The sequence below is a fragment of the Rhodanobacter sp. UC4451_H18 genome, from assembly GCF_052978225.1.
In genome coordinates this window covers 2,380,992-2,606,913 of record NZ_CM129663.1, presented here as the reverse complement: position 1 = coordinate 2,606,913, position 225,922 = coordinate 2,380,992, and the positions used below count along the sequence as shown (strand labels likewise).

Here is a 225,922-nt window from a genome sequence, read left to right as displayed (position 1 = left end):
GATGCGCAGCGCGGTGGGCAGCTTCGTCGAGAAGACCCTGAGCGGTTCGGTCTCGCCGTTCGTGGCGTGGATGTCCGAGCGCGCCGAAGTGAGCGACGACGAGCTGGCGGAGCTGGAGGCGCTGGTGGCGCAGTTGCAGAGCCGGCGGCGGGAGTCCTGACATGTCCATCCACCACGTCGTCATCTCGCTGCTGGCCCGGCTGGGCTGGACTTCGCTGCAGGCGGTGATTCTGATCGGCCTGCTCGCCCTGCTGGTGCGCCTGCTGCCGCGGCTGTCGGCGGCGATGCGTTGCACCTTGTGGTGGCTGGTCGGCGCACAGTTGCTGGCCGGCATGGTCTGGCATGCGCCGCTGCAGCTGCGGCTGCTGTCGCCGCCGGCGGTCGAACGCACGCTCGACGCGGCGGTGGTGTCGACGCCTGCGCCGGCCAACCTGCTGGTCAATGCCACGGCGAGCGTCGCGGCGGCACCGCACGAGAACCGCGCGCCGACACCGGCGTCGCCCGCCGCTCCCCGCTGGTTGGCGCACGCGCCGCTGGCGCTGGCCCTGCTGTGGCTGGCGGGCTTGCTGGCGCAACTGCCGGCCATCGTCCGTCAGGGTTGGCAGGCGCGCCGGCTGCTGCGCGAATCCACGCCGGTGGCCAATGCGTCGCTGCAAGCACAATGCGCGACGCAGGCACACGCCCTGGGCCTGCGCCGCGCGCCGGCCTTGCGCGCCTCCGCCGCGATCGCTTCGCCGCAGGTACTCGGCTGGCGTCGCCCCACCATCCTGCTGCCGACCGGACACGCGTTGAGCGAAGGCGATGCATCGCTGGCGCTGATCCACGAGCTGGCCCACGTGCGGCGCGGCGACCTGTGGCTGGGCTGGATTCCGGCCATGGCGCAGCGGTTGTTCTTCTTCCACCCGCTGGTGGCGTGGGCGATGCGCGAGTACGCACTGGCGCGCGAGGCGGCGTGCGACGCGCAGGTGCTGGCGCAGCCGGACATCGAACCGCAGCGTTATGGCCGGTTGCTGCTGCAGCTGGGCGTGGCGCATCCCCTGCGTGCCGGCCTGGCCGGCGCGTCCCCTTCGTTCGGCAACCTCAAGAGGCGACTGACCATGTTGCAACACACCCCGATGCTTCCCCGCCAGCGCGTGCAGGGCTGGCTGCTGGTTGCCGTGATCGCGATCGCCGGCGTGCTGCCGTATCGCGTCACCGCCGCGGCGTCCGATCAACCGGCGCCGCCCGCGCGCAGTGCTTCCACCGCATGGATGGCGCCGCCACCGCCCGCGCCGCCCGCACCGCCGCCGGCCACCGCGCCCGCGTTGCCCGCCATGGTCGCGCCGGCCGCTCCACCGGCACCGCCGGCACCGCCAGCACCGCCGGCTCCTCCCGCACCGCCCGCACCGATCACCGGCATGGGCAGCCACATGATGATCAGCACCCACGACGACACCGGCTACGCCTTCGCCCTGCTGGACGGCAACTCGACCACCGTCAACGGCACCGACGCCGATCTCGCCGCCGTGCGCCGGCTGCATCAGCGCGGCGAGCCCCTGCTGTGGTTCCGCCGCGGCGACACGTCCTGGACGATCCGCGACCGCGCCACCCTCGAACGGGCCAAGGCGATCTACGCACCGCTTTCCGCCCTGGCCGAACAGCAGGGCAAGCTGGGCGAGCAGCAAGGCGCGCTGGGCGAGAAACAGGGCCGACTGGGCGAACAGCAGGGCCGTATCGCCGCCGATCAGGGGCAATTCGCCGCGCGCCAGGCCGAACTGGCCGGCAGGGCCGCCGAACTGGCCGCCCGCCGCGCCGCCCTCGTCGGCCGCAGCGATTCCGCCGCATCCTCCGCCGCGCTGGACGCCCGGGAGCGCGAACTCGACGCCGCCCGCGCGCAGCTCGACAAGCAGCAACCCGACGTCGCCGATCGACAGGCGGCCCTGGCCGCCCGACAGGCCGAGCTTGGCCGGCAACAAGAGGTCCTCGGCAAGCAACAGGCCATCCTCGGCGAACGCCAGCAAGCCGCCTCCGCCAAGGCGGAGCAGCAGATGGCACAACTGCTGGACGAGGCGGTGGCGAAGGGCCTGGCGCAGAAGACCGCGCGGGATTGAGCGCGCCGCATCCGGCAAAGCCTCTCGCATCGACGCCTGAGAGCTCCCGTAACAGCAAAGGCCGGGTTTGCACCCGGCCTTTGCGTTGCCCTCGATCAAACGGTCGCGCTCACTTCCACGGCCACGCCTTCAGCTCGTACTCCTTCGGCGGCGTGTCGCCGGCGAGGTAGTGCACGAAGTAGTCCCAGCGGCGGCGGGTGACGTAGGGGGTGGCGTCGCCGTAGGCGTGGTGGGCGTTGGGGATCATCAGCAGGTCGAAGTCCTTGTTCGCCTTGATCAGCGCGTCGACCATCAGCAGGGTGTTGCCGGGCGGCACGTTGTCGTCCATCGTGCCGTGCACCAGCATCAGCCGGCCCTTGAGTCGCGCCGCCTGGTTGGGGTTGGCCTGGTCGTCGTAGTTGCTCTTGCCATCCTTGTTCTTGACCAGCTCGCCCTGGTACTTCTCGGCCCAGTCGTCCTCGTAGTGGCGATTGTCATGGTTGCCGCTTTCGGACCACGCGACCTTGAAGAAATCCGGGTAGCGCAGCATCGCGCCGGTGGAGGCGTTGCCGCCGCCGGAGTGGCCCCAGATGCCGACGCGGTCGAGGTCGATCCACGGGTAGCGCTTGCCCAGTTCCTTCAGGCCGGCGACCTGGTCGGGCAGCGTGTTGTCGCCCATGTCGCCATACCAGGTGTCGTGGAACGACTTGGAGCGCCACGGCGTGCCCATGCCGTCGATCGCCACCACGATGAAGCCCAGCTCGGCCATCGCCTGGTGGTCGGCACGCGCGGAAGAGAAGCTGCGCCCACGCACCGAGCCGGTCTGCGGGCCCGGGTAGATGTAGTCGATGATCGGGTACTTCTTCGAGGCATCGAAGTGCGACGGCTTGAACATCATGCCGTACAACTCGGTCTTGCCGTCCCGCGCCTTGACCGTGATCGGCACCGGCGGCACCCAGCCGGCCGCCTTCAATCGGGTGATGTCGGCGCGGGCCACGGTAGCAAGCGTACGGCCGTCGTCGGCAGCCCGCAGCACGGTGACCGGCGGCGCGGTCGGCGTCGAATAGACGTCCACGAAGGTCTTGCCATCGGGCGACAGGGTGATCTCGTGGTTGGCCGCTTCCGGCGTCAGCAGCACCGGCTTGCCGCCATCCAGGCCGACCTTGAAGAACTGCTGGTAGTAGGGGTTCACACCCGGCGTGCGGCCCACGCCGCGAAACCACACGGTGCGCGACTTCGCATCGACCTTGAGCACCTCGGTGACGTTGCCCGTGCCGGTGGTGATCGCGTGCTTGAGCTTGCCGGTGTCGAGGTCGTAGAGGTACAGGTTGCCCCAGTCGTTGCGCTCGCTGAACCAGATCGCCTCATGCGTGGCCGGCAGGTAGCGCCAGTTGACCGCACCGTTGCCGCTTTCGTAATACGTCGGCGAGGTTTCCTCGAACACCGTGCGCACCTTGCCGGTGGTCGCATCGGCGATGCGGAACCAGGCGTGCTTGTGGTAACGCGAGGTGGAGACGAAGGCCAGGGTCTTGCCGTCGGGCGCCCACTTCACGTCGTCCCAGCCGCCGTCCGGACCGCAGCTGACGTCGTCGCACAGGGTGGAACGGTGCTGGTCCGGCGGCATCTGCAGGCGCGTGACCTTCTTCGTCGCCACGTCGATGATGACGCGCTCGATCATCGTCACGTCCTTGTCGCCCACCAGCGGGTACTTCCATTTCTTCAACTTCGGATGGCCGACCGTGGTGCTGATCAGGTACATCTCGCCGGTCTTGCGCTGGTCCTGCTGGAAGGTGGCGATCTGCTTCGAGTCGGGCGACCACTCCACGATCGCCTTGTCCGTGTGTTTCCAGCCGGCGTTGTCGGTGGCGTAGCCGAAGTTCTCGACGCCGTCGGTGGTGAGCCGGGTTTCCTTGCCGGTCGCGACGTCGCGCAGCCACAGGTTCCAGTCGCGGATGAAGGCCTCGCTCTTGCCGTCCGGCGACAGCGCGCCGGGTTCCTTGCCGGTCTTCACCAGCGTTGCGCGATCGACGCAGCTGGCCTCGGCGGCGACGAGGTCGCACACGTAGTGCTTGCTGCGCACGGTGACGTCGATGCGGCCGTCGGGCTTCGCCTCGTAAGCGGTCACCGGCAGCTTCATCGCGTCGACCGGCTTGCCGCCGGCCTTGCCCAGCGCCGCGGCCAGCTTCGCCTGGTCGAACAACGCCATGGCCTTGCCGCTGGCCGCATCCATGCGGATGAAGTGATCGCCGCGCTGGTCATGGTCGACGTACCAGAAATGGCCATCGTCCAGCCAATGCACGGCCGTCACCGCGTGGTCGACCAGCGGCGTGGTGTTGTAGCTCATGAAACGCTCGGCCTGCGCGTAGTCATTCGCGTCGAGCACCCGCCCATGCGCGGCGGCGACGCCGGACAACAGCCCCAGAAACACCGCGCCACAAAGGCGCAACTTGCCGAACCTTGAATACATCTGTTGATCTCCCCAAACCCGGATGCGCAACCGCCGGTGGCTGCGTCGACACACGTCCTGCCGATGCTAGCGCGATATCGCCTTGCCCACTCTGTGCCAAAGGTCCACGTCACCCGCCACCCGCCCCTTCGGCACGATGCGCCGCCGCAGGGTTTCGCCTACCGCGGAACTGGCCGGTGGACGACACGGAATGGCGAACACGCTTGTTGCGGATCGCCATGATGCAAAGACCCACCTGTTCGACATGCGAACAACCCACTCCGACTCTGGACTGGACCGGTATCAGGAAGGCAAGATTGCCCGGCCGGCACGCCCTGCAAGCTCGACTTGGCGCGCGGTTGTTGCCTGTGAAACAACCCGCGTGAGGCGTTTCATCCGCCTCGAGTGCCGTGCATTCACCTACGTTGGAATGACATCAAAATAGGGACTATTGATGAAAACACGCAATGCATTGACCGCCAGCTGTCTGTTCGCCCTGGCGCTGTCCGGTTGCGCCACCATGTCGACGACCGATGCGATGGTGCCCTTGCAAACCGAAACCGCACACATGCTCGGCCTGGCCTCTTCAGAGGAGCTGACGATCACTGACGTCAACGCCGGAAAGCCGGACGCACTGGGCGGTCAGGATTACACCTATACGGCAGCGACGAAATCGGGACGGACGTTCGACTGTTCGGCACGCATGACGCCGGGCATCATGGGCGCCGCGCCGACCATCTCGGCCCCCACCTGCAAGGCGATCAAAAGCCATTCCTGATCGTCCCGCATCCGGTCGTTGACCAGCCAGCAGCCCCGAGCCCCAGGCGAGGGGCTGTTGTTTTTCCAGGGTTGGCCGGATCGCGCCATTTGTCGGCAACGAGGAGCCTGTCCGCCGCAGCATCAACGCAGCGCCGCCGTCAGCTCCACCAGCCAGTCGACGAACACACGCAGACGCGCCGGCATCTGGCGTTGTGGCGGATAGAGCACGGTCATCGGCAGCGAGGGTGGCGGGAACGCCGGCAGCAGCTCGCGCAGCTGGCCGCGCTTGAGTTCGGCGGCGACGCGGTAGCGCGGGATCTGCGCGATGCCCAGGCCGGCCTCGCAACAGCGGTAATAGGCTTCGGCGCTGCTGACGCTGACGCAGCCGGGCAGCGCGACCTCGCGGCGCTTGCGCCCGACCATGAACTCCAGCGGCTCGACGCGGCGGGTGGTGGGCGAGATCCAGTTCACCGCCACATGGCCGTCCTGCAACGCGGCGAGCGAGTCGGGCGCGCGATGCCGGCGCAGGTAGGCGCTGCTGACCACGGTGGCCAGCTCGAAACGGCCGACGCGGCGGCCGACCATGTCCGAATCGGCCAGTTCGCCGATGCGCAGCACGCAGTCCACGCCTTCGCGCACCAGGTCGACGAAGCGGTCGCCGGTGCCGATGTCCAGGTGGATCTGCGGATAGCGGGCAAAGAAATCGCGCAACGCGGGAATCACCAGCAGGCTCGCCAGCGAGGCGGGCAGGTCCACGCGCAGGCGTCCCTTCGGCTGCACCCGCGCCTCGCGGAAATCAGACTCCACCTCGTCGACGTCGGCAAGCAACCGCACGCAATGGCGGTAGTAGGTTTCGCCGTCGCGGGTCGCCTGCACGCGGCGGGTAGTCCGCAGCAGCAGCTGCGCACCCAGCCGCGCCTCCAGGCGCTTGATCGCGTGGGTGACGGTGGCGCGCGGCAGGTCCAGGTCCCCCGCCGCCGCGGTAAAGCTGCCCAGTTCGACGATCCGCGTGTACAGCCGCATGGCCTGCAGCCGGTCCATCGCCATTGTTGTTACTCGTGGAATGATGATGGCCATTATTGAGTATTTATCGAATCCCCGTCACGGCGCACCATGCGTCCACCCTCACCCACCGGAGCCATCCGCATGCAGACCCGCACCCTCGGCAACCGTTCCGCTGCCCCCCGCGTCTCCGCCCTCGGCCTCGGCTGCATGGGCATGAGCGCGTTCTACGGCGCACACGACGACGCCGAATCGATCGCGACCATCCACCACGCACTGGAGCGCGGCCTCAACCTGCTCGACACCGCCGACATGTACGGTCCGCACACCAACGAGCTGCTGGTCGGCAAGGCCCTCAAGGGGCGCCGCGAGCAGGCCTTCGTGGCGACCAAGTTCGGCATCATGCTGGACCCGAACGACGCGCAGGCACGGGGCGTCAACGGTCGCCCGGAATACGTGCACGCCGCCTGCGACGCGAGCCTGAAGCGGCTCGGCATCGACACCATCGACCTGTACTACCAGCACCGCGTCGACCCGCAGGTGCCGATCGAGGAAACCGTCGGCGCGATGGCCGAGCTGGTGGCCGCCGGCAAGGTGCGCTACCTGGGACTGAGCGAAGCCTCCGGCGCCACGCTGGAGCGCGCCTGCAAGGTGCATCCGATCGCCGCGCTGCAGAGTGAGTTCTCGCTGTGGACGCGCGACCCGCAGACCAACGGCATGCTCGCCGCGTGCCGCAAGCTCGGCGTGAGCCTGGTCGCCTACTCGCCGCTGGGGCGCGGCTTTCTCACCGGCGCGATCCGTTCGCCGGACGATTTCGAGGCCGACGATTACCGGCGCCACAGCCCGCGTTTCGTTGGCGACAACTTTGCGCGCAACCTGCAGTTGGTCGAGCAGGTGAAAGCCATCGCCGCCGACAAGGGCTGCTCGCCTGCGCAGCTGGCGCTGGCCTGGGTGCTGGCGCAGGGCGAGGACGTGCTGGCCATCCCCGGCACGCGCAAGCGCAGCCGGCTGGATGAGAACCTCGGCGCGCTCGACGTGCAGCTCGGCGCCGCGGAGCTGAAGGCGATCGACGCCGTGTTTCCGCCCGACGCGGTCAGCGGCACGCGCTACGTCGAGGAAGGCATGCGCATGGTCAACGCGTAGCCTCGCAAGACCCCGTAGGAGCCCGCTCGCGGGCGATGCTCTTGAAGCCGGGATCGCAAAAGCAAAAGCATCGCCCGCGAGCGGGCTCCTACGAGAGGTGGCGGGGTAAACTCGGCGCATGAGCACCCCCGAACATTCCCCGCTGGGCAAGGACACCGTCTATGCCGACCGCTACGACCCCAGCCTGCTGTTTCCGATCCCGCGCGCCGACAAGCGCGCGGAGATCGGCGTGGCGGAAGCGCTGCCGTTCCACGGCGTGGACATCTGGAACGCCTACGAATTGTCGTGGCTGGACCCGCGCGGCAAGCCGCAGGTGGCGCTGGCCGAGTTCCGCGTGCCGGCGGCGTCGCCGTACATCATCGAATCGAAATCGTTCAAGTTGTACTTGAACGGCTTCGCGCAGGAATCCATCGCCGACATCGACGCGCTCGCCGAAACGCTGCGCCATGACCTGTCCGCCGCGGCCGGTGCCGTGGTCGGCGTGGAGCTGTCGCCGCTGCGCGCCGCGGCCTTGCCGGTGGTGGAGCTGGATGGCGAGCTGCTCGACGAGCAGGACATCGCCGTCGACAGCTACGGACCGCCGGACGCGGACTTCCTGCAGGCCGACACCACGGCGACCGCGGTGGAGGAAACGCTGGTCTCGCACCTGCTGCGCTCGAACTGCCCGGTGACCGGCCAGCCCGACTGGGGCAGCGTGCAGATCGCCTACCGCGGCGCGCCGATCGATCACGCCGGCCTGCTGCGCTATCTGGTCTCGTTCCGCACCCACAACGAATTCCACGAGCAATGCGTGGAGCGCATCTTCGTCGACCTCACCCGCCGCTGCGCGCCGCTGCAGCTGCGCGTGCATGCGCGCTACACGCGCCGCGGCGGGCTCGACATCAATCCGTTCCGCAGCAGCACGCCGGCCACGCCGGGCAACCCGCGCACGGTACGCCAGTAGTCGCGCCGGCAACCGTCACCGTCGCGTGAAAAGTTCGGGCAGGCGCGCGCGGCCGCTAATCGGCGCTTCATTTGCGCGGCGCTAGCCTCGGCAAGGTGAGTCATGCCGACCATCCACCCGTGGAGTTCCGATGAAACGACCAACCGTCACGACGGCCCTGTGGCAAGCGGCTGCCCTGGCCAGCCTGCTGCTGCTCGCCGCTTGCGGCAAGCACGATGAATCCGCCCCGGCCCCGCCGCCCGCCGGCAGCGTCGCACCCGCGGCCTCGGTGATGCCGACGCCCGCCCCGGCGCACACGGCCGCCGCCGCGCCGGCCGGCAGCAGCGCCATTGCCCCCGCCGCCACGGTAGCCACCGCCACCGCCATCGCACCGGCCCCGCTGGCTTTCTCCAAACTGACCGTGGGCGATGCGATCGACAAGAGTCACCAGGTCACCCATGCCGCCGATCACTTCGACGCCGACGCCCACACGCTCTACGCCAGCGTGGCCACCGTAGGCAGCAGCACCGACGCCACCATCGACGCCACCTGGCGCTACCTCGAAGGCCGCGGCCAACTGGTCAGCAAGATCAGCCAGTCGATCGCCACCGATGGCCCGGCGATCACCACCTTCCAGGTGCACAACCCGGATCTGTGGCCGGAAGGCAAGTACACGGTGGACATCACCGTCGACGGCAAGCCCGCCGCCAGCCAGGATTTCCGCATCGGCAAGAGCTGATCGGAAAGGACTCCCCAGGTCAGGTTCGCCCCATGACCAATGGTGCAGGCGCGGCCCGATGGCCGCGTCTACACTGGGCGCCGGCCTTTCGCCCGGGGAATCCACATGCGCCTGCGCTACCTGTTGTGGCTGCTTTGCTGCCTGCTGCTGGCACCGTTGTCCACGCTGGCCGCCGGGGCGGTGGCCTTGTCGCAACCCTCGGTCTCGCCGGACGGCAGCCAGATCGCCTTCGTCGCCAACGGCGGCATCTGGAGCGTGTCCAGCCAGGGCGGCACCGCGCACCTGCTGGTGGCCGATGACGGCGGCAACGATTCGCGCCCCCTGTATTCGCCGGACGGCCGGCAACTGGCATTCCAGTCCGACGGCAGCGGCGAAGCCAACGGCATCTATCTGCTCGATCTGACCAGCGGCGTGGTGCGCCGGCTGACCTGGGCCGACGGCGGCAACCAGCTCGATGCGTGGTCACGCGACGGCCAGTGGATCTATTTCAGTTCCGCGCGCGACAACGTCGGCGGCATGGCCGGCGTCTACCGCGTGCACGCCAGCGGCGGCACGCCGATGCCGGTGTCGCTGGAACGCTATCGCAACGAGTCGATGGCCGCGCCCTCGCCCGACGGCGCCTCGCTGGCCGTGGTCGGCGGCGGCATGGGCGACTGGCAATGGTGGCGCCACGGCCGCAGCCACATCGACGAAGGCGCGGTATGGCTGCTGCGCGACGACGGCGGCCACCAGTATCGCCGACTGACCGCGGACGACGCGCGCGCGCAATGGCCGATGTGGGCGCCGGACGGCGCCACGCTCTATTACATGAGCGACCGCAGCGGCGCGGAGAACATCTGGCGGGTGCCGCTGGCCGGCGGCAGCGAATCGGCGCTGACCGGCTTCACCGACGGCCGCGTGCTGTGGCCGAGCCTCGCGGCGAACGGCAAGCTGCTGGCGTTCGAGCGCGACTTCGGCATCTGGACGCTGGACCCGGCCAGCGGCCACGCCGTACCGCTGACGATCACCCTGACCGGCGCGATCCGCGGCCCGCAACCGGAACACGAGAACCTCGGCCACGGCTACAGCCAGATCGCGCTGTCGCCGGACGGCAAGAAGCTGGCCTTGATCGCGCACGGCGAGGTGTTCGCCACCGACGCCGCCAAGGGCGGCCACGCGCGCCGCCTTACCCGCACCGCGGCCGAGGAATACGACCTGACCTGGGCGCCGGACAGCCGCCGGCTGGTCTACGGCTCCAGCCGCGACGGCCACGGCCAGCTCTACCTGTACGACTTCGCCAGCGGCAAGGAAACCGCGCTCACCTCCACCGCCGGCAGCGACACTGCCCCGCGCTTCTCGCCCGACGGCAAGCAGTTGGCGTTCCTGCGCAACGACCGCGAGCTGTGCGTGCTGGACATCGCCAGCGGCAAGCTGCGCAGCGTGGTGAAGGCGCGCATCGACCTGCCGCGCCCGCTCGACTCCGCCGCGCCGTTCGCGTGGTCGCCGGACGGGCGCTGGCTCGCCTACCTCGACTTCGGTCCGCGCATGTTCCGCAACGTGCACGCGGTGGCGCTGGCCGACGGCAAGCAGGTGATGCTGAGCTCGCTGGCCAACACCGACGCGGACAACGTGTCGTGGAGCGCCGACGGGCGCAGCGTGCTGTTCACCACCGGCCAGCGCACCGAGGAGGGCCAGGTCGCGCAGATCGACCTGCTGCCGCGCACGCCGGTGTTCCGCGAGGACCGTTTCCAGGATCTGTTCAAGGCCAAGTCCGGTGACGACAAGCCCAAGGGCCAGGACAGCGACCACGCCGACGACAAGCCGCCGGTGAAGCCCGTGCGCATCGACGCCGACGGCATCCGCGAGCGGCTGAGCCTGCTGCCGGTGGGCCTGGACGTCGGCGCCGTGCAGATCAGCCCGGACGGCAAATCCCTGCTGCTCACCGCCGAAGTCGCCGGCACCACGAACCTCTACAGCTGGTCGCTCGACCCGCTGGCGAAGGAGCCGCCGGTGGCGCGCCAGCTCACGCATACGCCGGGCGACAAGCAGGACGCGCAGTTCAGCGCGGACGGCAAGCAGGTGTTCTACCTCGACGCCGGCAAGATCCAGTCGCTCAAGCTGGACGACAAGAGAGACGCCAAGCCCGAGGCGCTGGCCGTCGACGCCGCGATGGAGGTGGATTTCGACAGCGAGAAGCGGGTGGTGTTCGAGCAGGCCTGGCGCTGGCTGCGCGACGCCTTCCATGACCCGGCCATGCATGGCGTGGACTGGAACGCGGTACACACCACCTATGCGCCGCTGGTCGCCAACGCGGCCACGCCCGCCGCGCTGTATCGGCTGCTGAACCTGATGGTGGGCGAACTCGATGCCTCCCATTCCGGCGCGCGCGCGCCGCAGAAGCGCGAGTCGATCACCGGCCGGCTCGGCCTGATGTTCGACCGCGCCGAATACGAACAGCACGGCCGCCTGCGCGTCGCCAGCGTGCTGCCGCTGTCGCCCGCCGCCGTCGCCGGCGGCATCGAAACCGGCGACTACCTGCTGGCGATCGACGGCGAGCCGCTGGACGCGCACAGCAACCTGGCCCGGCGCCTCGCCCACCGCATCGGCGACAAGGTCGAGCTGCGCATCGCCGCCAACGCCGCCGGCAAGGGCGCCCGCGACGTCGCGGTGAAGCCGATCGATTCGAAGGATCTTTCCGAACTGGTCTACCGCGCCTGGACGGCGGACAACCGCGCCTACGTGGCCAAGGCCAGCGGCGGGCGCCTGGGCTACGTGCACCTGCGCGACATGTCGTATGCCTCGCTGCAGGATTTCTACAAGGACCTGGACGCGCAGAACGCCACCGGCGACGGCGTGGTGATCGACATCCGCAACAACTTCGGCGGCTTCGTCAACGCCTACGCGCTGGACGTGCTCGCGCGCCGCCCCTACCTCAACATGACCTTCCGCGGCTTCGACCAGGCCGAGCCCGCGCGCAGCATCCTCGGCCAGCGCGCACTGGAACGCCCCACCGTGCTGATCACCAACCGCGTCACCCTCTCCGACGGTGAAGACTTCTCCGAAGGCTACCGCGCGCTCGGCCTGGGCAAGATCGTCGGCGAACCCACCGCCGGCTGGATCATCTACACCTCCGCCGGCAAGCTGATCGACGGCGGCACCGTGCGATTGCCCTTCATCACCATCACCGACAGCCACGGCCAACCCATGGAAGGCCACCCCCGCCCGGTCGACATCCCGGTCAGCCGACCGCTGGGCGAGTCGTTCCAGGGCAAGGACAGCGAGCTGGATGCGGCGGTGCGCAGTTTGCTGGGGACGGTGGGTGGCGCGGGCAAAAGTTGAGGCGACCCGCCGAACGCGGCAGGCAGGCTGTGCTTTGCGCATGACAAGCCATGTCGGGCCGAGCTGCAATGAACCGCAGACCTCAGATGTTGCTGCGAGGACGGCGCATTATCCGGCCGTCCATCGCCGTCAGACATCTCGGCGCCCTCCCCCAACAAGCAGACGGCTGCCAACGAAACTGGGGCCCTATCTCGTCGGCGCAGGGGCCCCTGCTGCGAGCGCCAGACCCACGACCTCGTCGGCACCACCCCAGCCCTGGACAACGCGTGCACCAAACCGATACAGACCACACCTGCCGGGCGAACCTCCGTCGCACAGCCAGACACTCCGGCCTTTGGCGAACACGTGTTGGACCAGTTCGGCCACGGTAGCCACGGAGATGGCATCGGCGATGTGGTTGGAGCCGTCGGAAACCCAAAAACTGCTGTAGCCGTGGTGCTTCGAAAACCGTATCCACGGATAGAAACGGCTGCCGTCAGCGTGGTGAAACCACAGAGAATCGTCGATCAACTCGCGCTTCATTGGCATCTCCTTCAACAACAGGCATCCCTGACGACTACCCCAATCGCCACTGGTCAGCCACTCTTTTCACTCCCGCACAAACGCGATGGATCACGCCAATTGCGCGGATCCACACGCCAACTATTGAATCCAGCATGCGACGCGCAGCCGGGCCCGGTCGCGGGCTGGTCCAATCAGTACGGAAATTGTTCGTTGCCGATGGAGCAGCAGAAAAAGCGCTGCGCAAGAAAAAAAATGGTGCGCCCGGCGGGATTCGAACCCACGACCACCGCCTTCGGAGGGCGGTACTCTATCCAGCTGAGCTACAGGCGCATTGTGTGGCCGCGCGCGGGTGGCCGGTGGCCGGACCGCGGGGAGCGGCAGTATAGCCGAGTTGGTTGCGGGTCGGCATCCGGGCCGGCAGGCACTGTAGGAGCGCGCTTGCGCGCGATGCCTTCCGTCACGTGGCGAGAGCGGGAGTCCGGGGCGAGCACCGCCCCCTCACCTCAATCCTCTCCCCGGAGGGGAGAGGAGGCGAAGGCAAGAAGCGCGCTGCCTGATTAAAGCGGTTTCAGCAGTTCGGCCAGGGTGTCGGGTTTGCTGGTGTCGCGGACCAGGTGCGGGTATTTCAGGCCGTCGTGGTAGGCGATGCGCACGGTCTGGTACTCGTCGAAGTTCTTCACCAGCAGTTCGATGGTGGCGTTCTTGTCGGTGGCCGCGGCGGTGATGGCGTCCTTGAGATCGTCAGCGTCGTAGTCGTGGCCGTTGACGGCGATCACGCTCATGCCGGGGGCGACGCCGGCCTTGAACGCGGGGCCGTCCCACAGCACGTCGGCGATGCTGCCGTCGTTGCCGATCGACAGGCCCAGCGAGTAGGTGAAGTCGGCCTGGTGGCGACGCTTCTCCGCGGCCTTGACCGCGTCGGAGGGCTGGTCGGTGTAGACCAGTTTCCAGCCGTGCGATTCGATGCCGCCGGTCAGCGGGCCGTGGCCGTCCAGGCGCGTGCGCAGGTAGCCGGCCCAGTCGAACGGCGCCACGCCATTCAAGGTCCTGACCACGTCATCGAAGGTGTAGGTGTTGACGTTCCACTGGCCGTTGTCCATGCCGAAGAAGGCGCGGGCGAAGTCGTCGATGGAACGCTTGCCGTGGCTGAGTTCGCGCAGCTTGCCGTCGACGTCGAGCCAGATCATCTCGCCGGCGGAGTAGTAATCCTCGCTGGACTGGTAGTTGCGGTACGGCAGCGGTGCGCGCTTGGCGATCACCGGATCGTTGGTGGTGTCCTGCACGTTGCGCCAGCTGGCCAGGCCGGGACGGCCGCGGTCGTAGGTGGCGGCGACGTAGGCCAGCGTGTCGCGGGTGTGCTCCGCGTTCCACAGGCCCGAACGCGCGGCCATCACCTGGCCCCAGAACTGGGTCTGGCCTTCGTACACCCACAGCAGGCTGTCGCCCATCGGCACGTTGAAGGTCGGCGTGTAGAGGTCCGCGCCGCGGCGGTATTTGCCGTTCCACGAGTGGTTGAACTCGTGCGAGAACAGGTCGCGCGCGGCGACGTTCTTCTTCCACTCGGTGAAGAAATCGGCCGAGGTGCCGTCCTCGCTGGAGCGGTGGTGCTCCAGCCCGATGCCGCTCATCTTGTCGCTCAGCGAGACCAGGAAATCGTAGTGGTCGTAGTGGTGCGCGCCGTACAGCTTGTACATCTGCTGCACCAGGTTGCGGAACGCCTTGAGCTGGTCGGGCGTCACTTCCAGGTACTTCGCCGCGTCGGCGACCAGGTCCAGGTGCACCGGTGCCTTGGCGCCCGGGTCGAGGTCCAGCCGCTTGAAGTGCTTGCCGGCGAAGATCGGCGAGTCGACCAGGTTCTCGTAGTCGATCGGCTTGAAGTGGATGGTGTCGCCCTCGCGCGAGGCGACCTCCAGCGCGGTGCCGGCTTGCCAGCCGGCAGGCAGTTTCACGCTGGCCTGGGCGGGGATCTGGCGCGTGTAGTAGCCGGCCGGGTAGAGCGACACCGCGTTCCACTGCAGGTTGAGCATCTCCGGCGTCATCACCACGCGGCCCTGGCGACGATCCTGCGGCGACAGGAACTGGAACTGCGCCTCCACCTGGGTCGCCCCTTCCGGCACCACCACGTGGAACGCGAAGACGTCGAGCGAATCGCGTGTCCACGGCAGGGTCTTGCCGTTGGCGGTGACCACCAGCCCGGCCAGCTTGTCGATCGGGCCGGTGGGCGAGTGGTTGCCGGGCAGCCACTGCGGATAAAGCAGGGTCAGCGGGCCGGGCTGCGCCGGGATCACCTCGTGCACGCGGAAGATGCGACGGGCGACGTCGCTGGCGTCCACGCTGATCTTCAGGCTGCCCTGATAGGGCACATTCTGCGCGGCCGGGACATCGGCAATGGCGCTGAAACTGGCCAGCGCCAGGGCACTGGCGGCGACGGCGGCGGCGAGGCGGGTGAACTTCAAGGGCGGCTCCCGGATGATGGAATGAGGTGGCGCCGGCCACGCCGGCCGCGCGGGAAGGCGGCCGGCATGAGCTGGCGACAGGGGCGAACGCGGGCTTTCGATGCTAGTGCGCGCCGCCGGCGCCCACCCCTGCCGAAGGTCACGATCGCCGCGCCCGCATGGCCGCGAGGCGCGTCCTGGCGTTGGCATTCATCGTGCTTTGCTCCACCGCAAACCACTCCGGATATTCCGACCGTCGCCATGCCCGCCCCTGCCCTCCAGCCACAACCCAGCGAAGACGCCGCGTTCCGCCGCGACTACGCCGGCTATCTGGCGCAGCGCATGGGGCCGATGATCCACGCGCTGATGGCGGTGGCGCTGTGCGCCTACCTGCTGGCGGTGGTGGTGCGCGGCCTGCTCGGCGCCAGTCCGAACGAGTTGCTGTGGCAGCTGATCCCGGCCCCGCCGATGCTGCTGGTGGTCATCGCCGCGCGGCAGTGCCGCGAGCCGCTGACCCTGCGCATGCTCGCCCTGCTGTGCGTGGTGCTGCTGCAGATCGGCATCAACCTCGCAGGGTTCTGCGGCACGGCCGGCGCGCGCCAGCCGCTGCCGGGCCTGCTGCTGCCAGTGGCCTCGTCGGTGATCTGGTTCGGCCGCTGGGATTTCCTGATCGCGATGGCGCTGTGCGCGCTGGGACCGCTGCCGATGCTGCTGCACCTGGGCGACGGCGAGCGCACCTTGCAGTACTCGGTCTACATGGCCATCTCGGTGTCGCTGGCGACGGTGCTGCGCGCGTTCATGGCGCGCACCCTGCTCGAACAGTTCAAGCTGGAGCGCTTGCTGCGCGAACGCGCCGAGACCGACGGCCTCACCGGCGTGCTGCTGCGCAACCGCTTCCTCGACCTGGGCCGCATCGCGCTGCACGAAACGCAGCAACAGCGCCAGCCCATGGCGATGCTGTTTCTGGATGCCGACCACTTCAAGCGGATCAATGACGAATACGGCCATGCCGCCGGCGACGCCGCGCTGGTGGCGCTGGCCGCGCGCTTGCGCACGCAGGCCCGCAGCAACGACCTGATCGGCCGCATCGGCGGCGAGGAATTCGCCGTGCTGCTCCCCGGGGTGAACCTGGAGCAGGCGCTGCTGCGCGCCGAGCAACTGCGCCTGGCGGTGGCCGCCAGCCATCACCCGGGCGGACACCTGAGCGCCAGCATCGGCGTGGCGGTATGCACGCCCGGCTGCTGCGACAGCGTCGAGAGCCTGCTGGCCCGCGCCGACCTGGCGATGCGCCAGGCCAAGCGCGAAGGCCGCGACCGGGTGGTCACGGCCCTCGCCAGCGCCTGAGCGGGATCAGGGCTCGCCGGTGGCGAGCTTGCTGTGGCGCATGCCGTAGAAGAAGTAGATCGCCAGGCCGATCGCCATCCAGATCACGAAGCGCCACATGGTGACGATGTCCAGCCCGCCGATCATGTGGAACTGGCCGTCGGTGACCCACGGCCAGCCGATGATCAGGAACAGCGAGAACACGATGCCCAGCGGCGCCAGCAGCCACAACGCCGGCGTGCGGAAGCGCCGCTCCAGCTCCGGCTGGCGGATGCGCAGGATCAGCACCGAGGCGCAGATCACGATGAACGCGGACAAGGTGCCGATGTTCACCAGTTCGGCCAGCTCGCGGATCGGCAGCAGGCCCGCCGCCAGCGCGGTGAACACGCCGAGCGCGATGGTCGGGCGGTGCGGCGTGCCGTACTTCGGGTGCGACTTGGCGAACCACGCCGGCAGCAGGCCGTCGCGCGCCAGCGCGAACCAGATGCGCGCCGCGCCCAGCATGAAGGCGAACACCACACTGGCGATGCCGCACACCGCGGCGACGTTGATGATGCCGCTGACCCAGTGCAGGTCGCGCGCGGCGAACACCGCGCTGACCGGCGCCGAGCTGGCCAGGATCATCTCCGAGCACTGCCCGGCGACCTCGGACGGATCCACGCAGCCGTTGTACGGCACCATGCCGGTGAGCACCAGCGAGATGGCCAGGTACATCGCCATCGCCACGCCCAGCGAGGCGATCACCGCCAGCGGCAGGTCACGTTGCGGGTTCTTCGACTCCTCCGCCGCGGTGGTCAGCGTGTCGTAGCCGAATACCGCGAAGAACACGATGCTGGCCGCCGCCAGCATGCCGCTCACGCCGTAGCGCGTGCCGCCGGTGGCCGCCGCGTCGTGCACCAGCGGCGGGACGAACGGGGTCCAGTTGGCCGTGTTCACGTAGAACGCTCCCACCACCACCACCACGATCACGCCGAGCACCTTGAGCGCCACCACCACCGTATTGAAGCGCGCGCCGACCTCGGTGCGTGCCACCTGCAGCGCGGCCACCCCCAGCGCCACCAGCATCGCGATCAGGTTGATGCCGCGCCCGCTGTCCGGATGCGCCGGGTCGTAGGCCGCCTGCAGGAACACCGGCAGGTGCAGGTCGGTGATCTGGGCGATCAGCGATTGCAGGTAGTTCGACGTACCCGCCGCGACCACGCCCACGATCAGCGCGTACTCCACCAGCAGGTCCCAGCCGATGATCCATGCGGGCAATTCGCCCAGCACCGCATAGCCGTAGGTGTAGGCGCTGCCGGTGACCGGGATCATGCCGGCGAACTCGGCGTAGGACAGCGCCGCGCAGGCGCTGCCGATGCCGGCCACCAGGAAGCTCAGGATGATCGCCGGGCCGGCGTTCAACGCCGCCTCGTTCGGCGCCAGCACGAACACGCCCACGCCCACGATCGCGCCCACCCCGATCGCGGTGAGCTGCCACACGCCCATGGTGCGGCGGAAATCCCGGCTGGCACCTGCCTCGGCCTGCAGTTGCGCGACCGACTTGCTGCGTATCAGTTTGCTGAAGAAACCCATAGGGTGCTCCCCTTGAAATCAGCGCACAGCATAACAAGTCGCGGGGGTCGGGCCAGGCGTGGCCCGGCGGTGTGGCGTTTGGACGTCCAAATGGGTGCCGCACGTCCACACACCCTCTCTGCAAGGGTGCATCCGGTGCACGATGCGTTTGGCCGGGATTCGGGATTCGAAAAGACATCGGCTCTCCCGAAACCGTTCGGGCTGAGCGTAGCGCCGCAGGCGCGAAGTCGAAGCCCCGCGCCAGCTCTGCCTTTCGAGTCCCTCGCTCCTCAGAACTGCAGCCATCCATGGCTGCTCCCCGCGTGCGCCGCTGCGCGGCTGCGCTCAGGGTGAACGGTGGAAGGAAGGCTTCGACGCGTGGGCGGGCGGTGCCGCCTACGGGTTGGGGGCGGCGTGCAGGGATTCGGGTGGGCGCAGGCCGGCCAGCCAGGGCAGCGCGACGGCGCTGGCGCCGAACAGCACGACGATCGCCGCGGCAACGCGTTCGTCGAGCGGGTCGACGCCGAACCAGCGGCCGAGCAGCAGCGGCACCACCGCGGTCAGCACGGTGCGCAGGCCCTCCAGCCAGAACGCGCGGCGACGGCCTTCCATCAGTGCGCCGATCACGCACAGGCTGGCCACCATGTACAGCGCATAGCCGAACAAGGTGGCGAAGTCCGCATGCGCGGTGAGCCCCAGGAAATGCGTGGCCATGCCCAGCAGCAGGGCAAACTGCAGCAGGCAGTACGCGGCCATCGCCGGCGCCATCGGCGGGTCGTAGACGGCGCGGTGGATGTCGTACGCGGGCTTGGGGAAGCGCGCGGCCACGTCGGCGGGACGCCAGCCGGGCCGGCGGAACCACACCTGCAGCTTGTCGCGCCAGTGCCGCGCATGCCACGCATCGACCGCCGCCGCCCAATACACCTCGGCGTTCGCCCACAGCGGGTTCCAGCTGCGCAGCGGCGCGCGGGTGCCGTAGACCGGCTTGTCGGCGTCGTCCTCCTCGACGAAGGTGCCGAACAGGCGATCCCACACGATCAGGATGCCGCCGTAGTTGTGGTCGAGGTAGCGATCGTTGGTGGCGTGGTGCGCACGATGGTTGGATGGCGAGCAGAACACGCGGTCGAACCAGCCCAGCTTGCCGACCTGCTCGGTGTGCACCCAGAACTGGTACAGCAGATCGATCAGCGCCACCGCCACGAACACTTCCAGCGGATAGCCGAGCAGCGCCATCGGCAGGTAGAAGATCCAGCCGAGCAGGCCGCCGGTACTGGTCTGGCGCAGCGCGGTGGAGAGGTTGTACTGCTCGCTCTGGTGGTGCACCACGTGCGCCGCCCACAGGATGTTCACCTCGTGCCCCATCCGGTGCAGCCAGTAATAGAGCAGGTCGTACAGCAGCAGCGCGCTGATCCACACCCACAGGCTGTGCGCCGGCAGCGTGAACAGCGCCAGGTGCTCGACGCACCACGCATAGATGCCCAGCGTGAGCAGCTTGGTGAACACCCCGGCGATCTGCGACATCACGCCCAGGCCGATGCTGTTGACGGTGTCGTTGCCGCGATAGACGCGCTGGCCGCGCACGCGCGCGACGATGAACTCCAGCGCGATCAGCGCGAAGAAGAACGGCGTCGCCCAGGTGATGATGAGCTCGGAGGTATTCATGCCGTCGATGCCTGCGTCACGCCCGCCATGCCATCGTCCCGCGCCACCGAGCGGGCGATGAACCACACCGCCGCGTAGTAGCTGCCGAGCACCCACACCGCGGCCAGCGGCAGCGCGCCGTGGAAGCGGTCCCAGGCCAGCAGGCTGTCCCCGAGCATGAACAGCGCTCCGCCGATCGCCGCACGCCGCGCCGACCGCGCCAGCACGTCGCCGGCGTGCACCCAGGCGCGCGCCAGTGCCTGCGCCGCCATCGCCGCCAGCACCAGCGCATAGACCACCACCGCGCCGCGCAGCGCCGGCGGTATGGACGGCCAAAGCCACGCCAGGTTCAGCGCCGCCAGCAGCAGGCAGCCGAACCAGGCCAGCGGGCGCGTGCCCAGGCGGCTGTCGCCGAGAAAGCCGCTGATGAAGTGGAGATGGCCGATGAGAAAGGCCACCAGGCCGGCCACGAACAGATCCGCCGGCCACATCAGCAACACGTCGCCGAGCAGCGAACAGATCAACCCGACCACGATCCGGCGCCGATAGCGCGACGTGATCGGCGGCCACGCCAGCGCCGCGACGATCACCAGCACGGTGGCCAGCGGCTTGGCTATCCAGTGCAGCCATTGCCACGCGTCGGCGCCTTCGCCGAACGCGCCGCCGAGCATGGCGGCGAGCGCAGCGCACGCCACCATCGGCGCGAGGGCGCGGCGAAACGCGGGAGACGTGCTGGCGACAGTGGACATGGGCGACGGGCGTCGTGGCGACGACGCGATCATAGCGAGCTTTCGCCCTGCGCGGCCCGCACGAGCGCGTCGACCGCCTGCCGCCCGCTGGCCGGATCGTCGGTGAAGAACGCATCGATGCCGGCGTCGAGGTAGGCGCCGATCTGCGCGACCAGCCCGGCGCGGTGGCGCGCGTGCGGATCGTCGCCGCGGCGGAACACCGGGGCGAGGAAGGTGTTCTCCGGGCGGAACGTCCACGGATGCACTTCCAGCCCGACCGCGTGCGCGTCATGCACCAGGCGCGTCGGCGGATCGAGGCGGCCATCGGCGTTCCACGGGATGACCGCGCGCAGCTCCGGGCCGATCGCATCGGCGTAACCGGCGACCTCGCGCAAGCCTTCCGCGGTCATCATCCGCGCGTAGTCCAGCGTGCCGCCGGCGGCCACCACGTCGTACGGCTGCGCCGGCGGCACGTCGAGCAGTTGCAGCAAGCGGACGTTCGGGTGCGCGGTGCCGAGCCGTTCGCGCAGGTAGCGCAGGTTGCCGATCTCGAAGGACTGGATCTCCACCGTCGCCGTGCGCGTGTGCGCATGCCCGGCGAGCGTGGCCAGCAGCAGGTCTTCCAGCGGCAGGCCGAGCGCGCGGAAATGGGTGCCGTGCTTGATCTCCGGCACGATGCCGACGAGTCGTCCGCAGGCGGCGGATTCGGCGGCGGCAAGCTCGATCACTTCCTCCAGCGTGGCGATCGGCAACTGGCCGTCGCGCACGGTGCCGCGCAACTGCGGCAGGCGTTCGCGCGCGCGCAGCGTCTTCAGCTCGGCCAGGGTGAAGTCCTCGGTGAACCAGCCCGTCACCGCCACGCCGTCGATGTGCCGGGTCGCGCGGCGCGCGGCGAACTCGCGCCGCGCGCCCACGTCGGTGGTGCCGCCGATCTCGTTCTCGTGGCGCACCACCAGCACGCCGTCGCGGCTCATCACCAGATCCGGCTCGATGAAATCCGCGCCATCGGCGATCGCGCGCGCGTACGACGCCAGGGTGTGCTCGGGCTGCCATGCCGGCGCACCGCGATGGCCGATCACGCCGACGCGTGCGGCCAGCGGTTTTTCGCGAGGCGTGGAGACCATCGGCACGGCGCACTCCGCAACGGATCGGGAGGCCAGCATAGCCGCGCGTGGCGGAAACCTCAGTCCGGCCGATACATCTGCTTGTACACGCGGCTCACCTGCTGCTGCAGGTCGCCCGACTGCCGCGCCTCGTCGAAGGCGTCGTTGATCTGCCGCTCGCTCTGGTGCAGCGTGCGCAGGAACAGGCGCTCCTCCGGCGACAGCCCCAGCGCGTCCATCTGCCGCTCCAGCGCAGCGGCGGCGCACACGGCGGCGGCGCTCGGCGGGGGCGTAACGGCATCGGGAAGGCGGCGAGTCATGTCCATGGCGAAGCAAGACGCTTGCCAGCACGCCGCCGATCGCGCCAATGCAGGCCTGGCGCGTGGCGCGGGCGCCCGGCCGGCCCGTGCAACTGCCCCCACGCGACAACCGCGAACCCTCGCCTGCCGCCCACGGTCATCACGAAGCTGAACGCGGTCGCTCACTCGTACACGTGCAGCCGGTCGAACACCCACGCGTAATAGGACGGCAGCAGCCCCGGCACGGTGCAGTCGTCGTAGCGGCCATCGCAACGATCGCGCAGGCGGCTGGAGGCGGCGAAGTACGCATCCTGCGGCAAGCCCGCCGCCTGCAGCACCATGCCGGGCAGGAACGCGATGTCGAGCATTGGATACCGCGGCAGCGCCGGCCCGGCGAAATTGCTCTTGACCATGTAGTAGGTGAGGTAGTCGCGATACGGCTGCAGCGCCGGCGGCAGGCTGCGCGGCAGGTCGCGGATCATGCCGCCGAAGGACGGCTGGTGGTCGCCGAAGTGCATCAGCACGGTCGGCTGCGGGCGGTCGAGGAAGTCGTGCTCCAGCGCGCGCATGGCCAGGTCCGAGTCGTGCAGCCGCGCCAGGTAGGTGTCGAAGTTGAGCGCCACCGCCGGCTTCAGCCCCGGCAGCAGGTTGCGGAACGCCGGCGGCAGCGACGACATCGGGTCCTCGTCGTGCGGGCCGTGCTGGTTCAGGGTGAGGATCATGATGAACACCGGTTGCCCCGGCCGCTTCACCTTGTCGTAGATGCGCTTGGCCGCGGCGAACATCTGCCGGTCGCTCTCCTCCCACTCGACCAGGCCCAGCTCGTTGACGTCGTACAGGTGATCGAAGCCGTAGTCGCGATACGCGTTGCGGCCGTTGATGAAACTGCCGACGGTGGGATAGATCGCGATGGTGCGGTAGCCCAGGCGGCGCAGCAGTTGCGGCAGCGAATCGCGCACGTGCGGCGCCAGCACGTAGGGCGCGTACATGCCGCCGGGGCCGAAGATGTCCTGCGGCATGCCGGTCAGGCTGGCGAACTCGCTGACCCAGGTGCCGCCGCCGAACGTATGCGTGCGCAGCACGCCGCTGCCGCGGGTGCGCGCATCGGTCTTGAACATCGCCGCGCGGCAGGCCGGCACGCTGCAGTCGGTGAAGTTGGCCGGGTCGAACGTGCTCTCCTCCAGCACCTGCACGATGTCCGGGTACGGCGGCGGGCGATTGGACGGCAGCCCCTGCGCGGCCGCACCCCACACGCGCTCCGCCTCGCCGTCGCCGCTCATCGGCGGCAACCGCACCGCCGCGTCGCGGAAGCTGACGAAGAAGTTGGTCAGGTGCGCGTCGTCGGAGAGCTTCTCCCAGGTGTTGCGCGCGTGCACCCCGGCAAACGGACCGCCCGGCCACATGCACCACCACCACGCCGACGCGCCCAGCAGCAGCCCCGCGCCGCGCAACAGCCACGCCGGCCGCGCGCGCCAGGTGGCGAACACGCGCCAGTCCCAGCGCCAGGTGAGGTAGAGCAGCGGCGGCAACAGCACCAGCAGGCCGATGCCGAGCAGGTACAGGTGCGGATAGTGGCGCAAGGTGTCGAGCAGGCTGCTGCGCACGTAGTAGACGAAGTCCGCCGGCATCAGCTGCTCGTCGAGGTAGCGCAGCTTCATCACCGCGATGAACTTCAGCGCGACGAACAAGCTGCCGGCGAGCAGCAGCGCGCTGGCGAAGCGCGCCAGCACGGCCATCAGCACCACGGCGCTGCACAGCATCAGCGAGGTGACAAACACGCGTTGCAGCGGCAGCGGCTCGCGCCAGGCCGTGCATGCCACGCACAGCACGAACAGCAGCACGGCCCCCGCACACACCGCCGGGCCGCGGACGCGGCGCCATGGAATCGAACGCATGAGCTGAGCCATCCCCCTGCAGGACCGAGCCTGCAACCGCATCTTACGACCTCGTCGGGCACCGCGGCAGCCGTCCGATCTGCTAGCTTTGGCCGTCCCCTCAGCGGCTGTTCCCGGAACCTTCATGTCCGTCCGATCCACCCCGTTCGCCCTCCCCCTGCTGGCGCTGGCCGCACTGGCGCTGGCCGGCTGCTCCGCGCTGCCGTGGCGCTCCGGCCGCGTGCCCGACGGCGCCCGCGCGCAGGTGGCGATCCTGGAAACCACCGACATCCACGCCACCGTGCTCAGCTACGACTACTACCGGCTGAAGGACGATCCCACGGTCGGCTTCGAGCGCACCGCCACGCTGATCCGGCGTGCGCGCGCCGAGTACCCCAACCATTTCCTGTTCGATTCGGGCGACACCATCCAGGGCAGCGTGCTGGCCGACTACCAGGCGCTGGTCAAGCCGGTGGCCTGCGACCAGGAACTGGCGGTGTACCGCGCGATGGACGCGGTCGGCTACGACGGCGGCACGCCCGGCAACCACGAGTTCAACTACGGGCTGGGCTTCCTGTCCCAGGTCACCGGGACGCCGATGAACGTCGACGGCAGCCGCAGCACGCATTGCGCCGGGCCGCATTTCCCGCTGGTGCTGGCCAACGTCTACAGCGCACGCGACGGCGCGCCGATCTTCAAGCCGTGGACGATCGTGCAGAAGACCATCGACGCCTACACGCCCGACGGCAGCCACATCAGGGTGCCGCTGAAGGTCGGCATCATCGGCTTCACCCCGCCGCCGATCATGCAGTGGGACCAGCACCACCTGGCCGGCAAGGTCACCGTCGCCGGCGTGGTCGAGGCCGCGCGCAAATACCTGCCCGAACTGCAGGCGCAACATCCCGACCTGGTCGTGGCGTTGCTGCACGGCGGCCTGGACACCCACCCCTACACCAGCGACATGGAGAACGCCGGCTGGTACCTGGCCGGCGTGCCCGGCATCGACGTGCTGCTGCTCGGCCACTCGCACACCGAATTCCCCGGCCCGCGCTACGCCGGCATGAAGGACGTCGACGCCCGCCGCGGTTTCGTGCGCAACGTGCCGGCGGTGATGGGCGGCTTCTTCGGCAAGGACCTGGGCCTGGTCGCGCTGGTGCTCAACCGCCAGGACGGCCGCTGGGTGGTCGACCGGGACAACAGCCACAGCGAGGTGCGGCCGATCTGCAAGGACAAGCACGACTGCGTGCCGGCGGACCCCGCGATCGCGCCACTGGTGGCGGGCGTGCAGCAGGCCGCGGTCGCCTACGTCAACACGCCGATCGGCACGAGCGCGCTGCGCATGAGCAGCTACTTCGCCGACGAGGGCAACATGACCGCGCTGGTGCCGGTCAATGCTGCGCAGATCGACTACGTGCGCCGCGAACTGCCGCTCACCCATCCCGAGCTGGCCGAGGTGCCGGTGCTCGGGGCCGCCGCCGCGTTCCGCACCGGCTTCGGCGGCCCGGCCGACTACACCGACGTGGCCGCCGGCCCGCTGACCCTGCGCAGCGCCGCCGACCTGTACTTCTATCCCAACACGCTGGCCGCGGTGAAGATCGACGGCGCCGGCCTCAAGGCCTGGCTGGAGCAATCCGCGCGGCGCTTCAACCGCATCGACCCGGAGCAGACCGGCGAGCAGGCGCTGATCAACAGCCGCTACACCGGCTACAACTTCGACCAGATCCAGGGCGGCATCCACTACGTGATCGACGTGTCCAGGCCGGCCGGCGAGCGCATCACCACGCTCACCTTCCAGGGCAAGCCGGTCGCGCCGACGCAACCGTTCGTCGTGGTCACCAACAACTACCGCGCCAGCGGCGGCGGCCACTTCCCCGGCCTCGACGGCAGCAACATCGTGCTGGCCGCGCCCGACGGCACGCGCGAGATCCTGGCCCACTGGATCGAGCGCAAGCAGCACCTCGACGCGGCCGACCTCGAAGCCACCTCGTGGCAGTTCGCCCCGCTGAAGACGCGCGGCCCGGTGGTGTTCACCGGCGCGGCGAACAAGCTCGATGTGGCGAAAGCGGCAGGGCTGCACAACATCCGCCAGCTCAAGGACAACGGCGACGGCACGGCGGTGTACGCGGTCGACCTGTCACACTGAAAGCGGCCAGGCCCGTTGCCGCGCCGCAACGGGCTTGCGCGCGGCGCAGCGCTGTTCCAATGTGCGCGGATGATCGATCGCCCTTTCCCGCCCGCGTGCGCAAGTTCCTGCTGAATCACCGCAAGCTCCTCGGCCTCGCCCTGCTGCTGATGCTGGCGCAGGCGGCCTGCGCGCAGCCGCCCACGGTGCAGTTGCAGGAACTGACCTGGACCGAGTTGCGCGCGCGCATCGAGACCGGCAGCACCACCGTCATCATCCCGATCGGCGGTACCGAGCAGAGCGGGCCGTATATCGCGCTGGGCAAGCACAACGCGCGCGCCGCGGCGCTGGCCGAGCGGATCGCGCGCGCGCTGGGCAACGCGCTGGTGGCGCCGGTGGTCGCCTACGTGCCCGAGGGCAACATCGCGCCGCCGAGCGGGCACATGCGTTTTCCCGGCACCATCACGGTGCCCGATGCCGCGTTCGAGCAGATGCTGGCGTCGGCGGCCGAAAGCCTGGCGGCGCACGGCTTTCGCCACGTCGTGCTGCTCGGCGACCACGGCGGCTACCAGCGCGACCTGCGCCGCGTGGTGGACCGGCTCAACAAGCACTGGGCCGGTTCGCCCAAGCACGCGTTCGCGCCGCCGGAATACTACGCCGCCAGCTCCCCCGGGTACGCCGCGCTGCTGCGCCGGCGCGGTTACCGCGACGACGAGATCGGCACCCACGCGGCGCTCGCCGACACCTCGCTTCAGCTGGCAGTCGCACCGTCGATGGTGCGCGCCGATACACTGCGCCACGCGAACGCGCCGGGCGCGGCCGACGGCGTCTACGGCGGCGATCCGCGTCGCGCCACCGCCGCGCTGGGCCAGCTCGGCGTGGACCTGATCGTGGCGCAGACGGTCGAGGCGATCCGCAAGGACGTCGCCGGACACTGACCTGCCCGAACCCCCCAACCGACATTCGTGGACCGGACATGCTGCCGAGGACCTTCACCATCAACGCGCACACCTCTCACCCGCACCGCCGCCGCGCCGGCTTCGCCCTGCTCGCCTGGCTCGCCAGCGGCGCGGCGTTCGCCGGCGGCGTGCAGACCGTCGCCGGCATGCCGCCGGTGACCAACCCGGCCAACCTCTATGGCGATGCCGGCGTCAACATGCTCAGCCCCGCGGTGGCCGGCGCGCTGGCGCGCATCTACGTGCCCAACCTGCGCTCGGACAGCGTCAGCGTGATCGACCCGGTGACGTTCAAGGTGGTCGACACCTTCAAGGTGGGCCGCAGCCCGCAGCACGTGGTGCCGGCCTACGACCTGCGCACGCTGTGGGTCACCAACAACGCCGAGGACCGCCCCGACGGCAGCCTCACCCCGATCGACCCGACCACCGGCAAGCCCGGCCAGGCGGTGGCGGTCGACGACCCGTACAACATGTACTTCAGCCCGGACGGCAAGCACGCCATCGTGGTTGCCGAGGAAGACGCCCGGCTCGATTTCCGCGACCCGCACACCATGGCGCTGCAGTTCCGCCTGCCGGTGCCCGGCTGCAAGGGCATCAACCACGCCGACTTTTCCATCGACGGGCGCTACGCGATCTTCACCTGCGAGTTCGGCGGCAAGCTGGCCAAGATCGACATGGCCGCGCACAAGGTGCTCGGCTACCTGCCGCTGAAACACCGCGGCATGCCGCAGGACATCCGCGTCTCGCCCGACGGCAAGGTGTTCTACGTCGCCGACATGATGGCCGACGGCGTCTACCTGATCGACGGCGACAGCTTCACCAAGATCGGCTTCATCGCCACCGGCATCGGCACCCACGGCCTCTACCCCAGCCGCGACGGCACGCGCCTGTACGTGGCCAACCGCGGCACGCACAAGATCCACGGCCCGCGCAAGGGCAAGGGCAGCGTCTCGGTGATCGACTTCGCCACCCGCCAGGTCGTCGCCACCTGGCCGATCCCCCACGGCGGCAGCCCCGACATGGGCAACGTCAGCGCCGACGGCCGCATGCTGTGGCTCTCCGGCCGCTTCGACGACGTCGTCTACGCCATCGACACCACCACCGGCAAGGTGCGCAAGATCAAGGTCGGCATGGAACCACATGGCCTCACCGTGTGGCCGCAGCCGGGGCGGTATTCGTTGGGGCATACGGGGATCATGCGGTAGGGTGGCCTAGTCCGTCGTGCCAGCGAGCGCTGGAATCCAGTGTCTTCAAACAGATGCCGAGGCACTGGGTCGGGGCAGTTCATCCCGTCCTCCTCGTTACCCCTTTGTTGGCAGCTGAAGCCAGCGCGTGCGCGCCGCGAAAGACGGAAACAAAGTGGACGAGAGAACCCTTGCACGGAACGACCGCGCAGCCGCCCTAACCCTCGAAGGCGCATCACCACACCGAGGGAGATGGCCGCAAATAGCCGCGCCCGGGCAAACTGGCGGGAACGCTCAGCATTGCCGACAATGTCTAAAGAGATGAGACGGGGAAGCGGTATGAACCATGATGAGCCAAACAATCGCAGCCCGAAGAAGGATCGACGCTGGAACCAGCTCTACTGGGCTCACATCGTGGTCTTTTGCGGATTTACTGCCCTGATTGCGGTGGAGGTTCTTATGTTCTCTCCGTCGTTTCCTCGAAAGGTTGTCGCCATTCAGTCCGTGGTTGCAGCCCCCTTACCCGCCTCCAACGCCAAAGGGCCCCAGGTGCAAGGAGCGTCGCTCAGAGTTCCGGGAAGCAAGATCATCACCCCTATGCAAAACCCGCCAGCTTCAGCGACACCCCAGGAACCTGATCATTGGAGCAGCGGAGATGTGGTTTCTGCCATGAGCAACTTCTACACAACGATCATCGCCATCCTCGTTGCGCTCATCGGCATCATGGGCGTGCTCGCAGGCTTCACACTGCGTGCTCTATCGCGCGCTTCGGCCGAAGAGACCGCTCACGAGCAAGCAAACGTCGCTATGAACCACTACATTTCCTCCCGGAAATTCGCTCGGGAAGTGGGCATCGCGGTTGAGGAAGCCGGGATCACAGCCCCTATGGAAAAACTTGAGCAGGAAGTGGACAACATACGTCGTCTCCTAGCGAAGCGTCTGGACATGGGCGGTGTGGTTGATGGTTTGATGGGGGGTGAAGATGTTGACGGTCACGTCCAGCCGCAAGCACCAGGCCCGGAGACAGTCTGATGGCCGTGATCAGGAAAAAGACGCCGCGCTCCCAAGACGCGACTGCTAATCCCACGGAGACGCTTGAAAAGCTCCGGAAGCGTCTGCGTGAGGCAGGACTACTGACCATCCCACTCAATGTCTTTGCTGTCGCCGAGTTTCTTGGTGTTGAGGTCGTGGAAGAAGCCATGGATGACGACCTCTCCGGCTACCTGGAAATGCACGGCGGGCACTGGGTCGCGGGGGTGAACGCTTATCACCACCCCAACAGAAAGCGTTTCACCATCGCCCACGAGATCGCACATCTTCTATTACACTCGTCTCAAAAGACCTGCTTCCAAGATCAGATTTTCGCCCGACGGGAAGCTGATCGAAGCCAAACGGAGGGAGCTTCCATGGAACGAGAAGCGGATGCTTTTGCGGCAGCATTACTCATGCCTGCCAATGACGTTCGCCAAGCCATCGACGCCGGCATGACCTCTCTTTCGGAGCTGGCAGAGAAATTTAGGGTTTCTGCACTCGCCATGAAATTCCGGGTTAAGAACCTTGGGTATAGGGTTAACTCATGACATACATGCCCATCGTTCGCACTCGGGCTGCGGAACTCAAGGGATTTCGTGAACTTTCAGGTGAAGTCCATCGTTCAATCTTTCCTTTGATCGAACTCACCAGGTCTCGCCGTTCGAGCAAAAATCCGGGCGGCGATATACAGAGAAGCGTTGACGCAATCACGGAAATCTTTGCCAACCGACCCTTTGTCGTTGACCTCACTTCGTTGGTCAGCCAGCAAAATAGTGAGTTCAATCAACTTCTCGATGACACAGGTGCATTTCAGAACTGGACGAATTTTGCGAAAGACCGCCTTCCTCCCACGTGTGTCCCCATTGCTCACCTGACTGATCCTTTTGAAGAAGCCGATTTTATTGCCCAAGTCGAGCGACTTCTTGAGCGGTTCACACGAGTTGCTGTCCGCGTCCCCACTTCATACACAGAGCTTACCGGAATCATCAGCGCGCTCGAAGCAGCGCTAGGCTCTCTTCAAAGAGTCGTGCTTATCCTCGATGCAGGTTATGTAACGGCCAAATCTTTCTCGGGGGCTTATGGCCGCCTATCCGAAATGCTGGCCGAATTGGTCGGAAAGAGCCCGAACTGGCTCTCAGTGGCGTCCAGCTCTTTCCCCAGCAGCGTTACCAGTGTCGGAGGAGGTGATGACGAAGGAGAGCTAGAGCTCCATGAGGTGACGCTCGGCAACGCACTGCTGCGAATCCGTTCCGACCTCCGCTACAGTGACTACGCGGCAATCTATCCCATGGACTTTTCTGGCACCGTGGCGAACTGGGTACCCCGCGTAGACGTAATGTTGGATGAGAAGTTCTACTATTACCGTTACCGGCGCACGGCTGGTGGCTATCCTCTCGCTGCTGCTGAGGCCAGGAGAGACTCTCGCTGGGTGTCATTGGATTGCTGGGCGCAAGACAACATCAATGCAGCAGCGGCAGGCAGTCCTAACGGGATGAGTCCATCGTTCTGGATTGCCAACCGGGTGAATTTTCATATTTCCCGGCAGGTCAGTCGCCTGACCCGATAACATCATCACCCAAGGTCAGCACACGAACGTCATCTAGCGTCACGGTGCGACCAAGCTCCCGGAGGAATGTGGAGTACCTGGGAAGCAACCGCTCATAAACAGTCCTCAGTGCCCGCTCACTGAGCACTGTTGCTGGGATGTTTTGCTCAGCGGTGGTCGTCATGGCAGACAGCGTACCTGCAGCGGACAGCCCAAATTCACTGAGTAAGCTGCGCAACTCAGATGTCCTCAACCAAGCCGCTGCCGAGGCTTTCGGCAGAAGGCTCTTGACATACGGCTGCCGAACTCGCTTCAGTTGGCTATCAACGGTCCAAATACCAATCGACCGTGGCAGTCGCTCTCTCAATGACGGAAGCCATACAGGCGCCGTCATCACCGAGAAATCCAGAAACATTTTAGTATAGCCCGCGACCTGATCGGGAAGCTTGTCGAGGTTGTCGCGCTCGCCTTTGATCTCAAAGCTGCTCAACCGCGAGGGTGACGAGATCACGAGGTCAGCTCGATATCGACCATCACCAAACCTCAGCTCCAAACCGATGACCTCGTCCTGCCCTAAGGTTGGAAGGAGAGTGGAGATGGCCACAATTTTCAGGTCATCTGCGTATGTCATTGGAGCGTGCCTTGCTCAGATGGCTTGCCAGTCTATGAGCCGCTTCGGGTTTTCCGAAGGCCGTTTGCTTTGAGCCACGCCGATCGTGTCCCATTCCGTGGTGCAGCTTCAGGCCTGGCAGCCGGACCAGATTTGGAGTTGCACGGATCAGTTTGCCACGGCAGGAAGTTCGGCGGTGGGTGGAAAACCGGGACGGAGGAAGTTAAATCGAGAAGGTAGCGCCTGCGCGCTGCTCCCGCTTTGCTTTGGCTCTTCCGAAAAGTGCGGGCCACGATGGCCCGCTGCTCTACCCGGGGCCCCTGTGCGGCGGTGAGTCGGGGACGACAGGCCGCGTAGCGGGCATCGGCATGGATGCCCGAGTTGAGGCAACGCAGGGAGCGGTCGCCCGATGTGCTGTCGAAAAGCCCGGCCCCGGCTCACGGACTTGCCGCCCATGGATGGGCGGCAAGCGCCAAGCGGGGTGGCCTTTCTCTTTGGTTACTTTCTCTTTGAGCACGCAAAGAGAAAGTGACTCGGTCGCCGAAGGCGATCGACCGCTCTCGCCTTTGAACGCCCTGGATCGAAGGAAACACGCGGGCACAAGCGTTGCTCGTGAGGATTCGATGGGCACGAGTGAGGCGCGGGGAAAGCCGGCGGGCAGTGCCCGCCCTACGTCCACGGCCTTCCGAATCATGCGCCGAGCTTCGGCGCGACCTGCACATTCAAGGCAACAGCACGAACACCGTCACGATCAGCAACAACGCCAGCGGATACAAACTGGAACGGTCGAACAGCCGCGCGGCCGCGCGGCCATCGCGGGTCACCGCCAGCCGCACCGCCGGCACCACCAGCAGCACCACACCAGCCAGCAACACGGCGAGCTGGAACGACCAGCCCAGCATCAGCGGCGAGAGCCGCGCCAGCAGCAGGCTGCCGGCCACAGTGAGGGCGAGCAGCCCGAGCACCAGCCAGCCGGCGACGCGCAGGCCGAACACCAGCGGGATGGTGCGCGCGCCGATGGCGCGATCCTCCTCGATGTCGTTCCAGTCGGCGGGGATGTTCTGCCCGCCCACTTCCCACAGCATCAGCCAGCCCAGCATCAGCGCCAGTCCCGCCAGCGAGGGCGACGGCACTACCGCGAACACGGCGGCGACGGGGCCGGCGGATTTCACCAGGCCGCTGACCAAGGTGCGCCACCAGGTGACCTTGAGCAGTTTCACGTAGGCCAGTTCCAGCAGCGCCGCGGCGATGAGGATGGCGAGGATCCACGGGTTGAGCAGCCAGATGCCGAGCACGGCCAGCGCGAACCACAGGCCGAACCAGGCCAGCGCGCCTTTCATGCTGATCAGGTTCTGTGCCAGCGGGTAGCGCATCGTGGAGGCCTCCACCGCGTAGCCGGGGGTGAGCCCGCGCGCCACCTTCTGGCGGTCGTCGCGGACGCCGGCCAGGTCGTTCAGCGCGTAGATCGCGGTGTAGCCGGCCAGTGCGGTGCCCAGGCAGAGCGCCAGCACCGGCCAGGCGGGGAAATGGCCGAGCCACAGCAGGGCGACGAAGCCGGGCATGGCGATGTCGAGCACGCCATGCAGCGAGCGCGAGAGGGCGAGGAAGCGGCGCATGTGTTCAACCCCGCTTCGTGAAGCTGGCCATGTAGTTGATGTCCTCGCGCCCCGGCGCCACGCGGAAGCTGCGCTTGAGCGGGTGGTACATGAGGCTCGCCACGGCGTTGAACTGCAGCCCCGCTGCGCTTGCCCACGCGCGCATCTCGGTCGGGCGGATCAGCTTGCGGTAGCTGTGCGTGCCGCGCGGCAGCAGGCCGAGGATGTACTCGCCGGCCACGATGGCGAAGGCGAAGGCCTTGAAGTTGCGGTTGATGGTGGAGAAGAACGCCACGCCGCCGGGCTTGAGCAATCGTGCGCAGGCGGCAATCACGCGCGCCGGCTCGGGCACGTGTTCGAGCATCTCCATGCAGGTCACCGCGTCGAACGTGCCGGCTTCCTCGCGCGCCAGTGTTTCCACGTCGATCTCGCGGTAGTCGATGGCCAGTGCGCCGCGCGCGGCATGCTGGCGCGCGACCTTGAGCGACAGCGTGGACAGGTCGATGCCGGTGACCCGCGCGCCGTGCTTCGCCAGCGCCTCGGCGAGGATGCCGCCGCCGCAGCCCACGTCCACGACGCGCGGCGCGGTGCCGGTCAGCCGATCGGTGATGAAGCGCAGGCGCAGGCCGTTGATGGCGTGCAACTGGCCCATCTTGCCGTGCGGGTCCCACCACAGTTGGGCGATGCGGTCGAAGTGGGCGATCTCCGCGGCGTCAACATTCGGCGAGTCGGTCATGGGCGGGTGCGATCCAGGATTGCAGGGTGGCGATGGCGGCGTCGAGTTCGCCGCGGCGGATGTCGTTGACGAACACGCCGGCACCGACGGCGATCGGCAGTGGCACGCGCTGGGCGCCGTTGCGGTGCTCGACGCGATCGAGCAGCGATTGCCACATCAGCGCGCCGTCGAGCAGTTCCAGCGGCGGCGCGAGGCCGAGCCGGCCGACCAGGGCGAGGATGCGCGCGGCGGCGGCATCGGCGAGCAGGCCGCGATGGTGGGCGATGGCGACGGAGACCAAGATGTCCAGCAGCACCGCCTCGCCGTGCAGCAGGCGATCCTCGTGGCGCGTTTCCAGGCCGTAGCTGAAGCTGTGGCCGAAGTCGACCACGCGTGCCAGCTCGTCCTCGAACAGGTTGGGCGCCAACTCCTGCAGCATGTCGTCGATGGCGCGGTCGAGGATGGCGCCGCCGTGCTCGCCCTGGAACGCGCCGGCCACGCTGGCGGCGCCGTGGCGTTCCAGTTGCGCGAACAGCGCCGCATCCTTGATCACGGCGAGCTTGATGATCTCGCACACGCCGTTGTGCAGGTGGCGGCGCGGCAGCGTGCGCAGCAAGCTGCGATCCAGCAGCACGCGGCGCGGCGGCTCGAAGCTGCCGAGGCGGTTCTTGCGGCCGTTGAAGTTGATCCCGGTCTTGATCCCCACCGCCGCATCCACGTAGCCCATCAAGGTGGTGGGCACCTTGATGTGCGGCACGCCGCGGCGATAGCTGGAGGCCACGAAGCCGACCACGTCGGTGAGCACGCCGCCGCCGATGGCCAGGATCGGCTCGTCGCGGCGGTGGATGGGGAACTCGTCCAGCGCGCGCAGCAGGTGCTGCCACGCCTCCATCGTCTTGCCGCCCTCGCCGCCGGGCAGCGCGACGATGCGCGCGGTCACGCCGTGCTGCGCAAAGTAGGCGGCGAGGCGCACGCCGTGGTGACGCAGCACCACCTCGTCCACCACCACGAACCGGCGGCCGCCGGCGCGGCGGCCGTCGGCCAGCAAGGCGTCGCAGGCCGGGTCGAACACGTCCGCGACGTTGCACAGCTCGTACTCGACGCGGCGCGTCTCGCTGACCCGCCAACGCGCGACCGCCGCGTTCACGCGACCTCCCGCCACGCCGCGCGCCGCGCCAGCACCTCGCGCGCCACCGCCTGCGCGGCGGCCAGGTCGTGGTGGCGCCAGTGGCCGCATTGCTCGATGCGCGCGTAGGGCACGGCGGTGGCGCCGAGCACGCCGTAGAGCACGGTTTCCAGGGTCCGCTCGATCACCTCGCGGCGACCCTCGTTCAACAGCGTGAGGTAGAAACCGGTCCGGCAGCCCATCACGCCCACGCCGATGAAGTGCCCCGGCAGCAGGCGGCCGAAACCCTCCAGCAGGAAGTGCTCCAGCGAATGCGCCTCGACCGTGCTCAGGCAGGCGTCGGCATTGGGCAGGCGCCAGCGCAGGTCGATGGTGCAGACCACGTCGCCGCCCGCCCCCGCGTGCACGCCGCGCAACTTCACGCTGGGTGCCTTCAACCGGCGGTGGTCCAGCTCGCCGACGGTGTCGGCGGCCCAGCCCCAGGCGTCGAGGTCGATCCGCATCGATCAGCCCTGCGCGATGGCGGCGAGGTGGCGATGGCTGGCCTGCAACGCCTCCTGCCACGCATCCACGTGGTGATAAAGCTCCACCGAACCGTAGCCATGGAAGCCGTGCGCGTTCAGCGCGGCGAAGCTGGCCGCCAGATCCAGCGTGCCCTCGCCGGGGATCTCGTGGAAATGCACGACGCCGGTGCGCGTGTTGGCGACCATGGCGTCCACCAGCGCGGGGCCGCGCGCGCCGCGCAACCAGGCGAGGATCGGGTGGGCGCGCTCCAGCGCGTCGAAGCTGATGCCGGGCACCGAGATCAGGTAGGTGAAGATCTCGTCGTCCAGCGGCGAGGTGCCGGCGTGCAGGCTGCCGTAATCCACCCAGCGTGCCGCTCGCGCGAGACCGGCACGCGCCAGCAGGGCATCGATGCGCCGCTGCCGCGCGGCATCCGGCGCGCGATCGGCGAAGTACAGCGGGTGACTGCCATCCAGCAAGAGGTAGTCGGCACCGTCGGGGAAATACACCAGCGTGCTGGCGTGGTCGAGGTTGACGGCGAGCGCGTCGCTGTCTTCCGCGATCTTCAGGTTCCAGCCCGCGCGCGCATCGGAGATGTGCAGGTAACGCGCCTGCGGCGCGGCCTGCGCCAGCGCGGCGAGGTAGTCCGGCTCGGAGCAGTAGGCATGGCAGAGGTCGATGTGCAGCGCGAAGCGCGGCGAACCGACCGCGGCGATCAGCGCCTGGCCCTGCGCCAGCGTCTCGATCGCCATGCCGGGCTCGGGTTCGATCAGCAGGGTGATGTCCTCGTCGTCGCGGATCTCGCCCAGACACTCGCGGATGGACTCGGCCAGCACGTCGAGCGGGTCCACCTGCGGCTGGCGCACATGCTCTTCGCGCACGAAGCCGCTGCCGCAGGTGACCAGGTTCGTGCCCAGCTGTCGCGCCACGCGAATGCCGCGCTTGACCAGGTCGATGCGCCGCTTGCGCCCGGCCGTGTCCAGCGACATCAGCGAAGGCTCGTGCGGCCGCGAGGGCGTGAAGAAGTGCGAAGCGGTGGCCACGCAGGCCGGCGCGATGCCGGCGCGCGCCAGTCGATGCTTCACTGCACCGAGATCGTCATCTCCGAGGTCGAACGGATTGAAGTGGTCGCGATGAAAGGCGATCTCCATCCCCGCATAGCCCGCGCGCGCCACCGCGTCGATGGCATCGAGGAAGGGCAAACGGGTGAGTCCGAAGCTGCTGTACGCGAGATCGATCATGCGCCGTGCCGGAGCGTGAGCCCGGTGTGGACAAAGTGGCGCAAGCGTGTCGGCGCGGTGGCCGGGTCGCCTTGATTCAGGTCAACGAAAGCGGCAACGGGAAGCGGGCGCGACAAAACGCGTCGATGCCGGCGACCGCCATCGTGCGCCGCGTTCGCCGGCTTTGTCCTTCACCACCACCCTCGGCCGTGGCGCGAGGCGGCCTCGCGATCCGCCGCGGATCGCGCTGGACCGATACCGGGCGGCTCATCGGATGAACCGCACCGAGCCCACGCAGACGCTCACGACCTGCATCGCCGGCACCGGCTGCAACGGGACGAGCGTGATGCTCACCCTTCCTCCCGCCTCCAGTTTGCCCCCGGTCGCGACGATGAACGTGCCGGGGTTGTCCGGCGGAAACAAGCTGAAGCTTCCGAGGTAGCCGGCCTTGCCATCGCGGGCGTGGAAACGCACCACGAAGGAAATCGGTATCCGCTGCGGATTGACCACCCCGGCGACCACCACCCGGACGAACGCCTGCTCCGACGCGGCGACGGAAGCGGCCTCGACAGGCTGTTCCAGCGTCGGCGCCGCCAGGCTCAACCGGTGCCCGGAGCCCGCGCAACTGGCATGCTCGTGGCCACCGGCGGCCACGCCGGCGCAGGCGGCATGCAGGCACAGTGTCACCAGCAGCAGTTGCATGCGCTGCCGTATCCGATGGCCGGTGCGCCCGGGGAAGCTCATCCGTCGCTGGCCCTCACGTGTACCGGCGCGATGAGGAAACCGACGTTCTTCAGCATCAGCGGCATCGCCGGTTGCCGGAACTTGCCCTCGGCCGGCACGGCCACGATCTGCACCGCCAGCGGCTGGTCGGTTCGCACCACGCCGTTCCGGTGCAGCCGCTTCAGCGTCTGCGTCACATCGATGATGAAGTCGGTCTTGTGATGATGCGACGTGTGATCACCGGAATCGTCGGACGTGGCCTGCGTCCCGAAAAAAGCGTAGCTGCCGGCGTAGTGGATGTCGCTGGTCGGTGTCTGCGCATTGGCATCCGGCAGGTTGATGAACACGCGCACGAAGAAGTCGTTGGCTTGCGGCTGCTGCGCGTAGTCCACGTTCAAGAACACGCGTTCCCGGCGCGCGTCGGACTCCAGCAGTGCCGCAAGGTCCGCGGTCGTCAGGCGGGCCTGCCGTGACACCGGGCGGTCCAGGCGAAGCGTTACGTTTGCGGCGATCGGCACGCGTCGCCTGATGTCGAATCGCACCGGCGCACCCTTGCGGATGCGCGCCTCGATCAGCTTGGCCTGCTGCGCGCTCAGCCTGAGCATGTCCAGCGGCGTGGCAAAGTCCCCGACCCTGCTGCTTTCGTAGCGGTAGCTGAGCAGCGGCAGCAGCGGCGTGACACCCGCGCTGATGCTGACGGGGTTTCCGTTGCCATCGACGAAATGATTCCACGTGGTGTTGATCCAGGTCGGATCGCTCGGGTTGTCGTTGTGCAGTTCGATGTTCCACTTGGCCCAGCAGTAATCGACCATGCAGTGATGCGCCCAGAAAATCGGGTCCTGCGGCGAGCCACCCGTACCCATGTCCATGCCGATGATGACGTGTGCCGTGTTGTGCGGCGTGCCTTCGAGCTGCGAGCTGAAGGTGATGAAGTTCGCATCCGAGAGAATGGTGGTCATGGTCGGATCGTTGAACGCGGCATTCGACCCGACGGTGGTGTTGCTGCGCGGATGGTCGAGGGCGCTGCCGGCGGCCGTGAACGCCGGATGCATCGCGGGGTACCGGTTCCAGTTCCAGTAGGGCAGGCCGAAGCTCTTCTCCCCGGTCAGTTGCTGGCAGATGCGTTCGAAATACAGCAGATAGGCGCGATGCCAGGAGAAGAAATGCACGGTGCCGTGCTGGCACAGGTTGAAGCCGCCGCTGACCGTTCCGTGCAGGGCGGCCTGCGCATTCCAGCTGCACGGGTCGGAATCCGGCAGCGCACGCATCTTGATGACGGCCTCCCGATAGACGTCCAGCGCGTGCTGGACTTCCGGCGAGCCGGTGCGCAGGTAACGGCGCACCGGCCGGTTCTGGATGTCCTTGATGAGTTGCTCGCAGCCGCCGAACATCGCCGAGGTGACCAGGCCCAGGCTCACGAGGCCCAGGCCCTTCACGAACACGCGCCGATTCATGTCGCTTGGTTGATCCAGGTAGTTCATCCCGGTGCCCTCCCAGCTCGTTGGATAAATGCCCTCGAAAGGCGCACGTTGCAGAGACGACGATGTACCCATCAGCGCAGCCAGAACCACAGGCCGCTGGCGATGGCCACGGCAGCGGCAATGGCAAGCACCCCGACGGTGAAGTTGAGCGTCGAGCTCACGTTGCAGCCGGGCGTTCCCTTTGCCGCATCCCCGCGTTCCGATGTGCTCATGTCCGTCGACCCCGCTCAGAAGTACACACAATGCTTGCTCCACCTCACCAGCGCGATTTGCACGTTGGTGAGCACCGGGTTGGCGACCGGCGTCACCGGGTTCATCAGGTTGGCCGTGTCGCTGTCGTGCGGCAGCCAGCAGGCGTGACCCATCTCGTGGGCAGCCACGAACGCCTGGTCGGTCGGCTTGGCCTCGATGACCACGTAATTGTGAGTCGAGGCGAAGCTGCAGCCGTTGGTTCCGCTCGGGGTGACGTCCCGCACGATGAACACGATGATCTCCGCGCCCAGTCCGATCAGCCTGCGGAAGCTGTCCTTCGGCTTGCAGGTGGCGGAGGCGAACTCGAAATACGAGCCACCGACCCACCAGTCGCTGAAAAAGCCGCCGCCGTCGCAGCCAACCACCAACCCGTCGTCGGGAGCCGCGACGTCGGTGTGGCAGATGCCGGTGAAGATCATCCGGATGTTGCACAGACGATCGTAGAGATCGATGGCGGCGTCGACCTGGCGCTGGATATCGGCGTCGGTGACGATGGGGCGGCCATTCACCGACGGCACCACCACGCCGAAGTACATCTTCTTGCGCAGGCGGATGCCCAGCAGCGAGCCGACGAAGTCGAACAAGCCGACCAAGCGCCAGATCACTTCGGTCACCCAGTTGATGATGGTGCGCAGAATGCCGCCGAGGATCGGGATGCTGAGAACCATCTCGACGAGGAAGCCGATCGCGTCGAGCACGACGTTGACCATCTCGCACACCACGCGCGTAACCCACTTGCCGACGGTGACGACCACGAAGGTGACGACCTTCACCAGTACCCAGGTCATCCAGCACAGCCACTTGTTGCAGCACAGGCACCACCAGTTGCAGTCCTGCTCCTCGCAGACTTTCTGCAACTGGTTCACCCAGGTCTCGATGGGTTTCTCGACCTGTTCCTCGACCCAGTCCTGGACTTCCTTGCATACCCGCCCCATGGTCACGACTCCGTTGGCAAGGGAAACCGCACCGCGCGACGCGGCCGTCGCGCCAGGCAGCGATCCAGGCGACGCAGCAGCAGGGACAGACGCAAGCGGTTGCCGACAATGCCGGCCAGCTTGCCGAGAACGGCCGCCGCCACCAGTACGCCGATGCCCCGCAGCAGCGCCCCCGCGCTCACGCCCAAGCCGCCGGCAATCCACCACGCCAGCTGCACCACGAAACAGCCCGACACTGCCAACGCCGCAACCGCGCATCCGCACGCCCGGTGCAGGCGGTTCACGCGCGTCTGCAGAGCCGCCGTGGCGCTGCGGAACATCGGTGGGGAAAGGATGATGCGGGTGGCAGGCGAGATCGCGAATGGCAGCCACAACGTGTGGCGCAGCTGCGCCAGCGACGAGCGCGAGTCGATGCACCAGGAGTTCGGGCGAGCAGGTGCGGTCGGCCCCGTGCGTGCCAGCCGTCCCTCGGCGCGGGGCGGGGCAGTTGGCCTGGCCCTACGCTGCCACCACGCGACGGGCTCGGTTCGCGGCACCGGTTGTTGCGCCGTCTCGCGTTCCCTGTTCGCAGCGTTCCTCTCGCGCACGTGCTGCCCCTCCCGCCCGCGATGCCGGTTGCCGGCACCGCCCTGTTCGGCGTGAGCAAGTCACGTGCCATCCCGGCGGGCACGCCGCAGCCCGCCCTGTATCGGCTTCCACGCGCGTCCCCGCCTTGACGAATGGGGCAGCGCCGACCCGCTTTCACTCCTCTGGCGGGTCATGCGCTACCCGGCGCCCGGCTCAATCCACCGGCGTATGCCGCGAGCGGCTCACCTCGACGGGCGCCACCGCGCTGGCCTTGTTCGACCACGACTGGCGGACGTAGCTGACCACGGCGGCCACGTCCTCGTCGCTCAGTTGCTGCGCGAACGGCGGCATCGAGTACGGCCGCGGATTGGCCGCGGTGGCCGGCGCGAAGCCACCCAGCAGCACGCTGCGGATCGCATTGATGCTGGTCGGTCCGGTGACCGAGGTGTTGCCGTCCAGCGGCGGATAGATGCCGGCCACGCCCTGGCCGTTGTCACCGTGGCAATCGGCGCAGTGCTTCGCATAGAGCTTGCCGCCCTGCTCGTGGCTGGCCGCCTGGGGGAACGCGACCGGTGCGGCCGGCGCGCGCGGCGGCAACGCTTGCAGGTAGGTCGCCACCGCCTGCAGGTCGGCGTTGGTCATGTGCTGGGTGCTCAGCCGCACCACGTCGGCCATCGGTCCGAATGCGCTGCCTTTGGACGACTGGCCGGTCTTCAGCAGGTCGATGACGTCCTGCGCGCTCCAGCCTTCCAGGCCGCCGCCGCTGCGCGTGCTGAGATCGGGCGCATACCAGTCCAGCTGCGGGATCTGCCCGCCGGTGAGGTGCTGGTTCTGCTCGATGCCGCCGAGCGAATCGCGCGGCGCGTGGCATTCGTTGCAATGGCCCAGCCCCTGCACCAGGTAGGCGCCGCGATTCCACTGCGGCGACTGCGCGGGATCGGGTTGGTACACGCCGGGCTTGAAGTACAGCGCGCGCCACGCCACCAGGCTGCTGCGCACGTTGTAGGGAAACTCCAGGCCGGTCGGCTGCGCCGGCTGGTTCACCGGCGGCAGCGATTTCAGGTAGGCGAAGATCGACAGCGCATCGTCGCGCGTGACCCTGGTGAACGAGGTGTAGGAGAACACCGGGTACAGCAGCTGGCCGTGGCGGCCCTTGCCCAGGTGCAGCGCGGCCCAGAAATCGTCGAAGCTCCACTGGCCGATGCCGGTGTCCGCGTCCGGCGTGATGTTCGGCGCCGGCACGTCGCCGAACGGCGTGGCCAGCGAGCGGCCGCCCGCATACGGCTGGCCGCCGCGCGCGGTGTGGCAGGCGGCGCAGTCGCCGACGGTGGCCAGGTACTTGCCGCGCTCGATCCGCGCCGGATCGACCAGCGCGGCCGCATCGGCCTCGCGCTGGACCGGCGTGGACAGTGCGCGCTGGTCGCGCGCGAGATACCACCACGCTGCCGCGCCGATCAGCAGCAGGACCACCAGCAAGCCGACGCCGCGTCGCAACCACTTCATGGATTCACCTCGCTGTGGCCCATCACGCACCAGCCCGGCAGCGGCGTCGTCTGCGCCGCGGCGGGCTGCGGGTGCATGTCCGCCGCCGGCGCGTGGCTGGCCAGCCACGCGGACACCGCGGCGATATCCGACTCGCGCATGCGGTTGGCCACCACGCCCATGCAATACGGCCCTTCCGCCGCGCGGGTATGCGTGCGCCACGACACCAGCTGGTTGCTGATGTAGCCGGAGGACAGACCGACCAGGCCCGGCATCATCGGCTCGAAGCCGGTGAGCTTGTCGCCGTGGCAGCTTACGCACGAAGGCACGGCGCGGGCGGGATCGCCGTGCAGCACCACCTGTTCGCCGCGGCGCAGGACCTCGGTCGACACGGCGGGCTGCGGCCAGCGGTGGTACGGCAGATCCTGCGCGGCGAAGTATTCCGCGATCTGGCGCAGGTAGGGCTGGCTCAGCTGGCGCACCACGTATTCCATCGGCGCATGCCGGCGCTGGCCGGACTGGAAGTACTCCAGTTGCTGCAGCAGGTAACCCGCCGGCTTGCCGGCCAGGCGCGGCGCCAGCACGCCATCGGGCGAACCCTCGCCGCGCGCGCCGTGGCAACTGGTGCACGCGGCCACGCGCTGTTCCAGGGTGTCGGGAGCGGCTGCGGCCAGCGCGGCCGCGGCACTGCAAAACGCAAGCAGCGCGACCGCCGCGCGAAGCGACGAGCGTCGGTAAGGGGGACGGATCATCCGCCCATGGTAATCCCGGGCGCCGTTTCGCCGGGGACTCGCGACATCCTGCCGCACTGCCACCCGACCCCCGAAGCCGCTGCCGGGCGGGCGAAAAGTTGCAAATGAATCTGTTGACCGCAGCGCAACATTGCCCGTATGGTCGATGCATGTCGCCGATTTCAGCCCCCGCCCGCCTGTTTGCCGCCCCGGTTCGCACCGGCGGCGCGACGGTGCGCGCGGGCGCCATCGCCACGACTACCCGCACGATTACCACCGGTACTACGAGTCCCGGGCGGAGCGTCGTGCGCAGCTGAAGTTTCCACGCAACGGCCCGCCCTCGACGAGGCGGGCCGGCTGATACCGACACGCCAGCGAGCACGGGCCTCCACCGGAGAGGCCACCGTGATCACCTGTGCACCCGAGCAAGCCAAGCATGTTCCGCTGCCGCCGCTGTCCCCGCATGCCACCGGCAGCACGCGGCTGCGCACGCTGGCGGTGGGCGTGATTGGCCCCGGCCGCGTCGGCAGCGCCCTGCTCGCCCAGCTGCGTGCGGCGCAGCCGCGGCTGGCGCGCACGCTCGGCCTGGACCTCAGGCTTTGCGGGGTGGTCGCCCGCAAGCGCATGTGGCTGGATTGCGACGATGCCGAACTCAACGACCGCCACGGCGGCGCGCAGACCTGGCGCCCGAATGATCTGGACGCGTTCGCCGCGCACGTGCGCGGCACCGATGGCCGCCATGCGCTGCTGATCGACTGCAGCGCCAGCGACGAAGTGGCCTCGCACTATCCGCAGTGGCTGGCCGCGGGCATCCACGTGGTGACGCCGAACAAGCTCGCCGGCAGCGGCCCGCTGCCGCGCTGGCAGGCGATCCACACCGCCTGCGCCGGCGGCGCGCGCTTTCGCTGCGAGGCCACCGTCTGCGCCGGCCTGCCGGTGGTGCAGACCCTGCGCGACCTGCTCGACACCGGCGACGAACTGCTCGCGGTGGAAGGCATGTTCTCCGGCACGCTGGCCTGGCTGTGCAACCGCCACGACGGCCGGCAACCATTCTCCGCACTGGTGCGCGAGGCGCATGCGCTGGGCTATACCGAACCCGATCCGCGCGACGATCTTTCCGGCCTGGACGTGGCGCGCAAGCTGGTGATCCTGGCGCGCGAGGCTGGCTGGCCGCTGTCGCTGGAAGACGTCGACCTGGAAAGCCTGGTGCCGGCATCGCTCGCCGCACTGGACCGCGAGGAGTTCTTCGCGCGGCTGGGCGAGCTCGATGCGCCGATGGCCGCCGCGCTGGCCCGCTCGCGCGAGGCTGGCGGCGTGCTGCGCCATGTTGCCCACCTCGACCGCCATGGCCACGCCAGCGTGCGACTGCAGGTGCTGCCGGCCAGCCACGCGTTCGCGCACACGCGGCTGACCGACAACGTGGTGCAGTTCAGCACGCGCCGCTACTGCGATAATCCGCTGCTGGTGCAGGGTCCGGGCGCCGGGCCGGAGGTCACCGCGGCCGGCGTGTTCGCCGACCTGCTGCGCATCGCCGAATCGCTGGCGGTGCATGCATGAACACGCCGCTACAGGAACCGCTCATGGCTGCACACGCACGACCGCCGCACCTCGCCCACGCCTTCGCCCCGGCCAGCGTCGGCAACGTCGGCGTCGGCTTCGACCTGCTCGGCCACAGCGTGGCCGGCGCCGGCGACCGCGCCGAGGTGCGCCGCATCGAGGAACCGGTGGTGCGCATCGCCGCCATCCGCGGCTGCGTGGAAGGCCTGCCGCTCGACCCGCGGCACAACACGGCCGGCACCGCGCTGCTGTCGCTGCATCGCGCACTGAAGCTGCCGTTCGGTTTCGAGCTGGTGCTGCACAAGGGCATTGCGCTGGGCTCGGGCATGGGCGGTTCGGCGGCCTCGTGCGTGGCCGCACTGGTCGCCGCCAACGCCTTGCTGGAACAGCCGCTGTCGCGCGAGGCGCTGTACCCGTTCGCACTCGACGGCGAAGCGGTGGCCAGCGGCAGCCGCCACGGCGACAACCTCGGCTCGATGCTGCTCGGCGGCCTGGTCCTGGCCACCCACGAGCGCTTGGTGCGCATCGCCGTGCCGGCGGCATGGCACTGTGCGCTGGTGCATCCGCACGTGGTGCTGGAGACGCGCCGCGCGCGCGCCGCGCTGGCCGGCCACTACGAGCTGGGCGAGTTCGTGGCGCAGAGTTCGAACCTCGCCCTGGTGCTGACCGGCTGCCAACGCGGCGACGCGACGCTGGTGCGCGAAGGCCTGAAAGACGTGCTGGTGGAACCGCGCCGCGCCCCGCTGATACCGCACTTCGCGCAGGTGAAGCAGGCCGCGCTCGACCACCACGCCCTCGGCGCCAGCATCTCCGGCGCCGGCCCCAGCGTGTTCGGCTGGTACGACAACCGCGCCGATGCCGAGGCGGCCAGCGTGGCGATGCAGGCCGCCTTCGCCGACGCCGGGCTGGACAGCGATGCGTGGGTGTCGCCGATCGAGGGGCCGGCCGCCACGTTGATCGATTCTCTCGAAGAGACCCTGCCATGACCCGGCGCCCCACTTGCAGGAGCCCGCTCGCGGACGATGCTCCGACGGATCCCGAATCCCGGCTTCAAGAGCATCGCCCGCAAGCGGGCTCCTGCGCGAGCACACGCGGAGCGGCGCCGGCCGTACCGATCGGCGAGGCGATCGCCGCCGGCCTCGCCCCCGACGGTGGCCTGTACGTGCCCGAACAGCTGCCGCGGCTCGATCCCGCCGCCTTCGATCCGCACGGCACGCTGGCCGACACCGCCACCACCTTGCTGGAGCCGTTCTTCGCCGGCGACGCGCTGGCCGACGCACTACCCGCGATCTGCGCCGAAGCCTTCACCTTCGACGCACCACTTCGTCCGCTGCCCGCCCATCCGCACACGCTGATGCTGGAGCTGTTCCACGGCCCCACTTCGGCGTTCAAGGATTTCGGCGCGCGCTTCCTCGCCGCCTGCCTGCGCCGGCTACCGCGGGCCGATGCGCGACCGCTGACGATCCTCGTCGCCACCTCCGGCGACACCGGCGCCGCGGTAGCCGCGGCGTTCCACCGCCAGCCGAACGTCCGCGTGGTGATCCTCTACCCCGACGGCCGGGTTTCGCCGCGCCAGGCGCACCAGCTCGGCTGCTTCGGCGACAACGTGACCGCGCTGCGCGTGGCCGGCCGCTTCGACGATTGCCAGCGCATGGTCAAGGCCGCACTCAACGACGCGGCACTGCAGGCCGACGTACCACTGTCCTCCGCCAACAGCATCAGCCTCGGCCGCCTGCTGCCACAGATGAGCTACTACGCCCACGCCGCGCTGCGCTGGTGGCGCGAACACCGCACGCCGCTCAACTTCATCGTCCCCACCGGCAATCTCGGCAACGCCATGGCCTGCCTGTGGGCGCGCGAAATGGGCCTGCCGATCGGCGAAGTGCGCCTGGCCTGCAACGCCAACGCCACCCTGCCCGACTACTTCGCCGGCGCCGACTATCGACCGCGCGAAGCCGTCGCCACCCTCGCCAACGCGATGGACGTCGGCGCGCCCAGCAACTTCGAACGCCTGCGCTGGACCTTCCCCGACGAAACGGAACTCCGCCGTCTGCTGCAAGCCCGCAGCGTCGACGACGCCACCATTGGACACACCATCGCCACGCACGCGCGCGACCAAGGCGAGGTGTTCTGCCCGCACACCGCCACGGCGATGCACGAACTGGATCGGCTGCGCGAGGCAGGCGATACGTCCACGTGGGCCATCGTCGCCACCGCGCATCCGGCCAAGTTCGAGGGCGTGGTGGAGCCGCTGATTGGGGCGCCAGTGGCGGTACCACCGCCTCTTGCCGCGTTATTGGAACGTCCCTCCAGCGCCAACCCCATCACCGCCGACGACAACGCACTCAGTACGCGACTGCGCCAAGACGGGAAACATTCCGATTGACCCATCTCGATCGTCCGTGTTGTGCTTCCAAAACGGGATTGAACCGACGCCCGACGACCCCCTGGATCGGCAGCAATCGGTCGTGCCGCGAGTTGGAATGCACATGGAGTAGCGCATGAGTCTGAAGGAAATACTGTTGGCCTCCCGAGAAGCGGGAGACTACACGCCAGCCTGGGAGCAATTGGTCAATACCAAGGTGTTCGTATCCGTTATCACCAACGACTCGGGGTCAACGACAAGCGATTTTCGATTCGAGATCGCGAAATCCGAACAAGACGGGAACCCCTACGTCGTGGTGTCCGACAACCTCGACGACTTGACCCGATGTGGCCGCACTACCGCCATACGCGAGAACGCATACAAGCTCATGAAAATGATGCACCCGGGGCTCGGCATGATCGTGGCGCTTGCCGGAGGAGAGCATTTCTACATCCCTCCCGGCCTGATCGACTGGATTCGCAAGAGCGCGCAAGTAGTGGCCGATTCAAGCGGAGGCTAGCATTCAGCTGAGCCTGACGTAAAGAATATGGTCATCTCGGCCTGACAGCAAGCGCACCATGCTGCGTGGTGCCTTGGGTCGCGCGAAATGAATGTCGAGGGCGCGCCTCTTCGGGCGAGTCCGAGGGCAGGAGGCGTTTGTACCGATGCATGTGCAAGGAGAACCTATGGGTGTACACGACTGGGTCACGTTCAAACAAGGCCGCGCGAGATTCGCGGGCGGCATACGCGGTTGGGACGAGGTTGGTCACGAAACGTTTGCCGTCGAGCTGGGTGACCGGGTGCTCTACGGGGAGATCAAGACATCCTTCCTGCCGGACGGCAACAACTTCAACATCGAGATCGTCTCTTTTGGCTACTTCTCCCAGGGAGACGTAGCCATGCCCAGGCCCGGACGTACCTCCACCAGGCTTTCTCCCGACGATATGGTGTTGGCCAGGTCACTGATTTCCGAACTTGTCAGCCACGTCAGCCAGGAAGACGACTCGGTGGAAAAGCCATTCGTCATGTCGTCCGACAGTGAGTCAAGGTTCGCCGGGAATGTGCACTTTGCAGATCACTGGGTGCTTGAAGCGAGCGATCGCGATGATAGGGCCACACCGTGACGTCCTTCGCGAATGACATCCAACGCCTCCGCAGTGCGTCCTCTTTGGCCGATATCCAGAAGATCGTTCGCGGTTACTCCGCCGAGGCGCCGGCCGGAAGCCAAGGAGGCATCCTGTACAGCGGGCGAGTCGGCGAAGTGAGGGCGGAAATCATCGCGCTGGAAATTGCGGATATCACGGGGCAACCGATCATCAACAGAACGCCTCGCGCCGTATTCCTTTCGACCGCGGAACGAGACATCAAGTCGGCGGCGACCCGGATCTATCGCGAACAAGGCCTGTCGCGAACCGCGGCAATGGATTTGGCGACGAGCTTTCTTTACGGACAGAACAATGCCCCGATTCACGGCCCAACTTCGCTGGACGGATGTCTTTGGGGCGAGACTTCAAGGGAATTCGCCGGGTCACTGCGGGGCGATATCTCGCTGATTGCATCGCAGGCGGAGTTCGGGCGCGTCTTCGCCGCTGCAGAAACTCCTGCCGCTCTCGAAAACGGGAACATCATGTCCATTGGGGGGCACTCCACCGACGCGCTGCGCAAACTTGCCCGCCATGGCGAGGCCAGTGAAATTCTTGCCTATACCCAGAGCAGGTTCATAAAAGCTGCGGCAAACGGCATTTTTGTTTCGCCGCAGAACGCGGGCCCAGAGTTATCGAAAATCGTTATCTCCAAGGAGGTCGCAGCGTCACTTGGCCTCGATACCAAAGCATTTTTCTTCACAGCGGATCTCGAAGCGGCGGGCTTGAGACGGATATCGTTGACATCGACTGCACCTCCAAAGGTGCTCGGCACGCCCCCCATGCAATCGACTAGTTTGCCGGCGACGCGAGCCGCAAGCGTGATAGACGTCGAAGCTGGCCAGTACCTGCGCATGGCTGCGACCAAGAGCCTGAGTGCCGGCGCCTTGGCCTTCTTTGCCTATGACGCTTACACCACCGCCAAGCAATACCAGACGCTAAGCGCACAGAGCAACCCGTTCGGAGCAGATGCATTGCTTCGCCGCTATGAAGGGCGCACGGCGGGTGGCCTGATCGGAGGCATCGCAGCGGGTGCCGCCTATGGATTTGTGGCGGGCGCGGAAACTGGCCCCGGCGCGCTCGTCACTGGCATGGTCGGCAGCGTGGCGGGGGCATTTGAAGGCGACCGGCTTGCCGTGACGATCACCGAGCACAAGGTCAATCATCAGACCGGCGCCGACGGCGTCACCTACATGTACGAAGGCGGTGTCTGGAAGCACACGCACTATCAGCTCGATCCCGATGGCTCCGCGGTGCCGAACCCTTACGGCGCCCCATCGATGCAGGCGGCGGTGACGACGGCACCGGCCGAGCAGGTGGCGCAACTGGACTACCAGCGCATGACCGCGATCACCTCGCTGGCGCTGGCCAATCCGGCCACGCAGGACACGCGGCTGATCGAGCTGGATGGCATCCGCTGGCACGCCACGCGCACCGGTTGGGCGCAGACGGTGGAACTCCCCGGCCTGCCCAACAACAGCTTCGGCATTCCTGCTTTCACGACGGTGGACCGGCCTGCCGATGCGCAGACCGCCAAGGCGCTGGACCAGCTCGCCGCCAACCGGGAATTCAACAACACGCACTACGCCGAGGCCGTGGCCAACGCCTACGTGATGGATTACTACGGCAAGGGCTGGAGCGAGACCGGTCCTCTGCCCGAGGTTGTTACCCAGGCTCTCGGGCTGGCCAGCGAGAAGCACATCACCGACCCGCAGACCGGGCACGCCTGGAACGCCGACGGCCACGGGCATTTCAGCAGGGAGGAAACGCGGCTGATCGGCAGGGTGGTGATCCACGAGTCGCACGGAGCGAGCGGCGAAGAGCTGTCGCGACTCAGCCAGCTGCAACAGTCGGCCGTTCGCGCGAATGCGGACTACGGCAGACAGTTGATCGCGCAGAAGTACGAAGAGTGGCGGGCGACGCAGGTGCATGCGCCGATCGAGCGCGGCGCCATCGGACCCGATCATCATCCAGCTCCGCCCGAATCCGTGCCAACGTCTCCCGACCTGACATCCGCATCCACACGCACGGCGCCGCCGATCACGCCGGCAAGTTCCGATCGCGCCATGTTCGATGCGCTGGTCGCGGCCGCGCGCACGATGGACATCGACGCCATGCGTTCGATCGGCCAGCAATACCTGCAGTCGGAACAAGGGCAGGCGTGGCTGGCGGCGGGGCAACAACTCAACCAGCAACTTGCGCAACAGGCGGAACGGGAGGCGCAGGTGCGGCAAACGGTGGCGATGCAACGATGAGGATGGAACCCATGAGCCAAGACATCGACAAGTCGAACCATGCGCAGACGGAGGACCTGCGCGCGCTGGCGCTGCAACTGGCGGCATTCACCGGCGTGCTGGAGCAGCGCGGCGAGCAGGTCGTGCAGGAGACTCACGACGCCGTGCAACGCCTCGATCGCGCTGCCCACGGCCTGGCCGGCACTTCCGAACGGCTGGCCGCCAGCGCCATCGACCACATCCGGCAAGCCGCGGCCAGCGCGGTGGCTGGCGGATTGCACCAGCCACTGGAGGGAGCCCGATACACCATGCAGGACGGCACCCAGCAACTCCAGCGTGCCCTCCACGAGCTGGAAGAGCGCACTTGCCGCCTCGGCAAGGCGTTGTCAGCGCATGCGTGGAAGACCTTCGTAGCCAGCGCCGTGGCTTCGCTGGCGGTGATCGGCGTGGCGGTCTGCGTCGGCGTGCGGGCGCATCGGGAAAGCGTGCGCGCCGAATGGATCGGCCAGATCAACACCGCCATCGCCAACGGCAAGCTGGCGCGTTGCGCCGACGGCGGATTGTGCGCGCGCGCGGGCAACAAGTGGATGCGTCTGGACCCCTAGGCGCAGCGCGACATCGTGCTGTCGGTAGCCGATCCCGGCGAGAGCCAATGGTTTCATCTGAATCTATTTGGAAGCCTAGCCGTCCAAATTGCGCTGCGGCGGCTTGGAAGATTTCGTCATGAAGATTTTTGTTGACAGGCTCGCCGGCATCGCTTACGGTCGGCTTCATGTCGCAACGCAGCAGCCACTGCCGCACCGCCGAAATGAACCGTCTCGCGACGGTTGACGGCCTGCTGCAGGCTCGCGGCACGCTCATTATTACCCTCGTACTCGTACTCCTTATTACCAACGGAGGTGCGGGCTGAGGGCATGTGTCCAGGTAGCTAGAAAAACCTGAAAACACCCAAAGAACCCCGCACCCGGTAACGGATGCGGGGTTTTTTTGTGCCTTCGGCGACGCCCACACAGCGGAGCCATGATGAAAAACCCCGACCAGCACAACGCCCCCGCCAGCGACGACGACGTAGCCGCCGACCGCGTGCGCATCTTCGACACCACCTTGCGCGACGGCGAGCAGACGCCCGGTTTCTCGATGGACCGGCGCGCCAAGCTGCGCATGGCGCAGATGCTCGAATCGCTCGGCGTGGACGTGCTCGAGGCGGGTTTTCCGCAGGCCTCGCCGGATGATTTCGCCGCGGTGGCGCAGATCGCCGAGTCGCTGAAATCCACCACCGTGTGCGCGCTGGCGCGCTGCCAGTCCGGCGACATCGACAGCGCCGCCCGCGCGCTGGAGCGGGCACAGCGTTCGCGCATCCACGTTTTCATCTCCACCAGCGCGCTGCATCGCGAGCACAAGCTGGGCATGAGCAAGGCGCAGGTGCTGGATGCCGCGGTGGCCGCGGTGGAACAGGCGCGCGAACGCTGCCACGAAGTGGAGTTCTCCGCCGAGGACGCGATGCGCACCGAGCCGGAGTTCCTCGCCGAGATATTCGCCGCCGCCGTTGCAGCCGGCGCCAGCACGCTCAATGCACCGGACACGGTCGGCTACATGACGCCGGCCGAGATCGCCGAACGTTTCGCCTGGCTGCGTGCCCACGTCGCCGGCGCCGAACGCGTGGTGTTCTCCAGCCATTGCCACAACGACCTCGGCATGGCGGTGGCCAACAGCCTGGCCGCGGTGGAGGCCGGCGCGCGCCAGGTGGAATGCACCGTCAACGGTATCGGCGAGCGCGCCGGCAACGCCGCGCTGGAGGAGATCGTGATGGCGTTGAAGGTGCGCGGCGCGTACTTCGGCGCGGATACCCGCATCGATACGCGCAAGCTGCATCCCGCCTCGCGCCTGCTGTCGCAACTCACCGGCCAGCAGGTGCAGCGCAACAAGGCAATCGTCGGCGCGAACGCCTTCGCGCACGAGTCGGGCATCCACCAGCACGGCATGCTCAAGCATCGCGGCACCTACGAAATCATGCGCCCGCAGGACGTGGGCCTGGCCGAGACCAAGCTGGTGCTGGGCAAGCACTCCGGTCGCGCCGCGCTGCGCCAGCGGTTGCAGGCGCTGGGCCACGCGCCGGGAGAAGCAGCTTTGGACGCGATCTTCGCGCGCTTCAAGACGCTGGCCGACAAGAAGCGCGAGGTGCACGACGAGGATCTGGAAGCGCTGGCGCTGGGCCAGGACCCCGACGCGCTGGGTCCGTGGCGACTGCTGCGTCTGGACACCAGCACGCACCTGGGTGCCGGCGCCTCGGCGGCGGTGAAACTGCGCCACGACGATGGCCGTGAAGCCGCCGAAGCGGCGATCGGCGACGGCCCGGTCGACGCGGTGCTGCGCGCCATCGAACGCGCCACCGACAGCGACCTGCGGCTGACGGATTTCCAGGTGCGCGCGGTCAGCGAGGGCGGCGATGCCCAGGGCCAGGCTCGGCTGGTCGCCCGCCATGCCGGCCGCGACTGGAACGGCGACGGCGTCAGCACCGACATCGTCGAAGCCACCGCGCAGGCCGCGCTGGCCATCGTCAATCGCATCGAACGACACGCGCCGGTCACGCCAGCGACCGCATCCCCAACCCCACGCAACACCAAAGCCCTGGGAGCCACCGCATGAGTACGCCCTTCGTCTGGCACAACGGCCGGATCAAGCCGTGGGCCGATGCCAACGTCCACGTCAGCACGCACGCACTGCACTACGGCTCGTCGGTGTTCGAGGGCGAGCGCGTCTATGCCACACCGAACGGGCCAGCCTATTTTCGCCTGGCCGAACACACCCGCCGGCTGTTCGAGTCGGCGCGCGTCTACGAGATCGAGGTGGGCTACAGCGAAGACGAGATCAACGCCGCGTGCCTGGAACTGATCCGCGCCAACGCGATGCCGTCGGCCTACGTGCGGCCGATCGTGTTCCGCGGCGCCGGCGGGTTGGGCGTGCTGGCAAGGGATGGCGCGCCGGTGGAGGTGGCGATCATCGCGCTGAACTGGGGCGCGTACCTGGGCGAGGCGGCCGAGCGCGGTGCCGACGTGTGCGTGTCGTCGTGGAACCGTCCCGCGCCGAACACCATCCCCAGCTGGGCCAAGGCCGGCGGCAACTACCTGTCCAGCCAGCTGATCGGACTGGAGGCACGCCGCAACGGCTACGACGAGGGCATCGCGCTGGGCCACAACGGCCTGCTCAGCGAAGGTGCCGGCGAGAATCTGTTCCTGGTGAAGCGCGGCAAGCTGCTCACCCCGCCGTCCAGCGCCGGCATCCTGGCCGGCATCACGCGCGACGCGGTACTCACCCTGGCCGCGGACCTCGGCATCGCGGTGGAGGAGCGCGAGCTGCCGCGCGAGGCGTTGTATTCCGCCGACGAAGTGTTCATGACCGGTACCGCCGCCGAAATCACCCCGGTGCGTTCGGTCGACCGCAAGGCGATCGGCAAGGGCGCACCGGGGCCGATCACGAAGGCTTTGCAGCAGGCGTTCTTCGGCCTGTTCGACGGCCGCACCGAGGATCGCTACGGCTGGTTGAGTGTGGTCAATGCAGTCGTCCCTGATTGTGGCTCAGCACCAGCTGGTGATCGCGCTCAGGGACGAGCGCACGAAGTGACGGAGGTCGCGGCATGACCTCACGGACCCTCTTCGAGAAAGTCTGGGACGCCCACGTCGTCGTCGCCGAAACCGCCGACACGCCGGCGGTGATCTACGTCGACCTGCACCTGGTGCACGAGGTCACCTCGCCGCAGGCGTTCAGCGAACTGCGCGAGCGTGGGCTGAAACTGCGCCGGCCCGACCGCATGCTGGCCACGCTGGATCATTCCACGCCGACCCTGCCGACGAATGCCGACGGCAGCCGCCCGTATGCGAACGCCGAGGCGCAGGCGCAGGTCGCGCAGCTGGAAGCGAACTGCCGCGAGTTCGGCGTCGAACTGCACGGCTGGGACAGCGCCGACCGCGGCATCGTGCACGTGATCGGCCCCGAGCTGGGCGCGACCCAGCCGGGCATGACCATTGTCTGCGGCGACAGCCACACCTCCACCCACGGCGCGTTCGGCGCGCTGGCGTTCGGCATCGGCACCACCGAGGTCGGCCACGTGATGGCCACGCAGTGCCTGCTGCAGCGCAGGCCGAAGACCATGGCGATCCACGTGGACGGCCAATTGCCGCCGGGCGTGGGCGCGAAGGATCTGATCCTGCACATCATCGGCACGATCGGCGTCGATGGCGGCACCGGCCACGTGCTGGAGTACCGCGGTGCGGCGATCGAGGCGCTGTCGATGGACCAGCGCATGACCGTCTGCAACATGTCGATCGAGGCCGGCGCGCGCGCCGGGCTGATCGCGCCGGACGAGACCACGTTCGCCTGGCTGAAGGGTCGCCCGCGCGTGCCGCAGGGCGCCGCGTGGGACGCGGCGGTGGCGAGGTGGCGCGCATTGCGCAGCGACGACGGCGCGCGCTACGACCGCGAGGTGCGCATCGACGCCGGCGCGGTGAGACCCACCGTCACCTACGGCACCCATCCGGGCATGGCGATCGCGATGGACGCGCCGGTACCGGCGGCGACCAATGCGCAGGAACGCCGCGCGCTCGACTACATGCAGAGCACGCCCGGCCAGCCGATGCAGGGCACGCCGGTCGACGTCGTGTTCGTCGGCAGCTGCACCAACTCGCGCCTGTCCGACCTGCGCGAAGCGGCGCGCGTGCTGCATGGCCGACGCATCGCGCAAGGTGTACGCATGCTGGTGGTGCCCGGTTCCGAGGCGGTGCGCCGCGACGCCGAGCGCGAAGGCCTGCACCACGTGTTCACCGCCGCCGGCGCCGAGTGGCGCGTGCCCGGCTGCTCGATGTGCATCGCGATGAACGGCGACCTGGCGCAGCCGGGCCAGCTGGTGGTGAGCACCTCCAACCGCAACTTCGAAGGCCGCCAGGGCAAGGGCGCACGCACCGTGCTGGCCAGCCCGGCCACCGCCGCCGCATCGGCGATCGCCGGGCGCATCGCCGATCCGCGCGAGTACACGACGCAGGAGCAAGCCGCATGAAACCGATCACCCGCCTCCACTCCCGCACCGCCGTGCTGGCCGACGAGAACATCGACACCGACCGCATCATCCCGGCGCGCTTCCTCACCACCACCACGCGCGAGGGGCTGGGCCAGCTGTGCTTTCACGACTGGCGCTACCAGGCCGACGGCAGCGACAACCCGGCGTTCCCGCTGAACCGGCCGGAAGCGCGCGGCTGCTCGATCCTCGTCGCCGGGCGCAACTTCGGCTGCGGCTCCTCACGCGAGCACGCGCCGTGGGCGCTGCTGGATTACGGCATCCAGGCGGTGCTGTGCAGCGAGATCGCGGACATCTTCCGCGGCAACGCGCTGAAGAACGGCTTGCTGGCGATCCAGCTCGCGGCGCGGGAACACCACTGGCTGCTCAAGCACCCCGGCATCGAGCTGGCGATCGACGTGCGCGGCCAGTTCATCGAACTGCCCGACGGCGGCCACATCCCGTTCGCGCTGGAGCCGTTCGCGCGGCACTGCCTGCTCAACGGCGTCGACCAGCTCGGCTACCTGCTGCAGCAGGGTGAGGCCATCCATCGGTACGAACAACAGGAGCAAGCGGCATGAAGGCACGCATCGTCACCCTGCCCGGCGATGGCGTCGGCCCCGAGGTCACCGCCGCCGCGGTGGCCGTATTGAAGACCGTGGCCGCGCGCCATGAGCACGTGTTCGCGTTCGAGGAACAGCTGATCGGCGGCATCGCGATCGACGCCACCGGCGAACCGCTGCCGGCCGCTTCGCTGGCCGCGTGCCGGTCCGCCGATGCGGTGCTGCTGGGCGCCGTTGGCGGCCCGAAGTGGTCCGATCCGAACGCATCCGTGCGCCCCGAACAGGGCCTGCTGGCGCTGCGCGCTGCGCTCGGCGTGTACGCGAACCTGCGCCCGCTGCAGGTGCATCCGGCGCTGGCCAACCTGTCGCCGCTGAAGAACGACAAGCTGGAAAACGTCGACGTGCTGTTCGTGCGCGAGCTCACCGGCGGCGCCTATTTCGGCGCGAAGACGCGCAGCGCCGACGCCGCCACCGACGAGTGCAGGTACACCGTGGCCGAGATCGAGCGCGTGGTGCGCCGTGCGTTCGATCTGGCGCGCGACCGCCGCCGCCATGTCACCTCGGTCGACAAGGCGAACGTGCTGGAAACCTCGCGGCTGTGGCGCAGCACGGTGCAGCGCATCGCCGCCGACTACCCCGACGTCAAGCTCGAGCACCAGCTGGTCGACTCGATGGCGATGCTGCTGCTGACCCAGCCGAACCGCTACGACGTGGTGGTCACCGAGAACCTGTTCGGCGACATCCTCACCGACGAGGCCGCCGCGCTGGCCGGCTCGCTCGGCCTGCTGCCGTCGGCGTCGCTGGGCGACGGTCGCCGTGGACTGTACGAACCGATCCACGGCTCGGCGCCGGACATCGCCGGCCAGGGCGTGGCCAACCCGGTCGGCGCCATCCTTTCCGCCGCGCTGCTGCTGCGCCATTCGCTGGGCCTGGAAGCCGAAGCGGCGGCGATCGAATCGGCGGTCGAGCAGGTGCTGCGCCACGGCCCGCACAGTCGCGACATCGGCGGCAGCGCCGGCACCGACGAGGTGCGCGATGCAGTGATCGCCGCGATCGACGAGCACGCCGGCAGCGCCGCCGTGTTCTTTGCCGGAGCACGCGCATGCGGCTGATCCGGCCAGCTTTCCCCGGCGGGCACACGGACGTGCCCGCATTTTCTGCCGCCCCCTGCGCGCATGCGACATGGATGGCTCCTGCACGCCGCGATGGCGCCGACTCCCTCGCCATTCCGTCGACCTCCCTCGCGCGCAGGGGGCGCTTTTCCATTCGCTGCCAATCGACTTCATGGCGAGCACCCACCCCTCATCCGCCCCTTCGAGGCCCCTTCATTCGGGCCATCCCTGGCCCTCACCCTGCGGGGGGCTGGCGCCGTGCAAATCGGCCTTCCTGCCGATTTGTCTCCCCGTCAAGGGAGTTAGTCCTTCGGAGCTTTCTTCATGCGCAGTGACCTGATCAAGAGCGGCCCCGACCGCGCGCCCGCCCGTGCCATGTTGCGCGCCACCGGCCTGGACGACGCCGCGCTGAAGAAGCCGCTGGTGGCGGTGGTGCACACCTGGTCGGACGTCTCGCCATGCAACCTCAACCTGCGCGATCTCGCGCAGGCAGCGATGGAAGGCGTGCGCGCTGCCGGCGGCACGCCGGTGGAGTTCAACACCATCGCGGTCACCGACGGCATCGCCATGGGCACGCCGGGCATGCGCTATTCGCTGGTCAGCCGCGAGGTCATCACCGACTCGATCGAGGCGGCGGTGGAAGGCCACCTGTGCGACGCCATGGTGGTGCTGTGCGGCTGCGACAAGACCATCCCCGCTGCCGCGATGGCAATGGCGCGGCTGGACATCCCGGCCGTCGCGCTCTATGGCGGCACCATCGCGCATGGCCTGCACAAGAACCGGCCGATCACCATCCAGCAGGTGTTCGAGGCGGTGGGCGCGCACGGCGCAGGCAAGATCGACGACGCGGAACTGCACGCGGTGGAATGCGACGCCTGCGGCGGCGCCGGCGCCTGCGGCGGCCAGTTCACCGCCAACACCATGGCGATGGTGCTGACCACGCTGGGGCTGTCGCCGATGGGACTGAACGACATTCCTGCCACCCATCCGGACAAGCTCGCCGCCGCGCGCCGCTGCGGCGAGCTGGTGATGGACTGCCTGCGCGAGGGCCGCACGCCGCGTGCCCTGATCAGCCGCACCGCGATGCACAACGCCGCGCGCATGGTCGCGGCCACCGCCGGCTCCACCAACGCGGTGCTGCACCTGCTCGCGATCGCCCGCGAGGCCGGCGTGGACTGGTCGCTGGAGGATTTCCAGCCGGCCACCGAGGCCACTCCGGTGATCGCCGACCTGCTGCCCTCCGGCCGCTACACCGCGGTGGAGATGTTCGACGCCGGCGGCGCCGCGCGCGTGGCGCAGGAGCTGATCGAAGCCGGCATGCTGATCGACGCGCCCACCGTCACCGGCCGCAGCCTGTTCGCGGAGGCCGCCGCCGCGCCACGCTTCGCCGACCAACCGGTGATCGCGCCCGTGAGTGCGCCGCTGAAACCGCACGGCGGCTATTCCATTCTCTACGGCAATCTCGCGCCGGATGGCTGCATCCTGAAGATCCCCGGCAAGCACGGCCCCGGCCACGGCGGCACCCGCTTCGAGGGCAGCGCACGCGTGTTCGAGAGCGAGGAGGCTGCCTTCGCCGCCGTGCAGGAAGGCCGCATCGCGAAGGGCGACGTGGTGGTGATCCGCAACGAAGGCCCGGCCGGCGGCCCCGGCATGCGCGAGATGCTCGGCGTCACCGCCGCGCTGATCGGCCGCGGTCTCGGCGACGACGTGGCGCTGATCACCGACGGCCGCTTCTCCGGCGCCACCCACGGCTTCATGGTCGGCCACATGGCGCCGGAAGCCGCCCGCGGCGGGCCGATCGCGCTGCTGGCCGACGGCGACTGCATCCGCATCGACGCGCTCGCCCGCGAAATTTCCACCGACGCCGACCTCGCCGCGCGCCGCGCGCGGTGGCAGCCACCGGCACCGAAAGTCAGCCGCGGCGTGCTCGCCAAGTTCGCCCTGCTGGTGGGCTCTGCCTCCGATGGCGCCACCACGCAACCCGCCTCACCCGCACCGCACACCACCATCGCATCCAACCAGGGAGTCACCGCATGAGCAGCAACAACACCCTCGCCAAATCCCGCATCGCCGTGCTCGGCTACGGCAGCCAGGGCCGCGCGCACGCGCTGAACCTGCGCGACTCCGGCCTCGACGTGGTGGTCGGCCTGCGCCCGAACGGGCCGACCTGGCACAAGGCGAAAGCCGACGGCTTCAAGGTCGCCGAGCCGGCCGAGGCGGTGAAAGGCGCCGACCTGGTCGCCGTGCTCACGCCCGACATGGTGCAGCCCGCGCTGTACAAGGAAGCGATCGAGCCGAACCTCAAGCCCGGCGCCGCGCTCTTGTTCGCGCACGGTTTCAACGTGCATTTCGGGCAGATCGTGCCGCGCGCCGACGTCGACGTGATCCTGGTCGCACCCAAGGGCCCCGGCGCGCTGGTGCGCAGCGAGTACGAGCGCGGCCGCGGCGTGCCGTGCATCTGGGCGGTGCACCAGGACGTCAGCGGCCAGGCCGAGGCGAAGACGAAAGGCTACGCCGACGGCATCGGCGGCGGCCGCGCGATGCTCATCAAGACCGACTTCAAGGAAGAGACCGAGACCGACCTGTTCGGCGAGCAGGCGGTGCTCTGCGGCGGCGCCAGCGAGCTGGTGACCAAGGGTTTCGAGACCCTGGTGGAAGCCGGCTACCAGCCGGAGATCGCCTATTACGAGGTGATGCACGAGCTGAAGCTGATCGTGGACCTGTTCTACGAGGGCGGCCTGGCCAAGATGCTGCAGTTCGTCTCCGAGACGGCGCAGTACGGCGACTACGTCAGTGGCCCGCGGGTGGTCGACGCCGGCGTGAAGGCGCGCATGAAGGAAGTGCTCACCGACATCCAGGACGGCACCTTCGCGCGCAACTGGACGGCCGAATACAAGGCCGGCCTGCCGAACTACAACCGGCTCAAGCAGGCCGACCTCGCGCATCCGATCGAGCAGGTCGGCGCGAAGCTGCGGGCACAGATGCCGTGGCTGCAGCCAAGCGCACCGAAGACCGTCGTCGAGCCGCTGAAGAAAGCCGGTTGAATCCCCGCGGGTCGGCCGGTACTTCGCCGGCGACCCGAATGACTTGTCCCGACATCACGAGGTTTGCCATGAAACGCTTCCACATCGCCCTGGCCGTTGCCGACCTGGACGCCTCCGTCGCCGATTACAGCGCCCGCCTGGGCCAGCCGCCGCACGCGCTGGTGCCCGGCAGCTACGCCCTGTGGCGTACCGACCAGCTCAACTTCTCGATCAGCCGCGAACCCGCGCACGCCGGACAGTTGCGCCACGTGGGTTTCGAGGACGACGACGCGCGCGGCTTCACCTGCGAGGCCGACGTCAACGGCATCGCGTGGGAGAACTTCTCCGCCGTGGCGCAGGAGCTGCGGATCATCTCGACCTACGGCGTGCCCGTGCACCAGGGCGCCGCGGAAGAACTGATCCGCAACTGAGCCGCACCTCTTCGACCCGCCGGCCCGACCGGCACCGCCAGGAGTCATCGTGACCACCTCTTCCCCACCCGCCAGCGCGGCCGTCGCCGTCGCCCATCCCTCACCCGTCGCGGTGCCGGCCAGCGGCGCCGAGGCGATCGTGCAGGTGCTCGCCGACGAGGGCGTGGAGGTGATCTTCGGCTACTCCGGCGGCGCGATCCTGCCGGTGTACGACGCGGTGTTCCGCCACAACGCCTTGCACCCCCGCGAAGACGGCGGCGAGTCGATGCCGCTGGTGGTGCCGGCCAACGAGCAGGGCGCCGGGTTCATGGCGGCCGGCTACGCGCGCGCCTCGGGCAAGGTCGGCGTGGCCATCGTCACCTCCGGCCCGGGTGCGACCAACATGGTCACGCCGGTGCGCGACTCGATGGCCGACTCGATTCCGCTGGTGATGATCTGCGGCCAGGTCGGCACCGCCTCGATCGGCAGCGACGCGTTCCAGGAGGCGCCGGTCAGCAACATCATGGGCGCCTGCGCCAAGCACGTGTTCCTGGTCACCGATGCGGCGCAGCTGGAGGCGACCGTGCGCACCGCGTTCACCCTGGCGCGCAGCGGCCGCCCCGGCCCGGTGGTGGTGGACGTGCCCAAGGACGTGCAGAACGCCGCGATCGACTGGCACGGCAGCGGCGAACTGCTGCTCGGCGGCTATCGCTCGCGGCTGCGCACGGTGGAGCAGGCCAGCCTCTCCGACACGGACTGCGCGGCGTTCTTTGCCGCGCTGGCGCAGGCGCGGCGACCGCTGATCTACGCCGGCGGCGGCGTGATCGCGGCAGACGCCAGCACGGCGCTGCGCGACTTCGTCGACGCCTTCGGGCTGCCGGTCACCACCACCTTGATGGGCCTGGGCGCGTTCGACACCGCCGACCCGCGCGCGCTGCACATGCTCGGCATGCACGGCACCGCCTATGCGAACTACGCGGTGGAAGACTGCGATTTCGTGCTGGCATTGGGCGCGCGCTTCGACGATCGCGTGGCCGGCGTGCCGGACAGGTTCGCGCCGGGCGCGAAGTTCATCGCGCAGATCGACATCGACCCGGCCGAGATCGGCAAGGTCAAGCGCGTGGACTGGCACCACGTCGGCCCGCTCACGCGCGCGCTGGAACGGCTCACCGCGTACGGCCGCGCGCACGCCATCGCGCCGCAGCTCGCCGCGTGGCATGCGCACGTGGCCGGGCTCAAGCGCACGCACGCCATGGACTACGACCGCGCCAGCGCGCTGATCCAGCCATACGCGGTGATCGAGGCGCTCAACCGCCACACGCAGGGCCGCGCGATCATCAGCACCGGCGTCGGCCAGCACCAGATGTGGGCGGCGCAGTACTTCGATTTCCGCGCGCCACGGCATTGGCTCACCTCCGGCTCGATGGGCACGATGGGCTTCGGCCTGCCCGCGGCGATCGGCGCGCAGTTCGCGCACCCGGGCAAGCTCGTGATCGACATCGACGGCGACGCCAGCATCCGCATGAACATCGGCGAGCTGGAAACCGTCACCACCTACGGCCTGCCGCTGAAGGTCGTGGTGCTCAACAACAGCGGCGACGGCATGGTGCGGCAGTGGCAGCGGCTGTATTTCAAGGGTCGCTTTGCCGGCTCCGACAAGAGCCTGCACAAGAAGGATTTCGTGCTCGCCGCGCAGGCCGACGGATTCGCCTGGGCGCGACGACTCGACCAGCCGGCCGCGCTGGAGGCGACCGTCGCCGATTTCCTCGCCTTCGCCGGCCCGGCCTTCCTCGAAGTGGTGATCGACCCGGACGCCGGCGTGTACCCGATGGTCGGCCCTGGCGCCAGCTACGCGCAGATGATCACCGGCGATTTCATCGCCTCGCGCAAGGCGGCAGCCGTGGACGAAGGCGCGACGTCGCACATGTTCTGAGCTTTCGATTTTCCCTTCTCCCTCCGGTGACCGCAGGGAAAGGACCACCCACGGAGCATCGCCATGAACCACACCCTGTCCATCCTGCTGCAGAACGAAGCCGGCGCGCTGGTGCGCGTGGCCGGGCTGTTTGCCGCGCGCGGCTACAACATCGACACGCTGACCGTCGGCCCCACGCACGACCCGTCGGTGTCGCGGCTGGTCCTCACCGTGCAATGCGACGAGGCCGGGCTGGGCCGGATCATGCAGCAGACGCGCAAGCTGGTGGACGTGCTGCAGGTGGCGCACCCGGCCGCCGCGCTCGCCGCGTGAATGCAGCCGCGCCACTGCCGCTCGACGGCGACGACGCCCTGCTCGCGCAGATCCTCGGCGCCCGCGTGCATGACGTGGCGCGCGAATCGGCGCTGGACGAGGCGCCGTTGCTCGGCGCACGGCTGGGCCGGCGCGTACTGCTCAAGCGCGAGGACCAGCAGAGCGTGTTCTCGTTCAAGCTGCGCGGCGCGTACAACCGCATGGTGCAGCTGGATGCGGCACAGCGCGCGCGTGGCGTGATCGCCGCCTCGGCCGGCAACCACGCGCAAGGCGTGGCGCTGGCCGCGGCGAAGCTGGGTATCCGCGCCACCATCGTGATGCCGGTGACCGCGCCGCAGGTGAAGGTGGATGCGGTGCGCCGCTTCGGCGGCGCGATGGTCGAGGTGCTGCTGGCCGGCGACTCCTACAGCGAGGCCCAGGCCGCCGCCGCGCAACTGCAAGCCGAGCGCGCTGCGGTGTTCGTGCATCCGTTCGACGACCCGGCGGTGATCGCCGGCCAGGGCACCATCGCGCTGGAGATCCTGCGCCAGCACCCCGGCCCGCTGCAGGCGGTGTTCGTGCCGGTCGGCGGCGGCGGCCTGCTCGCCGGCGTGGCCGCGTGCATCAAGGCGCTGCGGCCTGCGGTGCAGGTGATCGGCGTGCAGGCGGCGGATTCGGACGCGATGGCGCGCTCGCTGGAGCGCGGCGAGCGCGTGGTGCTGGACGAGGTGGGCCTGTTCGCCGACGGCACCGCGGTGAAGCAGGTCGGCGCGCTGACCTTTGCGCTGTGCCGGCAGCACGTCGATGCCATGCTGCGGGTGGATGCCGACGCGATCTGCGCGGCGATCCGCGACGTCTACCACGACACCCGCAGCGTGCCCGAGCCCGCCGGCGCACTCGCCCTGGCCGGGCTGAAGCAGTACGCCGCCGCGCACCCCGGCGACGACGGCACGCTGGTGGCGATCGTCTCCGGCGCCAACATGAACTTCGACCGCCTGCGCTTCGTCGCCGAGCGCGCCGAGCTGGGCGAGCAGCGCGAGGCGGTGTTCGCGGTGACCATCCCGGAGGAGCGCGGCAGCTTCCGCCGCTTCTGCGCCACGCTGGGCCGGCACCAGATCACCGAGTTCAACTACCGCATCGGCGACACGCACAGCGCACACATCTTCGTCGGCGTGCAGATCGCCAGCCGCGCCGAACGCGAGGCGCTGGTCGCCGCCTTCCATGCGCAGGCCTTCGCCGTGCTCGACCTCACCGACGACGAACTGGCCAAGCTGCACCTGCGCCACATGGTCGGCGGCCGCTCGCCGCTGGCCCGCGACGAACTGCTGTACCGCTTCGAATTCCCCGAACGCCCCGGCGCCCTGGTGCACTTCCTCGACCAGCTGCACCCGGACTGGAACATCAGCCTGTTCCACTACCGCAACCACGGCGCCGACCACGGCCGCATCCTGGTCGGCCTGCAGGTGCCGGCCGCCGAACACGCCCTGTTCGCGCGGTTCCTCGCCACGCTCGGCTACCGGCACGTGGACGACAGCGCGCACCCGGCCTACCGCTTGCTGCTGCGCACGTGAGCGGGAAGCGTCCTGCGGACGGCCGAAGGATGAACGGCTAGAACAGGTCGATGCTGCCCGCGGCGAGGCCACGGCCGAGTGCGCCGCAGGCGCCGAGTTCCTCGTAGCCGCGCACGCCGTCGCGGCCGTGCTGCTTGACGAAATACAGCGCCTGGTCGGCGCGGTCGAGCGCCACGGCGGGGTAGTCGTGCGCGCCGATGCGCGAGTAGCCGATGCTGATGGTGACGTGACCGACCAGCGGGAAGGCGAAGCGGGCGACGTGCGCGCGGAAGCGTTCCAGCACGCCGTGCACGGTGACCTCGTCGGTGGCGCTGAACAGGGCCACGAACTCCTCGCCGCCGAAGCGGAACAGCACGTCGCCGCGACGGAAGCAGGCGCGCATCTGCTGTGCCAGCAGCAGGATCACCTCGTCGCCGTAGACGTGGCCGAAATTGTCGTTGATGTGCTTGAAATGGTCGATGTCCACGATCGCCAGCCACACCTGCGCCGCCTCGCCGGCCGGCGCCGCGCGCTGCTCCTGCGCGGGCGGAACGGCATGCGGATACGGCCGCAGCGGCGTATCGCGCAGTTGCAGCATCCGCTGCAACTGGCGCTCCAGGCTGCGCCGGTTGTACAGGCCGGTCAGCTTGTCGTGCTCGCTCTCGTGCAGCAGCGCGGTGTAGTTGGCGTAGATGCGCGCGAAGCCGTCGATCAGCGACCGGCTGCGCAGCGGCGCCAGCGCGCTGTCCAGTTGCAGCGCACCGATCGCATGCCCTTCACGCACGATCGGCACCAGCTGGCGATGCAGGCCGTTGCGGGTTTCGGTCTGCGCCTGCATGTCCTGCAGGCAGCGATGAATCGGGCCCAGCGCCGCACCCAGGCATTCCGGTTCCAGCGGATGCACCTGGTACGCGCCGACGCTGTCGGGCGAGCAGCACACCACGCTTTCCAGCGCGCTGTCCTCGGGGAAGCACTTGGCCAGGGTCACGCGGCGCGCACCGGTCAGTTCGGCCAGGGTCAGCACCAGGCTGTGGTCGAGCGCGTCGAGATCGCGGTGATGGGTGAGCGCCGCCAGCGAATCGAGCACGCGCCATTCGTCGGGCGCCTCGACGGCCGCCGGCCGCGCCGTCAGCACCTCGCTGCACGGGTCGGCCAGCTCCAGGCTGTCTTCCTCGATGAATTCGTGCTCGATCACGGACACTCCCGGCGCCACGCGCCCGGACTCGGTTGCGGGGACCCGACTGGGCCCTCCAGTGTCGGTATCGGCCCCGCGGGGGCAGTCTTTAGCGCGGGATCAGGCCATCCCGCCGTTTACCCCGATCACCTGGCCGTTGATGTAGCCGGCCGCCTCCGAGCACAGGAACGCCACCAGTGCCGCCACTTCCTCCGGCGTGCCGGCGCGCTGGGCCGGCACCAGCTCGCGGATGCGTTCGGGCGGGAACGCGGCGTCGGCCATGCGCCCCTCGATCACGCCAGGCGCGACCACGTTGACGGTGATCCCGCGCGAGGCCATTTCGCGCGCCAGCGATTTGCTGGCGCCATGCAGCGCGGCCTTGGCGGCAGCGTAGTTGGTCTGCCCGCGGTTGCCCAGCAGCGCCGCGACCGAGCTGATCGACACGATGCGGCCGAAGCGCGCGCGCGCCATCGGCAGCAGCAGCGGCTGGGTGACATTGAAGAAGCCGTGCAGGCTCACGTCGATCACCCGGTGCCATTGCTCGGAGCTCATCCCGGCCATCGGCGCGTCGTCGTGGATGCCGGCGTTGTTGATCACCGCATGGATGCAGCCCTCGCCGAGCAGCACGTCCAGCGCCGCGCGGGTGACCTCGGCGTCGCTCACGTCGAAGGCGGTGGCCTGCGCACTGCCGCCGCCGGCGACGATTTCGCCGACCACCGCCTCGGCGCGATGCAGGCTGCGGTTCGCGTGCACGATCACGTGGTAGCCGCCGCCGGCCAGTGCCTGGGCGATGGCGCCGCCGAGCTCGCCGCTGCCACCGGTGACCAGGGCGCGTCGCAGGGAGGTGGGAGTGGGCATGGGCGACCTCGAATCAGGATTGGGGGTGGATCACCGCGGCGCGGCCGCGGCACAGCAGGCGGCCTTGGTGCTCGACGCGGAACGCATACTGGGCGCCGCCGTCGTCGGCGTACAGACATTCGGCATGGACGTCCAGACGGCCATCCAGATGGTCGACATGTTCCGCGAACAAGTCCACCTCGCGCAGGCTGACCAGCCGGCCGGGGCGCACCGTTTCATGGCCCCGCTCGCGCGCCAGCAATGCGCCATGCACGGCCATCGCCTGTGCACCGTACTCGGCCAGGTGCACCGCGTGCAGGCCGTGCCCGCCGCGCAGCGGGTTGTCCAGGCGCGCGTGACCGGCGCTGATGGCGTGGATGCCGCGCTCGTCCCACGCCAGTACCGCATCGAGCAGGCACATGCGGCCGGCGTGCGGGATGAGGTGGGCCCAGTCAGTCTTGTCGAGCATGCGGCGCCATCAGGATCGACAGGCAGAAGTGGAACGCCACGCCCAGGCTCACCGTGAGCCCGATCGCGCGCAACACCGGAATCGTCGCCCACGCCAGCATGCCGAACACCAGCAGCGCGGACAGCACGCAGACCAGGGTGGCGTGCAAGGTGCGCCGCTGCTCGGCCGGGTCGCCGGTGTCGCGCTCGAAGAACAGCGCGTAATGCAGGCCCAGGCCGCCGGCGAGGATCAGCGCGACCAGGTGGAACAGCGAGATCTCGATGCCGGCCACGCGCTCGACCGCGAGCACCAGGAAGGTTGCCAGCGTCATCGGCGCCAGCACGTGCCAGGCGCGGCGCGCGCTGCGCAGGGCGACCGAGATCGTCACCACCAGCAGCAGTCCGGCCGCCAGCAGCGCCTGCAGGATGCGCGTGCGATAGGCGGCCACCAGCGATTCGGAGGCGGCCTTGAGGTCAAGCAGATGCACCGCGCCGCCGCGGTCCGCGCCGAGCGTCTGCAGCGCGGCGACGTCATGCACGCCGCTGACCGTGGCCAGGCCCAGCCAGTGGCCATCGCGCTGGACCAGCATCGCGGCCAGGCGCTGGCCCAGCGGCGTCTGCGCGTAGCGCTCGGGCGTCAGCGGCGGCAGCGCGCGTGCGGTTTCCACGTCATCGACGAACGGCTGGAACAGGTCGGCGCGGAACGGCATGCCCTGCAGCGCCCCGGCCAGCGCATGTTCGAGCATGGCGCGATCGGGCAACTTCTGCTGCCGCGCGCGCTGCTGCGCCACGGCAGGCAGGTAGCGCGAGGGCAGCTCGATCGCGTCGACCGCATGTCGCGCCACGAGCGCGTCGGCCTGCGGCTGCAGCGATTGCGACAGCGCCAGCACGCCCTGTTCGGTGGGTGCCTGCAACAACAGCAGGTAACGCACGTCCGGCGCGCCCAGCGCTTGGCGCAGACGCGCATCGTGCTGCAACAACGCGGTCGGCACCGGCGTCAGCGCAGCAAGGTTGTTCTGCCAGAACGGGCCCGGCGCCAGCGCCAGCATCGCCGCGATCGCCAGCGCCACCAGCAGCGAAATCCAGCGCGGGCGCGGCAGCCGGTCGAGCCAGCCGCGAGCACCGATCAACCAGCCCATCGCGGCCACGTCGCGCACGCGCCGCGGCAACAGATGCGGCAGCAGGTAGCGCGTGCTCAGGCCCGCCACCAGCAACCCCACGATGGTGAACACCGCCAACTGCTGCAGCCCGGCCACGCCGGAGGCGTAGAACGCGAGGTAGGCGATGCAGGCCGAGGCGATCGCGGTGAGCAGCAGCGGCCACAGGTCGCGCACGCTTTGCAGTGCGTCCTCGCCGGCGCGGCGGTGGCTGAGCACGCGGATCGGGTATTCCTGCGCCACGCCGAGCAAGGTGAAGCCGAACGCCAGAGTGATGCCGTGCACTTCGCTGAACACGAGGGTGAGCGCGGCGATGCCGGCCAGTGCGGCGCTGGCGATCGGCAGCGCGGACAGCAGCAGCGAGCTCACGCTGCGATAGGCCAGCAGCAGCAGCGCGATGAACCCCACGGTGGAGATGCGCCCGATCCAGTCGGCCTGGTGCCGCGTCTGCGCGCCGATCACCACGCTGAAGTAGCCCGGACCGCTCAGTTCCAGCCGCGCGTCGGCACTGCCGGGCAACACGTGGAACGCCTCGCGGATGCCGTCGATCGCCTGCTGCTGCGCGCCGGGGTCGAAGCCGGCGGCCACGGTCTGCACCAGCAGCAACGCTTCGTGCTGCGGGGTGAACCACACGCCGTCGCGCAGCTGGGGCGATTTCGCCGGCGCCCAGCGCTCGGCCAGTTTCAACGTCTCCAGCGTGGGATCGCGCGGCAGCAGGTTCTTCAGCAGGCTGGCGGCCGGCGAAGAGAGGTCGTCCAGCCGCTGCTGCAACTGATCGGCGAGATAGGCCTCGTCCAGCGGCTGCGTGTCCAGCGTGGGCGAGAGCAGGTAGCGATACGGCAGCAACCGGGGATCGAGCGACGCGAGGTCGAAGCTGCCGTTGAGCACCTGGCTGTAGCGCGCGTCCTTTTTCAGCGCGGCGGCGAGGCCCTGGCTCAAGCCGGCCAGTTGCCCGTCGGAAGCGCCGGAGATCGACAGCAGCAGCAAGCGCGAACCCGGCCCCTCGCCCACCTGCTCCATCAGCAGGCGCTGGTCCGGCGTGGTCGGCGCGGGCATGAAGCTGCGCAGGTCGCTGCTGACGTGCAGGCGCTGGCTCACGATCCAGCCGAGTCCGGCCAGCGCCAGCAGCCAGGTGACCAGCAGCGTGGCGCGGGCGCCGCGGTGCATGTTCAGGGCGAACCCGTGCACAGCGCCTGCAGCTCGGCGCGGGTCGGTTCGGCCGGCATCTTTTCGGCGAGCGGACCAAGCAGGTCGACCGCCAGGTCGCCGTCGGCCTCCTGCATGTGCATGCAGCGCGACTGGTCGCCCACGCCGTCGATGCGGATGCGCGCGACCGTCTTCGCCACGTGGGCGTCGCGCGGCACCAGGGTCAGCGTCCACGCGCCGGCGGCATCGCCTTCGCGCTGGATCTCGAACGCCTGCTCCAAGCGGGCAGCATCACCGCCGAGCAAGGCAACGAAGCTGTCCAGCAGCACCTGCAGCTGCGGCGCACGCTTGAGCGAAAAGTGCCGCGCCGGCTTGCCGTCGCGCTGCTGGGTCACTTCGCCGTCGGCGATCGTGGCGGTCTCCGCGCGAGGGTGCTCGACGCGCCGCTGCAGGCGGTCGTCGCCCAGCCAGGACAGTTGCCCGGAGACCACCAGCGGACGATCCAGCATCTTGAGGAAACGCGCCTCGGCGAACGCGGTGTGCGCCGGTGCCGGCTGGCGCAGGCCGGCGATCACGGCCTGGGTCGAGGTGGCCGCGACCGCCGGTTCAGACGCCCACGCGGTGACCGCCCAGCACGGCAGCAGCAGGTTCAGCAGCAGGCGGGTCTTGCCAGAAATCATAGAAGTTGAACCAGTTGTAGGGAGCGACGCGGATGTAGTGCTCCAGCCGTTGCGCGTAGCGCTCGAGCAGGGCGTCCAGCGCCGGCCCCCGATCATGCCGGGGAATCTCCACTCGTTCGCTGAACGGCTCGAACACCAGCCGGTAGCGATTGCCGCCGAGGTAAAGCCCGAAGCACAGTACCACCGGCACCTTGAGCGTATGCGCCAGCAACCACGGGCTGACCGGGAACGGCGCCGGCGAGCCCAGCAGGTCGACGCGGCGCAGCACCTCGTGGCCGCGGCCGCGGTCGGCCAGCATCGCCACCAGCGCGCCGTGCTGGCAGGCTTCGGCCATGGCCAGCGCGATCGAGGTGCCATCCTGCGCGGCGTCGATCACGCAGGCGCCCACCTCCGGCGCCAGCGCCTCCAGCAGCTCGGTCATCGCCGGGGTCTTCTGCTTGTCCAGCACCACCCGCAGCGGCAGCTCGGGCCGGCGCGCGCCGATCGCGCGCAGCGCCTCGAAGCTGCCCTGGTGCGAACCCAGCAGCAACACGCCGCGGCCCAGCGCAGCACGCTGTTCCAGCAGGTCCAGGCCTTGCGTCTCGAACTGGAACGGCTGCTCGCCGTGGGCGAGCAGGAAGATCCGGTCCATGATCGTGGCGGCGAAACAGTGGATGTGCTTCAGCACCTGCCATGGCGTGGCCGGGCGACCGAACACGCGCTGCAGGTAGCGCGCCGAAGCCCGGCGCTCCGGCCCGCGGCGGCAGTAGAAGTACAGCGTGATCGGATACAGGCAGCAGCGGCCCAGCCGGCGCCCGCCATGCAGGGCAATCGCGCGGATCAGCCACAGCGCGAAGCGGCCGCCGCCCTCGGGCCGGCTCTGCCAGTGTTCGCTGTCGCTCATGCCTCGCCCTCGATGACGCCACGCGCCAGCAGCATGCCGTCGCGCTCGATGCGGAAACGGACCCGCGAAGCCGATGCCGCGACGGGCATCAGTTCCAGCCGGGCCGCTTCGCCGGGCCGCAGCGGCGCCACGAATTTCGCCTCCGGCACGCGCACCAGCCGCTGGCCGCGCCACGCGCGCAGCGCCAGCGCCAGCTGCTCCAGCAGCAACACGCCGGGCACCAGCGGCTGTCCCGGGAAGTGACCGGGCAAGGCCGGATGATCGGCCGCGAACTGCAACGCCTGTGCGTACCCGCTCATGGCGAGACGCCGCCGTTGCCGTGCAGCAGCTGCGGCCAGCGCAGGGCCAGTTTCAGCAGCATGTCGTGCAGGCCGGGGTGGCTGAGATGGCGCAGGCGCCAGCGCCGCCAGGCGTACTCCAGCAGGAACGCCGCGCCCAGCAGCAGGTAGCAGCCCACGTGCAGCCATGCCGAGGCCCAGCGCTCGGGCACCGACCACGCCGACGTCACACCGAGGCGCGGCAGCAGCCCGTCGCGTGCGGCGAACAGCAGCAGGCCGGTCAACAGCAGCGCCTGCGCCGCCAGCAGCACGGTCCAGAACCAGGTGATCTGCCGCGCATAGCGCGCCACGCCGGGCTCGCGCAGCCGCTCGGCACCCTCGATCGCCACCACGAAACGCGCCACCAGCGGCTCGCCGCCGAGCAGGCTGCGGCCAAACCAGCATGCCAGCGCCACGTTGATCAGGATCGGCACCGCCTCCAGCAGCAGGTCGGCCAGCCCGAGCCGCGAGGCCAGCCACACGCCGGCCAGCATCAGCAGCCACAGCAACCACGGCAGCGGTCGGCGCGACTGCAGCCGCGGCAGCATCAGCACGCTGGCCAGCACCGCCAGCGCCAGCAGCGCGAAGATCGGCCGATGGGTGACCACCCCGGCGATGGCGAACACCGGATAGGCGAGCAGCAACCACAAGGCGTGGCGCCGCGAGGTCGGAACATGGGGGGATACGGCGGATTTCATGCGCGATTCCGCGACGACTCGGTCGGCACCGGCAGCTTGCCACGCGTGGCGCACGGTGGCGTGACGAAGGCGGGAAGCGCGGCGCCATGCAGCGCCAAGGCGTCCATGACCAGCCCGCACGACCGCTCCATCCCGCACCGACCGTTCAGGCGCGGTGCTGCTCGACGTGGCTCGACAGATTGCGCAGGCTGGCGAAGATCTGACGGTTTTCCGGGTTGTCCGAGCGCAGCTGGAAGCCGTAGCGCTTGGAGACGGCCAGGGCGATCTCCAGTGCATCGATGGAGTCGAGCCCCAGTTCGCCCCCGAACAGCGGTGCATCGGGGTCGATCTGCTCGGCATTGACGTCCTCGAGGTTGAGGCATTCCACCACCAGGGTGGCCAACTCGTGCTGCGCCTCTGTCTGTTCCGCCATGCTCGATTCCGTACGCCAGATGCATTGCCTCCCCCCGGTGGCAGTGGGCGCAGAGTGTAACATAGCGGCCTTGTCGTTCCGGTTGGCCAGCATGATCCAGGGATGTGAAAACCCGCAGGTGGAAGCTCGGGCGCGGCGGGCGCCGCAGGTGTCCTATCGCATGGCGGAGGTCGCCACCCTGCTGGAGGCGCCGGGCACGCTGGCGGTGCTCGGTTTCGACCCGGCCGTACCCTCCGGTGACGATCCGCGCCACCTGCAGGTGGCGCTGGCCAGCACCGATGCCCCCGCGCCGCTGGAACTGTGGCAGGTGGACGCGCCAGTGCGCTGCGGCATGGAAGGCGCGTTGCGCTGGTCGACCGGCGGCGGCTGGCTGTTCGCCGCGGTCGAACTGGACGAACGCGAACACGGCGGCGCCCGCGCCACCGCAAAGCAGGCCTACGACTTGCTGCACCGGTTCGTCGCCGGCCGCGACGCACGGCACGTCCTGCGGGTGTGGAACTACATCGGCGCGATCAACGACGGCGAAGGCGACGCGGAACGCTACAAGCGCTTCTGCGAAGGCCGCGCCGCCGGCATGGGCGATTTCTTCGCCGAAGGTTTCCCCGCCGCCACCGCGATCGGCCACCTCGCGGCGGAACACCGCCTGCAGGTCTACCTGCTGGCCGGCGAGCTGGCCGGCCACCGGGTCGAGAACCCGCGCCAGGTCAGCGCATGGCGCTACCCGCGGCAATACGGCCCCACCCCGCCCAGCTTTGCGCGGGCGATGCTCCTGCCGGCCCGCGACACGCTGGCCATTTCCGGCACCGCCGCGGTCGTGGGCCACGCCTCGGCCCACCACGACAACCTCGATGCGCAGCTGGAGGAAACCCTGACCAACCTGGACGCGCTGCTGGCCAGCGCCGACATGCGCGCCGGCTTCGACACGCATTCACCGCTCAAGGTCTACCTGCGCCACGACGGCGACGCGCCACGCGTGCGCGACGCGCTCCGGCGGCGCCTGCCGGGCGTACCCCTGCTGCTGCTGCACGGCGACATCTGTCGCCGCGAACTGCTGGTCGAGATCGACGGCTGGCGCTACGTTTAGCGATGCGCCGGTTTCATCGGGAGTCCTTCGCCGATGGCTCCAGCGAATCCAGCAGCTCGATCATCTGGGAACGAACGTAGGGATTGGACGTTTTCCCGTGATCCGCAGCTTGCTGGTTCCTTACCGGCGACCGCATGAGCAATTTGCCGGTAGCGGCCTGGAATACCGAGATCACGGCCCTGTAACCGACCGTCGGCGCAAAGGACTCGCTGGACTGCTTGTACGAAGACGCCGAATAGCCAGGCGCCACCGAGGGGCGGTAGTCGATGGCCACCCGGTACGGCAAGGCGATCTCCGCGGCGCGCGACGCGGTGGCGGTGAACGCCGGATCATCGGAGTCCACGTTGTGGACGGTCACGTCGTGATCGCGGGCCCAGGCGAAGACCGCGTTGCCGACGTTGACGCAATTGACGCTGTCGCTGGTGCATGCCACGTAAAGCGAGAAGCGCGGGGTGTCGTCTGCGGCGAACAGTTGCAGCGATTGCAGTTGTCGTTGCTGGGCGCCACTTGTCGTCGAGCCGGCGCCAGCGCAACCGTAGAGCGCAATCGACGAAACCACGATCAAGCCATTCAGCCATTTCTGCATCACAGTCCTCCTTCCTTGCCGAGTGTCACGGTCGGAACACGCACGGGGCCCGTCGCGGGCGCGCAGATCGCGTGGCGCGAAAACAGCGCGAGCGGCCCTTCAGCTTTCGCTCCTCACTTCTGTTTCACCGGTCGCCGCCAGCCCTCGAACGTCTGCTGTCGGGCGCGCGCCAGAGTCAGCTGGCCTTCCGGCGCGTCGCGGGTGATCACCGAGCCGGCGCCGAGGGTGGCTTGCGCGCCGATGCTCACCGGGGCGACCAGGGCGCAGTTGGAGCCGATGAAGGCGCCGTCGCCGATGCGGGTAACGAACTTGTTCACGCCGTCGTAGTTGCAGGTGATGGTGCCGGCGCCGATATTGACGCCACGGCCGACCACGGTGTCGCCGAGGTAGGTGAGGTGGTTGGCCTTGCTGCCTTCGCCGATGCGGGTTTTCTTGGTCTCGACGAAGTTGCCCACGTGCACGCCGGCGTCCAGCTCGGTGCCCGGACGCAGCCGTGCGAACGGGCCGATCGTGCACGGGCCGTGAGTGACCACGCCGTCGAGATCGCAGTGCGGATGCAGCACGGTGCCGGCGGCCAGTTGCACGTCCTTCAGGCGAGTGAAGGCGCCGATGCGCACGTCGTCGCCGAGCACCACGCGCCCTTCCAGGATCACGTCGATATCGAGCTCGACGTCGCGGCCGGCCTCGACCGTCCCGCGCACTTCCACGCGCAGCGGGTCGGCCATGCGCACGCCATCGCGAAGCAACGCGTGCGCGGCGCGGCGACGCCAGGCGGCTTCCAGCTCGGCCAGTTGCACGGGATCGTTGGCGCCGGCGGCTTCCACCGGGTCTGCGCACTCGACGCTGAGTGCGCCGCGGCCCTCGGCGGCAGCCATCGCGAAGATGTCCGTGAGGTAGTACTCGCCTTGCGCGTTGTCGCGATCGAGTTGCTTGAGCCAGCCGCGCAGGGCCAGCGCGTCGGCCAGCAGGATGCCTGTGTTGACCAGGTTGACCGCGCGCTGGCCGGCGTCGGCGTCCTTCTCCTCGACCACCTCGCGCACGTGGCCGTTGCCGTCGCACAGCACGCGCCCGTAGCCGGTCGGATCGGCCAGCCGCGTGGTGAGCAGGCTGAAGCCGCCTTCGGCGTCCAGCAACTGGCGCAGCGTTTCCGCGCGGGTCAGCGGCACGTCGCCGTACAGCACCAGTACGCGTGCCGCGCGCGGCACGCCGGCGATCGCCTGCTCCACCGCGTGACCGGTGCCGAGCCGCTCGGCCTGCAACACCCAATGCAGGGCCTGCCCCGGCTCTGATCCGGGATCGTCCTGCCCGGCAAACGCCGCGCGCACCTGCTCGCCACAATGCCCGTAGACGACGTGGATGGCGGCTGGCTGCAAGGTTCGCGCGGTGGCGAGCACGTGCGCCAGCAGCGGCTTGCCGGCCAGCGGCATCAGCACCTTGGCGCGATTGGATTTCATCCGCGTGCCGGCACCGGCCGCCAGGATGATCACGTGCAGCGGCGTTGTATCCATCGGTTGCGACCCCGTTCCGAACGAAGCAAAAGCATAGCAGCCGATGCCGCCGGTCCGGTGCGGCCGAGCCGTCGCCGCGGCTTGCGAAGGCGCATACAAAAGCGCAACGATCGCCGTGACAGACTGGTGCCGACAGGCAGCGAACAGACGAGGTGCAGCATGACGCGCATGACCGGAATCCATCCGTGCAGTTTCGTGGCCCTGCTTGCCCTGGCCGCGGCCGGCGGGCTGGCACCCGCGATGGCCGCGGCCGCGCCGCCGCCGACGATCGCCGTGGGCGAGCCCGTTCCCGGCGCGCGGGTCACCGTGAATTACGTCAATCCGGAGGAGTTCAGCGAGGCCCGGCAATACGGGCTGCAGGACCGCTTCAACGGGAGGAGCTACCTGGAGCCGCTGAAGGCCCATCTGATCAAGCGCGCCACGAAGATGCTGCCGGCCGGCGATCGCCTGGAGGTCAACATCACCGACATCAAGCTCGCCGGCGGCTACGAGCCCTGGCACGGCCCGCAGCTGAGGTACGTGCGCTTCATGAAGGACGTCTATCCGCCGCGCATCGATCTCGACTTCAAACTGACCGACAGCAACGGCAAGGTGGTGCGCGAAGGTTCGCGCAAGCTGCGCAACCTGGGCTACCTGCAGAGTGGCGCCGCGCGCGTGGGCGATACCGATCCGCTGCGCTACGACAAGGCATTGATCGACAGCTGGCTGCGCCGCGGGCCGGAAAACCTCTAGCGGCAGGAATCCGGCCGCGGGGCCTCAGTGCTTGAGGTTCTTGCGCAGCCGCTCCAGCGCCTGCAACTGGGCCATCGCCTGGGTGAGCCGGGTCTGTGCCTCGGCCAGTTCTATCGCGTCGGTGCGGTTGGCCAGCGCGTCGCGCGCTTCCTTCATCGCCTGCTGCGCGGATACCTCATCCAGGTCCGCCGCCCGTGCGGCAGTATCGGCCAGCACGGTGACCACCTGCGGCTGCACTTCGAGGATGCCGCCGGAAACATAGAACTGCTGGCGCTCGCCGCCTTCCAGCAATACGTCGACATGGCCGGGCTTGAGTCGGGTGATCAGCGGCGCGTGGCGCGGCGTGATACCCAGCTCGCCCTGGTCACCGGTCGCCACGACCATGGTCGCCTCGCCGGAAAAAATCTCGGCTTCGGCGCTGACGATGTCGACTCGGATGGTTGTCATGGGATTTCTCGCTTTGCTCGAAGGGAATGGAGAATAGGGAATGGGGAATAGTGAAAGCGGGCAGGTCGCGGCAATTCCGATTCCCTATTCCCTATTTACTATTCCCGAAAGCCGCCTCAGGCGGCTTTCTTGGCCCCCATCTCCTCACCCTTCTTGATCGCCTCGTCGATGCCGCCGACCATGTAGAACGCCTGCTCCGGCAGGTGGTCCACGTCGCCGTCGACGATCATCTTGAAGCCACGGATGGTTTCGGCCAGCGACACGTACTTGCCGGGCGAGCCGGTGAACACTTCGGCCACGTGGAACGGCTGCGAGAAGAAGCGCTCGCACTTGCGCGCGCGGTACACGGCCTGCTTGTCCTCTTCGGACAGCTCGTCCATGCCCAGGATCGCGATGATGTCCTTCAGCTCCTTGTAGCGCTGCAGCGTACCCTGCACGCGGCGGGCCACGTCGTAGTGCTCGGCGCCGACCACGTTCGGATCGAGCTGACGGCTGGTCGAGTCGAGCGGGTCCACCGCCGGGTAGATGCCGCGCGAGGCGATGTCGCGCGACAGCGTCACGGTGGAGTCCAGATGCGCGAAGGTGGTCGCCGGCGACGGATCGGTCAAGTCATCGGCGGGCACGTAGACGGCCTGGATCGAGGTGATCGAGCCGGTCTTGGTCGAGGTGATGCGCTCCTGCAGCACGCCCATTTCCTCGGCCAGCGTCGGCTGGTAGCCCACCGCCGACGGCATGCGGCCGAGCAGCGCGGACACTTCGGTACCGGCCAGGGTGTAGCGGTAGATGTTGTCGACGAAGAACAGCACGTCCTTGCCCTTGCCGCTCTCGTCCTTCTCGTCGCGGAAGTACTCGGCCATGGTCAGGCCGGTCAGCGCCACGCGCAGACGGTTGCCCGGCGGCTCGTTCATCTGGCCGTAGACCATCGCCACTTTCGACTCGGGCAGGTTGTCGATTTTGACGACGCCCGCGTCCTGCATCTCGTGGTAGAAGTCGTTGCCTTCGCGGGTGCGCTCGCCGACGCCGGCGAACACCGACAGGCCGGCGTGCTGGGTGGCGATGTTGTTGATCAGCTCCAGCATGTTCACCGTCTTGCCCACGCCGGCGCCGCCGAACAGGCCGACCTTGCCGCCCTTGGCGAACGGGCAGACCAGGTCGATCACCTTGATGCCGGTTTCCAGCAGGTCGTTCGACGCGGCCTGCTCGTCGTAGCTCGGCGCCTCGCGGTGGATCACCCAGTGATCCTTCGCCTCGATCGGGCCGACCTCGTCGATCGGATTGCCCAGCACGTCCATGATCCGGCCCAGGGTGGCCTTGCCGACCGGCACCTTGATGCCTTCGCCGGTGTTGCGTGCCATGAGGCCGCGCTTCAGGCCCTCGGTGGAGCCCAGCGCGATCGCGCGCACGATGCCGTCGCCGAGCTGCTGCTGCACTTCCAGCGTGATATCGGTGCCGTCGATCTTGAGTGCGTCGTACACCTGCGGCACCTGGTCACGCGCGAACTCCACGTCGACGACCGCGCCGATGATCTGAACAACTTTGCCCTGGCTCATGCTGATAGCTCCGGATGAATCTCTAAGTGTCTTGTCATAGCGCCGACGAAGCGTCGCTTCATTTGAGAGTGCAACCACGGATGGCTGCTTCTTGATCTTGCCCTGCGATCACGAATGATCGCTTCCCTTCAACAGTGCGGCCATGGATGGCCGCTTCTTGACTTGCTCTTGCAGGCATGGATGCCTGCACTCATACCGCCGCGGCACCGCCGACGATTTCCGATATTTCCTGCGTGATCGCCGCCTGGCGTGCCTTGTTGTAGGTCAGCGTCAGCGTGTCGATCACCTTGTTCGCGTTGTCCGACGCGGCCTTCATCGCGACCATGCGGGCGGCGTGCTCGCTGGCCAGATTCTCCAGTGTGGCCTGGTACACCACCGACTCGATGTAGCGGCCCAGCACGTGCTCCAGCACGGTCTGCGCGTCGGGCTCGTAGAGGTAGTCCCAGTCATGCCCGGCTTCCAGCTTCACGCCCGCATAGGCCGACTCGCCGGCATCCTCATGCGCTTCCAGCTCGGCCGCCACCAGCGGCAGCGGCAGCAGCGCGTCGATGGTCGGCTTCTGCGTCATGGTGTTGACGAAGTCGCTGTAGGCGAGGAACACGCGATCCAGGCCGTTGGCCGCGTAGGCGTCCATCATCACCTTGATCACGCCGACCAGCTGCTCCAGCCGCGGTTTCTCGCCCAGGTGGCTGACCGTGCCGACCAGGTTGACGCCCTTGATGCGGCGGAAGAACGAGATCGCCTTCTGGCCGATCGCCACCACGTCGACCTGCACGCCCTGCTTCTGCCACTCGGCGATCGCCGGCAGCAGGCGGCGGAACAGGTTGGAGTTGAGGCCGCCGCACAGGCCGCGGTCGGTCGACACCACGATGTAGCCGACCCGCGCCACGTTGTCGCGCTCGACCAAAAACGGATGGCTGAAATCCGTGCTGGCCTGCGCCACGTGCGCGATCACCTTGCGCATCAGCCGCGCATACGGGCGCGAGGCGCGCATCAGGTCCTGTGCGCGACGGATCTTGGCCGCCGAGACCATCTCGAGCGCGCGCGTCACCTTGCGCATGTTCTGCGTGCTCTTGATCTTGGTTTTGATTTCGCGTCCGCTTGCCATCTTCTACTCGCTCGCTGTGCTCACTCGTGGGGTTGCGGATCCGGGATTCACGGAAACGGCGAACTCGCGTCCTGCCGCATCCCTGACCTCGATCCCGAATCCCGGCCCTCTCACCAGCTGCCGGTCTTCTTGTACTCGTCCAGCGAGGCCTTGAAGGTGGCTTCGATGTCGTTGTCCCAGGCGCCGGTGGCGACGATCTTCTTCATCAGTTCCTCGTGGGTCTGATGCATGAAGGCGTGCAGGCCCTTCTCGAACGGCAGCACCTTGTTCACCGGCAGGTCGTCGAGGTAGCCCTTCTCGGCGGCGTAGACCGACAGCGCCAGCTCGGCGATCGACAGCGGCGAATACTGCTTCTGCTTCATCAGCTCGGTGACGCGCTGGCCGCGATCAAGCTGGGCGCGGGTGGCCGGGTCCAGGTCCGAGGCAAACTGCGCGAACGCGGCCAGCTCGCGGAACTGCGCCAGCGCCAGCTTGACGCCGCCGGAGAGCTTCTTGACGATCTTGGTCTGCGCCGAACCGCCCACGCGCGACACCGAGATGCCGGCGTTGACGGCCGGGCGGATGCCGGCGTTGAACAGGTCGGTTTCCAGGAAGATCTGGCCGTCGGTGATCGAGATCACGTTGGTCGGCACGAATGCGGAGACGTCGCCGCCCTGGGTCTCGATGATCGGCAGCGCGGTCAGCGAGCCGGTCTTGCCCTTGACCTCGCCGTTGGTGAACTTCTCGACATAGGCCTCGGACACGCGCGAGGCGCGCTCGAGCAGACGCGAGTGGAGATAGAATACGTCGCCCGGATACGCCTCGCGGCCCGGCGGGCGCTTCAGCAGCAGCGAGATCTGGCGATAGGCCACGGCCTGCTTGGACAGATCGTCGTAGACGATCAGGGCATCCTGGCCGCGATCGCGGAAGTACTCGCCCATCGCGCAACCGGAATACGGCGCCACGTACTGCAGCGCGGCCGACTCGGAGGCCGAGGCGACCACCACGATGGTATTGGCCAGGGCGCCGTTCTCTTCCAGCTTGCGCACCACGTTGGCGATCGACGAACGCTTCTGGCCGATCGCCACGTAGATGCATTTGATGCCCGAATCGCGCTGGGCGATGATCGCGTCGATCGCCAGCGCGGTCTTGCCGGTCTGGCGGTCGCCGATGATCAGCTCGCGCTGGCCGCGGCCGACCGGGATCATCGCGTCGACCGACTTGTAGCCGGTCTGCAGCGGCTGGTCGACCGACTTGCGCCAGATCACGCCCGGCGCGACCTTCTCGACCGGCGCGGTGAGCTTGGCGTTCAGCGGGCCCTTGCCGTCGATCGGATTGCCCAGCGCATCGACCACGCGGCCGAGCAGCTCCGGGCCGATCGGCACTTCGAGGATGCGGCCGGTGGTCTTGGCGGTGTCGCCCTCGCGCAGGTGCTGGTAGTCGCCCAGCACCACCGCGCCGACGGAGTCGCGCTCGAGGTTCAGCGCCAGCGCAAACGCATTGCCCGGCAGCTCGATCATTTCGCCCTGCATCGCGTCGGCCAGGCCGTGGATGCGCACGATGCCGTCGGACACGCTGATGATCGTGCCCTCGTTGCGTGCCTCGGCGCCGAGCTTGAACTGCTCGATGCGGCTCTTGATCAGTTCGCTGATCTCGGACGGATTCAGTGTGGTGCTGGACATGGTCATCTATCCCGGAAATGAAAAGCTCTTGTTGAACAGTCCGGCCCGGATGGCCGGCCTTGCTCTTCGCGAGATCGATCTCGCGTGAAACCAATCTGTCCGACCATGGAGGGTCGGGTTTTGCTCGTCGCGAAAATGGACTTCGCGTGAAACCAAACTGTCCGGCCCGAACTGCCGGTATTGCCTTTCGCGAAGCTGGCTTCGCGTGAAACTACTGGCTCAATGCGCCAGCCAGCTTGGCCAGCCTGCCGCGCGCGGAGCCGTCGATCACTTCGCTGCCGGTGTCGATCACCGCACCGGCCAGCAGCGAGGCATCGACCTGGGTATCCAGTTCGATCTCGCGCTTGAAGCGGCGCTTCAGCGAAGCCTTGAGCTGCTCGGTCTGCGCTGCGTCCAGCGCCATCGCGCTGGTCACCTTGACCAGCAGCTGCGACTCGGATTCGCGCTTGAACGTCTCGTACAGCTCGGCCACCTCCGGCAGCAACGCAAGGCGTCGCTGCTCGGCCATTTCGGCGAGGAACTGGCCGAATGGCGCATCGGCGGCGATGCCGGCCGGCAGATGCAGCGCGACGAGCTGCGCGGGCACCACCCGCGGATCGTTGCCGAGACCGGCCACGCGCGGATCGGCCGCGACCGCGGCGGCGAACGCCAGCGCCTGCGACCACGCGTCCAGCGTGCCGGCGGCATGCGCCACTTCGAACGCGGCGCGGGCGTAGGGACGGGCGAGGGTGATTGCCTGGGCCATCGATCAGATCTCGGCCGCGAGCTGGTCGAGCAAGGCCTTGTGCGTCGACGCATCGACCTCGCGCTGCACGATCCTGCTTGCGCCGGCCACGGCCAGCGCACCGACCTGCTCGCGCAGCTCGTCGCGCGCGCGCTGGGCCATCGAGGCGATGTCGTCCTGCGCCGAAGCCTTCAGGCGGTTGATTTCGCTGACGGCCTCGCCACGGGCCTTTTCGATGATCTGGTTGGCCTGCTGCTGGGCCTTGTCGATGATCTCCGAGGCTTGCAGGCGGGCCTGCTTGATCTCGGCCTGCACCTTGGAGTCGGCAGCCTTCAGGTCGGCGTGCGCGCGCTCGGCCGCATTCAGGCCTTCGGCGATCTTGAGCTGGCGCTCTTCGATGGCCTTGTTGAGATACGGCCAGATGAAGTGCACACAGAACCAGATCAGGATGGCGAACGAAATCATTTCGCCAATCAAGGTCGCGTTGAAATCCATCGCTGCGTTACCTGCAAATACGGGTTGAACCGAACCCGGGCGTCAGGACGCCCGGGTCGAAACGGCGGCGCTGTGCGCCGCCACGTGACTCAGGCACCGGCAAGCTTGGACAGCAGCGGGTTGGCCACGGCGAAATACATCGCCAGCGCCACGCCGATCAGGAACGCCGCGTCGATCAGGCCGGCGAGCAGGAACATGCGGCCCTGCAGCAGCGGCACCAGTTCCGGCTGGCGTGCAGCCGCTTCGAGGAACTTCGAGCCCATGACGCCGATACCGATACAGGCACCGAGCGCACCGAGGCCGATGATCAGGCCCAGCGCGATGGCGGTGAAGGACTGCACTTGAGCAATTTGAGTGATGAGTTCCACGACGGTCTCCTGAGAAAAGCAAACTGGGAATGGCAAAAACGGATGAAACGAAGGATTCGACAACAGCCAATCAGTGGTGATCGTGCGCCATCGAGATGTACACGATCGTCAGCACCATGAAGATGAAGGCCTGGATCGAGATGATCAGGATGTGGAAGATGCCCCACACCGTGTAGCCGATGATGCCTGCGCCGTACAGGGCCCAGCCGGCCAGGCCCGCGCCGGCACTGAACAGGCCGGCGATCAGCATGAACACCAGCTCGCCGGCGTACATGTTGCCGAACAGTCGCATCGCCAGGCTCACCGGTTTGGACAGCAGCTCGACCACGTTGAGTAGGAAGTTGGGCAGCCACAGGAACGGGCTCGAGCCGAACGGCGCGGTGAACAGCTCGCGCATGTAGCCGCCGGCACCCTTGGCCTTGAAGCTGTAGAAGATGATCAGCACGAACACCGTCAGCGACATCGCGAAGGTCATGTTGATGTCGGCGGTCGGTACGGCGCGGAAGTGGCCGACGCCGAACTTCTCGGTGATCCACGGCAACAGGTCGACCGGCAGCAGATCCATGGCGTTCATCAGGAACACCCAGACGAACACGGTCAGCGCCAGCGGACCCAGCACGCGGCGGTCGCCGTGGAACACGTCCTTGACCTGGCCATCGACGAACTCGAGGATGATCTCGACAAAGGCCTGACCCTTGGAAGGTACGCCGGCCGTCGCCTTGCGTGCCTTCAGCCAGAACCACAGGCAGAACAGCACGCCGAGCGCCAGCGACACGCTGACCGAGTCGAGGTGCACCGCCCAGAAGCCTTCCTTGCTCGCATGCGGAACAAGATGCTGCAGGTGGTGCTGGATGTATTCGGTAAGCCCGCCCGACTCGCTTGCCATGCTTCAACCCTTGAATCTGAACGCCAGCAGATAGACCGCGTAGGCAGCCACCAACCCCGTGATGGCGGCCAGTGGCGGCAACTTGAATTGGAACAGGATCACGACCAGCCCTCCGACGATCACGATCCATTTCAGGAACATGCCCGTCAGCAGCCGACCCAGCGCCAGACCCGCGCCGCTGATGCCGCTGAACATCCGCGCCGACATCGCTGCGGTACCCAGCGCCACCACCACCGCGCCTGCCGCGGCCGATGCCGCTTCACGACGCCCCAGTGCTAGGAAGACGCAGCCCACCAGCAGAGCCACCGCGAACTGCAGCAGCACGATGCGCGAGGCGAGGCGCCGACCCGAGGCCAGGTTGTTGAGCAAGTGACGTCTCCGCGCGACCCTTGTCAGGCGGCACCGATCCAGTCACCCGCCACGATCCGAATCCGTAAAAGTATATCAGTGCGCCGATTGCCCGGACAAGCCGCGAAGCCTGCCAATCCCCGCCGCGCCCGCCAGCGCACAGCCTGGCGCGAGGCCTGCGACGATCTGCCGCGATCGCACGATCTTGCGCACAAAAGAAGGCCGGACATCCCTGTCCGGCCTTCTCGAAGCTTTGTACCGCTGCACGGCAGCCGCGAATTACTTGGCGGCGGCCTTCTTGCCGGCGACCGGCGCGGTCACGGCGTCATTGGCCGCCTGGCGCTGCTCCTGCACCAGCGCGGTCAGCGACTCGGCGGTCTTCTGGGTGATCGACAGCACTTCCTGCGACACCGCCACGGCGCGCTCGGCATTCTCGCGGCTCAGGCTGCTGCCCTTCTCCCACAGGCCGCGCAGGCCGTCGACGTCGCGGGTTTCCATCACGTCGGTGACGAACTCGGCGGAGACCTTGGTCTGCTCCTCGAGCGCCTTGAGCTGCAGCTCGGCAACCTTCTCCAGCCCCTTCAGGGCCAGCGAATGCGCCTTGAACGCGCTGTCGGTGAACTGCTTGGTGAACGCAAAAAGCTGGTTGTTGAATTGCTGGGTCATGGCTTGTTCCTCGGGTGGAGGTGGGGTAGTGGCAGCCACTCTAGCAAGACTTCTGTTGCAATGCAACATGAATTTCCCGGAATCGCCAGACCAGTCGGCAAATGTTCATCCTGTACGCCAACTTGCGGAAATCACCCGCATAACGCAACGCGTCAGAAATCGGCCCGGCTGCAGCTGGCCCCCGAGGTGCAGGTCTCGTGCACCACCACCTTGTCCAGCCCCGCCAGCCGCGGCTCCAGCCGCTGCCAGATCCAGCGCGCCAGCATCTCGCTGGTCGGGTTCTCCAGCCCCTCGATGTCGTTGAGATAGTGGTGGTCGAGCCGGTCATACAGCGGCTGGAAGGTCGTCTTCAGCTCGGCAAAGTCCATCACCCAGCCGAGCCGCGGGTCCGGCTCGCCGGAAACATGAATCTCGACGCGGAACGAATGCCCGTGCAGCCGCGCGCATTTGTGGCCTTCCGGCACGTGCGGCAGGCGGTGGGCTGCTTCGAGCTGAAACACCTTGAAGATGTGCATGGCGACGTCCGCGCGGATGGACACGTCGGCGGGACAGACACGCGCGACACGTTTGGTGGTATGGGTGGACTCTAATAATACCAGGTAAATGGCCCTGCTGACGGAATCTCACACAAAGCAAAATAGCGCTTGCCCCCAGAGTTGCCCCCAGGCCTCGCTTGCTAGCGTGACAGCCATATGCCCGGCGTCGAGCTCGGTCATTCTACTCGGTAGTCCGCATCAACAGCAGAGGATGAGTTGATGCGCCTGATCAAGAGTTGAACGGTCTCGTGCCAAGCAGCAGTGGAGGAGTTGATTCGTAAACGGGAGGCAGCTTAGACTGCCTGCGGCTGGCGACCCCAGCCGGTTTACCTCATCTCAAATATGTGCGTGGCCCTCGTGCCACATGTGCGGCGGTCCGCTGCTGCACGAACCAGAAAAAAAGAGACGCACACGTCAGGTCAAGCCCTTCGCTTGGCCTTGGTCTTCTTTTTTCTGGAGTTCACATATGCCTTCTCAGGCAACCTTTAAGCCGGCCCACCGGGCCGAAATCCTGCTGGATCGGAGCGCGCTGTCCGCTTCCGTGCATTCGGAGATCTGCACTGGCCTCAATGCTGACGCGCTGCCGCAGCTCGGGTGGTACCGCGAGCTCGACGGTCCTTCCACGTTGCTGACCCTGCTCGACATCTGCACCAAGATCTGCAGATCGAGCTCTTGGGTGTACGAAAACGGCCTGGTGCCGATGTTCGATAAGCAGGGGCAGAAGATCAAAAGCGCCAAGATCCCGCCGTGGCCGTGGGAGGTACTGCCCGATCCCATCGTGAAAGTGGGCAAAAAGGCCTGGACCTTCGGTAGTTTCGACTCCTGGCTCTTTCGCATGAATGCGCGCGTCAAGCATGCCGAGACGTCTGCCACCCATAGCAAGCCGGAGCAGGCCCATGCGTGACTCCTTCGCCAACATGTCGGATACCGTCCTTGACGACATCATCCGTGAACTCGATGCCATGAAGCCCGATGCCGAAGCTCAGATGGCTATCGACTTCGCGGAGATATTCCTGCCCGTGAAGGCCGCAAAAGAACGCGGCGTTCCCCCGAGACAGATCATCGAGGGGCTGAAGAAAAAATGGCCTGATCTCCATCACGCGACCTTCCGCAAGCTCTTCAATGCGGAGTTGGTCGCACGCGATGAGAATGGCGAACGCGTGTGCTGCGTGACGTGTGGCCAGTCGCTGCATGCCAAGGAGCAACACCACACCGAGGAATCTGCCCCACTGGTCGATACAACTGGCACCGACGGGGAGGTGGCAGCATGAATCTCACCCGGACCGACTACCAGCCGACCTTCCTGGAACTCCCGCTCAATTACCTTCACCACCAGGTGCACCAGATCGGATGTCGCCCTCGAGGCGGCATCCCTGGCAACCTTGTCTGTCCTGACTACGCACTCCCGAAAATCGCGTACCAGGCTTTCCTTGAGTTGCGCATGATCCTCCCCGCGCCTGACGAAGTAATCATGGCGGCCATTCTGGCCGCCATGTCTACCGCCTGCCAGAGCTGGATCCGCGTGAAGCCGCCGCATATGGACAAAGCGCACGTGACCACGCTTGCCCTCTACACAGTTGCGGATACGGGTTGGGCCAAATCTCCGATGATGGATCGGGCGTTCGCGCCGGCACGTCTGATCGGCCTTGCTCGCCTTTCGAAGCGCAAACTCGCTGAAAAGGAACGCAACGACGATCGCCTGCTGTTGCATGCCAGGCGTCGCGGTTTGCTTGCACAGGTCAGCAAGCTCTACGGCCGTGGCATGAAGGCCGACCCGGAAGAACTCGCACGAATCGAGCAAGCAGTCAGGAACCTGACAGATACCCGGTCTTCCGACGCCAGGCCCATCAGCATGGTCAAGGGTGATATTTCGCCTTCAGGCTCCTGCAAGAGCTGCACGGCACCCGCTCATCCATCCTCATGGCCACTCCCGAAGGTCGCAATTTCTTCGGAAAAATGACCAGCGAGGATATGGAAATGCACAATCTGGTTTGGGATGGGGCCACCTTGTCCTATGAACGCATGCATCGCACAGTCATCGCCCATGAACCTCTGGCCACCTACTGTGCCATGACACACCCTGATGCGTTTGAACGCTTCATCAGGAGGATGGGCGAGGAAGCACGTGCTTCGGGTTGGTTCGGCCGCGGGCTGCTGTCCAAGGCACCACCTTACGGCCACTATCCTGCCTCTGCAGTCCTGCACCCTACGTTCCCAAGAACGGACGTCTTCAATGCCCGGTCTCTGGCATTGCTTGAAGGTTGTGAAGAACTCGCCACAGACAGCTCCTTCGAACCGATCACTCTCGAATTCGACGAGGAGGCCACGATGGTGTTCATGGAGATGCTCCGTGCAAATAGCCAACGCATGGCTCAGCGAGATGACTGGGGGCTCATTCAGGACTTTGGCCGCAAGCATCCGTCCAACGTCGCCCGCATCGCGGCCATCTTCCACTACTTTAGTGGACAACCTGGCACCCGCATCTCCAAGGAGATCCTCATGAATGCGGTCCGCATCGCTGACTGGTACATGGAGCAAGCCAAGCAGATCCTGGTTACCGAGCCCATGCAGATCAAGCTCAAGAAGCTTGTCAATTTTCTCCATGAGAAGTGCCACACCGATGGCAGGCACGTGAAACATACCGACCCCGGCGAAGAGCACCTGATCCCGTTGCGCTGGGTCATGCAGCGCCACAACATCGAACGCGAGGAACTCGACCCGCTCCTCGACATTTTGATCCGGGAACGCTTCATCAAGCGCGATTACTCGCGCAGTGGTAAGCGCTGTATGTGTCTCAACCCGGCAATCTTCGACACCCTGTAGTGACCCGTCATCCTGGCCGCGAATTGCCTGATCGGTTCTTCGCGGCCAGTGTCTCTTACCCCACCTCGCTCGGTTTTAAGCGTATAGAAAGCGGGGATGACATCACACCACACGATCCGGCCTCGGCCGATTCACCACGTCCCCGCGCAAAACGCCCCTGCGCCCATCAGTTCAGACTCGCGTTGACCCGACCGTCCCGAGTACCTGCAACGGCACGCAATCCGCATTCTGCCAATCTGAACCCTCTACTACGGGCACTACGTCGTACCCGTAGTAGCTTTCAAAAACCACCCTGTGCACATTTTCAAGTCTGTGCACACGCGGAAACATGCGCTCGACCTGCCGGCTACGCTTGGGATTGCTTGTCCCGATGGCTATTCACTCCGACCTTAGATATGCCCGGTACGTTCACCCATCTATGGGCTTCGCCTGCCCCAGGCCACAAGCGTGTCCTTCGATGATGCGGATATGCTCCGCCACTCGGGCACGCCGCGGTTCCGACGACATCTACTAAGCGCCACCTTTCGGATGACACTTCCGGTTGCAGGAGTACTCCATCTGTCTTTCCCGCACTTCGCGGAGTTGGGAGGCTCCTATGTAGGGGACCGGTTCTCGGTCAATGCCTTGCTCGCGAAGGGTTCGGTGGTCAACCCGGTCATTGAAGCCACATGCGCGGAGTTCGTTATTGATCGTCTCGGCGATAATGCGCCGCATCTCGATGGTGGAGTTCTTGATCTCGGCGGGCCGTATCCCGCAGCCCATCTTCCTGCATCCACCCCTTTCGGGGTCCTTACCGTTATAACGCCGGAATGTCTGCTCCGGTGTGCGGTCAATACCGTCATCCACTCTTCCGGACAGCATCCCGTGCACGTGAGGATGTCGAACACCCGATTGGAACGCGATCACTTCGTGAACCGCGAACATGTACGGCATGCCTCTCGCGAGAGCATCCATGATCTTGGCTGCCAGACGGAGGTTCTGTTCCGTGCTCAGGCAGTTTGGCAGACTGAAGGTCACGGCGATGAATGCAGGACTATTCGCGCGCTCGTATTTCTCCGAAGCCACGAAGAATAGCTCCGGGTCATACCGTGCCCAATTCGGCATGTTGCCGTAATCCCATCCAACAAAGTCATCCCGCTCAGCGAAAGCACCTTGTCGCATGATGTACCTGATGTGATCTGTTGTCGTGCCGCGTGCTTTCGACACAATCTCGAAGTGCAACTGTTCCATGGTCTTGTCCTTCTCGCGCGCAAAAAAAGACCGGCGAGGCATGTACCTCGCTGGCTACGTAGCTGACCAAGTTATTCTTAAATCACCGCTTCAAGCGAGAAACGTATAGTGGACGTATGCTCTTCTACCGGTAAGCAAGTTCAAGTAGAAGCCCACTCTCTTCATCACTCCGCATTCGTCCGACTATTAAGTCCTGCTCATAGTCCTTAGTACACAGACGTAGAAAATTAATGGGCATGAAGTCTTTATAGACAACGTGACACCATTCAACGATGCCGACCCGATGGCCGGCATTCCGTTGTTGCGATCAAGGACACCCGAGCTGATGAATGCTCTGCGCGACCTTCTGGATACCTACCGCCGCGCCGCCGTCACCGAGCGCGAGAAGGATGGCAAAGGGCTGGCGGTTCTAAAAAAAGAAGGAACTGCGGCGCATTGAATGGATGAGGCCTCACGGCCTCATCCATTCAATGCGCCGCATGGTTCCGACTTCAGTCGGCAGTGCCAGCATCGTCAGCAGACGATCCCTGCTTGGACGCGCGAGCTTCGAACGCCTTGATCAATCCGAAGATCGCAAAGCCATACACCACGACGGCACCGATGAACTGGAACATGGTTGTCTCCTTTCGAATCAATGAGCGGTAGCCTGAGCGACCTTCTCGGCCAAGCGGTTGCGTAACGTGTCGGTCTTGGGCTCCGCAGCGTCCGGGCGCTGCGGAATGGCCGGCGGGTAAAACTCCTCCACGACGGCCGGCACATCTTCTTCCATCTCCTCAAACGTACCGTTGGCGAAGCCCTTGCGCGCCGCATCATCCAGTGCTGACTGGTTGAAGCCACTGGAAAGTCGTTGCTCCTTCAGCTCTCGTGCCTGCGCGATGGCCTGTTCCAACGTCATCCCGGAACGCACCACCATATCCACGTAGTAGATCGGCGTGTGGTAGCTCATCGTGGTGGACTTACCACGCAACTTCAGTTCCAGCGGCAGACTGGCCAACAAGTCACCCGACACAGCCCGGAAGTATTCCAGCCGCGCCGCCAGCGTACGGATGGTGTTGTACGACGTGGTGCGCAGCACGAAGCTACCCAGCGCATCGCTCTCCCCATCGCCCACCACCACATTGAGCCGCGCGTAGGCCTTGCACTCGCCGTGTGCGAACGAGCAGGCCTCCGGGCCGGGGCACGGCACGCTGGTCGCGCCTTCCTTGCTCATCCGGCGTGCGGTCTCGCCGTTACCCACACACACCGGTCGCCCTGTCGTGCGGTCGAACAGCGAGTAGTCCGCGCGCAGATTGAGTGCCGGGTCGTTGAACAGCAGCCGCACCGGGATTGCGCGCAGCTTCTGACCTTCCGCTTGCTTGCGCAGAGACTCGTCGAGCGGGTGCAGCACCCAACCCTCCCGATTTTGGATCTGGCTGGTGAGGGTGAACTGGTCGTCCTTCTCCGGGAGGCGCTTGCCGTTGCGCTCGACCACGCGCCCGATGGATATCCGCCCGATCACGGGCGGGGTGATTGCCAGACCTTTCAACATGGGGAAACTCCTTCAGTGGCATCGGGTGAGAGAGACAGCACGAACCGACGTGAGCCGGAGCGAGGTACCGTGTACTGCGCAGCCAGAGCGGGGTGGTCGGCTGCCAGCCGTTTGGTATCGACGCTGGTGCCATCTTTGGATCGCTTGTAGGTCACCTCGCCGTGAGCAAACAGCGCCTTGCTGGCGTCGCCCATCGCTTGCTGGATCGTCTGCTTGAGCTGCTCGGCGACGTGCGCCTTCTCATCCAGTTCGGTCTTCAGCGCCGACAGCGACGTGAAGGTCCGGCACAGGGTTTCGTCGTCCGTGAAATCAAGCGACGTATCGTTACCGGGGTAGAGCTGGCGCAGGGCTCGCGCGGATGACTCGCTACCATCGGAAGGTGGCTCGATGTCGTGTTGCACGCACTCCCAGAACTTCGTCTCCAGCACGATCAGCCTGGCAATGACCTCGTCGTCCCGTTCGATGCGATGGATCTCCAGCTGCTGCCCGCACAGCAACACGGCCACGTCCGCTGCCTGCTGGCCTGTCACGGCGAGCTGGTGCTGCACCTGCAACTGCACGTACTCCGGCACGCCGTCCTTCCACAGCCGCGCGCCGAACTCGCCAGCCGTCTTGCATTCCAGAATTTGCACGTCCGGGCAGCCCACGACTTCCCGGTCGATGTTGGCCAGCATGAAGTTGAACGTAGGGTGCTGAAGCACGGCGTTGACCCGCCTGACCTTGCGACCAGTCTTCTCTTGGTAGGCGGTAGCCACGAAAGGTTCGAGTAGCGTGCCCCAGTAGCGCGGATCCTCCATGCCTGGACTTTCCGCGGGAGCGGTCACACGTCCAGTTTTCTCCGCCCACAGCTCCAACGGGCTCTTGTAGGGGTTGAGGCCGACCGCGGTGGCGGCATCGGAGCTGCCGATACCGCCTTGACGTATTTCCAGCCATTGGCCCCGGCCGAGCGTGCGTGTATCGACCAACCGCAAGGCAGATCGCTTTTTCATGGTGGTTCTCCAAAAGAAAAAGCCCGGCCAAAGGGCCGGGCGCTATGTTGTTTGCATCAAGGATGAATCTCCTGCGTGTGCCGACCTCACCAACTGGCGCGGTAATAGATGCCCCAGCCTTGCTCCTGCAATCGTTTGGCGTGATTAAGGACTCTCAGCGTGTAGTCGACATCACTTTCTTCCAGCGTTTCATCTTCATCGGCGGTGAAATACTCGCTGGCACTCGCCGGGTCATCGCCGACCTGTTCGAGCAGTTCCTCCAACTCCATCAAGGTTTCTACCGAAATGAAGGCGGGGCGGTCGTCGTCGTGTCCCCCTTGGACGTTGCCCACGAACCATTGGTGCAGGCTCGCGAACTTGCGCCAGTAGCCGACGCGCACCGTGACGCCACAGACTTCCAGCAAAGAGGTGTCGTTTCCCGGCTTGTCCTTCGATGGCACATAGCCGATGGCCGTGCCAAGGGCACGGCGCATCGGTTCCGTCTGCGGATCGCAGGGCGCCACGTGCCGATGGGCCTCCAGATACATGTCCAGTCCCATGGCATCCCTCCTTCAGGCCACCAGCTTCATGGCTTCGTCCCAAGCACGCTGCTTGATCTGCGCACCTTGGCCGAACCAGGCCGCGTCGCGACGGTGATCGTCGCTGCGCGCCCGACGGTGGTGATCGACGAACTCGGTCACGCTGTTGAGTAAGCCCCATGCCGTACCCCGACTGGAGGTCACCAGTGCGCCGCGGCCACCGCCCTCGTACAGCGAGCGAACCGTGGCCAAGGCCTGTTCGTTGACCACCGGTGACTTGCCGCCCGGTGCTGCGTAGGTCAGCACCCGGCGTAGCAGGCCTTCGACCGAATCGGGATCGACCGGACGATCGACGAGTGCCTTCATTCGGACCACGAAGCCATCCCACGACGACACGGTGATCCCCAACTGGCGCTTGACTGCTTCCGCATCGAACTGGCTGCGGTGTGGCACCTTGATCGCGCTGCTGGCATTCCCCAATGCAATCTGCAGGGTGTTGTTGCAGACCACCCTCACCGAAGTGAACTGCGCCGTGGTAGCCAGCGTGCCGTCGCAGGCCGTGGCCAACAACAGATAGCCATCCACCCGGTCGCGGCCTTTGAGCGTCGTGCTCTGGCCCGTCTTCGCCAACGCCCAGAACTTGCGGCCCTCGCGCAGCACGCCGGCCGTTTCCAACTCGAAACCGTTGCAGGCGGTCAGGTCACGATAGAACTCCAGGATCTCGCCCGGCTGCACCACGTGAAAGCGCTTGGACACAACGGCCAACGGAGCCTTGGTATCGGAGCGATAGAGCACCTTCTGTTCCGGGAAGGCATTGATGACCCCGACGTTGTTGCTGCCGGAGATGTAGCGAACTTCGGACTGCTCGATCTGCCAGTCCATTCCGGCGTTCTTCTTCCAGACCTCGATGGGCTGCTGCGGGGCAAGCTTGTTGCCCAAGCCGTGCCACGGCTTCTCGCCGGCATAGGCCATGGTTTCAACCAGGTGCATTGTCGTTTCCTCGTAAGTGGGTGGCATAAACGCACAAGGCCCGGACATGCCGGGCCTTGTGCGCTGTGCTTGTGACGCGTTGAATCAGGGAGCTTTGAAATCGCTACAGCGGATGCATCGGACGATGCCGATCAGTACCGCGGTCGCAACCACTAGGGCGCAGTAGACCGTTTCGAGTTTGCCTGTCATGAGTCAGGAATCCCTTGCAAACGCTGCGACGCGGAGCGTCCAAACGCGAAGCCGATGACTTCCGACTTCACGTGAGTGATGTGTGGGTGAGATTTTTTGGGATCGACTTCCCGCGTTTCAGGCTGAAAACCGCAGGGCGCAAAATTCCAGCTTGGAATAGGGAGTTTGCGCGTGGCCGAATAACCACCGGAGATTGGGCGCGGTTGTCAGGCCCGGACAGGAGTCACCCTGGTCATTGCAGAACATTGCCTCCAGGGCATAGTTCAGGTCGGCATCGTATTGGAAGCCATAGAACCCGCGAAGGGTAGAGCCACTATGAGCATCGTCATCAGATCAGCCCCCTGTCGGCCATGCTGACGCATTCGCTACCCACCACGATGTGGTCAAGGACACGAACCCCGATCAGCCGCAGCGCTTCGCGAAGCTCGTGGGTGAGCATCCGATCGGCCGCACTGGGCTCGGCCATGCCACTGGGGTGGTTGTGCGCCAGGATCGCCGCGCTGGCGTTGATGGCCAGCGCCGCGCGCACCACTTCTCTGGGGTGGACGCTTGCCCCATCGACAGTGCCGGTGAAAAGCTTCTGGCAATCGAGGATCCGGTGGCGGTTGTCCAGCCAAAGAACGTGAAACTCTTCGTGCAGGAGCGCGCCCAAGCGCATACGCAGAAAGTCGCTGGCGTCCATCGGCGTGCCAATGCTGCCTTGGCGTTCCAGCCGGCTCTTCAGGATAGCTTCGGCTGCGGCGAGTACGTCTTGTTCGGTCGTCTCGCCCGTGAGCTTGTAGCGGGTGTGGGTCAAAGATTGCGCGAGTTGCATGACGAGCTCCTTGATGACGGCATAAGCGCATAGAGCCCGGCGGTGAGGCCGGGCTCTATGCGTAATCGACGGGAAAGATGTGAAAACGGAAACCCGAGGCGAAGCGGCTCGCTTCCGCGAACCCGCCAGTGCTAAGTCAAAGCTGGATCAGGGCGATTGCTCAAAGGCGCAACCGCAGTCCTGAAAACGAAAGCTGTCGAACAGTCTGTGATCAATCGGCGCACCAATCGTCGCTCAACGCGCAAACCTAGAGTGATGCGCGAGCATTTCGCCGCCCTATCCCTCAGTCGTCTTTCGCACAACCGCTGTCGGCGACCAGATAGCCGGTTGAGGGCACTGTGGCGATCGCAGCAAGGCATTCGTGCACTGCATAGACATACATCGCGATTTGGAGGTGGCCTCGACACTGACAAATCAGTTTCCGAGAGGCTTCTCGCTGCTCTCTTTGGTGTGATATAGGCTTGTAAATTTTTTCGATCGATAGTCGGCTGCTTACCGCCCGAAATCGAGCGCTGCGGAGAACAGGAAGGACTTCTGAAGGATGGATGGACCGAGCTACAGGCCTTCGCATGAAAGTCACGACCACATGCATGCCCACAGCATGCCCCGTGACCAGTCGCAAACGATGCGATCGTACGGGGTTAACATGTCCGCAGAATGTCCGGTTGCTATGCTCCAACAACGGAGGCCAGTCACTTCGTTCGGCGTGGATGCTTTAGGGGGCTACAGGGAATGGATACGGAGTTTTTGGAGAGTCTGACCCGGGCGGGGACTCGGGTGCGTCTGCGCGCCGATCCTAGTCAGGTGGGTGAATGCACGGGCAAGGTTCGTGATGACGACGACGCTTTGCTGGTGCATGTGCGCTTCCCTGGACGCAACGCCCAATTCGAGATGGCCGAAGACCTAGAGCCGGTCTCTGTTGAGCTGGATGAGGCGACGGTATTGCGGGAAGGACGTTTTGCCCGCGCTACCAGCCTGCGCAAACGGCTTACCGCCGTGCAGTTACGCGGCCGACTTAACGAACTGATCTACAGCCTCGATACCACCAACACCCAATTCATGCCACACCAGTTCAAACCGCTACTCGCGCTGTTGGACTCGCCTTCGAAGGGCCTGTTGATCGCGGACGAAGTCGGTCTGGGCAAGACCATCGAGGCCGGGTTGATCTGGACTGAACTGCGCTTTCGCACCAATGCGACGCGATTGCTCGTGGTGTGTCCGGCGATGCTTACGGAGAAATGGAAGAAAGAGCTATCAACCCGTTTTGGAACAGATGCCCGAATCATGGGCGCTGGCGAACTACTGGAGTGGCTGGACAGAAGTACAGCCAACCCGCAAGGGGCGGCCATCATCTGCAGTCTGCAGGGCATTCGGCCACCATCCGGGTGGGATGATGACAAGTCGCCGTCGAGTTCGCTCGGCGCACGCCTAGCGCGCAAACTGGATGAGTCAACTGAGAGCACATTGTTCGACCTGACGGTGATCGACGAAGCGCACTATCTACGCAATCAGGAGACCTCATCCGCCGAACTGGGCCGATTGTTACGACCAGTCTCTGAGCACTTGGTTTTGCTTTCCGCGACGCCCGTTAATACCCGAAGCACGGACCTGTTCAACCTGGTGTCTTTGGCTGACCCAGATCAGTTCCAATACCCGCATTTGTTCGAGCAGATCCTGCAGGCTAATCGCCCATTAGTGCATGCTGCCAACCAGCTGAAGGCGAGGCACACCACACCGCAAATGGTGATCGAGTCCCTACGGGAAGCATCGGATCACTGGCTGCTAGAGGAAAGTGCAAGTCTTAAACGGCTTTGTGCCGATCTGCAGCTGATGATTGCCGAGACTCCTTTACCGGCTGAGGCACGCGTAGAGATCAATCAACGCCTTGAGCGGGTGAACTTGCTTGGGCAAGTGGTAGTTCGCACGCGCAAACGTGACGTCTTCGAAAATCGGGTGGAGCGCAAACCGGGCCGGCTCTCGGCCGTGATGAGCACGCCAGAGCAGGTGCTCTATCAGGCGGTGTCTGAAGCGATTTCGGATTACGCACTCCACCACAGCGGTGTCGAAGGCTTCCTGCTCGCCATGCCGCAACGGCAAATGGCTAGTTGCATGTATGCAGCAGCAAAGCGTTGGTTGTCGGCAGCTCCCGACATGGATGAGATAAATGAGCTGGCCTTTGAGGCGTTCGACCTGATCGAAGAGGTCTCCACGTCGCCGGTCGCAAGCTATGTAGCGAAGCGGGTTGCTGGCCGCATCGATCTTGATGCGTTGCGCTCGCAGGATTCAAAGCTCAATTTGTTGCTGAATCTTCTCATGCAACACCAGCGAGACTATCCGGGCGAGAAGGTGCTGTTGTTCAGTTATTTTCGCGGGACGCTCGACTACTTGTGCGAACGACTGCAGGAGGTGGGTATTCCATCCCTGGTGGTGAAGGGCGGTGACAACAAGCAGGCATTGATCGACAAATTCCAAGCGTCGTCGCGATATCGTGTCTTGCTCTCGTCCGAGGTTGCTTCCGAGGGCGTCGATCTCCAATTCATGCGGGTCATTATCAATTACGACCTGCCTTGGAACCCCATGAAGGTGGAGCAGCGCATCGGCCGCATTGACCGTATCGGTCAGCAGGCCGATGCCATCAGCATCTTCAACATGGTGTACGCCGACACCATCGACGAACGAATCCTGATTCGTCTGTTTGAGCGCTTGAGGCTTTTCGAGAGCTCTCTTGGCTGCACCGAAGAAGTGCTCGGTGAAAGCATCACCCAATTGACACGAGAATTACTATCCGCGCGTCTGACCCCAGATCAGGAGGTCGCACGCATCGAGGATACCCGGCGGGCGATCGAGCAGCGCAAGTTGGATCAAGCGTTGGTAGAAGAGAACGAGGCTGATTTGATTGGGCTCGGAGACTATGTCCGCTCACGCGCCGAGCAGGCACAACGCACGCAGCGCCGTATCACTGACGACGATCTGCTGTCACATATCCGGGATTTTCTTGAAGCCCATGCAGAAGGTTACGTACTGCGCATGGATCCTGAACGGCCATTGCTAGGCGTGCTCAAGTTGCCACCCGATATGGCCGTAAAGCTTGAGCGATTTCGCGAGAACCAGCACATGGTGAAGTCCGCGCTGGAAAGTGGTCACGAGGTTCGTGTCGTCATTCGCAACCACGTGAGCGCGGGAGATGTCGCCAGAGGATGCGAGTTGGTCAATCAGTATCATCCACTGATCAGGATGATTGCCGTCGATGGTGGCTCTGTTGATACGGGGCCATTCCTTCATGCAGTGCAGATATCAGCCTCGGTATCCGGCATGGCGGTACCGACGGGCGACTACGCTTTTGCAGCAGAAGTCTGGACGTTTGCCGGCGCAAGAGATGAGGAGACCGTACGAGCTGTATTCAGCCCCTTGGGCGGTGGAGCGACTGTCGTCACTGATACTGCTTTCGATCTGCTCAACACGCTTCGTGCCCATGGGCGCGATTGGATCAACGCGCGCCACGCCATATCTTCGGTTGATGACACAATCGATGTTCTCGATAGGACCCGTGTTCTACTGACGCGGCAATACAAGGCTGATGTGGCTGCGCATGAAGCCGAGAATGCCGACCGTGTGCGATTGCAACGACAGAGCGTAGAGAGAAATGCAGCCCGCCGTCGTGGATCCTTACAGGAGCGGTTGAACAGGGCCGAGCAGATGAGTCAGAAAAACTTGATTCAACTGACACGAGGCAGCCTGCGCAAGCTGGACGAACAAACTAGGGTTGCGCTGGCGCGTTTGGATAGCCGCGAGGCACTGCGCGTCGTCCGTGATGGATTGGTTGAGGGTTTGGTAAGGATCCTGCCATGAAGCGTCCGTCGTCCACTCTGGGTGAGCTCTTTGGAGATGTATTCAAGGAACTGAAGCAGCATGTTGCTCCGCCCCCCGCGACATCTGCTGTACCCGTGGAGCGCAAGGCAGACCGGGATGTACGTCCACTCAAACCGTCCCAACCTTCGAAAATCAAGAAGGATCAGGTGCGGCCATCGCGACCAAGCAAAGCGGCTAGACGCAAGTTGCGTGAGAACCTGGCCGCAGTGTCTAAGCGAGGCAAGTTAGATCTTGGCGTCTATCGCTGCGCCACTCCGTCGCATGCGCAGCCCATCACTCCACGAGCTGCACTGAACGAACTGTCTGCGGACATGACAAAGCTTGCGATTAGGGCGGCAAAATCACAGGCATCAATCAGCCAATCGTTGCGACCAGTTATGGCCGACGGATCAGGTACGGCGATATTCGGCCTCGATTTCGGCACTGCATTCACCAAGGCAGTGATCCGATTTCATGGGGACCACCACGCCGTCAATTGGTCCGGGGCCGTAGCGACGAGCGACCCTTATCTCATGCCATCCTCCTTCAGTGAGCACGAGGACGGAAGTATTGCACTGGGCATCAGGCAGGGTCCAGGTTGGTCGCATCGTGATGGCATCAAGATGCGTTTACTTTCTTCTCCTTCGACAAAAAGTGACGAGGCGCACTGCGACGCGGCTTTATTCATTGCCGCGGCTCTTAGATATGCCAGCGGTTGGTTTGCCAGGGCTTACACAGGAGCTGATAGCCCCAGATGGAGGCTACATCTTGGCTTGCCTGCTGAGTCATGGGATGACGAGTCCGTAGCTGCACAGTTTCGCATCCTAGCTTCGGCGGGACGAACTCTAGCCTGCCAAGGTGAAGCGCTTACGCGTGAACGCGCCAAGCAGGCCCTGCGTGCTGCAAGGACATCTCCAGGCAGCATGGTGACCGTACTCCCTGAATTCGCCTGTCAGTTGTTTTCGTATCTTTCGTCAGCACAACGGCAATCGGAAATGCATGCACTGATGGATATTGGGGCTGGCACTTTGGATATGGCGTTCTTCAATGTGCACAAGGACGAAGACGGAGATGTGCTTCCCATTTTTTCAGCCAAAGTGAAGAACTTGGGCACGCATTTTCTGATCGGCGCGTTGGCGGGCAAAGCCGGCCAGCATCTTACTTGGCGCGACGACGATGCGGCTGCCAATGACCAGGATGTGGTAGAGCGCCTTGGCGAGAATCGCGGTGACGTGAGCCAGCGTCGGGCTGCTTTTCTCAGCGCCCTGGCGCGGGCATTCAACGAGGCGCGTGAGCAAGCCCGCCTTCTCAATCCTACATCGCGGGTGTGGCGAGATCAGGAACCGCTGGATCTGTTCCTGTGCGGCGGGGGCAGTCGGTTGCCCACAATTATCGAGCACATACGGCTGGTCGTCCGTGAGGCAAAAAAATCTCATGGTTTATCGATCAGGGTGAGCGCTCTGCCGCGACCGCAGAACTTCGTGAGTGACATGGCTGACGACCAATACGATCGGGTGTCCGTGGCATATGGACTCAGCCAAGTTCCGGGGAACGTCGGGAAGGTCATCCGTCGCCATGATCTTGAGCCTTTCGAGATGAGCTTGGGCCAGGAAATTGAAGATCGAGACGCGACGCGTTGAGTACTGGTTCCTTGAGTTCAGTTCCGGCCGATCGCCGAGACCTTTGTTTCGGCCCGATTAACCGCAGCCACGGATTCGCAGCTTCTCCTGGTCTGATTTAGTATCGGCTCGATGGCCTTATACGGCGGCCGAACCTGCCTCCATCGTCTTTTCAACAGCGCCACGCCATGCGACTAAGTGCTCTCCAAGTCATCCAGAAACTCTGATGCCGGATCGACTCCCGAAACCCATAGATGATCACGTGCACGGGTGCAGGCGACATACAGCAGATGGCGCTCGGTGTTGTAGATCTCTTCAAGATCAGCGTCATCGGCCACGGATTCGAGGCGTTCCTGTGACGGGATGACTTCGTCATCGCAAGCCATGACCACAACTACGCGAAACTCCAAACCCTTGGCCAGATACATGGTGGCGATCGAAATCTTCCCTTGATCGGCCTGTGGATTTCCATCAAGCAGATGGTGCGGTAACCCGGTATGCGCCACCGCGGCGCGTGCTCGGTCGAGTTCACTGGATGAGCGTACAAAAACACCAATCTCCTGGGCTTGCACGCCCTCGCTGATCTTCTGCACCAACCAACGACCCACTTCCATCGCTTCGTCATTCTGCGATGGCCACCTCGTGATACTCGGCTCGGTGCCGTTGAAGACCGAAACCGTGCCGCTGCGATCCTCGACATTACCGTCAACATCCGCGACCTCTGGTGCCAACAACCGGTCGGCCTGCATGCGGATCTGATGCGACGTGCGGTAGTTGATATGCAAGGTCCTGGCGCGTCCGCGAATATCCACGCCCAGCGACTTCCATGAAAACGGCTGCTGAAAGATGCGCTGACCCAGATCGCCGGCAAAAAACAATGCGTTCGGCGCTTTAGCGCCGAACGCCGCTAGGAATCTCAGCTGAGCGACACTGACGTCCTGTGCCTCGTCGATCACCGCAAACTCGAACGGCGGATGCTTGCGCTGGATCAGCGCGCCGGTGAGGCGGTGGTACATACCTGCCCGTGTGACCAAGCCCCGCTCCTGCAATTGATATCTCGCCTTCTCGAACACCGGCCACAACTGCGCGCGCTGGGTCTCCGACAGCCGCGTCCGTCGGCCAAGTCGCCGCACATCCCGGTACTCCACCCAGGTGGTCAGCTGCCACGCATCCACCACGTCCCGCCATTCGGACAACAGGAACGGCAAGCCGAACCGCTGATCGGCCAGTATGTCGGCAGCAGCGGTCAGCGCGGAACGGACAGCTTCCGAGTCAGCCATCTGCAGCTGACCAAAATGCGCCTCGTACAGCCGCGCGGCGAGCGTATCCATCGCACACACTTCCAGCCGTTCACCAAGGCTTGGCTGGTTGTTGATCAGCCGGCGCAGTTTGTCATGCAGCGCGTTGGCCAGTGTGTCGGAGAAGGTCGCCAACAGCACTCGCGCATCAGGATTGGCGCGCGCAAGATGCACCGCGCGATGCAGGGCGACGATGGTTTTGCCGGTGCCGGCTGAGCCGGACACACGGGCTGGGCCGCTGTAGTCGCGCTCCACCCATTCGCGCTGGGCCGGATGTAGGAAGATTGTCCACTTGTCCCACGGATAGGCAAAGGCACGCTCCAACTCATCCACGTCACTGATTGTGCGGAAACGGCGACGCGCATCGGGATGGTCAAATCCGTCTGAATCGACGGATTCATCAGCTTTTGAGGGAATGGAGAAAGACAAGTCATAGTAGAGATTGGGATCAAACGACATAGCAGCCGACTTGATGCCGCGGCGAGGCTTGCGTGAGGTATTCGGCACACCACCCGTCGCCAGTTCCAGCAATGCTTCCGACGCCTCCGCGGGAAGATGATCCGCCAGTTCCAGCAGGCTATCCTCGTTCGCTGCGCGCACATCGGCCAACCATTCCCCTGGCACGCCATAGCTGAGCAACTCGTCGTCCGTGATGGTGGTGAACAACGCCGGCTTGATCCAGTCCGACTGGCTCGGCACCGGCTGTTCCACCATCACGTACTTCGGAACCGGGATTTCCTCAACACGCTCGCGGATCTCCACAAACTGCGCCGCGCCCGTGGTGGGATGAACCTCAAGTTTGCGACGTTCGGCCCAGTGATAGGCCTTGTCATGATGGTCGACGTAACAGAGCAGCAGGCTTGAGGCCGTCTTGTGCACGATCAAGCGTATATCGCTGCTGACCCGCACCGACCAGAAATTCTTGTCCTTCGCCGTGTCAAGCTTGTGCAGACTCATGCCAGGGTTGACTGGGTTCAGCTGCAGGTCGAAGGCGGTGGTCTTCACGGCCTTCTGCTCGTCACCCGTGAGACGCGCAAGGCTGTCGGTGAAGGTATCGGCGATGCGGAAATCCATCATGCTGCCCCTGTTTTCAGGCCCGCAGCACGCGCGGGCCATTGAGCGCCCCCGTCTTGGGCAACGCCCGCTGATCCTGACATAATAGGAGGCGGTTTCTCCACGCCATTATTCCCGACGGAGACCTGTCCAATGCAACTCACCGGCCTTGGCCTCTACACCATCCCCGAAGCTGCCCGGCTTGCCGGTGTGCAGCCCGTGGAGTTGCGCCGGTGGCTGCGGGGATACAACAGCGGCAAGGGTGAAGCATTGCGGCATCATCCGCCGCTGTGGTCGTCCGAGATATCCGGCGCAGATGTCGACGGATTAAGCTTCCACGACCTGCTGGAGATCCGTTTCGTCAAGGCGTTTCGTGAGCTCGGCATCAGTCTCCAGACGATTCGCATCGCCGCCATCAATGCCCGTGAAATCCTCGAAAGCCTGTATCCATTCACCTGCAAAAGCTTCCAAACCGACGGCAAGACCATATTTGCCGAGGCCATGCGCGAAAGCGGCGAACTCGATCTGCTAGATCTGCGTCGTCGGCAGTATGTCTTCACCAGGGTTGTCCAGCCGTCCCTGTATGCAGGCATCGAGTTTGGTGCCGACAAACGTGCCGCACGCTGGTATCCCATGGAGCGCAGCAAGGCGGTGGTGCTCGACCCGAACTTGGCGTTCGGCAAGCCAGTGGTCACCGATACCGCGTTGCGCACCGACATTCTCTACGACGCATGGCTGGCGGAAGACAAGAACAAGCAGCGCGTTGCACGCTTGTACGAAGTTCCGGTCAAGGCGATTGAAACCGCCATCCGCTTCGAGCAGCGGCAGGCTGCGTGAAGCTGCTGCTCGACAACAATCTTCCACCAGCGCTTGCTCGTGCGCTACACGAACTGACCATCAGGGAATGGGAAAACCTCCACGAGGTTACCCATCTACGCGACCGCTTCCCTGCGAACACCCCGGATACGGAGTGGATCGCCACGCTTGCACAGGAAGATGGGTGGGTCGTGATCACACACGATCGCCTGAACAAGGGTCTGGAGCGTGAAGCACTCAAACGCGCCGGTCTGAAAGTATTTTTCCTTGACCGCGGCTGGAAGGATCACAACTTCTGGGAAAAAGCGGTGCAACTTGTCCGTTGGTGGCCACGCATCATCGAACAAGCAGAAGGCATCAGCGGCGGAGCTGCGTTTCAAGTACCTTGGAACGTCAGGGGGAAAGGGCAGTTTGCACAGATCACGTTGTAACAAGCCTGTTTCACCTACCACTGGTTCGCGCGCACATCAAAATCGAAAGCCAACGTAAAAACCGTTCTCGCTATCTTCAACAAGCGATTGACACCAATTCCTCACTAAGTCGAAACCGATGCCATGAAATTTAGGTATGGATCGGAATGAAACCCTTGCGCCCATGTGGCGCGCCCGTAAACCGAATCACGTTCGCGTCAGCATCCAAGTCCGCGGGCGGGTCTTCGTTCTCGAAGATGATGACTTGCGACGCGCTGAAGTCTTCTGCAATTGAGCGATAGAACGCATCCTTCACGTCATGCGAGAAGCCACCTTCGTCCGTATCAGGTTCGCGGTAGACCACTAGCGGGGAATCGATCAAGACGAATCCTGGGTGTGGCATCTCACGCTTAAGGCAACATTTCAGCAACGCCAAGTTGAATGCCGCATGCGCAATCGCCCGAACTCCCTTGCCATGACTCGCACGCTTTCGCCCGGATATCACAATGTCTTGATCGCTCTCGCTGAAAGTAACGCGATCCAGTCCTGGGAAATGCCAAGCGCGAAGCAAGGCTTCAACCTCCTTGCTAAAGGTCTCGGCCTCGTCAGCACGTACACGCGCTGACTCAAGCTCCACCCCCTTGTCAGAAACCCGCGTCCCCAATTCATCCTTCAGACCTTGCAATTCGTTCGCTCGTCCATTGAGTTCAATGGCACGACGGTAGGTGTCTCTCGTCGTTTGGCTCTCACGCAATCGGATAAGCGCGACCTCAACTCTCGGCTTCAATACTTCTGTGATCTGTGCGGCAACGATTCGGACACGCTCCCTCGCCAGATCGCATTGGTCGGCAAGCCGCAAGATCTCCTCGTCGTTGCCTTTCCTTGTCAAATGCAGGTCCGAAATCAGTGCTCTGATCTTGACTGCCTCGGCAAGACAGGACTGCGCGACATCCTCAGGTCCTGACTCGGCCTTCTGATGCTCGTGCTCCTGATGCTCAGCGGGTGCACCACAAACGAGGCAGCGCTCCTCGCGCATCTCTCCCAGGCGTGTGCCTGCTTCGGCAATGCTTTCGAGCCGGCGAAGGTCCGTTTGATACTGCGTCTCAAGCAATCCAAATCTGCGTTGCAGCTCGCGCAAGACACCAGATCGCGATTCGTGCTGACGCAAACTGTTCAACTCTTCTCGCCGTTTTCCCTCCAGCAATGCAGCGCTCTGCTGCTCGACGGCAAGCTCGTCTTGTGCCGCCTCATACAGAATCTCGACCTGAGCCAACTGGTCTTGCCAAGCCTTCGCATCGCCAGTCAATTGCAACTCAGCCACTCTCCCCTTGGTCTGATTCAGTAGTAAATCCAGCACTTCGACTTTGCCAGCCTGCCGTCCCTTTGCGACCTTAGGATCCTCGCTGGAAATCACCGAGCCATCATCAACGCCTGTCAGCAACAGCCGGAAGACTGCACTCTCTGCCGTGCCCGTGGTGTGCTGTCCAGTGAGGATTGGAGAGGTCTCACTGATGACTGTCTCTTCGTCAACCAGTATCAATCGCGCCAGATCACGAAAGCTGACTTCACGAGTCACGCCTTGTTTGTTCTTGCGAACCCTCTTCCCAGTCAAATTGGAGAGACCCAACAAGTACTGTGATGCCGAGTCCTTGTTCTCCGCGCTGTGCTTCGCAGAAAGAGTCCTGTCGGCCTGCCCGACACTGATGAGATTGAAGTTGCCGCCCCGAATCGAACGCTCTAGGACAATCTCATCACCATTCTCCGAATAGTTCAGCGCAAGACGAACGGTCTCATACTGCTCCGACTCCGGTATGGGCTTGGGAACGTCCTTTCCACCGAGCATGTAATCAATGCACTGCACGATGAACGTCTTTCCGGTGTCGGACGGACCAGACACAACATTGAGACCCTCATTGAATCGCACTTCAGCGTTTGGGACGCCGCGCCCGACTAAAGTCAGGCGCCGTAGTTGAAATCCTGCTATCGCCATTCGGCGTCCTCCACCTTCAACACAGACTCCATGGCGAACTCTGCACCCCACTCGCCGATGTGGGTGTTGGCAATTTTCAGTAGCTCGTTGTCGGAGGTTTCCTCGAACAACGACACAAGCCATGTTGCCCGCTCTCTCAGCTGCGCGACATAGTCCGAGGACAGTGCGTCCAGGAACGCCGCTGTTCTCTCAGTCGCCGTAAACGTCATGCCCGTCTCGGTGTAATGGCGTTCCAACAGGCCGCGGCTCTGATACAGCATCAGACCTTGCTCAAGAACGGTACGGCGCACCAGCAACTCACTGCCACGATGCGGTGTCTTTGGATGCAGGCCAGCCGGACCACCAGGTAAGTCATCGGAGTGAACCAGGAGGTAGTCGAAGACAACCAACCTCTGGAGCGAATACGCCGATGGAAAGTCCTCACCCAAGAGCGTCAACGCCCGCAACCCGATTTCAATCGGACCGTTGAACGGCGGTAGTGTCTTGACCTCAACGGATTCCGTCATCGCACCCACCGAACCTTTCCGTTATTAGCGAGCTGATGACAAATGCCGCCCTTATCGATCAGCGATAAGCGCTCCTTGAGCGCGTGGTCAGTGATCGGCAGCAGCTTGGCAGTCTTAACCACCGCGAGGACACGCCGAAAACCATCCGAATGCTCCCCTCGCATTTCGTCCTTGATGCCACCATGCAGCTCTTCTTGCAGCTCCTCGAATGCTCCGGGAGGCAGGATGTCTCGTGAAAACGCCCGGAGAGCCTCAGCGCTGTAGAACTCAAGCCGCGCATCATTGAAGTGCTCTCGCGCATCATCGTGAGCCTCCAGATCGGCCACCGTCGGAACGGCGCACTTCAGATGGTCGCCATAGGCGTCCAGCAGACTTCGGACATAGGTCACTTCGTCGTCAGTGATCGTCGCGGGAGGAGGCGCAAGTTTTGGTCTGGCTGGAAGGCCACCGCCAAACCGCGCTGCGTACCAGCGCGTCTTGGCATGTTGATCAATGATTCGCAGTGGCGGAACTGCCTGGAAGATCGAAAAGTCCAAAGCATCGAGATACGCGCGCAGATCCGGGTCTAATTCGATATCCGCAGTTGACGTTATTTCGGCCTTGCAACGCTTATCCCAGTTTTCAATCAGCTGGGACTTCAGGTTGTCTGGCTTCCTCAGCAGGTTGGACAGCTTGGTGCCGGCCCCTTGCGGTGCGACGAAAACGTACTTTCGGGGATACGTGTACTCCTTGATGAAGGAGTAATAGACCAACTTGCCGAGTTCCACCCAGATATCACCAGGTGTCAAACCGGCCTTGTAATGCTTGCACTGGAAGTTGTCCCAGATAGCCGGGTCTGTCTTGTCGAACGCGATGATGTCGCGCCCCATGTCGCCCGCGCCACCACATCGCTCGACCGTACCGTACTGATCCCTCAGCGAATCTGCCCATTCGAGAACAAAGTCCTCCCACTGACTGGCGCTGAAAATTCGTAACCGCTCAATAGGCGGAACGGGCAAGCCAGCCGCCACCACATCCGACGACGCAGCGACGCCTCCCGCCGGAAGCGGCAATGGACTCGACGAAGTCATGTGACCTTGAACACCTTCATCACCTCATCGCCAAGGTGATTGATTACCTTGACTGCTATGCGGCCGGACGTGGGTTTGTCGAACGGGCGCGAGGTATCGCTGTTGAGGCTGGCCCAGGCGTCGGGATCGATTTCGGCTTTGAGGGTGGTTTTAAGGGCTTTGTACGGGTCGTTGGCGCCGAGGAAGTAGGCTTGTCGGACGAAGAAGGATTCTTCGTTGTAGTCGGTGTCGATGAACCAGCAGGCGATGCCGTCGGGGCCGTCGCTGCGGACTTCGCCGGTGTTGGGGTGGAAGACGTCGACGCCGTTGACCTTTACTTGAATCTGGTTGTCTTCGGCAGCGAGGATGTCGATGTCGGGTTCGCCGAAGATGACAAACAGGTTGCCTTTGCCGGTGTTCTTGAGGTCGTCGGCCATGTGCAGGTCGGCGTTCATGCGCGCCTTGAGCACGGGGATGCGGCCGAGCTTGTCGAAGTCGGAGGAGCGGGCGTCGTAGTTGAAGGCGCAGGTGATCAGCACGTCGAAGTCGGCGTCGCCGGCCTCGCGGGCGGCCTGCACCAGATCGGGGCGCGAGACGGTGCCGAACTCGGGGCCAATGAAGATGGCAGCGCGCTTCTCGGTGCCGGTATCCGCGTCACCTTCCATGTAACGGCCTTCGGCACAGACCAGGTCGCCCGGCCAGGGCACCAGCGAGGTGAAGTCGATCTTGTCGTCCTTGTGCGCCTGCTGCACGCCGGCTGTCTTCAGGTTTTCCAGGATCATCTGCACGAAATCGCGCTCTTCGCCGTAGCCGTCGTTGCCTTCGCCGATGCCGTCAATCAGCTCGTCGTTGTCGTCCACGCCCAACACGCGGTGCGGCGACAGGCTTTCGACGGTGAACGGCCCGGCCACGCGGACTTTCTTCTTGTCCTCGTAGGGTTTGTCGTAGAGATATTCGCTGCCGGCCGTGGCAGCGATGGAGGCGTCGATCTCGCACTGGCGTGCGATCCGCTGTTGCCACCAGTCGGCATGCAGTTGCTTCGCTTCGACCGACCATTTGCCATCGACCTCGCGCGGAATCTCCCACTCCTGCCAGTGCTTTCCGAGCGCCTTGTTCAAGGCCCCCCGTACCGGTTCCATCGCCTGCTGAAACTTGTCCCAGATCACGTCGATCTCAGCGTTGTTGGCGATGGATTTCAGCATGATGTGCGGCACGCGTTCGTAGACGAAACCATGCGTGATATTGCCGCGGGTGGCGACGCTGGACGGCGCGCTGCGGTGGAGCTCCGCCTCCTTGAGCTGACCCTCGCGCGAGTCGGCAAGTAGATAGAACGGATAGCGCGCACCCATAATGCGTGCGCGGGCCAACGCCAGCGCCACGCGCGACGTGTCGAGAGTGATCCAGCGGCGCCCCCACTGTTCGGCCACATAGGCGGTGGTGCCGGAACCGCAGGTTGGGTCGAGCACTAGGTCCCCAGGATCGGTAGCCATTAGGAGGCAGCGCTGAACGACCTTCGTATAGGTTTGGACCACATAGATGTTTTTGGCTGCAAAGGTCGATTGAATCGTGTCGTCCCACCAAGCAGTAAGTGCTCGCGCCGGAAAGTCATCCTGATAGCGCGTGTACGTCAAGGTGTTTCCGACTACCTTTAATCTTCCGGCTTTCGCGAGCACGTTCATCCCACGCTCGTTTGTTTTCCAAAACGATCCCTTTGATGGCTTGAGAAGCTTGCCTTCGATGTTAACTGGGAAAGCCGTCTTTTCCCCTCCGCTTTGGGATGTGATGTTGTCAGTGCGAAACAAGCGCCCAAAAGCTGGATCGAAATCTCCGCGCTCGTCTGATGACAGTCGGCGCCAGCTACCATCGATCGATTCCACATTCGGATACGCGTAGGTGTCGTGCCCGATGGACATCAACTGCTTTCTATATTTGAGGTTCTCTTTGTCTTTCGCATAGAACAGAATCGTGTCGTAAACGACATCGAGGGTCTTCCCGCCCAGTGCAGACGTTTTTTTGAAAGGAATCGTGGCGATGGCGTTTCCGTCACCAAACACCTCATCCATCACCGCCCGCACCCGGTGAACATTCTCATCCCCGATCTGTACAAAGATCGACCCGGACTCGGTCAGCAGGTCCCGCGCCACCATCAAACGATCGCGCAAATACGTCAGATACGAATGGATGCCGTCACGCCACGTATCGCGAAACGCCTTGACCTGCTCCGGCTCCCGGGTGATGTGATCGGTATTGCCGTCCTTGACGTCACGGCTGGTGGTCGACCACTGGAAATTGGAGTTGAATTTGATCCCGTAGGGCGGATCGAAATAGATGCACTGCACCTTGCCACGCAGCCCCTCGCGCTCGGCCAGTGAGGCCATCACCTGCAGGCTGTCGCCCAGGATCATGCGGTTGGCCCAGTGCGCGTCGTGCTGGTAGAACTCGGTCTTGGCGTTGTCGCTGGGCAGGCCGTTGAAGTCGGCGAACAGGTCGGCCATGTTGCCGGCCTGCGTCTGTGCCGCCGATTCTTCCCTGCGATCGGTCTCGCGACGCAGGTCGTCGATCAGCACCTTGGGGTGCACCTTCTCCTGGATGTACAGCGGCGGCGCGTTGACCACCAGGTCTGACCAGTCCTGCTGGTCTTTACCGCGCCAGACCAGCTGCGGATCCAGGTCGCGGTTGCGCTGTGCCTTCTCCTCGTCCAGTGCGTTGCCGCCGCGTGGATAGGACACGCGCACAGGCGCGCTGTCCTCCTTCTGCATCAGCGACTGGTATTCGGCGGTGGGGATGTTCTTGCGCGTTGCTTCGTCGTGCTTGAGCGCTTCGACGGTGAGCGGAGTTTTGGGTTTCTTGGCCATCAGGCGGCTTCCAGCTCTTCGTCGGCTTCCATCGAGTCATCTTCTTGCTCGACTTCATTGGTGCCGGCTTCCACCACCACGGGCTTCTGCATTGCACCCGCTACCAGTTCAGCCAAAGCGTTGCTGCGGGCTTCGTAGAACGCCTTAAAGTCGTCCGCGCGCAGGTGCGCCGGCTCGATGAGATGCGTACGCAAAATGGCATCAAGGTCGTCGGAAGAAATGCCCTGCTTGTCTTCGATGCGCTTAAGGTAGACCGAGGGCGCATCGCCGCTCACCGAAATATTGGAAAGCTTAGACAGCGGCGTCTTGTTGATGATGGCGTCGAACACGCCTTTCTCGATGCCTTGCTTCTTGCACCATGCTTGTGGAAACACGTGATGGATGTCGATATCGTCGTTGAAGAAGGTCATCAGGTCAGTCGGGCGCCCGGTAATGAAGTCGCGACAGCCCCCTTTCATCAGCAGGGCATGCAGGCCCTTGTAGGCTGCGGATTGCCGTGAACGGAGCGAGCGCAGCCTGACCGCCTGGAAGACTGCCTCATCGAGGGTGCGTGGGCGAGATACCGGATTTTTTATCCAGTCGACCACTTCGGGAACGTCACGGGCCAACCGGGATTCCGTGCTGGACCCAAACAGTTCGCCCAGCGTGACAGACCAGAACCATTGGGCAAGCTGCTGCTTGGCTTTGGCTGTCTGCGCGTCTTTGCCGAGGATCGCAAAGATCGCTGCGAGCCCGACGACCAGTGGCGGATAGGAGATGTCTTTGTGCCAGATGATCTTCAGCTCATTGAGGAACCCGCCTGCCTCGATGAAGCCCGACTCCACCGCATCGGCATGCTTCTGGTAGGCGTGCAGCGGCAACCCCAGTAGCGCGTCGCGCTTGCAGGAGATCTGCGGGAGATCACCATCCTTGGCGCCTTCGGCTGCCTTTTGGAGTCGCAGGTCGCGCGTATGCAAGAGCGTGCAGGCCTGCAGAAAGTCTGTGTTGGCTATCTGGGTGAGCACATCGCGCGGGTTCGGTGCGCCGATCATGCGGGAATGGCGGCCAGCTTTTGCGGGCTTTTTTGTGCCGTTCCAGTCCTCTCGGAGGTCGAACTTTTCGGCCGCGTAGATGGCGGTGACCAGTTCGAACGCGTCCAGCTTCTTGCCGCCTACGTTGACCTTTTCGAACACGACGCAGATCGCTTCCCGCTTGTTGTTGCGATCGAGGCGGATGATCGGCATTTTGTAGCGCTCGATGGAATCGACGATGGTCCGCACGAAGTCACGATCGAGCTCGGTGATGTCGCGGTCTTTGGCCCGCCAGAAGTCTCGCCAGTCGTAGAACCAGTCGCGACTGTCAAAGACCTGATTTAGCGGGAACAGATCGAGCTCAAACTCACGATCCCGCGTAGAGACGTCCAGATCAATGGTTTTGCCGAAATTCGTGCGGACGATCCTGTCGGCAGGCACGCCGATGATGGCGTCCTCCAGACTACCCTTGCTGGCAGCCGCCTTTTTGATATCGATGTAGTACAGGCGCTCCACGAGCTTCTTGTGCACATTCCTGGTGCGAACAGGCGCTTTGGCGAACGCTGCCTGGAAAAGAGACGTCATGCGCTGCTGGCCGTCGAGCAGTAGCTCGGTTGGGCGTACATCCCTGACTTCCACGCCTTCAAGGACGCGGGGTTTGAATTCGACCTCACCACCGGTCTCAAGCGTCAACAGCGCCCCTACGGGAAATCCCTTGGCAATCGACGCGATAAGACTGCGCACGTCTTCATCACCCCAGACGTAGTCCCGCTGGAAATCGGGAAGCTGCAGTTTCCCTTCGTTGACCTTGCGCAGGATATCTTTCAGATCTTCCTTGGTGGTGTCAAACATTTGCTGGCACCTCTTGTACTGCGCCGGATGCGACGCTGTTGATCATTTTTTTGAATTCCGCCTCAACTTTCTTGGCGAAGTCGTCCTGGATCTGGAACACGTCAGTGAACTCGGCAAACGCCCAGCGGCCGTACGCGCCCAAGTTGTTCACGCCAGGCACCCAGTAGGTGTCCATGGTGGACTTCTTTTCCTTGGCGTCTTCGCCGCGGTAACCCTTGATCTCGACGACGAGGTGCAGCGGGTCGTCGGGGCCGTGGCCGTCATCGACGTGGATGATGAAATCCGGGCGGTAGATGCGGGTTTCGGAGGCGTAGCGGTATGGCACATCGAAGCCGAGGTTGTGGTTCTTGACGTAAGCCAGCACCTTGGGGTTCGCCTCGGCAACGCGGCAGAATTCGCTTTCCCAATCGCTGTCGAGGATGACCCAGTTGAGCTGACACTTCGGTGGCGGCCCAATAGTTTCCCAACGATCTGTCTTCGATGTGTTGAAGTTGACGTGGCTAGTGGAACCGGTGGGGTTGTACGGGTCGAGGATGGCCTTGACCGCACGTCCCTTCTTGATTTCGTCGGCCGTAATCGCCTTGGTGATGCGTTCGCATGCGATGTCGGCTAGCGCTTGATACATCAGCAGGCCGGGGTAGGTATCGCCCTTGCAGACCAGGCAGGTATCGAGCCACTCCTTGGTGATGCGCTTGAGCTGCCCGAACAAGTGCAGCTTGGGCTGCTCGCCCGCGTCACGCCACTTGGTGGTGAGCAGACGTTGGGTGATGTTGAACAGCAAGGTGGATCGACGCATGTCGCGGATGTGATCCAGGCTCAGATCCACCGTCTCGCCGATGATACCGGCGTTCTTGGTTTTGGACGGCCCAACGATGGCTGGCGTGAGTTCAAAGACCGAATCTTCGTTGAAGTTCGCGGTAAGACGCTCTTCCGGCAGCTCCACTCGGTAACCGGCCACGCGTGGAAAGCGGATCTCCAGCGCGTCGCGCTCGGGCCGCACGGCCTTGACGTGGATGGTTTCACGAGGCGGCTGTGGCGGCGCAACGACCGGTTTGGCGGTGAAATCGAACGGGATGCCGAGCACGTCAGCGTACTCGACGTTGAACAGGCCTTCTTCATTGAGATCGTAGGACTGACGGCGCAGTGCACGGCCAATGACCTGCTCGCACAGTAGCTGGGTGCCGAAGGCGCGTACACCGAGCACGTGAGTGACGGTGTTGGCATCCCAGCCCTCGGTGAGCATGGAGACGGAGACCACGCAGCGGATCGACTCGCCCAGCGAGCCGGGCTTGCCGACGGTGTTCATCACCTCACGCAGCAACGTGGCGTCGTCGATGTCCTTGCCCGCGCGCAGGTCGTTGGCCAGGGCGCCACCGCGTTCGAGCGCCTCGCGCTTGAACAGCTCGATCTCGGGGCCGGCCATGTCGCGGAAACCCTTGTCGAGCGCATCGCCGGATTCGAGTTGCTCGCTGTCGATCAGCAAGGTGTTGGGGCGTGGCAGCGGGTTGTCGTGCTCGTCGAAGTTGCGGAACAACTCCAGGCGACCGTTGACGACGTTGGACGTGCCATCTTCGTTCTCGCGGACGAAGCCCGATATGTAGTCGTAGACCAGCTTGGACGTGGCGGTGTTGTTGCATACCACGATAAAGCACGGCGGCACCTTGATGCCCGATGCCTTCCACAACGCATAAGTTTTCTCGTAGTGCCCGTAGAGCGCCTGCAGCGCGGTCTGCAGCTCCACCGGGATACTGAGTGGATCGAGCGCGTTGTTCTTGCCGCGGCCCTTCTTGGGCATTTTCTTGCCGATGTGTTTCCACAGCTCGCGGAACATCGGCATTTCGTCGCCGGGAATGTTTTCGGCCACGGGCACGCGCGGCAGTTTGACGATGCCGCATTCGATCGCGTCCATCAGCGAGAAGTCGCTCATGGTCCACGGAAACAGCGTGCCCTCGGCGTAGCCGGAGCCGCTGAGGAAGAACGGCGTGGCGGAAAGATCCATCACGCGTGCCACGCCGAGTTTGCGGTTCACCGCCTCAAGGCCTGATATCCACAGGCGAGCGGCCTCCGCGTTCTTTTCGGCTTCCTTCCGGTCATCGCCCTTCAGATCTTCGTCTTCGTCGCTGCCTGGTTTCTCGCGATAGCAATGATGCGCTTCGTCATTGATGACGAGAATGTTCTTCAAGCCCATCAGCTCGGGCGTCACGCGCTGCAGCATCTGGCCTTCGGTTTCGAGCGTCTCCAGCGGCGCGCCATTACGTCCCTGCAGAAGCAGCCGACCACCCTTGGATAGCTCGATGCGTTCGCGCAGCTTGAATGCGTGGTAGTTGGTAATGACGATCTTGGCCTTGCCCAGATCCTCCAGCATGTCGCTGGGCACCAGCTCGCGGCTGGCGTAGTAGCTGTCCGGGTCGTTCGGCAGCAGCACGCGCAGGCGATCGCGGATGGTGATGCCGGGAGCGACCACCAGAAAGCCACGACTGAAGCGCTTGCTGGTCGGACGGCGCACGGCATTAACGGTCTGCCACGCAATCAGCATGGCCATGACCGTGGTCTTGCCGGCACCGGTCGCCAGTTTCAGTGCCAGCCGCATCAACTCCGGATTGGCGTCGTTGTTGGCATTGGCGAGGTGTTCCAGGATGCCCTGGCCGGCCTTGCCGATGTGCGGGGCGACTTCACTCAGCCAGATGGCTGTTTCCACCGCCTCGACCTGGCAGAAGAACGGTCGTATGCCGCCGAACGGGTGATGACGCCAATGCTGCAACAGGCGAGCGGTTTCGGGAGTGACATGCCAATCGGCAGGATTCGGCAGCTGGCGCCAGCGATCTACTTGCTGACGCACGGTATTGATGACGGTGGTGTGGTCGTAGCGCTGAGCTTCCGTTGAGAGGCCCTTGCCCTCGTCAAACACTAGGTCGCCTTGCTCGGCCTTACCTTTGCGCTTACGGGGTTTCGGTATCGGGGTAAAGAACTCAGCGGTGCGGCGGCTCGCCTGCACACGCTGGGTTGGCTGGCCGGTATCGTCGAGCTCCCAATGCCGCGCCGGATACTCATACGGCGAGTTGAGAATCGGCTTCTCGAAGAACTGGCTGTCCATACTTCCCCTGTTTCCGCTTTCAATCTGGCGGTAGAACCACGCGCCTCGACAGTCCACTGTATGGCGATGCGCGCTGATCGGCAACGGATGATATTCGCGAGCGCAGGGTCGCTAGCGTCCGTGCCCGCTGAATTCTTCATGCTTCAGTCGCACGCTAAGCGACTGGCGAGTGTCGCCATGGATAACTCGTCTAGTGATAGTCATCTTCGCGCTGGTGACGCACGGCAAGAATCGTCACCGTCTGATTTCCCTCGATCTCGTACAGCGCCACGTAGCCGGACGTGCCAAACGACACCAGCAGCTCGCGCAAGAACGGGTTGTCCGGATCTGCCTTGCGGCAGGTGAACGGGAACGACTGGAGCAACTCCAAGCTCTGGTCGATGGCATCCATCGCGCGCTTCGCTGCCTCTATGTCCTGCTCCAGCAGGAAGTCGTACAGCCGTAGCAGATCGTCGCGGGCCGCCCGCGTGTAGCGGACGCGCCAGCTCACCGTTTGGCCTTGCCGCTCGATGCTTTGGTCAGCATGCCGCGCAGCTCGGCGTGCACCGATTCGGCCTCGAAGTACTTGCCTGTCTGTTGTGCCTCGTAGCGCGAAGCCAGGCCGCGCGCTACGAACTCGTGCTGCAGCTGGCGACGGGTCACCTGATCGCGGAGCGATTGCTCCATGAAGCTGGAAAGGCTCTCGCCTTCGCGCAGGACGGCTTCAGCCGCCTGACGCAACTCTGGGTCGACTCGAAGCGAAGGAATGGAAGCGGATTTCACGGGCGCACCTCATGCGTTGCATTTGCAATGCAAGGTTAGCACGAAGCTCGCACAGTCCGCCCACCCCTGCCTATCGGGGATCGCCTCCCACCTTTAGCAAGTCCAGGTAATCCGCCCAAGCCTGCATGACCTTTCGACGCTCAGGCAGATGCTGGGCTTTGTTGTACACACCAACGATTCCGGGCTCCTTGTGGGACAGCTGACGTTCCAGGGCTTCAGGATTCCACCCCAACTCCCCCAACAACGTTCGCGCCATGTGGCGGAACCCGTGGCCCGTAATGATGCCCTTGTAACCAATACGAGCCAGCGCCGCGTTTACTGCGCCATCTGACATATGTCGCTTCGGATCGCGGGCCCCCGGAAACAGATAGCGCCCATGGCCCGTCAACTGGCGCAGTTCGCGAAGTATCTCCAGCGCCTGTCGACTCAAAGGCACGATATGCGGCGGCGTAGCGGGATTTTCCTTGGCCGCCTTCTTCAGCTTTCGATTCATAGGCGGCACCGTGTAAGACGGGTGCTCGCCATCCAGGTCAAAGTGTGTCCACTCCGCCATGCGTATCTCGCCAGGCCGACAGAACCACAAGGGTGCCAATCTCAGAGCGCACTGCACGGGGAGAGTGCCCGTGAAGCCATCGATAGCACGCATCAACTCTCCCACGCGTTTCGGGTCGGTGATCGTTGGATGGTTCTGAGGATTACGGCTGGGCAAGGTATCGCGCAGATCGGCGGCAGGGTCGCGACTGGCCCGTTCAGTGGCTACGGCAAATCGAAACACGCGACTTAGTTGATGCCGGAGGCGATGAGCCTGCTCGATATGCCCCTGCTTGACCAGGTAGGCGAACAACGGGCGAATCTCTGCCACTCCTATATCAGAGACCGGCAGGCCACCAATCCTGGGGAAGGCGTGATTTTCCAATCGGCCGCACTCCTTCAAGAACTGGCCGGCTGTCCATTCAGGTTTCTTCACCGCCAACCACTCGCGAGCGACCGCTTCGAAACTGTTGGCTGCGCGATCGGCACCGGCAGCCTTTTCGGCCTTGCGTTGGACGCCTGGATCTACGCCCTGCGCAAGCAGTTTGCGTGAGGCATCGCGCTTCTCGCGTGCATCGGCCAGTCCGGTGTCGGGATACGTGCCTAGCGACAGCCGCTTCTCCTTGCCCCCAAAGCGGTACTTAAGTCGCCACCACTTGCCCCCAGATGGAGCAACCTCCAGGTACAAGCCTCCACCGTCGAACAGCCGCTGGGGCTTATCGGTGGGCTTGGCCTTACGGATGTTGACATCGGAAAGCGCCATGGGGGCAACTCACTACAGACAACGGTACCTGCCCCCAATGTTGCCCCTTGTTGCCCCCGGATTACAATAGACGTGATCGGACACGACCGGACGGTGTAAAGACGTCAAACCCTTGCTGCAGCTGGGTTGCCGAGGCGGTATTGGACGGGAATGGTCAGGAATGGACACTGATTTGGTGGCTATGGGTGGACTCGAACCACCGACCCCAGCATTATGAGTGCTGTGCTCTAACCAGCTGAGCTACATAGCCATTGGGAAGCCGCCGCGGGGCGATCGCCGGCGGGGCGCGGAAGTGTAGTGGGCGTGGCGCGTTCGTTCAAGTCGGCGAGCTTGCCGCTGCTTTGCGGGCTGTGGTTGAATCGGGGCAGGATCGCGCGGCCCTTTTGCCGCCGGTTCGCGGGGCCAAGCCCCGGGAGGCGACGCATGATTGATGTAGATGGCTACCGTCCGAACGTGGGGATCGTGCTGCTCAATGCAGACGGCCAGCTGTTCTGGGCGCGCCGGGTCAATCGTGACGGCTGGCAGTTCCCGCAGGGCGGCATGCGCACCGACGAAACCCCGCTGGAGGCGATGTACCGCGAGCTGGAGGAGGAAACCGGCCTGGCGGCACACCACGTGGAAGTGATCAGCGCCACCCACGGCTGGCTGCGTTATCGCCTGCCCGAGCGCTACGTGCGCCGGCACCAGCGCCCGACCTGCATCGGCCAGAAGCAGGTGTGGTTCCTGCTGAAGCTGGTCGGCGGCGAGGAGGCGCTGAAGCTCGATGCCAACGAGAAGCCGGAGTTCGACATCTGGCGCTGGGTCGACTTCTGGTACCCGGCCGCGCACGTGGTGAATTTCAAGCGCGACGTGTACGCGCGGGCACTGCGCCACTTCGCGCCGCTGGTGGAGGATTTGTTCGGCATGGAGATCGGCACCACGCCGCCACGCGAAGACGCCGACACACCCGTCGGGGGCCCGCGCACCGGACGCGCGGCGGCCTGATCCCGGCCTCCTTCCCGTCGCGCTGCGCAACGCCCATCCCGCGTTCGCCGCCGCACGCGCTGTCGTATAGTGCGGCGATTCCAGGGGAAGGAAACAGGGGATGGGTACCCAAGCCAGGCTTCGCGTCGCCCATCGGTGGATGGCGGCGGGCGTACTGCTGATCGCCAGTGTCGGCGTCGCCCGCGCCATCGGCCCGCGCGACGCGCGCAACGGCGAGGAGTGCCGCGCCCAGGTCAACGCTCACTTCGACGCGGTCGAGGCGGAGATGCTGGCGTACGGAAACTACAGGGGCATCGCGGTGACCGAAGACGAAGGCCGCGGCCCCATGTTGCTCGATTGCAAAGGGTTCGAGGATAGCCTGCAGGGCGAGCAGATCGCAGCCGCGCTGCAGCGATTGTCGTTGGCGATCGACACCTTGCGCACGGGCCACGCGCTCACGGCGGCCACGATCGAACAACTGGCAACCGATCGCGCCGGCATCGAGGAGATGTCGCCACAGCCCTATCGCCACGAATACCTCCTGCAGTATGCCGATTACCAGCGCTACCTGTCGTTGGAGACGACCCGCGCCGCCATGGCCCCCACGGGCGACTCGCCCAAGGCGATCCATCGCTGCGGCACGCCTGACCATCCGCTCTTCAGCGATCAACCCTGTGCGTCCCATGGGTCGACCCCGCACGCCGCGCTCGCGGAAACCTGCCACGGTTTGCGCGAACATCTGGCGGACAGCAAGCGCGCCTACGACGCGGCCGCCGCCGCGCTGGTGGCAAGCGCGGATGACGCCGGCGACGGCTGGCGCGCCATCGAAGCGCGGCGCCGCAAGTCTCTCTCGGATCTGCGCTGGTACGGCGATCGCGCCCGCCTGCAGGGCTGCCCTCCGTGATGGGCCGGTTCGCCTTTCTGATGCTGCTCCTCGCCGGCGTGCTCAGCGCAGGCCCAGTGTCCGCGCAATGGCATCCCACGGCGGGCCACCTGCAACCGTTTGGCGGTTACCTGACACCGCTGCGCGGAGGCACGGTGGACGTGCTGTCCGACGGCAGCGTCCTTGCCTACGGCTACGGCATGTCCGCCAACGAGTGGCGCGCCGAACAGGACCAGAACGACGCCTTGCGCCTGCGTCACGGCATGGAAAGCGGGCCGGACCCTTCGCCCAAGCTCTACGATCCCGCCGCCGGGGGCTGGGTGCGCGTACCGCGCGCGCCGCAGTGTCCGGACGGCCATGTCTACCTGCACACCAGCACCGTGCTGGCCGACGGCCGGCTGCTGATCGCCGGCGGCCTGTGCGACGTGGCGCAGGCCTTGAACGATTCGGCGCCGTATCCGCCGTATGCAGGCATGTCGATCTGGGATCCGCTCAAACGACAGTGGCAATCGGCGCCCGCGTTGGCGCAGACGCGCATCTTCCATACCGCCACGGGGATGCCCGATGGCAGCGTGCTGCTGATCGGCGGCGAAAGCGATCCGCAGTTGCCGCACGATGGCAGCGGCGTGCTTGCCAGCGTGGTGCGCTATGCAGGCGGCAAGCTGGTTGCCGCACCGAGGATGGCCACCGCGCGGGCCAAGCACAGCGCGACGGCGCTGTCCGACGGCAGCGTGCTGGTGCTCGGTGGCCTTGATGACACCAATCATCCGCTGGCTTCGGCCGAACTGCTCGACGCCCGCGGACAGGCCTGGCGAACGCTGCCACCGATGCACGTGGCACGCTACGCGCACACCGCCACCCTGCTCGCCGATGGCCGCGTACTGGTGGCCGGCGGCATGGGCGAGGATGGCCGGCCGCTGCGTTCGGTGGAGCTATGGGACCCGCGCAGCGGCGCATGGATCGAGGGCGCGGAGCTCCCGGTGGGGCTGTACGGCCACGCTGCGGTGCGGCTGGCCTCCGGTGCCGTACTGGTCGCCGGCGGCACCTGGCTGCAGCCGGTCCAGGGACAATCCTCGCCGTGGGCGTGGTTGTGGGATCCGCATTCGCAAGGTTGGCAACTTGCCGGAACCACTTCTCCCAGCGTGGGCAACGACGCGCCGCAGCCGCTCGGCATGGTGGCGCGATCCGATGGCAGTGCGTTGATCTTCACCGCCAACGGGGTGTTGCGCTGGTCACCCGAGACACCGGCTGCGGACGTGCCCGCTTGGCGATCGACGCCCGCGATCGCCGCGCTGCCCGGGCATCGCGTGATTATGGTGGGCTACCTCGCCGACGATTTTCGCGGGCTGCCGGTGGCGCGCATCTGGAACGCGCGCACCGATCGCTGAAGCAGCACCGGCCCGCTGGAGGCGGACTCGGCGGGACACCCCGCGGCCTTGGCGCTGCGGTCGGGGGATGTCCTGTATGTAACGATGAAATCGCGGCACGAGTTGCAGTGTCACCGCTGGTCGGCTCCCATCAACCGCTGGTCCGGCTGCGGCGGCGCGACCTTGCAATACCTGGCCGATTCACGGCCGCAACTGGGCCTGTTGCCGGACGGGCGCGCGTTTGCCCTGGTCAACATGCACGAGGCCGCGGTGCTGAACGAGCACACGGCGCGCTGGACGATCTGGCGCGTCGACTGGCACGACAAGGGGATCACCTACGGCGCGCCGGTGCACGGCCAGCAGCCGCTAGCCACCATCACCGACCCGACAGGACGCGAAAGCTTCGAGATCAACGACGCTGGCGCCCGCTTCGTGCACGCCGATGGTTGGCGGGCCACCGCGATGCTGTGGAACGCCGGCACCGGCTGGTGGGATTACGTGTTGATGGGGCGCCAGATGGGCGCCGACGCGCAGCGCCTGCCTGATGGCTGCGCCATCTCGACGTATCCGGTGGCGCTGTATCGGCCGGCGGATGCGCGGGTGTTCGCGCTGTCCGACCCTGGCTTCGGCAGCACCAGCCACGTTATGGCGGTCCTCGATGACGGCACCGTGGTGGTGGCGGGGCCGGGCCGCGACACGCTGGCAGCGGGCGCCGGCTTTTTCCATCGCCAGGCAAGCTGCCGCGGCTTTGCCCCGCCACCGCCGGGCGATCGCTACATCTCGCCCACCGTCGCGATCAAGCCGATCGCGCCGCCACCCGCGGCTGCTGCGCCCGTGGCGAAGGCGGCGGCGCCACGTGGACAGCAGCACTTCAGCTGGGACGGCATCGGCAACGTCAAGTGGGTCATCCTCGCCTGTCTGGGTTCGTGGCTGGCCTATCGACTGTTGCGCCGCGTCGCCTGGCCGCGCTTGCGCGGCGGCTATTCGCTGGCCGCCCGGTTGCTGGTGTATGGCGGGCTGGCCATCGTGCTGATGCCGTGGGTGCTGTCGCTGTCGACCTGCGTGCACCGCGTGCCCAAGGCCGACTGGGATCGCATGGGCGCGGCCGCACGCGAGACCGCCAAGGTGGCGATGACGCCGAGCCAACGGCCATGCGGGCTCATCGGCCTGTGGTCGTCCACGCACAAAGGCATCATGCGGCGCATCGAATTGCGCGACGACGGTCGCTACGTGATGACCCCCAGCGCGTTCGACCGGCGCTCGACCGCCGGCTTTACCGGCCGCTGGAAAGTGCAGGCTGACAAGATCGTGTGGCAGCCCGACGGGAGTGGCGTGATCGACGTCAACGCAATGCTGGAGGCAAGCGACGGCCGCTTCCAGGTGATCGAAACCGATGGCGCACCGACCCGTTTCGAGCGCATCCAGGCGAAGCCATCGACGCAGTGCGACAAACCCGCAAGCCAGGCACGGGAGTGATCGGATGACGCCCACGGTTCGATGGACGATCACGCTGCTGCTGGCGGCGACAGGCGTGTTTTCCGCCCGCGCGGACGACGCGGTCTACAAGTGCCGGGGCGACGTGTTCCAGGACCATCCCTGCGACGGCGCGGTCCCGGCTGCGCCTGCATCATCGACCGTGCCGCCCCCGCCTGCTTACGACGAGCGGGCACTGGAGCGCGAACTCGACCGGTTGCAGGCGCTGGGCGTGGGCATGATCCAGCGAACCCTGCCCGAGACGCAGCCGCCGCGGGTGGCGCCGGTGTCGAAGATGCACGGCTTGTTCAAGCCGGAACCGCGCCTGTCCCGCATGGCGCGCGAGTTGCGCGACCGGGCGATCACCGCGCGCATGCAGGCACAGGCCGAGCACGGCAATGCGGTATCGGCCGCAAAGCTTGGCCAGGCGATCGAACAACAGGAGCAGGACTGCGGCGGCGAACTGGCGAAGCTGCCCACGGTGGGCATGAGCGATGAGGCCTTCCGCCAGTGCACCATGCTGGCCCGCTTTGGCGAGGTGGACCAGATCGTGGTGAGTCAGGCCGACGGCGTGGCGTTGCGGCTGTACGTATTCCCCACGGCCGGGGTCCGCGTGTATTCCATCGGCGGCGTGGTGACCGCGATCAAGCCGTGAGCGGAGGGCCCACGCGGCGGGCAAGACCGACGCGCTGAACGGACGACCGCCCCGCCCAGTCGATTGTTGACAATCGTTCGCATTCGCGTTCTCATATGCGTCATGTACGTCTGCATGTGCAATGCCGTCACCGACCACGACATCCGCCGCGAAGCGGCCGATGGCGTGCAGACTTTTGCCGAATTGCAGGCGCGCACCGGCTGTTCGGACTGTTGCGGCTGCTGCGGCGACGAAGCCCGCGCCACCTTCGAGCAGGCTCGCCGGCAGGTGCTCTGCCAGCTTCCGCTCGTCGCCGCCTGAGCCGACCTCGGGCTTCGCGCCCGGCGGCAAACCATTGGCATTCTCATTTCCGTCCTGACCGTCGCGGAGTTTGTATAGTCCGTGGGTCCGTCGCGATGGAGGAAAGGCCATGAAGGGTGATGCCAAGGTCATCGAGTTTCTCAACAAGGTGCTCTACAACGAGCTGACCGCGATCAACCAGTATTTTCTGCATGCCCGGATGTACAAGAACTGGGGCTACACCGAGCTGGCCGAGCACGAATACAAGGAGTCGATCGACGAGATGAAACACGCCGATCGGCTGATCGAGCGCATCCTGTTCCTCGACGGGCTGCCCAACCTGCAGCGGCTGGGCAAGCTGCGCATCGGCGAGCATCCGGTGGAAGCTCTGCAGGGCGACCTGGACCTGGAGCTGGCCGCCACCGTCGACCTGCGCGAAGCAATCGCCTACAGCGAAGGCATCGCCGACTACATCAGCCGCGATCTGTTCAAGCACATCCTGCATGACGAGGAAGAACACATCGACTGGCTGGAAACCCAGTTCAACCTGATCAAGGACATCGGCGCGGAACGCTATCTGCAGAGCAAGATGCAGAGCTGACGCCGGTCGCGCAGCGCGCACGCCGCCACGGCGCGTCCGCGCGGGCGTGCGCCCGTTCCTTGACGCTTTCGTCACGCCCGGGCTATACCTCGGGTTTTCCGGGAACGTCCTCCCATGGGTTCACGACCACCTCCGCGTCTCGTGGTGCGCAGGCACGACGACGTCGGCCATCGCTGGCGCCGCCTGGGGTGGGGTTTGGCGTGGTTGGCCAGCCTGCTGGCGGTGGGCGCGGCGGTGCATGTGCTGGGCGTGCGCGGCACGCCGGCAGTAGTCGACCACAAGCAGCAGCGTGCGCTGCTGGCCGAGGTCGACGATCTCAAGCAGCAGGTGGCGAACCTGCAGCGCGCCGGCCAGGTCAACGAGGTGGCCACCAGCGCCTTGCGCGGCACTCTCGCGCAGCGCGAGAAGGAGTTGAGTGCGCTGCGTTCGGACCTCGGGTTCTATTCGCGCCTGGTCGCCGGCAACGATCAGCGCCAGGGCCTCAAGCTGCAGGAGGTGAAGCTGCAGCCGATCGCCGGTTCGCGCGGCTGGACGCTGATCCTCAGCCTGACCCAGAACGCCAAGCGCGGCGCCGAGGTCAACGGCCATGCCACGGTCAGCGTGGAGGGCATGCGCAAGGACAAGGTCGTGACGCTGGACTGGCCGGCGCTGGGCGACGGCGCGCAGAAGGACGGCCTGCCGTTCCGCTTCACCTATTTCCAGCAGTTGCAGGGCACGATCGTGCTGCCCGCGGATTTCCGGCCGACACGGCTGCGCATCCGCGTCGATCCGGCCAGCGGCGAGACCTTCAGCCGCACCGTGGCGTGGAGCGCCGCCTTGTCCGGCAACATCACCACCGCCGAGGGAGACCGAGATGCTCAACCGTAGACGCAGCGACCGCAACCGCGGCAGTTCCGAAACCAGCCTGATCGCCCGCGGCACGGTGATCCGCGGCGACTTGCGCTTCAGCGGCGCCTTGCACCTGGACGGACGCATCGAAGGCACCGTGCTGGCCGAGGGCGACGATGCCATGTTCACTCTGAGCGAGCATGGCGAGGTGGAGGGCGAGGTGCGCGTGCCGCAGGCGGTGATCAACGGGCACATCACCGGCGACGTGTACATCAGCGTGCGGCTGGAGCTGGCGCCGCTGGCGCGCATCGACGGCGACCTGCGCTACCACACGCTGGAAATGGCTGCCGGCGCCCAGGTCAACGGGCACATGGCGCGCCAGGCCGAGCCGGCGCAGCGCGCGCTGGCGGCGCCGGCGACCGACGCCACCGGCAGCGACGAGGAAGCCTTGCCGGCCTGACGCGCTATGCTTGCATCTGTCCGCCTTCATCCCCATTCAGATCGCCATGGAAACCATCGTCGCAATCCCCGATTACCGCAGCGGCGGCGCTCCGCTGGAGTTCACCGCGGCCGCCGCGCACAAGGTGCATGAGCTGATTGCCGAGGAAGGCAATCCGCAGCTGAAGCTGCGCGTGTATATCTCCGGTGGCGGCTGCTCGGGGTTCCAGTACGGCTTCACCTTCGACGAGGCACAGGCCGAGGACGATCTGGCGGTCGAGCGCGAGGGCGTCACGCTGCTGTGCGATCCGCTGTCGCTGCAGTACCTCACCGGCGCGCAGATCGACTACGCCGAGAACCTCAGCGGCGCGCAGTTCGTGATCAGCAATCCGAACGCGAAGACCACCTGCGGCTGCGGCTCCTCCTTCACCGCCTGACCTCCTCGCCATGGACCAGGCCAGGCTGCCGCGCCCCAACACCTTCGCCGGCCTGAGCCTGGTGCTCGACCGCATGGCCGAGCATCGCGACGAGGCGACGTGGGTGGCCGCGCAGGCACGCGCCGACACGGCTCGCTACCTGCTGCTGGATGCCACCGGCGAGGCCTATCTCCGCCGCGACGACGACGCGCTGCGCTGGCTCACCGCCGCCGAACGTACGCAATGGCTGGCCGACACGCGTGCCAGCTTGCTCGGCATCGCGCACGGGCGGCCGCACTTCCTGCTGGTAGTGAGCGATCGCGAGCAGGGCGACGCGCTGGAAACCGCGCTGGACGCACGCCGCATGAGCCTGCGCAGCGCCGGCCTGTTGCTGCCTGCGGACGAGGCCGGCCTGTTCGCCTATGCCAAGGGGCTGTCGCACTGGCAACGTGAGACGCAGTTCTGCGCGTACTGCGGCGGGCCGTTGCAGCTGGTGGCCGCCGGGCATCGGGCGCAATGCCGCAACCCCGATTGCGCGCGACTGCATTTCCCGCGCACCGATGCGGCGGTAATCATGCTGGTGGAGCACGACGGCGCCTGCCTGCTGGGCCGCCAGCCCGGCTGGCCGCCGCACCGCTATTCCACCCTGGCCGGCTTCGTCGAGCCGGGCGAGGCGCTGGAAGATGCCGTGCGCCGCGAGGTGGCCGAGGAATCGGGCGTGATCGTGGACGAGGTGCGCTACCACTCCTCGCAGCCGTGGCCGATGCCGGCGTCACTGATGGTCGGCTTCATCGCCACCGCGGTATCGCGCGAGATCCGCATGCGCGACCTCGAACTGGAGGATGCGCGCTGGTTCACCCCGCAGCAGATCGTCGACGGCATCGCCGACGGCAGCTTCCTGCCGTCCACACGCTTGTCGGTGTCCTACCGGCTGCTGGCGCACTGGCTGCACGGGCGCGCCGGACTGGACCTGGACGCGTTGACCGCCGTCGCGCCCGTCGCCTGATCCCTTCCGGCGGAACTCCATCGCGGCGCGCGGGTCGTTGTCCGGGTACCCGGCCACGGATGGACCTCTCCCATGCACCCGACTCACCGCTTTCCGGCAGCGATGCGCGCATCGAGCGGGCGCGTCGCCATCCACGTGGCGGTGATCGGCGTGCATCTGGCGGCATGGCTGGTCTGTTTCCATGCCAGCCCGCGCGTCTGGCGGCCCGCCGCACTCTGGCGCCATCCGCCATCGACGCCGCTCACCCTCCGGTTGCTGACGGTGGTGGCCACGGCCGCACCGCCCAGGCGGCCATCGCGGCGTCCTTCGGTACGGCGCCCTCCGCCGCCCCGAGGCATCGTCACGTCACCGACGCCCACACCGCTGCCGGCGACGTCACCGGCGCGCGAGCGCAGCGCGATCACCACCAAAGCCGACGTACCCGGTTACGTCGCCGGCGGCAATCTTCTGCGCGGCGGGATGTCCATGCCGCGCCCGGTCCGCCTGCCCGGCTCCTCGACGCCGATCGTGGAGGGTTTCCGCATGGTCGACCCGCGCATGCAGGGCGTCGGCGGCGCCGTGCGCATGGTGCAGGCGCTGTTCGGCGTGGTCGACCCGCACTGCATGGACGTGGAGGTCTGGCGCGGCATGACGCCGGCCGAGCAGTTGGCCCGGCACATCAGCTCCACCGACGTCGAACGCACCGCCGAGCGCTACCACTGCGGGCCCGGCTGAGCGGCGAGCGCCAGCGGGCTGCACACGCGCTCGTTACAATGCGGCCATTGTCCGGGAGTGCGTCACCATGGCCATCCGTCTGCTCGTTGCCCTGATCGCCCTTGGCCTGCTGCATGTCTCGCCGCAACTGGCCAGCTGGCGCCGCGACGGCCTGTTCCGGCGCTGGGTGGCGCAGTTGTCCGACACCAGTGGCGCCGGCCGCGTGGTGCTGGCGCTGGCCCCGCCGCTGCTGCTGTGCGCACTGCTGGTGTGGCTGTTCGGGCACACCGTACTGGGCGAGTTGCTGCCGCTGCTGTTCTCCGTGGTGGTGCTGATCTACTGCTTCGGTCCACGCGAGTTCGAGCGTGACCTGGAGGCGATCCTCGCCGCGCCCGACGACGTCAGCCGCGAGGCGGCGGCGCAACGGCTGTCCGACGACGGGCGCCCGGTGCGCTGGCACGCCCCGGCGCTGGGCGAGGCGATCGTCTATGCAGCGTTGCGCCGACGCTTCGCGGTGCTGCTGTGGTTTTTCCTGCTCGGCCCGGTCGGCGCGCTGCTGTACCGGCTGGCGCAGACGCTGGGGCGCGACGACTCGCTGGCGCTCGACGGCGACAGCCAGCATGCCGCCCGCTACCTCGCCAACGCGCTGGACTGGTTGCCGGCCCAAGTGCTGACCTTCACCCTGGCCGTGGTCGGCCACTGGGATGCGGTGATCGAGGCGTGGCGGCGCTGGCACATCCAGGCCACGCCGACCAGCTGGTATCAGCGCGGCCCCGGCTTTCTCGGCGCCGCGGCGCAAGCCGACGTGCGCATCGACATCGAGGCCGGCGACGGCTATGCCGAGGAGCACAGCGATCCGCTGGACGAGCTGCGACGCCTGCGCGGCGCCTTGCTGCGCGCCTTGCTGGCCTGGCTCAGCGTGATCGCCTTGCTGGTGATCGGCAGCTGGGTGAGCTGAAGCCGGCGGGCGGGGCCGGCTTGGACCAGCTACGCCAAGGCAGGGCGGGCACTGCCCGCCGCTTGCCCCGCCGCGCTCAGGCAAGCTCCCCGCGCAATTCGCGAACCCTGGCTTCCAGCGATGCGGCGCTGGCCGCCTGCGGCGGCACCGGCGCATCCACGACCAGTTCCACCCGCGCCCGGAAGCGCCGCGGCAGGCGCAGGCGGCCGAGCCGGGTGTCGCGCCGGCTCCACACGCTGCCCCACAACCCCCGCAGCGCCAGCGGCACTACCGGCACCGGGCGCCGGGCCAGGATCTTCTCCAGCCCTGGCCGGAATGGCGCGATCTCGCCATCGCCGGTCAGGCCGCCCTCGGGGAAGATGCATACCAGCTCGCCGTCGGCCAGCGCCGCGTCGATCGCGTCGTACGCCTGCTGCAGCACGACCGGATCTTCCTTTTGCCCGGCAATCGGAATCGCCTTGGCCGTGCGGAACACGAAACGCAGCAGCGGGGTGTGGAAGATCCGGTAATACATCACGAAGCGCGCCGGCCGCCGCAGGTTGGCCATCAGCAGCAGCGGGTCCATGAAGCTGACGTGGTTGCACACCAGCAGCGCCGGACCTTCCTCGGGCAGATGCTGCATGCCGTCGACGCGCACCCGGTACAGCGTGTTCACCAGCACCCAGGTGATGAAGCGCATCAGGAACTCGGGCACCAGGGTGAAGATGTACACCGCCACCAGCACGTTGAGCAGGGCGGCCAGCAGGAAGATGGTGGCCGCGTCCATGCCCAGCCGGCCCAGCACCAGCCCGAACACCGCGGCCAGCACGATCAGCAAGGCATTGATGATGTTGTTGCCGGCGATCACCCGCGACAGCCGCTCGCGCGGCGTGCGCGACTGCACGAAGGCAAACAGCGGCACCACGTAAAAGCCGGCGAACACGCCGATCGCGGTGAGGTCGAGCACGATGCGCCAGCTGCCGGCGCCGTGCAGGAACGCCAGCCAGTCCAGCCCGCGCGTGGCCGCAAGCCCGTGCCGGGCCAGGTACAGGTCGATGCCGAACACGGTGAGGCCGAACGCGCCCAGCGGCACCAGGCCGATCTCCACCCGCTTGCCGGACAGCTTCTCGCACAGCAGCGCGCCGACGCCGGTGCCGATCGAGAACAGGGTCAGCACCAGCGTGTTGACCGAGCCGTCGCCGCCCAGCGTCTCGCGCGTGTAGATCGGCAACTGCGCGATCAGCACGGTGCCGAAGAACCAGAACCACGAGATGCCCAGCACCGCGTTGAACACCGCGCGATCGGCGCGGGTGATGCCCAGCACGCGGACGGTCTCGCTGAACGGGTTCCAGTTGAACTTCAGGTCGGGCGCGGTCGCCGGCGCGGCCGGAATGCGCCGGCTGGCCAGATAGCCGGCCACCGCCACCGCGATGGTCGCGCCGGAGGCCAGCATGGGCCCCACGCCGGCCACCAGCATCAGCGAGTTGCCTGCGATCATGCCCACCAGCATCGCCATCTGCGTGCCCATCTCGACCAGGCCGTTGCCGCCGACCAGTTCCTCGTTCTTCAGTGCCTGCGGCAGGATCGCGTACTTGATCGGCCCGAACATGGTCGAGTGCATGCCCATCATGAACAGCACCACCAGCAGCAGCGAGGTGTGGTGGGTGTAGAAGCCGTACGCGGCCAGCGTCATCGCCGCGATCTCGAACAGCTTCACGTAGCGGATGATGCGGCTCTTCTCGTACTTCTCCGCCAGCTGGCCGGCGGTGGCGGAAAACAGGAAGAACGGGATGATGAACAGTGCCGGCGCCAGGTTGGTGTAGATCCCGACGGTGCGGTCGTCCAGCCCCATCTGGAACGCCACCAGCATCACCAGCGCATTGCGGAACGCATTGTCGTTGAAGGCGCCCAGCGCCTGGGTCCAGAAGAACGGCGCGAAACGCCGCTTGCCGAGCAATCCGAATTGGCTCATGCCTTGTCCTGTGATGGGTCCCCGGCGCCACCACGGCCGGCGGCGACCGGGCGACGGTAGCAGCTGCGGCGCACCGGACGAAAGATCGGCATGGCATGAAACTCCCCGCCATTCGCGCGGTCGCAACCTGGTTGCCGGCGCGGGTTCGGGATCGACGGCTTGGCACGGCACCGGCGGCGGGCGCAAAATGCTGCGTGGACGACCCGGTTTTCCCGCCGCGGCGATCGTCCCCGAAATCTTGCGCCCCGGTGCAGTCTCCTACCCTACCGACACGGCCACTCCCATGAGCAAGTCCTCTCCCCAGGTTTCCGGCGGCACCTTCGCCGACCGCATCCGGCTGCTGATCCAGCGCGTCGGCAGCGCCACCGAGATCGCCCGCATGTGCGGCTTCTCCGAAGGCGTGGTGCGCAGCTGGCGCGACGGCAATACCGACCCCTCGCGCGCACGCTGCGTCACCCTGGCGCGCACGCTGGGCATCTCGCTGGTATGGCTGGTGGCCGGCGAGGGCGGCATCCAGATCGACCCGACCCCGACCATGCAGGACGACCAGCACAGCAGCCAGGTCGTGCGCACCCAACGCGTCCACGCCAAATCCGGTACGGTCACCCGTCTGCCGTTGTCCGCGCAGATGCAGGGGTTGGACCCGCAGCGCCTGAACACGGCGATGCAGATGCTGCAATCGGAACTGGAACTGGCCGGCAGCCCGCTGGGCCTGGCCGAGAACACCGACCTGCTCACCGAGCTGTACGAGATCCTCGGCCCGGGCGGCGTCAACGTGGACGCCGGCGCGATGATGGCGTTCAACCGCCACCTCGCCCAGCGCCTGCGCAAGGATCGCCTGGCCTCCACCACGGCCTGAGATCCGGGCGCACTCCCGCGGGGTGGGCGTTCGCCCGTTCCGCGGTTCGGCGTCAGAGCAGGGCGATGTCAGCCACGGTGCTGAACTGGCTCTTCAACTGATTGAGCAGCGCCAGGCGGTTGGCCCGCACGGCGGGGTCTTCGGCGTTCACCAGCACGTTGTCGAAGAACGCATCCACCGGCACCTGCAGTTGTGCCAGGCGGGCCAGCACGGCAGCGTAATCGCCGGCGGCCTCAGCCGCGGCGCTGTCCTGCCGCGCGGCGGCCAGCGCATCGGCCAGGTCGCGCTCCGCCTCCGCCTCGAAACAGGCCGGGTCGACCGTCCGCCCGATCGGCGGCGCACCGGCCTCCTCGGCCTGCTTGCGCAGGATGTTGGCGACGCGCTTGTTGGCTGCCGCCAGGCTCACCGCCTCGGGCCGGCGGCCGAACTCGACCACCGCACGCAGGCGCCGGTCGAAGTCGGCCAGGCTGGCCGGCTGCACCGCCAGCACGGCTTCGAAGGCCCCGTGTTCGAAGCCCTGTTCGGCGTAGTAGCCGCGCAGGCGCTCATGCACGAAGTCGAGCAGCTCCTCCAGCAGGATCGCGCGCCGCGCGCCCGCCTGCAGCGCCGGCGGCTTGCCGTCCTTGCCGGGCTTGAGGCCGGCCGCCAGCGCGGCATCGGGCAACTGCTCCAGCGCCTCGATGAAACTCGCGCGCAGGTCCAGTTCCAGGCCGCCCTCGATCAGGGTACGCGCCAGGCCCAGCGCCGCGCGGCGCAACGCGAACGGGTCCTTGTTGCCACCGGGTTTCATGCCGATGGCGAAGATGCCGGCCAGGGTATCGAGCCGCTCGGCCACCGCCAGCACCTGACCCAGGGGGTCCGCGGCGATGCGGTCGCCACCGAAGCGCGGTTGGTAGTGGCTGTCCAGCGCCTCGGCCACCGCCGGCGGTTCGCCGTCATGGACGGCGTAATAGCGCCCCATCACGCCCTGCAGCTCGGGAAACTCGCCGACCATGCGGGTCAGCAGGTCGCACTTGGCCAGGCTGGCGGCGCGCGTCGCCAGCGCCGCATCGACGCCGACCCGGTTGGCCACCACCCGCGCCAGTTCGGCCACGCGCACGCTCTTGTCCCACTGGCTGCCCAGCGCCTGCTGGTAGGTGACGTTTTTCAGCTGCTCCTGGTAGCTGGCCAGCGGCGTCTTGAGGTCCTCGTCCCAGAAGAACTTGGCGTCGGCGAAACGCGGCCGGATCACCCGTTCGTAGCCACGGCGGATCTCGACCGGGTCCTTGCTCTCGATGTTGGCGATGCCGATGAAGTGTTCGGTCAGCTTGCCCTCGGCGTCGAACACCGGCACGAATTTCTGGTTCGCCACCATGGTGGTGACCAGTGCCTCGGCAGGCACTTCCAGGAAGCGGCGCTCGAAGGTGCAGGCGATCGCCACCGGCCATTCGGTGAGGTTGGCCAGCTCGTCCAGCAGCGCGTCATCCAGTTGCGGCGTGCCGCCGGTGCCTTGCGCGGCGAGCTCGATCTGCTGGTGGATGCGCTGACGCCGCTCGCGCGGATCGGCCAGCACCTTTGCGGCGCGCATCGCGTCGAGCCAGCCGTCGGCGTCGGCCACGTGCACCGGTTGCGGATGCATGAAACGGTGGCCGCGCGACTTGCGCCCGCTGGCCAGGCCCAGCACTTGGCCGTCGACGATGTCGGCGCCGTGCAGGATCACCAGCCAGTGCACCGGGCGCACGAAACTGTAGTCGTGGTCGGCCCAGCGCATCGGGCGCGGGATCGGCAGCGCCTTGAGCGCCTCGTCGATGATCCCCGGCAGCAGGGCCGCCAGCGACTGGCCCGGCCTGACCGCACGCCAGACGAACCACGCGCCCTTGTCGGTTTCGAGCTTCTCCAGCTGGCCGACGTCGACGCCGCATGAGTGCGCGAAACCAAGCAGGGCCTTCGACGGCCGCCCTTCGGCGTCGAGCGCGGCGGCCACCGCGGGGCCGCGGCGTTCGATGGATTGCGCCGGCTGCGCCGCCGCCACCGCAGGGATGAAGGCCGCCAGCCGGCGCGGCGAGGCGTAGGCCACCGCCTGGTCCAGCCCGGCGCTGACGCCGCGCGCGGCCAGCCCGCCCACGATGCCGCGCAGGAATGCGGCGGACAGCTCGTCCAGTGCGCGCGGCGGCAGTTCCTCGGTGCCCAGTTCGATCAACAGCGACTTGCCGGCGTTCATGCGGCCTGCTCCTGGTGGGCACCAGCGTGCTTGAGGCCGGGAAAGCCCAGCTTCTCGCGTTGCGCCACGTAGGCCTCGGCGACGGCGCGCGACAACGCGCGCACGCGCAGGATGTAGCGCTGGCGCTCGGTGACGCTGATCGCGCGGCGCGCATCGAGCAGGTTGAAGGTGTGGCTGGCCTTCATCACCTGCTCGTAGGCGGGCAGCGGCAGGTTGGCCGCCACCAGCTTGTTCGCCTCGCCCTCGCAGACGTCGAACCAGCGCAGCAGCTCGGCCACGTTGGCGTGCTCGAAGTTGTAGGTGCTCTGCTCGACTTCGTTCTGGTGGAACACATCGCCGTAGGTGACGGTGCCGCGCGGGCCGTCAGTCCAGACCAGGTCAAAAACGCTATCCACGTTTTGCAGGTACATGGCCAGGCGCTCCAGGCCATACGTGATCTCGCCGGTGACCGGCCGGCACTCGATGCCGCCGGCCTGCTGGAAGTAGGTGAACTGGGTGACCTCCATGCCGTTCAACCACACCTCCCAACCCAGTCCCCAGGCACCCAGCGTGGGTGATTCCCAGTTGTCCTCGACGAAGCGCAGATCGTGCACCAGCGGGTCGAGGCCGAGCTCCTTCAGCGAGCCGATGTACAACTCCAGGATGTTCTCCGGGTTCGGTTTCATCACTACCTGGTACTGGTAGTAGTGCTGCAGGCGGTTCGGGTTTTCGCCGTAGCGGCCGTCGGTGGGGCGACGCGACGGCTGCACATAAGCGGCCGACCAGGGCTCCGGGCCGAGCGCACGCAGGAAGGTGGCCGGATGGAACGTACCGGCGCCCACTTCGGTGTCCAGCGGCTGCAGCAGTACGCAACCCTGCGCCGCCCAGTAGCGGTTGAGGGTCTGGATCACATCCTGGAAGGTGCGCGCGGACATGGCTTTCCGTGACCTGGGTTAAAGCGCGTTAGTATAGCCGCAGCTCGCTTTGCGGCTGGAATTTCCGGCTGGCGGAGCCTTGCACAGGACACTTGCCGGATGGCTGCATCGCCACAAATTGCCTCGCTGCTCGGCCGTCGTGGCCGACTCGAACTGGACGAGGTGCTGGCCGCGCTGGTGGTCGACGGTTACGCGCTCGCCGAGGATGCGAAGAACGTGCGCATGGGCGCGCGCGCCGGCCGCAGCACGGTGGAGCTGCACCCGCTGGTGGTGATCGCCAACGCCAAGTTGATCAACCAGCGCGAGCCCGGCCGGCCATTGAGCCTGGAGACGCTGGCCGAGTGGCTGGCTGGCCATGCCGGCTTGCCGTACCTCAAGATCGATCCGATGAAGATCAACGCAGCCACGGTCACCCAGGTGGTGAGCCTGGCCTACGCGAAACGGCACCGCATCCTGCCGATCGCGGCGACCGTGGGCGAGGTGACGTTCGCCACCAGCGAACCGTTCGACGACGCCTGGGCGCCCGACCTGGCCCACATGCTGCGGCGGGACATCAAACGCGTCGTGGCCAGCCCGATCGACATCAACCGCTACCAGCAGGAGTTCTACGGCGTCCAGCGCTCGATCCAGCTGGCGCAGGACGCCAAGACCGGCAGCGACAGCTCCTCGGCGATCCTCAACTTCGAGCAATTGGTGGAGCTGGGCAAGAGCGGCGAGGTCGGCGCCGACGATCGCCATGTGGTGCACATCGTCGACTGGCTGCTGCAGTACGCCTTCGAGCAGCGCGCCTCGGACATTCATCTGGAACCACGACGCGAGACCGGCTACATCCGCTTCCGCATCGACGGCGTCATGCAGAAAGTGTTCGAGTTGCCGGCGCCGGTGATGACCGCAGTGACCGCACGCATCAAGATCCTCGCCCGCATGGACGTGGCCGAGAAGCGCCGGCCGCAGGACGGCCGCATCAAGACGCGCTCTGCCTCCGGGCGCGAGGTGGAGTTGCGCATCTCGAACATGCCCACCGCCTTCGGCGAGAAGGTGGTGATGCGCATCTTCGATCCGGATCTGGTGGTGAAGGATTTCGCCCAGCTGGGTTTCTCGCCGAGCGAGGCGGAGAACTGGCGCAACATGGTCGAGCGCCCGCACGGCATCGTGCTGGTCACCGGCCCCACCGGCTCGGGCAAGACCACCACGCTGTATTCCACACTCAAGCACCTGGCCACGCCAGAACTCAACGTGTGCACCGTGGAGGACCCGATCGAGATGGTCTCGCCGGAGTTCAACCAGATGCAGGTGCACGCGGCGATCGACCTCGATTTCGCCGCCGGTGTGCGCACGCTGCTGCGGCAGGACCCGGACATCATCATGGTCGGCGAGATCCGCGACCTGGAAACCGCGCAGATGGCGGTGCAGGCCTCGCTCACCGGACACCTGGTGCTGTCCACGCTGCACACCAACGACGCGCCCAGCGCGGTCACCCGCCTGCTCGATCTCGGCGTGCCGCACTACCTGATCCAGTCCACCCTCACCGGCGTGGTGGCGCAACGCCTGGTGCGCACGCTGTGCCCGCATTGCAAGCAGGCCACCACCCAGGACCCGCTGGCGTGGAACGTGCTGACCCGCGGCTGGGCGATGCCGGTGCCGGCGCAGGTGTACCGGGCGGTCGGCTGCCTGGAATGCCGCAACACCGGCTTCATGGGCCGCACCGGCATCTACGAGATGATGAAGCTCTCGCCGCATCTGCGCGGCATGATCTCGGCCGAACTCGACCTCAGCGGCTTCGGCCAGGCTGCGTTGGACGAGGGCATGCGCCCGCTGCGCATCTCCGCCGCCGACCAGGTCGCCGCCGGACTGACCACGGTGCAGGAAGTGCTGACCGTGTTGCCACCGATCGACGCCTTGGCCGATGATCCGCACTAGCGCGTCAAACCTCCCCCGAGACACCGCATGAAACCCGTCCTGATCATCCGTACCGGCCGGGCGCCGGACAGCATCCGTGCGCGCCACGGCGATTTTCCGCACTGGTTCCGCCTCGCCGCCGGACTGCGCCCGGAGCGCCTGCGCATCGTCGACGTGGCGGCCGGCGAAACGCTGCCGGCGGCGGGCGAGGTGGCCGGCGCCATCGTCACCGGCTCGGCCGCGATGGTCACCGAGAAACTACCCTGGAGCGAAGCGACCGCCGGCTGGATCCGCGACGCGATGGACGCCGAGGTGCCCTTGTTCGGCGTCTGCTACGGCCACCAGCTGATGACGCACGCGTTGGGTGGACGGGTCGATTACCTGCCCGGCGGGCGTGAGATCGGCACCCAGTCGATCGGGGTCAGCGCAGGGCAGGCGCACGACCCGCTGGGCGCTGGCCTCCCCGCCAGTTTTCGCGCGCACACCACGCACGAGCAGAGCGTGCTGGAGCCGCCCGCGGGGGCGCAGATCCTGGCCAGCTCGGCACGCGACCCGCACCAGTGGCTACGCTACGGGCCGAACGCGATCAGCGTCCAGTTTCATCCCGAGTTCAACGCCGAGGTGATGCGCGCCTACATCCGGCGCAAGCGCCACGACCTGCATCGCGAAGGTGCCGACGCCGCGCGCATCTTCAGTGACGTGGCCGCCACCCCGATCGCGCGCCGATTGTTGCGCCGCTTCGCCCATCTGCACGGTTGGGCCGGCGACTGAGCCGCCATCAGCCGCGCAAGCGCCTGGCGATCGCCTCGCGCGAGAACAGCGCAAACCCCACGCCGAACACGAAACCGCCGATGTGCGCCCACCACACGTAGGCACCATAGCTGGGCCCGGCATAGCTGAACAGCAATTGCAGCAGCACCCACATGCCGATCAGCAGGAAGGCCGGCACGCGCACGAACTGCAAGTACAGGCCGAGCGGCAACACCAGGCCCAGGCGTGCCCGCGGAAACAGCGCCACGTAGGCGCCCACCACCGCCGATACCGCACCGCTGCAGCCGATGATCGGCAGGCGCACGCCGGCCAGCGACAGCGCCCCGATCAGGTTGGCCACCACGCCGCCGATGACGAACAGCACCAGGAAGCGCAACGATCCCAGCGCACGCTCACCGGGCAAGCCGAAGATCACCAGGAACAGCAGGTTGCCCAGCAGATGCAGCCAGGTGACGTGGATGAAGAGCGCCGTGAACAGCCGCAGCAGCGCCGGATCGGTCAGCTGCGGCAGCAATGGCTCGTGCGCATCGAAGATGTTCGCCGGCACCGTACCCCACTGCAGCAGCAGCGCGATGCGCTGCGGCGCCGGGATCATTGCCAATCCGACGAAACAGACCACACACAGACTGACCAGCAGCACGGTCGCCCAATGCCAGCGCGGCCGGCGGCGCGTTTCCACATGGACAAACAAAAGCCATCCCTCCGCCTCGCCCGCGCGCTGGCGCGTGACCTGGCCATCATAGGCGATCGCTGCCGCATGACCTTGACGCAATGCGGCTCTTGGCCGGTGGCTGTCGCAGGGTCACCCGAGCGCAGGTCCACCTCGAGAACGAGCTCCCTGGCGGTGACCTGTTGCAGGTTGCGGGCGGCGGTGGCGGCGGCAGAAAAGAAAAACCCCCACCGTTGCCGGTGAGGGTGTTTCGGGATAAAGCCCCTGGCGGTGACCTACTCTTGCATGGCAAAGCCACACTACCATCGGCGCATGCGCGTTTCACTTCTGAGTTCGGGATGGGATCAGGTGGGACCACGCCGCTATGGCCGCCAGGGAAGGGGTGGGAGCAGCGCGCGTGCGCCAGCTCCACGTTTCTGAAGAGGCGGCCCTGACGGCCGGCTCTTCCGCGAAAGATCCCTCGAGGTGTTGAAGAGTCCGCCATGGATGGCGAGGTGTTGACTCTTCTTTCCGTGAGAGGGATCTCACGTGAGATAAATCGTAAACGAGTGACAAGCGTCGAGGTGAAATTCAAACGTTTCGAGACAGTGCTCGAGGCGGCTCCTTTGAAGAGTCCGGCCAGGGATGGCCGGTGGCTCCGCAGAGGGACCTGCGTCAAACAAAGCCACTTGGGGTTATATGGTCAAGCCGCACGGCTCATTAGTACAGGTAAGCTCAACGCATTGCTGCGCTTCCACATCCTGCCTATCAACCACCTGGTCTTGATGGTGCCTTCAGGAGAGTCAAGCTCTCGGGAGATCTCATCTTGGGGCGTGCTTCCCGCTTAGATGCTTTCAGCGGTTATCACTTCCGTTCATAGCTACCGGGCAATGCCTCTGGCGAGACAACCCGAACACCAGCGGAACGTCCACTCCGGTCCTCTCGTACTAGGAGCAGCCCCCCTCAAATCTCCAACGCCCACGACAGATAGGGACCGAACTGTCTCACGACGTTCTGAACCCAGCTCGCGTACCACTTTAAATGGCGAACAGCCATACCCTTGGGACCGGCTACAGCCCCAGGATGTGATGAGCCGACATCGAGGTGCCAAACACCGCCGTCGATATGAACTCTTGGGCGGTATCAGCCTGTTATCCCCGGAGTACCTTTTATCCGTTGAGCGATGGCCCTTCCATACAGAACCACCGGATCACTAAGACCTACTTTCGTACCTGCTTGATCCGTCGATCTCGCAGTCAAGCACGCTTATGCCTTTGCACACAGTGCGCGATGTCCGACCGCGCTGAGCGTACCTTCGTGCTCCTCCGTTACTCTTTGGGAGGAGACCGCCCCAGTCAAACTACCCACCATACACGGTCCCTGACCCGGATAACGGGCCGAGGTTAGAACGTCAAGCACTTCAGGGTGGTATTTCAAGGATGGCTCCATGCAAACTGGCGTCTGCACTTCAAAGCCTCCCACCTATCCTACACAGAAGAACTCAACGTTCAGTGTAAAGCTATAGTAAAGGTTCACGGGGTCTTTCCGTCTTGCCGCGGGAACGCTGCATCTTCACAGCGAATTCAATTTCACTGAGTCTCGGGTGGAGACAGCGCCGCTGTCGTTACGCCATTCGTGCAGGTCGGAACTTACCCGACAAGGAATTTCGCTACCTTAGGACCGTTATAGTTACGGCCGCCGTTTACTGGGGCTTCGATCAAGAGCTTCGCCTTGCGGCTGACCCCATCAATTAACCTTCCAGCACCGGGCAGGCGTCACACCCTATACGTCCACTTTCGTGTTTGCAGAGTGCTGTGTTTTTGATAAACAGTCGCAGCGGCCAGGTTACTGCGACCCATCGGTGCTCAGCTACGCATGTAGCCACACTGATGGGCGCACCTTCTCCCGAAGTTACGGTGCCATTTTGCCTAGTTCCTTCACCCGAGTTCTCTCAAGCGCCTTGGGATTCTCACCCTGCCTACCAGTGTCGGTTTACGGTACGGTTCTTCTACAGCTGAAGCTTAGTGGCTTTTCCTGGAAGCGTAGTATCAGTCACTTCGCCCAAAAGGGCTCGTCATAAGTGCTCGGCATAAAGGATCCCGGATTTGCCAAAGATCCATGCCTACCTCCTTTCCCCGGGACAACCAACGCCCGGTAGACCTAACTTTCTCCGTCCCCACATCGCACTGTAGAAAAGTGCGGGAATATTAACCCGCTTCCCATCGACTACGCATTTCTGCCTCGCCTTAGGGGCCGACTCACCCTGCGCCGATGAACGTTGCGCGAGGAAACCTTGGGCTTTCGGCGGGGGGGCTTTTCACCCCCCTTATCGTTACTCATGTCAGCATTCGCACTTCCGATACCTCCAGCAGACTTTACAATCCACCTTCACAGGCTTACGGAACGCTCCTCTACCGCGCACATTGCTGTGCACCCCGAGCTTCGGTGTCTAGCTTAGCCCCGTTAAATCTTCCGCGCAGACCGACTCGACCAGTGAGCTATTACGCTTTCTTTAAAGGATGGCTGCTTCTAAGCCAACCTCCTGGCTGTCTATGCCTTTCCACATCGTTTTCCACTTAGCTAGAACTTGGGGACCTTAGCTGCGGGTCTGGGTTGTTTCCCTTTTCACGACGGACGTTAGCACCCGCCGTGTGTCTCCCGGATAGTCTGTCCTGGTATTCGGAGTTTGCCATGGTTTGCTAAGTCGCGATGACCCGCTAGCCATAACAGTGCTCTACCCCCAGGAAGATTCGTCCGAGGCGCTACCTAAATAGCTTTCGAGGAGAACCAGCTATCTCCGAGTTTGTTTAGCCTTTCACTCCTATCCTCAGCTCATCCCCATCTATTGCAACAGATGTGGGTTCGGTCCTCCAGTGCGTGTTACCGCACCTTCAACCTGGCCAAGGATAGATCACTCGGTTTCGGGTCTACTGCCTGAGACTATGCGCCCTATTCAGACTCGATTTCTCTTCGCCTCCCCTATACGGTTAAGCTTGCCACAGACAGTAAGTCGCTGACCCATTATACAAAAGGTACGCAGTCACCCTTGCGGGCTTCCACTGCTTGTACGTATACGGTTTCAGGGTCTATTTCACTCCCCTCTCCGGGGTTCTTTTCGCCTTTCCCTCACGGTACTAGTTCGCTATCGGTCAGTCAGGAGTATTTAGCCTTGGAGGATGGTCCCCCCATGTTCAGACAAGGTTTCACGTGCCCCGCCTTACTCAATTTCATATCAAGTGCCCTTTCGTCGACTGGGCTATCACCATCTATGGCCGGCCTTTCCATGCCGTTTGACTAGAACACAAGATACTTTTGGGCTAGTCCGCGTTCGCTCGTCGCTACTGACGGAATCTCGGTTGATTTCTTTTCCTCCGGGTACTTAGATATTTCAGTTCCCCGGGTTCGCCTCGCATGACTATGTATTCATCATGCGATACCGCTTGCGCGGTGGGTTTCCCCATTCGGACATTGCCGGATCAAAGCTTGTTGCCAGCTCCCCGACACTTTTCGCAGGCTGCCACGTCCTTCATCGCCTCTGACTGCCAAGGCATCCACCGTATACGCTTAGTCGCTTGACCATATAACCCCAAGTCGCCTCGGGGCATGCCCCCTCCTCAGGGGCAGCCAAGTTACTTCGTTTCGTGCCTTAACACTTGCCTCGGTTCGGTTCGAACCAAGACGCTTGTCACTCGTTTACGTGTTTTCAAAGAACATCGTGCCGGCCTCAATGCCGGTCGATTTCAAAATCTTTCGTGTGCTGATACTTCACGCGCCCACTGGAGTGGTGGAGCCAGTCGGGATCGAACCGACGACCCCCTGCTTGCAAAGCAGGTGCTCTCCCAGCTGAGCTATGGCCCCATGGTGGGTCTGGGTGGACTCGAACCACCGGCCTCACCCTTATCAGGGGTGCGCTCTAACCACCTGAGCTACAGACCCATGAAAGGTGAACCCCAGAACCCGCGAGCCAAGCTACCTGGTCCCGCTTGACGGGGCCGTAAGCCTCGTTCGAAGCGGCTGTTGTGAAGAGTCCGGCCATGGAGGGCCGGTCTTGATGTTCGCTCTTCGCAACAGGGACGTTGCGTAAGCAAACCCTTCGCGTGAAGTACAGGTGTCTTGTGTGGACGTCTTGCACCGATCGGTGCGACGTGTCGTTCTCGAAAGGAGGTGATCCAGCCGCACCTTCCGATACGGCTACCTTGTTACGACTTCACCCCAGTCATGAACCACTCCGTGGGCGTCGTCCCCCTTGCGGTTAGACTAACGCCTTCTGGAGCAACCCACTCCCATGGTGTGACGGGCGGTGTGTACAAGGCCCGGGAACGTATTCACCGCGGCATAGCTGATCCGCGATTACTAGCGATTCCGACTTCATGGAGTCGAGTTGCAGACTCCAATCCGGACTGGGATCGGCTTTCTGGGATTGGCTCCACCTCGCGGTATTGCAACCCTCTGTACCGACCATTGTAGTACGTGTGTAGCCCTGGCCGTAAGGGCCATGAGGACTTGACGTCATCCCCACCTTCCTCCGGTTTGTCACCGGCAGTCTCCTTAGAGTTCCCGACATTACTCGCTGGCAACTAAGGACAAGGGTTGCGCTCGTTGCGGGACTTAACCCAACATCTCACGACACGAGCTGACGACAGCCATGCAGCACCTGTGTTCCGATTCCCGAAGGCACTCCCGCATCTCTGCAGGATTCCGGACATGTCAAGGCCAGGTAAGGTTCTTCGCGTTGCATCGAATTAAACCACATACTCCACCGCTTGTGCGGGCCCCCGTCAATTCCTTTGAGTTTCAGTCTTGCGACCGTACTCCCCAGGCGGCGAACTTAACGCGTTAGCTTCGACACTGATCTCCGAGTTGAGACCAACATCCAGTTCGCATCGTTTAGGGCGTGGACTACCAGGGTATCTAATCCTGTTTGCTCCCCACGCTTTCGTGCTTCAGCGTCAGTGTTGTCCCAGATGGCCGCCTTCGCCACTGATGTTCCTCCCGATCTCTACGCATTTCACCGCTACACCGGGAATTCCACCATCCTCTGACACACTCTAGCTCGCCAGTATCCATCGCCATTCCCAGGTTGAGCCCGGGGATTTCACGACAGACTTAACGAACCGCCTACGCACCCTTTACGCCCAGTAATTCCGATTAACGCTTGCACCCTTCGTATTACCGCGGCTGCTGGCACGAAGTTAGCCGGTGCTTATTCCTCAGGTACCGTCAGACTGCACACGTATTAAGCATGCAGATTTCGCTCCTGATAAAAGTGCTTTACAACCCGAAGGCCTTCTTCACACACGCGGCATTGCTGGATCAGGCTTGCGCCCATTGTCCAATATTCCCCACTGCTGCCTCCCGTAGGAGTCTGGGCCGTGTCTCAGTCCCAGTGTGGCTGATCATCCTCTCAGACCAGCTAGCGATCGTCGCCTTGGTGGGCCATTACCCCGCCAACTAGCTAATCGCACATCGGTTCGTCCTGCCGCGCGAGGCCTAAAAGGTCCCCCGCTTTCTCCCGTAGGACGTATGCGGTATTAGTCCCGGTTTCCCGAGGTTATCCCCCACGTCAGGGTAGATCCCGATGCATTACTCACCCGTCCGCCACTCGCCACCCAAGGAGCAAGCTCCTCTGTGCTGCCGTTCGACTTGCATGTGTTAGGCATGCCGCCAGCGTTCAATCTGAGCCAGGATCAAACTCTTCACTTAAGTTTTCGATGACCGAAGCCATCTATCTTTCCGAAGCGTATGTTCCCAACCAATCAAAACTCATTACTGACTTTTTACTTGGTGGGACGCTTGCATTGCTTGGACAGGTCACGACCCATCAACGCAAGACGTCCACACAATTCACCTGCGCACACTGTCAAAGATCTTCGCTGCCCGACCGCCTTTCGGTGATCGCCCCGTGACCTTTCGTCCCGGGTGAGCCGCCCATTCTACATCGCTTTCCGAGACCGTCAACACCTTCAGGGAAGTTCGTCGAGGTATCGCATGTCGCGCCCCATGGCGTTGGGCCGACGTGGGCCGCGAATCATACGGCCTGCGCTTTTTTTGGCAAGTGTTTTCTGCGTCGGCCGCGAATTCGCGCCGCGAGAATGCGGCTGTCGGTTCAGGCGACGACCAGCCGCACCCGCGCGAAATTGCGCTTACCGACCTGCAGGACGCCCTCGAAGCCGGCATGGAAAACGCGCTGTGCGTCTTCCGCGACGGCCGCGTCGATGCGAACGGCACGCTCCTTCAGCTTCCGGGTTGCCTCGGAGTTGCTGGTGGTCAGGCCGGCGGCGGTGAGCAGCGCGGCCAGGCGCAAGCCCTCCGCCGGCACGGCGATGTCGGTTTGCGGCAGCAGCGCGGTGTCGCCTTCGCCGCGCACGACGGCGTGCCAGCCGGCGATCGCCTGTTCGGCGGCGGCAGGGGCGTGGAAACGCGCAGCCAGCTCGCGCGCCAAACGCAACTTGGCGTCACGCGGGTTGAGCTGGCCACCCTCGACATCGCGCTTCATGCGCGCCAGCTCGTCCAGCGACACCTCGAAGCTGAGCAGCTCGAACCAGCGCCACATCAACTCGTCGCCGATCTTCATCGTCTTGGTGACGATGTCGATGGCCGGTTCGTTGATGCCGATGTAGTTGCCAAGCGACTTGGACATCTTGTTGACGCCGTCCAGCCCCTCCAGCAGCGGCATGGTGAGCACGATCTGCGGCGGCTGGCCGTAGTGTTCCTGCAGGCTGCGGCCCATCAGCAGGTTGAACTTCTGGTCGGTGCCGCCGAGCTCGATATCCGCCTTCAAGGCCACCGAGTCGTAACCCTGGGTCAGCGGGTACAAGAACTCGTGGATGGCGATCGGCTGCTGCGCGGCATAGCGCTTGGTGAAATCGTCGCGCTCGAGCATGCGCGCCACGGTGTGCTGCGCGGCCAGCCGGATCATGTCGGCGGCCGACATCTTGTCGAACCATTCGGAGTTGAAGCGCAGCTCGGTCTTCTCGCGATCCAGCACCTTGTAGACCTGATCGGCATAGGTCTCGGCATTGGCCAGCACATCCTCGCGCGTGAGCGGCTTGCGGGTGACGTTCTTGCCGGTCGGGTCGCCGATCATGCCGGTGAAGTCGCCGATCAGGAAGATGACCTGGTGACCCAGATCCTGGAACTGGCGCATCTTGTTGAGCAGCACCGTGTGACCCAGGTGCAGGTCCGGCGCGGTCGGATCGAAGCCGGCCTTGACCCGCAGTGGACGCCCCGATTTCAGGCGCTCGACCAGCTCCTCGCGCTTGATGATTTCGTCGGCGCCACGCGCAATCGTGGACAGGGCGTGCTCGTGCTCGCTCATGGATTTCTCGCTGGATGGGGCATGGAAAATGAACCGGGCGGCGCGAAACGGAGAGGCGTTAGCCATTCGCTGCGTGCGGCGGAAGTTAATTGTGCGTTAATCAGGAATGGATCGCAAACCATTGATGGCAAAGGCATTGACGCTCTCTGCACATCGCCGTTATGGTACGCCGAGTTTTTGCTTGAGCGGTACGGGGTGAACACGGCATGGCCGAAGAGAACATGGGCGCGCTGCAGGCGCGCAAGCAGGCCATATGCCGCAAGGCACAGCGTCTTCACTGTCGCTTCTACGAACGTTGCGCGCACTGGTCGTTCAACCGGTCGAGCGATGTCGAACCGATCCGCTGGCACCGCGAACACTGGATGCTTGCCGGCACAGCGCTGCTGATCACCTTGTTGTCCGGCTTCATCATGCCGTCGTGGGCCAACGCGATGCGTCCGGCGCCCGCACCCGTGGCGCACACGCTGTTGCCGCTGGCCCTGCCCAAGGCCGACCTGGTCCAGGCGCCGGTGTCCACCGTCGATGACTGGCAGGTGGTGCGGGTGCAGCCGGGACAGACCCTTTCCGACATCTTCACCGCCCATGGCCTGGGCATGAGCGACCTGCAGAAGGTGATGGACACCGCGGGCAACCACAAGGAGGCCCTGCACAGCATCCGTCCGGGCGAGGAGTTCGATTTCCTGCTCGGCAGCGACGGCAGCCTGAAGGGCTTCCGTTTCGATCCGGATGCCGCCAACCGCGCCGTCATCCGCTTCGACGGCGCACAACCCACGCTGGCCTTGCAGCCGCGCGACATCGACCGACGCGAGCAGGTGGCGCACGGCGTGATTCGCAGCAGCCTGTATGCCGCCGGTGACCAGGCCGGGGTGAACGCGGCGATGATCGGCAAGCTGGCCGACCTGTTCAAATACGACATCGACTTCGTGCAGGACCTGCGCGTGGGCGACAGCTTCACCATGATCTACGACGACATCTACCGTGATGGCGTGCGCTACGGCCAGGGCGACATCGTGGCTGCCGAATTCGTCAACCAGGGCAAGCGCTACACCGCTTACCGATTCAAGAAGGCCGACGGCAACTACGGCTGGTTCAGCGAAGATGGACGTCCGATCCAGAAATCCTTCCTGCGCATCCCGGTCGATTTCACCCGGATCTCGTCCCAGTTTTCCTCCGCCCGCATGCACCCGATCCTCGGCCGCATGCGCGCGCACAAGGGCGTCGACTACGCGGCCCCCAGCGGCACGCCGATCCACGCCGCCGGCGACGGCGTGATCAAGTACCACGGCTGGGAGCGCGGTTACGGCAACTTCGTGGTGATCCAGCACAACAAGACCATCAGCACCGCGTACGGCCACATGTCGCGGTTCGTGAAGGGCCAGCACGTGGGCGAGCGGGTGCGCCAGGGCGAGGTGATCGGCTACGTCGGCATGACCGGGCTGGCCACCGGCCCGCACCTGCACTACGAGTTCCGCGTCAACGGCGTGCAGCGCAACCCGCAGACGGTGACCCTGCCCAAGCCCGAACCGCTGCCCGCCGCCCAGCTGGCCCGCTTCGAGTCGCAGGTGGTCAAGCCGCAGCTGGCCCGGCTGACCGAGCTGGACAACCGGATCAAGCTGGCGCGCGCCAACGCTCCCGCCAATCACGACAACTGAGCTGCCCTTGCGCGTGGCTGAAGACGACTCGGCGCTCTACATCGGCCTGATCTCCGGCACCAGCGCCGACAGCATCGATGCGGTGCTGGTGCGTTTTCGCGAAGGCAAGCCGCACACCTTTGCCTGCCATGCCCATCCGTGGCCGCATGCCTTGCGCGAACGCATGCTGGCAGTGGCGCAAGGCGAGGCCGCGCTCGACCTGGACGACTGGGGCCGGCTCGACGTTGAAATCGGGCAGCAGTTTGCCGAGGCCGCCTTGCACTTGCTCGATCGCGCCGGCACGACGGCCGCGGCGGTGCGCGCCATCGGTTCGCATGGACAAACCTTGCGCCACCGGCCCGGCGGCGAGCACCCCTTCACCTTGCAGCTGGGCGACCCCAGCGTGATCGCCGAGCGCTGCCGCATCGAGGTGGTCGCCGACTTCCGCCGCGCCGACGTCGCCGCCGGCGGCCAGGGCGCGCCGCTGCTGCCGGCGGTGCATGCCATGCTGCTGGGCGTGCCCGGGCGTACGCGCGCCGTGCTCAACCTCGGCGGCATCGCCAACCTCACTGTGCTCGCGGCCGACGGCGGTGTGCGCGGCTTCGACACCGGGCCGGCCAACGGCCTGCTCGACGCGTGGTGCCTGCGCCATCGGGGCGAACCGTTCGATCGCGGCGGAGCCTTTGCCGCCCGCGGCCGGGTCGTGCCCGAGCTGCTCGACGCCCTGCTGGCCGATCCGTACTTTGCGCTGCCGCCGCCCAAAAGCACCGGACGCGAATACTTTCATCTGGACTGGCTGGCCACCCGCGCGCCGCCGGCCATACTGGCACCCGCCGACGTGCAGGCGACGCTGCTGGAGCTGACCGTGCGCAGCGTCACCGCAGCCGTGATGCAGCATGCGCCGGAAGCGACGGAGGTGCTGGCCTGCGGCGGCGGCGTGCACAATGAGCGGCTGATGCAGCGCCTGGGAGAGACGTTGGCTCCACGCCGGCTGGACAGTACCGCCAGCTGCGGTGTCGACCCGGACTTTCTCGAAGCGACCGCATTTGCCTGGCTGGCGCGCCAACGCCTGCTGCAACTGCCCGGCAACCTGCCGGCCGTGACCGGCGCGCGCGGACCGCGGGTACTCGGGGCGGTCTATTCCGCGCCGGCACCCGGCACGTCGTAACGGATGCTCTCCGGCGCCAGCTGGGTCGGCCGCGTGCGGGCCAGCGCCAGCAACGCCTCCTGGAACGCGCCGCGCTCGGCGGCTTCCCAGTGACCATCGAGTACGGCCAGGGCGTGCGGATCGCGCAGGCTTTCGCTGTATCGGTGCGCCACCGACATGCCGAGGCCGACGCGCAGCGCGTCCAGCATCACGTCGTTGACCGGACACTGGCGCAGCTTGGCCAGCGCCGCGATGCGTTCGGCCAGCAGGCCATCGATGTGATGAACGATCATGTCCGGCACAAGCGTCACTCCCTGCAGCACCTGCCCCTGTGCCGGGGATGTTTGCACATCCGCGATGCACCGGTGCCGCGCCGTGGCGATTTCCGTGGCTGACTTGGCAGTTGCGCTGTGACCCGCGCCACTGTGGGCCACTGCAGGTCCGGACCCGCTCGCATGGAACGGCCACAATCTTTCAGGTCACCGCCCGCGCGCGCTCGAATCCGCGAAAACGTCGCCACAATCCGGCGAACAGCAGCATCGCCGGGATCACCGCCAGCACGGTGAGCACGAAGTAGGCGCCGTAGCCCGCCGTCATGGCGATGCCGCCGGCAAAGAAGCCGAGCAGCTTGCCCGGCAGGTTGACCAGCGAACTCAGCAAGGCGTACTGCGTCGCGGTGTGCTGCTGGTTGACCAGCGAGGACAGGAATGCCACCGTCGGCGGCCCCAGCATGCCCAGGGTGAGGTTCTCCACCGAGATCACCAGGGTCAGCATGGCCAGATTGCCCGGGTGCGCGATCAGCAGCAGGTACATGAGGTTGCTGCAGCCGCACAGCACGATGGTGACGCCCAGCGGCCGCCACGCGCCCCAGCGCGCCACCATGGCGCCGCCGACGAACACGCCGACGATGCCGATCCAGATGCCGTAGATCTTGGTGATCGTGCCGATCTCGGTCTTGGAGAAGCCCATGTCGCGGTAGAACGGGCTCATGATGCCGCCGATGGTGGCCTGTTCGGGCATCTTGAACAGCAGCAGGAACAGCAAGGTCACGCCGGCCAGTGCCCAGCCGTAGCGCCGGAAGAAGTCGGCGAACGGATCGATCACGCTCTCGCGCATCGCGTCGCGCCAGCGCGCGGCACGCACGCGCAGCACCGTCGGCTCGCGCGCCACCAGCGTGGTGACGATCGGCAGCAGCATCGCCAGCGCCATCATCAGGTAGACCACGCGCCAGGCGATGTGGTCGGCCAGGATCAGGGCCACCGCGCCGGCCACCAGCAGCCCGATGCGATAGCCCAGCGAATAGGTCGCCACCAGCGCGCCCTGGTCCTCGACCGGCGCGATCTCGATGCGATACGCATCGACGGCGATGTCCTGCGTGGCGCCGAAGAACGCCACCGCCAGCGTGGCCGCCACGAACGCCGCCAGATGCTGCGGCGTCAGCGCCGCCATCGCGAGCAGCCCGGCCACCACGCCCAACTGGGCGAACAGCAGCCAGCCTCGCCGCTGGCCCAGGCGCGCGAAGCCCGGGATGTGCCCGTGGTCGAGCAGCGGTGCCCAGAGGAACTTGAATGCGTAGGTCATGCCCGCGCTGGCGATCATCGTGATGTCGGCCAGCTCGATGCCGTTCTCCTTCAGCCAGTACGCCAGCGTGCCGGCCACCAGCAGGAACGGCAGGCCGGAGGAGAAGCCGAACAGGCACATCGTCCACGCCGCCGGCTGGGTGAACGCATGCCACACCGACGGCTTCGCCGGCCGTCGCGCCGTTGCTTCAGTCGACATAGTCGACCGTGTACGGCGCGTGGTCGGAAAAACGCTGGTCTCGGTAGATCGAGCACGCACGCAGGCGATCGCGCAGCGAAGGGGTGACCACCTGGTAGTCGATCCGCCACCCCACGTTGTTCGCCCGCGCCTGGCCCCGGTTCGACCACCAGGTGTATTCGACCGCGTCGGGCTTGAGTGCGCGGAAGCTGTCGACCCAGCCGCGCTGGTGGAACAGCAGGTCCAGCCACGCGCGTTCCTCCGGCAGGCAGCCGGAGTTCTTCTGGTTGGAGCTCCAGTTCTTGATGTCGTTCTTCGTGTGCACGATGTTCCAGTCGCCGCAGATCACGTAGTCGCGGCCGCTTTTCAGCCACGCGTCGAAGATCGGCGTGATCCATTCCATCGCCTTGAACTTGAACTGCTGGCGCTCGTCGCCGGACGAACCGGACGGAAAGTACAACGAGACCACGCTGAGGTTGCCGAAGCGGGCCTCGATGTAGCGGCCCTCGTTGTCGAACTCGTCCCAGCCGAGTTCGGTCAGCACCTGGTCGGGCTCGCGCCGGGCGTAGATCGCCACGCCGCTGTAGCCCTTCTTGCTGGTAGCGTCGCGGTAGAAGCAGTGATGGCCGTCGGGGCGGAACATCGCGTCCGTGAGCTGGTCTTCCTGGGCCTTGGTCTCCTGCAGGCAGACCACGTCCGCGTTCTGCGCGCGCAGCCACTCGAATACGCCCTTGCTGCCGGCCGAGCGGATGCCGTTGGCGTTGAGGCTGATGATGCGCATGGGTACTCCCGGTCGACAGATCGGGCGATCATAACAACCCCGGCCGGCGGCACCGGCGCGTGTACCATGCGCGCACCGCCGCCATGCCAGCGAGACCGACCGTGCACGACTACCAACGCGACTTCATCGAACTCACCCTGCGCCGGCAGGTGCTGCGCTTCGGCGAGTTCACGCTGAAGTCCGGCCGGCAGAGCCCGTACTTCTTCAACATGGGCCGGATCGATTCAGGCGCCGCGCTGGCGCGACTCGGCCGCGCGTACGCCGCCGCCCTGGTCGAGGCGGGGATCGAGGTCGACATGCTGTTCGGCCCGGCCTACAAGGGCATCGCGCTGGCCGCGGCCACCGCCATCGCGCTGGCCGAACAGCACGGGCGCGACCTGCCATGGGCCTACAACCGCAAGGAGGCCAAGGATCACGGCGAGGGCGGCAGCCTGGTCGGCGCGCCGCTGGCCGGGCGCGTGCTGATCGTCGACGACGTGATGACCGCCGGCACCGCCGTGCGCGAGTCGCTGGCGCTGATCCGCGCCCACGGCGCCACGCCCGCCGGCGTGCTGATCGCGCTGGATCGCCAGGAGCGCGGCCAGGGCGAACGCTCCGCCGCGCAGGAAGTCGCCGCCGAGCACGGCATCCCGGTCATCGCCATCACCTGCCTGGACGACGTGCTGGAGTATGCCGGCGCGCAGCCGCAACTGGCTGCCGAACACGCGCGATTGCTGGACTACCGCGCCCGGCACGGCGTACCCCGCTGACCGGCGCGGCATGCGCCACCGGTTCATGCACCGGCCAATAGACTCCGGCCAACCCCATCACAGCAGCGCCGCGGGCAACCGGCCAGCATGGCGGAGCCAGCTATACTCGGGCCAACAGGAGAACCCATGCGCAAATCACTGCTCATTCTGGCTGCCGTAGCGATGGGCGCGAGCCTTGCCGCGTTCGCCCAGAACGCTGGCAGCGTGCGCTACAAGTGGTATGACAACCAGGGCCTGGTGCATTACAGCGACAGCCTCACCGCCGACGCGATGAAGTACGGCTACGACCTGGTCAACGATCGCGGCATGGTGGTGCGCCACGTGTCGCGCCAGCTCAACCCCGAGGAGCGCGCCGCGGCGGCCAAGCTGGCCGAGGCCGAGGCGGCCAGACAGCGCGCGGCGCAGGAAGTGGCCACCGCCGAGGCGCAGATGCTCAACGCCTACCCGGACGAGGAGTCGTACAAGATCTCGCTGCAGCAGACGCTGGACACGGTCGACCAGCAGATCCGCACCACCCGGATCAACCTGCGCAGCCAGGAGAAGGCGCTGACCGACCTGCTGGCCCGCGCCGCGGAGATCGAGAACGCCAAGAAGCCGGTGCCGAAATTCCTCACCGACAGCGTCGCCGCGCAGCGCAACGTCGTCACCGGCCTGCGCGCCACCTTGCAGCGCCAGCAGACCCTGCGCACGCAGACGGTGCAGGAGCAGGTCAAGCAGCTGGCCCGCTACCGCGAGCTGAAAGCCGAGCAGGACAAGGCTTCGCAGTAGCCTGGCTCGGGCCGACGCGGTCCGCGTCCCGGCCCGCCATCCTCAGAACGGCAGTTTCAGGGCAGGATCGACCGCCAGCATCTGCCGGCGGAACACCTGCTGGATGCGCTTGAGCGCCGCCTCGGTGTCGGCCTCGAAACGCAGCACCAGCACCGGCGTGGTGTTGGACGCGCGCACCAGTCCCCAGCCGTCCGGCCAGTCCACGCGCAGACCGTCGATACCGATCACCGAGGCGTCCTCGAAGCTGGCGCGCTCGCGCAGCCGGTCCATGAAACGGTAATGCTCGCCTTCGGCCAGCGGCACCTTCAGCTCGGGAGTGGAGACGCTCTTGGGCAGGGTGGCGAAGATTTCCTCCGGGCTGCGCCCGTGCAGGTCGCCGGCGAGGATCTCCAGCAGCCGAGCGGCGGCATAGATGCCGTCGTCGAAGCCGTACCAGCGCTCCTTGAAGAAGAAGTGCCCGCTCATCTCGCCGGCCAGCTCGGCGCCGGTCTCGCGCATCTTGGCCTTGATCAGCGAATGCCCGGTGCGCCACATCAACGGACTGCCGCCGGCGTCCAGGATCTGCGCCTTCAGGTGGCTGGTGCACTTGACGTCGTAGATCACCGTGCCGCCGGGCTGGCGCGACAGCACGTCGCGCGCGAACAGCATCAGCAGGCGATCCGGATAGATGATCTCGCCGGCGCGGGAGACCACGCCCAGGCGATCGCCGTCGCCGTCGAAGGCGAGGCCGAGGTCCGCTCCGGTCTGGCGCACGGCGTGGATCAGGTCCTGCAGGTTGGCCGGATCGGACGGATCGGGATGGTGGTTCGGGAAGCTGCCGTCGACATCGCAGTACAGCGGGACCACCTCGCAGCCGACGCCTTCGAGCACCTGCGGCGCGATCGCGCCGGGAATGCCGTTGCCGCAATCGACCACCACCTTCAGCGGGCGCTCGGCGAGCACGTCGGAGACGATTTTCTCGATGTAGTCCGGGGCCACGTCGACCTGGCGCAGGCCGCCGTGACCATCCTGGCTCAACGCGCCGCTGGCGATGCGCTGGTACAGGTCCTGGATCGCGCTCTCGGCCAGCGTCTCGCCGCCGATCACGATCTTGAAGCCGTTGTAGTCCGGCGGATTGTGGCTGCCGGTGACCGCCACGCCGCAGCCGGTGTTGAACCGGTACGCGGCGAAATACACCACCGGCGTGGGCACCGCGCCCAGGTCGATCACGTCGACGTCGGCCTCGCGCAGGCCGTCGGCCAGCGCGCCGGCCAGTTCGGGACCGGAAACCCGGCCATCGCGGCCGACCACGATCTCGCGCAGGCCGCGCTCGACCATCACCGCGCCGATCGCCCGGCCCAGCAGCCTGGCCACGTTGCGGTCCAGTGTCTTGCCGACCACGCCGCGCACGTCGTAGGCGCGGAAGATGCTCGGGTCCACCGGCACCGTGGCGGGTTCGGCCGGCGCGGCCGCGGGACGCGCAGTGGCCGGAGCGGGAGTCGACGGCGCGCGCGCGCGCGGGCGCGGCAGCGCGACCTCGGCCACCAGCGGCTCCTCTTCGGCCGGCGGCGCCGACGAAGCCTGGCGACGCCCGCGCAGCCACAGCAGATAGCCGGCTCCGCCCAGCCCCAACAGGCTCAGCAGCGCGCTCAACCACCACGAATGCGGCAGCACGATGAACGCATCGGGCAGCCCGGCGCCCACGCGGAACGCGGTGCCGGGCACGGCCACGCTGTTGTCGCCGGTCTGCGCCGAGGCACTGCCGTTGGAGAACAACTGCACGCTGCCCGGCTCGTCTCCCTGGCGCAGATCGAGCCGGCCGCCGGCCGGCGGGATCGCGTCGAAAGCCCGCTGGACCCCGGCAAACGGCAGTTCCACCCACACCCACGCCTGGGTCTGATCAGGCGCACCCAGCGGCACGACCATGCTCAGCCGGCGGTCGCCGTTGCCGTAGTAGACGCTCTGCACCGGCGGCGCGCCCTCCGCCGTCTGCGCGGCCATCAGCTGCGCCGCCTTGGCATAGCCGAACTCGCGGTAGTTGGCGCGCAGCACTTCCTTGAGGTCGCCGCTGTAGATGTCCAGCTGCTGCGCCTGCGGCAGGCGCAGGCGCAAGGTGGCGATCGACTGCGCCGGGTCGTTCAGCACCGTCGCCGGGTCGACCAGCGCCAGCGCCTTCTGCACCGCACCGCGCTGGCGTGCGACCTCGTCGGCAACCGCCTTGACCGCCTGCGCCTGAGCGGCATGGACCCGTTCGTCGGCATGATGCTCGTCGGCGATCAGCCAGGTCTGCCAGGCACAGAACAGGCCCAGCAGCAGCAGCAAGGTGCCGCCGGCCAGCGGCAGCACGGCCGACCAGTCGACCTCAGGCCGGGCCAGCCGCCGCTTCGCGATTTTTGGTGCCATGCTCTGCCCCCACGGCTGAAACTGCGCGGTGGCGCGACCGCTCCGGGTCGCGCCGAGTTTCCGTGCCCATGCTATCGGATACCGGTGGAGCCGAAGCCTCCGGCGCCGCGTTCGCTGGGCGTGAATTCATTGACGATCTGCAGCCGCGCCTGCGCCACCGGCACCAGCAGCAACTGCGCGATGCGGTCGCCGACCGCGATGGTGTACGGGGCGTCGCCGCGGTTCCAGCACGAAATCATCAGCGGGCCTTGGTAGTCGGCGTCGATCACGCCGACCAGGTTGCCCATCACCAGGCCGTGCTTGTGGCCCAACCCGGAGCGCGGAACGATCAAGGCGCACCATTGCGGATCGCCGATGTGGATGGCGATGCCGCTGGGCACCAGCGCACTTGCGCCGGGTGCCAGGGTCAGCGGCTGCTCCAGTGCCGCACGCAGGTCCATGCCGGCGCTGCCGGGGGTGGCGGCATGCGGCAGCGGAATGCTGTCGCCCAGGCGCGGGTCGAGGATCTTCAATTCGACGTCGAGCGTCATCCGCGCGTCGCCCGGTAGCGTTCGGCCACTTGCGCGATGAGCTGGCGCGCCAGTTCGCTCTTGGCGGCGCGCGGCAAGTCCAGCTCGCCATCGGCCCAGTACAGCGTCAATGCGTTCTCGGCGACCTCGAAACCGAGTCCGTCGCCCACCTGGTTCGCCGCGATCATGTCCAGCCCCTTGCTGCGCAATTTGCCGCGCGCGTAACTGGCCACATCATGCGTCTCCGCGGCGAATCCGACCAGGAACGGGTGCCCGTTCTGCGCGGCCAGGCTGGCCAGGATGTCGGGGTTCTCTTCCAGCTGCAGCGAGAGCGGCGCGCCCGCGCTCTTTTTCAGCTTCAGCGCCGAGACGCTGGCCGGCCGATAATCGCCCACCGCCGACGCGCCGATGTAGATGTCCGCCGCGCGACTGGCCTCGAGCACGGCGGCCTGCATCTGCGCGGCGCTGCGCACGTCGATGCGCCGCGCCACCCCGACGGGCGTGGCCAGGCTCACCGGGCCGGCCACCAGGCTCACCGTGGCGCCCGCCTCCGCCGCGGCCGCGGCCACCGCGAAACCCATCCGGCCGGAGCTGCGGTTGCCGATGAAGCGCACCGGGTCGATGTCCTCGTAGGTCGGACCGGCGCTGACCACCACCTGCAACCCGGCCAGCGCGCCGTTGCCGAACGAGGCGGCCAGCGCGTCGCGCAATTCGTGCGGCTCCAGCATGCGGCCGGAGCCCATGTCGCCGCAGGCCTGCTCGCCGGCCGCCGGCCCCAGCACCTGCACGCCACGCTGGCGCAGCAGCACCAGGTTCGCCTGCACCGCCGGGTGCGCCCACATCTGCTGGTTCATCGCCGGCGCCAGGTACAGCGGTGCGGCGCTGGCCAGGCAGAGCGTGCTGAGCAGGTCATCGGCATGGCCATGGGCGAGCCGGGCGATGGTGTCGGCGCTGGCCGGCGCCACCAGGATGCGCTCGGCCCAGCGCGCCAGCTCGATGTGACCCATCGCCGCCTCGGCGTGCGCATCCCACAGGCTGCTGCGCACCGGCTGGCCGGAGAGCGCCTGGAACGTGGCCGCGCCGACGAAATGCTCGGCCCCTGCGGTCATCACCACGCGCACCTCGGCGCCCTGCTCGCGCAGGCGGCGGACCAGTTCGCAACTCTTGTAGGCGGCGATGCCGCCGGTCACTCCCAGCAGGATGCGGCGTTGGGCGAGGCTCATGTAAGGCGGGCCTGACAGTCGGGCAGACGCTTAGCTTACCGGATTCAATCCGCGCCACTGCTGCCTGCCGGCGACCCCCTTCGCCAAGCTGGCACGCATGAGCATCCGCGACTGGCCCGAAGGCGAACGACCCCGCGAAAAACTGCTGGCCCGCGGGAGCGCCGCGCTGTCCGACGCGGAGCTGCTGGCCGTGCTGCTGGGCAGCGGCAGCCGCGGCAAGGACGCCATCGCGCTGGGCCGCGAACTACTCGCCAACGCGGGCGGCGTGGCTGCCTTGCTGGGCCGGCCGGAGCAGCAGATCCGCGCCGGCGGGCTGGGTCCGGCCAAGCGCGCGCGGATCGCCGCGGCGCTGGAACTGGCCCGGCGCAGCCTGGCCGAGCAGTTGCAGGAGCGGCCCAGCCTGGGCAACCCGCGCGACAGCGGCGACTACCTGCGGGCCCGCCTGCGCCACCTGCCCTACGAAGTGTTCGGCTGCCTGTACCTGGACAACCGCCATCGCGTGCTGGCCTTCGAGGAGCTGTTCCGCGGCACCGTCGACGGCGCCAGCGTGCACCCGCGCGAAGTGGTGCGCGCCTGTCTGCATCACAACGCCTGCGCGGTGATCTTCGCCCACAACCACCCCTCCGGCGTGGCCGAACCCAGTGCCGCCGACCGCGCGATCACCCACGAACTGCGTGATGCCCTGCACCTGGTCGGCGTGCGCGTGCTCGACCACCTGGTGATCGGCCACGGCGAGCCGGTGTCGATGGCCGCCCGCGGCCTGCTCTGAACGCGGCCGTACCGGGCCGCCGCTGCGGCGCGCATCTCCCCACCTTCGCCCGACAAGCCGGCTCTGCCGCGCTGCGGCACACCGTGCGCCAACCTGTTCGTGCGCACAGAAGCGGCCGCCAAGTGGTCGAAACTTATGCACAAAATGCAACGACAACCGGTTGCCGTCGCAATCGCCAGTCTTGCGCAAAGTTGCTGCTTCAACATGATGATTTTGCTTGATAATTTCTTGCGACTTGACAAAGACCAGCCAGCCGCTGCCTCGGCGCGATCCCCGCCGGCGAATTTCCCCACAGAGTTATCCACAGGACGCCTCGACGCGGTGCAACACGAGACCACCCCGCGTCCGGCACGGCCTTCGCCGCCGGCGTGCGCGCGCCGGTCTGTTAGAATTGCCGGTTCCATCACGAAACCGATCCCACCCGTGAAAGCACAGCTGCGCAACCTGGTGTTGCAGGCCATCCACGCCCTGCAGCACGACGCGACCCTGCCGGCCGAGCTGGCCATCCCCGACTTCGTGATCGAGCGCGCGCGCAGCCGCGAGCATGGCGATTTCGCCTGCAACGCGGCGATGCTGCTGGCCAAGCATGTCCTGAGCCCTGTCGAAGGGGCGGCGCGCGCCAAGCCACGCGAGCTGGCCGAAAAACTGGTCGCCGCACTGCCGGCCAACCCGCTGGTGGAAAAAGTCGAGATCGCCGGCCCCGGCTTCATCAACTTCTTCCTCGCCGCCGGCGCCTATCACGCCGAAGTGCGCCGGATCATGGCCGAGGGCAACGCCTACGGCCGCAATGCCAGCGGCGGCGGCAGGACCGTCGGCGTGGAATTCGTCTCGGCCAACCCGACCGGCCCGCTGCACGTGGGCCACGGCCGCGCCGCGGCGATCGGCGACTGCCTGAGCCGCCTGCTCGACGCCAGCGGCTGGAACGTCAAGCGCGAGTACTACTACAACGATGCCGGCGTGCAGATCGCCAACCTGGCCGTGTCGGTGCAGGCGCGCGCGCGCGGCATCACGCCCGAAGACAGCAGCTGGCCCGACAACGGCTACCGCGGCGACTACATCGCCGACGTGGCGCGCGCCTACCTCGATCGCGAATCGGTGGTGGCCGACGGCGAGACGGTCGTCGCGGCCGGCGACGTCGACGACCTCGACGCGATCCGCCGCTTCGCCGTGGCCAGCCTGCGCCGCGAGCAGGACCTGGACCTGCAGGCATTCGGCGTCGGCTTCGACACCTATTTCCTGGAGTCCTCGCTGTACAGCGACGGCAAGGTCGAGGAAACCGTGCGCGAGCTGATCGCCCACGGTCACACCTACGAGGAAGGCGGCGCGCTGTGGCTGCGCACCACTGCGTTCGGTGACGACAAGGACCGCGTGATGCGCAAGTCCGACGGCACCTACACCTACTTCCTGCCCGACGTGGCCTACCACCTGAGCAAGTGGCAGCGCGGCTACCAGCGCGCGATCACCGAGCTGGGCTCGGACCACCACGGTTCGCTGGCGCGGGTGAAGGCCGGCCTGCAGGCGCTCGATTGCGGCATCCCAAAGGGCTGGCCGGAATACGTGCTGCACCAGATGGTCACCGTGATGAAGGGCGGCGAGGAGGTGAAGATCTCCAAGCGCGCCGGCAGCTACGTTACCTTGCGCGACCTGATCGACGAAGTCGGCAAGGACGCCACGCGCTACTTCCTGATCGCGCGCAAGAGCGATTCGCAGCTGGTGTTCGACGTCGACCTGGCCCGCTCGCAGTCCAACGACAACCCGGTCTACTACATCCAGTACGCGCATGCCCGCGTCTGCAGCGTGCTGCGCCAGGCGCCGGAGAAAGGCTTTGCCTTCGACCTCGCCGACGGCCTTGCGCACCTGGACCGGCTGGACAACGAGCACGAGCAGATCCTGCTCACCGAGCTGTCGAAATACCCCGAACAGGTCGAAGCGGCGACGGCCAACCTGGAGCCGCACCTGATCGCCGGCTGGCTGCGCGAACTGGCCAACGCGTTCCACACCTACTACAACTCGCACCAGTTCCTGGTCGAGGATGCGAGCCTGCGCAATGCGCGGCTGGCGCTGGTGGTCGCCACGCGCCAGGTACTGAAGAACGGACTGGATTTGCTGGGCCTCAGCGCCCCGGAGAAGATGTAATGGCAGCACGCAAGGGCAGGGGCCGGCAGGCCGTACGCAACGGCCGCAGCGGATTCCCGGGCTGGGGTTACGCGGTGATCGGCGTCCTCGCCGGCGCGATCCTGATGGCGATCGTGATGCGCGGCAGCCTGTTCACCAACCTGCGCACGCCGACCGGACCGCAGGCCAACCCGCAGGCCACCGCCCAGCGCGGCAGCGAGCCGGGCGTGCTGGAACCGGCCCCCGGCGAAAGCACGCCGAAGAAACCGCAGTACGACTTCTACTCGGTGCTGTCGGAGAAGGAAGTGCGCATCCCCGACGCCGAGATCAGCGCGCAGGCCAAGGCCGAGCAGCAGCAGGCCGCCACGCCGGCACCGACGACGACGCCCGCCAGCACACCCGGCGTGGCCGTGCAGAACGTCACCGCCGCGCCGGCCGAGGCGGTGGAACCGGCCAGCGGCGGCAACGGCTACCTGCTGCAGGTGGGCGCGTTCCCCGACCCCGCCACCGCCGAGGCACAAAAGGCCAAGCTGGCCCTGCAGGGCTTCGTCGCCAACGTGCAGACGGTGAATGTCGGCGGGCAGACCTACCACCGCGTTCGGCTGGGGCCGTTCCGCTCGGCCACCGAGCTGGAATCGACCAAGCAGAAACTCGCCGCCGCCGGCATCCCGGCGATCGCCCTGAAAGAAGGCAAGTAATCGCATGAACGGCAAGATCGCCTGGATCACCGGTGCCACCGCCGGTTTCGGTGCCGCCACCGTCGAGCGCTTCGTCGCCGGCGGTTGGCGGGTGATCGCCAGCGGCCGCCGGGCCGAACGATTGCAGCAGCTGGTGGACCGCCACGGCGCCGAGCGCGTGCATGCGGCCGCCTTCGACATGCGCGACGAAGCGGCCATGCGCGCCGCCCACGCCACCCTGCCACCGTCGTTCGCCGGCATCGACCTGCTGGTCAACAACGCCGGCCTGGCGCTGGGCACCGCACCCGCGCAGCAAGCCGAGCTGGCGCAATGGAAGCAGATGATCGACACCAACGTCACCGCGCTGGCCACGATCACGCACCTGCTGCTGCCGCAGCTGATCGAACGCCGCGGCGCCATCGTCAACATCAGCTCGATCTCCGGCAGCTACGCCTACCGCGGCGGCAACGTGTACGGCGCCAGCAAGGCCTTCGTCACCCAGTTCTCGCAGAACCTGCGCACCGACCTGCACGGCAGCGGCGTGCGCGTGACCTCGATCGAACCGGGCATGGCCGAGACCGAATTCACCCTGGTGCGCACCGGCGGCGACCAGGCCGCCTCCGACCAGCTCTACGCCGGCGCCCACCCGATCACCGCGACCGACATCGCCGACACCATCTGGTGGATCGCCAACCTGCCGCCGCACCTCAACATCAACCGCATCGAGCTGATGCCGGTCAGCCAGTCGGCAGCCGGGCTGCAGGTGGCGCGCGACAGCTGAGGCTGAACCCGCTCAGCCCGCCTCGCCGCGATGCACGTCGTGCGTCACGAACGGATGTCCGGGGTCGGGGGCGGCAAGCCACTGCGGGTGCGCCAGGGTGTGGCGCATGTCGTCCAGGCCGCCCTGCCAATGGCTGCGCATGCTGGTGGCGCTGAATTCGTAGTCCTTGAAGTGGCCTTCGTGGGGCCGGTCCTGGTAGATCAGGTGGATCACGTTGGTCAACGCCTCCGCCGCGCGTGCCTCGGCATGGCGGTACGCCGGGTCGCCGCGCCGCTCGGACGGCACCAGCGCCATCACGTCGTGCAGCAGGCGGCGCTGCTCCTGCATGCGGCGCATGAACTCGGTGACCAGCCGGGTGCGGCTGGAGTACTGGATCTCCTTGCTGCGCTCGGCCACGTCGGCAAGATCGCGCGGCAGCGTGCCGCGGGCGCTCCACAGGTCGACCTGGAACACCAGCGTGTCGCAACCGGGGCGTTCGCTGAGCACCTCGTAAAGCGGCGTGTTGGAGACCATGCCGCCGTCCCAGTAGAACTCGCCGTCGATCTCCACCGCGGGAAAGCCCGGCGGCAACGCGCCGGAGGCCATGAAGTGCTCGGGCCGCAGGCGCTGGCGGCGATTGTCGAAATAGGCGAAGTTGCCGCTGCGCACGTTCACCGCGCCGACCGCCACGCGCATCGTGCGCGCATCGTTGAGGCGGTCGAAATCGACCAGCCGCTCCAGCGTGGCGCGCAGCGGCTTCGTGTCGTACCAGCTCACGCTGCCCGGCGTGGCGTGCCCGCCCAGGAACGGCGGCGGCTGGCGCGGGTGGAAGAAGCCGGCCTGGCCCTCGGTCATCGCGCGCCAGGCGGCCAGGCCGCTCATGCCGTTGAGCCATGCCGTCGGCCACGCCACCGCATCGAACCACGGCAGCGCCGGCACGTCCGGCCACAGCGGCGAGCGGCAGATCGCCTCCCAGAATTCGCGCAGCCGTTCCACCCGCCGCTCGGGCGCGTTGCCGGCGATGACCGCCGCGTTCAACGCGCCGATCGAGATGCCGGCCAGCCGGTTCGGCTGCAGGCCGGCCTCGTCCAGCGCCTCGAACACGCCGGCCTGGTAGGCGCCGAGTGCGCCGCCGCCCTGCAACACCAGCGCGACGGTGCGGTAGTCGCGGGCTACCGTTTCCGCCAGCGACGGCGTGGTCACTGCATGAACCAGCCGTGGCTGACCACGATCGACTGGCCGGTCAGCGCGGCGGAGGGGAAGGTGGCCAGGTACAGCGCGGTCTGCGCGATGTCCTCCACCGTGGTGAAGGTCGCGTCGACGGTGTCCTTCAGCATCACGTTCCTGATCACCTCGTCTTCCGTGATGCCGAGCTCCCTGGCCTGCTCGGGGATCTGCTTCTCGACCAGCGGCGTACGCACGAAGCCCGGGCAGATCACGTGCGAGCGCACGTTGTGCGGCGCACCCTCTTTCGCCAGCGTGCGGGCCAGCCCGAGCAGGCCGTGCTTGGCGGTGACGTAGGGCGCCTTCAGCTTCGAGGCTTCGTGCGAGTGCACCGAGCCCATGTAGATCACGATGCCGCCGCGGTCGCCCTGGTACATGTGCTTGAGCGCGGCCTTGGTGGTGAGGAAGCCGCCGTCGAGATGGATCGCCAGCATCTTCTTCCAGTCGGCGAAGGCGAACTGGTCGATCGGATTGATGATCTGCACGCCGGCGTTGGAGATCAGGATGTCCAGATGGCCAAATGCCGCCACCACCTTGTCCGTGCCGGCGTTGACCGCCTCCTCGCTGGTGACGTCCATCGCCACGCCGAGCGCCTTGCCGCCGGCGGCGTTGATCTCCGCCGCCACCGCATCGGCAGCCTGCTGGTTGATGTCGGCGATCGCCACGCTGGCGCCGTTCTTCGCGTACAGCTCGGCGATCGCCTTGCCGAGGCCGCTGGCCGCGCCCGTGATCAGGGCGACCTTGCCGTTGAGACTGCTCATGCGTTGCTCCTGTGCGACTGGAACTGGATGGAACGGGTCATGCTGGAGCCCGCTTGCGGGCGGTGCTCTCGGCGCCGGTATTCGGAATTTGCGAGAGCATCGCCCGCGAGCGGGCTCCTGCGATCAGTGGGTGTCTTCGGCGAGGTAGGTGTAGGCGGTGAGGCCGGCATCAAGCGCATCGTACAGGCGCGCCGCCTCGTCGCCGGCGACGCCCGCGTCGGCAATGCGCGCGCGGTAGCTGGCGCGCAAGGCCTCCAGGTCGTAGCCGACGTAGTCGAGCATCAGGTCGGTGGTGTCGCCGCGACGCTTGTTGGCGAACACGTAGCCGTCGCCCTCGACGCGCACGTTGACCGCGTCGGTGTCGCCGAACAGGTTGTGGATGTCGCCCAGGGTCTCCTGGTAGGCGCCGACCATGAAGATGCCCAGCCGATAGCTCTCGCCGTCCTTCAGCGCATGCAGCGGCAGGCTGACGTCGACGCCGTCAGCCTCCACGTAGTGGTCGATGCGGCCGTCCGAATCGCAGGTGAGGTCGACGATCACGCCGCGCCGGGTCGGCTCCTCGTCGAGCCGCGCGATCGGCATGATCGGGAACACCTGGTCGATCGCCCACACGTCGGGGATCGATTCGAATACCGAGAAGTTGGTGAAGTACTTGTCCACCAGCTTCTCGTCCAGCTCGTCCAGCACCTGTCGGTGCGCGCGCTCGGCCGGCAGCAGGCGCCCGCGCACGGCATTGGCGATGGCGTAGAACATCTCGTCCAGTCGCGCGCGGTCGGCCAGCGACAGCTGGCCCAGCGCGTACAGCGATTGCCCTTCGGCCAGGTGATGCTGGGCCTCGTGGAACAGCTCCAGCGGCGGGCGCTCGTCCAGCGCCGCGTGGACCTCGCGCAGGTGGCGCAGCACCACCGGCTCGTCCCCGCGCGGCGACGGCATGCTGCCGGCCGGCACCTGCTCGACCTCGGTCACGTTGACCACCATCACCGCGTGGTGCGCGGTCATCGCCCGGCCTGCCTCGGTGAGGATGTGCGGCGCGGCCAGGCCCTCGGCGCTCACCGCCTCGGCCAGCGACTGCACGATGGTGGCGGCGTACTGTTCCAGCGAGTAGTTGATCGAGTTGTGACTGCGCGAGCGGGTGCCTTCGTAATCCACGCCCAGGCCGCCGCCGACGTCGACGATCTCCAGCGGCACGCCCATGTGCGAGAGTTCGACGAAGTAGCGGGTGGCCTCGCGCATGCCGTTGGCGATGTCGCGCACGTTGGAGATCTGCGAGCCCATGTGGAAGTGCTGCAGCTTCAGCGTGTGCTTGAGGCCTGCCGCATCGAGCCGCTCGATCAGCCGCAGCACCTGCTGCGGCGACAGTCCGAACTTGCCCTTGTCGCCGCCGGTGTTCTGCCACTTGCCGGCGCCGATCGAGGCCAGTCGCACGCGCACGCCGAGCAGCGGCTCCACGCCCAGCGCCTTCGCCTCGCTGAACACGTGGTCGAGTTCGGACAGCTTCTCGATCACGATGTGCACGCGCAGGCCGAGCTTCTTGCCGATCAGCGCCAGGCGGATGTACTCGCGGTCCTTGTAGCCGTTGCAGATCACGATGGAACCGGGCCGCGCCATCGCCAGCACCGCCATCAGCTCGGGCTTGGAGCCCGCTTCCAGGCCGAAGCCCTGGGTGCCGGCGGCGACCAGCTCGCCCGCCACGCTGCGCTGCTGGTTGACCTTGATCGGATAGATCGCGGTGTAGCCTCCGGCGTAGTCGTGCTCGGCGATGGCGCGGGCGAAGGCGCCCTGCAGCTGCGCGAGACGGTCGGCGAGGATGTCCGGGAAACGCACCAGCAGCGGCAATCGCAGGCCCTCGGCGCAGGCGCGGTCGACGATCGCCGGCAGCGCCAGCGCCGGGCCCTCGGCGCCGCGCGGGTGCATCAGCAGGTTGCCGGCGGCATCGATGTCGGCGTAGCCGTCGCTCCAGTAGGGCACGGCATAGGTGTGGCGGGCAGTGGCAATGGTCCAGGGCTTCGACATGGGGCCTCCCTCGGGAAACGTAGCAGGGGATGTCGCAGCGGCGAGCCTTGACGAGGTTGCTCGATGGAGCGGAAAGCCGGCCGGCCGGAAGCCTCGCACGCCGCGGGGCCGGATGGGCTTGCCCGGCCTTCGTCACGCCTTCGCGACGACTGCCCGGGCCACCATTGTAATGGCCGCGCGGCGCGCTGCACGGCGCTGGCGGCCGGGACGTCAGCGGCGGTTGCCGCTACAATTGGCCTTCTTTGCCCACGCTTCGCGGAAACATCCCCATGTCGCAGCCCGCCCCCCTCACCGAAGCCCACTGGTTCACCGAGGCGCACCAGGCGTCCGGTTCGTCCATCGGCTTTCGCACCGAGCAACTGCTGCACGCGGAGAAGACCCCATTCCAGTCCATCGAGATCCACAAGACCACCGACTGGGGCAACCTGATGGTGATCGATGGCTGCGTGATGCTGACCAGCCGCGACAACTTCTTCTACCACGAGATGATGACCCACCCGGCGCTGTTCACCCACGCGCGCGCCAAGCGCGTGGTGATCATCGGCGGCGGCGATTGCGGCACGCTGCGCGAAGTGCTGCGCCACGAGGAAGTCGAGCACGCCGTGCAGGTGGAGATCGACGAGCGCGTGACGCGCCTGGCCGAACAGTATTTCCCCGAGCTGTGCGAGGCCAACGCCGATCCGCGCGCCGAGCTGCTGTTCATCGACGGCATCAAGTACATGGCCGAGTGCGAGCCGGAGTCGGTGGATCTGGTCATCGTCGACTCGACCGACCCGGTGGGCCCGGCGGAAGGCCTGTTCAACGCCGCGTTCTACGCCAGCTGCTACAAGGCGCTGCGCCACGGCGGCCTGCTGGTGCAGCAGAGCGAATCGCCGCTGGCCCACCTGGACCTGATCCGCTCGATGCGTTCGGCGATGCGCACCACCGGCTTCGCCGCGGTGAAGACGCTGCCGTTCCCGCAACCGTGCTACCCCACCGGCTGGTGGAGCTGCACCATGGCGCGCAAGGGCGGCGACCTCTCCGGCTTCCGCGAACGCGGCGCGCTGAGCAAGAAATTTCCCACCCGCTACTACAACGCCGAAATCCACAAGGCCGCCCTGGCCCAGCCGGAATTCATGCGCGAGGCGCTGGGGGACTGAAAGCCGGGAATGGGGAATGGGGAATGGGGAATAGTAAAGAGCCGCCCGTCGTTGCTCTTCCATTCCCTATTCCCCATTCCCTATTCCCTGCAACTAAAACATCTTCGACCGCACCTTCGGCAGCAGCACCAGCAGCAAGGTGGCGAGCGGGCCGAGCAGCAGCGAGAGCAGGAACCACAGCAACCCGCTGCGGTTCTTGCCCTGGGCCAGCGCCGCGTTGATCAAGGCCAGCGTGCCCCAGCCGACAAACCATGGGGCGCCATCGGTCCACAACGAAAAATGATTCACGACACTCTCCCGAGCGATGGGTGGCGTCGTCCTGCGCCCGAACAGGCATCCTAACAAGCCTGGCCGCCCCGCCGACCGGCGGGCGGCGCGTCGATCAGGCGAGCTTAATCTGCACTCGCTATGCTGGCGCCTTTGCCGCCGAGGGAAGTTCACGATGCCTGGAATGCGCTGCGTTGCCGTGAGTTGCGTGTGGCTGCTGTTCGCCGCGCCGGTGCTGGCGGGCAAGGCGCCGCCCGCCGCGAAACCCGCGGCGACGACGTCCAGGGCGGCGCAGGCGCGCGACCAGGCGCAGCTGGCCTTCCAGCGCGATCTGGTCAGCGTGCTGGCGCCGCGCGCCGATGCGATGCCGCTGCTCGGTGCCGCGCTGCTGGCGCGGCCATTGTTCAACCAGCCGCCGGGCAACAGCTTCCACGCCCTGATCGAGCGCGCCGCCGCCGCCGAAGGCGCAGGCCCGGCGGTGAACTGGGCGCGGCTGGCCGATTGCGAGGCCAAGGCCGGCAACTGCCCCAACGCTGCCGCACTGGATGCCTTGCTCACGCAGGCGCCGGACAACGCCGCCGTGTGGCTGGTCAAGCTGGGCGCCGACGCGCGCGACCACAAACAGGACGACGCCCGCGAAGACCTGCGTCGCGCCGCCGCCGCCAAGCTGTACGACGACTACGCCGGGATCAGTCTGCAGGCGTTGGCCGATTCGGTCGGCGTGCTGCCGCCGCCCGCCGCCGCGCTGGACCCGAACCACGCCGCCGGCGCGGTCGGCATGCAGACCGTGCTGATCTTCGGCCTCGCCAGCGCCCAACCGCAGCCGAGCCTGCAGCTGGTGGCCAAGTTGTGCGAGAACGCCGGCGAGGATGCCTCGATCAAGGCCGACTGCCTCAATCTGGCCAAGCTGCTGCAGTGGGGCTCCAGCCCCCTGGCCCGCTCACTCGGCCTGCACCTGGCCGAGGTGCTGGCCGACGACCCGGCCGCGGCCCAGGCCGCCAAAGACGCCCGCCGCCGCCTGATCTGGCAGGTGCGCAGCTTCAACCAGCTGCTGGCCAAAGTGCAGGACGACACCCCCCTCGCCCGCCACCTGCTGTCGCTGGCCCGCAACGGCGGCACCGAGATGAGCCTGCAGGCGGCCGCCCTGCGCGATGCGGGCATTGCGCTCGATCCGCCTGCGGCGGGGGAAAGCGAGGAGTGAGAAATGAGGAGTGAGAGGTGAGAGGCGGAACACGCCGTGCATTCCGCTTTTCTCTCACTTCTCACTCCTCTCCACTCACTCCTCGCTCCAGGCTCCTGGCCTGTTCCCCTTTGCCGCCCCGCCCGTTAGGCTGGACCCACCTTCCGTGGCAGGGGCGATCCGATGCTTACGACGCTGGTGGCGAGCAGCAAGGGCGGGTGCGGCAAGAGCACGCTGGTGACGCAACTGGCGTCGCACTGGGCCCAGGCAGGGCAGCACAGCACCATCGTCGACGCCGACCGGCAAGGGTCCAGCTTCCGCTGGGCCGCGCGCCGGCCGGAGAACGTCCCCGGCGTGCTGGCGCTCGAAGGCGGCCGCCGCTCGCTGGCGAAACTGCCGTCGGACACCGCGCAACTGCTCATCGACACCCCCGCCGGCGCGCGCGAGCGCGAGCTGGAACCCTATCTCGACCAGGCCGACGTGCTGCTGGTGCCGGTGCTGCCCTCCTCGTTCGACCTCGACGCCACGCTGGCCTTCACCGAGGAGCTGCGCGCGATCAACCGCATCCACCGCGGCAAGCTGCCGGTGGGGCTGGTGGCCAACCGGCTCAAGCCGTGGACGCACGCCAGCCAGGATGCGCTGACCCAGCTCGCCGAGCAGTCGCCGTTCCCGATCGTGGCGCAGTTGCGCGACAGCCAGGCCTACGTGCTGCTGGCGGCGCTGGGCAAGGGCATCTTCGACTACCACAGCGAGCAGGTGCGCAGCCACCAGGAGGACTGGAAACCCCTGCTGCGCTGGATCAAGCGCCAGTCCTGACAGCGGCCCACGCCTCTTCCCTTTTCGCCGGAGCCTCCCATGCACGAACTGATCCTGCTGCGCCATGCCGAAGCAGTGCCCATAGCCGACGGCGGCGACGACCGCGAACGCGCACTGAGCTCGCGCGGCGAACAGGAGGCGCAGGCCGCCGGCCTGTGGCTCGCCGCGCACGGGCTGCAACCGCAGCGGGTGCTGTGTTCGCCGACCCGACGCACCAGCGAGACCACCCGGCTGGCACTGGCCGCGCTCGGCACCGCGCCGGCGCCGCGGATCGCCGAGGAAATCCACGAGGCCACGCCGGGCGAGCTGTTGCTGCTGCTCGACCAGCACACCGACGCCGACACCGTGATGCTGGTCGGCCACAACCCCGGCGTCGAACGGCTGGTCGCCCTGCTGGTGGAAGGCCGCTCCGACGAATTCCGCGGCATGCCGCCCGGCGCGCTGGCGGTACTGCATCTCGATGGGCCGCTGGAGCCCGGCCAGGCGCGACTGGACGCCTTCTGGTCACCCTAGGTTGCTTCGATCAAGCCTTTTTGCTCGTCATCCCGGCGAACGCCGGATGACGGATGACGGCTTGCTCGCACCTTCGCTGGCGCCCCACGCGCCGCGCATCGTCACGGGACGGTGGCACACAACCGTTATCATGCGGCGATGTTCCGCGACCTTCGCCGCCTCGCCCTGCCGCTGCTCCTGCTGGCCACCGTCCTGCAGGGCTGCACGCTGTCCAAGGCGCAGATCCGCCGCGCCGACGTGGTGGTGGCGGCCACCGTCGACCGCCAGCAAACCTGCCACCAGGCCGACCACTGCGCGCAGCCCTCGCCGCTGCTGCAGGCCGCCGACCAGGCGCTGGCCGAATCCACCGCCGGGCACCCGGTGCACGTGGTCACCCTGCTCGGCGACAGCGAGCCGGCGCTGGCCGCGCGGATCAACCTGATCCGCGCCGCACGGCGCTCGATCGACGTGCAGACCTACATCTGGAGCCAGGACGACGTCGGCCAGCTGGTGCTGGACGAACTGGTGCGCGCCGCGCGCCGCGGCGTGCAGGTGCGCATCCTGGCCGACCAGCTGTTCTCCTTCAACGACCCCGACCTGCTCGACGCGCTGGCTCGCGCCAGCGCCAACCTCGAGGTTCGGCTGTACAACCCGACCTTCCACAAGGCGCGCACGCCGCCGCTGGATTTCGCCGCCGGCGTGCTGTGCTGCTTCATGCAGTTCAACCAGCGCATGCACAACAAGCTGCTGCTGGTGGACGACGCCATCGGCATCACCGGCGGGCGCAACTACCAGGACCGCTACTTCAACTGGGACGACACCTTCAACTACGTCGACCGCGACGTGATGGTCGGCGGTCCCGCCGCCACCGCGATGGCCAGCAGCTTCGAGCTGTTCTGGCGGCACAAGCGCGCGGTGCCGCTGACCCACCTGCGCGACGTCAACCAGCGCATCGTCGCCGACCGCGCCGCGCCGAGCTGGCCCCAGCCGCATTATCGAAAACCCCAGCGGGTCGCCCAGCTGCTGCAGGCCGCCGAGGACCCGGCCTGGCTGCGGGCGTGGCTGGTGGAACCGTCGCTGCGGGTCGGCAACGTCGAATACTTCAGCGACCTGCCGGCAAAAACCGACGACCCCGGCGGCAAGCGCACCGCGGCGTTCACCCGCCACATCATGCAGATGATCGGCCAGGCCCGCCACGAGGTACTGCTGCAGACGCCGTACCTGGTGATGAGCCGGCGCGCCCAGGGCATCTTCCGCCGCCTGCACCGGCGCGCCGACCCGCCGCGGGTGATCGTGTCGACCAACTCGCTGGCCTCCACCGACGCGTTCGCCGTCTACGCGATGTCGTACAAGCACCGCAAGCGCTACCTGAAGAAGTTCGGCTTCGAGATCCACGAGATGAAGCCGCACGCGCCCGGCCCCGCGGTGGACTACGAACTGGCCAACCTGGACGCCGACACCGCGCAAGTGCCCGCCGCCACCGCCACCCCCGCCAACGCCTCGCGCACGCGCTTCCACCTGCTCGGCAGCGGCAGCGGCAGCGGCAACCGCCCGGTGCCGCTGCGCAGCGAGGGCCGGCGCTTCGGCCTGCACGCGAAGTCGATCGTGATCGACGACGACTTCAGCATGGTCGGCTCGCACAATTTCGACCCGCGCTCGGACCACTACAACACCGAGTCCGGCGTGATCGTCTACGACCACGCCTTCGCCGACGAACTGCGCCAGGCCATCCTGCGCGACACCGAGCCGCAGAACGCCTGGGTGATCGCGCCGCGCCGCCCGGTGGTGCCGGTGCTCACCGACATCAACCAGGCCATCGGCGCGGTCTCCGAGAGCCTGCCGTTCTTCGACCTGTGGCCGTTCCGCTACGCCACCAGCTTCGACCTCAAGCCCGGCTGTCTGCCGCTGCGCGCCAGCGACCCGCGCTTCTACGAGTGCTACCAACCGGTCGGCGACTTCCCCGACGTCAACCTGTCGCCGAAGTGGATCATCACCCGCCTGATCACCGCCTTCGGCAGCAGCGCCAAAGGCATCCTGTAGCGCGCTGACCCCGCCTGCACGCGTGGTGGCGTTCAATGGGCTTCAAGTCATGTCGGGAGACAAGCAACCATGAGCCATGCATTCAAGGTCGGCGACCACGTGCGCTGGAACTCGGAGGCCGGCCACGTCAGCGGCCACATCACCAGGGTGCACACCCGCGACACCGAGTACAAGGGCCACACGCGCCATTGCAGCGAGGACGACCCGCAGTACGAGATCAAGAGCGACAAGACCGAGCACGTCGCCATGCACAAGGGCGCGGCGCTGCACAAAGTCGATTGACGCAATGCCCGAAAGCCCCGCCACGATCTGGACCATCGGCCACTCCACCCGTCCGCTGGAGGAGTTCCTCGGCCTGCTCGACCACTACCGCATCCAGGCCATCGCCGACGTGCGTCGCTTCCCCGGCTCGCGCCGCCACCCGCACTTTGCCAGCGAGGCGCTGGCCGCGTCGCTGCCCGCCCACGGCATCGCCTATCAGTGGATTCCCAGACTCGGCGGTCGCCGCAAGGTGCAGCCGGACTCGCCCAACACCGCCTGGCGCAACGCCTCCTTCCAGGGCTACGCCGACTACACCGCCACCGCGGAATTCGCCGACGGCCTCGCCGAACTGCTGCAACTCGCCGCCCGCCAGCGCACCGCCATGATGTGCGCCGAAGTGGTCTGGTGGCGTTGCCACCGCTCCATCGTCTCCGACGTGCTCAAGCTGCGCGGCATCGAAGTCATCCACATCCTCGACGCCACCCACACCACCGTGCACCCGTACACCTCGGCGGCGCGCGTGGTGGATGGGCGATTGAGTTATGCGGCGGCGCAGGGGGAGTTGCTGTAACGGGCGGCGGCCTCGTTCTCGCACCGTTCTCCCGACACGCAAGCACCCCTACCCGGTCATGCCTGCGAAGGCAGGCATCGCACTTCGACTCACTCCCCCACCCGTCATGCCTGCGAAGGCAGGCATCCAGCGACTTTCGGGTTGCGCTGAAGGTTGCATGGAGCAGAGCGGTCGGGAGCCGCTGTAGGAGCGCGCTTGCGCGCAATGCTCTTGCTTTTGGTTGCGTTCAAAGCCAAGAGCTTTCGTCTGCCTTCGGCAGCCGAGTTACTTTCTCTTTGCGTGGCCAAAGAGAAAGATAACCAAAGAGAAAGGCCACCCCGCTTGGCGCTTGCCGCCCATCCATGGGCGGCAAGTCCGTGAGCCGGGGCCGGGCTTTTCGACAGCACATCCATGTGCTGGCGAAAAGGCATCGGCATCCATGCCGATGCCCGCTGCGCGGCCTGTCGTCCCCGACTCACCGCCGCGCAAGGGACCCCGGGTAGAGCAGCGGGCCATCCTGGCCCGCACTCGGTGCGCCCGCTGCGCGGGCGAGAAGCGGAACGGCGCCCTGTGGTCATTGTGTCGCGACCTTTTGCTTGCCCGCCCTACGGGGCTGGCGCGCGACCCGCTTGTGCGGGAAGGTTCAAGGAAGATCGAGCGGCGGCAGGCTGCGCACGATCTTCATGGTTTCCAGGCTGACGGTGATCACGCGCAGGAACAGTTCCAGCGGGTAGCGCGGGTTGTGCATGGTTTCGGTGGCCCAGTCGTTGGCGTCGTTGACGATGCCGCTGTCCTTGTCGGTCTTCACGCACTGGCGCTCGATCACCCAGTCCAGCGCGCTCTTGCCGTTGACCACGTAGTCGTAGGCTTCGGGCGGGATGCCCGTGACGGTGATGCGACCGTTGTAGATCAACCGGGTGAGGTCCTTCTCGCCGCCGATCTTGGGCAGCTTCATCTTTTCCACCCGCCAGAAGGCAGCATCGTCGTCATTCCCGCGAACGCGGGAATCCAGTGCCGTTGATTCGCCAAGCTTGATCGGTTTCCCGTCCGTGCCCACCACCTTCGCGCCCGCGTACATCGGCACGGTTTCGTAGTTCAGATGCAGCTCGGCCAGTGCGCGGCCCGCTTGGCTGAACGCCCAGAAGTCCTTGGCGGACTTCACGCACGGAATGCGCGGCAGTTCCTTGGCGAGGTTGTCGGCGTAGCGTTCGCGGTAGTCGGGTGAATGCAACAGGCCGTAGACGTAATAGAAGATGTCTTCCTTGGTGATCGTTTCGCCAGGGTAGGCGAATTGGAAGTGCGCAAGTCCGGCGTCGGTAATGCCGTCGCGGCGGACGATCTTTGGCTGAGGTTGTTCCTGTTGGAACAGATCACCACTGGGGGTTTGCTTGGTGGTGTTCATCGTTCGGCCTCCTCCGTTTCGTAGAGAAACATCGGAAAGCATTGCGCGTCCCCGATCAGGTGCAGGTCGGGAATTGCGTCCGTCATCATCACCGAGAAGCCCTTCGTGCCGCTCAGCGTCAGACAGATGACGCGATTGTTCGTCTGCGTCGAAACTTTCAGGCTGCCAGTCGATATACTGCTGCTCGCTGCTCGCTGCTCGCTGCTCGCTGCTCGCTGCTCGCTGCTCGCTGCTCGCTGCTCGCTGCTATTGCTGCAGCTGCATCCGTGTCATACAGCTTCTCAGGGAAGCACTGTCCCTTTGAGATCATCTCCAAATCTGGCACGTGGTCAGCGATGAATGCGCAGAATTCTTTTGTCGATCCACGCCCGGTGGTTGCTATGACGAGGTTCTTTGCATCACTGACGGGGAAGATTCGTGGCATCTGGTAGGCACTCCAGATACACGAGCGGTCAAAGTAGAAATACGTTTTCGTAAATGGCCGATAGCACGCCTTTACGATGAATTGTTCGCAATAGGAAATTTCTTTGTCTGACGCTACGCCACGAAAGAGTTTATCGTCCCACGCAATCTTCTGTGCGTCTTTGACGACGAATTTGATTGAATCTTCGTTCGTTGAGGCTGCCTGATATCGATGTCTCTCATTGTTGTAGAACGCCAGCATGTTGGCGACATTTGACGCTAAGGTCGCGCGGGAGAAGTTGTAGACCCACATGTCGCGGTGAGTGATTGGCCCGTACGAATAGTCCACAAACAAGGCGGTACCACCCGCCTTGTTTCCCATGACCAAGAATTTTTCGAAGCTACCGTCACGCTGGTTGAGCCAATCGCCGTGGGCATCGGGAGTGATGGACTGCCAGGCTTTTGCCTCACTGATTCCAGCGATGCTGCTGAAGACAGCGACTTTGGCCAGCTTGTCCTCGCGGTTTAGGTAGTCGCCGATGTCATGGAAGTGGATACGACCGTGCTCCTTCGCGTGCGGGTTCTTCACCAGTAGTGAGATGGCTATAGGTGCGCGGCTGCCCATGCCAAACACGTTGTCCTTCTCCTTGCGCCGCTGCTCACCGCTGGTGCGAGCGTTGCCGCGCAGGTGGAACACGTAGAGGTCGGAGAATTCCTCGGCGAGGCACAGGCGCAGACCATCGGATGCGTTGGCATCCAAGAAGCTTGCATTGGTGACGTAGCCAATCACACCCGAGCTGCCAATGCGGTCGGATGCCCAACGAATCGCTCGGATGTAGGAGTCGTATACGTTAGTACGCGTTCGCGCGGACGACCGTGTCGCGTAGGTTTGTGAAATACGCTGATCGAGGCTTGGGTAGCTGACATTTTGGTTGTCGTCGGCGGCATCGCCTTGCCCTACCGAATATGGTGGATTGCCGATGATCACCCGGATATCCAGCTTCTTCTGCCGCTTGCGCCGCGCGCTGTTGTCCACCAGCAGCGCATCGACGAGATCGTCCTTTTCGTACATCTGGAAGGTGTCGGTGAGGCAGATGCCATCGAACGGCACGTAGTCGCCACCGACGATGTCGTGGTAGGTGGATTCGATGTTGATGGCAGCGATGTAGTAGGCCAGCAGTACCAGTTCGTTGGCGTGGATCTCGTGCCGGTACTTGTGCGGAAGTTGCGCCTTGCTGATCAGGCCGGACTGCATCAGGCGGGTGATGAAGGTGCCGGTGCCGGTGAAGGGGTCCAGGATGTGCACGTTCTGGCTGCCCAGCCCTTCGCCGAACTCGCTGCGCAGGATGTGTTCCACGCTGTGGATGATGAAGTCCACTACCTCCACCGGCGTATAGACGATGCCGAGGCGCTCGGTCATCTTGGGGAAGGCGTTGCGGAAGAACTTGTCGTACAGCTCCACCACGATCTTCTGCTTGGCGCTCGCGCTGTCGATGCCTTCGGCGCGCAGCTTCACGCTGTCGTAGAACTGGGTGAGGGTGTCGGCTTCCTTGTCCAACCGGTGCTCGTGCAGCGCGTCCAGCACTTTCTGCATGGCTTGCGACATCGGGTTGTGGCTGGCGAAGCTGTAACCCTCGAACAGTGCGTCGAACACCGGCTTGGTGATCAGGTGCTGGGCCAGCATCTCGATCATCTCGTCGTCGCTGATGGCGTCGTTGAGGTCGTCGCGCAGCTCGGCGGTGAATTCGTGAAACACCTCGCGTTCGTGCGTGTTGGCCGGGTCTTCGAGGATGGCGCGGATGCGGTCGATGTGGGTGTTGGCGATGCGGGCGATGTCGTTGGCCCAGTCTTCCCAGTGGTGGCGGTTGCCGACTTTCTGCACCAGCTTGGCGTAGATGGCGCGTTCGATCTCGCCGATCTCGAACTCCATTTCGTGCTGCTCGGGGCGGTAGTCGTCCTTGACGGCCTGACCGATCGCGCTGCCGCCGCGGGCTCGGTTGGCGTGTTGGGTCGTCTTGCTGACCTTGAGGTTGACGGCGCGGCGCTGCACCTTTTCGGTGACGGCCACCACCTCCATCTTGCTGGTGTTCTTGCCGATCAGGTCGAGCTTGTTGACCATCGCGTCGAAGCGGTCGTCGTGCGAGCGCAGCGCCTGCAGCACCTGCCACACCACCTTGTAAGTGCTGTTGTCATTCAGTGCCTCGTGCGGTTCCACGCCAGCCGGGATCACCACCGGCAGCACGATGTAGCCGCGCTTCTTGCCCGGTGCCTTGCGCATCACGCGGCCGACCGACTGCACCACGTCCACCTGGGAGTTGCGCGGGGTGAGGAACAGCACGGCGTCCAGCGCAGGCACGTCCACGCCTTCGGAAAGGCAGCGCACGTTGCTGAGTACGCGGCAGGTGTTTTCCGGCGTGGCGGCCTTGAGCCAGTCGAGCTTTTCCTCCTTCTCGCTGGCGTTCATGCCGCCGTCGACATGTTCGGCCTCGCAGATCAGGCTGGCGGCGATTTCTTCCTCGCTGTCGGCGGTGCGCTGGTATTCCTGCACCACGGCCTGGAACATCTGCGCGATGTTTTTGCTGCCCACCTTGCGCTGCTTGGCTCCCGGCTTGGCTTCGATCACCTGACAGAACGCCACGGCACGCTGCATCGGACTGCCGTCGTCGGCCAGGTCCTCGGTGAGTCCCTGCTTGGACAGCGCCTTCCAGCAGCCCACGATGCGGGCTGCGTCGTCCATCTTGAGGCTGTTGTCGTCGCCCTTGAGCAGGTGTTGCAGGCGGCGGTTGATGTGGGCTTCCTCCACCGCCAGCACGATCACCTTGTAGTCCACCAGCAGGTCGCGCTTGACTGCCTCGGAAAAGTTGAGCGTGTAGAGCCGCTTGCCGAACAGTGCTTCGTCGTCCATCGAGGCCAGCGTCACGTTGTCCTTTTGCGCGCTGGCCTTGGCTACCTCGCCGTAGATGCGCGGGGTGGCAGTCATGTAGAGCCGCTTGCCGGCATGGATGAAGTCCGGGGCGTGCACTTTGACGAAATGGCTTTCGTCGTCGCCATCGAAGGTGGCGCCGGTGGTGCGATGGGCCTCGTCGCACACGATCAGGTCGAACGGCGGCAGGCCGTGTTCGTGCTGTGCCTGGCTGACCACGTCGATGGAGTGGTAGGTGGCGAACACCACGCTCATGTGGGTGGCGTCGTGGCGCTTGGCCATTTCCTTGGCGAGCCGCGCGGCGTCGGTGGTGGCCGGGTAACGCAGCTCGTGGGTGAAGGTTTGCACGCTGTCGTCGTCGGCCTTGCGCTTCTTGCCCACGTCGGCATCCGAGCACACGGCGAAGCTGTGCAGCGGGGTGGCGGACTCCTGTGTCCACTCGGTGAGCGTCTGCGACAGCAGGGCGAGGCTGGGCACCAGGAACAGCACGCGCTTGCCCTTGCCGGCGAGGTCTTCTGCGATCTTCAGCGCGGTGAAGGTCTTGCCGGTGCCGCAGGCCATGATGAGTTTGCCACGGTCGGCCTCCTTCAGTCCCGCGCGCACTGCCATCAGCGCGCTTTGCTGGTGCGGACGCAACGATTTCTGCGGTTTCAGGACAGGGGCGGCTTTGGGCTGGTACTTCGACCAGTCGATCTGGCTGGTTTCCAGGTCGTGCAGGTCGATCTTGCTGACCGGCGGCTGCTGGTCGCGCAGCGCATCTTCGGCGTGCTCGCTCCAGTGGTTGGTGCTGGAGACAATGATGCGGTGGGCGAAGGGCTTCTTGCCGGAGGCGGTGAAGAAGCTGTCGATGTCCTTCTTCTGCAGCTTGTAGTTCTCGGCGTACAGCTTGCACTGGACGGCGTGCACGTCGCCGGTGCCGGCCACTTCGGCCACCAGGTCGATGCCGGTGTCGCGGGCGTCCAGGCCGTGTTCGCGCGCCCAGTCGGCATACGTCCATACCTGCCGGTAGAGGTCGCGGTAGGTGGCCTCGTTGCGCAGGTAGGCGAGGATCAGTTCCTCGAAGTAGGTGCCTTTTTCGCGCTCGGTAACGGCGGTGTGGCGGTAGGTGTCGAGCAGGTCGTGCAGCGCGCTCATGCCTGGAAAATCCCCCGATGGTGCTTGGAAACGTTTGTCGCGCCGTCATCATGGGCGCATAGAGAGCGATTCTTGCATGGGCGGCTGGGTCGAGCACGGTGTTCGCTCTCATCCATCCCCTACACCACGCCGCGCCCCAAGCCCGCAACCGCTGATTGCTACGCTCCCCGCGCCGCCGATCCGGCGGCTTGCGACGTACAAGGAGTGTTTCCATGTCCAGTGACAATCGAATTTCGGCGGTGCTGTCGGACGAGCAGGTGGCCTCGGTGCAGGGCGCGCTGGCAACGATCCGCGGGGCATTGCCGTTTCTGGTGACGCTGTCGGCGCAGGAGCGGAAGGAGTTGCCGCGGCTGGGGCCGAAGTCGGTCGGTTTCGACGAGAAGTGCGTGACCTACATGGCGAACCGCGCGCAGTTCGTGCCGGGCTTTGTCGACCAGGCCGAGGTGCAGAAGGATCGCAGCCTGCGCAGCCAGTTGATGCGCTTCGCCACCGAGCTGCAGACGCTGGCCGGCAGCGTGGACGACACCTTGCAACTGGTTTCCAGCGAGGTGTGGATGGCCGACCTGGCCTACTACCAGAGCGTGCGCGAGGCGGCCCACCGCGGCCGCGACGGTGCGCAGGACGTGTACGACGACCTGCGCCAGCGCTTCCCCGGCCCGCGGGGTACCCGCACGGTGCCGGAACCGGCCGCCGCCTGATCCGTGACCCCGGCGGGGCGGTCCACGACCGCGCCGCCGGGCCTTTGCGGGTTCATCGGGACCTGCACGACGTCGAGGCCGGGATTCACCAGCTCGACGCCCAAGCTGCAAACCTGCCTGCCGAGGTTCCCGACCTCTCCGCCGGGCTTCGCCACATCCCCGCCGAGGTTCTCGACCTCCTCGCCGAGGTTGGCCACGTCCCCGCCGGGGTTCCGGCGCTCCCCGGCAAGCCCACCCGGGTCCGCGCCGACCGGTTGAACCTCGCCACCGGGGTTGGCCACCTCCTTCTGTTTTTTCGAAATCACTTCGGGTGCGAGACGTAACTCGATCGCCGAGGGCTATCGACCGTCTTTGACGGTGCCATCCCACGAGCGACGGGCCGCTTCGACTCCGGCCGCAGCGCGGCCTACGCTCAGCGCGAACGGTTGGGGGACGGGTCGTTCGGACGATGGGTGCGGGGATTCGGGGAGCGTGGAAGGCATCGCCCGCGAGCGGGTTCCTACAAGTGCGCGTCCAGCGTGCGGAGCGGCGTTGGCTCTTTTGAAGAGTGCGGGCCACGATGGCCCGCTGCTCTACCGGGGCCCCTGTGCGGCGGTGAGTCGGGGACGACGGGCCGCGCAGCGGGAGCCGACAGGGATGTCGGCTCCTTTTCGCCAGGGCAGGATGCCCTGTCGAAAAGCCCGGCCCCGACTCACGGACTTGCCGCCCATGGATGGGCGGCAAGCGCCAAGCGGGGTGGCCTTTCTCTTTGGTTACTTTCTCTTTGGCCACGCAAAGAGAAAGTAACTCGGCTGCCGCAGGCAGACGAAAGCTCTTGCTCTGAAATGCCAATGCGCCAGCAAGAGCATCGCGCGCAAGCGCGCTCCTACAGAAGCACTCGACTGCTTTGCTCCTACACAACATTCGCCGCCCCCAAAGTCGCTGGATGCCTGCCCTCGCAGGCATGACGGGCGGGCAGGTGCCCCGCAGAGGGCGCCACGCGCCAGCCTCACTCCTTCTTGATCGCGTGCCCGCCAAATTCATTGCGCAGCGAGGACAGCAGCTTGTCGGCGAAGGAGTCGTCGTCGCGTGAGCGGTAGCGTTCCATCAGCGAGAGGGTGATGACCGGGGCCGATACGCTCAGTTCCATGGCCGCGTCGACGGTCCAGCGGCCTTCGCCGGAGTCGACCACGTAGGGGGCGACGCCGTCCATCTGCGGGTTCTTCTTGAGCGCGTCGGCGGCCAGGTCCAGCAGCCAGGAGCGCACCACGCTGCCGTAGCGCCAGATCTCGGCGACCTGCGCGAGGTCCAGGCCGAACTCCTGCTTGTGCTTGAGGATCGAGAAGCCTTCGGCGTAGGCCTGCATCAGGCCGTATTCGATGCCGTTGTGGACCATCTTGGTGAAGTGGCCGGAGCCGGCCGGGCCGACGCGGCCCCAGCCCTGGTCCTTGCCGGGCGCCAGCGTCTCGAAGATCGGGCGCAGGGTTTCGACGACCTGCTCGTCGCCGCCAACCATCATGCTGTAGCCCTCGGCCAGGCCCCACACGCCGCCGCTGGTGCCGCAGTCGACGTAGTTGACGCCCTTGTCCTTGCACTTGGCCGCGTGGCCGAGCGAATCCTTGTAGTTGGAATTGCCGCCGTCGATCATCGTGTCGCCCTTGTCCAGCAGCGCCAGCAGCGCGGCGACGGTGTCGTCGGTGACCTTGCCCGAGGGCACCATCAGCCACAGCACGCGCGGCGCGGGCAAGGCCTGCACCAGTGCCTCGAGCGAAGCGGCCGAACCGCCGCCCTTGCCTTCCAGCTGCTTGCGCGCGTCTGCGTTGGGGTCGAAGCCGGTGACCTGGTGGCCGCCGTCGAGCAGCCTTTGCGCCATGTTGGCGCCCATCTTGCCGAGACCGATCATGCCCAGTTGCATGGAAGCTCCTTGCGTGAAGTGGAGAGTGGAATTTCGCGATTCTAGGTGGTCGGGCGATAAGCGCGCGTGAGATGACCGCGCACGCTCAATGCGGCAGGCAGCGGCGCAGGCGCGCCAGCAGGCGGCCGCTCAGCCGGCGACGGTTGTACGCCATCGCGGCGAGGCGGATCGCCTCGGTCTTGGTCGGGTAGGCATGGATCACTTTCGCCAGCGTGCGCAGGCCCACGCCGGCGACCATCGCCAGGGTGACCTGGCTGATCATGTCGCCGGCATCGCGCGAGACGATGGTGGCGCCCAGGATGCGGTCGCTGCCTTCGCTGACGTGCAGCTTGACGAAGCCGTCCTGCTCGCTGTCGGTGATCGCGCGATCGACCTGGTGCATCGGGATGGTGTAGGTCTTGATCGGGATGCCGCGCGCGTTCGCCTCGCGCACGTACAGGCCGACGTGGGCGATCTCCGGATCGGTATAGGTGCACCACGGCACCACCCGTTCGCTGAGTCGCTCGCGTCCGCCGAGCAGCGCGTTGCGCACGCCGATGCGCGCCGATTCCTCGGCGATGTCGGTGAACTTGGCTTCCAGACAGACGTCGCCGGCGGCGAAGATACGCCGGTTGCTGGTGCGCAGGTGGTCGTCGACGGTGATGCCGGCGGTCTCGTCGTAGTCGATGCCTGCGGCCTCCAGCGCCAGCCCGTGCACGTTCGGGCGGCGCCCGACGCCGGCCAGGATCGCGTCGACGCGGATCGTGCTGTGGTAGTCGTCGGTGACCAGGTCGACCACCTTCTCCGCACCCTCGGTACGGATCGCGACCACCTCGGTGTTGAGGCGCACCTCGATGCCGTCGCGGGCGAACGCCTCGGACAGGGTCTGCGCCGCGTCGCGCTCCTCGTGCGGCAGGAACAGCGGCATGTTCTGCACGATGGTGACCTTGGCGCCGAAGCGCTCGAACGCCTGCGCCAGCTCGCAGCCCAGCGGGCCGCCGCCGATCACCAGCAGCCGCGGCGGCAGCTCGGTCAGGTCGAACACGGTGGCGTTGGTGAGGAAACCCGCCTGCTTGAGGCCGGGGAGATCGGGGATCTGCGGGCGCGCACCGGTGGCGACCATTGCGCGGCGGAACCGCAACGGCTGGCCGTTGACGGCGAGGCTGTCCGGCCCGGTGAACTGCGCATTGCCGAAGAACACGTCGACGCCGCGCTGGACCAGGTGGCGCACCGAGACGGTGCCGGCGAGGTGGCTGCGGATGCGCCGCAGGCGCGCCATCGCGGCGGCGAAATCCACCGTGATCGCGGCCGGCGCCTGCGCACCGTAGCGCGCGGCGTCGCGCATCTGCGCGTACACCGCGGCGCTGCGCAGCAGGCTCTTGGACGGCACGCAGCCGGTGTTGAAGCAGGTGCCGCCGAGCAGGTGGCGTTCGACCAGCGCCACGCGCGCGCCCAGCGCGGCAGCCGCTTCCGCCGCGGCCAGTCCGGCCGAGCCGGCGCCGAGGATCACCAACTGGTACGGCGCGTCCGGCACGGGATTGACCCATGAGGTCGGCCCCGCCGCGGCGAGGCGTTCGCGTTCCCAGTCGTCGTGCGGAGTAGTGATGCTGGCGTCGTAGCGGGTACTCATTGGCGGACTCCTCCGACCGGCGCGTCGAGCCAGCCGCCGCTGAACCCGGCCTTGCGCAGGCCGCTGGCGAGCGGATGGCAGCCGCGCATCAGGCGCCAGATCGACTCGCTGCGATGGTTCTCGATCATCATGAAGACGATGCCCTGGTCCAGCCCGTAATGCCCCGGCGAGATCCATGGCCCGCCATCGCCGCCGTCCACGCTGGCGTTGAAGCTGGTGGCCAGGCGATCGGCGCCGAGGATCTGCGGATGGCGCAGCAGCATGGTGCGCAGCGCGGTCAGCGCCGGCTGCGGTGCGAACGGCAGCGAGGCCAGCACCGCCGGCGGCGACAGGGTGCCGTCGTCCGGCCCGTACGGCACGCCGCGCGCGGCATAGCCGAACAGGTGGCGCTGCTCGTTGGCCACGTCGAGCTGTTCGTCGGTGGGGCCGTCGCAGGCGGACAGGCCCCAGCAGTTGCGGTCGTAGCCGATGAACCCTTGCGGGTTGAGTTCGGCGTAGCGGCGCTGCACGGCCACCGCGCGGCGGCTGTTCTCGAAATAGTCGGAATCTTTTTCGCGCATGAACCGGTCGCGCACGCCGCGCAGGTCCAGCCACGCCTGCGAGTAGTGGTGCACGAACAGCGGGCCGGCGTAGAGGAAGTCCTGGTCGTAGAGGTTCTCCCACTGGTAGGTCGCGGTCCAGCCGGCGTAGCAGTCGGCCGGGATCGGATGGGTGGGCGAGCCCAGCGCCAGCGCGTACAGCACGATCGCTTCGCTGTAGCCCTCCCAGCCGTAGTGCAGGTAGCCGCTCTCCGGTTTCCAGCCCTGGTAGATGGTGCGCGCGTCGTCCTGCGACCAGCGCCAGTCGACGCGCCGGTACAGCGCATCGGCCAGTTCGCGCAGCTCGGTTTCCTCCGCGCCGGGGCCGTCGAACGCGGTGGCTACGGTGAGCATGCCGGCGATCAGCAGCGCGCTGTCGATCATCGACAACTCCGATTGCCACACCCGTGCGCCGCTGTCGATGTCGAGGAAGTGGTAGTAGAAGCCCTTGTAGCCGGTGGCCGCGGGGCTGCCGCTCTGGTCGCTGTCATGGAAGAAGCGCAGTGCCAGCAGGCTGCGGCGCACCGCCTCGGCGCGCTCGATCCAGCCGCGCGCGACCGCCGCGGGATAGCACGACAGCGCGAAGCCCACCACCGCGATGCTCACCGGCGAGTGCGGCCGCGAGGTGTCGGGGATCAGCCCGTTGCGCGGGTTCATCGTCTCCGTGAAGTAGCCGAACGCGGCGCGCTGCAGGCGGTCGAGCATGGCGTCATCGGAGAGCGAGCACAGCGTGGTCATCGGCGGCATCCTGGCAGCTGGGGTGGAACGGCAAACTGTCTGCCAGTGTGCGACGACAAGTGCGTGCGTGGCGTGTAGAGCGGCACTTTCACGTTGCATTGCCGACGCGCGCCGCAGGCTGGAGCGGTTTCGCCGAATGGCCTGGACGCGCGCCATGCCCGCGCAGGGCGGGAACCTTTCGCTTGCGCGGGCATGACCGGCTCGCAGGTTTTTGCGCTCATGCGCATGCCATTCGCCCCCTCGCCCGATCCGACTGCACCGCAGCCGCAGGAGCCGTCCGCATGTCCACCGATGCATCCCCACCGCCCCGCCACCTGCTCGGCAACGGTCGCCTCACCACCATGCTGGGCCCCAACGGCGCCGGCTTCCTGCGCTGGCGCGAACTGGCGGTGACGCGTTGGCGCGAGGACCCGGTCACCGATCCCTGGGGCAACTTCCTGTTGTTGCGCGACGAGGACGACGGCGAGGTGTGGTCGGTCACCGCGCAGCCGCTGGGTGTGTCGCGGCCGGACGATGCCGTGCGCTTCGCGCCCGGGCTGGCGCATTACGCCGGCCGCCACCAGTTGCTGCACCATGAACTGGACGTGGCGGTGGCGGCGGATGCCGACATCGAACTGCGCCGGCTGGTGTTGAGCAACCACGGCGACCGCCATCGCCGCGTGTCGCTGACCAGCTACGCCGAACTGGTGCTCGGCCCGCGCGGCGACGACGACAGCCACCCGGCGTACTCCAAGATGTTCGTGCAGACCGACTGGGATGACGCGCGCCAACTGCTGCTGGCCACCCGGCGCAAGCGCAGCGACAGCCAGGCCACGGTATGGGCGGCGCAGGCCCTGCAACTGCTCGGCGACACCGCCGGCGCGCCCGAGCGCGAGACCGACCGCGCGCGTTTCCTCGGCCGCGGCCGCACGCTGCGCGATGCGTGCGCGATGGGTCCCGGCGTGGCGCTGTCCGGCACCACCGGCTGCGTGCTCGACCCGGTTTGGGCGCTGCGCCGGAACTTCACCCTCGCGCCGGGCGCCCGCGTCGTCCTGCTGCTGTGGACGCAGCTGGCCGACTCGCGCGAGGGCGCGCTCGCGCTGCACGCGCGCATGCAGGATGCGCAGGCCGCCGAGCGATTGTTCAGCGATGCCGCAGCACGCGCCCGCGGGCAACGCCAGCAACTCGGCATCGACGATGCGCAGGCCGCGTGCTTCGCCCGCTGGCAGGATGCGCTGCTGGTCAGCGATGCGAGTCAGCGCGCCGCGCCGGACGATCGCGCGCGCGGCCACGGCGGCGCACCGGCGCTGTGGGGGCTGAGCATCTCCGGCGATCGCCCGATCGCACTGCTGCGCGCGGACGGTGCCGCGGCGCTGCAGCGGCTGGATGCGCTGCTGCTGGCGCAGCGCTGGTGGCGCGCGCAGCAACTGGCGGTGGACGTGGTGGTGCTCGATCGCCTCGGCGAGGACGACGCCACGCGCGCTGCCCTGGCGCCGCGCATCGACGCGCAGCAGGCGCAACTGAAGGGCTGCGAAGGCTTGCCCAAGGTGGAGCTGTTCTGCCTGCGCGAGGATGCCATCGCCGCCGACCAGCGCGATGCCTTGCTCGCCGCCGCGCGCGTGGTGGTCGACGCCGACACCGTGGCCACCGTTGCGCCCGCCGCCGCGACGCCAGCCGCCGCTGCGCCGATCCGCGCCGGGACGCCCGCCGCGGTCGTCGCACCGGACGAGCCGGTGCAGGAGTTTCCCAACGGTCACGGCGGTTTCATCGAGCATGGCCGTACCTACCGCATCGAGCTGGATGACGCACGCCCCACGCCCGCGCCGTGGACCAACGTGTTGGCCAACCCGCATTTCGGCTGCACCGTCACCGCCGAGGGCGGCGGCTACAGTTGGTCGACCAACAGCCAGCAGAACGCGCTGACGCCGTGGCCGAACGACCCGGTCAGCGATCAACCGCACGACATCATCTACCTGCGCGACAGGGACAACGGCGAGCTGTGGAGCGCCGGCGCGCTGCCGATCCGCGTGCCCGGCGCGCGCTGCACGGCGACGCACGGCAAGGGCTGGACGCAACTCTGCAACGACGCCCACGGCATCGCGCTGGCATTGACCGTGTGCGTGGCGCCGGACGATCCGGTCAAGCTGTCGCGGCTGCGCCTGGTCAACCGGTCCGGCCGCACGCGGCGGCTGTCGATCACCGGCTACGTGGAATGGGCGCTCGGCGCCAACGGCAGCACGCCGGCGCCGTTCGTGGCGACCGCGCGCGACGCGGCCAGCGGCGCGTTGTTCGCCCGCAACCGCTGGCGCGCCGATTTCGGCGAGCGCGTGGCGTTCTTCGACCTGGCCGGCGCGCAGCAGTCGCTCAGCGGCGACCGGGCGAGTTTCCTCGGCGCGCTGGGCAGCACCGCGCAGCCGGCGGCCTTGCATCACGACCACCCGCTGGACGGTCGCCTCGGCGCCGGACTCGACCCGTGCGGCGCGCTGCAGACGCGCGTGGAACTGCCGCCGGGCACGCAACTCGACCTGATCTTCCTGCTCGGCGAAGGCGGCGACGAGGACGCCGCGCGCGCGCTGGTGGCGAAGTACCGCCACGCCGATGTCGACGATCTGCTCGCCCGCATCGCGACGCAATGGAACGACCTGCTCGACACCGTGCAGGTCGGCACGCCCGACCGCGCGCTCGACATCCTGCTCAACGACTGGCTGCTGTACCAGGTCACCGCCTGCCGCCTGTGGGCGCGCACCGCGTACTACCAGGCCAGCGGCGCCTGGGGCTTCCGCGACCAGTTGCAGGACGTGATGGCGCTGTGCGTGAGCCGCCCCGACCTGGCGCGCGAGCACCTGCTGCGCGCCGCCGGGCGCCAGTTTCCCGAGGGCGACGTGCAGCACTGGTGGCTGCCGCCGCACGGCCAGGGCGTGCGCACGAAGATCCGCGACGATCGCGTGTGGCTGGCCTATGTGGCGATGCATTACGTCGAGGTCAGCGGCGACCGCGCGGTGCTGGACGAAAAGCTGCCGTTCCTGCAGGGCCAGGCGATCCCCGACGGCGCCACCGATGCCTTCTTCCAGCCCGAGGTGTCCGACCGGCAGGCGACGCTGTACGAGCACTGCGCGCTGGCGATCGACACCAGCCTCACCCGCGGCGCGCACGGCCTGCCGCTGATCGGCACCGGCGACTGGAACGACGGCATGAACGCGGTCGGCGCGGAGGGCCGTGGCGAAAGCAGCTGGCTGGGCTGGTTCGTGCTGGCCACCATCGACGCGCTGGCGCCGGTGGCCGCCGCCCGCGGCGATGCGCGCGCGGCGCACTGGCGCGACTGCGCCACGGCGCTGCGCGCGGCACTGGAGCAGTCCTGGGACGGCGCGTGGTATCGCCGCGGCTACTACGACGACGGCACGCCGCTGGGTTCGAAGGACAGCGAGCAATGCCGCATCGACACCATCGCGCAATCGTGGAGTGTGCTGGGCAAGGCAACCGACCGCGAACACACGGTGCAGGCGATGGATTCGGTCGACCGCCTGCTGATCGACCACGAGCACAAGCTCGCGCGACTGTTCACCCCGCCGTTCGACCAGGACGGCAAGAAGGACCCCGGCTACATCAAGGGCTACCCGCCCGGCGTGCGCGAGAACGGCGGGCAGTACACGCATGGCGCGATCTGGTCGATCTTCGCCTGGGCCAGGCTCGGCGACGGCGACCGTGCCGGCGGCCTGTTCGACCTGCTCAACCCGATCCGTCACAGCGACAGCACCGAGGCCGTCGAACGCTACAAGGTCGAACCCTACGTCGCCTGTGCGGACGTCTATTCGGTGGCACCGTACATCGGCCGCGGCGGCTGGACCTGGTACACCGGCTCCGCCGCCTGGCTCTACCGCGCCGGACTGGAGGCGCTGCTCGGCTTCCACTTGAGGGGCGACCGGCTGCACATCGATCCGTGCATTCCCAAAGCCTGGCCCGGCTTCAGGATCAGCTACCGGCATCGCGGCACGCTTCACGAGATCGGCGTGCAGAACCCCGACCATGTCTGCCGCGGCGTGCAACGGGTGGAAATGGACGGCCAGACGCTGGACGCCGCCGAACCCGTCACCCTCGCCACCGATGGCGCGACGCACCGCCTGCGCATCACGCTGGGCCATCCGCCCTCGTAGGAGCCCGCTTGCGGGCGATGCTATTCAAGCGACTCGGGACAAGCGAGAGCGGCGCGCACACGGGCAGCGACCAGGGCGAACAGTGTGAGGTTGCGGGAGCGCTCCGCGCGCAGGGCGGGCGCTGCCCGCCGGCTTTCGGCCAACTCAACGTCGCCGCGTGCGCGAGGCACCGAGCTTGCGGGTCAGCGTGTTGCGTCCCACGCCGAGCGCCTGCGCCGCGTTCTGCCGATGCCCTTCGTGTGCCTGCAGCGCGGCCTGCAGCAGGGTCTGGTCGAGCGCTTCGCGGGCGCGGGCATGGATGTCCGCCTCGCCATCGGCCAGCGCCTGCGTGGCCCACTCGCGCAATGCGTCGGTCCATTCGCCGCCGCGTGCCGTGTCCGCAGCGTCGCCCAGGTCGCCGGGCAGGATTTCGCTGCCCGGCGCGATCACCGCCAGCCGGCGGCACAGGTTCTCCAGCTCGCGCACGTTGCCGGGATAGTCGCGCTGGGCGACGAGTTTCAGTGCGGCCCTGGAGAAGCGCTTCGGCGACAATTTCAGTTCCTGCGCGGTGGCGGCCAGGAAGTGCTGCGCCAGCCGCGCGATGTCGCCGCGGCGGCTGCGCAGCGGCGGCAGTTCGATGCGCACCACGTCGAGCCGGTGCATCAGGTCGGCGCGGAATGCGCCGGCGGCGACGCGCGCGGAAAGATCCTGATGCGTGGCGGCGACGATGCGCACGTTGCAGCGGATCAGTTCGCGCCCGCCGACCCGGTAGAACTCGCCGCCGGCCAGTACGCGCAGCAACCGCGTCTGCAGGATCAGCGGCATGTCGCCGATCTCGTCGAGGAACAGCGTGCCGCCCTCGGCCTGCTCGAAGCGGCCGGCGACGCGGCGGGTGGCGCCGGTGAAGGCGCCGGCCTCGTGGCCGAACAGTTCGCTCTCCAGCAGCTCGCTGGGGATCGCGGCGGTGTTCAGTGCGATGAAGGGTTGCTCGCGGCGCGCGCTCTCCTCGTGCAGCGCGCGCGCCACCAGTTCCTTGCCGGTGCCGGTTTCGCCAGTGACCAGCACGTTGAGGTCGCTGGCGGCGACGCGGCCGATCAGCCGGAACACCTCGCGCATCGGCGCGCTGTCGCCGAGCAGGGCGTGGCGGGCGACCGGCGCGGCGGGAGCCGGCGCGGCCACGTTCGCCGCGCTGGCCAGCACGCGCTGCACCACGGCCACGGCGTGATCGAGGTCGAACGGCTTGGCCAGGTAATCCACCGCACCCGCGCGATAGGCTGCCGCCGTGGTGGCGACGTCGGTGTAGGCGCTCATCACGATCACCGGGCCGATCGCGCGTTGCTGCAGGTCGTGCAGCAGGCTCAGGCCGTCCTCGCCCGGCATGCGCACGTCGGTGAGCAGCAGCGCGGGGCGTTCGTCGCGCAACGCCGCGCGCGCCGCCTCGGCATCGCCGAACTCGCGCACCGCGAGGCCGGCATCGCGCAGGGCCTCGGCCAGCACGAAGCGCACGCCGCGGTCGTCGTCGACGATCCAGATTTCCTGCAGGAGCGGACCTTGCGCGCGATGCTTGTCGTTGCGTGACGCAGGAGCATCGCGCACGAGGTGCGCTCCTGCAGGGATCTTCGTCCGGTCAGTCATGCGCGCGCTCCAGCGGCAGGTACAGCGTGAACACGGTCTCGCCGGGACGGCTGGCGCCGCGCAGTTCGCCGCCGTGTTCGCGGGCGATCTCGCGGGACAGCGCCAGGCCCAGGCCGGTGCCGTCGGCGCGACCGGAGACCAGTGGTTCGAACAAGGTGTCGCGCAGGCCGGCCGGGATGCCGGCGCCGTCGTCGATCAGCTCCAGCCGCAGCGCCGTGCGCAGCATCCGCTCACCGAGGCGCACGCCGTGTTCGACGCGGGTGCGCAGGGTGAGCGTGCGGGCGCCGGCTTCCAGCGCGTTGCGCGCCAGGTTGAGCAGCAGCTGGTGCAGGCGATCGGCATCGCCGAGCAGGTCCGGCACGCTGGGGTCGTAGTCGTGGCGCCATTGCGGCGGCGCCGGCTCGGCCTGCAGCAGGTCGGCGAGGCGCTCCAGCAACTGGTGGATGTTGACCGGGCCGAGCCGCGCGGCGCCGTCGTGGTGCAGCAGGCGATTGGCCAGCGTGCCGAGCCGGTCGGCCTCGTCGATGATCATGCCGGCCAGCGCCTGCAGGTCGTCGTTGTCGACCCGTCGCTGCAGCAGTTGCGCGGCGCCGCGCAGGCCGGCCAGCGGGTTCTTCACCTCGTGCGCGAAACCGCGCAGGGTGGCCGACAGCGGCGAGCTCGCCGACAGTGGCTCGGCCAGCACGTGCACCTCCAGCAGCAGGCCATCGTCGAACGGCTGCAGCGCGATGTCCGCACGGATCTCGCGGCCGTTCGCGGCGGCCAGCGGCACCGCGCGCCACTGCGCCGGCCGCTGCGCGGCCAGCACCCGCGCCGCCCGCGCCGCAGCCTCGTCACCGTCGGCAAACAGCAACGTCAGCGGCTGCCCCAACGGGTGGCGCACGCCCAGTTCCAGCCCTTCGACCAGCGCCGGATTGAGCCAGCGCAGGCGCAGCCGGGCGTCGACCAGCACGATGCCGGTTGCCAGCTGCTGTGCCCATGTCGGCCATGCGAGATCGTTCATTGCACCATCATGGGCAATGTATCCGTTTGGTGCAAATGCCGGGGACCGCCCCGCCGCGGGCACGACCTCCCGCAAACCGGCGGCACCGCCCGCTTCTTGCCGTCGAGCGCGGCGGGCCGTGCGCGCCCAGTGCGACGCTCAGCCGAACTGCACGCTCAGCATCGAGATCGAGCCGCCGTCCATGCCCTCGACCGGGAAGGTCACCGCGTCGCCCTCGTCGCTGGCGCCGAGCACGTACAGCAGCGGCAGGTAGTGGTCGGGCGTGGGGATCGACAGCTCCGCGTCGCGACCCAGCGCCTCGTAGTCCACCAGCGCATGGTGATCGCCCTGCAGCATCAGCTCGCGCGCCTTCGCCTCGAAGCGCAGCGCCCAGTCGAACGGCTCGGCCGGATGCCGGCCCCAGGCATAGGCGTGCAGGTTGTGCACCACGTCGCCGCTGCCGATCAGCAGGATGCCCTCGTCGCGCAGCGGCCGCAGCAGGCGGCCCAGGCCGTAGTGGAACGCCGGCGGCTGCGACTCGTCGATGGACAGCTGCACCACCGGCACGTCGGCGTCGGGATAGACGTGGCGCAGCACCGACCAGGTGCCGTGGTCCAGCCCCCACGAGCGATCCTCGCCCACGTCCAGCGGCTGCAGCAGTTCGCGCACGCGGCGCACCAGGTCGAGGTCGCCCGGCGCCGGGTATTGCACCTCGAACAGCTCGCGCGGAAAGCCGCCGAAATCGTGGATCGTGCGCGGCCGGGCCATCGCGGTGAGCAGGGTCGCCGGCACGTACCAGTGCGCGGACACCGACAGCACCGCGCGCGGGCGCGGCAGGCGCCGGCCGAGCGTGGCCCAGCCGCGGCTCCAGTCGTTGTCCTGCAGCGCATTCATCGGATTGCCGTGGCCGAAGAAGATCGTCGGCAGGCGCGTCGAGGTGTTCCGCTCAGTCATCGGGGGACTCCTGCAGTGACGATTCGTATCCACGTACTGCTTACATTCGCGGCGTTAGTCTGGCCCGATCGCCGACGCGACGCCATCGACCATCAGCGCGATACCACCCCAGGGAGGCAAGCATGAACATCGCCCTGATCGGCGTCACCGGCCGCGTCGGCTCGCGCCTGCTGGCCGAACTGCTGCGCCGCGGCCACCGCGTCACCGGCATCGCCCGCGACACCGGCAAGCTGGCCGGCCAGCCGGGCCTGGTCCTGAAGAACGCTGACGCCGGCCAGCCCGCGCAACTGGCGCCGCTGCTGGCCGGCCACGACGCGGTGATCAGCGCGCTGAAGTTCGCCCCCACCGACGCCGCCGCGCTGATCGCCGCGGTGAAGCAGGCCGGCGTGCCGCGGCTTTTGGTGGTCGGCGGCGCCGCCACGCTGGAAGTGGCGCCGGGGCAGATCCTGCTCGACGCGCCCGGCTTCCCCGCCGCCTACCGGCCCGAAGCCGAGGGCGGTCGCCGCTTCCTCGACGCCTTGCGCGGCGAGCGCGAACTCGACTGGACCTTCCTGTCGCCGTCGGCCGAATTCGATCCCGGCGAACGCACCGGCAGCTTCCGCGTCGGCGATGATGCCCTGCTCTCCGACGCCCGCGGCAAGAGCTGGATCTCGATGGAGGACTACGCGATCGCCCTGGTCGACGAACTGGAAACGCCGAAGCGTTCGCGGCAACGCTTTACGGTGGGCTACTGATCTGGGTTTACCGAACAACCGCGGTCGCCATCCGTCGCCGCGTCGCATCGCTCACGAGGAGATTCGCATGACTACCTACAAGGTCGGCACCATCATCGGCAGCCTCGCCAGGGGCTCGATCAACCGCAAGCTGGCGCAGGCCCTGGCCAAGCTGGCGCCGCCGCAACTGGAGCTGGTGGAGATCCCGATCAAGGATCTGCCGCTGTACAGCTACGACTACGACGCGGATTTCCCGGCGGTGGCGCGCGCGTTCAAGCAGGCGATCGCCGAAGTCGACGCGGTGCTGTTCGTCACGCCGGAATACAACCGCTCGATCCCCGGCGCGCTGAAGAACGCGATCGACTGGGCCAGCCGGCCGTGGGGCAAGAACTCGTTCGCGCGCAAGCCGTCCGCCGTGATCGGCACCTCGCCCGGCTCGATCGGCACCGCGGTCGCCCAGCAACAACTGCGCGGCGTGCTGTGCTTCTGCAACTCGCCGCTGATGAACACGATGGAGGCGTACCTCCAGTTCAAGCCGGGCCTGATCGACGAGGACGGCAACGTCACCAACCCGTCCACCGCCGAGTTCCTGACCAACTACATGAAGGAGCTGCACGTGTTCATCGAACGCGTGCTCACCGTGCTGCCGCGGGAAAGCTGACTCCGGCACGACAACGGGCGCCGCGGCGCCCGTTGTCTTACCGCCTGGATGCCTCGCTCAGAGCGAGTAGTACATCTGGAACTCCAGCGGATGCGTGCTGGCGCGGTACTTGGTGACTTCCTTCATCTTCACCTCGATGTAGGCGTCGATGAAGTCGTCGGTGAACACGCCACCGGCCTTGAGGAACTCGCGGTCCTTGTCCAGCGCTTCCAGCGCGGCGTCGAGGCTGGAGCAGACCTGCGGGATGTTCTTCTCCTCTTCCGGCGGCAGGTCGTAGAGGTCCTTGTCGGCCGGCGCGCCCGGGTCGATCTTGTTGAGGATGCCGTCGAGGCCGGCCATCATCAGCGCGGTGAACACCAGGTAGCCGGAGTTCATCGGGTCGGGGAAGCGCACCTCGATGCGTCGCCCCTTCGGGCTGGCCACGTAGGGGATGCGGCAGCTCGCGGAACGATTCCGCGCCGAGTACGCCAGCATCACCGGCGCCTCGAAGCCCGGCACCAGGCGCTTGTAGCTGTTGGTGGTGGAGTTGGCGAACGCGTTGATCGCGCGGGCGTGCTTGAAGATGCCGCCGATGTACCACAGCGCGGTCTGGCTCAGGCCGCCGTAGAGATCGCCGGCGAACAGGTTCTCGCCGTTCTTGGCCAGCGACTGGTGCACGTGCATGCCGCTGCCGTTGTCGCCGACCAGCGGCTTGGGCATGAAGGTGACGGTCTTGCCGTTCTGGTGCGCCACGTTCTTGATGACGTACTTCATCGTCATCAGCTCGTCGGCCTTCTTCACCAGCGTGTTGAACTTCACGCCGATCTCGCACTGGCCCGCGTTCGCCACTTCGTGGTGGTGCACCTCGACGGTCTGGCCCAGCGATTCGAGCACCTTGCACATGTCCGCGCGCAGGTCGCCGAGCGAGTCGACCGGGCTGACCGGGAAGTAGCCGCCCTTGACGCCGGGACGGTGGCCGTGGTTCTCGCCGTCGTACTTGTAGCGCGAGGACCATGCCGCTTCCTCGGAACCGATCTCGTAGAACACGCGGCCCGGGTCGTTCTGCCAGCGCACCGAGTCGAAGATGAAGAACTCCGGCTCCGGACCGAAGAACGCGGTGTCGGCGATGCCGGTGGATTTCAGGTACGCCTCGCCGCGCTTGGCGATCGAGCGCGGGTCGCGGCCGTAGGCCTGCATGGTGCTCGGCTCCAGCACGTCGCAATGCAGGATCAGCTGCACGTGCGAGCTGAACGGGTCGAGGTGGGCGGTATCCGGATCGGGCAGCAGGATCATGTCCGACTCGTTGATGCCCTTCCATCCGGTGATCGAGGAACCGTCGAACATCTTGCCGTCCTCGAAGGTCGACTCGTCGATCGCGTGGGCCGGGAAGGTGACGTGGTGATGCACGCCGAGCATGTCGGCGAAACGGAAGTCGACGAACTCGACCTCGTGTTCCTGGATCAGGTCGAGCACTTGGTTGGCGGCGGACATGGAGCAACCTCGATGGGGATGGATGAACTGGCGGAGCAAGGCGCGTGCCAGCGGGTGGAAGCGTTGCGCGGCAAGGGCTTGCGCCTTTCCGGGGACGGCCGGAGAGTTTCACGGTGGTGCAATCACTCATGTGATTGCACCAACCAGGGTCAATGCGTGAAGACCCGGCCGGCCGACTCACCCATCGTAGGCGCTTTCCCCGTGCGAGGTAATGTCCAGCCCCTCGCGCTCCGCCTCGTGCGGTACGCGCAGGCCGAACACCAGCTTGACGAGCAGCAAGGCCAGCACGGAAACCACGCCGCTCCACAGCACGGTGATGCCCACGCCCAGCGCCTGCACGCCAAGCTGGCGGAGGATCGGGAAGCCCGCCGCGCCGGTGCCGCCCAGCGCCGGCGCGGTGAACACGCCGGTGAGCAGCGCGCCCACGATGCCGCCGATGCCGTGCACGCCGAACACGTCCAGCGCGTCGTCCGCGCGCAGCAGCTTCTTCAATCCGGTGACGCCCCACACGCAGCAAAGGCTGGCCAGCGCGCCGATCACGATCGCGCCCAGCGGACCCACCGTGCCGCAGGCCGGCGTGATGCCGACCAGCCCGGCCACCGCGCCGGAGGCGCCGCCGACCATCGACGCATGGCCGCGCAGGCTCGCCTCGACCGCCAGCCATGCCAGCACCGCCGCGGCCGCGGCCAGCAAGGTGTTGAGGAAGGCCAGCGCCGCGCCCGCGTTCGCCTCCAAGTTGGAGCCGGCGTTGAAGCCGAACCAGCCCACCCACAGCAGCGCCGCGCCGATCATGGTGAAGGTCACGTTGTGCGGCTTCATCGGTTCGCGGCCGAAACCCAGCCGCGGCCCGACGAACCACGCGCCGACCAGGCCGGCCACGCCGGCGTTGATGTGCACCACGGTGCCGCCGGCAAAGTCCAGCGCGCCCTTCGCGTACAAAAAACCGTCCGGCCCGGCCCACACCATGTGCGCGATCGGCAGGTAGGCGAAGCTGAACCACAGCGCGGCGAACAGCAGCACGGCGCGAAAGCGCATGCGCTCGGCCAGCGCGCCCACGATCAGCGCGCCGGTGATGCCGGCAAAAGTGGCCTGGAACGCCACGAACACGTACTCCGGCAGCGCCACGCCGGCGGTGAACGTGGCCGCCAGGCTGTCCTTCGTCACGCCGTGCAGGAACAGTTTGCCGAAGCCGCCGATCACCGCACCGCCGCCGAAGGCGAGGCTGTAGCCGTAGGCCACCCACAGCAACAGCAGCAGCGAGAACACCGTCAGCACCTGCATCAGCACCGACAGCACGTTCTTCGAACGCACCAGGCCGCCGTAGAACAGCGCCAGCCCCGGCACCGTCATCAGCAGGACCAACAATGTGGAGGTGAGCATCCACGCCACGTCGCCCTTGTCGACCGTCGGCACCGGTGTGGCGGCGTGCAGCAGCGGCGCGACCAGCAGCAGGGCCGCAACGAGGCCGCGACGGAACTTGAATGATTTCATCGAAAGCCTCGCGGGGTGGGGGTCAGGAGGATGGCGTTCGCCTGAAGGCCCTCGTCCCCGCGAAAGCGGGAATGACGAGAGCCGAAGATTCGGCACTCGAACCGGGTGATGGCCGGATCACAGCGCATCGGCATCGAGCTCGCCGGTGCGGATGCGGACTACCTGCTCGACGTCGGTGATGAAGACCTTGCCGTCGCCGACGTTGCCGGTGCGCGCGGCGCGCTGGAGCTCGTCCAGCGCGGTGTCGAGCAGCGCGTCGGGCACCACTGCCTCGACCTTGAGCTTGGGCAGGAAATCGACCACGTACTCGGCACCTCGATACAACTCGGTGTGGCCCTTCTGGCGGCCGAAGCCGCGCACTTCCGTCACGGTCATCCCGGACACGCCGGCACCCTCCAGCGCATCGCGGACCTCGTCGAGCTTGTGCGGACGGATGACACTGGTGATCAGTTTCATGGGTGGCTCCCGCGGGAATGTGTTCAGAACGACCGGGCCAGGCTCAGCACGGCCGTGGTGCGGCCCAGGTAGCGGCCGCGCGCATTGGTGTAGACGGAGCGGCGTGCGTTGGTGTCGTAGTAGCCCAGCGCCAGCGACCAGTTGCCGGCGAAGCTGCGCGTCACGCCCAGCTTCCAGTCGCTGTACGACGCGCCGGGCACGTTCGCCACCTGCTGGTGGCCGACGTGCGTGTTGAGCTGCCAGCCCGGCGCCAGCGGCTGGTTCCAGGACAGATCCAGGTAGCCGCTGCGCTCACTGTCGGCATAGCCGAACAAGGGGGTGAGTGCGCAGGAGTACTTCAGCGACAGGTTCTTCCAGGCGACCGCGACGTAGATCTCGCTCGTGTTCGGCAACGTGGCGCCCGCGGGATAGCTGCCCGGGTACTGATAGCGATACGCACCCAGGTCGACGCTCCAGCCATCACCGAGACGGCCGCGCCAGCCGCCGTAGAGATCCAGCTCCACGCTGCTGGAAACCGGCGCGGCCGGAGTCGAGGTATCGGACAGCCAGCTGACGTTGCTGCCCCAGCCGCCGACGTACCAGCCGTCGGCGTGATCGAACTCGACGCCGGCCTGCACGGCTGGCTTGCGGTCGGTCTGCGAGATGCCGCGGAACAGGTAGTCGCTGACCACGCCGGCATTGCCGATCCACTGACTGGCCGGCGCGTCGCCCGCCCGCAGCGGTGCCGGGCCGGTGGCGGCGCAGCACGACACGGCCACTGCCGCAAACATCCCGCTTCGCCTCATGGACCCGCCCTCGAACCGGTGGTGCCGTGGCGATGGCCGTCCAGACGCCCAGACGTCCATGCACCCACGACATGACCGCGCGACCGCGCGGCCTCACCAGACCCTCAGCAAGCCCCATGCCATGCACGGAAACCGTTGCCGTGAGGGCATCGGCGTCGCGGCGGCGCCGCGGACGCCCCTGCGTTCGCACCAACCACGGCGGTCGAGACGACCGGCTTGCACTGTTCCGGTGCGTGCAGGGTCATGCCGCCAAGCGGTTCAACCCGATCCGCCTCAGGACATCGGCTTCGGCTGCGCTCCCAGCTTCGGCGGCAGCGGGATGAACTCGTCGTGGTCCAGGTCCGGCAGCTTCATCCGCCCGGCGGCCCAGTCGGCGCGGGCCTGGTCGAGCCGCTCCGGCGAGGAGGATACGAAGTTCCAGTCGATGTAGCGCGGCCCCACCGGCTCGCCGCCCAGCGCCATCACCACCGCGTCGTCCAGCGCGGCGACGGTGACGGACTTGCCGGGCGCCAGCACGGCCATGCTGCCGACCTCCACGCGCTGGCCATCCACCTCGACCTCGCCACTGGCGACATAGACCGCGCGCTCGGCGTACTCCGCCGGCAGCGAGGTGCGCGAGCCCGCACGCAACGTCCAGTGCACGTAGAACTGCGGCGAATCCACCTTCACCGGCGACGCCACGCCCGCCAATCGCCCGGCAATCATCCGCCCGTTGACGCCGCCTTCGCCGAACACCGGCAACGCCTCGCTGGCGTAGTGCCAGAAGCCCGGTTCCATTTCCTCGCGTTCGACCGGCAGCGCCGCCCACAGCTGCGCGCCGTCGAGCGGCCCGCCCTCGCGGCGCAGGCGCTCGAAGCGCTCGGAGTGGGTGATGCCGCGGCCGGCGGTCATCCAGTTGACCTCCCCCGGGCGGATCGGCTGCTCCGAACCGAGGCTGTCGCGGTGCGTGATCTCGCCGTGGAACAGATAGGTGATGGTCGACAGGCCGATGTGCGGGTGCGGGCGCACGTCCGCCTCGCGCGGCAGGCCCGGCGCCAGCTGCTTCGGGCCCATGCGGTCGAAAAAGATGTACGGCCCGACCATGCGGCGCTGGGCGAACGGCAGCACGCGGCCAACCTCGAAACTGCCGAGGTCGCGGCGGCGCTGGGGAATGACGAGCTCGATCATGGCGTACCTCCGGGTGGGCGGGCGGGTCGACGGATGGCCACTATCGCACCGCGGGCGCGCTTTCACCTCACCGTGCCAGCGCCGGGCCAACCCCGTAAGCTATGCCGCTGCCTACTGCATCGGACCTTCCCGTGATCGACCTGCTCCACGTCATCCTGCTCGGCATCATCGAAGGCATCACCGAATTCCTGCCCATCTCCTCGACCGGCCACCTGCTGATCGCCGAGAAGTTCGGGCTGGGCGCGCGCTCGGACCTGTTCAACATCGGCATCCAGGCCGGCGCGATCCTGGCGGTCACGCTGATCTACTGGAAGCGCATCTGGCAGTTGCTGACGCAGTGGCGCGACCCGGCCAACCGCGACTACCTGCTGAAGCTGGTCGTGGCCTTCGCGATCACCGCCGTGCTCGGCTTCATCGCGGTGAAGCTCGGCTTCAAGCTGCCCGAGACGGTGACGCCGATCGCCTGGGCGCTGGTCATCGGCGGCTTCTGGATGATCGGCGCCGAGCTGCTGGCCGCGCGCCAGCCCGAGCGCAGCGAGGTGACCTGGCGGGTGGCGATCCTGGTCGGCATCGCGCAGATGATTGCCGGCATCTTCCCCGGCACCTCGCGCTCGGCGGCGACGATTTTCGCGGCCATGCTGTTCGGCACCAGCAACCGCGCGGCGGCCACCGAGTTCGCCTTCCTGGTCGGCATCCCCACCATGTACGCGGCCACCGGCTACGAGCTGCTGAAGGTGCTGCACGGCGGCAGCGCGGTGCACGAGGACTGGACCGCGCTGGCGGTGGGTTTCGTGGTCTCGGCGATCACCGCCTTCGTCGCGGTGAAGTGGCTGCTCGGCTACATCGTCGGCCACCGCTTCACGCCGTTCGCGATCTATCGCATCGCCTTCGGCGTGGCGCTGCTGTTGCTGGTGCCCGCGGGGGGCTGATCGTCCCGCCGATGCATGCTCCGTCGCCGCACGCCCTGCCCGATGCGCTGGAGCACGACGCGGCACTGCGCTAACCCGACGCGCTGCGCGAGGATTTCGAGGCCCGAATATCGCCAGCTTCGCGCGCGCGAGGCGATCCGCCCACGCTGTCCCGGCGACGGCGCCGGAGCCGCTCAGGCCACGAGCGACTCCAGCGGACGCGCACCGGCGCCCGCAACCACCGCGGCTTTCGGCGCAGGCATGCCGGTGGCGCCATGTCCCGGCTGGTTGGTGCGGTCGAACAGCTCGCGCACCCACTCGATGAAGGCCTGCACGCGGGCGGACAGGTGCTTCTTCTGCGGATAGACGATCCACACCGGCTTGCCGGTCGAGGCGGTATCCGTCATCACCAGCTCCAGCATGCCCTTGTCCAGCATGCACGCGGCCAGCATGCGCGGCACCTGCGTGATGCCCAGGCCGGCGGCCACCGCCTGCAGCACCGATTCGCCGTCGTTGATCAGCATGTGCGCGTCGATGTCGACCTCCAGCGGGCCGCCGGGCGTGTCGAACTGCCACTGCCGCGGGCGGCCGTTCGGATACACGTAGTTGATGCAGCGGTGATGCTTCAGATCCTCGATGCTGCGCGGCGCGCCGTACTTGCGCAGGTACTCGGGCGAGGCGCACACGACGTTGCGCAGGTAGCCGATCTTGCGCGCGATCAGGCTGGAATCCTCCAGCTGGCCGACGCGGATCGCGCAATCCAGGCCCTCGCCGTTGAGGTCCGAGGCCGAGTCGCTCATCGACAGCTCCAGCCGGATGTCCGGGTAGCGCTGCTCGAACTCGGTCAGCCGGGGGATCACCGCGGCGCGCCCCACCGACAGCGAGATGCCCACGCGCAGTTTGCCGGTGGGTTTGCTGTTGGCGTAGTTGAGCGCCTCGGTGGCCTCGGCGAGATCGGCGAGGATCTCCTTGCAACGGGCATGGAACGCGGCCCCGTCGTCGGTCAGACGCAGCGACCGCGTGGAACGGAACAACAGCCGGGCACCGAGCTGGGTTTCCAGTCGCGTCACGGCCCGGCTGACGCCGGACGGGGTCATGCCCAACTGGCTGGCGGCGGCGGCGAAGCTCTTGGCCTCGACCACGCGGACGAAGGTCGAAATGGCGGAAAAGTCTTCCATTGTTTCAATTCCTCGTCGATTCGTGACTGCGGCGCACGAGTGTAGTGCGCAAGAAACGGATTTTCTATACCGGAAAGTACACCTATTCTCTCGACCCTTCGCCGGGTTCCCCCTCCCCGGCCAACAAGGTGTTGGGAGCGCAAGATGAAAAAACAATGGATGCTGGTCCCCCTGATCGCTGCCGGCGTGCTCGGCAGTTGGGTTCTCCTGCACGGCAACGACAGCCATGCGCAAAGCCCCGCCGGCGGGCCGCCGCCGGAAGTGACCGTGGCGCAAGCGCTGACCCGCAAGGTCAGCGACAGCGCCGAGTTCACCGGCCGGCTGGAAGCGGTCAACACGGTGCAGGTGCAGCCGCGGGTCGGCGGCTTCGTCGAATCGGTGCATTTCCAGGAAGGCGCGCTGGTGCACAAGGGCGACGTGCTGTTCCAGCTCGACGCCCGCCCGTACCAGGCCGAAGTCGACCGGCTGGTCGCCAACCAGGCGCAGGCCAGGGCCGAGCTGAGCCTGGCCGAGACCAACCAGCGCCGCGCCGAGATGCTGCTGGCCCAGCACGCGATCGCGCAGCAGGAAGCCGACCGCCAGGCCACCACCGCGCAGAGCGCGCGGGCGCAGCTCGGTGCCGCCACCGCCGCGCTGGCCGCGGCACGGCTGAACCTGGACTTCACCCAGGTGCGCTCGCCGATCGACGGCCGCGTCAGCAACGCCCGCGTCACCCCCGGCAACCTGGTCACCAGCAACGACGTGCTGACCAGCGTGGTCTCGGTCAACCCGGTCTATGTCTATTTCGACGTGGACGAGCAGACCTGGCTCAAGCTCGACCACCTGCGCGCCGACGCGAAGCAGGCCGGCCGCAACGCGCGGATCGAGGCCGCGATGGGCCTGGCCGACGAGACGGGCTACCCGCATGAAGGTCGCCTCGACTTCGTCGACAACCAGTTGCACACCGGCTCCGGCACGATGCGCCTGCGCGCGGTGTTCGACAACGCCGACGGCCTGTACACGCCCGGCCTGTACGCCCGCGTGCAGCTGCAGAGCGGCCAGGCGCGCCCGCGCGTGCTGGTCGACGACCGCGCGATCGGCACCGACCTCGGCAACCAGTTCGTCTACGTGGTCGACAAGGAGCACAAGGTGCAATACCGCAAGGTCGACACCGGTGCCTTGTTCCACGGCCTGCGCGTGATCGACAGCGGCCTGGCGCCAACCGACCTGGTGGTGGTGAACGGTCTGCAGCGCGTGCGCCCCGGGGTCGAGGTGAATCCGCAGAAGGTGGCCATGAGCTACCGGCTGGACGCGACCGACAAGGCGCTGGTCGAGCGCGGCGATGCACCGAACGCCGATTCGCGCACCGCGCAGGCCAACACGGCGAGCCCAAAGACCCCGCAAGGCTGACCACACTCTCCCTCTCCCTGCCGTGCAGGGGGAGGAGCAAAGAAGACCGAGGCCGCGCAGCGGCTTCGTCGAGGATCTTTTGCATGAAAAACATCGCCCAATTCTTCGTCGACCGGCCGATCATGGCCGCCGTGCTGTCGCTGCTGTTCGTGATCACCGGCTCCATCGCGGTGTTCCAGCTGCCGATCAGCGAATACCCGGAAGTGGTGCCGCCCACCGTGGTGGTGCACGCCAGCTATCCCGGTGCCAACCCGAAAGTGATCGCGCAAACCGTCGCCACGCCGCTGGAGGAACAGATCAACGGCGCCGAAGGCATGCTGTACACCTCCTCGCAGGCCACCAGTGACGGCAGCCTGACGCTGACCGTGACGTTCGCGCTGGGCACCGATCTCAACAACGCCCAGGTCGACGTGCAGAACCGCGTGGCGCAGGCCCTGCCGAAACTGCCGGAGGAAGTGCAGCGGCTCGGCGTCACCACGCAGAAGAGTTCGCCCGACCTGACCATGGTCGTGCATCTCACCTCGCCCGATCAGCGCTACGACATGTTGTATCTGTCGAACTACGCGCGATTGCACGTGAAGGATGTGCTGGGCCGGCTCGACGGCATCGGCGACGTGCAGATCTTCGGTGCCGGCGAGTACTCGATGCGGGTGTGGCTGGACCCGCAGAAGCTGGCGCAGCGCTCGCTCACCACCGGCGACGTGATCAACGCGATCCGCGAGCAGAACGTGCAGGTCGCCGCCGGCGCGCTGAATGCGCCGCCCGGCCCGAGCAACAATGCGTTCCAGCTCAACATCAACACCCGCGGCCGGCTGGTCAGCGAGGACGACTTCCGCAACATCATCGTGCGCACCGATGCGAACGGCGGCGTGACGCATCTGAGTGATGTCGCCAAGGTCGACCTCGGCTCGAACAACTACGCGCTGCGCAGCCTGCTCGACAACAAGCCGGCGGTGGCGCTGCCGATCTTCGCGCGGCCGGGCTCCAACGCGATCCAGATCTCCGACGAAGTGCGCGCCACGATGGCGCAGCTGAAGCAGGATTTCCCGCAAGGCGTCGACTATTCGATCGTGTACGACCCGACCGTGTTCGTGCGCGGCTCGATCGAGGCGGTGGCGCACACGCTGCTGGAAGCGATCCTGCTGGTGGTGCTGGTGGTGATCCTGTTCCTGCAGACCTGGCGCGCCTCGATCATCCCGCTGGTGGCGGTGCCGGTGTCGCTGATCGGCACCTTCGCGGTGATGCACCTGGCCGGCTTCTCGCTCAATGCCTTGAGCCTGTTCGGACTGGTGCTGGCGATCGGCATCGTGGTCGATGACGCGATCGTGGTGGTGGAGAACGTCGAGCGGCATATCGAACTGGGCGAGTCGCCACGCAACGCCACACGCAAGGCGATGCACGAAGTCACCGGCCCGATCGTGGCGACCGCGCTGGTGCTGTGCGCGGTGTTCATCCCGACCGCCTTCGTCAGCGGCCTCACCGGTCAGTTCTATCGCCAGTTCGCGCTGACCATCGCGATCTCCACGGTGATCTCCGCGTTCAATTCGCTGACCCTGAGCCCGGCGCTGGCCGCCGTGCTGCTGAAACCGCATGACGCGCCGAAGGACCGCCTCACCCGCGGCATCGACCGTGCGTTCGGCTGGCTGTTCCGTCCGTTCAACCGGATGTTCCATCGCGGTTCGGAGCGCTACGTGGGCGGCGTCAAGCGCATCGTCGGCAAGGGCAAGCTGGCGCTGGTGGTCTATGCCGGCCTGATCGCGCTGACCTGGTTCGGCTTCTCGCACGTGCCGACCGGTTTCGTGCCGGGCCAGGACAAGCAGTACCTGGTGGCGTTCGCCCAGCTGCCCGACGCGGCGTCACTCGATCGTTCGGACAACGTCATCCGGCGCATGAGCGCGATCGCGCTGAAGCAGCCGGGCGTGGAACACGCGGTGGCCTTCCCCGGCCTGTCGATCAACGGTTTCACCAACTCGACCAATTCCGGCATCGTGTTCGTCACGCTGAAGCCGTTCGAGGATCGGCGCAGCGCGGATCTTTCCGCCGGTGCGATCGCCGGTGCGCTGAACCAGAAGTTCGGCGCGATCCAGGACGCCTACATCGCCGTGTTCCCGCCGCCGCCGGTCATGGGGCTGGGCACGATCGGCGGATTCCGCATGCAGATCGAGGATCGCAGCGATCGCGGTTTCGACGAGCTGTACAAACAGACCCAGAACCTGATCGCCGCTAGCCGGAAAGACCCTGCACTGGCCGGACTGTTCTCCAGCTTCCAGGTCAGCGTGCCGCAGGTGGATGCCGACGTGAACCGCGAGAAGGCCAAGGCCGAGGGCGTGAACCTGGGCGACGTCTACCAGACCATGCAGGCCTACATGGGCTCGCTCTACGTCAACGACTTCAACCGTTTCGGCCGTACCTACCAGGTGAACGTGTCGGCCGACCCGGCGTTCCGCCACACGCCCGAGGACATCCTGCAACTGAAGACGCGCAACGCGCAGGGCCAGATGGTGCCGCTGGGCTCGTTCGTCACCGTGCAGCACGGTGCCGGCCCGGACCGCGTGCAGCACTACAACGGTTATCCGACCGCCGAGATCAATGGCGGCCCGGCGCCCGGCTTCAGTTCCGGCCAGGCGCAGGCGGCCATGGAAAAGCTGGCCAAGGACAACCTGCCCAACGGCATGAGCTTCGAGTGGACCGAGCTGACCTACCAGCAGATCCTCGCCGGCAACACCGCGATCCTGGTGTTCCCGCTGTGCGTGCTGCTGGTGTTCCTGGTGCTGTCGTCGCTGTACGAGAGCTGGTCGTTGCCGCTGGCGGTGATCCTGATCGTGCCGATGGTGCTGTTGTCCGCGATCGCCGGCGTGTGGCTGTCCGGTGGCGACAACAACATCTTCACCCAGATCGGATTGATCGTCTTGGTCGGACTGGCGTGCAAGAACGCGATCCTGATCGTGGAGTTCGCCCGCGAACGCCAGCATGAAGGCATGGCCCGCCACGAAGCCGTGCTGGAAGCGGCGAAGCTGCGCCTGCGGCCGATCCTGATGACGTCGTTCGCTTTCATCATGGGCGTGGTGCCGCTGGTCACCTCGCACGGTGCCGGTGCCGAGATGCGCCATGCGATGGGTGTGGCGGTGTTCTCCGGCATGCTCGGCGTGACCATCTTCGGGCTGATCTACACACCGCTGTTCTACGTATTGATTCGCGCCTTGGTCGAGCGCCGCGAGGCGCGCGCGGCCGAACGCGCCGCCGCGCATGCGCTGCCGGCGCTGGAGAACCACTGATGAAAACACTCGTGCATGACATGCCGCTGAACACCTTCGCGAGCCACCTTTTCGCTCGTCATCCCAGCGAAAGCTGGGATCCAGCGCCTTCGGCTCCTACCACACACAGTCACTGGATTCCTGCTTTCGCAGGAATGACGAAGGTGGTGCGAGGTGCGCTGCTGGTCACGGCCCTGACGCTGCTGGCCGCTTGCGCCAGCGTGGGTCCCGACTACCACGCAGCGAAGATTGCCGCGCCGCAATTGCAGGGACTGGATGCGGCGCAGGAAAACAACGCGCAGTTCCAGGCCACGTGGTGGAAGCAGTTCAACGATCCCACCCTGGACGCGCTGATCCAGCGCGCCGCGGCCAACAACCTGGACCTGCGCATCGCCGTGGCGCGGCTGCATGAAGCGCGTGCGCTGCTCAGCGGCGCGAAGTCCGAGCAGCTGCCGACCATCGACACCGGCGTGAACTACACGCGCAGTCGCGGCCAGCAACCGGGCTTCAGCGATCAACGCCGCACCACGACGACCTACCAGGCCGGCTTCGATGCGTCGTGGGAGCTGGACCTGTTCGGCGGCGTGCGCCGTTCGGTGGAAGCGGCCGGTGCCGACCTCGGCGCCAGCGAGGCCGCGCTGCACGACGCGCAGGTCAGCCTGCTGGCCGAGGTCGCGCGCAATTATTTCGAGTTGCGCGGCAGCCAGTCGCGGCTCGACATCGCCCAGCGCGACATCGAGAACCAGCGGCAGACCCTGCACCTGACCGAGGTGCGCCAGCAGCTCGGCGCCGGCTCCGAACAGGATGTGGCCAGCGCGAAAGCGCGCCTCAGCGCCGTGCAGGCGCAGCTGCCGGTGCTGCAGACCGCGGTGAGCGCGAGTGAATTCCGCCTGGCGGTGCTGCTGGGCGAGCGACCGGGCGAGCTCGACATCGACGTGTCGCCGAAGAGCTTCACGCCGATTGCAGCGACCTTGCCGATCGGCGACGCCGGCGACGTGCTCGCACGCCGTCCGGACGTCCAGATGGCCGAACGCGAATACGCCGCCGCCAATGCGCGCATCGGCGTGGCCAAGGCCGACTTCTTCCCGCACATCTCGCTGGGCGGTTTCCTCGGCTTCCTGTCCGGGCGCAGCAACGACTTCGGCAGCCCGTCGACGCGCGCGTGGACGCTGGCGCCCAGCATCAGCTGGCCCGGCCTCAACGTGCAGCGCGTGCGCGCGAACCTGCACGCCAGCGAGGCACGCACCGACGCGGCGCAGGCGAACTACCAGCGCACCGTGCTGGAAGCGATCGAGGACATCGACAACGCGGTCACCGGCTTCAACCAGCAACGCATCCGCGTGAACCACCTGATCGAGCAGGGCACGCAGAGCAAGCGCGCCGCCGACCTCGCCCGCGTGCGCTACCAGGAAGGCGCCACCGGTTTCCTCGAACTGCTCGATGCCGAACGCACCCAGCTCGCCGCCGAGGACGACCTGGCCCAGGCCGAGGCAGCGATCAACACGCGCGCCGTCGCGCTGTACAAGGCGCTCGGCGGTGGCTGGCAGGCATGTGGCGACGAACACTGCAGCGCGGTGGCACAGCGCGGCGCCGCCCCATGAGCCGGCCGGCGCGTCGCGTGCCGGCGGCAACGCCGGCGATCACGCCGACCTATCGCGTGGCGCTGGTCAGCGGCGCCAACCGCGGCCTCGGCTTCGAGGTGGCGCGCCAGCTCAGCGAGCACGGCATGACCGTGCTGCTGGGCTCGCGCGATCCCGACAAGGGCCTGCACGCGGCGCGCCAGCTCGCCGGCGCGTCCGGCGAGGTGATCGCGGTACAGCTCGACGTCACGCAGCAGGAGCAGGTCGACACGCTGGCGCGCTGGATCGAGATCACCTACGGCCGGCTCGACGTGCTGGTCAACAACGCCGGCGGCTACTACGACCACGACGGGCTGGCCAGTGACGGCGACCTCACACTTGCATGGGGCGCGATGCAGACCCACCTGTTCGGCAGCTGGCGGCTGACCAGCGCGATGCTGCCGCTGATGCGCCGGCACGGCTACGGCCGCATCGTCAACGTGTCCAGCGGCTGCGGTGCCAGCGGTTCGAGCAGCAACCACTGCGTGGCCTATCGCACCTCCAAGTCCGCGCTCAACACTTATACGCGTACGCTGGCGGCGGAGCTGGAGGGCAGCGGCATCGCGGTCAACGCGGTGTGCCCGGGCTGGGTCGCCACCGACCTGGGCGGTGCCGGCGGTCGACCGGTCAGTATCGGCGCCGCCGGCGTGGTGTGGGCTGCCAGCCTGCCGACGCCGGCGCCGACCGGCCGCTTCTTCCGCGACGGCGAAGTGATCGCGTGGTGATGTAGAGTTTTTAGAGCAGGCCCATGAACCTGCCCGACCATTCGATTCACATCTTGCCCGGTGCCGACGGTCAGGTGCCGTTGTTGCGCTCGCGCTCGTGTTCCTCTCTCAACACCTTGGCGAGATTGGCTACGTACATCGCGTCGGCCATGCTCGGGCCCGGGTCTTCTTCGTCTTGTTCCAGGATCACAGCATAGGCCTCAAGGGCAAGAATGATGTGGGTAAGCTGCTTCTGATTGAGGTCAACATGCATTGCTGCCGCTCCTAGTTCTTGCCAAAGATGTCCGTTCCAAAGTACGAGAAGCCCAGATGCGCTTCCACCAAGCCAAGGAACTCGCGGACGGTCATGTTTCTTGTTACCGTCAACGTGCAGTGCCCGGGAGGATCGTTGTCGAATACAACCTCCAACCCGCTGGGCATGACCTTGCCTTCGTTCATCTTGAACCAATGTATTTGGCGAGTATCTTTGTAGCCCTTCTCTTGGGCCAGTTTGGCCAGCGTTGCTTTTCCGGATTGACCGGTCTGGCTGGTGAGCAAATGGAAGTCCGCCATGACCACGCGCTCGATGAACATCGACAAGCCTTGGCCGGGGCTGACCACCACTTTGTTGGTATCGGCATCCTCGATCTTCCCCGACTTCGCAACTTCGACGTCGCTCCACCTCAGATATATAGCCGCATTTGTCGGCGAGTTTCCCGTGCGATAGGCGTCCCCACTTATCTTGTCGCCTGCGACCCAGATACGATCGCCCGGCTTCAGTTTTCGTTCAACGGCCCGTGCACCGATGCTCTCGTGCGAGTATAGGTCACCCATGAAGACTCTCCTTGTGACACCAGGCGATACCGAATTCTACGAAGCTTGATCTTGCCCCAACAAAGCTTGATCACTCTATCACCCGGCACCCACACCGCAGCCAGAATGGCCCGGAGCGAACGCAAGACACCCTCGTGGCCGCGCGAAGGGACAACGTCGGCAAGCTGCTGATGCGCGTGGCCAACCACTACTTGCCCATCGCGCTGTGCTGCGAATACAGCGCATGCCAGCGGCCGCCCTGGTAGACGAAGATGTCAGAGGAGCGCACGCCGTTCTGCGGCCCCAGCTGCGGGTCGTAGAAGGTGATGATCGCGGTGTCGCCGCGGATCACCACCGATTTCCCCAGCGGGTTCGCCTTCAGCCACGCCTCCACCTTGCGCCGCTCGGCGTCGTTGCCGCGGTTCTTCGCCGCGTGCGCGATGATCGCGGCCTTCGGATGCACCGTGCCGTCGGCGCCGACCGAGCGGTATTCGGGCAGCAGCATGGCATCGAGCCAGGCGCTGTCGCCGGCGAGTTCGGCATCCATCCAGTGCTGATCGACGGCCACCACGGCGGCCTCGGTCTTGCCCGCCTCCTCCAGGCCGGCGGCGCGGGTGACAGTCGCCGCCGTCGTCCATTGCACACCCAGCGCCAGCAAGGCGACGTACGCCATGCCCATGGGAAATCGGTGTTGCTTGCGCATGCTGCCGTCCTCGTGTGCGGCCGGATTGCCGCCGAGCCAGCGTGCCGCGGCCGCGTGCGCCGCTGCATCGACCGGGTGACGGGCGTGCACTGCGCGGTGACGAGCGGCGACATGACGCACTCCAGCGGGTGGTGCGCCGTCCGCATCGGGCAAAACGCCGCTGGCCACCATCGCGGCGCCGCTCGTCACCGCGGCGGCGACGCACGAGACGGGTCGTGCCAGCGTGATCCGATCGGCCACCGGAGAAAACGCATGAAACGATCCATCGCGCTGGGCATGCTGCTGGCGCTCGGACTGGCGGTCCACGCCGCCGCCCGCCCCGACGCGGCGCCCGCGATCTTCGCGCCGGGCAGCATCGCCGGCCCCGCCGACGACGGCGCCGCCGCGTTCACCCCCGACGGCGCCACCGTGTATTTCATGCGCGGCACCGACAGCTTCACCCTGATGGAGGCGCATCGCGTCGGCGGCCGCTGGTCGCCGCCGCGGGCCGCGTCGTTCTCGGGGCACTGGCGCGACCTCGACCCGGCGATGGCGCCGGATGGTTCGTACCTGCTGTTCGTCTCCAATCGCCCAGCCACGCCCGGCGGCCCGGCGCTGGATGCCGTGCGCGCGGGCAAACGCTACGCGGGCAACGGCATGAACCTGTGGCGGGTGGATCGCCGCGGCGACGGCTGGGCCGCGCCGGTGCGCCTGCCCGACACGGTGAACCGCTGCTCGATGACGTTCGCGCCCAGCGTCGCCGCCGACGGCAGCATCTACTTCATCGGCTGCGTCGGCGCGGATGAGAGCCTGCACCTGCTGCGCTCGATCTGGCGCGATGGCCACTACCAGGCGCCATACGCGGTGAAGCTGGGCACGGCGGATGCCCTGATCCGCGATCCGGCGATCGCCCCCGATCGCTCGTTCATCGTGGTGGCGACGAAGCGCCGGGCGCAGCAGCCGTACCGCCTCGCCATCGCCTTCCACACGCGCGAGGGCTGGAGCGCGCTGCAGGATCTCGGCGACGCCGTCAACGGCGGCAAGCACAGCATGGGCGCGCAGCTGGGGCCGGATCGCCACACGCTGTACTTCTACAGCGATCGCCGGCTGCCGCCGTCCGACCCGCGCGCGGCAGCCACGTGGAACAACGGCGCCGACCACATCTGGCAGGTGTCGCTGGCGCCGTGGCTGGATGCACATGCCGCCCAGCGCCACTGACGATCTGCCGATTTCTCCCCACGTTTCTGCCATGGAGCATCCGATGCGTAGCCACTGCCGATTGCCGATCCTCGCCCTGATCCTGGGCAGTGCCCTCGCCGCATCGGCGTGGGCAGCCACGACCGTCGTGCCGCCCCTCGCCGCCGGGCCGTGGGTGCTGGAACACGACGCCTCGCCCGCGTTCACGCCGGACGGCGACACGGTGGTGTTCGCGCGCGGCAACGGCGCCACGCGGCGGCTGTTCGCCGCGCATCGCCACGATGGCGTCTGGTCGCCACCGCAACGCGTGGCGTTCTCGAATCGCTGGATGGATCTGGAGCCGGCGATGGCGCCGGACGGTCGCTACCTGGTGTTCGTCTCCAACCGGCCGGCGAACGGCGCGGGCAAGGCGCTGGACGGCAACTGGGGCGGCCAGGCCTGGCCCGGGCGCGGCGGCAACCTGTGGCGGGTCGATCGCGTGGGCGACGGGTGGGGCACGCCGGTGCGCCTGCCCGACAGCGTGAACCGCAGCAGCACGACGTTCTCGCCCGCGGTGGCGAGCGACGGCAGCGTCTACTTCATGCGCGCGAATTCCGCCGATGGCAGCTTCCGGCTCTACGTGAGCCGCCGCGAAAACGGCCATTACCAGCCGGCGGTCGCGCTGGCGCTTGGCACCGGCGGCGGCCGCTCGGACTTCGATCCCGCGGTGGCGCCGGATCAATCCTTCCTGGTGTTCAGCTCCGACCGACCGCCGGCGCCGGCGAACGGCAACGACCTGTTCATCGCCTTCGCCGTGCCCGGCGGCTGGAGCGCACCGGTGGATCTGGGCATGGCCGGCAGCGAGGCGCGCCTGGGCGCGGATCGCACGATGCTGTATTACACCGCGCCCGACCACCGCATCCATCGCATGTCGCTGGCGCCGTGGTTGCGGCAGCGATCGGCGCGCTGAGCCGCCATGCCGCCCGGTGAGGGACCAGGCCGGCGCCCTGCCGTCCAGCACTGTTCCGTCCGGCGCCACGGCGGCACACTGACGTCCTGGCGCGTCACCCATCGACCGGCGCGCGGGAGCATCGCGTGACCGGCCACGACACCATCCACTGGAAGAAACACGCGCTGGCGTTCGCCTTCTGGACCGGGCTGGCGCTGTCCTATGCGCTGAGCAGCGGGCTGTCCTCGATCAGCGAGGGCTATCCGCCGAACTGGCTGCGTGCGCTGAGCTGGAACCTTTCCAACTTCTGGTTGTGGATGGCACTGGTGCCGCTGATCGGCTGGCTGGGCCGGCAGACCGCCGGCCACGGCTGGCGCCGCTTCCTCGCCGTGCAGGTGCCGGCCAGCCTGGCCGTGGCGCTGCTGCAACTGCTGCCTCACCTGGTGCTGTTCTGGAACCTCAGCGGCCCGGGGCGGATGGCGGTGCACACGCTGGGCGCGTACATCCGCATGGAGTTCGCCTACAGCTTCCACCTGGCCGTGCTCACCTACTGGGTGATCCTGGTGGTGCTGCGCGGGATGGAATCGCGCCGCCATCTGCGCGACGAGCGGCTGCGCAGCACGCAGCTGGAGACCCAACTGGCGCAGGCGCAACTGCAGGCGTTGCGCATGCAGTTGCAGCCGCACTTCCTGTTCAACACGCTCAACGCGATCTCCGCGCTGGCGCTGGCCGACCCGCTGCAGGCGCGGCTGATGATCGCCCGCTTGAGCGACTTCCTGCGGCTCACCCTGGAAGAACGCCACGCGCCGCAGGTGCCGCTGTCGCGTGAACTGGAATTCCTCGCCTGCTACCTCGGCATCCAGCAGGTGCGCTTCCAGGATCGACTCAGCACCGAGCTGGACGTGGCCGACGACACGCTGGCCGCCGCGGTGCCGAACCTGATCCTGCAACCCCTGGTGGAAAACGCGCTGCGCCACGGCCTGCAGGACAAGCCCGGTGCCGGCACCCTGCGCGTTTCCACGCGGCGCGACGGCGACCAGCTGCAGCTGCGCGTGGACGACGACGGCCTCGGCCTGCCGCCGGCCGGCACCGCCGAAGGCATCGGACTGGGCAACACCCGCTCGCGCCTGCACATGCTGTTCGGCGACGCGGCGCAACTCGTGCTCAGTGCCATCCCCGGCGGCGGCACCCGCGCCGAAGTGCGCCTGCCCTACACCGAGCACGCCGCATGAGCGTGCCGCGCCTGCGCGCCGTGCTGATCGACGACGAGGTGCTGGCCCGCCTCGCCCTGCGCCAGGCGCTGGCCACGCACGACGAGGTGGAAATCGTCGGCGAATGCGGCAACGCCGCCGAGGCGATGCAGGCCGTGCGCGTGCTGCGCCCCGACCTGCTGTTCCTCGACATCCAGATGCCCGGCATGGACGGCTTCGAACTGCTCGACGAACTGGCCCCCGACCGCCTGCCGCTGGTGGTCTTCGCCACCGCCTTCGCCGAACACGCGCTGCGCGCGTTCGACGCGATGGCGCTGGACTACGTGCTCAAGCCGATCGAACAGGCCCGCTTCGACCAGGCCATGGCGCGCGTCAACCAGCACTGGCAAGGCCTGCACGCCACCGCCGGCCCGGCCATCGAAAGCACGCCCGCCGAAGGCTACGCCCAACGCCTCAGCGTGCGCCACGGCGAACACATCCGCGTGCTCGCCGTCGACGACATCGACTGGATCCGCGCCGACGGCAACTACCTGCACATCCACGTCGGCCCGGTGCGCTACCTGCACCGCGACACCCTGCGCCACATACTGGCGCAACTTGATCCCGCACAATTCCTGCGCATCCACCGCGGCACGTTGGTCAACCTGGCGCGCGTGCGCGAGGTGCATCCGATGTTCAAGGGTGGCGCGGAAGTGGTGCTGCATGACGGCACGCGGCTGGATCTGAGTCGGCGGTTTCGGGCCGGTGCGCGGAGCGTGCTCGGGTTGCGTTGAAACACGTCGCATTGTCGCCGGCGAGCGTTGTCACCCATCCGCGTTGCGCACTACTCTTGCGGCAAGTTGGCGTGCCTCCTTCGGCGAAATGCCACTGATTCCGGCTGATGCACCACAGGGAGATGAAGATGGACACAGGAAGTCCAAACCTCGCGGCACCCCCAGCGGACACGACACAGGACATCCTCGAGCTGACGGTCGAAGCCAACCTGATCGTCGCGACCGACGTGCAAGCCAATGCCTACGAACTCAGGAGCGAGTTTCTTATGCAGCGGCGCCTGGCGCGGGTGCGCTATCAAAACGGCGTGACCTAGCCGGCCAAGGCGAAGAAGCTCCGCGCCGACGCGAACCGCAAGGTGAGGCATTCGCGCACACTTGCCCGCAACATCTCGAAGGCTACTGGCCACACCAAGCACGCCCAGGCCGATGCGCATCACATCGTAGCTGTCGCAGACAAACGCGCGAGCCGTTCGCGTGCACTGCTCTTCCGCTGGGCATAGGCATCAACGACGCAGACAACGGCTCGTACCTCCCAAAGAAATGGACGTCAGTGGTCCCTGGTCTCGATGCGGCAACAGCGCACGAAGTCATTCACACGACGGTTTACCACCTGGCGGTGACATCGAGGCTGACCCTCGCAAAGCCATCGAACCAGGCAAATGGCCGCAAGGCGCTGCGAGACATCCGCTACGACATTCTCAATGACGACTTCGACTACTGAGGTGATGGAAGTGAAGGTATGGGAACTCAAAAGCGGCTCCGTCAATGACTTCGCGCCGCTGGTCTTTGCCAGCGACAAAGACGTCGAGTCGGGCATGTTCGACGCCACTGGCGCCAACCTCTCCTGGTCAAGCAAGCCCAAGGTCGAAGTGTTCGTCGAACCTGGAAAGAAGAAACCCAAGCCGCTGGCGGACGTCAGTGCGCTGACGCCTGGTGCCTTGGTCATGAATGACAAGTCGAAGACGGCGCTCGAGCCCTTCCTGTCACGTTTCGGGCAGTTCTTGGAGATGGACTGCGCGGGTGAATCGCGCTGGTTCTACAACGTGACGAATCTCATCCCATGCATCGACGAGGCTCGCTCGGCCAAGCGTCCGAGCGGCTCGATCGTGAAAGAAGCATTCATTGAGGAACGGGTGCCAGTCGACGCGGCCGTGTTCAAGGACCCGCTGACCGCCGCCGCGGTGCTCTATGTCAACGAAGCGGGCAAGGCTGCTCTGGAAACCATCATTGCCGATGCCGCCATTGTGGGCATGGCCTTTACCGAACCCGGTCCACCGCCGAAAAAGCCCCGCCCGCGTTACTGAGCCAACCTCAAGGGCCAGAGTGAACTTTCTCTGCGAACATGTGATTCGACCTGCTTCCGCCTACTCCATGGTTCGGCATACCGCTGCAACTACTGGTAGAGATGCGCCTGGATCGCGATGAAGGCCTCGCGTATTGCGGGCACCGGGCCGAGCAGGCGCTTGGCATCGTTGGTGCCACCGTAGCGGATGCGCAGGAAGTCGGCGATTTTCCTTGATGCCAGCTCGTCCACGCCGTGTTTCTCGTAGGCCTCCAGCACGTAGTCGAGGAAGCCGCGCATCTCTCGCTGGTAGCCATCCAGTCCCGTCGCGCGCGCACTACCGGCGCGTTCGTGGCGCGACAACGGCGCCAGCGTGAAGCGGACATAGGCCAGCACGTCAAAGATGTCGCTGTTGGGGGCGTCGATCAGGCGCCGCATGTCGTCCAGACGATCAGCATCGTAGCCGAGATCCTTCAACCGCTGCTGGAAGGCTTCGCGCCGATCAGGGTCGCTCCATACCGCACGCAAATCTTCTTCCGAGGCAACCAGATTGTTGAGGTCGCCAAACAGCTGCTGCATGAATTCCTGCGCAGTGATCTGCCGGCCCTCGTGCCAATACGTGGTGGCGGCGAGGTAGCGGATCGAGCGCTCCTTGCCATCGGCCAGCTTCACCACGACCTTCGCCACGGGCTCCGGGGGGTTCTCGACGCCACCGGTGCGCGGCGGCAGGTCATCCGGTTTCGTCGGCGTTTTCGGTTCGCGCGGCTCATCCGGCGGCAACGGCTCGCCATCCCACTCGGGGTCTTCGAACTTCTCGTAGCCCTTCACGAAATCGTAGATGGTGAAGAAGTCCTTGCCGTCGAAGGTGCGCGTGCCGCGGCCGATGATCTGCTTGAACTCGATCATCGACTTGATCGGGCGCAGCAGCACGATGTTGCGCACATTGCGCGCATCGACGCCGGTGGAGAGTTTCTTCGACGTGGTGAGGATCGTCGGCAGCGTCTTCTCGTTGTCCTGGAACTCGCGCAGATGCTGCTCGCCAAGCTTGCCGTCGTCGGCGGTCACCCGCTCGCAGTAATGCGGGTCGGGGTTGTCCTTGATCTGGTTGATCGCGTTGCGCACGCGCGCGGCGTGGTCCTGCGTGGCGCAGAACACCAGGGTCTTCTGGCGCTGGTCGATCTGGTCCATGAACTCGTGCACGCGGCTTTCCTCGCGCGCATCGATGATGATCTTCGTGTTGAAGTCGGCCTCGGTGTATTCCTTGTCCGGGTCGATCTCGCCGCCGATCACCTCGTCCTCGTCGGAGTACGTGTAGCTGTCCAGCGTGCTGGCCATCTGGCGCACCTTGAACGGGGTGAGGAAGCCGTCGCCGATGCCTTCCTTGAGCGCGTAGCTGTACACCGGGTCGCCGAAATAACGGTAGGTGTCCACGTTCGCGTCGCGCTTGGGCGTGGCGGTCATGCCCAGCTGCACGGCGGGCGCAAAGTATTCGAGGATGCCGCGCCAGCTGCTTTCGTCGCGGGCACCGCCGCGATGGCATTCGTCGATGACGATGAAGTCGAAGAAGTCCGGCGGATAGCCTTCGAAGGTGAACTGCGGTTCGCCGTCCTGGTCCGTACCGGTCATGAAGGTCTGGAAGATGGTGAAGAACACGCTGGCATTCTTCGGAATCCGGCCCTGCTTGCGGATTTCGTCCGGGCTGATGCGGCACAGCGCGTCGGGCGCAAACGCGCTGAACGCGTTGTAGGCCTGGTCAGCCAGGATGTTGCGGTCGGCCAGGAACAGGATGCGCGGACGGCGCACCGGATCACGGCTCAGGTTCCAGCTGGACTCGAACAGCTTCCACGCGATCTGGAACGCAATGGAGGTCTTGCCGGTACCGGTCGCCAGGGGCAACAGGATGCGCTGCTCGCCCTTGGCGATCGCCTCCAGCACCGCGGTGATCGCGTTGTGCTGGTAATAGCGCGGCTGCCATTTGCCGCCGCCGGTCTCGAACGGTACCGCACCGAAACGGTCGCGCCAGTCGTTGCCCTCGGGGAAGCAGCGCGCCCACAGCTCCTGCGGCGAGGGAAACGGCAAGGCGATATCGCCTTCCGTGCCGGTGATCATGTCGATGGCATACCAGCCGATGCCATTGCTGGCGTAGGCAAAGCGCGCCTGCAGCCGCGTGGCGTAGTCCTTAGCCTGGCCCACACCCACCGTGTGGCCAAGGCCGGCGCGCTTGGCCTCGATCACCGCCAGCTTGCGGTCGCGGTAGCTCAGCACGTAATCGGCTGAAAGTGGATTGGCCCGACCGCCGCCGCCGGTGATGCGGCCGGGGCAGATCAGCTCGCGATGCACGCGCGATCCCTCGACCACGCCCCAGCCGGCCTCGCGCAGCACCGGGTCGATGCGGTTGGCGCGGGTGTCCGCTTCGGTCTCATTCATTGCTCGCGTAGCCCCCTTCGCGTTGCGCACGAATGGCAAGTACCAAGGCCGTATCGATCAGCGGCAGATATCGATACAGCGCAATGTATCCCCGTGTTCCATGGCCAATGACCAATTCACGTTTGTCGTCACCGGCCGGGCGGCCGATAAACGGGTTGTCGGCGAGTACGTCGAAGGCGCTGATGATTTCATCTGCCCGGGTCTCGGCGGCATCGCTCTCATGACGACGCAAATGGTCCACGATGCGTTCGAGATCCCCGATGACTCCGGGCGCCAGCCTGACGCGCGTCACCTTAGCGATCCAGCTTGCGGGCCACCGGCCGCTTCACGGCTTTTCCGGCGAGGCGATCCTTGAGATAGCTGCGCGCCTCCTCCCACGGAATGCTCTTTCCGGACTCCAGGAACTCGGCATAGCGCTGATCCGCCAGGGCGTGGAACGCGGCACGCTGCTCGGCCAGATCGGTCTTTTCCGCGATCGCTTCCAGGATGAAATTGTGCGAGGTCGTGCCCGCCTGTTCCGCCGCTTCGGCAACGCGGGCCTTGAGCTCATCGGGCAGGCGGATGGTGGTGGTGCTCATGAAACGCTCCGGGGCCGGATCATCCCGCAGCAATGTAGCACGTTTGTGTTACATGGGCAGACGAGCGGGGGCGTCGGCCAGATCGCGCAGGATGGCATGCGCCGTCTCCGGATCGCCGTTGAGGAACAGCGACGTTGCCTCGTTCAGCAGCGCCGCTGCAAATGCCGGCTCGCGTTGCGCGCGCTCCATGATGGTCTGCTTGAAGTCTCTGGTCAGCGTCATGATCCACTTCGTTTCCGTGCCCGGCAAAAGCGTTGCGTCCTCCTGCGGAGGGCGCGTTACTTCTCTTGAATCGCCACGCATACGTCAGGAGCGTGTGCGAACGGCGAAGCCGCGAAGGGCGCAGGGCAGGATGCCCGGAGTAAGAGAAGTAACCAAGAGAAAGCGACCCTCCTCGGCGCTTGTCGGGCTCGGGCAACCGCTCCTGCGTTGCCTCAACTCGGGCATCCATGCCCTCGGCAGCCCCAATCGACGTGGCAAGACACTACAATCGGTCGCATGCAACCGGCCAACACCCTTCGCTTCGCGTTGAACGATCGCATCCAGAATGCCGAGGTTGCGCTTGCGCAAGAGCAGCTGGCGTTGCCGGGCTTCGAAAATACCCAGAAGGGCTGGGACGAGGCAGCATTCGACGAAATGGTGCGCAAGGGAACGCTGGCATGGGCGGATGTTCCCGATGACTGGTTGGAAAACCTGCGGGTGGCAGACGTGCCGTAGTGAGGTTGCAACAGGTGCAACACCATGTGTTAGCATTACGCCCAACATGGCCCCTGCCTCTTGGTTCCTCGGAACTTACGCGGGGGTTCTTATTGTCCGCGTTCCGCCAACCACCACGACTCCCAGTCATCGGGTGCGCCCATCGCAGCGATTGACAGCTTGCGTTGTGATGTCTGCTCCGGGAAGCCCAAAAGGTGCTCGGCCACGCGATGACGCCATTGGCTTCGAGGGCAGATCGCCTCCATCATGTATCGCACGATGGCCAGATAGACGAACGGTTTGGCCAGCAGGTCACGCTTGCCGGCAAACTGCGCACACCAGCCAGGCGCCGGACCCATCGGCATCTTGGGCTCGGACACCATGTTGCGGTTCCACACCCGGCTGTGATGTGCCACCAGATTGCGCAGATAGCTCAGCGCGCGTACCCAACTGGCGAACACCTTCCAGTCGACGACGCCGTAACGGGCGGCAATGGCCTGCTGGTCGGGCACCTTCATCATCGACAGCAGTTGCGAAACCGCACCGAAGTCCCACACCTCGATAGCCACCCAGAGCGGCATATCGGGGCCATGTTTCTCCCGGTAGTGCTTGACGAAATCTTCCCTCGAACGTTGCACCAGCCCCTGGTGTTTCTGTTGCCACACCGCAAACGCCGTCAGGCCCGAACGCAGCTCGCGCCGGTCGCGAAACGTCGGATGGAAGTTCTGCTCATGCAGATGGGCGAAGGTGTCGATCTTCCCCAGCCGATAGGCCACTTCCACCCGCAGCGACACCTCGATGCGTTCCAGTGCATCGATCAGCAGCCCGCGCAGCTTGCGGTCGAACAGGTACAGATCGAGGGCATCGGAGAACGTGGTTTCCGGCATGAAGTCATCGGTGCGCACCGAACGAATCACGCCGGTTGCCGCATCCTGCTCGTGGCGAAACACCCGGAACGGATACCAGTAAGCGCTGAGCCGGTAGTAGCCGATGCGCTGCAGCCAGGCCAGCGCCCGCACCTCGTCGTGGACGTGCAAGCCACGGGCCTTCAACAGGTCAAGTTGATCGGCGAACGATTTCCACGGGCGGGCGTATGCGGCGTGATCGGGCATGGGCATCCTTGCGGGGTGGAGACTATCTTCGGATTATGCAGCTGACGAGGCTGTGGCCGGAGAAGATTTTAAGCACGAAGGGGCAGCGGAGTTCGGCGTCAGCGATCAGTCGGCCGGGGTGAGGCCGTTGTCCGCGCACCATTCGCGCAGCGCCTGGCGGGTTTGTTCCGCCTCCCATTGATGCCAGGTGTCGAGGCTGTCGTGGCGATCCAGCAGACCCTTGAAGCGGGCGTAGGCGCCGCGATGCGAGAAGATCGCGCAAACCTGCTCGTAGCATGCCGGCAGTTGGGTGCGGGCGAACTCCAGCGCCAGCGGCTTGCCCAGGTCGAGGTCGCGTTTGTTCGGCAACGCCACGTAGCGCGCCGCGTCGTCGATGTCCTCCGGCAACGGCCCGAATTCGTCGAACTCGTCGCTGTGCCAGTGCACCACGCCGGTGTCCCGGCACAGCCACGCCTCTGCGTCGCCGCCCGCATCCAGGAACAGCAGGGCCTCTTCGAGGTCGTCCAGTTTGACCGGTGTTTGCTTGCTCATGGGACCTCCCGTAACTCCAGGGGGATGGCACTGACACAGGCCCAAAACCCCAACTCCCGTCATTCCCGCGAAAGCGGGAATCCAGTGACTTCAGGCTGCCAGAGGCGTGGTTTTCCGAGGCTCGCTCATGCCAGTTCGCCGGCGAAGGCTTTTTGCAGGAGGGATTGGCGGAGGATGGCGAGGTCGGCGAGCTCTTTCTTGTACTCCGATGCAATTTGATCGCACTTCGTCTCGAATGCACTTAAACGTTCTATCAAATGTTGCTCTTCGGTTATCGAAGGTAGAGCTATCTCAAAGGCGCGAAGGTATCCCAAGCCGACGAACTTTTGCGTCGTTCCTTTCGCATCACTTTGCATGCGGCTCCTGACGGTCTTTGAATTCAAAATATAGCGGAGACAGCGACCATCACGACCATCACGCATCTTGAAAAGCGCAACATTCTTGATCGCGAAATCGGGCACCACTTCGACGACGACGGGGTTTCCAATAGTGCCAATCATGGCAAATAGGACGTCCCCCTGATGCACGGCGCTTCTTTTGGAAATAGCCAAGTAGTCCGCTTCGGAGATTAATTTAACTTTGTCGAAGTTCAGGCCGCTGCGACCAAGATTTTTTGATGTGACTAAGGCGCGCCCTTCGTCCAGATATTTAGGACTGTCATGCGTTCCATCTCTGACATCGTAGATTGTGCCCAGCGAAGCGCGGCTCCATGAGCGTTCCCTTTTGTCGAGTTCATCGGTCACTATGCTTTCAAACAGCTGTAGCGAATCCGCCAGATTGGCCTCGGCATGGGCGCGGGCGCGGTCGAGGGCGGCAAAGGCCTGATCGAGCACCGCGACGATCCGCTTCTGGTCATCCAGCGGCGGGAGCGGAAGACGAACTGACCGCAGATTTGTCGCGGACAGTTCCTTAAAGGTAGTGCCAACGCCAAGGTCATCAAGGAGCTTGCGATTTGCAGCAAGAAAGTAATAGAGGTAAATGTGGTCCAAGTTGGCGTTGGGCACGATACCGCGGCATCCTTGGTTGAACGCCATCGGCACCATGTTGATAGCGAGATGCCCGATCGGCGCACGCGTTGATAGGATCACAGAGTTCGCCGGAGCAAGTCGCGCCGATGAGTTAGCCAAGCCCTCTTCGGAAACTGTTCGTGGCGTCGTGGCAATTTCGCGACCATCCATTCGCCCCATGTCTTTCGGAGTGAGCCACGGAACACCTCCAGCCCAGTACTCAGCGATGTTTGATTTGGGCGTACCACCGTTTACGATCTGCGCCACTTCGGACAGCATCACGCTTCCCCAATCTGCTTTCCTTTGTTGTGCTGTTGCCAATATTGCGTTCACAACATCCCCCGAATCTCTTCCAGAATCCCCGCCGTCTCCGCATCTCGCGCCAGCATGTCCGCAATGATCTGCTCCGGACTGCGCAACGCCTCCGCCTCCGGCGCGTTTAGATTCTTCACCGACAGATCCCACGTCGCGGTGTCCAGTTCCTTCACGGCCACCGACCAGCTTTTGGCGCTGTCGGCCTTGTCCGCCTGCAAGGCCACGAATTCGGCCAGATCCTCGTCGTTCAACGGATTGGTCTTGCCCAGCGAGCGGCCCGGATCAAGCTGGTAGTACCAGACCTTGCGCGTCTTGGAACCCTTCTCGAAGAACAGCACCACGGTCTTCACGCCCGCGCCCTGGAAGGTGCCGCTGGGGCAATCCAGTACCGTGTGCAGGTTGCAGCTTTCCAGCAGCTCCTTGCGCAGCGCCACGCTGGCGTTGTCGGTGTTGCTGAGGAAGGTGTTCTTGATCACCACGGCGCCGCGGCCGCCGGCTTTCAGCTTGCGGATGAAGTGCTGCAGGAACAGGTAGGCGGTTTCGCCGGACTTGATCGGGAAGTTTTGCTGCACCTCCTTGCGCTCACCGCCACCGAATGGTGGATTGGCCAGCACGATGTCGTGGCGATCCTTCTGCTGGATGTCGAGCACGTTCTCGCTGAGCGTGTTGGTATGCCGGATGTTGGGCGCGTCGATGCCGTGCAGGATCATGTTCATCACGCCCAGCACGTAGGCCAGCGATTTCTTTTCCTGCCCGTAGAAGCTGCGCCGCTGCAGCGTGTCCCAGTCGGCGGCGGAGAGGTCGTCGCGGCGCATCGCGTTCCACGCTTCGCACAGGAACCCGGCCGAGCCGCAGGCGCCGTCGTAGACGGTTTCGCCGATCTGCGGATTGACCACCTTGATCATGGCGCGGATCAGCGGGCGCGGCGTGTAGTACTCGCCGCCGTTGCGGCCGGCGTTGCCCATGCGCTTGATGCGGGTTTCGTAGAGATCCGACAACTCGTGCTTGGCCTGCTGGCTGCCGAAGTTGAGCTGGTCGATGATCTCCAGCGCGTCGCGCAGCGAGTAGCCAGAGCGGAAGCGGTTGGCGATTTCGGAGAAGATCTCGCCGATCTTGTATTCCAGCGAATCCGGATCTTCGGTGGTTTCGCGGAAGGTCTGCAGGTAGGGGAACAGCTCGCCGTTGACGAACTCAATCAGGTCCTTGCCGGTGCGCGCGGCGTTGAGGTCGGGCGCGCCAGCTTCCGTCTTCGGCGCAGCCCAGGATTGCCAGCGATACGGCTCGTCGAGGATGGGCGAGTACTCGCGGCCTTCCAGCCCGGCCTCGTCCTCCCATTCCTTCTCCATGTCGTCGAGATATTTGAGAAACAGCAGCCACGAGGTCTGTTCGGCGTAGTCCAGCTCGGAAGCCAGGCCCTCGTCGTTCCGCATGACGCGGTCCATGTTGTTGAAGGCGTTTTCGAACATGCGGTGTGGTTTTTCCTGGGTGGGGCCTGACCGGCACGATGGCCTTCGTGACGCACGGGTAGGTCGTCGATCGTGGGCCGCGCCTTGGCGGCAGGTGAACTTGGGATGGTCGGCGGCGCCGTGGGGTTCGTCAAGCAACAGGGTGCGCGGCGCGCGCGGCTGAACCTGCGCCGCCATTTGCCAAGCCGTTCGCACTCGCGGCTTGACGTCGCTAGCAGTTCGGGCATCGCGGCCTGCACGGCGGCGCGAATCGCGCGATAAGGGTTCGGACGGCGGCCGCGGGGGTGGCCGCATCTGCCGGGTGGGGGCCGCCATGAACAAGATCGCCCTGGCCGTACTGACACTCGCCGCGCTCGCGCTGCCGTGCGGTACGGCGCGTGCGGCGGAGGGGTCGGGCGCGCTGCATGCGGCCAGCCACGACGGCACCCGAGCGGCGAGCGCTGGCGTATTCGATGTGGCCATCGCCAAGCTCGACTGGCACCCGCGCCATGGCGGCCTGCTGCTGTCGGTCGGGGCGGTGATCGACGATATCCGCGTGGCCGCCTTGGCCCACCCGCCGGCGCATGACATGAGCGCGTTGAAGGACGCAGAAGTCCAGGCGCGCATGCCGTCGCGTCGCCAGCTTGCCGCGTATCTGGGCATCGGCTACCGCGCGACGGACACGGGCTTCTACGCACAGGCCGGCATGGCAGCGGCGACGGACCTGACTGGCGATCCCCACCACACGCGGAACCAGGCGATCTATCCGGTGCTGGAGCTGGGCTGGTCGTACCGCTTCTAGCCGGGCTGCAACCCGGACATCGTCCCGGCCGGCGCGGCACCGTGCCGGGTCCGGTCGCGCCGATCGTCCCGCGCCGGCTACCGCTGGTCGTCGCGAATGCCCGCTCGTCACAACACGGAAGCGCAAGGGGGCGGCGCGATACAGGCTGGGCGCACCCGCTGACGCGGAACCCAGATGATCAACCGGCCATGTACCGCACGGACAGGCGCGCTGTCTGGCAAACCCGAGGCGGCTCGATCCATCCCCCTGGTTGCAAGGAGGTTGCCGGTGGGCAGGCCGGACATGTCGCACCACCGCTGCATATCGAATGCGGCCGCCTCTGCGCGGCGGCGTCGCTGCCGGCGCCCGCAAGGATGCCATGCCTTCCCGGTTGCTCCACGTGGCTGTCCGCGGAGGATGGCAGTCTCTCCAGCATCGAAACCTGAAAGCGAGGTCATCGCATGACGACTGAACCCGCATCTTCGACGCCGTCATCGATCGACGCCACGCAACGCAGGCTGATCATCGGCATCGCCACGGCGACGTTGCTGCTCCTGATCATCGTGCTCGTCGTCCTGGCTACCGGCGGTCGCCCCGATCCGCCGCATCTGCGCGCCGCCGCGACCGTGCTCGATGGCTCCTGGCGATTCCATGTTGGTGACGACCTGCGCTGGGCCAACGCCGATACGGACGATTCCGATTGGGAGACGATCGACATGACCGCCTTGCCGGGCAGCCACGACGGCGACGTGGGCCTGCCCGATTACGTCGAAGGGTGGGCGGCGCATGGTCACCACGGTTATCACGGCTACGCCTGGTACCGGCGTGCGGTGACGGTGCCGGCGGGGTACGCATCCTGGGTCATCCTCGGGCCGACCCTGGTCGAGGACGGCTACGAGCTGTACTGGAACGGGCAATTGCTGGGTGGGTCGGGCAGGCTGGGCCGGAATCCGCGCTTCGTGGGCACGCGGCCGTTGCTGTTCGCCCTCCCCGCCGATGCGGCGGGCATCCGCGGGGTACTCGCCATCCGCACCTTCATGCTCACCAGAGCCACCTACGGCACGACCGGTGGTGGCATGCACAGTGCGCCCATCCTCGCTCCCCAACCGGCAGGCGCCGCACTGCACCGCGCGCACTGGGAGCGAACCATCGCCGGCTACATCGTCGATGCGATCGAGCCGGTCGCCATGCTGGCCGTCATCGGCCTGGCGCTCGTGGGCTGGCGCCGCAGCAGCCACAAGGGCTTTCTGGTTTTCACTTGCATCGCGCTCGCGCTCACGGCGGAGCGACGCCTCAACAATGCGATCGTCTCGTGGACCGATCTTGAATCGCTGGGAACCTACTCATGGCTGGCCACTGTGATGTGGGCGCCAACGATCGCGGCCTGGGTGCTGGCCTGGAACCGCTGGTGCCTGCGCGCGTGGCGAAGCATCGATGTACTGGCGGTCGTGCTGGCGGTGGTCGGCGTCGCCGGTGCCCTGACCCGTTCGGCAAGCCTGAACAGCGTGTGCCGACTCGGGTTGCTCGCGCTGATGGTCGTCATTGCCATACGCATGGTCCACAGCGGCCCGATGCGGATGCTCTCGCTCGTCACGCTGGCATCGATCATGGCCGGACTGTTCGGCGGCGAGCTGCTCGATCCCATCGGCGTGCCGGGCATCTGGTTCCCGTTCGGCATCGGCGTGTCGCGTACGCAGTACATCTACGCGATCGCCATCCCGCTTCTGGCTGTGCTTGTCGTACGAACCCTGGCCTCAAACAAGGCGCTCTTCCCGCATGCTTCTCGCGGGCGCAGCGGCTGAAGTGCGATGCCTGCCTTCGCAGGCATGACGAGGCGGGTGGGGTGGTGCCGGCTGCCCCGCGCCGGCTGCCGCTGGTCACGGCGGGTCTCCGTTCGTCACAAAGCGGCAGCGGCGTGCCGACGCCGCTGCGCAGACTCCGCCACACCATCATCGCATCGAGGAACACGCATGGCCCGTCGCATGTTCGCTCCGTTCGCCTGCAGTCTCCTCGCCCTGACGCTGTGCGGCACCGGCACCGCCCGCGCCGCCGACACGACACCCGCCACACCGGAAATCTTCGCGCCCGGCGCGATCTCCGGCCCGGCGGGCGTGGATTGCCTGACCTTCGCGCCCGACGGCGCCACCGTCTACTTCGACCAGCAGGCGGGCTGGAACGGCTTCATCATGGAATCGCACAAGGTAGGCGATACCTGGTCGACGCCGCAGATCGCGCCGTTCTCCGGGCAGTGGCAGGACCACGATCCGGCGATGGCACCGGACGGCTCGTTCCTGGTGTACACGTCCAACCGGGCCGACGTGGCCGGCGGGCCGGCGCTGCATGGCGGCCACCTGTGGCGGGTCGATCGCCGTGGCGACGGCTGGGGCGAGCCGGTGCGATTGCCCGACACGGTGAACGTGGGCACCAGCGTCTACGCGCCGAGCGTGGCGGCCAACGGCGACGTGTACTACCAGCGGCGCGACGAGACCACGCACGAGTTCCATCTCTACCGCACGGCCTGGCGCGACGGCCGTTACCAGTCGCCGCAGCGCCTGGCGCTGGGCGATCCGGCGGCGCACGAGCTGGACCCGGCGATCGCGCCCGATCAGTCGTTCATCGTGTTCGACGCCAACTACGCCGGCAAGGACAAGCCCGACCGGCTGTACATCGCCTTCCGCGAAGGCGACGGCTGGAGCACGCCGGTCGACCTCGGCGATGCGGTGAACCGCTACGAGCCGTGGGGCTCGCACCTGGGCCCGGACGCCCGCACGCTGTACTTCACCAGCAACTACACGGCGAAGGTGGGCTACCCGCGCACGAGCGCGCAGGCACACGCGGACCTGGCGCGCATGCGCGCGTGGGACAACGGCAGCAACCACATCTGGAAAGTGTCGCTGGCGCCGTGGCTCGACGCGCACCACGACCGGTGAGTCCATTCATCGCAGGAACCATCATGTCCGCACGCAAACTCTCCCTGGCCGCCTGCCTCGCGGCCATGCTCGCCGCGCTGCCTGCCGCGCGCGCGGCAATCCCCGGCGAACTGCTCGGCCCCGGGGTGATTTCCACCGGCCTGCAGGAAACCTCGGTCGCGCTGACGCGGGACGGGAGCACGCTGTATTTCATGCGCTCGGATTTCGGCGAAGCCGACGACACCATCATGGTCTCGCATCGCGCGAACGGCCGCTGGTCGACGCCGCAGGTGGCCGCATTCTCCGGCCAGTGGCACGATTCCGAACCTACGCTGTCGCCGGACGGCGGGCGCCTGTACTTCGTCTCCAACCGGCCGCCGCGACCGGGTGCCGCGCCGGTCAGCGCGACGATGAACGGGCGACCCTTTACCGGCACCAACCTCTGGTACGTCGAACAGCAGGCGCACGGCGGATGGGGCGCGCCGATACACGTCGACGGCGCGCTCAACGACGGCGCGATGATCTACAACCCGTCGGTGGCGGCGAACGGCGACATCTATTTCTCGGCGCATCGCGCGGATTCCGGCAAGGCGTACCAGATCTACGTGGCGCGCGACCACGGCCGCGCCACGCCCGAGCGGCTGCCGCTGGGCGACCCGGCGCGCAACCGCATGGACCCGGCGATCGACCCCGCGGGACGCTTCCTGCTCTACGCCGGCGACGAGGGCGATGCGCTGGGCCGCGCCGACATCTACATCGTGTTCCGCCAGCCCGACGGCGGCTGGGGCAGGCCCGCGCACCTGGGCGAGGGGATCAACAGCCGCACGCTGGAGAACGCGCCCTCGCTGGGGCCGGCGTTCGGCGAGCTGTTCGTGTCGAGCAACCGCCGCGAGGAGGTGAGCTTTCCCAAACCGCGCGACGACGCAGCCACCCTGCAACGGCGCCTGCAGTCACCATTGAACGGCTCGCGCAACCTCTGGCGCTTCGACATCTCCGCCGTGCTGCGGACGCACGGCATCACGCCGGCGACGGCCGGCACGGCATCGCCTTGAGGAACCTCGCGGGCCAACGATGGAGCGCGCCGGCGCGCTACACCCACACGTCGTCGGGTGCAGTACGGGCGCCACCCGCATCGCCCGTGTTGACCACCCCGCGCGGCTCGACCAGCATCACGCTGCACTCCTCCGCGGCCACCGGGCGATGCTCCTCGCCCTTGCGCACCACGTACATTTCGCCGGCCGCGAGCGGCACGGAGCGGTCCCGGAACTCCAGCATCAGGGCGCCCTGCAGCACGATGAAGACCTCGTCCGTATCCGCATGCGCGTGCCAGACGAACTCGCCCTTGAGCTTGGCCAGCTTGAACTGGTAGTCGTTCATCTCCGCGACGACGCGGGGCGACCAGTGCTCGCTGAACCGGGCCAGCTTGTCGTGCAGGTTGATCGCCCGATCGGTCATGGTGCATCCCCGGTGGTGTCGTTGTTCGGAAACTGCGGCGCCATGCGGCGGATCGCACCCTAGCGCGACACGATCAGCGCGAACCACTCCCAGCCCCGGATACGCTCGCAGATCAGCTTGGCGCAGGTCAGCATCGGCACCGCCAGCAGCGCGCCGGGAATGCCCCACAGCCAGCCCCACACCAGCAGCCACAGCAGGATCGCGATCGGCGACAGGCGCATGCTGCGGCCCTGGATCAGCGGCGTGATCAGGTTGCCCTCGACGATGGTGATGGCGGCGAAGGTGAGTGCCGGCAGGAACACCTCCAGCTCGGCGTTCTTTGCGTACAGCATCGACACGAAGGCCAGCAGCAACGTGGTGAAAATCGCCCCCACGTACGGAATGAAGTTGGCGAACATCGCCACCGCGCCCCACAGCAGCGCATCGGGCACGCCGTACAACCACAGCATGCCGGCGGTGATCGCGCCCAGGCTGGTGTTGATCGACAGCGCGGTGAGCAGGTAGCGCGAGACCTCGCTCTGGAAACTTCGCACGATGCTGACCGCGTGCCGCTTGTAGGAGAAGCTGGGTGTCATCTCGACCAGCCGGCGCAGCATGGTGTCGCCGTAGACCAGGAAGAAAAATACCAGCAGCATCACGCTGAGCACGGCGGCGAGCACCTTGGGCGCGGTGGATACGACATCCCACGCGCTGATCGACAGCGGCGCCGGCGGCGGCGCGGCGCTGCGCGAAGTGCCGCTGACCAGGGTCTGGGTGGCGCGGTTGGCCGCCTCCAGCGGCTTGGTCAGGTTGCGCACCTTGGGCACGAAGCTGCGGATCGCCGACGGCGCGCCGTGGAACCAGCCGAGCGCCGGTTGCGCCAGCAGGCCGACGCCGCTGCCGATGCCGATCACCAGGCCGATCATCAGCACCAGCGCGGTGAGCCAGCGCGGCAGGTGCAGGCGCGCGCCGGTGGCCACGATCGGGTTGAGCGCCAGCCCGATGAAGGCGGCCAGCACCAGCGGGATCAGCAGTGCGCGGGTCAGCGTGACGGTGTACAGCAACGCCAGCAGCAGCATCGCGTTGAGCAGCATGCGGATGGCGCGCAGGTGGCGGCGCGTGCCGCGCGCGCTGTGCAGCCGGCGCGCCAGCGGCCGCGGCAGGTTGCCGACCAGCAGCGGATCGGCCGGCATGTGCGAGAGCATCGCCGCGGAGGTCATCTCGCGCAGCGTGTCGTCCGCGTTCGGCGGCGGCTGCTCAGGCTCGGCGTTCACGGGGACGGCGCGCCATCCGGCGCGGCGGAATCGGCAGTTGCAGCGGCGTGCGCCGCCACGCCCGCCACGGCCATCTCGGCCAGCAGGTGACTGCCCTGCGCCAGCACCTCGACCAGGCCGCCGCCGACCAGCGAGGCCAGCCCCGGTACCCGCAGCGGGTGCAGGTCGAGGCTGCCCAGCGCAAAGCCGGCGCCGGCAGCCACGCCCACCGTGGCGAGCGGGTATTCGCGCCCGCGCGCCAGCAGCGCGGCGGCCGGCTCGCCCACCTCGTGGCGCGCCCGCTCCATGCGCGCCTGCGCGAGGCGCACCTCGGCCAGTTGCTTCAATACTTTCATCGCCCTTCCTCGCCCCGCGCGGCATGCGACGGCGTGGCCGGCTCGTCGGCGACTTCCGCCTCGATCCTGCGCACGCCTGCGCGCATCATCGCACCCCATTGGCCACGCGTGACAGGCAGGCTCATCCAATGCATGCAGCGGCGGAACAGCACTACCGCGCCGAACAGGAACAGCAGCTGCAGCAGCGCCAGCAGCAGCAAGGCCCACACCCACGAACCCAGCCACTTGGCCAGCAGCACGCCGAGCAGGCCGAGCACGGTGAGGCCGAAGCCGACCCCCGCCACGGTGGCGGCCAGCCCGGCCACCAGCAGCCACGACACCGCGCTGCGGGCCAGCCCCAGCTCCGCGGCCAGC

203 protein-coding genes, 4 tRNA genes and 3 rRNA genes (2 of these 210 only partly in view) are annotated in these 225,922 nt (G+C 66.5%); 96 read left to right on the top strand and 114 right to left on the bottom strand.

The features are described from left to right. Window positions 1-160 carry the 3' portion of a BlaI/MecI/CopY family transcriptional regulator gene (locus ACVCMG_RS11810; RefSeq protein ID WP_447114205.1) on the top strand. 227 nt of this gene lie to the left of the window's left edge, so 160 of the gene's 387 nt are visible here — the last part of the coding sequence; its start codon lies beyond the left edge, outside the window; it ends in the stop codon at window positions 158-160. Between the two features lies 1 nt (window position 161). Beyond that, window positions 162-2,090 carry a M56 family metallopeptidase gene (locus tag ACVCMG_RS11805; RefSeq protein ID WP_447114204.1) on the top strand — a complete coding sequence of 643 codons (1,929 nt, stop codon included), beginning with the start codon at window positions 162-164 and terminating at the stop codon, window positions 2,088-2,090. A gap of 109 nt (window positions 2,091-2,199) precedes the next feature. Here ACVCMG_RS11805 and ACVCMG_RS11800 read toward each other — a convergent pair whose 3' ends face one another. Further along, window positions 2,200-4,536: a DPP IV N-terminal domain-containing protein gene (locus tag ACVCMG_RS11800; RefSeq protein ID WP_447114203.1), complete on the bottom strand. Its 2,337-nt coding sequence runs from the start codon at window positions 4,534-4,536 to the stop codon at window positions 2,200-2,202. 433 nt (window positions 4,537-4,969) lie between these two features. Here ACVCMG_RS11800 and ACVCMG_RS11795 point away from each other — a divergent pair, with 433 nt between their 5' ends. Next, window positions 4,970-5,293 carry a hypothetical protein gene (locus tag ACVCMG_RS11795; RefSeq protein WP_395120521.1) on the top strand — a complete coding sequence of 108 codons (324 nt, stop codon included), beginning with the start codon at window positions 4,970-4,972 and terminating at the stop codon, window positions 5,291-5,293. A gap of 122 nt (window positions 5,294-5,415) precedes the next feature. On the opposite strand, the gene ACVCMG_RS11790 is transcribed toward ACVCMG_RS11795, so the two are convergent. Then, window positions 5,416-6,315, bottom strand: coding sequence for a LysR family transcriptional regulator (locus ACVCMG_RS11790; RefSeq protein WP_447099515.1), 900 nt, complete (start codon window positions 6,313-6,315; stop codon window positions 5,416-5,418). 105 nt (window positions 6,316-6,420) lie between these two features. On the opposite strand from ACVCMG_RS11790, the gene ACVCMG_RS11785 reads away from it, so the two are divergent. From ACVCMG_RS11785 to ACVCMG_RS11770, 4 genes are all read left to right on the top strand, one after another. Continuing rightward, complete coding sequence (locus ACVCMG_RS11785) at window positions 6,421-7,419, top strand: aldo/keto reductase (RefSeq protein WP_447114202.1); 999 nt, start codon at window positions 6,421-6,423, stop codon at window positions 7,417-7,419. A gap of 118 nt (window positions 7,420-7,537) precedes the next feature. Further along, window positions 7,538-8,362: an NADPH-dependent 7-cyano-7-deazaguanine reductase QueF gene (queF, locus tag ACVCMG_RS11780; protein ID WP_136257000.1), complete on the top strand. Its 825-nt coding sequence runs from the start codon at window positions 7,538-7,540 to the stop codon at window positions 8,360-8,362. Between the two features lie 130 nt (window positions 8,363-8,492). Then, entirely contained in the window at window positions 8,493-9,080 is a 588-nt protein-coding gene (locus ACVCMG_RS11775; RefSeq protein ID WP_447114201.1) for a hypothetical protein, read from the top strand. Window positions 9,081-9,185: 105 nt separating this feature from the next. Beyond that, the gene (locus tag ACVCMG_RS11770) at window positions 9,186-12,398 is read left to right on the top strand and encodes a S41 family peptidase (protein ID WP_447114200.1); all 3,213 of its coding nucleotides are present in this window, start codon (window positions 9,186-9,188) and stop codon (window positions 12,396-12,398) included. 186 nt (window positions 12,399-12,584) lie between these two features. Here the strand turns inward: ACVCMG_RS11770 and ACVCMG_RS11765 are convergent, their stop codons facing one another. The 3 genes from ACVCMG_RS11765 to ACVCMG_RS11755 all read right to left on the bottom strand — a co-directional run bounded on the left by ACVCMG_RS11765 (window position 12,585) and on the right by ACVCMG_RS11755 (window position 15,358). Next, window positions 12,585-12,920, bottom strand: coding sequence for a hypothetical protein (locus tag ACVCMG_RS11765; RefSeq protein ID WP_395120528.1), 336 nt, complete (start codon window positions 12,918-12,920; stop codon window positions 12,585-12,587). Window positions 12,921-13,155: 235 nt separating this feature from the next. After that, a tRNA-Arg gene (locus ACVCMG_RS11760) sits at window positions 13,156-13,232 on the bottom strand. Window positions 13,233-13,459: 227 nt separating this feature from the next. Continuing rightward, on the bottom strand, window positions 13,460-15,358 hold the full coding sequence (locus ACVCMG_RS11755) for a M61 family metallopeptidase (RefSeq protein WP_447114199.1): 1,899 nt from the start codon (window positions 15,356-15,358) through the stop codon (window positions 13,460-13,462). A 240-nt stretch (window positions 15,359-15,598) separates the two neighbouring features. Between ACVCMG_RS11755 and ACVCMG_RS11750 the strand changes: the two genes are divergently transcribed. Next, entirely contained in the window at window positions 15,599-16,681 is a 1,083-nt protein-coding gene (locus ACVCMG_RS11750) for a diguanylate cyclase (protein WP_447114198.1), read from the top strand. Between the two features lie 6 nt (window positions 16,682-16,687). Here the strand turns inward: ACVCMG_RS11750 and ACVCMG_RS11745 are convergent, their stop codons facing one another. The 6 genes from ACVCMG_RS11745 to ACVCMG_RS11720 all read right to left on the bottom strand — a co-directional run bounded on the left by ACVCMG_RS11745 (window position 16,688) and on the right by ACVCMG_RS11720 (window position 23,877). Next, on the bottom strand, window positions 16,688-18,232 hold the full coding sequence (locus tag ACVCMG_RS11745; protein WP_447114197.1) for an amino acid permease: 1,545 nt from the start codon (window positions 18,230-18,232) through the stop codon (window positions 16,688-16,690). 375 nt (window positions 18,233-18,607) lie between these two features. Then, on the bottom strand, window positions 18,608-19,873 hold the full coding sequence (locus ACVCMG_RS11740) for a sterol desaturase family protein (RefSeq protein ID WP_447114196.1): 1,266 nt from the start codon (window positions 19,871-19,873) through the stop codon (window positions 18,608-18,610). Continuing rightward, a complete protein-coding gene (locus ACVCMG_RS11735) occupies window positions 19,870-20,601 on the bottom strand; it encodes a lysoplasmalogenase (RefSeq protein WP_447114195.1) in 732 nt (243 codons plus the stop codon). Before ACVCMG_RS11735 ends, ACVCMG_RS11740 begins: the two co-directional genes overlap by 4 nt. A 29-nt stretch (window positions 20,602-20,630) precedes the next feature. Next, entirely contained in the window at window positions 20,631-21,704 is a 1,074-nt protein-coding gene (locus tag ACVCMG_RS11730) for a glycerophosphodiester phosphodiesterase family protein (RefSeq protein WP_447115414.1), read from the bottom strand. Window positions 21,705-21,763: 59 nt separating this feature from the next. After that, the gene (locus ACVCMG_RS11725; RefSeq protein ID WP_447106949.1) at window positions 21,764-22,003 is read right to left on the bottom strand and encodes a hypothetical protein; all 240 of its coding nucleotides are present in this window, start codon (window positions 22,001-22,003) and stop codon (window positions 21,764-21,766) included. 161 nt (window positions 22,004-22,164) lie between these two features. Beyond that, on the bottom strand, window positions 22,165-23,877 hold the full coding sequence (locus ACVCMG_RS11720; protein WP_447097821.1) for an LTA synthase family protein: 1,713 nt from the start codon (window positions 23,875-23,877) through the stop codon (window positions 22,165-22,167). Window positions 23,878-24,001: 124 nt separating this feature from the next. Here ACVCMG_RS11720 and ACVCMG_RS11715 point away from each other — a divergent pair, with 124 nt between their 5' ends. The 6 genes from ACVCMG_RS11715 to ACVCMG_RS11690 all read left to right on the top strand — a co-directional run bounded on the left by ACVCMG_RS11715 (window position 24,002) and on the right by ACVCMG_RS11690 (window position 30,717). Beyond that, window positions 24,002-25,999, top strand: coding sequence for a bifunctional 2',3'-cyclic-nucleotide 2'-phosphodiesterase/3'-nucleotidase (locus tag ACVCMG_RS11715; protein ID WP_447114194.1), 1,998 nt, complete (start codon window positions 24,002-24,004; stop codon window positions 25,997-25,999). 95 nt (window positions 26,000-26,094) lie between these two features. Next, a complete protein-coding gene (locus tag ACVCMG_RS11710; protein WP_447106952.1) occupies window positions 26,095-26,916 on the top strand; it encodes a creatininase family protein in 822 nt (273 codons plus the stop codon). 38 nt (window positions 26,917-26,954) lie between these two features. Further along, window positions 26,955-28,139, top strand: a complete 1,185-nt coding sequence (locus ACVCMG_RS11705; RefSeq protein ID WP_447106953.1) for a YVTN family beta-propeller repeat protein — start codon at window positions 26,955-26,957, stop codon at window positions 28,137-28,139. A 318-nt stretch (window positions 28,140-28,457) separates the two neighbouring features. Then, window positions 28,458-29,150: a hypothetical protein gene (locus ACVCMG_RS11700; protein ID WP_447114193.1), complete on the top strand. Its 693-nt coding sequence runs from the start codon at window positions 28,458-28,460 to the stop codon at window positions 29,148-29,150. Continuing rightward, complete coding sequence (locus tag ACVCMG_RS11695) at window positions 29,150-29,698, top strand: ImmA/IrrE family metallo-endopeptidase (protein WP_447114192.1); 549 nt, start codon at window positions 29,150-29,152, stop codon at window positions 29,696-29,698. Before ACVCMG_RS11700 ends, ACVCMG_RS11695 begins: the two co-directional genes overlap by 1 nt. After that, window positions 29,695-30,717, top strand: a complete 1,023-nt coding sequence (locus ACVCMG_RS11690) for a beta family protein (RefSeq protein ID WP_447114191.1) — start codon at window positions 29,695-29,697, stop codon at window positions 30,715-30,717. Before ACVCMG_RS11695 ends, ACVCMG_RS11690 begins: the two co-directional genes overlap by 4 nt. On the opposite strand, the gene ACVCMG_RS11685 is transcribed toward ACVCMG_RS11690, so the two are convergent. The 12 genes from ACVCMG_RS11685 to ACVCMG_RS11630 all read right to left on the bottom strand — a co-directional run bounded on the left by ACVCMG_RS11685 (window position 30,698) and on the right by ACVCMG_RS11630 (window position 42,658). Beyond that, on the bottom strand, window positions 30,698-31,327 hold the full coding sequence (locus tag ACVCMG_RS11685) for a sce7726 family protein (protein ID WP_447114190.1): 630 nt from the start codon (window positions 31,325-31,327) through the stop codon (window positions 30,698-30,700). The two genes, ACVCMG_RS11690 and ACVCMG_RS11685, sit on opposite strands and share 20 nt — an antisense overlap. 701 nt (window positions 31,328-32,028) lie before the next feature. Continuing rightward, window positions 32,029-32,922: a UbiA prenyltransferase family protein gene (locus ACVCMG_RS11680; protein WP_447114189.1), complete on the bottom strand. Its 894-nt coding sequence runs from the start codon at window positions 32,920-32,922 to the stop codon at window positions 32,029-32,031. Between the two features lie 4 nt (window positions 32,923-32,926). Next, the gene (gene ubiG / locus ACVCMG_RS11675) at window positions 32,927-33,637 is read right to left on the bottom strand and encodes a bifunctional 2-polyprenyl-6-hydroxyphenol methylase/3-demethylubiquinol 3-O-methyltransferase UbiG (protein ID WP_447114188.1); all 711 of its coding nucleotides are present in this window, start codon (window positions 33,635-33,637) and stop codon (window positions 32,927-32,929) included. Beyond that, a complete protein-coding gene (locus tag ACVCMG_RS11670) occupies window positions 33,615-34,763 on the bottom strand; it encodes a sedoheptulose 7-phosphate cyclase (protein ID WP_447106957.1) in 1,149 nt (382 codons plus the stop codon). Before ACVCMG_RS11670 ends, ubiG begins: the two co-directional genes overlap by 23 nt. Then, window positions 34,760-35,245: an S-ribosylhomocysteine lyase gene (locus ACVCMG_RS11665; RefSeq protein ID WP_395120557.1), complete on the bottom strand. Its 486-nt coding sequence runs from the start codon at window positions 35,243-35,245 to the stop codon at window positions 34,760-34,762. The genes ACVCMG_RS11670 and ACVCMG_RS11665 overlap by 4 nt, the downstream gene beginning before the upstream one ends. A 3-nt stretch (window positions 35,246-35,248) precedes the next feature. Further along, window positions 35,249-36,487, bottom strand: a complete 1,239-nt coding sequence (locus ACVCMG_RS11660; RefSeq protein ID WP_447114187.1) for a sugar phosphate isomerase/epimerase family protein — start codon at window positions 36,485-36,487, stop codon at window positions 35,249-35,251. Between the two features lie 246 nt (window positions 36,488-36,733). Then, entirely contained in the window at window positions 36,734-37,168 is a 435-nt protein-coding gene (locus ACVCMG_RS11655; RefSeq protein ID WP_447101415.1) for a hypothetical protein, read from the bottom strand. Window positions 37,169-37,206: 38 nt separating this feature from the next. Then, window positions 37,207-38,913, bottom strand: coding sequence for a tyrosinase family protein (locus tag ACVCMG_RS11650; RefSeq protein ID WP_447114186.1), 1,707 nt, complete (start codon window positions 38,911-38,913; stop codon window positions 37,207-37,209). Then, window positions 38,898-39,857 (bottom strand): hypothetical protein, encoded by a 960-nt coding sequence (locus ACVCMG_RS11645; protein WP_395120564.1) that lies wholly within the window; start codon window positions 39,855-39,857, stop codon window positions 38,898-38,900. The genes ACVCMG_RS11650 and ACVCMG_RS11645 overlap by 16 nt, the downstream gene beginning before the upstream one ends. A gap of 2 nt (window positions 39,858-39,859) precedes the next feature. Continuing rightward, window positions 39,860-40,141 carry a hypothetical protein gene (locus ACVCMG_RS11640; RefSeq protein WP_447101412.1) on the bottom strand — a complete coding sequence of 94 codons (282 nt, stop codon included), beginning with the start codon at window positions 40,139-40,141 and terminating at the stop codon, window positions 39,860-39,862. 496 nt (window positions 40,142-40,637) lie between these two features. Beyond that, complete coding sequence (locus ACVCMG_RS11635; protein WP_447114185.1) at window positions 40,638-41,927, bottom strand: cytochrome c; 1,290 nt, start codon at window positions 41,925-41,927, stop codon at window positions 40,638-40,640. After that, a complete protein-coding gene (locus ACVCMG_RS11630) occupies window positions 41,924-42,658 on the bottom strand; it encodes a c-type cytochrome (RefSeq protein WP_447114184.1) in 735 nt (244 codons plus the stop codon). The genes ACVCMG_RS11635 and ACVCMG_RS11630 overlap by 4 nt, the downstream gene beginning before the upstream one ends. Before the next feature lie 384 nt (window positions 42,659-43,042). On the opposite strand from ACVCMG_RS11630, the gene ACVCMG_RS11625 reads away from it, so the two are divergent. The 18 genes from ACVCMG_RS11625 to ilvA all read left to right on the top strand — a co-directional run bounded on the left by ACVCMG_RS11625 (window position 43,043) and on the right by ilvA (window position 63,885). Then, the gene (locus tag ACVCMG_RS11625; RefSeq protein ID WP_395120572.1) at window positions 43,043-44,194 is read left to right on the top strand and encodes a homoserine dehydrogenase; all 1,152 of its coding nucleotides are present in this window, start codon (window positions 43,043-43,045) and stop codon (window positions 44,192-44,194) included. Next, window positions 44,191-45,180, top strand: coding sequence for a homoserine kinase (locus ACVCMG_RS11620; protein WP_447114183.1), 990 nt, complete (start codon window positions 44,191-44,193; stop codon window positions 45,178-45,180). Before ACVCMG_RS11625 ends, ACVCMG_RS11620 begins: the two co-directional genes overlap by 4 nt. Before the next feature lie 128 nt (window positions 45,181-45,308). Further along, entirely contained in the window at window positions 45,309-46,580 is a 1,272-nt protein-coding gene (gene thrC / locus ACVCMG_RS11615) for a threonine synthase (RefSeq protein ID WP_447115413.1), read from the top strand. Between the two features lie 115 nt (window positions 46,581-46,695). Beyond that, the gene (locus tag ACVCMG_RS11610; protein WP_395120575.1) at window positions 46,696-47,079 is read left to right on the top strand and encodes a hypothetical protein; all 384 of its coding nucleotides are present in this window, start codon (window positions 46,696-46,698) and stop codon (window positions 47,077-47,079) included. 166 nt (window positions 47,080-47,245) lie between these two features. Further along, window positions 47,246-47,683 (top strand): hypothetical protein, encoded by a 438-nt coding sequence (locus ACVCMG_RS11605; protein ID WP_395120577.1) that lies wholly within the window; start codon window positions 47,246-47,248, stop codon window positions 47,681-47,683. Next, window positions 47,680-49,956 (top strand): hypothetical protein, encoded by a 2,277-nt coding sequence (locus tag ACVCMG_RS11600; protein ID WP_447114182.1) that lies wholly within the window; start codon window positions 47,680-47,682, stop codon window positions 49,954-49,956. Before ACVCMG_RS11605 ends, ACVCMG_RS11600 begins: the two co-directional genes overlap by 4 nt. 11 nt (window positions 49,957-49,967) lie before the next feature. Continuing rightward, on the top strand, window positions 49,968-50,540 hold the full coding sequence (locus ACVCMG_RS11595; RefSeq protein WP_395120580.1) for a hypothetical protein: 573 nt from the start codon (window positions 49,968-49,970) through the stop codon (window positions 50,538-50,540). 418 nt (window positions 50,541-50,958) lie between these two features. Beyond that, on the top strand, window positions 50,959-52,581 hold the full coding sequence (locus tag ACVCMG_RS11590; protein ID WP_395120582.1) for a 2-isopropylmalate synthase: 1,623 nt from the start codon (window positions 50,959-50,961) through the stop codon (window positions 52,579-52,581). Continuing rightward, a complete protein-coding gene (locus ACVCMG_RS11585; RefSeq protein WP_395120584.1) occupies window positions 52,578-53,573 on the top strand; it encodes a branched-chain amino acid transaminase in 996 nt (331 codons plus the stop codon). Before ACVCMG_RS11590 ends, ACVCMG_RS11585 begins: the two co-directional genes overlap by 4 nt. Further along, window positions 53,570-54,985, top strand: a complete 1,416-nt coding sequence (gene leuC / locus ACVCMG_RS11580) for a 3-isopropylmalate dehydratase large subunit (protein ID WP_447114181.1) — start codon at window positions 53,570-53,572, stop codon at window positions 54,983-54,985. The genes ACVCMG_RS11585 and leuC overlap by 4 nt, the downstream gene beginning before the upstream one ends. After that, window positions 54,982-55,563: a 3-isopropylmalate dehydratase small subunit gene (gene leuD / locus ACVCMG_RS11575; RefSeq protein ID WP_447106969.1), complete on the top strand. Its 582-nt coding sequence runs from the start codon at window positions 54,982-54,984 to the stop codon at window positions 55,561-55,563. The genes leuC and leuD overlap by 4 nt, the downstream gene beginning before the upstream one ends. Beyond that, on the top strand, window positions 55,560-56,657 hold the full coding sequence (leuB, locus tag ACVCMG_RS11570) for a 3-isopropylmalate dehydrogenase (RefSeq protein ID WP_447106970.1): 1,098 nt from the start codon (window positions 55,560-55,562) through the stop codon (window positions 56,655-56,657). The genes leuD and leuB overlap by 4 nt, the downstream gene beginning before the upstream one ends. A gap of 324 nt (window positions 56,658-56,981) precedes the next feature. Continuing rightward, window positions 56,982-58,694 (top strand): dihydroxy-acid dehydratase, encoded by a 1,713-nt coding sequence (ilvD, locus tag ACVCMG_RS11565; RefSeq protein ID WP_447114180.1) that lies wholly within the window; start codon window positions 56,982-56,984, stop codon window positions 58,692-58,694. Then, complete coding sequence (ilvC, locus tag ACVCMG_RS11560) at window positions 58,691-59,701, top strand: ketol-acid reductoisomerase (RefSeq protein ID WP_395120594.1); 1,011 nt, start codon at window positions 58,691-58,693, stop codon at window positions 59,699-59,701. The genes ilvD and ilvC overlap by 4 nt, the downstream gene beginning before the upstream one ends. Window positions 59,702-59,769: 68 nt before the next feature. Then, window positions 59,770-60,111 carry a hypothetical protein gene (locus tag ACVCMG_RS11555; protein WP_395120596.1) on the top strand — a complete coding sequence of 114 codons (342 nt, stop codon included), beginning with the start codon at window positions 59,770-59,772 and terminating at the stop codon, window positions 60,109-60,111. A gap of 112 nt (window positions 60,112-60,223) precedes the next feature. Then, complete coding sequence (gene ilvB / locus ACVCMG_RS11550) at window positions 60,224-62,023, top strand: biosynthetic-type acetolactate synthase large subunit (protein WP_447115412.1); 1,800 nt, start codon at window positions 60,224-60,226, stop codon at window positions 62,021-62,023. Between the two features lie 63 nt (window positions 62,024-62,086). Further along, entirely contained in the window at window positions 62,087-62,335 is a 249-nt protein-coding gene (gene ilvN / locus ACVCMG_RS11545; RefSeq protein WP_395120598.1) for an acetolactate synthase small subunit, read from the top strand. After that, window positions 62,332-63,885: a threonine ammonia-lyase, biosynthetic gene (gene ilvA / locus ACVCMG_RS11540; protein WP_447114179.1), complete on the top strand. Its 1,554-nt coding sequence runs from the start codon at window positions 62,332-62,334 to the stop codon at window positions 63,883-63,885. The genes ilvN and ilvA overlap by 4 nt, the downstream gene beginning before the upstream one ends. Before the next feature lie 37 nt (window positions 63,886-63,922). On the opposite strand, the gene ACVCMG_RS11535 is transcribed toward ilvA, so the two are convergent. The 9 genes from ACVCMG_RS11535 to ACVCMG_RS11495 form a co-directional block, all read right to left on the bottom strand. After that, complete coding sequence (locus tag ACVCMG_RS11535; RefSeq protein WP_395120602.1) at window positions 63,923-65,059, bottom strand: GGDEF domain-containing protein; 1,137 nt, start codon at window positions 65,057-65,059, stop codon at window positions 63,923-63,925. Window positions 65,060-65,158: 99 nt separating this feature from the next. Further along, on the bottom strand, window positions 65,159-65,896 hold the full coding sequence (fabG, locus tag ACVCMG_RS11530; RefSeq protein WP_395120604.1) for a 3-oxoacyl-ACP reductase FabG: 738 nt from the start codon (window positions 65,894-65,896) through the stop codon (window positions 65,159-65,161). 13 nt (window positions 65,897-65,909) lie between these two features. Next, window positions 65,910-66,344 (bottom strand): phosphotransferase, encoded by a 435-nt coding sequence (locus tag ACVCMG_RS11525; RefSeq protein ID WP_395120606.1) that lies wholly within the window; start codon window positions 66,342-66,344, stop codon window positions 65,910-65,912. After that, window positions 66,328-68,646: an MMPL family transporter gene (locus tag ACVCMG_RS11520; RefSeq protein WP_395120608.1), complete on the bottom strand. Its 2,319-nt coding sequence runs from the start codon at window positions 68,644-68,646 to the stop codon at window positions 66,328-66,330. The genes ACVCMG_RS11525 and ACVCMG_RS11520 overlap by 17 nt, the downstream gene beginning before the upstream one ends. A 2-nt stretch (window positions 68,647-68,648) precedes the next feature. Then, window positions 68,649-69,305, bottom strand: a complete 657-nt coding sequence (locus tag ACVCMG_RS11515; protein WP_395120610.1) for a LolA-related protein — start codon at window positions 69,303-69,305, stop codon at window positions 68,649-68,651. Next, entirely contained in the window at window positions 69,232-70,188 is a 957-nt protein-coding gene (locus tag ACVCMG_RS11510) for an LpxL/LpxP family acyltransferase (protein ID WP_395120612.1), read from the bottom strand. The genes ACVCMG_RS11515 and ACVCMG_RS11510 overlap by 74 nt, the downstream gene beginning before the upstream one ends. Continuing rightward, on the bottom strand, window positions 70,185-70,487 hold the full coding sequence (locus tag ACVCMG_RS11505) for a hydroxymyristoyl-ACP dehydratase (RefSeq protein ID WP_395120613.1): 303 nt from the start codon (window positions 70,485-70,487) through the stop codon (window positions 70,185-70,187). Before ACVCMG_RS11505 ends, ACVCMG_RS11510 begins: the two co-directional genes overlap by 4 nt. Continuing rightward, the gene (locus ACVCMG_RS11500) at window positions 70,484-71,203 is read right to left on the bottom strand and encodes a xanthomonadin biosynthesis protein (RefSeq protein WP_395120614.1); all 720 of its coding nucleotides are present in this window, start codon (window positions 71,201-71,203) and stop codon (window positions 70,484-70,486) included. The genes ACVCMG_RS11505 and ACVCMG_RS11500 overlap by 4 nt, the downstream gene beginning before the upstream one ends. Before the next feature lie 145 nt (window positions 71,204-71,348). Beyond that, window positions 71,349-71,615, bottom strand: a complete 267-nt coding sequence (locus tag ACVCMG_RS11495; protein ID WP_395120615.1) for a phosphopantetheine-binding protein — start codon at window positions 71,613-71,615, stop codon at window positions 71,349-71,351. A gap of 91 nt (window positions 71,616-71,706) precedes the next feature. On the opposite strand from ACVCMG_RS11495, the gene ACVCMG_RS11490 reads away from it, so the two are divergent. Beyond that, window positions 71,707-72,699, top strand: a complete 993-nt coding sequence (locus tag ACVCMG_RS11490) for a chorismate transformation enzyme, FkbO/Hyg5 family (RefSeq protein WP_447114178.1) — start codon at window positions 71,707-71,709, stop codon at window positions 72,697-72,699. Window positions 72,700-72,712: 13 nt separating this feature from the next. On the opposite strand, the gene ACVCMG_RS11485 is transcribed toward ACVCMG_RS11490, so the two are convergent. Both ACVCMG_RS11485 and glmU read right to left on the bottom strand, forming a co-directional pair. Then, entirely contained in the window at window positions 72,713-73,285 is a 573-nt protein-coding gene (locus ACVCMG_RS11485) for a hypothetical protein (RefSeq protein WP_395120617.1), read from the bottom strand. 113 nt (window positions 73,286-73,398) lie between these two features. Continuing rightward, window positions 73,399-74,793, bottom strand: coding sequence for a bifunctional UDP-N-acetylglucosamine diphosphorylase/glucosamine-1-phosphate N-acetyltransferase GlmU (glmU, locus tag ACVCMG_RS11480; protein WP_447114177.1), 1,395 nt, complete (start codon window positions 74,791-74,793; stop codon window positions 73,399-73,401). A gap of 159 nt (window positions 74,794-74,952) precedes the next feature. Between glmU and ACVCMG_RS11475 the strand changes: the two genes are divergently transcribed. Further along, window positions 74,953-75,525, top strand: coding sequence for a DUF3016 domain-containing protein (locus ACVCMG_RS11475; protein ID WP_447106979.1), 573 nt, complete (start codon window positions 74,953-74,955; stop codon window positions 75,523-75,525). A gap of 24 nt (window positions 75,526-75,549) precedes the next feature. On the opposite strand, the gene ACVCMG_RS11470 is transcribed toward ACVCMG_RS11475, so the two are convergent. The 11 genes from ACVCMG_RS11470 to queD form a co-directional block, all read right to left on the bottom strand. Further along, the gene (locus ACVCMG_RS11470; RefSeq protein ID WP_395120620.1) at window positions 75,550-75,972 is read right to left on the bottom strand and encodes a F0F1 ATP synthase subunit epsilon; all 423 of its coding nucleotides are present in this window, start codon (window positions 75,970-75,972) and stop codon (window positions 75,550-75,552) included. A gap of 116 nt (window positions 75,973-76,088) precedes the next feature. Next, the gene (gene atpD / locus ACVCMG_RS11465; RefSeq protein WP_395120621.1) at window positions 76,089-77,522 is read right to left on the bottom strand and encodes a F0F1 ATP synthase subunit beta; all 1,434 of its coding nucleotides are present in this window, start codon (window positions 77,520-77,522) and stop codon (window positions 76,089-76,091) included. Between the two features lie 190 nt (window positions 77,523-77,712). After that, window positions 77,713-78,630, bottom strand: coding sequence for a F0F1 ATP synthase subunit gamma (gene atpG, locus ACVCMG_RS11460; protein ID WP_395120622.1), 918 nt, complete (start codon window positions 78,628-78,630; stop codon window positions 77,713-77,715). A gap of 110 nt (window positions 78,631-78,740) precedes the next feature. Further along, complete coding sequence (gene atpA, locus ACVCMG_RS11455; RefSeq protein ID WP_395120623.1) at window positions 78,741-80,291, bottom strand: F0F1 ATP synthase subunit alpha; 1,551 nt, start codon at window positions 80,289-80,291, stop codon at window positions 78,741-78,743. Window positions 80,292-80,502: 211 nt separating this feature from the next. Next, window positions 80,503-81,036: a F0F1 ATP synthase subunit delta gene (locus ACVCMG_RS11450; RefSeq protein WP_395120624.1), complete on the bottom strand. Its 534-nt coding sequence runs from the start codon at window positions 81,034-81,036 to the stop codon at window positions 80,503-80,505. 3 nt (window positions 81,037-81,039) lie between these two features. Then, complete coding sequence (locus tag ACVCMG_RS11445) at window positions 81,040-81,510, bottom strand: F0F1 ATP synthase subunit B (protein WP_395120625.1); 471 nt, start codon at window positions 81,508-81,510, stop codon at window positions 81,040-81,042. An 89-nt stretch (window positions 81,511-81,599) separates the two neighbouring features. Next, the gene (atpE, locus tag ACVCMG_RS11440) at window positions 81,600-81,878 is read right to left on the bottom strand and encodes a F0F1 ATP synthase subunit C (RefSeq protein WP_136257245.1); all 279 of its coding nucleotides are present in this window, start codon (window positions 81,876-81,878) and stop codon (window positions 81,600-81,602) included. Window positions 81,879-81,948: 70 nt separating this feature from the next. Next, window positions 81,949-82,764: a F0F1 ATP synthase subunit A gene (atpB, locus tag ACVCMG_RS11435; protein ID WP_447106980.1), complete on the bottom strand. Its 816-nt coding sequence runs from the start codon at window positions 82,762-82,764 to the stop codon at window positions 81,949-81,951. Between the two features lie 3 nt (window positions 82,765-82,767). Next, complete coding sequence (locus ACVCMG_RS11430; protein WP_447114176.1) at window positions 82,768-83,133, bottom strand: hypothetical protein; 366 nt, start codon at window positions 83,131-83,133, stop codon at window positions 82,768-82,770. A gap of 258 nt (window positions 83,134-83,391) precedes the next feature. Further along, the gene (locus ACVCMG_RS11425; protein WP_324895272.1) at window positions 83,392-83,778 is read right to left on the bottom strand and encodes a phasin family protein; all 387 of its coding nucleotides are present in this window, start codon (window positions 83,776-83,778) and stop codon (window positions 83,392-83,394) included. 152 nt (window positions 83,779-83,930) lie between these two features. After that, a complete protein-coding gene (queD, locus tag ACVCMG_RS11420; RefSeq protein ID WP_447114175.1) occupies window positions 83,931-84,293 on the bottom strand; it encodes a 6-carboxytetrahydropterin synthase QueD in 363 nt (120 codons plus the stop codon). 487 nt (window positions 84,294-84,780) lie between these two features. Between queD and ACVCMG_RS11415 the strand changes: the two genes are divergently transcribed. The 4 genes from ACVCMG_RS11415 to ACVCMG_RS11400 are packed head-to-tail and all read left to right on the top strand — an operon-like array spanning window position 84,781 to window position 87,137. Then, window positions 84,781-85,218, top strand: a complete 438-nt coding sequence (locus ACVCMG_RS11415) for a hypothetical protein (protein ID WP_447114174.1) — start codon at window positions 84,781-84,783, stop codon at window positions 85,216-85,218. Next, window positions 85,211-85,585 carry a hypothetical protein gene (locus ACVCMG_RS11410; protein ID WP_447114173.1) on the top strand — a complete coding sequence of 125 codons (375 nt, stop codon included), beginning with the start codon at window positions 85,211-85,213 and terminating at the stop codon, window positions 85,583-85,585. Before ACVCMG_RS11415 ends, ACVCMG_RS11410 begins: the two co-directional genes overlap by 8 nt. Beyond that, window positions 85,582-86,274, top strand: coding sequence for a DUF3987 domain-containing protein (locus ACVCMG_RS11405; RefSeq protein ID WP_447114172.1), 693 nt, complete (start codon window positions 85,582-85,584; stop codon window positions 86,272-86,274). Before ACVCMG_RS11410 ends, ACVCMG_RS11405 begins: the two co-directional genes overlap by 4 nt. Then, window positions 86,235-87,137, top strand: coding sequence for a DUF3987 domain-containing protein (locus tag ACVCMG_RS11400; RefSeq protein ID WP_447114171.1), 903 nt, complete (start codon window positions 86,235-86,237; stop codon window positions 87,135-87,137). The genes ACVCMG_RS11405 and ACVCMG_RS11400 overlap by 40 nt, the downstream gene beginning before the upstream one ends. A 510-nt stretch (window positions 87,138-87,647) precedes the next feature. Here ACVCMG_RS11400 and ACVCMG_RS11395 read toward each other — a convergent pair. Further along, a complete protein-coding gene (locus tag ACVCMG_RS11395; protein ID WP_447114170.1) occupies window positions 87,648-88,367 on the bottom strand; it encodes a MobA/MobL family protein in 720 nt (239 codons plus the stop codon). A gap of 256 nt (window positions 88,368-88,623) precedes the next feature. On the opposite strand from ACVCMG_RS11395, the gene ACVCMG_RS11390 reads away from it, so the two are divergent. Beyond that, window positions 88,624-88,806: a hypothetical protein gene (locus ACVCMG_RS11390; RefSeq protein ID WP_447114169.1), complete on the top strand. Its 183-nt coding sequence runs from the start codon at window positions 88,624-88,626 to the stop codon at window positions 88,804-88,806. Window positions 88,807-88,858: 52 nt separating this feature from the next. On the opposite strand, the gene ACVCMG_RS11385 is transcribed toward ACVCMG_RS11390, so the two are convergent. The 6 genes from ACVCMG_RS11385 to ACVCMG_RS11360 form a co-directional block, all read right to left on the bottom strand. Then, entirely contained in the window at window positions 88,859-88,981 is a 123-nt protein-coding gene (locus ACVCMG_RS11385; protein ID WP_447114168.1) for a hypothetical protein, read from the bottom strand. Between the two features lie 17 nt (window positions 88,982-88,998). Further along, complete coding sequence (locus tag ACVCMG_RS11380; protein ID WP_447114167.1) at window positions 88,999-89,895, bottom strand: recombination directionality factor; 897 nt, start codon at window positions 89,893-89,895, stop codon at window positions 88,999-89,001. Next, window positions 89,889-90,884, bottom strand: a complete 996-nt coding sequence (locus ACVCMG_RS11375) for a YqaJ viral recombinase family nuclease (RefSeq protein WP_447114166.1) — start codon at window positions 90,882-90,884, stop codon at window positions 89,889-89,891. Before ACVCMG_RS11375 ends, ACVCMG_RS11380 begins: the two co-directional genes overlap by 7 nt. Window positions 90,885-90,970: 86 nt before the next feature. Further along, window positions 90,971-91,423, bottom strand: coding sequence for a hypothetical protein (locus ACVCMG_RS11370; protein ID WP_447114165.1), 453 nt, complete (start codon window positions 91,421-91,423; stop codon window positions 90,971-90,973). 12 nt (window positions 91,424-91,435) lie between these two features. Continuing rightward, complete coding sequence (locus ACVCMG_RS11365) at window positions 91,436-92,392, bottom strand: DUF932 domain-containing protein (protein WP_447114164.1); 957 nt, start codon at window positions 92,390-92,392, stop codon at window positions 91,436-91,438. 517 nt (window positions 92,393-92,909) lie between these two features. Beyond that, window positions 92,910-93,395 (bottom strand): JAB domain-containing protein, encoded by a 486-nt coding sequence (locus ACVCMG_RS11360; protein ID WP_447114163.1) that lies wholly within the window; start codon window positions 93,393-93,395, stop codon window positions 92,910-92,912. Between the two features lie 732 nt (window positions 93,396-94,127). On the opposite strand from ACVCMG_RS11360, the gene ACVCMG_RS11355 reads away from it, so the two are divergent. Both ACVCMG_RS11355 and ACVCMG_RS11350 read left to right on the top strand, forming a co-directional pair. Then, window positions 94,128-97,244 carry an SNF2-related protein gene (locus ACVCMG_RS11355; RefSeq protein WP_447114162.1) on the top strand — a complete coding sequence of 1,039 codons (3,117 nt, stop codon included), beginning with the start codon at window positions 94,128-94,130 and terminating at the stop codon, window positions 97,242-97,244. Continuing rightward, on the top strand, window positions 97,241-98,884 hold the full coding sequence (locus ACVCMG_RS11350) for a hypothetical protein (protein ID WP_447114161.1): 1,644 nt from the start codon (window positions 97,241-97,243) through the stop codon (window positions 98,882-98,884). The genes ACVCMG_RS11355 and ACVCMG_RS11350 overlap by 4 nt, the downstream gene beginning before the upstream one ends. Window positions 98,885-99,057: 173 nt before the next feature. Here ACVCMG_RS11350 and ACVCMG_RS11345 read toward each other — a convergent pair whose 3' ends face one another. Beyond that, window positions 99,058-101,235, bottom strand: a complete 2,178-nt coding sequence (locus ACVCMG_RS11345; RefSeq protein ID WP_447114160.1) for a 3'-5' exonuclease — start codon at window positions 101,233-101,235, stop codon at window positions 99,058-99,060. 132 nt (window positions 101,236-101,367) lie between these two features. Here ACVCMG_RS11345 and ACVCMG_RS11340 point away from each other — a divergent pair, with 132 nt between their 5' ends. Further along, entirely contained in the window at window positions 101,368-102,051 is a 684-nt protein-coding gene (locus ACVCMG_RS11340) for a DUF433 domain-containing protein (protein WP_447114159.1), read from the top strand. Next, a complete protein-coding gene (locus tag ACVCMG_RS11335; protein WP_447114158.1) occupies window positions 102,048-102,461 on the top strand; it encodes a DUF5615 family PIN-like protein in 414 nt (137 codons plus the stop codon). Before ACVCMG_RS11340 ends, ACVCMG_RS11335 begins: the two co-directional genes overlap by 4 nt. 130 nt (window positions 102,462-102,591) lie before the next feature. Here the strand turns inward: ACVCMG_RS11335 and ACVCMG_RS11330 are convergent, their stop codons facing one another. The 10 genes from ACVCMG_RS11330 to ACVCMG_RS11285 form a co-directional block, all read right to left on the bottom strand. Beyond that, window positions 102,592-104,430 (bottom strand): AAA family ATPase, encoded by a 1,839-nt coding sequence (locus ACVCMG_RS11330; protein WP_447114157.1) that lies wholly within the window; start codon window positions 104,428-104,430, stop codon window positions 102,592-102,594. Then, entirely contained in the window at window positions 104,421-104,936 is a 516-nt protein-coding gene (locus tag ACVCMG_RS11325) for an ABC-three component system middle component 2 (protein WP_447115411.1), read from the bottom strand. Before ACVCMG_RS11325 ends, ACVCMG_RS11330 begins: the two co-directional genes overlap by 10 nt. Continuing rightward, the gene (locus tag ACVCMG_RS11320; protein ID WP_447114156.1) at window positions 104,933-106,006 is read right to left on the bottom strand and encodes an ABC-three component system protein; all 1,074 of its coding nucleotides are present in this window, start codon (window positions 106,004-106,006) and stop codon (window positions 104,933-104,935) included. The genes ACVCMG_RS11325 and ACVCMG_RS11320 overlap by 4 nt, the downstream gene beginning before the upstream one ends. Continuing rightward, window positions 106,003-108,840, bottom strand: coding sequence for a site-specific DNA-methyltransferase (locus ACVCMG_RS11315; protein ID WP_447114155.1), 2,838 nt, complete (start codon window positions 108,838-108,840; stop codon window positions 106,003-106,005). Before ACVCMG_RS11315 ends, ACVCMG_RS11320 begins: the two co-directional genes overlap by 4 nt. After that, window positions 108,840-110,702 (bottom strand): GmrSD restriction endonuclease domain-containing protein, encoded by a 1,863-nt coding sequence (locus tag ACVCMG_RS11310; protein ID WP_447114154.1) that lies wholly within the window; start codon window positions 110,700-110,702, stop codon window positions 108,840-108,842. Before ACVCMG_RS11310 ends, ACVCMG_RS11315 begins: the two co-directional genes overlap by 1 nt. Next, window positions 110,695-113,796, bottom strand: a complete 3,102-nt coding sequence (locus tag ACVCMG_RS11305; protein ID WP_447114153.1) for a BPTD_3080 family restriction endonuclease — start codon at window positions 113,794-113,796, stop codon at window positions 110,695-110,697. Before ACVCMG_RS11305 ends, ACVCMG_RS11310 begins: the two co-directional genes overlap by 8 nt. Before the next feature lie 190 nt (window positions 113,797-113,986). Next, on the bottom strand, window positions 113,987-114,286 hold the full coding sequence (locus tag ACVCMG_RS11300; RefSeq protein WP_447114152.1) for a type II toxin-antitoxin system RelE/ParE family toxin: 300 nt from the start codon (window positions 114,284-114,286) through the stop codon (window positions 113,987-113,989). Continuing rightward, complete coding sequence (locus ACVCMG_RS11295; RefSeq protein WP_447114151.1) at window positions 114,283-114,558, bottom strand: YlcI/YnfO family protein; 276 nt, start codon at window positions 114,556-114,558, stop codon at window positions 114,283-114,285. The genes ACVCMG_RS11300 and ACVCMG_RS11295 overlap by 4 nt, the downstream gene beginning before the upstream one ends. A 70-nt stretch (window positions 114,559-114,628) precedes the next feature. Continuing rightward, window positions 114,629-115,852, bottom strand: coding sequence for a tyrosine-type recombinase/integrase (locus ACVCMG_RS11290; RefSeq protein WP_040673055.1), 1,224 nt, complete (start codon window positions 115,850-115,852; stop codon window positions 114,629-114,631). Between the two features lie 173 nt (window positions 115,853-116,025). Further along, window positions 116,026-116,102, bottom strand: a tRNA-Met gene (locus ACVCMG_RS11285). Window positions 116,103-116,275: 173 nt separating this feature from the next. Here ACVCMG_RS11285 and ACVCMG_RS11280 point away from each other — a divergent pair. The 11 genes from ACVCMG_RS11280 (at window position 116,276) to nudC (ending at window position 124,761) form a co-directional block, all read left to right on the top strand. Beyond that, window positions 116,276-116,836, top strand: coding sequence for an RNA pyrophosphohydrolase (locus ACVCMG_RS11280; protein ID WP_395120629.1), 561 nt, complete (start codon window positions 116,276-116,278; stop codon window positions 116,834-116,836). 100 nt (window positions 116,837-116,936) lie between these two features. Then, window positions 116,937-117,719, top strand: coding sequence for a hypothetical protein (locus ACVCMG_RS11275; protein WP_395120630.1), 783 nt, complete (start codon window positions 116,937-116,939; stop codon window positions 117,717-117,719). A 20-nt stretch (window positions 117,720-117,739) separates the two neighbouring features. Beyond that, window positions 117,740-119,086, top strand: coding sequence for a Kelch repeat-containing protein (locus ACVCMG_RS11270; protein WP_447114150.1), 1,347 nt, complete (start codon window positions 117,740-117,742; stop codon window positions 119,084-119,086). A gap of 84 nt (window positions 119,087-119,170) precedes the next feature. Further along, window positions 119,171-120,541, top strand: a complete 1,371-nt coding sequence (locus tag ACVCMG_RS11265; RefSeq protein ID WP_447114149.1) for a hypothetical protein — start codon at window positions 119,171-119,173, stop codon at window positions 120,539-120,541. A 4-nt stretch (window positions 120,542-120,545) separates the two neighbouring features. Continuing rightward, on the top strand, window positions 120,546-121,193 hold the full coding sequence (locus ACVCMG_RS11260; protein WP_447106982.1) for a hypothetical protein: 648 nt from the start codon (window positions 120,546-120,548) through the stop codon (window positions 121,191-121,193). 93 nt (window positions 121,194-121,286) lie between these two features. Then, window positions 121,287-121,493, top strand: a complete 207-nt coding sequence (locus ACVCMG_RS11255; protein WP_447115410.1) for a (2Fe-2S)-binding protein — start codon at window positions 121,287-121,289, stop codon at window positions 121,491-121,493. Window positions 121,494-121,602: 109 nt separating this feature from the next. Beyond that, a complete protein-coding gene (bfr, locus tag ACVCMG_RS11250; protein ID WP_395120634.1) occupies window positions 121,603-122,073 on the top strand; it encodes a bacterioferritin in 471 nt (156 codons plus the stop codon). Window positions 122,074-122,187: 114 nt separating this feature from the next. Then, complete coding sequence (locus ACVCMG_RS11245) at window positions 122,188-122,940, top strand: DUF6776 family protein (protein WP_395120635.1); 753 nt, start codon at window positions 122,188-122,190, stop codon at window positions 122,938-122,940. Further along, window positions 122,927-123,361, top strand: a complete 435-nt coding sequence (locus tag ACVCMG_RS11240; protein ID WP_395120636.1) for a bactofilin family protein — start codon at window positions 122,927-122,929, stop codon at window positions 123,359-123,361. The genes ACVCMG_RS11245 and ACVCMG_RS11240 overlap by 14 nt, the downstream gene beginning before the upstream one ends. Before the next feature lie 46 nt (window positions 123,362-123,407). Further along, on the top strand, window positions 123,408-123,776 hold the full coding sequence (gene erpA, locus ACVCMG_RS11235) for an iron-sulfur cluster insertion protein ErpA (RefSeq protein ID WP_395120637.1): 369 nt from the start codon (window positions 123,408-123,410) through the stop codon (window positions 123,774-123,776). 10 nt (window positions 123,777-123,786) lie between these two features. Further along, window positions 123,787-124,761 (top strand): NAD(+) diphosphatase, encoded by a 975-nt coding sequence (gene nudC / locus ACVCMG_RS11230; protein WP_395120638.1) that lies wholly within the window; start codon window positions 123,787-123,789, stop codon window positions 124,759-124,761. Between the two features lie 83 nt (window positions 124,762-124,844). Here nudC and ACVCMG_RS11225 read toward each other — a convergent pair whose 3' ends face one another. Beyond that, window positions 124,845-125,165: a hypothetical protein gene (locus tag ACVCMG_RS11225; RefSeq protein ID WP_447106983.1), complete on the bottom strand. Its 321-nt coding sequence runs from the start codon at window positions 125,163-125,165 to the stop codon at window positions 124,845-124,847. Between the two features lie 61 nt (window positions 125,166-125,226). Between ACVCMG_RS11225 and ACVCMG_RS11220 the strand changes: the two genes are divergently transcribed. Together ACVCMG_RS11220 and ACVCMG_RS11215 are read left to right on the top strand one after the other, a co-directional pair. After that, entirely contained in the window at window positions 125,227-125,475 is a 249-nt protein-coding gene (locus ACVCMG_RS11220; RefSeq protein WP_447106984.1) for a hypothetical protein, read from the top strand. A gap of 67 nt (window positions 125,476-125,542) precedes the next feature. Further along, on the top strand, window positions 125,543-126,412 hold the full coding sequence (locus tag ACVCMG_RS11215; protein ID WP_447106985.1) for a beta-lactamase induction protein: 870 nt from the start codon (window positions 125,543-125,545) through the stop codon (window positions 126,410-126,412). 76 nt (window positions 126,413-126,488) lie between these two features. Here the strand turns inward: ACVCMG_RS11215 and ACVCMG_RS11210 are convergent, their stop codons facing one another. Further along, window positions 126,489-128,363, bottom strand: coding sequence for an MFS transporter (locus ACVCMG_RS11210; RefSeq protein ID WP_447114148.1), 1,875 nt, complete (start codon window positions 128,361-128,363; stop codon window positions 126,489-126,491). 283 nt (window positions 128,364-128,646) lie between these two features. Here ACVCMG_RS11210 and ACVCMG_RS11205 point away from each other — a divergent pair, with 283 nt between their 5' ends. Beyond that, a complete protein-coding gene (locus ACVCMG_RS11205; protein WP_395120642.1) occupies window positions 128,647-129,222 on the top strand; it encodes a helix-turn-helix domain-containing protein in 576 nt (191 codons plus the stop codon). Window positions 129,223-129,274: 52 nt separating this feature from the next. Here the strand turns inward: ACVCMG_RS11205 and glyS are convergent, their stop codons facing one another. Next, on the bottom strand, window positions 129,275-131,422 hold the full coding sequence (gene glyS, locus ACVCMG_RS11200) for a glycine--tRNA ligase subunit beta (protein WP_447106987.1): 2,148 nt from the start codon (window positions 131,420-131,422) through the stop codon (window positions 129,275-129,277). Beyond that, window positions 131,419-132,336, bottom strand: a complete 918-nt coding sequence (gene glyQ, locus ACVCMG_RS11195) for a glycine--tRNA ligase subunit alpha (protein ID WP_447097776.1) — start codon at window positions 132,334-132,336, stop codon at window positions 131,419-131,421. The genes glyS and glyQ overlap by 4 nt, the downstream gene beginning before the upstream one ends. A 99-nt stretch (window positions 132,337-132,435) precedes the next feature. Here glyQ and ACVCMG_RS11190 point away from each other — a divergent pair, with 99 nt between their 5' ends. Together ACVCMG_RS11190 and ACVCMG_RS11185 are read left to right on the top strand one after the other, a co-directional pair. After that, entirely contained in the window at window positions 132,436-134,256 is a 1,821-nt protein-coding gene (locus ACVCMG_RS11190; RefSeq protein ID WP_395120645.1) for a GspE/PulE family protein, read from the top strand. 27 nt (window positions 134,257-134,283) lie between these two features. Then, window positions 134,284-135,006 (top strand): glutamine amidotransferase, encoded by a 723-nt coding sequence (locus ACVCMG_RS11185; RefSeq protein ID WP_395120646.1) that lies wholly within the window; start codon window positions 134,284-134,286, stop codon window positions 135,004-135,006. Window positions 135,007-135,013: 7 nt separating this feature from the next. Here ACVCMG_RS11185 and ACVCMG_RS11180 read toward each other — a convergent pair whose 3' ends face one another. From ACVCMG_RS11180 to ACVCMG_RS11155, 6 genes are all read right to left on the bottom strand, one after another. Then, window positions 135,014-135,697, bottom strand: coding sequence for a rhomboid family intramembrane serine protease (locus ACVCMG_RS11180; protein WP_395120647.1), 684 nt, complete (start codon window positions 135,695-135,697; stop codon window positions 135,014-135,016). A 241-nt stretch (window positions 135,698-135,938) separates the two neighbouring features. Beyond that, window positions 135,939-136,052 (bottom strand): 5S ribosomal RNA (gene rrf / locus ACVCMG_RS11175). Window positions 136,053-136,354: 302 nt separating this feature from the next. Next, a 23S ribosomal RNA gene (locus ACVCMG_RS11170) occupies window positions 136,355-139,233 on the bottom strand. 204 nt (window positions 139,234-139,437) lie between these two features. Then, window positions 139,438-139,513 (bottom strand) — tRNA-Ala (locus ACVCMG_RS11165). 1 nt (window position 139,514) lies between these two features. After that, window positions 139,515-139,591: transfer RNA gene (locus tag ACVCMG_RS11160), tRNA-Ile, on the bottom strand. Between the two features lie 221 nt (window positions 139,592-139,812). Further along, a 16S ribosomal RNA gene (locus ACVCMG_RS11155) occupies window positions 139,813-141,358 on the bottom strand. Together the 16S, 23S and 5S rRNA genes with 2 tRNA genes alongside form the textbook arrangement of a ribosomal RNA operon. 8 nt (window positions 141,359-141,366) lie before the next feature. On the opposite strand from ACVCMG_RS11155, the gene ACVCMG_RS11150 reads away from it, so the two are divergent. Then, window positions 141,367-141,561, top strand: coding sequence for a hypothetical protein (locus tag ACVCMG_RS11150; protein WP_395120256.1), 195 nt, complete (start codon window positions 141,367-141,369; stop codon window positions 141,559-141,561). A gap of 200 nt (window positions 141,562-141,761) precedes the next feature. On the opposite strand, the gene tyrS is transcribed toward ACVCMG_RS11150, so the two are convergent. Then, on the bottom strand, window positions 141,762-142,973 hold the full coding sequence (gene tyrS, locus ACVCMG_RS11145) for a tyrosine--tRNA ligase (RefSeq protein ID WP_447106988.1): 1,212 nt from the start codon (window positions 142,971-142,973) through the stop codon (window positions 141,762-141,764). A 206-nt stretch (window positions 142,974-143,179) separates the two neighbouring features. On the opposite strand from tyrS, the gene ACVCMG_RS11140 reads away from it, so the two are divergent. Both ACVCMG_RS11140 and ACVCMG_RS11135 read left to right on the top strand, forming a co-directional pair. Beyond that, window positions 143,180-144,625 carry an OapA family protein gene (locus tag ACVCMG_RS11140; RefSeq protein ID WP_395120649.1) on the top strand — a complete coding sequence of 482 codons (1,446 nt, stop codon included), beginning with the start codon at window positions 143,180-143,182 and terminating at the stop codon, window positions 144,623-144,625. Between the two features lie 13 nt (window positions 144,626-144,638). Then, complete coding sequence (locus tag ACVCMG_RS11135; protein WP_447115409.1) at window positions 144,639-145,772, top strand: anhydro-N-acetylmuramic acid kinase; 1,134 nt, start codon at window positions 144,639-144,641, stop codon at window positions 145,770-145,772. Here ACVCMG_RS11135 and ACVCMG_RS11130 read toward each other — a convergent pair. The 3 genes from ACVCMG_RS11130 to ACVCMG_RS11120 all read right to left on the bottom strand — a co-directional run bounded on the left by ACVCMG_RS11130 (window position 145,742) and on the right by ACVCMG_RS11120 (window position 148,290). After that, on the bottom strand, window positions 145,742-146,044 hold the full coding sequence (locus ACVCMG_RS11130; protein ID WP_395120650.1) for a hypothetical protein: 303 nt from the start codon (window positions 146,042-146,044) through the stop codon (window positions 145,742-145,744). The two genes, ACVCMG_RS11135 and ACVCMG_RS11130, sit on opposite strands and share 31 nt — an antisense overlap. Before the next feature lie 181 nt (window positions 146,045-146,225). After that, the gene (locus ACVCMG_RS11125; protein ID WP_447097772.1) at window positions 146,226-147,530 is read right to left on the bottom strand and encodes an AmpG family muropeptide MFS transporter; all 1,305 of its coding nucleotides are present in this window, start codon (window positions 147,528-147,530) and stop codon (window positions 146,226-146,228) included. Next, entirely contained in the window at window positions 147,520-148,290 is a 771-nt protein-coding gene (locus ACVCMG_RS11120; RefSeq protein ID WP_395120652.1) for an exodeoxyribonuclease III, read from the bottom strand. Before ACVCMG_RS11120 ends, ACVCMG_RS11125 begins: the two co-directional genes overlap by 11 nt. A gap of 101 nt (window positions 148,291-148,391) precedes the next feature. Between ACVCMG_RS11120 and pyrE the strand changes: the two genes are divergently transcribed. Both pyrE and ACVCMG_RS11110 read left to right on the top strand, forming a co-directional pair. After that, entirely contained in the window at window positions 148,392-149,039 is a 648-nt protein-coding gene (pyrE, locus tag ACVCMG_RS11115) for an orotate phosphoribosyltransferase (RefSeq protein ID WP_447114147.1), read from the top strand. 126 nt (window positions 149,040-149,165) lie between these two features. Beyond that, window positions 149,166-149,807: a DUF4124 domain-containing protein gene (locus ACVCMG_RS11110; RefSeq protein WP_447097770.1), complete on the top strand. Its 642-nt coding sequence runs from the start codon at window positions 149,166-149,168 to the stop codon at window positions 149,805-149,807. A gap of 42 nt (window positions 149,808-149,849) precedes the next feature. On the opposite strand, the gene ACVCMG_RS11105 is transcribed toward ACVCMG_RS11110, so the two are convergent. The 3 genes from ACVCMG_RS11105 to coaBC all read right to left on the bottom strand — a co-directional run bounded on the left by ACVCMG_RS11105 (window position 149,850) and on the right by coaBC (window position 153,921). Beyond that, window positions 149,850-152,189 (bottom strand): phosphomannomutase/phosphoglucomutase, encoded by a 2,340-nt coding sequence (locus tag ACVCMG_RS11105; RefSeq protein WP_447114146.1) that lies wholly within the window; start codon window positions 152,187-152,189, stop codon window positions 149,850-149,852. Between the two features lie 71 nt (window positions 152,190-152,260). Continuing rightward, window positions 152,261-152,719 carry a dUTP diphosphatase gene (dut, locus tag ACVCMG_RS11100; RefSeq protein WP_447097768.1) on the bottom strand — a complete coding sequence of 153 codons (459 nt, stop codon included), beginning with the start codon at window positions 152,717-152,719 and terminating at the stop codon, window positions 152,261-152,263. Next, window positions 152,716-153,921, bottom strand: coding sequence for a bifunctional phosphopantothenoylcysteine decarboxylase/phosphopantothenate--cysteine ligase CoaBC (coaBC, locus tag ACVCMG_RS11095; protein WP_447114145.1), 1,206 nt, complete (start codon window positions 153,919-153,921; stop codon window positions 152,716-152,718). The genes dut and coaBC overlap by 4 nt, the downstream gene beginning before the upstream one ends. A 97-nt stretch (window positions 153,922-154,018) precedes the next feature. Between coaBC and radC the strand changes: the two genes are divergently transcribed. The 4 genes from radC to ACVCMG_RS11075 all read left to right on the top strand — a co-directional run bounded on the left by radC (window position 154,019) and on the right by ACVCMG_RS11075 (window position 158,263). After that, window positions 154,019-154,690 (top strand): RadC family protein, encoded by a 672-nt coding sequence (gene radC / locus ACVCMG_RS11090; protein WP_395120658.1) that lies wholly within the window; start codon window positions 154,019-154,021, stop codon window positions 154,688-154,690. Window positions 154,691-155,113: 423 nt separating this feature from the next. Then, window positions 155,114-156,826 (top strand): arginine--tRNA ligase, encoded by a 1,713-nt coding sequence (gene argS, locus ACVCMG_RS11085; RefSeq protein ID WP_395120659.1) that lies wholly within the window; start codon window positions 155,114-155,116, stop codon window positions 156,824-156,826. Then, window positions 156,826-157,503, top strand: a complete 678-nt coding sequence (locus tag ACVCMG_RS11080) for an SPOR domain-containing protein (RefSeq protein WP_447114144.1) — start codon at window positions 156,826-156,828, stop codon at window positions 157,501-157,503. Before argS ends, ACVCMG_RS11080 begins: the two co-directional genes overlap by 1 nt. A 4-nt stretch (window positions 157,504-157,507) precedes the next feature. Continuing rightward, complete coding sequence (locus ACVCMG_RS11075) at window positions 157,508-158,263, top strand: SDR family NAD(P)-dependent oxidoreductase (protein ID WP_447114143.1); 756 nt, start codon at window positions 157,508-157,510, stop codon at window positions 158,261-158,263. 12 nt (window positions 158,264-158,275) lie between these two features. Here the strand turns inward: ACVCMG_RS11075 and ACVCMG_RS11070 are convergent, their stop codons facing one another. The 3 genes from ACVCMG_RS11070 to speA all read right to left on the bottom strand — a co-directional run bounded on the left by ACVCMG_RS11070 (window position 158,276) and on the right by speA (window position 162,240). Then, complete coding sequence (locus tag ACVCMG_RS11070) at window positions 158,276-159,445, bottom strand: DUF3734 domain-containing protein (protein WP_447114142.1); 1,170 nt, start codon at window positions 159,443-159,445, stop codon at window positions 158,276-158,278. Further along, a complete protein-coding gene (locus tag ACVCMG_RS11065; protein WP_395120664.1) occupies window positions 159,442-160,227 on the bottom strand; it encodes a 3-hydroxybutyrate dehydrogenase in 786 nt (261 codons plus the stop codon). The genes ACVCMG_RS11070 and ACVCMG_RS11065 overlap by 4 nt, the downstream gene beginning before the upstream one ends. A gap of 123 nt (window positions 160,228-160,350) precedes the next feature. After that, window positions 160,351-162,240 (bottom strand): arginine decarboxylase, encoded by a 1,890-nt coding sequence (speA, locus tag ACVCMG_RS11060; protein WP_447097763.1) that lies wholly within the window; start codon window positions 162,238-162,240, stop codon window positions 160,351-160,353. A gap of 269 nt (window positions 162,241-162,509) precedes the next feature. Between speA and speE the strand changes: the two genes are divergently transcribed. Next, on the top strand, window positions 162,510-163,379 hold the full coding sequence (gene speE, locus ACVCMG_RS11055; protein WP_395120666.1) for a polyamine aminopropyltransferase: 870 nt from the start codon (window positions 162,510-162,512) through the stop codon (window positions 163,377-163,379). A 93-nt stretch (window positions 163,380-163,472) separates the two neighbouring features. Here the strand turns inward: speE and ACVCMG_RS11050 are convergent, their stop codons facing one another. Next, the gene (locus tag ACVCMG_RS11050) at window positions 163,473-163,667 is read right to left on the bottom strand and encodes an antitermination protein NusB (protein WP_395120667.1); all 195 of its coding nucleotides are present in this window, start codon (window positions 163,665-163,667) and stop codon (window positions 163,473-163,475) included. 154 nt (window positions 163,668-163,821) lie between these two features. Here ACVCMG_RS11050 and ACVCMG_RS11045 point away from each other — a divergent pair, with 154 nt between their 5' ends. The 6 genes from ACVCMG_RS11045 to ACVCMG_RS11020 all read left to right on the top strand — a co-directional run bounded on the left by ACVCMG_RS11045 (window position 163,822) and on the right by ACVCMG_RS11020 (window position 169,006). After that, window positions 163,822-164,847, top strand: coding sequence for a hypothetical protein (locus ACVCMG_RS11045; RefSeq protein WP_447106999.1), 1,026 nt, complete (start codon window positions 163,822-163,824; stop codon window positions 164,845-164,847). 162 nt (window positions 164,848-165,009) lie between these two features. Beyond that, complete coding sequence (locus ACVCMG_RS11040; RefSeq protein ID WP_447107000.1) at window positions 165,010-165,642, top strand: nucleotide-binding protein; 633 nt, start codon at window positions 165,010-165,012, stop codon at window positions 165,640-165,642. 39 nt (window positions 165,643-165,681) lie between these two features. Continuing rightward, window positions 165,682-166,155: a SixA phosphatase family protein gene (locus ACVCMG_RS11035; RefSeq protein ID WP_447114141.1), complete on the top strand. Its 474-nt coding sequence runs from the start codon at window positions 165,682-165,684 to the stop codon at window positions 166,153-166,155. A gap of 138 nt (window positions 166,156-166,293) precedes the next feature. Continuing rightward, complete coding sequence (locus tag ACVCMG_RS11030; RefSeq protein WP_447114140.1) at window positions 166,294-168,174, top strand: phospholipase D-like domain-containing protein; 1,881 nt, start codon at window positions 166,294-166,296, stop codon at window positions 168,172-168,174. 69 nt (window positions 168,175-168,243) lie between these two features. After that, entirely contained in the window at window positions 168,244-168,456 is a 213-nt protein-coding gene (locus tag ACVCMG_RS11025; RefSeq protein ID WP_447114139.1) for a DUF2945 domain-containing protein, read from the top strand. Window positions 168,457-168,460: 4 nt separating this feature from the next. Continuing rightward, window positions 168,461-169,006: a DUF488 domain-containing protein gene (locus ACVCMG_RS11020; RefSeq protein WP_395120674.1), complete on the top strand. Its 546-nt coding sequence runs from the start codon at window positions 168,461-168,463 to the stop codon at window positions 169,004-169,006. 622 nt (window positions 169,007-169,628) lie between these two features. Here ACVCMG_RS11020 and ACVCMG_RS11015 read toward each other — a convergent pair. The 3 genes from ACVCMG_RS11015 to ACVCMG_RS11005 form a co-directional block, all read right to left on the bottom strand. Then, window positions 169,629-170,387, bottom strand: coding sequence for a type ISP restriction/modification enzyme (locus ACVCMG_RS11015; protein WP_447114138.1), 759 nt, complete (start codon window positions 170,385-170,387; stop codon window positions 169,629-169,631). Then, window positions 170,384-170,479, bottom strand: a complete 96-nt coding sequence (locus ACVCMG_RS11010; RefSeq protein ID WP_447114137.1) for a hypothetical protein — start codon at window positions 170,477-170,479, stop codon at window positions 170,384-170,386. The genes ACVCMG_RS11015 and ACVCMG_RS11010 overlap by 4 nt, the downstream gene beginning before the upstream one ends. Window positions 170,480-170,544: 65 nt before the next feature. Then, complete coding sequence (locus tag ACVCMG_RS11005) at window positions 170,545-174,846, bottom strand: DEAD/DEAH box helicase (RefSeq protein ID WP_447114136.1); 4,302 nt, start codon at window positions 174,844-174,846, stop codon at window positions 170,545-170,547. A 212-nt stretch (window positions 174,847-175,058) separates the two neighbouring features. Here ACVCMG_RS11005 and ACVCMG_RS11000 point away from each other — a divergent pair, with 212 nt between their 5' ends. Continuing rightward, window positions 175,059-175,544 (top strand): hypothetical protein, encoded by a 486-nt coding sequence (locus ACVCMG_RS11000; RefSeq protein ID WP_447114135.1) that lies wholly within the window; start codon window positions 175,059-175,061, stop codon window positions 175,542-175,544. Between the two features lie 988 nt (window positions 175,545-176,532). Here the strand turns inward: ACVCMG_RS11000 and gnd are convergent. Genes gnd through ACVCMG_RS10985 form a run of 3 tightly spaced genes read right to left on the bottom strand, consistent with a single transcriptional unit; the run spans window position 176,533 to window position 180,363 of the window. Then, window positions 176,533-177,528, bottom strand: a complete 996-nt coding sequence (gnd, locus tag ACVCMG_RS10995; protein WP_447115408.1) for a phosphogluconate dehydrogenase (NAD(+)-dependent, decarboxylating) — start codon at window positions 177,526-177,528, stop codon at window positions 176,533-176,535. After that, complete coding sequence (locus ACVCMG_RS10990) at window positions 177,524-179,047, bottom strand: mercuric reductase (protein ID WP_447114134.1); 1,524 nt, start codon at window positions 179,045-179,047, stop codon at window positions 177,524-177,526. The genes gnd and ACVCMG_RS10990 overlap by 5 nt, the downstream gene beginning before the upstream one ends. Further along, window positions 179,044-180,363, bottom strand: a complete 1,320-nt coding sequence (locus ACVCMG_RS10985; protein ID WP_447114133.1) for a glucoamylase family protein — start codon at window positions 180,361-180,363, stop codon at window positions 179,044-179,046. The genes ACVCMG_RS10990 and ACVCMG_RS10985 overlap by 4 nt, the downstream gene beginning before the upstream one ends. A 281-nt stretch (window positions 180,364-180,644) precedes the next feature. On the opposite strand from ACVCMG_RS10985, the gene ACVCMG_RS10980 reads away from it, so the two are divergent. Beyond that, window positions 180,645-184,493 (top strand): GH36-type glycosyl hydrolase domain-containing protein, encoded by a 3,849-nt coding sequence (locus ACVCMG_RS10980; RefSeq protein WP_447114132.1) that lies wholly within the window; start codon window positions 180,645-180,647, stop codon window positions 184,491-184,493. Between the two features lie 144 nt (window positions 184,494-184,637). Here ACVCMG_RS10980 and ntrC read toward each other — a convergent pair whose 3' ends face one another. The 3 genes from ntrC to ygiD all read right to left on the bottom strand — a co-directional run bounded on the left by ntrC (window position 184,638) and on the right by ygiD (window position 188,043). After that, a complete protein-coding gene (ntrC, locus tag ACVCMG_RS10975; protein WP_447114131.1) occupies window positions 184,638-186,107 on the bottom strand; it encodes a nitrogen regulation protein NR(I) in 1,470 nt (489 codons plus the stop codon). Continuing rightward, on the bottom strand, window positions 186,100-187,110 hold the full coding sequence (locus ACVCMG_RS10970; RefSeq protein WP_447114130.1) for a two-component system sensor histidine kinase NtrB: 1,011 nt from the start codon (window positions 187,108-187,110) through the stop codon (window positions 186,100-186,102). The genes ntrC and ACVCMG_RS10970 overlap by 8 nt, the downstream gene beginning before the upstream one ends. A gap of 138 nt (window positions 187,111-187,248) precedes the next feature. Further along, window positions 187,249-188,043, bottom strand: a complete 795-nt coding sequence (gene ygiD, locus ACVCMG_RS10965) for a 4,5-DOPA-extradiol-dioxygenase (protein WP_447114129.1) — start codon at window positions 188,041-188,043, stop codon at window positions 187,249-187,251. Window positions 188,044-188,165: 122 nt separating this feature from the next. Here ygiD and ACVCMG_RS10960 point away from each other — a divergent pair, with 122 nt between their 5' ends. Together ACVCMG_RS10960 and ACVCMG_RS10955 are read left to right on the top strand one after the other, a co-directional pair. Beyond that, window positions 188,166-188,777 carry an NAD(P)-dependent oxidoreductase gene (locus tag ACVCMG_RS10960; protein WP_447114128.1) on the top strand — a complete coding sequence of 204 codons (612 nt, stop codon included), beginning with the start codon at window positions 188,166-188,168 and terminating at the stop codon, window positions 188,775-188,777. Window positions 188,778-188,844: 67 nt separating this feature from the next. Then, a complete protein-coding gene (locus tag ACVCMG_RS10955) occupies window positions 188,845-189,417 on the top strand; it encodes an NADPH-dependent FMN reductase (protein ID WP_447114127.1) in 573 nt (190 codons plus the stop codon). A gap of 57 nt (window positions 189,418-189,474) precedes the next feature. Here the strand turns inward: ACVCMG_RS10955 and glnA are convergent, their stop codons facing one another. The 5 genes from glnA to ACVCMG_RS10930 all read right to left on the bottom strand — a co-directional run bounded on the left by glnA (window position 189,475) and on the right by ACVCMG_RS10930 (window position 194,786). Continuing rightward, entirely contained in the window at window positions 189,475-190,887 is a 1,413-nt protein-coding gene (gene glnA, locus ACVCMG_RS10950) for a type I glutamate--ammonia ligase (protein WP_395120698.1), read from the bottom strand. Window positions 190,888-191,064: 177 nt separating this feature from the next. After that, complete coding sequence (locus tag ACVCMG_RS10945) at window positions 191,065-192,378, bottom strand: ammonium transporter (RefSeq protein WP_395120699.1); 1,314 nt, start codon at window positions 192,376-192,378, stop codon at window positions 191,065-191,067. A gap of 117 nt (window positions 192,379-192,495) precedes the next feature. After that, a complete protein-coding gene (locus ACVCMG_RS10940) occupies window positions 192,496-192,834 on the bottom strand; it encodes a P-II family nitrogen regulator (RefSeq protein ID WP_447114126.1) in 339 nt (112 codons plus the stop codon). Between the two features lie 23 nt (window positions 192,835-192,857). Further along, window positions 192,858-193,604: a TorF family putative porin gene (locus ACVCMG_RS10935; RefSeq protein WP_447114125.1), complete on the bottom strand. Its 747-nt coding sequence runs from the start codon at window positions 193,602-193,604 to the stop codon at window positions 192,858-192,860. 288 nt (window positions 193,605-193,892) lie between these two features. Beyond that, on the bottom strand, window positions 193,893-194,786 hold the full coding sequence (locus tag ACVCMG_RS10930; protein WP_447114124.1) for a pirin family protein: 894 nt from the start codon (window positions 194,784-194,786) through the stop codon (window positions 193,893-193,895). A 131-nt stretch (window positions 194,787-194,917) separates the two neighbouring features. On the opposite strand from ACVCMG_RS10930, the gene ACVCMG_RS10925 reads away from it, so the two are divergent. Next, the gene (locus tag ACVCMG_RS10925) at window positions 194,918-195,715 is read left to right on the top strand and encodes an undecaprenyl-diphosphate phosphatase (protein ID WP_395120703.1); all 798 of its coding nucleotides are present in this window, start codon (window positions 194,918-194,920) and stop codon (window positions 195,713-195,715) included. Between the two features lie 173 nt (window positions 195,716-195,888). Here the strand turns inward: ACVCMG_RS10925 and ACVCMG_RS10920 are convergent, their stop codons facing one another. After that, on the bottom strand, window positions 195,889-196,872 hold the full coding sequence (locus ACVCMG_RS10920; protein WP_447097741.1) for a LysR family transcriptional regulator: 984 nt from the start codon (window positions 196,870-196,872) through the stop codon (window positions 195,889-195,891). 144 nt (window positions 196,873-197,016) lie between these two features. Here ACVCMG_RS10920 and ACVCMG_RS10915 point away from each other — a divergent pair, with 144 nt between their 5' ends. From ACVCMG_RS10915 to ACVCMG_RS10900, 4 genes are all read left to right on the top strand, one after another. Then, a complete protein-coding gene (locus ACVCMG_RS10915) occupies window positions 197,017-198,261 on the top strand; it encodes an efflux RND transporter periplasmic adaptor subunit (protein ID WP_447097740.1) in 1,245 nt (414 codons plus the stop codon). An 83-nt stretch (window positions 198,262-198,344) separates the two neighbouring features. Further along, a complete protein-coding gene (locus ACVCMG_RS10910; protein ID WP_447114123.1) occupies window positions 198,345-201,536 on the top strand; it encodes an efflux RND transporter permease subunit in 3,192 nt (1,063 codons plus the stop codon). Window positions 201,537-201,670: 134 nt separating this feature from the next. Beyond that, complete coding sequence (locus tag ACVCMG_RS10905) at window positions 201,671-203,116, top strand: efflux transporter outer membrane subunit (protein ID WP_447114122.1); 1,446 nt, start codon at window positions 201,671-201,673, stop codon at window positions 203,114-203,116. Beyond that, window positions 203,113-203,859, top strand: coding sequence for an SDR family NAD(P)-dependent oxidoreductase (locus tag ACVCMG_RS10900; RefSeq protein ID WP_447114121.1), 747 nt, complete (start codon window positions 203,113-203,115; stop codon window positions 203,857-203,859). Before ACVCMG_RS10905 ends, ACVCMG_RS10900 begins: the two co-directional genes overlap by 4 nt. A gap of 70 nt (window positions 203,860-203,929) precedes the next feature. Here the strand turns inward: ACVCMG_RS10900 and ACVCMG_RS10895 are convergent, their stop codons facing one another. The 3 genes from ACVCMG_RS10895 to ACVCMG_RS10885 all read right to left on the bottom strand — a co-directional run bounded on the left by ACVCMG_RS10895 (window position 203,930) and on the right by ACVCMG_RS10885 (window position 205,354). Then, entirely contained in the window at window positions 203,930-204,112 is a 183-nt protein-coding gene (locus tag ACVCMG_RS10895; RefSeq protein ID WP_447114120.1) for a hypothetical protein, read from the bottom strand. A gap of 11 nt (window positions 204,113-204,123) precedes the next feature. Continuing rightward, window positions 204,124-204,672, bottom strand: a complete 549-nt coding sequence (locus tag ACVCMG_RS10890; protein ID WP_447114119.1) for a hypothetical protein — start codon at window positions 204,670-204,672, stop codon at window positions 204,124-204,126. Window positions 204,673-204,859: 187 nt separating this feature from the next. After that, window positions 204,860-205,354, bottom strand: a complete 495-nt coding sequence (locus tag ACVCMG_RS10885) for a nuclear transport factor 2 family protein (protein WP_447114118.1) — start codon at window positions 205,352-205,354, stop codon at window positions 204,860-204,862. A 252-nt stretch (window positions 205,355-205,606) separates the two neighbouring features. Here ACVCMG_RS10885 and ACVCMG_RS10880 point away from each other — a divergent pair, with 252 nt between their 5' ends. The 7 genes from ACVCMG_RS10880 (at window position 205,607) to ACVCMG_RS10850 (ending at window position 210,746) form a co-directional block, all read left to right on the top strand. After that, window positions 205,607-206,551, top strand: coding sequence for a hypothetical protein (locus tag ACVCMG_RS10880; protein WP_447114117.1), 945 nt, complete (start codon window positions 205,607-205,609; stop codon window positions 206,549-206,551). Window positions 206,552-206,594: 43 nt separating this feature from the next. Further along, window positions 206,595-207,479, top strand: coding sequence for a TolB family protein (locus tag ACVCMG_RS10875; RefSeq protein ID WP_447114116.1), 885 nt, complete (start codon window positions 206,595-206,597; stop codon window positions 207,477-207,479). Window positions 207,480-207,604: 125 nt separating this feature from the next. Then, window positions 207,605-208,690 (top strand): sensor histidine kinase, encoded by a 1,086-nt coding sequence (locus tag ACVCMG_RS10870; RefSeq protein WP_447114115.1) that lies wholly within the window; start codon window positions 207,605-207,607, stop codon window positions 208,688-208,690. Then, window positions 208,687-209,442 carry a LytR/AlgR family response regulator transcription factor gene (locus ACVCMG_RS10865; protein WP_447114114.1) on the top strand — a complete coding sequence of 252 codons (756 nt, stop codon included), beginning with the start codon at window positions 208,687-208,689 and terminating at the stop codon, window positions 209,440-209,442. The genes ACVCMG_RS10870 and ACVCMG_RS10865 overlap by 4 nt, the downstream gene beginning before the upstream one ends. A 128-nt stretch (window positions 209,443-209,570) precedes the next feature. Further along, window positions 209,571-209,756 carry a hypothetical protein gene (locus tag ACVCMG_RS10860; RefSeq protein WP_447114113.1) on the top strand — a complete coding sequence of 62 codons (186 nt, stop codon included), beginning with the start codon at window positions 209,571-209,573 and terminating at the stop codon, window positions 209,754-209,756. A gap of 236 nt (window positions 209,757-209,992) precedes the next feature. After that, a complete protein-coding gene (locus ACVCMG_RS10855) occupies window positions 209,993-210,163 on the top strand; it encodes a hypothetical protein (protein ID WP_447114112.1) in 171 nt (56 codons plus the stop codon). Next, entirely contained in the window at window positions 210,144-210,746 is a 603-nt protein-coding gene (locus tag ACVCMG_RS10850; protein WP_447114111.1) for a hypothetical protein, read from the top strand. The genes ACVCMG_RS10855 and ACVCMG_RS10850 overlap by 20 nt, the downstream gene beginning before the upstream one ends. A gap of 89 nt (window positions 210,747-210,835) precedes the next feature. Here the strand turns inward: ACVCMG_RS10850 and hsdR are convergent, their stop codons facing one another. Genes hsdR through ACVCMG_RS10830 form a run of 4 tightly spaced genes read right to left on the bottom strand, consistent with a single transcriptional unit; the run spans window position 210,836 to window position 213,951 of the window. Then, window positions 210,836-213,151 carry an EcoAI/FtnUII family type I restriction enzme subunit R gene (hsdR, locus tag ACVCMG_RS10845; RefSeq protein ID WP_447114110.1) on the bottom strand — a complete coding sequence of 772 codons (2,316 nt, stop codon included), beginning with the start codon at window positions 213,149-213,151 and terminating at the stop codon, window positions 210,836-210,838. Continuing rightward, complete coding sequence (locus tag ACVCMG_RS10840; RefSeq protein ID WP_447114109.1) at window positions 213,144-213,443, bottom strand: type II toxin-antitoxin system RelE/ParE family toxin; 300 nt, start codon at window positions 213,441-213,443, stop codon at window positions 213,144-213,146. Before ACVCMG_RS10840 ends, hsdR begins: the two co-directional genes overlap by 8 nt. A 1-nt stretch (window position 213,444) precedes the next feature. Next, window positions 213,445-213,729 carry a ribbon-helix-helix protein, CopG family gene (locus tag ACVCMG_RS10835; protein WP_447114108.1) on the bottom strand — a complete coding sequence of 95 codons (285 nt, stop codon included), beginning with the start codon at window positions 213,727-213,729 and terminating at the stop codon, window positions 213,445-213,447. 48 nt (window positions 213,730-213,777) lie between these two features. Further along, window positions 213,778-213,951: a hypothetical protein gene (locus ACVCMG_RS10830; RefSeq protein WP_447114107.1), complete on the bottom strand. Its 174-nt coding sequence runs from the start codon at window positions 213,949-213,951 to the stop codon at window positions 213,778-213,780. 276 nt (window positions 213,952-214,227) lie between these two features. Here ACVCMG_RS10830 and ACVCMG_RS10825 point away from each other — a divergent pair, with 276 nt between their 5' ends. Then, complete coding sequence (locus tag ACVCMG_RS10825) at window positions 214,228-214,446, top strand: hypothetical protein (RefSeq protein WP_447114106.1); 219 nt, start codon at window positions 214,228-214,230, stop codon at window positions 214,444-214,446. Window positions 214,447-214,535: 89 nt separating this feature from the next. Here ACVCMG_RS10825 and ACVCMG_RS10820 read toward each other — a convergent pair whose 3' ends face one another. From ACVCMG_RS10820 to ACVCMG_RS10805, 4 genes are all read right to left on the bottom strand, one after another. Beyond that, window positions 214,536-215,537, bottom strand: a complete 1,002-nt coding sequence (locus ACVCMG_RS10820; protein WP_447114105.1) for an Abi family protein — start codon at window positions 215,535-215,537, stop codon at window positions 214,536-214,538. Window positions 215,538-215,642: 105 nt separating this feature from the next. After that, window positions 215,643-216,068 (bottom strand): UPF0158 family protein, encoded by a 426-nt coding sequence (locus ACVCMG_RS10815; protein WP_447114104.1) that lies wholly within the window; start codon window positions 216,066-216,068, stop codon window positions 215,643-215,645. Window positions 216,069-216,193: 125 nt separating this feature from the next. Beyond that, entirely contained in the window at window positions 216,194-217,354 is a 1,161-nt protein-coding gene (locus ACVCMG_RS10810) for a restriction endonuclease subunit S (RefSeq protein WP_447114103.1), read from the bottom strand. Window positions 217,355-217,404: 50 nt separating this feature from the next. Beyond that, window positions 217,405-218,856, bottom strand: coding sequence for an N-6 DNA methylase (locus ACVCMG_RS10805; protein WP_447114102.1), 1,452 nt, complete (start codon window positions 218,854-218,856; stop codon window positions 217,405-217,407). A 313-nt stretch (window positions 218,857-219,169) separates the two neighbouring features. Here ACVCMG_RS10805 and ACVCMG_RS10800 point away from each other — a divergent pair, with 313 nt between their 5' ends. From ACVCMG_RS10800 to ACVCMG_RS10785, 4 genes are all read left to right on the top strand, one after another. Next, window positions 219,170-219,637: a hypothetical protein gene (locus ACVCMG_RS10800; protein ID WP_395120716.1), complete on the top strand. Its 468-nt coding sequence runs from the start codon at window positions 219,170-219,172 to the stop codon at window positions 219,635-219,637. Between the two features lie 440 nt (window positions 219,638-220,077). Further along, window positions 220,078-221,418: a glycoside hydrolase family 2 gene (locus ACVCMG_RS10795; protein WP_447114101.1), complete on the top strand. Its 1,341-nt coding sequence runs from the start codon at window positions 220,078-220,080 to the stop codon at window positions 221,416-221,418. Between the two features lie 168 nt (window positions 221,419-221,586). Next, window positions 221,587-222,546: a TolB family protein gene (locus ACVCMG_RS10790; protein ID WP_447114100.1), complete on the top strand. Its 960-nt coding sequence runs from the start codon at window positions 221,587-221,589 to the stop codon at window positions 222,544-222,546. Window positions 222,547-222,569: 23 nt separating this feature from the next. Then, window positions 222,570-223,577 (top strand): TolB family protein, encoded by a 1,008-nt coding sequence (locus tag ACVCMG_RS10785; RefSeq protein WP_447114099.1) that lies wholly within the window; start codon window positions 222,570-222,572, stop codon window positions 223,575-223,577. 37 nt (window positions 223,578-223,614) lie between these two features. On the opposite strand, the gene ACVCMG_RS10780 is transcribed toward ACVCMG_RS10785, so the two are convergent. From ACVCMG_RS10780 to ACVCMG_RS10765, 4 genes are all read right to left on the bottom strand, one after another. After that, window positions 223,615-223,980 carry a cupin domain-containing protein gene (locus tag ACVCMG_RS10780; RefSeq protein ID WP_447114098.1) on the bottom strand — a complete coding sequence of 122 codons (366 nt, stop codon included), beginning with the start codon at window positions 223,978-223,980 and terminating at the stop codon, window positions 223,615-223,617. A gap of 59 nt (window positions 223,981-224,039) precedes the next feature. Beyond that, window positions 224,040-225,152 (bottom strand): AI-2E family transporter, encoded by a 1,113-nt coding sequence (locus tag ACVCMG_RS10775; RefSeq protein WP_395121296.1) that lies wholly within the window; start codon window positions 225,150-225,152, stop codon window positions 224,040-224,042. A 77-nt stretch (window positions 225,153-225,229) separates the two neighbouring features. Beyond that, a complete protein-coding gene (locus tag ACVCMG_RS10770; RefSeq protein WP_395120721.1) occupies window positions 225,230-225,568 on the bottom strand; it encodes a hypothetical protein in 339 nt (112 codons plus the stop codon). Continuing rightward, window positions 225,565-225,922, bottom strand: partial view of an ABC transporter ATP-binding protein gene (locus ACVCMG_RS10765; RefSeq protein WP_395120722.1) — the 3' portion only. Its footprint extends 128 nt past the window's final position; the window shows 358 of its 486 coding nt (coding positions 129-486); its start codon lies beyond the right edge, outside the window; it ends in the stop codon at window positions 225,565-225,567. Before ACVCMG_RS10765 ends, ACVCMG_RS10770 begins: the two co-directional genes overlap by 4 nt.

Bases quoted from the DNA above. Each gene is read 5' to 3' on its own strand.
- ACVCMG_RS11805 (WP_447114204.1), top strand. From the start codon at position 162: ATGTCCATCCACCACGTCGTCATCTCGCTGCTGGCCCGGCTGGGCTGG.
- ACVCMG_RS11800 (WP_447114203.1), bottom strand. From the start codon at position 4,536: ATGTATTCAAGGTTCGGCAAGTTGCGCCTTTGTGGCGCGGTGTTTCTG.
- ACVCMG_RS11795 (WP_395120521.1), top strand. From the start codon at position 4,970: ATGAAAACACGCAATGCATTGACCGCCAGCTGTCTGTTCGCCCTGGCG.
- ACVCMG_RS11790 (WP_447099515.1), bottom strand. From the start codon at position 6,315: ATGGACCGGCTGCAGGCCATGCGGCTGTACACGCGGATCGTCGAACTG.
- ACVCMG_RS11785 (WP_447114202.1), top strand. From the start codon at position 6,421: ATGCAGACCCGCACCCTCGGCAACCGTTCCGCTGCCCCCCGCGTCTCC.
- queF (WP_136257000.1), top strand. From the start codon at position 7,538: ATGAGCACCCCCGAACATTCCCCGCTGGGCAAGGACACCGTCTATGCC.
- ACVCMG_RS11775 (WP_447114201.1), top strand. From the start codon at position 8,493: ATGAAACGACCAACCGTCACGACGGCCCTGTGGCAAGCGGCTGCCCTG.
- ACVCMG_RS11770 (WP_447114200.1), top strand. From the start codon at position 9,186: ATGCGCCTGCGCTACCTGTTGTGGCTGCTTTGCTGCCTGCTGCTGGCA.
- ACVCMG_RS11765 (WP_395120528.1), bottom strand. From the start codon at position 12,920: ATGAAGCGCGAGTTGATCGACGATTCTCTGTGGTTTCACCACGCTGAC.
- ACVCMG_RS11750 (WP_447114198.1), top strand. From the start codon at position 15,599: ATGCCCGCCCCTGCCCTCCAGCCACAACCCAGCGAAGACGCCGCGTTC.
- ACVCMG_RS11745 (WP_447114197.1), bottom strand. From the start codon at position 18,232: ATGGGTTTCTTCAGCAAACTGATACGCAGCAAGTCGGTCGCGCAACTG.
- ACVCMG_RS11740 (WP_447114196.1), bottom strand. From the start codon at position 19,873: ATGAATACCTCCGAGCTCATCATCACCTGGGCGACGCCGTTCTTCTTC.
- ACVCMG_RS11735 (WP_447114195.1), bottom strand. From the start codon at position 20,601: ATGTCCACTGTCGCCAGCACGTCTCCCGCGTTTCGCCGCGCCCTCGCG.
- ACVCMG_RS11730 (WP_447115414.1), bottom strand. From the start codon at position 21,704: ATGGTCTCCACGCCTCGCGAAAAACCGCTGGCCGCACGCGTCGGCGTG.
- ACVCMG_RS11725 (WP_447106949.1), bottom strand. From the start codon at position 22,003: ATGACTCGCCGCCTTCCCGATGCCGTTACGCCCCCGCCGAGCGCCGCC.
- ACVCMG_RS11720 (WP_447097821.1), bottom strand. From the start codon at position 23,877: ATGCGTTCGATTCCATGGCGCCGCGTCCGCGGCCCGGCGGTGTGTGCG.
- ACVCMG_RS11715 (WP_447114194.1), top strand. From the start codon at position 24,002: ATGTCCGTCCGATCCACCCCGTTCGCCCTCCCCCTGCTGGCGCTGGCC.
- ACVCMG_RS11705 (WP_447106953.1), top strand. From the start codon at position 26,955: ATGCTGCCGAGGACCTTCACCATCAACGCGCACACCTCTCACCCGCAC.
- ACVCMG_RS11700 (WP_447114193.1), top strand. From the start codon at position 28,458: ATGAACCATGATGAGCCAAACAATCGCAGCCCGAAGAAGGATCGACGC.
- ACVCMG_RS11695 (WP_447114192.1), top strand. From the start codon at position 29,150: ATGGCCGTGATCAGGAAAAAGACGCCGCGCTCCCAAGACGCGACTGCT.
- ACVCMG_RS11690 (WP_447114191.1), top strand. From the start codon at position 29,695: ATGACATACATGCCCATCGTTCGCACTCGGGCTGCGGAACTCAAGGGA.
- ACVCMG_RS11685 (WP_447114190.1), bottom strand. From the start codon at position 31,327: ATGACATACGCAGATGACCTGAAAATTGTGGCCATCTCCACTCTCCTT.
- ACVCMG_RS11680 (WP_447114189.1), bottom strand. From the start codon at position 32,922: ATGCGCCGCTTCCTCGCCCTCTCGCGCTCGCTGCATGGCGTGCTCGAC.
- ubiG (WP_447114188.1), bottom strand. From the start codon at position 33,637: ATGACCGACTCGCCGAATGTTGACGCCGCGGAGATCGCCCACTTCGAC.
- ACVCMG_RS11665 (WP_395120557.1), bottom strand. From the start codon at position 35,245: ATGCGGATCGACCTCGACGCCTGGGGCTGGGCCGCCGACACCGTCGGC.
- ACVCMG_RS11660 (WP_447114187.1), bottom strand. From the start codon at position 36,487: ATGATCGATCTCGCGTACAGCAGCTTCGGACTCACCCGTTTGCCCTTC.
- ACVCMG_RS11655 (WP_447101415.1), bottom strand. From the start codon at position 37,168: ATGCAACTGCTGCTGGTGACACTGTGCCTGCATGCCGCCTGCGCCGGC.
- ACVCMG_RS11645 (WP_395120564.1), bottom strand. From the start codon at position 39,857: ATGGGGCGGGTATGCAAGGAAGTCCAGGACTGGGTCGAGGAACAGGTC.
- ACVCMG_RS11635 (WP_447114185.1), bottom strand. From the start codon at position 41,927: ATGAAGTGGTTGCGACGCGGCGTCGGCTTGCTGGTGGTCCTGCTGCTG.
- ACVCMG_RS11630 (WP_447114184.1), bottom strand. From the start codon at position 42,658: ATGATCCGTCCCCCTTACCGACGCTCGTCGCTTCGCGCGGCGGTCGCG.
- ACVCMG_RS11620 (WP_447114183.1), top strand. From the start codon at position 44,191: ATGAACACGCCGCTACAGGAACCGCTCATGGCTGCACACGCACGACCG.
- ACVCMG_RS11610 (WP_395120575.1), top strand. From the start codon at position 46,696: ATGAGTCTGAAGGAAATACTGTTGGCCTCCCGAGAAGCGGGAGACTAC.
- ACVCMG_RS11605 (WP_395120577.1), top strand. From the start codon at position 47,246: ATGGGTGTACACGACTGGGTCACGTTCAAACAAGGCCGCGCGAGATTC.
- ACVCMG_RS11595 (WP_395120580.1), top strand. From the start codon at position 49,968: ATGAGCCAAGACATCGACAAGTCGAACCATGCGCAGACGGAGGACCTG.
- ACVCMG_RS11590 (WP_395120582.1), top strand. From the start codon at position 50,959: ATGAAAAACCCCGACCAGCACAACGCCCCCGCCAGCGACGACGACGTA.
- ACVCMG_RS11585 (WP_395120584.1), top strand. From the start codon at position 52,578: ATGAGTACGCCCTTCGTCTGGCACAACGGCCGGATCAAGCCGTGGGCC.
- leuC (WP_447114181.1), top strand. From the start codon at position 53,570: ATGACCTCACGGACCCTCTTCGAGAAAGTCTGGGACGCCCACGTCGTC.
- leuD (WP_447106969.1), top strand. From the start codon at position 54,982: ATGAAACCGATCACCCGCCTCCACTCCCGCACCGCCGTGCTGGCCGAC.
- leuB (WP_447106970.1), top strand. From the start codon at position 55,560: ATGAAGGCACGCATCGTCACCCTGCCCGGCGATGGCGTCGGCCCCGAG.
- ilvD (WP_447114180.1), top strand. From the start codon at position 56,982: ATGCGCAGTGACCTGATCAAGAGCGGCCCCGACCGCGCGCCCGCCCGT.
- ilvC (WP_395120594.1), top strand. From the start codon at position 58,691: ATGAGCAGCAACAACACCCTCGCCAAATCCCGCATCGCCGTGCTCGGC.
- ACVCMG_RS11555 (WP_395120596.1), top strand. From the start codon at position 59,770: ATGAAACGCTTCCACATCGCCCTGGCCGTTGCCGACCTGGACGCCTCC.
- ilvN (WP_395120598.1), top strand. From the start codon at position 62,087: ATGAACCACACCCTGTCCATCCTGCTGCAGAACGAAGCCGGCGCGCTG.
- fabG (WP_395120604.1), bottom strand. From the start codon at position 65,896: ATGCCCACTCCCACCTCCCTGCGACGCGCCCTGGTCACCGGTGGCAGC.
- ACVCMG_RS11525 (WP_395120606.1), bottom strand. From the start codon at position 66,344: ATGCTCGACAAGACTGACTGGGCCCACCTCATCCCGCACGCCGGCCGC.
- ACVCMG_RS11520 (WP_395120608.1), bottom strand. From the start codon at position 68,646: ATGCACCGCGGCGCCCGCGCCACGCTGCTGGTCACCTGGCTGCTGGCG.
- ACVCMG_RS11515 (WP_395120610.1), bottom strand. From the start codon at position 69,305: ATGATTTCTGGCAAGACCCGCCTGCTGCTGAACCTGCTGCTGCCGTGC.
- ACVCMG_RS11510 (WP_395120612.1), bottom strand. From the start codon at position 70,188: ATGAGCGACAGCGAACACTGGCAGAGCCGGCCCGAGGGCGGCGGCCGC.
- ACVCMG_RS11505 (WP_395120613.1), bottom strand. From the start codon at position 70,487: ATGAGCGGGTACGCACAGGCGTTGCAGTTCGCGGCCGATCATCCGGCC.
- ACVCMG_RS11500 (WP_395120614.1), bottom strand. From the start codon at position 71,203: ATGAAATCCGCCGTATCCCCCCATGTTCCGACCTCGCGGCGCCACGCC.
- ACVCMG_RS11495 (WP_395120615.1), bottom strand. From the start codon at position 71,615: ATGGCGGAACAGACAGAGGCGCAGCACGAGTTGGCCACCCTGGTGGTG.
- ACVCMG_RS11490 (WP_447114178.1), top strand. From the start codon at position 71,707: ATGATCCAGGGATGTGAAAACCCGCAGGTGGAAGCTCGGGCGCGGCGG.
- ACVCMG_RS11485 (WP_395120617.1), bottom strand. From the start codon at position 73,285: ATGCAGAAATGGCTGAATGGCTTGATCGTGGTTTCGTCGATTGCGCTC.
- glmU (WP_447114177.1), bottom strand. From the start codon at position 74,793: ATGGATACAACGCCGCTGCACGTGATCATCCTGGCGGCCGGTGCCGGC.
- ACVCMG_RS11475 (WP_447106979.1), top strand. From the start codon at position 74,953: ATGACGCGCATGACCGGAATCCATCCGTGCAGTTTCGTGGCCCTGCTT.
- ACVCMG_RS11470 (WP_395120620.1), bottom strand. From the start codon at position 75,972: ATGACAACCATCCGAGTCGACATCGTCAGCGCCGAAGCCGAGATTTTT.
- atpD (WP_395120621.1), bottom strand. From the start codon at position 77,522: ATGAGCCAGGGCAAAGTTGTTCAGATCATCGGCGCGGTCGTCGACGTG.
- atpG (WP_395120622.1), bottom strand. From the start codon at position 78,630: ATGGCAAGCGGACGCGAAATCAAAACCAAGATCAAGAGCACGCAGAAC.
- atpA (WP_395120623.1), bottom strand. From the start codon at position 80,291: ATGTCCAGCACCACACTGAATCCGTCCGAGATCAGCGAACTGATCAAG.
- ACVCMG_RS11450 (WP_395120624.1), bottom strand. From the start codon at position 81,036: ATGGCCCAGGCAATCACCCTCGCCCGTCCCTACGCCCGCGCCGCGTTC.
- ACVCMG_RS11445 (WP_395120625.1), bottom strand. From the start codon at position 81,510: ATGGATTTCAACGCGACCTTGATTGGCGAAATGATTTCGTTCGCCATC.
- atpB (WP_447106980.1), bottom strand. From the start codon at position 82,764: ATGGCAAGCGAGTCGGGCGGGCTTACCGAATACATCCAGCACCACCTG.
- ACVCMG_RS11425 (WP_324895272.1), bottom strand. From the start codon at position 83,778: ATGACCCAGCAATTCAACAACCAGCTTTTTGCGTTCACCAAGCAGTTC.
- queD (WP_447114175.1), bottom strand. From the start codon at position 84,293: ATGCACATCTTCAAGGTGTTTCAGCTCGAAGCAGCCCACCGCCTGCCG.
- ACVCMG_RS11415 (WP_447114174.1), top strand. From the start codon at position 84,781: ATGCCTTCTCAGGCAACCTTTAAGCCGGCCCACCGGGCCGAAATCCTG.
- ACVCMG_RS11410 (WP_447114173.1), top strand. From the start codon at position 85,211: ATGCGTGACTCCTTCGCCAACATGTCGGATACCGTCCTTGACGACATC.
- ACVCMG_RS11405 (WP_447114172.1), top strand. From the start codon at position 85,582: ATGAATCTCACCCGGACCGACTACCAGCCGACCTTCCTGGAACTCCCG.
- ACVCMG_RS11400 (WP_447114171.1), top strand. From the start codon at position 86,235: ATGGCCACTCCCGAAGGTCGCAATTTCTTCGGAAAAATGACCAGCGAG.
- ACVCMG_RS11395 (WP_447114170.1), bottom strand. From the start codon at position 88,367: ATGGAACAGTTGCACTTCGAGATTGTGTCGAAAGCACGCGGCACGACA.
- ACVCMG_RS11385 (WP_447114168.1), bottom strand. From the start codon at position 88,981: ATGTTCCAGTTCATCGGTGCCGTCGTGGTGTATGGCTTTGCGATCTTC.
- ACVCMG_RS11380 (WP_447114167.1), bottom strand. From the start codon at position 89,895: ATGTTGAAAGGTCTGGCAATCACCCCGCCCGTGATCGGGCGGATATCC.
- ACVCMG_RS11375 (WP_447114166.1), bottom strand. From the start codon at position 90,884: ATGAAAAAGCGATCTGCCTTGCGGTTGGTCGATACACGCACGCTCGGC.
- ACVCMG_RS11370 (WP_447114165.1), bottom strand. From the start codon at position 91,423: ATGGGACTGGACATGTATCTGGAGGCCCATCGGCACGTGGCGCCCTGC.
- ACVCMG_RS11365 (WP_447114164.1), bottom strand. From the start codon at position 92,392: ATGCACCTGGTTGAAACCATGGCCTATGCCGGCGAGAAGCCGTGGCAC.
- ACVCMG_RS11360 (WP_447114163.1), bottom strand. From the start codon at position 93,395: ATGCAACTCGCGCAATCTTTGACCCACACCCGCTACAAGCTCACGGGC.
- ACVCMG_RS11355 (WP_447114162.1), top strand. From the start codon at position 94,128: ATGGATACGGAGTTTTTGGAGAGTCTGACCCGGGCGGGGACTCGGGTG.
- ACVCMG_RS11350 (WP_447114161.1), top strand. From the start codon at position 97,241: ATGAAGCGTCCGTCGTCCACTCTGGGTGAGCTCTTTGGAGATGTATTC.
- ACVCMG_RS11345 (WP_447114160.1), bottom strand. From the start codon at position 101,235: ATGGATTTCCGCATCGCCGATACCTTCACCGACAGCCTTGCGCGTCTC.
- ACVCMG_RS11340 (WP_447114159.1), top strand. From the start codon at position 101,368: ATGCAACTCACCGGCCTTGGCCTCTACACCATCCCCGAAGCTGCCCGG.
- ACVCMG_RS11330 (WP_447114157.1), bottom strand. From the start codon at position 104,430: ATGGCGATAGCAGGATTTCAACTACGGCGCCTGACTTTAGTCGGGCGC.
- ACVCMG_RS11325 (WP_447115411.1), bottom strand. From the start codon at position 104,936: ATGACGGAATCCGTTGAGGTCAAGACACTACCGCCGTTCAACGGTCCG.
- ACVCMG_RS11320 (WP_447114156.1), bottom strand. From the start codon at position 106,006: ATGACTTCGTCGAGTCCATTGCCGCTTCCGGCGGGAGGCGTCGCTGCG.
- ACVCMG_RS11315 (WP_447114155.1), bottom strand. From the start codon at position 108,840: ATGGCCAAGAAACCCAAAACTCCGCTCACCGTCGAAGCGCTCAAGCAC.
- ACVCMG_RS11310 (WP_447114154.1), bottom strand. From the start codon at position 110,702: ATGTTTGACACCACCAAGGAAGATCTGAAAGATATCCTGCGCAAGGTC.
- ACVCMG_RS11305 (WP_447114153.1), bottom strand. From the start codon at position 113,796: ATGGACAGCCAGTTCTTCGAGAAGCCGATTCTCAACTCGCCGTATGAG.
- ACVCMG_RS11290 (WP_040673055.1), bottom strand. From the start codon at position 115,852: ATGGCGCTTTCCGATGTCAACATCCGTAAGGCCAAGCCCACCGATAAG.
- ACVCMG_RS11280 (WP_395120629.1), top strand. From the start codon at position 116,276: ATGATTGATGTAGATGGCTACCGTCCGAACGTGGGGATCGTGCTGCTC.
- ACVCMG_RS11275 (WP_395120630.1), top strand. From the start codon at position 116,937: ATGGGTACCCAAGCCAGGCTTCGCGTCGCCCATCGGTGGATGGCGGCG.
- ACVCMG_RS11270 (WP_447114150.1), top strand. From the start codon at position 117,740: ATGCTGCTCCTCGCCGGCGTGCTCAGCGCAGGCCCAGTGTCCGCGCAA.
- ACVCMG_RS11265 (WP_447114149.1), top strand. From the start codon at position 119,171: ATGAAATCGCGGCACGAGTTGCAGTGTCACCGCTGGTCGGCTCCCATC.
- ACVCMG_RS11260 (WP_447106982.1), top strand. From the start codon at position 120,546: ATGACGCCCACGGTTCGATGGACGATCACGCTGCTGCTGGCGGCGACA.
- bfr (WP_395120634.1), top strand. From the start codon at position 121,603: ATGAAGGGTGATGCCAAGGTCATCGAGTTTCTCAACAAGGTGCTCTAC.
- ACVCMG_RS11245 (WP_395120635.1), top strand. From the start codon at position 122,188: ATGGGTTCACGACCACCTCCGCGTCTCGTGGTGCGCAGGCACGACGAC.
- ACVCMG_RS11240 (WP_395120636.1), top strand. From the start codon at position 122,927: ATGCTCAACCGTAGACGCAGCGACCGCAACCGCGGCAGTTCCGAAACC.
- erpA (WP_395120637.1), top strand. From the start codon at position 123,408: ATGGAAACCATCGTCGCAATCCCCGATTACCGCAGCGGCGGCGCTCCG.
- nudC (WP_395120638.1), top strand. From the start codon at position 123,787: ATGGACCAGGCCAGGCTGCCGCGCCCCAACACCTTCGCCGGCCTGAGC.
- ACVCMG_RS11220 (WP_447106984.1), top strand. From the start codon at position 125,227: ATGCCGCGCCCGGTCCGCCTGCCCGGCTCCTCGACGCCGATCGTGGAG.
- ACVCMG_RS11215 (WP_447106985.1), top strand. From the start codon at position 125,543: ATGGCCATCCGTCTGCTCGTTGCCCTGATCGCCCTTGGCCTGCTGCAT.
- ACVCMG_RS11210 (WP_447114148.1), bottom strand. From the start codon at position 128,363: ATGAGCCAATTCGGATTGCTCGGCAAGCGGCGTTTCGCGCCGTTCTTC.
- ACVCMG_RS11205 (WP_395120642.1), top strand. From the start codon at position 128,647: ATGAGCAAGTCCTCTCCCCAGGTTTCCGGCGGCACCTTCGCCGACCGC.
- glyS (WP_447106987.1), bottom strand. From the start codon at position 131,422: ATGAACGCCGGCAAGTCGCTGTTGATCGAACTGGGCACCGAGGAACTG.
- glyQ (WP_447097776.1), bottom strand. From the start codon at position 132,336: ATGTCCGCGCGCACCTTCCAGGATGTGATCCAGACCCTCAACCGCTAC.
- ACVCMG_RS11190 (WP_395120645.1), top strand. From the start codon at position 132,436: ATGGCTGCATCGCCACAAATTGCCTCGCTGCTCGGCCGTCGTGGCCGA.
- ACVCMG_RS11185 (WP_395120646.1), top strand. From the start codon at position 134,284: ATGAAACCCGTCCTGATCATCCGTACCGGCCGGGCGCCGGACAGCATC.
- ACVCMG_RS11150 (WP_395120256.1), top strand. From the start codon at position 141,367: ATGACCGAAGCCATCTATCTTTCCGAAGCGTATGTTCCCAACCAATCA.
- tyrS (WP_447106988.1), bottom strand. From the start codon at position 142,973: ATGAGCGAGCACGAGCACGCCCTGTCCACGATTGCGCGTGGCGCCGAC.
- ACVCMG_RS11140 (WP_395120649.1), top strand. From the start codon at position 143,180: ATGGCCGAAGAGAACATGGGCGCGCTGCAGGCGCGCAAGCAGGCCATA.
- ACVCMG_RS11130 (WP_395120650.1), bottom strand. From the start codon at position 146,044: ATGATCGTTCATCACATCGATGGCCTGCTGGCCGAACGCATCGCGGCG.
- ACVCMG_RS11125 (WP_447097772.1), bottom strand. From the start codon at position 147,530: ATGTCGACTGAAGCAACGGCGCGACGGCCGGCGAAGCCGTCGGTGTGG.
- ACVCMG_RS11120 (WP_395120652.1), bottom strand. From the start codon at position 148,290: ATGCGCATCATCAGCCTCAACGCCAACGGCATCCGCTCGGCCGGCAGC.
- ACVCMG_RS11110 (WP_447097770.1), top strand. From the start codon at position 149,166: ATGCGCAAATCACTGCTCATTCTGGCTGCCGTAGCGATGGGCGCGAGC.
- ACVCMG_RS11105 (WP_447114146.1), bottom strand. From the start codon at position 152,189: ATGGCACCAAAAATCGCGAAGCGGCGGCTGGCCCGGCCTGAGGTCGAC.
- dut (WP_447097768.1), bottom strand. From the start codon at position 152,719: ATGACGCTCGACGTCGAATTGAAGATCCTCGACCCGCGCCTGGGCGAC.
- coaBC (WP_447114145.1), bottom strand. From the start codon at position 153,921: ATGAGCCTCGCCCAACGCCGCATCCTGCTGGGAGTGACCGGCGGCATC.
- radC (WP_395120658.1), top strand. From the start codon at position 154,019: ATGAGCATCCGCGACTGGCCCGAAGGCGAACGACCCCGCGAAAAACTG.
- ACVCMG_RS11080 (WP_447114144.1), top strand. From the start codon at position 156,826: ATGGCAGCACGCAAGGGCAGGGGCCGGCAGGCCGTACGCAACGGCCGC.
- ACVCMG_RS11075 (WP_447114143.1), top strand. From the start codon at position 157,508: ATGAACGGCAAGATCGCCTGGATCACCGGTGCCACCGCCGGTTTCGGT.
- ACVCMG_RS11065 (WP_395120664.1), bottom strand. From the start codon at position 160,227: ATGAGCAGTCTCAACGGCAAGGTCGCCCTGATCACGGGCGCGGCCAGC.
- speA (WP_447097763.1), bottom strand. From the start codon at position 162,240: ATGTCGAAGCCCTGGACCATTGCCACTGCCCGCCACACCTATGCCGTG.
- speE (WP_395120666.1), top strand. From the start codon at position 162,510: ATGTCGCAGCCCGCCCCCCTCACCGAAGCCCACTGGTTCACCGAGGCG.
- ACVCMG_RS11045 (WP_447106999.1), top strand. From the start codon at position 163,822: ATGCCTGGAATGCGCTGCGTTGCCGTGAGTTGCGTGTGGCTGCTGTTC.
- ACVCMG_RS11040 (WP_447107000.1), top strand. From the start codon at position 165,010: ATGCTTACGACGCTGGTGGCGAGCAGCAAGGGCGGGTGCGGCAAGAGC.
- ACVCMG_RS11035 (WP_447114141.1), top strand. From the start codon at position 165,682: ATGCACGAACTGATCCTGCTGCGCCATGCCGAAGCAGTGCCCATAGCC.
- ACVCMG_RS11030 (WP_447114140.1), top strand. From the start codon at position 166,294: ATGTTCCGCGACCTTCGCCGCCTCGCCCTGCCGCTGCTCCTGCTGGCC.
- ACVCMG_RS11025 (WP_447114139.1), top strand. From the start codon at position 168,244: ATGAGCCATGCATTCAAGGTCGGCGACCACGTGCGCTGGAACTCGGAG.
- ACVCMG_RS11020 (WP_395120674.1), top strand. From the start codon at position 168,461: ATGCCCGAAAGCCCCGCCACGATCTGGACCATCGGCCACTCCACCCGT.
- ACVCMG_RS11015 (WP_447114138.1), bottom strand. From the start codon at position 170,387: ATGAACACCACCAAGCAAACCCCCAGTGGTGATCTGTTCCAACAGGAA.
- ACVCMG_RS11005 (WP_447114136.1), bottom strand. From the start codon at position 174,846: ATGAGCGCGCTGCACGACCTGCTCGACACCTACCGCCACACCGCCGTT.
- ACVCMG_RS11000 (WP_447114135.1), top strand. From the start codon at position 175,059: ATGTCCAGTGACAATCGAATTTCGGCGGTGCTGTCGGACGAGCAGGTG.
- ACVCMG_RS10990 (WP_447114134.1), bottom strand. From the start codon at position 179,047: ATGAGTACCCGCTACGACGCCAGCATCACTACTCCGCACGACGACTGG.
- ACVCMG_RS10985 (WP_447114133.1), bottom strand. From the start codon at position 180,363: ATGACCACGCTGTGCTCGCTCTCCGATGACGCCATGCTCGACCGCCTG.
- ACVCMG_RS10980 (WP_447114132.1), top strand. From the start codon at position 180,645: ATGTCCACCGATGCATCCCCACCGCCCCGCCACCTGCTCGGCAACGGT.
- ntrC (WP_447114131.1), bottom strand. From the start codon at position 186,107: ATGACTGACCGGACGAAGATCCCTGCAGGAGCGCACCTCGTGCGCGAT.
- ACVCMG_RS10970 (WP_447114130.1), bottom strand. From the start codon at position 187,110: ATGAACGATCTCGCATGGCCGACATGGGCACAGCAGCTGGCAACCGGC.
- ygiD (WP_447114129.1), bottom strand. From the start codon at position 188,043: ATGACTGAGCGGAACACCTCGACGCGCCTGCCGACGATCTTCTTCGGC.
- ACVCMG_RS10960 (WP_447114128.1), top strand. From the start codon at position 188,166: ATGAACATCGCCCTGATCGGCGTCACCGGCCGCGTCGGCTCGCGCCTG.
- ACVCMG_RS10955 (WP_447114127.1), top strand. From the start codon at position 188,845: ATGACTACCTACAAGGTCGGCACCATCATCGGCAGCCTCGCCAGGGGC.
- glnA (WP_395120698.1), bottom strand. From the start codon at position 190,887: ATGTCCGCCGCCAACCAAGTGCTCGACCTGATCCAGGAACACGAGGTC.
- ACVCMG_RS10945 (WP_395120699.1), bottom strand. From the start codon at position 192,378: ATGAAATCATTCAAGTTCCGTCGCGGCCTCGTTGCGGCCCTGCTGCTG.
- ACVCMG_RS10940 (WP_447114126.1), bottom strand. From the start codon at position 192,834: ATGAAACTGATCACCAGTGTCATCCGTCCGCACAAGCTCGACGAGGTC.
- ACVCMG_RS10935 (WP_447114125.1), bottom strand. From the start codon at position 193,604: ATGTTTGCGGCAGTGGCCGTGTCGTGCTGCGCCGCCACCGGCCCGGCA.
- ACVCMG_RS10930 (WP_447114124.1), bottom strand. From the start codon at position 194,786: ATGATCGAGCTCGTCATTCCCCAGCGCCGCCGCGACCTCGGCAGTTTC.
- ACVCMG_RS10920 (WP_447097741.1), bottom strand. From the start codon at position 196,872: ATGGAAGACTTTTCCGCCATTTCGACCTTCGTCCGCGTGGTCGAGGCC.
- ACVCMG_RS10915 (WP_447097740.1), top strand. From the start codon at position 197,017: ATGAAAAAACAATGGATGCTGGTCCCCCTGATCGCTGCCGGCGTGCTC.
- ACVCMG_RS10910 (WP_447114123.1), top strand. From the start codon at position 198,345: ATGAAAAACATCGCCCAATTCTTCGTCGACCGGCCGATCATGGCCGCC.
- ACVCMG_RS10905 (WP_447114122.1), top strand. From the start codon at position 201,671: ATGACGAAGGTGGTGCGAGGTGCGCTGCTGGTCACGGCCCTGACGCTG.
- ACVCMG_RS10900 (WP_447114121.1), top strand. From the start codon at position 203,113: ATGAGCCGGCCGGCGCGTCGCGTGCCGGCGGCAACGCCGGCGATCACG.
- ACVCMG_RS10895 (WP_447114120.1), bottom strand. From the start codon at position 204,112: ATGCATGTTGACCTCAATCAGAAGCAGCTTACCCACATCATTCTTGCC.
- ACVCMG_RS10890 (WP_447114119.1), bottom strand. From the start codon at position 204,672: ATGGGTGACCTATACTCGCACGAGAGCATCGGTGCACGGGCCGTTGAA.
- ACVCMG_RS10885 (WP_447114118.1), bottom strand. From the start codon at position 205,354: ATGCGCAAGCAACACCGATTTCCCATGGGCATGGCGTACGTCGCCTTG.
- ACVCMG_RS10880 (WP_447114117.1), top strand. From the start codon at position 205,607: ATGAAACGATCCATCGCGCTGGGCATGCTGCTGGCGCTCGGACTGGCG.
- ACVCMG_RS10875 (WP_447114116.1), top strand. From the start codon at position 206,595: ATGCGTAGCCACTGCCGATTGCCGATCCTCGCCCTGATCCTGGGCAGT.
- ACVCMG_RS10865 (WP_447114114.1), top strand. From the start codon at position 208,687: ATGAGCGTGCCGCGCCTGCGCGCCGTGCTGATCGACGACGAGGTGCTG.
- ACVCMG_RS10860 (WP_447114113.1), top strand. From the start codon at position 209,571: ATGGACACAGGAAGTCCAAACCTCGCGGCACCCCCAGCGGACACGACA.
- ACVCMG_RS10850 (WP_447114111.1), top strand. From the start codon at position 210,144: ATGACGACTTCGACTACTGAGGTGATGGAAGTGAAGGTATGGGAACTC.
- hsdR (WP_447114110.1), bottom strand. From the start codon at position 213,151: ATGAATGAGACCGAAGCGGACACCCGCGCCAACCGCATCGACCCGGTG.
- ACVCMG_RS10835 (WP_447114108.1), bottom strand. From the start codon at position 213,729: ATGAGCACCACCACCATCCGCCTGCCCGATGAGCTCAAGGCCCGCGTT.
- ACVCMG_RS10830 (WP_447114107.1), bottom strand. From the start codon at position 213,951: ATGACGCTGACCAGAGACTTCAAGCAGACCATCATGGAGCGCGCGCAA.
- ACVCMG_RS10825 (WP_447114106.1), top strand. From the start codon at position 214,228: ATGCAACCGGCCAACACCCTTCGCTTCGCGTTGAACGATCGCATCCAG.
- ACVCMG_RS10820 (WP_447114105.1), bottom strand. From the start codon at position 215,537: ATGCCCGATCACGCCGCATACGCCCGCCCGTGGAAATCGTTCGCCGAT.
- ACVCMG_RS10815 (WP_447114104.1), bottom strand. From the start codon at position 216,068: ATGAGCAAGCAAACACCGGTCAAACTGGACGACCTCGAAGAGGCCCTG.
- ACVCMG_RS10810 (WP_447114103.1), bottom strand. From the start codon at position 217,354: ATGCTGTCCGAAGTGGCGCAGATCGTAAACGGTGGTACGCCCAAATCA.
- ACVCMG_RS10805 (WP_447114102.1), bottom strand. From the start codon at position 218,856: ATGTTCGAAAACGCCTTCAACAACATGGACCGCGTCATGCGGAACGAC.
- ACVCMG_RS10800 (WP_395120716.1), top strand. From the start codon at position 219,170: ATGAACAAGATCGCCCTGGCCGTACTGACACTCGCCGCGCTCGCGCTG.
- ACVCMG_RS10795 (WP_447114101.1), top strand. From the start codon at position 220,078: ATGACGACTGAACCCGCATCTTCGACGCCGTCATCGATCGACGCCACG.
- ACVCMG_RS10790 (WP_447114100.1), top strand. From the start codon at position 221,587: ATGGCCCGTCGCATGTTCGCTCCGTTCGCCTGCAGTCTCCTCGCCCTG.
- ACVCMG_RS10785 (WP_447114099.1), top strand. From the start codon at position 222,570: ATGTCCGCACGCAAACTCTCCCTGGCCGCCTGCCTCGCGGCCATGCTC.
- ACVCMG_RS10780 (WP_447114098.1), bottom strand. From the start codon at position 223,980: ATGACCGATCGGGCGATCAACCTGCACGACAAGCTGGCCCGGTTCAGC.
- ACVCMG_RS10775 (WP_395121296.1), bottom strand. From the start codon at position 225,152: ATGCCGGCCGATCCGCTGCTGGTCGGCAACCTGCCGCGGCCGCTGGCG.
- ACVCMG_RS10770 (WP_395120721.1), bottom strand. From the start codon at position 225,568: ATGAAAGTATTGAAGCAACTGGCCGAGGTGCGCCTCGCGCAGGCGCGC.